Below are 226,794 nucleotides of genomic sequence, written 5' to 3'. Positions count from 1 at the left end.
GCCGCCTCGGCGTCGGCCTCGATGAGGTCGAGGATCTCGGGGTACCAGATGAAGCCCGCTTTGACGACCTCCGCGAAGCCCGCCACCCGCTCGTTGCGCGAGAGGCCGTCGAGCAGGTCGAGGTCGCACACCACCGCCACGGGCGGCCAGAACGCACCGACGAGGTTCTTCCCTTCGGCGGTGTTGATCCCCGTCTTGCCGCCGACCGCGGCGTCGACCATGCCGAGCACCGTCGTCGGCACCTGGACGACCGCGATCCCCCGCAGCCAGGTCGCCGCGACGAACCCGGCGAGGTCGGTCACCGCGCCGCCCCCGAACCCGACGACGGCGTCCGTGCGGGTGAAGTCCGCCTGCCCCATGACCTGCCAGCAGAACGCCGCGACCTCGACCCGCTTGCCCTGCTCGGCGTCGGGGATCTCGGCGAGCAGCACCTGTCGGTCGGAGCCGAGCACCTCGCGGAGCCGCTCGGCCTGGGCCGACAGGGTCGGCGGGTGCACGATGAGCACCTTCCGCGCGGTGTCGGGGAGCACATCGGCGACGAGGGGCAGGATGCCTCGTCCGACGGTGATGTCGTACGGCGCGTCGCCCGCGACGGAGATGACGGTGGTGTCGGTCATGACGTTGCCTCCTGCGCCCACGCCGCGATGGCGTCGACGATGTCTTGGATCGGGCCGGTCGATGTGTCGAATCGCACGGTCGCGAGCCGCTCGTACAGCTCCCGGCGGCTCTCGGCCAGCTCACGCCAGCGCGCGAGCGGGTCGTCGCCCTGCAGGAGCGGCCTGGTGGTGCCGCGCAGGCGAGACGCGATCGTCTGCGCCGAGACGGTGAGCAGCACGACCCGGAGCGCCGCGAGATCCTGCTGCGTGGCCGGATGCAGCACCGCACCGCCCCCGAGCGCGACGACACCGCCGCGCGCGAGCGCCTCCGAGACCGCCGCCCGTTCGATCTCTCGGAAGCGTGCCTCGCCGTGATCGGCGAAGAGCTTCTCGATGGGGCCGTGCGCCTGCACGACGACACCGTCGCTGTCGGTGAAGGTGGTGCCCAGCGACCGCGCCAGCTTCTTGCCGATGCTCGACTTGCCGGCCCCCATCGGCCCGATCAGGACGAGTGCGGGCTCGGTCATCCGATCGTGTCGTCGCTGAGCGCCGCCGATCGCAGCGTCTCGGGGATCGCAGCGAGGTATCCCTCGAGGTTGCGGCGGGTCTCGGCGACGCTGTCGCCGCCGAACTTCTCGAGCACCGTCTCGGCGAGGACGATGGCGACCATCGCCTCGGCGACGACGCCCGCGGCGGGCACGGCGCAGACATCGGAACGCTGGTGATGCGCCGTGGCCGACTCGCCGGAGACGACATCGACCGTGCGCAGCGCCTTCGGGATCGTCGCGATGGGCTTCATGCCCGCGCGCACCCGCAGCACGGTGCCCGTCGACATCCCGCCCTCGGTTCCGCCGGCCTTGTCCGTAGACCGTACGATCCCGTCGCCCGTTGCGAAGAGCTCGTCGTGGGCGGCCGAGCCACGGCGGCGAGTGGTCTCGAAGCCGTCGCCGACCTCGACCCCCTTGATGGCCTGGATGCCCATCAGCGCCTGCGCGAGCTTGGCGTCGAGGCGGCGGTCCCACTGCACGTGCGAGCCGAGCCCGGGCGGAAGGCCGTAGGCGAGCACCTCGACGATGCCGCCGAGGGTGTCGCCGTCCTTCTTCGCGGCGTCCACCTCGGCCACCATCGCGGCGGAGGTCTCGCCGTGGAAGCAGCGCAGCGGATCGGCGTCGAGGGCGTCGACGTCGTCGGGCGTCGGAAGCGCCGACCCGGCGGGCACCTCGACCGGGCCGATCGAGAGGGTGTGACTGACCAGACGGATGCCGAGCTCGCCGAGGAACGAGCGGGCCACAGCACCCAGCGCGACACGGGCCGCCGTCTCGCGCGCGCTGGCGCGCTCGAGGATGGGCCTGGCCTCGTCGAAGCCGTACTTCTGCATGCCCACGAGATCGGCGTGCCCCGGGCGCGGCCGGGTGAGGGGCGCCCCGCGCCCGCGGGAGCGCTCGGTGAGCTCGACGGGCTCGGGGCTCATGACCTCGACCCACTTCGGCCACTCGGTGTTGGCGATGCGCAGCGCGATGGGGCTGCCCAGGCTGAGGCCGTGGCGCACACCGGTCGAGATCGTGAGCTCGTCCTCCTCGAACTTCATGCGCGAGCCGCGGCCGTAGCCGAGCTTGCGACGGGCGAGGTCGGCCTGGATCGCGGCGCGGGTGACCGGCACGCCGGCGGGAAGACCCTCCATGAGGGCGACGAGTTCGGGGCCGTGGGATTCGCCGGCCGTGAGCACGCGGAGCATTCGTCTATCCTCCCACGAGCGCCCGCCGCATGACGGCGATCACGCTCTCCTCTCCCGGCAGGGGCTCATCGGGACTGCCCGATGCGAAGATCCGGACCTGCAGCACCGCCTGGTGCAGCAGCATGGTCATGCCCGGGTGGGCCTCCTGCGCACGGCGCCCCCACGCCTCGGCGAGCACGGTGGGCCAGGTGCCGTAGACCACGTCGTAGAGCGTGCCTCCCACGGCGGCCAGTCCGTCGGCCACGTCGGCCGGCACGGGCGCATCTCCCGGAAGCGTCGAGATCGTCAGGTCCACGATGCCCACCGGGCGATCCATCGGCGACACCGTGACGGCCAGGCCCATCGCCGCGGCCAGATCCCGCAGCGGCGCCGCCGCCCCGGGCCGTCGCGCCGAGATGTCGATCGCCCCGACCCCGATGCGCCGCAGCGCCGCGATCGCCGAGGTCGCCGTCGCCCCCGCTCCGACCACACGGGCGCGCGGGACGCCCGCGACGCCGGCCTCGGTGAGCGCGCGCGCGAGACCGCCGACGTCGGTGTTGAACGCCGCCCAGCCGTCTCCGGCGCGCACGAGCGTGTTCGCCGCACCGGTCGCCCGGGCGGCGGCATCCCGCCGTGCACCGGCGTCGTGGGCGAGCGTCTTCAGCGGCATGGTCAGCGACAGCCCGTGGACAGTCGGATCGAGCGCTGTCAGCTCGCCGCGGAACGCCGCCTCGTCGACGCGGCGCCGGTCGTACCGCCACGGCATCCCGAGCAACGCGTACGCGGCCCGGTGCAGGTCGGGCGATCGGCTGTGGCCGATCGGATCGCCCCAGACCTCGAAGCGCCGGGTCGCCGCCGCAGCCGGGTCAGCAGCCGCGGTTGTCATTCGCCTCGCACCAGGCGTTCCACTGGGCGATGCCGGCCTCGTGCTCCTCGAAGGTCTCGGAGAAGATCGTCTCGCCGGTGTCCATGTTCCAGGTCACGAAGTAGCGCCACGGCCCCTCGGCCGGACTCATCGCGGCCGAGATCGCGACGTCGCCGGGGTTGGCGATAGGACCGACGGGCAGGCCGTCGCGGACGTAGGTGTTCCACGCGTTGTCGTCCTCGAGCGCCTCCGCCGACGAGCTCGCCGTCCCGTCGTGCATCTCGCCGTAGCCGAACTGCGCGGTGGAGTCCATCTGCAGCCGCATCCCGTCGGACAGGCGGTTGGCGATCACCCGGGACACCTTGTAGAAGTCGTCGTCCAGGCGGGCCTCGCGCTGGATGATCGACGCCGTCGTGAGGATCTCCTCCCGACGTTCCGCGGGGACACCGGCCTGGTCGAGCGACTGCACGGTGCGGTCGACCATCGTCCGGACGACGTCGGCCGCGGTCAGGCCGGGATCGAACTGGTAGGTCGCCGGGAAAAGCCAGCCTTCGAGGCTGTCGGCGGGGACCCCGTAGGCCGCGGGGTCGGCCACGGCGGCCTGGAAGTCCTCCAGCGGCAGCGTCGTCCCCTCGGCGAGGATGGGCAGGGTCTGCTCGACCGTGAGTCCTTCGCGCACCTGCGCCGCGTTCTGGCGGCGGCTCTCGGGGTCGAGGATCCGCGCGAGCGCCGCCTCGGAGGTCATCCGCTGCTGCAGCGCGTAGACACCGGGCTGGAACGGCGGATCCTGCACCGTCGCGATGAGGTGGTCGTAGAAGGCCGTCGGGGTCTTCGTCACGCCCTGTTCGTACAGGGTCTCCGAGATCGTGGAGCCGGTGTCGCCGTCGACGACGGTGACGAGGACTTCGCCGGTCGCCTCCCCGGCCTCGTAGTCCTTCGGCTCCTCCCACCCCATCACCGAGCGGATCTGGGTCTCGTAGGTGGACCAGACCCAGGCTGCGCCGGCGCCGATGCCGCCGACGATCGCCAGGATGACGATGAAGAAGACCCACTTGGCGATGCGGCTCTTGCGGCGATCGCGGTCGTCGCGACTGGGAACCCGGCCGACCTCCTGGGTGCTGACCTCGCCGGTGAACAGGGCGTCGAGCGTCCCGGCGGCGGGCGTTCCGGCGTGACCGGCAGTTCCGCTGCGATGATCGGATGCCGCCACGGGCGGCTGCGACGGGTGGGGCGCGGCCGTGCGGGCGGCGCGGCGGCTCGTCGGCGTGGGGCCGTCGTACGGCGGGCGGTCAGTCATGTCAGGGGTGCTCCTGCGAGGATGCGATGGAAGCACCGGCCGGGTTCCCGGTGCTTTTCTCGACGTCGAGTGCCTGCTGGAGGAGCACTACGGCGGCGACCTGGTCAACAATGCTACGAGACGAACGCTGGGATCGACCCGAACCCCGCAAAGCAGCGTGGGCGCTGACGGTGCTGAGACGCTCGTCGATCAGCCGGACGCGGTGCCCCGCATCGGCCAGATCCTGCGCGAATGCACGCGCGTCGGCGGTCGATGCGGTCTCGCGTCCGCTGAGCGCGACCGGGAGTCCGACGACGAGCTCGAAGGCGTCGTACTCCGCGGCGATCGCCGCGATGCGGGCGAGGTCGCCCGGCCCGCGGGGCACGGTCTCGATCGGCACCGCCAGGAGCCCGTCGCGGTCCGAGCGGGCCACGCCGATACGCGCGGTGCCGACGTCGATGCCCAGCCGCACTCCCGGACGGAATCCGCTCACAGGCCGCCCGCCGCCCGGCGGACCGCGCTGAGAGCCGCGGGCAGTGCAGCCGGATCGGTGCCACCGCCCTGGGCGACGTCGTCGCGCCCGCCGCCGCCACCGCCGAGCGTGCCCGCCGCGACCTTGGCCAGCGCGCCGGCCTTGGCTCCCGCGGCACGAGCGCGGTCGTTGGTCGCCACGACGACGACCGGGCGCTCCCCCACCACGGCGCCGAGCGCGACGATCGCGGCGGTCTCGGAGCCGAGCCGGTCGCGCACCTGCAGCGCGAGCGTGCGGACGTCGTCGGCGGATCCGGCCGAGCCCAGCGACTCGGCCACGACCTGGAACGCCCCGGCAGCGGACGCCGTGGCCACCAGCTGCGGCAGCCGGTCGGCGAGGGCGCGGGCTTCGAACTGCGCGATGCGCTTCTCCGCCGCCTTCAGGCTCGCAGCCAGTTCGGCGATGCGGGTGGGGAGCTGGTCGCGCGGCGTCTTCAGCGAGCTGGTGAGCTGCGAGACGATGGCGCGTTCGGCGGCGAGCTCGCGGAAGGCGTCCTGGCCGACGAGCGCCTCGACGCGACGGTTGGACGCGCCCACGGACGACTCGCCGACGAGGTTGATGAGCCCCACCTCGGCGCTGGAGGAGACGTGGGTGCCGGCGCAGAGCTCGCGCGACCACGGCCCGCCGATGTCGACCATGCGCACGGTCTCGCCGTACTTCTCCCCGAACAGCGCCATCGCGCCGGCCGCCTTGGCCTCGTCGAGCGACATGATGCGCGTCGTGACCTCGAGGTTCTCGCGCACCGCGTTGTTGGCGATCTCCTCGATCTCGGTCCGGGTCTCGGGTGACAGCGACTGCCCCCAGGAGAAGTCGAACCGCAGGTAGCCGGCACGGTTGAGCGAGCCCGCCTGGGTCGCGCTCTTGCCGAGGGTGTCGCGGAGCGCGGCGTGCACGAGGTGGGTCGCGGAGTGCGCCTGCTGCGCAGCGCGGCGGTTCGCGGCATCCACGATCGTCGTCGCGGCCTCGCCGACGGCCACCTCGCCGCTGGTCACCTCGACGGTGTGGCTCACCAGTCCGGCGACGGGCTTCTGGACGTCGAGGACTTCGAGCTCGTAGCCCGGGCCGACGATGATGCCCTTGTCGGCGACCTGGCCGCCCGACTCGGCGTAGAGGGCGGTCTCACCGAGGATGACCTCGGCGATCTGCCCCTGCGTCGCGCGGTCGACGGAGACGCCTCCGACGAGCAGCCCCAGGACCGTCGTGCCGGTCTCGAGCTCGGAGTAGCCGGTGAAGACGGTCTCGCCGCGGGCACGGAAGTCCCGGTAGACGCTGGTGTCGGCCAGCTGGCCCTTGCGTGAGCGCGCGTCGGCCTTCGCCCGCTCGCGCTGCTCCTGCATGAGCGTGTCGAACGCGCCGCGGTCGACGCTCAGGCCGGCCTCCTCGACGATCTCGAGGGTGAGGTCGATCGGGAAGCCGTACGTGTCGTGGAGCAGGAACGCCTGCGCGCCGCTCAGGCGCTCGCCCCCCTGCGCCTTCGTCTGCGCGACCGACTCGTCGAGCAGCTCCGAGCCGGCCTCGAGCGTGCGCAGGAAGGTCGCCTCCTCGGCCAGCGCGTACTGCGACAGGCGGGCGTAATCCGTCTCGACGACCGGGTACGACTCCTTCATCGCGTCCCGCGACGCCGCGAACAGCTCGGCGAAGCTCGGGCCGTCGACGCCCAGCAGCCGCATCGAGCGGATGGCGCGACGCATGAGCCGTCGCAGGATGTAGCCGCGTCCGTCGTTGGAGGGCGTGACGCCGTCGGAGAGCAGCATGAGCGAGGACCGCACATGATCGGCGATGACGCGGAAGCGCACGTCGTCCTCGTGGTCGGCCCCGTAGGTCTTGCCCGACAGCTCCACGGCCTTGTCGAGGACGGGGCGCACCTGGTCGGTCTCGTACATGTTGTCGACGCCCTGCTTGATGAAGGCGACGCGCTCGAGCCCCATGCCGGTGTCGATGTTCTTGTTCGGAAGCTCACCGACGATCGTGAAGTCGTACTTCGATCGCACATCGGTGATCTCGTACTGCATGAAGACGAGGTTCCAGATCTCGACGTAGCGGTCGTCGTCGGTGGCCGGGCCGCCGTCGATGCCGTACGCGGGACCGCGGTCGAAGAAGATCTCCGAGCACGGACCGGCCGGCCCGGGCAGCCCCGTGCTCCAGTAGTTGGTGTCCTTGCCCAGTCGCTGGATCCGCTCGTCGGGGAGCGTGGAGTGGGTCAGCCAGAGGTCGCGGGCTTCGTCGTCGTCCTCATAGACGGTGACCCAGAGGTCCTTCGGGTCGAAACCGAGGCCGCCCTCCGACTCGGGCGAGGTGAGCAGCTCCCACGCGAAGGAGATCGCCCCCTCCTTGAAGTAGTCGCCGAACGACCAGTTGCCGAGCATCTGGAAGAAGGTGCCGTGGCGAGGGGTCTTGCCGACCTCCTCGATGTCGTTCGTACGGATGCACTTCTGCACGTCGGCGGCCCGCGCGTAGGGCGCGGGCACGTCGCCCGAGAGGTAGGGGATGAAGGGCACCATCCCGGCGACCGTGAACAGCAGCGCGGGGTCGTCGGTGACGAGCGAGGCGGAGGGCACGATGGTGTGCCCCTTCTTCTGGAAGTAGTCCAGGTAGCGCTGGGCGATCTCGGCGGTCTTCATCGGGGTCCTTCGGCAGGCAGGCGTCGGCGTCGCGTCCGAACGGGCGCGACGCGGCAGGGGAAAAGGTCAGGCGGAGGGCTTGTCGTCGGTGGTGTCGGCCGCGTCGACGGCATCCTTCACCGCTTCGATCGCTTCGGACGCCGTCGCCTCGGCGGCGCCCACGGCCTGAGCCGCGGCCTGGCCGATGGGTCCCAGAGCGTCCGAGGCGGCGTCCTTGACGTCTGCGGCGAGGCCCTCGATGCGGGCCTCCTGGTCGCGGTACGCGTCACCGATGCGGTCTGTGAACTCCGAGATGCGTGCGTCGACTTCGGCGAGCATCTCGTGACCGCGCGGGTCCTTGTTGATCACGTGCGCGGCGACGAATCCGCCGGCGACGCCCAAAACGAACCACAGCGCGTTCCTCATGGCATCCATGTTAGGCGCAAAGCACGAAGGGCGCCGGGGAACCCCGACGCCCTTCGTGGCGATGATGCTGGAGATCAGCGCGCTGCGTAGTACTCCACGACGAGCTGCACGTCACAGGTGACGGGCACCTCGGCACGCTTCGGGCGACGCACGAGGCGCGCCTGCAGCTTGTCGAGCTCGACCTCGATGTAGCCCGGGACCGGGGGCAGGACGTCGGCGTGACCGCCGGCGGCTGCGACCTGGAACGGCTCGAGCGACTCGCTCTTCTCCTTGACGTGGATGAGCTGGCCCGGCTTGACGCGGAACGAGGGGCGGTCCACGAGCTGGCCGTCGACCTTGATGTGACGGTGCACGACGAGCTGGCGGGCCTGGGCGGTCGTGCGGGCGAAGCCGGCACGGACGACGAGCGCGTCCAGACGCATCTCGAGCAGCTCGACGAGGTTCTCACCCGTCAGGCCGTCCTTGCGGCGGGCCTCGTTGAAGGTGTTGCGCATCTGCTTCTCGCGGATGCCGTACTGCTCGCGCAGACGCTGCTTCTCACGCAGACGGACGGCGTAGTCGCTGTCGGCCTTGCGCTTGGTGCGGCCGTGCTCACCCGGAGCGTAGGGACGCTTCTCGAGGTAGCGGGCGGCCTTCGGGGTCAGTGCGATGCCGAGGGCGCGCGAGAGGCGCACCTTGCGGCGGTCCTGAGACTTCGTGGTCACGAAGTTCTCCTTCCGATGACGTGGTCGTGTCGCTCACGACTCACGGACGTATCTCCGTCTCCTCGCCCGTCTCGGACTGCACGCCGGAGCACGCCGAGAGGTCTTGATCGGAGGAGAGGGATGCCCGAAAACTGGGCTTCGAGCCGGTCGAGTCTATCAGACCGCGTCCGCGGCGACCGCGGCGGCGATGTCGAGGATGCCCTCGGGGTAGAAGGCCGGCGATCCCGAGCGCAGCTGCTCGATCGGATACCAGCCGACGGTCGTGTCGCCGTCGAGCACAGCGAGCCGGTCGGTCACCGGGAGCGCCTCGAGGGAGGCGCTGCGCACCGCGAAGACGTGCACGATCTCGTGGCCCCGTTTCTGCGGGCGGTCGAAGATGTTCTCCGTCACCGCGAGCAGGCGGAGATCGTCGACCTCGGCAGCGAGTTCCTCGCGCAGTTCGCGCCGCATCGCGGCGGCCGCGGTCTCGCCGAACTCGATGCCGCCACCCGGTGCGCGGAGGAATCCGGGGGCGCCGGCTTCCGCCGGATACTCCTCGGCGAGCACGTGGCCGTCCGTGACGATGACGGCCACCGAGATCGCGCGGACGCGCGGGGGCGCGGTCAACTCGGCGGCATAGGCCCCGACGGAGCGGCGATACGCCGGAAGGTGGGGTACGAGAGCGCGCAGCGCCGTGCGCAGCGCGGGCGCCGGCTTCTGATCGCTGAACAGTGCGAGCGCCTCGAAGGCCCGCGCGGCGTCGACCAGCGGGTCGTCGTCGGGGAAGCGGTGCAGGAGAGCGAGCGCACCCGAGGGGTCGCCGACGTTGCGCAGCGAGCTGGCCAGCTGGATGATGCACGCCGAGCGACGTTCGCCGGCGAGCCCGGCATCCAACGCGGCGCGGTAGAGGGGGATCGCGGCGGCCTCCTCCCCGAGGAAGTCGTGCAGCGAGCCGCGTTCGTAGGCCGCCACGGCGTCGGACACAGGGTGATCCGCGAGCAGTCGGTCGAGCTCGGCGCCGAGTCGGGCGGGCTCCTTGTCCTCGGCCTCCCGCCAGAAGCGGTCGAACGGGTCTGCGGGAGCAGCGGCCTCGCCCGCCGAGCCGTCGGCCGGGAACGCGACGAGCAGCGCGCGCACGCGGCGCTGCAGGTCCACGAGGGACGGCTCCGACACGGCGGCCCGCGCGAACGCGTGGAGCCCGCGCACGGCGGAGCCGCCGTCGCTGAGCTCCCCCGCCGTGAGGTGGTCGAGGAGCACGGGCGCCGCGATGGTCCGCACTCGGCCGCTCTCGTGCTCGCCCCACGTCGGCGCGGCCACGAGGACGCAGTCCGCGGCGACGAGCACGTGACGGCGCCGGGTGCCGTTGGCCGCCGCCCACTCCGAGCCGGCGTGGAAGACCGGGCCGGCGTGGTAGCCGGTCTCCTCGAGGAGTTCGCGGATGCCCGCGGCGACGGCATCCTCTCCCGGGTCGATCAGGCCGCCGGGCAGTTCGCCGAGAATCCGCGCCGGGCCGACCCGGTACTGGTCGAACAGCACCACCGTGTCATCGGGGGTGAACGCGACGACGATGACGGTGTCGCCGATCTCGACGACGTCCCAATCGCTCTCGCTGCCGTCGGGCAGCCGGTACCGATCGCGTCGCACCCGGACGTAGCCCTGGTAGGCCGTCTCCGATCCCACCCTCGACCACGGCTGCGCCTGGTCGGTCATGCTCCATCCCCCAGGATCTTGCGGAGCTTGTCGACGCGCGCCCCGATGTCGCGCTCGACGCCGCGGTTCGTCGGCTGGTAGTAGCGGCGACCGCGGAGCTCGTCGGGCAGGTACTGCTGGGTGGCCACACCGACGTCGAGGTCGTGGGGGTAGATGTAGCCCTTGCCGTGGCCGAGCCGCTTGGCGCCGGCGTAGTGAGCGTCGCGCAAGTGCAGCGGCACGCGTCCGAAACCGCCCGCGCGGACGTCGGCGATCGCGGCGTTGATGGCGTTGTACGCCGCGTTCGACTTGGCAGTCGTGGCGAGGTACGCGGTGGCCTCCGCCAGCGGGATGCGGCCCTCGGGCATGCCGATGAACGCGACGGCATCAGCCGCGGCCACCGCGATGGACAGGGCCTGCGGGTCGGCGAGCCCGATGTCCTCGGATGCCGAGATGACGAGGCGGCGGGCGATGAAGCGCGGGTCTTCGCCGGCCTCGATCATCCGCGCGAGGTAATGCATGGCCGCGTCGACGTCCGAGCCGCGGATCGACTTGATGAAGGCGCTGATGACGTCGTAGTGCTCGTCGCCCTGCCGGTCGTAGCGCAGGAGCGCCCGGTCGACCGCCTGAGCGACATGGTCGGCCGTGACCGCCGGGGCCTCGCCCTCGCCCGGCTCGGCCATCGTCGCGGCGGCCTCGAGCGAGGTCAGGGCACGACGGGCGTCGCCGGACGCGAGCCGGACGAGCGCCGTCCGCGCCTCGTCGTCGAGCGTCACGGCACCGGCGAGTCCCCGGGCATCGGTCACGGCCCGGTCGATGAGCCCGCCCAGGTCGTCGTCGCTGAGCGGCTTGAGCGTCAGCAGGAGCGAACGCGAGAGAAGCGGCGCCACCACGGAGAACGACGGGTTCTCGGTGGTGGCGGCGATCAGCAGGACCCATCCGTTCTCGACGCCCGGAAGAAGGGCGTCCTGTTGCGCCTTCGTGAAGCGATGGATCTCGTCGAGGAAGAGGATGGTGGCGATCCCGTAGAGATCGCGCTGCGTCATGGCGTCCTGCATGACCTCGCGCACGTCCTTCACGCCGGCCGTCACCGCCGACAGCTCGACGAAGCGTCGGCCGGACGAGCGCGCGATCGCCTGCGCCAGTGTCGTCTTGCCGGTGCCCGGTGGACCCCAGAGGATCACCGACACCGCTCCGCTGCGGTTGCCGTCGGGCGACGCCAGAGCGACCAGCGGCGAACCCGGGCGCAGCAGATGGCCTTGGCCCGCGACCTCGTCGAGCGAGGTCGGGCGCATGCGCACCGCCAGCGGCGTCTGCCCGGTGAACAGCGCGCTGGAGTCGGTCATCCCCCCAGGCTATCCGCGACCGGGGACAGGGGGGTTTTGTCGCCGCGACGCGGGGCGCCGTAGGCTTGAGCGGCCCGTGAAGCGGGCTCGAGGAGGCATCGTGGCAGGTCGCGGCAGGAACCGGGACGATCGTGCGGCTCAGGAGCGCGCCCGGGTCTACGCGGCTCGGCGCGAGTTCCACGCGGGCCTCGCGCGGCGTCGCACGCGCGACAACCTCGTCGCCGCCGTCGGCGGGGGTGCGCTCATCCTCGCCGTGCTGGCCGGCCAGACCGCCTACTTCACACTCGGTCCCGGCGTCCCGGCGCCCGCTGACACGCCGTCTCCGACGCCCACGGCGACCACGCCTGCCTCACCCGCGCCTTCTCCGACCGGCGAGCCGTCCCCGACGTCGATCCCGACGCCCTGACGCCCCGCGTACTAGGCTGTCGTGCGACCTGACCCCCATGCGGCGCGAGCCGCGACGAGGTGCCTTCCGTGACTTCCACCCCTGACTCCACGATCACCCCCGCCGACGACGCCCCGTGGGGTCGCGTCGACGACGACGGCACCGTCTCGGTGCGCGAGGGAGATCAATGGCGCGTCGTCGGCCAGTACCCCGACGGCACGCCCGACGAGGCGCTCGCCTATTACAAGCGCAAGTTCTCCGACCTCGCCGGCGAGGTGGCCCTCGTCGAGGTCCGCCACCGCCGCGGCGGGGCGTCGGCCTCGGATCTGCGGTCCACCGTGACCGCCCTCCGCTCGCGCGTGACCGGCGCCGCCGCCGTCGGCAACCTCGCCGCGCTCGAGACCCGACTGGTCGCGCTCGAGACCGAGCTGAACGCGGCGTCCGAGGCCGAGGCCGTCGAAGCCAAGCAGGCCCTCGACGCGGCCATCGCCGAGCGGACCTCCCTCGTCGAGGCCATCGAGGCGATCGCCGCACGCGACCCGAAGTCGATCCAGTGGAAGCAGACCTCCGCCGAGGTCACCGAGCTGTTCGAGCGCTGGCAGCGCCACCAGGCCGACGGCCCGCGACTGCCGCGCGGCGTCGGCCAGCAGCTGTGGAAGCGGTTCCGGGACGCCCGGTCCATCATCGATCGGCATCGCCGCGAGTTCTACGCGAGCCTCGACGAGACCCACAAGGGCGCGCGCGACGCGAAGCAGCGGCTCATCGAGCGCGCCGAGTCCCTCGCCCCCCGCGGTGAGGACGGCATCGGCGCGTACCGCGAGCTGCTCGACCAGTGGAAGCTCGCCGGCCGCGCCGGCAAGAAGGCCGACGACGCCCTGTGGGCGCGTTTCAAGGCCGCCGGTGACGCCCTCTACGGCGCGCGCGCCGAGCGAGAGAGCGCGGACGCCGAAGCCTCGAAGGAGAAGATCGTCGCCAAGCGCGCCCTCCTCGACGAGGCCGCCGCCGTGGGCGCCGAGAAGGACACCGCTGCCGCGCGTTCCCTGCTGACGGGCATCCAGCGCCGATGGGACGAGATCGGACGCATCTTCCCCCGCGAGCAGGAGCGGGCGCTCGACGACGAGCTGCGCAAGATCGAGCAGACCGTGCGCGCGCGCGAGGACGCCGATTGGAAGAACAACAATCCCGAGACGAAGGCGCGACAGGGAGACATGCTCTCGCAGCTCCACGACGCCATCGACAAGCTCCAGGCCGAGCTCGCGGCGGCCGAGGCGTCGGGTGACAAGCGCGCCATCGCCGAGGCGAAGGAGGCTCTCAGCGCGCGCAAGGCGTGGCTGAGCGCACTCGGCGGCTGACGCCTCCCCGGGCCAAGGCCCGGCCCCGCTGTCCACAGCGCGACGGAGATCGCCGCACAGTCCGGTGCTCGTCGACGAGACTGACGGCATGGCATGGCCGTTCCTGTACCTCCCCGGCGACACCCTCTCGGCGACCGAGCTGGCGGCGGCGCGCCTCGACGGCGACGTCGTCGAGGTCGGCGAAGGCTTCATCCCCGCGGACGCGGTCGAGACGGCGGAGCTGCGAGCCGCGTCGCTGGGCCCGCTCCTCGGGTCCGGTCTCGCACTGACCCACGCCTCGGCGGCGTGGGTGCACGGGGCGCTGGGCGATCCCCCGGCTCGTCACAGCGTCCAGCGCAGCAGCGAACGTCGGCGCAACGCGGTGATCGACGCCCGACTGCACTATCGCGACCTCCGCGTGCCGCCCGACGAGGTCCAGGTCATCGGCGGGATCCCCGTCACGACGCCTCCGCGCACGCTCGGCGACCTCGTTCGCGAGGATCTCGCCGCGGGACGCCGCGTGGCCGACGCCGCGCACGCCATGATCGCGGCATTCCCCGGGCTCGCCGCAGCGGCGGTCGCCGCGCTCGAGCTCGCCGGCCCCGTCGCGCACAAGCGAGCCACGCTCGCCTGGCTGCGGCGGCGTGCGGCTCAGGACGAGGTGACCCGGTACACGTCGTAGACCGCGTCGATGCGCCGCACGGCGTTGAGCACCCGGTCCAGGTGCACCGTGTCCCCCATCTCGAACACGAACCGGCTCAGCGCCAGGCGGTCGTTGTTGGTCTGAACCGACGCCGAGAGGATGTTGACGTGGTGCTCGCTGAGCACACGCGTCACGTCGCTGAGCAGACCCGAGCGGTCGAGCGCCTCGACCTGGATCTGCACCAGGAACAGGCTCTTGGTCGTGGGTGCCCAGGTCACCTCGATGAGACGCTCGGGATCCTGCATGAGCGACTCGACGTTGGTGCAGTCGGCACGATGCACCGACACACCGCTGCCTCGCGTGACGAATCCGACGATCTCGTCACCGGGAACGGGGGTGCAGCACTTCGCCAGCTTGACCAGGATGTCGGGCGCGCCCCGCACGAGGATGCCCGAATCGCTGTCGCGCTTCTGGCGGGACCGGCCGACGGCGGGAAGCTCGATCGGTCCGGTGGACGTGTCCTCCTCGGCACGGACGAGGGCGGTCACCTTCTCGATGACCGACTGCGTCGAGACGTGCCCTTCGCCGACGGCGGCGTAGAGCGCCGTGACGTCCTCGTAGCGCAGCTGGTGGGCGACCTCGCTGAACGCGTCCTGGCCCATCAGGCGCTGCAGCGGCAGGTTCTGTCGGCGCATCGCGCGGGCGATGGCGTCCTTGCCCTGCTCCACGGCTTCCTCGCGGCGCTCCTTCGTGAACCAGCCACGGATCTTGTTGCGCGCGCGGGTGCTCTTGACGAAGCCGAGCCAGTCCTGGCTGGGGCCCGCATCGGGGTTCTTCGAGGTGAACACCTCGACCACGTCACCGCTCGACAGCGTCGACTCCAGCGGCACGAGGCGACCGTTGACCTTCGCCCCCATCGTGCGGTGGCCGACCTCCGTGTGCACCGCGTACGCGAAGTCGACGGGGGTCGCGCCCGCGGGCAGGCCGATGACCCGGCCCTTGGGTGTGAAGACGTAGACCTCTTTCGCGCCGATCTCGAAGCGGAGCGAATCGAGGAACTCGCCCGGGTCGGCCGTCTCGGCCTGCCAGTCGGAGATGTGCGCGAGCCACGCCATGTCGTTGTCGAGCGCCTTGGCGTCGGACTTGCCGCCGGCCAGCCGCTCCTTGTACTTCCAGTGCGCGGCCACGCCGAATTCGGCCTGCTGGTGCATCTCGTGCGTGCGGATCTGGATCTCGACCGTGCGACCGCTCGGACCGATGACCGTCGTGTGCAGCGACTGGTAGAGATTGAACTTCGGCGTCGCGATGTAGTCCTTGAAGCGTCCCGGCAGCGGCGTCCATCGTGCGTGGATCGACCCGAGCACGGCGTAGCAGTCGCGCACGGTGGTCACCAGCACGCGGATTCCGATGAGGTCGTAGATGTCGTCGAACTCGCGACCGCGGACGACCATCTTCTGGTACACCGAGTAGAGCTGCTTCGGGCGCCCCATCACCCGGCCGCGGATGCGCAGCTCGCGCAGGTCGCTCTCGACCGCGTCGATGACGGTCTGCAGGTACTGCTCGCGCTGCGGCGTGCGCTGCTTGACGAGGCTGTCGATCTCGGCGTAGAGCTTGGGGTGCAGCACCGCGAACGACAGGTCCTCGAGCTCGCTCTTGATCGCCTGGATGCCGAGACGATGAGCCAGCGGCGCGTAGATCTCGAGCGTCTCGGTGGCCTTCTTCGCTGCCTTCTCCGGCGGCACGAACCCCCAGGTGCGAGCGTTGTGCAGGCGGTCGGCCAGCTTGATGAGCAGCACGCGTATGTCGCGCGACATCGCGACGATCATCTTCCGGACGGTCTCGGCCTGGGCTGCGTCGCCGTACTTGACCTTGTCGAGCTTGGTCACGCCGTCGACGAGCATCGCGACCTCGTCGCCGAACTCGGCCGTCAGCTGGTCGAGGCCGTAGGACGTGTCTTCGACGGTGTCGTGCAGCAGCGCCGCGGCGATCGCCCGCGGGCCGAGACCCAGCTCGGCGAGGATCTGCGCGACCGCGAGCGGGTGCGTGATGTAGGGCTCGCCGCTCTGCCGCTTCTGCTGAGCGTGGGCGCGTGCCGCCGTCTGGTAGGCGCGATCGACGATCGCGATGTCGCCCTTGGGATGGTGCGCACGAACCGTGCGCACCAGCTGCTCGAGCCCCTCGCGTGGGGCTGCCCGCGAGAAAATGCGCGGCACCAGGCGCCGCAGCGAGCTCTGGGCAGGGGGCGGAGTGATCTCGGTCATGCCTTCACCTCCGCCATCCGGATCACGAGTCTACGCGCGTCCGGTCGATCAGGCCGCGACCGCGGCACGCTCGCGCGACTCGCGGACGCGCGCGTCGTTCGCCTTGATGTCGGGCTCGTTCTCGCGCAGCAGGGCGAACAGCGGGACAGCCACGAACAGCGTCGAGTAGGCCGCGACGAGCGTGCCGACGAAGATCGACAGCGAGATGTCGGTGAGCGTCTGCGCCCCCAGCCAGAGCGCCCCGATGAACAGGATCGCACCGGTGGGCAGCGCCGCGACGATCGTCGTGTTGATCGAACGCACGAGCGTCTGATTGGCCGCGAGGTTGACGGACTCCCCGAACGTGCGGCCCGACTTCTCGCCGTCCTCGAAGGTGTTCTCCCGCACCTTGTCGAACACGACCGTCGTGTCGTAAAGCGAGTACGACAGGATCGTCAGGAACCCGATGACGGCGGCCGGCGAGATCTCGAAGCCGAACAGCGAGTACGCGCCCACCGTGATGACGAGGACGTCGACGAGGCCGATGATCGCGGCGACCGACATCTTCCAGGTGCGGAAGTACAGCGCCAGGATGAGGAAGGTCAGCGCGAGGAAGATCGCCAGACCCCAGAGGGACTGACGGGTGACGTCCTGGCCCCAGCTCGGGCCGATGAACGACGAGCTGACCTCGGCCGTGGGCACCTCGTACGCCTCGGCGAGCTGCGCGGTGACCTCGAGGGTCTCGGCGTTCGACATCTGATCGGTCTGCACGCGCACGGCGTCCTCGCCGATCGTGGTGACCTTGGTGCCGGCACCCGGAACGATCGCCTGCACGGCCTCGGTGGCCAGCAGCTGATCGGTGTTCGACACGTTGGTGACGGTGAACTGCGACCCGCCGGTGAACTCGATGGAGAACTGCGGCGGCTTCACGATCAGCACCAGCACCGAGGCGAGCACGAGTGCCGCGGCGATGATGAACCAGAGGGTCCGACGAGCGACGAACGGGAACGAGAGCTTCCCGGTGTAGAGGTCGTTGCCGAAGCTGTTGAAGAAACGCATCAGTCGTTGTCCCCCGTCGCGCCGCGCGAATCGGCGGTCGTCTGTTCCGCGCGCTTGCGCTCGGCGATCGTCTGCCGCCGCTCCGCCTCGCCACGCGATTTCTCGGCCCGTCGTCCGGCCGCGGTCTTGGCTCCCGCCGCGACCGGGGCGCGGAACTGGGCCCGGCCGCGATAGACCGCACCCAGCGCCTCGGGATCGAGACCCGAGAGCTTGTGGCCGGAGCCGAAGAACCGCGTGCGCACGAGCAGTTGCAGCACCGGGTGGGTGAAGAGGATGAAGATCAGGATGTCGATCGCGGTCGTCAGGCCCAGCGTGAACGCGAAGCCCTTCACCGTCGAGTCCGCGAGGATGTAGAGCACGACGGCTGCCAGGATGTTGATCGACTTCGAGATGTAGATCGTGCGCTTCGCCCGCGACCAGCCGTCTTCGACCGCGCTGGTGATCGACTTGCCGTCGCGCAGCTCGTCTCGTATTCGCTCGAAGTAGACGATGAACGAGTCGGCGGTGAAGCCGATGGTCACGATCAGACCGGCGACGCCGGCGAGCGAGAGACGGAAGCCCATGCGCCACGCGAGGATCGCGAGCGCCGCATAGGTGAGCACCGCCATCACGACGAGCGAGGCGATGATGACCGTGCCCAGCGCGCGGTAGACCACGAGCGAGTAGATCGCGACCAGCCCGAGCCCGATGAGGCCGGCGATGAGTCCGATCTGGAGCTGCTGCGAACCGAGGGTCGCCGAGATCGTGTTCGTGCTCTGCACCTCGAAGCTCAGCGGCAGCGCGCCGAACTTCAGCTGGTCCGCCAGCACCTTCGAGCTGTCCTGATCGAACGATCCGGTGATCGACGGCTTGCCGGTGAGGATGACGGCATCCATCGACGGAGCCGACAGGACGTCGCCGTCGAGGACGAAGGCGAACTGGTTGAGCGGCGGCTGCTGCCCGTAGAGCCGCTGGCTGATCTCGCCGAAGGTCTCGGTGCCCTGCTGATTGAACGTGATGTTCACGGCCCAGCGCCCGGTCTGCTGCTCGAGACCGTTCGTCGCGTCGTTGATCGACGATCCGTCGAGCTCGACCGGGCCGAGGATGTACTTCGCCGCCCCCGTGCGGTCGCACGTGATCAGCGGCTGATCGGCCGGCGCGTCGGCCGGGTCGTTCGCCGAATCGGCGCAGTCGTAGGCGAGGAACTGCGCCTGCAGGGCCTCGGTGATCCAGGCCGGGTCGCTGCCGTTGGTGGGCTCGGTGGCCGGCGTCGACGGCAGCGTCGGATCGGGCGTCGGGTACGGGGTCTCGTTGCCGTCCTCGCCGACGAACGTCGTCGCGGGCGAGCCGGTGTAGAGCACGGCGCGCAGCTGCAGCTGCGCCGAGGCCTCGATGCGCTCGCGCGTCTCGTCATCGACCTCGCCGGGCAGCTGCACGACGATCTGGTTGCCGGCCTGCGTGGCGATGTCCGCCTCGACCAGGCCCGACGCGTCGACGCGCTGGCGGATGATCGAGGCCGCCTGCTGCATCTGCTCGGGCGAGGGCGTCGCCCCCTCGGACTGCGCCTCGAGGATGATCTGCGTCCCGCCCTGGAGGTCGAGCGCGAGCTCGGGTGCCCAGGAGCTGCCCTTGAACACGTAGACGCCGAGGGCGTTGATGCCGAACAGCACTGCCGTCAGGACGATGAGTCCGGTCAGCGCGCGCCAGGCACGGCGCACAGGTGTGGAAGTCGCCACGGGTAGGTCAGCTTTCGTCGAGCGAGCCCCGGAGGGACCGGTGGGTCAGGCGCGGGGCTTGTCGTCGCGGTCGCCCGCGCCCTCGGGCGCGGTGTCGACGGTCCTCGCACGGGCGGCGTCGTCGCTGACGGAGGTGATGAGCCCCTGCTCGACGTCGGCGACGTACTCCTCGTGGTGCTCCTCGGCCTCGATGTACTCGTCCTCGGTGAGGGTGCCCTCCGAGGGGTCGACCACGCGCAGGATCGCCTGGCTGTGGACCTCGACCTCGACACCCGGTGCGAGCTCGACGCGAGCCGACTTCGACAGGTCGTCACCGTCGTATTCGACGATCGTGCCGTAGAACCCGCCCTGCAGCAGCACCTTCGCGCCGGGCAGGAGCTGACGCGACTTCTCGGCCTGCTCGGCCTTCATGCGCTGCGCACGCCGGCGCTGGCTCCAGAACATGAAGACGATCAGCAGCGCGAGGATGATCAGCAGACCGTACTCCGCGAAGAACTGCAGCGCCGGGTTGGCGGGAGGAGCGTCGGCCGGGGTGGTGGCGAAGAAGAGCATGGAGGTGGGAGCACCTTTCACGGGTCGGCACGCGAAGAATGCGCAGCCTCGGGATTCGTCGGCGAGAAGCCTTCAGCGATTATAGGTCATCGATCTCGAGCGCCCCATCGGCCCGGGTCACGCCGAGGTGGCGATAGGCCGACGGCATCGCGACCCGACCGCGGGGCGACCGACCGACGAAGCCGATGCGCACGAGGTAGGGCTCCACGACCGACTCGACGGTCTCGGCCTCCTCTCCGACGGTGACGGCGAGCGTGTTGAGCCCCACCGGTCCCCCGCCGAAGCGCCGCACCAACGCTTCGAGCACGGCGCGGTCGAGGCGGTCGAGGCCGATCGCATCGACGTCGTAGAGCTCGAGCGCCGCGGCGACGTCCCGCTCGGTCGCGCCCTGCGCCGCGTCTCCGTGGACGATGACGAAGTCGCGCACCCGGCGCAGCAGCCTGTTGGCGATGCGCGGTGTGCCCCGCGAACGGCGGGCGATCTCGGCGCGTGCCACCGGGGGTACGTCGACCGCGAGCACACTCGCCGAGCGGGCGATGACCTGCTCCAGCTCTTCGGGCTCGTAGTACTCCATGTGCGCGGTGAACCCGAAGCGGTCGCGGAGCGGATTGGGCAGCAGGCCCGAGCGGGTCGTCGCACCCACGAGCGTGAAGGGCGCCAGCTCGAGCGGGATGCTGGTGGCACCGGCGCCCTTGCCGACCATGATGTCGATGCGGAAGTCCTCCATCGCCAGGTACAGCATCTCCTCGGCGGAGCGCGCCATGCGATGGATCTCGTCGATGAAGAGCACCTCACCCGGCACCAGGCTCGACAGCAGCGCCGCGAGGTCGCCGGCGTGCTGGATCGCCGGTCCGCTCGACATACGCAGCGGCCGGCCGCTCTCGTGGGCGACGATCATCGCGAGGGTGGTCTTGCCGAGCCCGGGCGGACCCGAGAGCAGGATGTGGTCCGCGGGGCGGTCCTGCATGTCTGCGGCCCGCAGCAGCAGCTCGAGCTGGCCGCGCACCTTCTGCTGCCCGACGAACTCCGCGAGAGAGGTCGGACGGAGCGCCCCCTCGACCGCGAGCTCGGTCTCGTCGGCCGCGAGACCGTGGGGCTCAGACACCGGTCTGCTCCGGTCGCGCGGGACCGAGCTGGGCGAGCGCGAGCTTCAGCAGCGCCGGCACGGATGCGGGGGCTCCGGCCTCGGCGGTGACGGCGGCGACCGCATCCGTCGCGACCCGTTCGCTCCAGCCGAGGGCGACCAGCGCCGCCACCACCTGGCCGGCGAGCGTCGACGACGCGCTCCGGCCGGACGCCGGGGCCGTCGCGGCAGCCGGCTGCAGCTTGCCGGCGAGCTGCACCACGATGAGCTTGGCGGTCTTGGGGCCGATGCCCGAGACCCGGCGGAAGGGGGCGTCGTCCTCTCCGGTGACGGCCTCTGCGATCTGGTCGACGCCGAGCGAGGCCAGGACGCCGAGCGCGGACTTGGGGCCGACCCCGGTCACCCCGATGAGCAGGAGGAAGACGCTCAACTGCTCTCGCGTGGCGAAGCCGAACAGCGAGAGGGCGTCCTCGCGCACGATGAGATTCGTGTGCAGCACGATCTCGTCGCCGACATGGAACGAGCGCGGGATGTCGGGGGTCACCGCGACCGTGAAGCCGACACCGCCCACATCGATGACCACGCTGTCCGGCTCGAGGTGCAGCACGCTTCCGCGCAGGGAGGAGATCATGTTCCGAGCCTAGGCGCGGCTTCGCAGGTATGTTCGAGCGACACGCGTGTCGGCCGCGGTGTCCACGACGACGCGCGCCTCAGCGTCGCGAGACGCGCTCGGCGTCGGCCCAGGCGCGCTGCGCCGGGGTCAGCGCCGTGCCGCCCGCCGCCGCCGGAGATGTGCCGCCGCGCCGCCAGGCGTGACAGATGGCGAGCGCCAGGGCGTCCGCGGCGTCCGCCGGCTGCGGCAACGCGTCGAGGCGGAGCACCCGCGCGACCATCGTCTGGACCTGCAGCTTCTCGGCGGACCCGTATCCGGTGATCGCCGCCTTCACCTCCGACGGCGTGTGCGTCGCGGCATCCAGCCCGTTCTCGGCGGCGACGAGCAGCGCGATGCCACTGGCCTGAGCGGTGCCCATGACGGTGCTGCGGTTGTGCTGCGCGAACACCCGCTCCACCGCGACGACGTGCGGGCGATGCTCCGCGATGACCGACCGCAGACCCGCCGCGATCGTCGCCAGACGCCGCTCGATCGGCAGGTCGGTGGCCGATCGGACGACGCCGACGTGGACGAGACGCGCGGACCGGTCCCGTGACACGTCGACGACTCCCACGCCGCACCGGGTGAGGCCGGGGTCGACACCGAGGACGCGCAGCGGAGTGGTCACTCCCCCACGCTACGTCCGACTCGGGCCGTCGCCGCGACGACAGACCGAAGCAGCCGCAGGCCTACTCCTCGTCGTTCTCGAGCTCGGCCTGCACCTCGGCGGTCAGGTCGAAGTTGGTGAAGACGTTCTGCACGTCGTCGCTGTCTTCGAGCGCGTCGATGAGTCGGAAGATCTTGCGGGCGGTGTCGGCGTCGATCTCGACCTTGAGCGAGGGGACGAACTCCACGTCGGCGGACTCGTACTCCAGCCCGGCCTCCTGCAGCGCGGTACGCACCGCGACCAGCTCGGACGGGTCGGTGACGACCTCGAAACCCTGGGCGTGCGGCTCGACCTCTTCGGCGCCGGCCTCGAGGGCGGCGAGCATGACGTCGTCCTCGCTGGCGTTCTCGTTCGAGACGACGACGACGCCCTTGCGGTGGAAGTTGTAGGCGACCGACCCCGGGTCGGCGAGCGTGCCGCCGTTGCGCGAGAGCGCTGTGCGCACCTCGGCCGCCGCACGGTTCTTGTTGTCGGTCAGACACTCGATCAACAGGGCCACGCCGTTGGGTCCGTACCCCTCGTACATGATGGAGGTGTACTCGACCGACTCGCCGCCGATACCGGCGCCGCGCTTGACCGCTCGGTCGATGTTGTCCTTCGGGACCGAGGTCTTCTTGGCCTTGAGAACGGCGTCGAACAGCGTCGGATTACCCTGCAGGTCGGGGCCGCCGAGCTTCGCCGCAACCTCGATGTTCTTGATGAGCTTGGCCCACGACTTGGCACGACGCGCGTCGACGACGGCCTTCTTGTGCTTGGTCGTGGCCCATTTGGAGTGACCGGACATGGTGTCGATCTTACCGGGATGACGCTCGCGCCTCACGGACGCGGCCGAGGAAGCGCTCGTGGAAGCGATGCTCCCCGGAGACCTCCGGATGGAATGCGGTGGCCAGGATCCGTCCCTGCTCCACGGCGACCGCGCGTCCGCCCGGAAGGGACGCGAGCACCCGTACCCCGCTGCCCCACTCCGTCACGACGGGCGCCCGGATGAACGCCGCCGAGACGGGGGCGACGAACTCCTCGACCGTGAGCTCGGCCTCGAACGATTCGGTTTGACCTCCGAACGCGTTGCGCGAGACCGTGACGTCGAGCCCGCCGAAGGTCTCCTGACCCGCGATCCCGCCGTCGAGTCGATCGGCGAGGAGGATCATCCCCGCGCACGTGCCGTAGACCGGGAGGCCGCCCGCGATCGCGTCGCGGATGGGCGCCTGCAGGTCGAAGGCGCGGGCGAGCTTGTCGATCACGCTCGACTCTCCGCCGGGCAGCACGAGGCCGTCGATGTCGCGGAGTTCGCCCGGACGGCGCACCAGCGAGACGACGGCCCCGAGCGCGTCGAGGGTGCGCGCGTGCTCCCGCACGTCGCCCTGCAGCGCCAACACGCCCACCCGCGGGGCTGCGGCACTCAGCGCACGCCCCACGCCGCGCTCACCACCCGCGCTCGGCGAGGCGATGCGGTGCCGGCAGATCGGCGACGTTGATGCCGACCATCGCCTCGCCCAGCCCGCGGGACGCGGCGGCGACGACGCCCGGGTCGTCGTGGAACGTCGTCGCCTTGACGATCGCAGCCGCACGCCGTGCCGGGTCGCCGGACTTGAAGATGCCCGACCCGACGAACACGCCGTCGGCACCGAGCTGCATCATCATCGCCGCGTCGGCGGGGGTCGCCACTCCCCCGGCGGTGAACAGCACGACCGGCAGCTCGCCCGTCGCCGCGACCTCGGCGACGAGCTCGTAGGGCGCCTGCAGCTCCTTGGCGGCGACATACAGCTCGTCCGCGCTCTTCGCACCGAGGGCGCGGATCTCCGCGGTGATGGTGCGGATGTGGCGGGTCGCCTCGGAGACATCCCCCGTGCCCGCCTCGCCCTTCGAGCGGATCATGGCCGCCCCCTCGGTGATCCGCCGCAGCGCCTCGCCGAGGTTGGTGGCGCCGCAGACGAAGGGGACGGTGAAGCCCCACTTGTCGATGTGATTCGCGTAGTCGGCCGGTGAGAGCACCTCGGACTCGTCGACGTAGTCCACGCCGAGCTCCTGCAGCACGCGGGCCTCGACGAAATGGCCGATGCGGGCCTTCGCCATCACCGGGATCGACACCGATCCGATGATGTCGTCGATGAGGTCGGGGTCGCTCATCCGGGCCACGCCGCCCTGGGCGCGGATGTCGGCGGGCACACGCTCGAGGGCCATGACGGCCACGGCGCCGGCATCCTCGGCGATGCGCGCCTCCTCGGCGGTGACGACGTCCATGATGACGCCGCCCTTGAGCATCTCGGCGAGTCCGCGCTTGACGCGTGAGGTTCCGGTGGCGGTCTGAGGAGGGGTGGACACGGTGGGCTCCGATCTCGGCCGTCCCGTCTCGGTTCGACCTAGGCCAAAAAGTAGCATGGCATCCGACATAAGATCGTCGCGATGACTTCCCGCGACGCCATCACCGGGCACACCGCCGGTGACATCGCCGACAGCGTTCGGATGCTGCTCGAGCGCGGTGTCCTGCGCGCCGACGACGCGCTCCCGCCGGTGCGGGCCCTCGCCGACGACCTCGGAGTCAACCGAAACACGGTGGTGGCGGCGTACCGACTGCTCGCACAGGCGGGTGTCGTCGTCGCGCGCGGTCGCGGCGGCACACGCATCGCCGACATCGCTCCCATCGCAGCGGAGGGGATGGCCGACACGGTCCTCCGCGATGTCGGCTCGGGGAACCCCGATCCGACGCGCATCCCCGATCCGAGCGGGGTGCTCGCGCGCGTCGCGCACCGGCCGGTGCTGTACGGGGAGCCGGTCGTCGATCACGGACTCGAGGCGTGGGCGCGAGCGTGGTTCGCCGCCGATGCGCGGGCCGGCGAGCGCGTCGATCTGACCGTCACCGGCGGCGCCGTCGATGCGGTCGAGCGACTCCTGGCCCAAGCACTCACCCGAGACGACGCCGTCGCGCTCGAAGATCCGTGCTTCCTCGCGAGCATCCATACGGTGCGCCTCGCCGGATATCGCGCCATCCCGGTTCCCGTCGATGCCGAGGGCATGACGGTCGCGGGCCTGCGAGACGCCCTCGCGGCCGGCGCCCGCGCCGTCGTCATCACACCGCGCGCTCAGAACCCGACGGGCGCCAGTCTCTCGGACCGGCGCGCGGCGGAGCTGCGGGCCGTGCTGAGCGAGCACCCCTACGTCCTCATCATCGAGGACGACCACTTCTCGCTGCTCTCGACCCGTCCCTACCGATCGGTGATCGGCCCGGAGCACCGCCGATGGGCACGGGTGCGATCGGTGTCGAAGTTCCTCGGCCCCGACATGTGCCTCGCGGTGACGGCATCCGATCCGGTCACCGCCGAGCGCATGTCTTTGCGTCTCGGGTCGGGCACGACCTGGGTGAGCCACCTGCTGCAGCGCCTCGCGCATGCGCTGCTGACCGACGACGACGCCGTTGCGACGATCGCCGCCGCGCGCGAGCACTACGCCGCGCGCAACAGCGCCTTCGCCGACCGTCTCTCGCGGGCGGGCCTCGCCTGCGTGCCCGGAGACGGGCTGAGTCTGTGGGTCGAGGTGCCCGGCACGGCCCGCACGGTCGCCGACGCCCTCATGCGCCGCGGCTGGCTCGCCCGCACCGGCGACGAGTTCCGACTCTCTGCCGATGAGCCCTCTCGCCATCTGCGTCTCACCGTCCACGACCTCGACGACGACGACGCCGACGCGCTCGCACGCGACCTCGCCGCCGCCGCTCTGACCCCCTCCCGAAAGGTATGACCCGATGAAGGTCCTCTCGATCCAGTCGGCCGTCGCATACGGCCACGTCGGCAACTCGGCGGCGGTCTTCCCGCTGCAGCGCATCGGGGTCGAGGTGATGCCGGTGTACACGGTCAACTTCTCGAACCACACCGGCTACGGCGCCTGGCGAGGTCCGATGATCAGCCCGGACGACGTCAGCGCCGTCATCGCCGGCATCGAGGACCGGGGCGCGTTCCCGCAGATCGACGTCGTGCTCTCGGGCTACCAGGGCGGCGAGGGCATCGCCGACGTCATCCTCGACACCGTCGCACGTGTGAAGGCGGCGAACCCGGATGCCGTCTACGCCTGCGACCCCGTCATGGGCAACGCTGTATCCGGCTGCTTCGTCGCACCTGCGATCCCGGTCCTGCTGCGCGAGCGCGTCGTTCCCGCAGCCGACATCATCACTCCGAACCAGTTCGAACTCGGGTTCTTGACCGGCACCGAGCCGGGCGACCTGGCCTCGACGCTCGACTCGGTCGACGCGGCGAGGGCCATGGGTCCGCGTACCGTGCTCGTGACGAGCGTCGCACGGCCGGAGCGCCCCACCGGCACGATCGAGATGCTCGCCGTCGATGACACCGGCGCGTGGATCGTGCGCACCCCGCACATCCCGATGAAGGCGAACGGCTCGGGGGACGTCACCGCCGCGCTGTTCACCGCGCACTACCGACGCACCGCCGACGCGGCGGACGCACTGGCGCGCACCACCTCGAGCGTGTTCGACCTGCTGACCCGGACGCACGCGTCGGGCGAGCGCGAGCTGCAGCTGGTCGAGAGCCAGGAGTCCTACGCGCACCCGCGCATGCAGTTCACCGTCGAGCGGGTGCGCTGACTCGTCGGGTCAGTACTGACCGCCGGCGTCGGTCCAGGCCTGCTCCCACTGCGGCGCGTCGTCGGGGCACAGGAAGCGCGTGCCGAACACCATGATGCTCACCGCCCCCTCACGCGAGGCGTCGTCGACGGCGAGGCTCTGAATGAGCGGCGATGAGACGACGTGCGTCCGGAAGGATGCGGTGTCGATGCTGTGGCCGTTGAGGATCGAGGTCTCGCAGGCGTCGAGTGCGAGTGCGAGCGTCACCGTCTCGGCCTGTTCCGACCACTGACCGCCGTTCTCCTCGAGATGGGCGCGCTGCTGGGTCACGAGCTCCTGCTGCGCAGGCGTCTTGGCCGTGAGCGAGGGCTGCCCGACGGGCTGCTGCTGCTCGGCGATGAAGGCGTCACGCTCGGCGAGCGCGTCGACCGTCGCATCCGGCTCGTCCGCCGCGGCGTCCGGTGTCGCCGATCCGGTCTCGGATGTCGTGGGCGACATCGCTGGCGAGCCGCTGTCGGCATCCGGCCCCTCTGCGGGCGTGCAGCCGGCGAGGGTGAGCAGCCCGGCGACGGCGATGACGGCGATGACGGGCGTTCGGACATGGGCGGTGATGGACACGGTGCCTCCTCGGTGGGTGGCCAGGCTATGCCCCACCGGCATCCCGATGCTCGGGCTTGCGCTCGCGCCTCAGCATCGCCTCAGTCGGTCGGCCACGCGCTCGCGACGGCCTCGCGGACCTCGCCCAGCAGCTGCGGCAGCGCCTTCGTCTTCGCGATGATCGGGAAGAAGTTGGCGTCGGTCGCCCACCGGGGCACGACGTGCTGGTGCAGATGTCCGTCGACGCCGGCACCCGCCACCGCGCCCTGGTTCATGCCGAGGTTGAACCCGTCGCAGCGCGACACCTCCCGCAGCACGCGCATTGCGGTCTGGGTGAGGGCGCCGATCTCGGCGACCTCCTCGGGTGTGGCGAGGTCATAGGTCGGGATGTGCCGGTAGGGGCAGACGAGCAGGTGACCCGAGTTGTACGGGAACAGGTTCAACAGCACGTAGGCGGTGCGCCCGCGCGCGACGATGAGCCCGTCGGCGTCCGACTTGCCGGGCGCCGCGCAGAACGGGCACTCGTCACGCAGCGGCTCGGGCCCCGCCTGGATGTAGGCCATCCGGTGCGGGGTCCACAGCCGCTGGAACTCGTCGGGCACACCGGCCAGGTGCGCGGCGTCCTCGATCGGGCGCGGGGTGTCCGACGCGTCGCTCACGCGGGCTGCTCCGCCGTGCTCGTCAGCTGCTCCGCCGTGTCGACGAGCGTGCGCTCGCGGATCGCCGAGAGGATGCGCTCGACCGCCTCGTCCACCGGCACGCCGTTGGTCTGCGACCCGTCGCGGAATCGGAACGAGACGGTGCCTCCGGCGCGGTCCTGCTCGCCGGCGATCAGCTGCAGCGGCACCTTCTGCGTGGTGTGGGTGCGGATCTTCTTCTGCATGCGGTCGTCCGAGCGATCGAGCTCGGCACGCACGCCCGCCTGTCGCAGGCGCGTCACAACCTCCTGCAGGTAGGGCGCGTAGTCGTCGGCGACCGGGATGCCGACGACCTGGACGGGGGCGAGCCACACGGGGAACGCACCGGCGTAGTGCTCGAGGAGGATCGCGAAGAACCGCTCGATCGAACCGAACAGCGCACGGTGGATCATCACCGGGCGGTGCTTCTCGCCGTCGGGGCCGGTGTATTCCAGCTCGAACCGCTCGGGCTGGTTGAAGTCGAGCTGGATCGTCGACATCTGCCACGTGCGGCCGATCGCATCACGGGCCTGCACCGAGATCTTCGGCCCGTAGAACGCCGCCCCGCCCGGGTCGGGCACGAGCTCGAGGCCGGAGCCCTCGGCGACCCGGCGCAGCGTGTCGGTCGCCTGCTGCCAGAGGGCGTCGTCGCCGATGAACTTCGGGTTGCCCTCCTCCTTGGTCGACAGCTCCAGGTAGAAGTCGTTCAACCCGTAGTCGCGCAGGGTCTGCAGCACGAACTCCAGGCTGTGCACGAGCTCCGCCTCCACCTGGTCGGCGGTGACGTAGATGTGGGTGTCGTCCTGGGTCATGCCGCGCACCCGAGTCAGCCCCGACAGCGTGCCGCTCTTCTCGTAGCGGTACACCGACCCGAACTCGCTCAGGCGCAGCGGCAGCTCACGGTAGCTGCGCCCGCGCGAGCGGAAGATCAGGTTGTGGAACGGGCAGTTCATGGGCTTGAGGTAGTACTCCTGCCCCTGCCGAGTGACGTTGCCCTCGGCGTCGACGATCTCGTCGAGCTTCATCGGCGGGTACATCCCGTCGGCGTACCACTGCAGGTGGCCGCTCGTCATGAACAGGTCGCCCTTGGTGATGTGCGGCGTGTTCACGACGTCGTAGCCGTTCGCGAGCAGGCGCTCGCGCATGTACCGCTCGATCTCGTAGCGGATGATGCCGCCCTTGGGGTGGAACACCGACAGGCCCGGACCGATCTCATCGGGGAACGAGAACAGGTCGAGCTCGACGCCGAGCTTGCGGTGGTCGCGGCGCGCAGCCTCCGCCAGACGCTCCTGGTAGGCGCGGAGCTCGTCCTTGGTCGGCCAGGCCGTGCCGTAGATGCGCTGCAGCTGCGGGTTCTTCTCGCTCCCCCGCCAGTAAGCCGCCGCTACCCGGGTCAGATCCCAGCCGTTGCCGACCATGCGGGTGCCGGGCACGTGCGGACCACGGCACAGGTCTTTCCACGCGGTCTCGCCGTCGCGGGTGACGTTGTCGTAGATCGTCAGCTCGCCGGCACCGATCTCGGCCGACGCGCCCTCCGCGGCATCCGCCCCCGATCCGGGTCCGCCGGCGAGGTCGACCAGCTCGAGTTTGAACGGCTCGGCGGCCAGCTCGGCACGGGCCTCGTCCGGCGAGACGACCCGACGCACGAAGCGCTGGTTTTCGCGGACGATCCGCTCCATCTCCTTCTTGATCGCTTTCAGATCTTCGGGAGTGAAGGGCGCGTCGACGCCGAAGTCGTAGTAGAAGCCGTTCTCGATGGGAGGCCCGATCCCGAGGTTCGCCTGCGGACGGATGCGCTGGACCGCCTGGGCGAGCACGTGCGCGGTCGAGTGCCGCAGGATCGCGAGCCCGTCCGCGCTGTCGACGGTCACCGGCTCGACGGCATCCGTCGCGGCGACGGTCGTCGCGAGGTCTCTCAGCTCGCCGTTCACGCGCAGCGCGACGACGGAGCGATCGGGGAACAGGGCGAAGCCGTCGGCGGGATACGACACGTCCGACGGGGAAACGACGTCAGTCAAGGGAACATCTCCAGATGGGTGGCTCGGATCAAGGCTACTCAGCTTCGGACGCGCGCCGCGTCCTGCCCGCTCAGGCGGAGAGCGTTCGGGCGCCGTGGGCTGTGGGGGCGGGCGTGCAGGCCCCGATCCGGCGGTGTTCCATGCGTCGATCCTACCCGCGGGCGCGTGCGCGGCTCAGCGGCCCGAGCAGGAGTCATGATGGATGCCGTGAAGCTCGTGATCGCCGGGGCCGCGCTGCTGCTGCTGGCCGCCGGCGCGGTGGTCTCGGGCGTGCTGCCGCCCGCCGACGTCGCGGGGATCGTGGAGCGGGTGGCGCCGATCCTCGCGTTCGTGGTGGCCGTGACCGTCGTCGCCGAGCTCGCCGCCACCGCGGGGGTGTTCGACATCGCCGCCGGGCGGCTCGCGCGCGCTTCCCGTGGACGCACTGTCGCACTGTGGCTGCTCGTCGTGGCTCTGGCCGTCGTCTCGACGGCGTTCCTCTCGCTGGACACCACGGCTGTGCTGCTCACTCCCGTCGTCGTCGCCGTGGCCCGCGCGAACGGGCTACCGCCGCTTCCCTTCGCGTTCACCACGGTGTGGCTCGCCAACACCGCCTCGCTCGTCCTGCCCGTGTCGAACCTGACCAACCTGCTCGCCCTCGACCGGCTCCCCGCGGGTGGGGCGGGGGCGTTCATCGCCCTCCAGGGTCCCTCCGCCATCGTCGCGATCGTCGTCAGCGTCGCGCTGCTGTTCGTCATCCACCGGCGCACCCTGAGGGGTCGCTTCGATCCGGCGCCCCTTCCGCGTGTCACCGACCGGGTACAGCTGGTCGTCGCATCCGTGGTGGTCCTCGCGCTGATGCCGGCGCTCGTGAGCGGCCTCGAACCATGGATCCCCGCGACGATCGCCGCCGTGATCCTGCTGGCGCTGTTCGCATGGAGATCGCCGCGCGCCCTCTCGCCGCGGCTCATCCCGTGGCAGCTGCTCGTCTTCGCCGCGGGACTGTTCACGGCCATGGCGGCGCTGGAGTCGCTCGGATCGGCCACGGTCGTGGCCGTCGTCGCAGGCGAGCCCGGCGGCCCGCTCGAGCTGTGGCGCATGGCGGGAACCGCCGTCGTCGCCGCCAACACCGTCGACAACCTGCCGGCCTACCTGCTCCTCGAGTCCTCGGCCGACACCCCCGAGCGTCTCGCCGCGCTGCTGATCGGCGTCAACGCCGGACCGCTCATCACGCCGTGGGCGTCGTTGGCGACACTGCTCTGGCACGAGCGGTTGCGGGCGGTCGGCGTCGAGGTGCCCTGGCGTCGGTTCGTGCTGTGGGGGCTCGTCGCCGCTCCCCTGGTCGTGGGGCTGGCGGTCGTGCCGCTCGCGCTGCGCTGAAGCGGCCCCGCCGGCAGACCGCCGGCCTGCCTCAGACGAGCGTCAGATCGACCTGGATCTCGCCCGCCAGACGCTCGAGGTCGGCGATGACCTCCTCGGTGTCGAAGCCCGCCGGGAGCCGCACGACCAGCGTCGCCTCGAACAGCGTGCCTCCCGCCATCGGCGCGTCGAGCGTGCGACTGGTCAGTCCGTCGATGCTCAGCGCGTGCGCCCCGATGGCGTCGCTGACCTCGCGGACGATGCCCGGGCGGTCGTTGCCGAGAACGGTGAAGCGAAGGACCTGACCGGTGGCCGTCTCGGGCGGGAGGGGCTGATGGGTCGTGATGCGCAGCAGCCCGTCGAGCCGCTCGAGGGCCGCCACGAGGACGTCCCGGCTCTCCTCCGGCACATCGACGAGAACGATGCCCGCGAATGCGCCGGCGAGCTCGGCGAGCTCGCTGCGCTCCCAGTTGCCGCCGTGGGCGGCCACCGTATCGGCGAGCGTCCGCACGAGTCCGACCCGGTCGTCGCCGACGACGGTGAGCACGAGTTGCGTCATGCGCCCGAGCCTAGCCCCGGCCAACCCGGCGGCGCGGATGTCGCGAGAACCGGTGCCCCGAAACGACAAAACCCCCGGCGAGGCCGGGGGTTTCTCGGTGCGCGATACTGGGATCGAACCAGTGACCTCTTCCGTGTCAGGGAAGCGCGCTACCGCTGCGCCAATCGCGCCTGTACAGGCTGTTCAGTTATGAGGCGAGGTGGCGACGGGATTCGAACCCGTGTAAACGGCTTTGCAGGCCGGTGCCTAGCCGCTCGGCCACGCCACCGTGTGTGGTTCTGACCCACGTGCCGGACCTCCCTCACAGGAGATCCTCGCACTCGAGCGGATGACGAGATTCGAACTCGCGACCCTCACCTTGGCAAGGTGATGCGCTACCACTGCGCTACATCCGCATTTCGTTCCGGATCGCTCCGGCACTTGTTAAACATTAGCCGACGATCGCGGGAGCGCAAAACCGGCGGCGCCCCGCGCGTGTCTGCCCCGCGCCGTTCGAGGGGGGCTCCGGCATCCGGTATGCTCGTGTCTCGGCCCTTCGAGGCCGGCACGGGCGATTGGCGCAGTTGGTAGCGCGCTTCCTTCACACGGAAGAGGTCGTGGGTTCGAGTCCCGCATCGCCCACAGAGAAACCCCCGGCATGCCCGGGGGTTTTCGCATCCCACCCGACGTGCACGTGGCGAGCATCCGGCTACACGATCCCGGACGCCCCGAGGAGGGAGCCGATCCCGAACGTCGCGGCCAGGGCCAGAGCTCCCCCGAGCACGATCCGGACGACGGGGCGGAGAGCCGGGCTCCCGCCCAGGCGCGCGCTCGCGAAGCCGGTCAGGGCGAGAGCCGCGAGTACCACGGCGAACGTCACCGGTACCCGCAGCCCGGCCGGCGGCAGCAGGATCGCGATCAGCGGCAGCAACGCGCCGATGGTGAAGGCCAGTGCGCTGGCACCGGCTGCGGCCCAGGGACTCACGACGGTGTCCTCCCCGAAGCCGAGCTCGGCGTCGAGATGCGCGGCGAGCACGTCGTGTTCGGTGAGCTCCTCCGCCACCCGGCGAGCCGTCTCGGCCGTCAGGCCGCGTTGCTCGTACAGCCCCGCGAGTTCGGCGAGCTCGGCGTCCGGATCGTCGGCGAGCTCCCGCCGCTCCTTCGAGATCAGAGCGCGCTGACTGTCCCTCTGACTGCTGACCGAGACGTACTCCCCCAGCGCCATCGAGATCGCACCGCCGACGAGCCCGGCGACACCGGCGGCGAGGATCGGGGCCGCCTGCGTCGTGGCGCCGGCCACACCCACGACGAGCGCGGCGGTCGACACGATCCCGTCGTTCGCCCCCAGCACGCCGGCGCGCAGCCAGTTGAGGCGGCCCGAGATGGATGCCGCGTGCGGTTCCGCCGGGTGCGCCCCGGGTGTCGCCGCCGACGATTCGCTCATGCCGATCATGAAACACCACGACAGGCCGGCCGTGCGGCTGCGCGCGCGTGAGGACGCACACCCGCGGGGACGGCGCGCCCGGTACGGTGCGCCGTGGCGGCATCCCCGCCCCCTCGCACGGACGGGCGAGGGCGCTCAGCGCGAGACGGACCACCCGTAGCGCTGCGAGAGCGCACGCGCGACACGGTCGTACGCGGCGCGCCCGAGCGCACCGGCGTCACGGCGGAGGCCCGACGACGACACGAGGTAGATCTGATTCACGTCGAGCCAGGACGGCCTCCCCAGGCGGTCCCAGTCGCCGGTCCCCAGGGGCAGGTGATCGCGTTCGCCGTCGTGCGGCTTGCTGGTCAGCTTCATGGCCCAGCTGCGGTCGCCGTCTGCGCGGGCGAGCACGAGCAGCGGGCGGTCCTTGCCCCGCGACGCGTCTTCGGCGTACGGCACCCAGGCCCACACGATCTCTCCGGGGTCAGGAAAGGAATCCGGACGCGGCTCGTATCCCAGTCGCAGGCCGCGGGCCGGCGGCAGGTCCACCTCGACGACGGATGCCGCCGCCGCGGCGGTCGCGGGCGTGGAACCCGCGCGGGTGGAGGCTCCTCCTCGTTGCGATCCGGCAGAAGCCTGGCGTGGACGCAGCAGATCCCATACGCGTGACAGCACACCCATGGACCCAAACTAGCTCCGCAGCCGCAGCCGCAGCCGCAGCCGCAGCCGCATTCGCAGCGCTTCAGCTGGCCGCTCATGCCCCCGCGTTCCCTCTGACGCGGCGCGACCTTCCAGGTGAGACTCGACCCCCGTCCGCGCCGACCCGCGAGCCGACGCGCACGGGCACGGGTACGCAGAAGGGCGGGGCATCGCGGATCTCTCCACGATGCCCCGCCCCGGGATGCGGTGACGAGGTCCGATCAGACCTTCGTGTCCGACAGGGTGTAGCCGACCTCGCCGTGCACGACGGTGTCGATGCCGGCGATCTCGTCCTCGTTCTTCACGCGGAAGCCGATCGTCTTCTCGATCGCGAGACCGATGACGAACGAGAGCACGAACGAGTACGCGAGGACCGCGAAGGCTGCGATCGCCTGCACGAGCAGCTGGGTGGCGTCGCCGCCCATGAACAGGCCCGTGCCGTTGGCGAAGAAGCCGAGATACAGCGTTCCGATCAGGCCGCCGACGAGGTGGATGCCCACGACGTCGAGCGAGTCGTCGAAGCCGAGCTTGTACTTCAGCTCGATCGCCAGGGCGCAGGCCGCACCGGCGATGAAGCCGAGCAGGATGGCCCAGATCGGGTCGACCGAGGCGCAGGCCGGCGTGATGGCCACCAGACCGGCGACGGCACCCGAGGCGGCGCCGACCGAGGTGGGCTTGCCGTCCTTGATCTTCTCGACGAGCAGCCAGGCGAGCAGAGCTGCGGCGGGAGCGGCGATCGTGTTGATGAACGCCAGCGCAGCGGTGCCGTCGGCGGCGAGCTCGGAGCCCGCGTTGAAGCCGAACCAGCCGAACCACAGCAGACCGGCACCGAGAAGCACGAAGGGCGGGTTGTGCGGGACGTGCACGCCCTTCTGGAAGCCGACACGCTTGCCGAGGACGAGCGCCAGTGCCAGCGCTGCTGCACCGGCGTTGATGTGGACGGCGGTGCCACCGGCGAAGTCGATCGCACCGACGCCGAAGGCCTCCTGCAGACCGTGGGTGATCCAGCCGCCGTACTCGAACGAGCCGTCGTCGGCGGGGCCGAAGTTGAAGACCCAGCTGGCGACCGGGAAGTAGACGACCGTCGCCCAGATGCCGGCGAACAGCATCCACGAGCCGAACTTGGCCCGGTCGGCGATGGCGCCCGACACGAGCGCGACGGTGAGGATGGCGAACGTCGCCTGGAAGCAGACGAAGGCCATCGGCGGGAACGCGGCGTCTTCGGGCGTCTCGAGCAGGCTGCTCAGGCCGATGGCGCTCCAGTCGATCGACCAGGGTGCGACGGTGCCCTCAGCGCCGGGGAAGGCGATGGCGTACCCGAAGAGCACCCAGAGGACGCCGATCAGTCCGAGCGCGCCGAAGCTCATCATCATCATGCTGATGACGCTCTTGGCCTTGACGAGGCCGCCGTAGAAGAACGCGAGTCCAGGCGTCATCAGCAGGACGAACGCGGCCGCGATGAGTATGAATGCGGTGTTGCCTTGATCCATCTCGAAGGGAAACCTCTCTGCAGGGACGCAGGTGTAGCGTCGGGTCCCCTCAGTGTCGGGGGCGACAGTTTCCCGCGACCACGCAGTCGTGTTTCCGGACGGTTACGCGATCGCTCCCCCGGTAAACATCAGGTTTCCACGCGCCGAGGATGCTCTGCGCGACGGCTCAGGAGTGGGTGAGAGCGACGAGTCGCGAGATCGCGCGCAGGTACTTCTTGCGGTACCCGCCACCCAGCATCTCGTCGCCGAAGACCTCGTCGAGCGGGCGGCCGGTGGCGCGAATGGGGATCTGGGCGTCGTAGGCGCGGTCGACGAAGGCCACGAACCGCAACGCGGCCGACTGGTCGGTCAGCTGGGCCACGTCGCGCAGTCCGATCACCGACACCCCGTCGATCAGGCGGATGTAGCGCGACGGATGCACCGTCGCCAGATGCGCCACGACCTCGGCGAACACGTCGTCCGATACCGCCTCGGCGGCGGCGGCATCCGTGACGGTCCGCTCGTACTCGTCCGGGGCCAGCGAGACGGCGTGCCCATCGACGGCGCGCTGGCGGTAGTCGGTGCCGTCGATCCGGATGGTCTCGAAGCTCGCCGACATCGCATGGATCTCGCGGAGGAAGTCCTGCGCCGCGAAGCGCCCCTCGCCCAGTGCGTTGGGCGGGGTGTTGGAGGTGGCGGCCAGCCGCGTGCCGGAGGCGACGAGCTCACCCAGCAGCCGGGTCATGACCATGGTGTCGCCCGGATCGTCGAGCTCGAACTCGTCGATGCACAGCAGGTCCGCACCGCGCAGCAGCTGCACGGTGTTCTGGTAGCCGACCGCGCCAACGAGCGCGGTGTACTCGATGAAGGATCCGAAATACTTCCGGCGGGCCGGCATCGCGTGGTAGACGGCGGCGAGGAGGTGGGTCTTGCCCACACCGAACCCGCCGTCGAGGTACACGCCCGGCTTGGTCGCGGGAGCCTTCTTCGCCCGGCGGAAGAGACCACCCTTGGCCGCGGGCGCCCCGCCGCCGGCGAACACCTCGAGCAGGTCCTTGGCCTCCTGCTGCGAGGGGTACTGCGGGTCGGCACGATAGGAGTCGAAGGTCGCCCCGTCGAACTGCGGCGGCGGCACGAGCGCGGTGAGCATCTGCGCCCCGCTGACCTCGGGTCGACGGTCGCTGAGGCGCAGGATTCCGGCGGATGTGCTCGTCACGGGTCAACCCTAGCCGCGTGGCAGGATGACGCTGTGCGTGTGACCGAGATGCTCCCGGCGACCGGCGAGAGCGGCGATACCGCGACCGAGGCGGGCCGCCACTGGCTGGCCGGACGGTACCGGCGCGAGCCCGGCTCCTACGTGCGGGTGAACATGGTCACCACCCTGACGGGCGCGGCGGCGGGCGGCGACGGCACGAGCGACAGCATCACGAGTCCCACCGACCGCTCGATCCTCGGGATGATCCGCCGCGATGCCGACGTCGTGGTCGTCGGCGCCGCGAGCGTGCGGGCCGAAGGCTACGTCGTCCCCCGCAGCGCGGCACTGGCGATCGTGTCGCGGACAGGACGCCTCGACGGCCACCGACTGGATGCGGCCGACGCCGACCGCGTGGTCGTGGTGATTCCCGCGTCGGTCGAGGCCGACCTGCCCCCGGGCGTCGCGGTCGTGCGCGCGGGCCCCGGCCCCGATCTCACCCCGGGCGAGATCATCGCGGCGCTCCGTGCTCGCGGATGGACGCGCCTCGTGTGCGAGGGCGGGCCGACGCTCGTCTCGCAGTTCGCGGCGGCCGGCGTGGTGGACGAGTACTGCGTCACGGTCGCGCCGCGGATCACCCCGGTCGCGCAGACCCTGATGACGGTGACCGACGGCATCGACACGACGGTCACGGGCGCGCTGATGGACGAGGCCGGGTTCAGCTATCTGCGCCTGCGCGCTGCCGGTCGACCCAGTCGCGGATGACACGCGTCCACCGGTCGGGATCGTAGTTCCACAGCTTCGTGTGACGCGCGACCTGGAACACCTCCAGCTCGACGAGATCCGGACGCGCCTCGGCGAGCTCATACGAGGCGTCCGCCGGCACGAATCCGTCGTCGTCGCTGTGGAGTATGAGGATCGGATGCCGCAGCTCGGCGGCCCGGGCCACGACGTCGAGCGTGTCGAACGGGATCGGGGTGCTCAGCCCGACCAGGCGCGAACCCCATCCGCTGTCGAGGGCGCGCACGGCCGTCGTCGCGACCGGACCGGGGATGCGGAGCAGCTGCGCCTGGTGGTCCAGCACGACGCGCCAGTCGATCGCCGGCGACTCGAGGATGATGCCCGCGATGAGGTCGCGGTGCGCCGAGCCGAGCGCGAGCTGGAGCGCGATCGCCCCGCCCATCGACCAGCCCATGATGAAGACCCGCTGGGCACCGCGTCGCCGGGCGGCGCCGATGGCGGCATCCACGTCCCGCCATTCGGTCGCCCCGAGCATGTAGGTGCCGGAACGGCTGCGGGGCGCCTCGCCGTCGTTGCGGTACGACACCAGGAGCGACGAGATCCCCGCCGCATGGAAGACCGGTACGGCCCGCAGCGCCTCGGCCCGGGTGGTGCCGCGCCCGTGGACCTGGATCACCCAGGTGTCGCTGGGCTCATCCGCCGCGGTCTCGGCCGGGAAGAACCACGCCGGGCACGGACCGAGCGGCGATCCCACGAGCTCCGCCCGGAACGGCAGGTGCAGCTCTTCGGGCGTCGTGTAGTACCAGCCGCTGAAGGCGGCCTCGGCCGACAGCCGGTCGTCGACGGAGATCTCGGTGAGGAGTTTGCGCTTGACCGACGCCGCGTCGAGGGAGAGCACGGCACCGAGCTTCAGATACGCGGCGGTGCCGGTGGTGAACAGGCCGTAGCGTCCCGGCAGCTGCGTGTCGTCGGTGCGCGAGAGCGTGACGGTCTGCGCCGCGACATCGACGGCGAGGAGCCGTGTGTCGGGCACGCGTCCCGCGGGCGTCACGACCTTGCGCGCGACGCGCATCGACACCGTCCCGAGCATGGCCAGCGAGAGGCCGAGGGCTCCGGCGAGTGCGGCGATCGTCGTCTTGATCGCCGTGGCCGCCGCGGGAGATGCGCCCGCAGCCCCGGCGCGCCTGGAACCCATCATCGAGGCCTCACTCTAGTCTGTCGACGTGGCCGATCCCCGTCCTCCTGTCGACACGGCGCCATTCGTCGCCGTGCGCGAGGCGGTTCTGGCGATGGCGTTCCGTGACGACCTCGTCGTGCGCGAGATCCCCGCGCCGAGTGGTCTCGCGCCCGAGTCCCTCGCCCTTGCCGGCGACGTGAGGCCCGAGGCCGACGGGGTCGACTCGCCGTACGGCACCGGTCGAATCGTCGTGCTCCACGACCCCGACGAGCCGGATGCCTGGGGCGGTGCATGGCGGATCGTCGCGTTCGCCCAGGCTCCGCTCGAGCCCGAGATCGGCATCGACCCCCTCCTCGCCGAGGTGGCGTGGTCATGGCTCGTCGATGCGCTCGAGGCCCGTTCGGCCACCTTCCACTCGGTATCGGGGACGGCGACCAAGACGCTGTCCCGCGGTTTCGGAACGCTCGCCGAGGAGGGTGACGGTGCGCAGATCGAACTGCGCGCGTCCTGGTCGCCCTCGGGCGACATCACCGCCCACATCGACGCCTGGGCGGAACTGACCTGCATGCTGGCCGGCCTTCCTCCGGGGTCGGAGGGCGTCGCCGTCTTCGGAGCACGCCGGGGGAACCGTGGCTGATTACACCGTCATCGCTGATGACAACGGACTCGAACGCGCCGCATCACTGCTGGCATCCGGTCACGGACCGGTCGCAGTCGACGTGGAACGAGCATCGGGGTTCCGCTACTCGCAACGCGCCTACCTGATCCAGGTGTACCGACGGGGCGCCGGGGTCCACCTGTTCGACCCGCCGGCGATCTCGACGTTCGCCCCGCTGCAGGCCGCGATCGGCGAGGCCGAGTGGGTGCTGCACGCGGCGAGCCAGGATCTGCCCTCGCTGCGCGAAGCCGGTCTCGATCCGGCCACGATCTTCGACACCGAGCTCGCCGCGCGCCTGCTCGGTCATGCCCGCGTCGGCCTCGGGGCGGTCGTCGAAGACACCTTGGGCATCGTCCTGGCCAAGGCGCATTCGGCAGCCGACTGGTCGACCCGCCCCCTGCCTCAGTCCTGGCTCGAGTACGCGGCGCTCGACGTCGAACACCTCGTGGACGTCCGTGACGCCCTCGCTCTCGAGCTCGAGGAGCAGGGCAAGGTCGATTACGCGGCCCAGGAGTTCCAGGCGGTGCTCGACCGCCCCGTCAAGCCGCCGCGCGAAGACCCGTGGCGACGCCTCAGCGGTCTGCACACCGTGCGTGGACGCCGGGTCCTCGCCGTCGCCCGCGCCCTGTGGACCGCGCGCGAGGAGTACGCCCGGGAGCAGGACGTCGCCCCGGGACGCCTCGTGCCCGATCGCGCGCTCGTCGCGGCCCTCATCGCCGACCCCAAGACCAAGCAGGACCTCGCCCGCGTGAAGGACTTCACCGGTCGCGCGAGCCGCTCGCAGCTCGATCGCTGGTGGGCTGCCTTCGAGGCGGGGCGCGCCGAGGAATCGCTCCCTCCCGAACGGCTCCCCGGGGACGGTCTGCCCCCGCCACGCGCGTGGGTCGACCGCAACCCCCCGGCCGACGCGCGACTCAAGGCCGCCAAGCCCGTGGTCGAGCAGCGCGCCGAGGAGCTCACGATGCCGACGGAGAACCTGCTGACGCCCGAGGTCTTGCGCCGCATCGCCTGGGCTCCGCCCGCTGACGTCACTCCCGAGTCCGTCGGCGCCGCGCTGGCGGAGCTCGGCGCGCGACGGTGGCAGGTTGAGCAGACCGCACAGCTGATCGCGCAAGCCTTTGTCGATTCCGTGAACGAGGCCCCGGCGGCCCCGTCCGCCGCTTCGTAGGTTCGACCCAACCGATTCTGCGGCTCCGCGACGGTCTCTAGGCTGGAGTCGATCCCATCTTCTGGAGGCAAAGTGGCCGAGATCTCGGACGTCTATTTCATCGACGGCATGCGCACGCCCTTCGGGCGCGCCGGCGAGAAGGGCATGTACTGGAACACCCGAGCGGACGACCTCGTCGTGAAGGCGATCCGCGGCGTCGTCGAGCGCAACCCCGACGTCCCGCTCGACCGGATCGACGACGTCGCGATCGCGGCCACGACGCAGCAGGGAGACCAGGGCCTCACCCTCGGACGCACCGCGGCGATCCTGGCGGGGCTGCCGCAGAGCGTTCCCGGTTTCGCGATCGACCGCATGTGCGCGGGCGCCATGACGAGCGTCACGACGATGGCCGGCTCGATCGGCATCGGCATGTACGACCTCGCCCTCGCCGGCGGCGTCGAGCACATGGGCCGGCACCCGCTCGGCGGGGCGGACACCGACCCGAATCCCCGTTTTCTGACGGAGAAGCTCGTGAGCGCCGACGCCCTGAACATGGGGATCACCGCCGAGCGTCTGCACGATCGGTTCCCCGTGCTCACCAAGGAGCGCGCCGACCGTTTCGGCATGCGCAGCCAGCACAAGGCTCAAGCGGCCTACGACGCCGGCAAGCTGCAGCCCGACCTCGTTCCCGTCGCCGTGAAGTCCGCCGACGGCGCGTGGGGTCTCGCCACCGAGGACGAGGGCCGTCGGCCCGAGACCACGATGGAGGGCCTCGCGCAGCTGAAGACCCCCTTCCGCCCGCACGGCCGCGTCACCGCCGGCACCTCGTCGCCGCTCACCGACGGCGCGACGATCAGCCTCCTCGCGGGCTCGCACGCCGTGAAGGAGCTGGGGCTCACCCCGAAGATGCGGATGGTCTCCTTCGGCTTCGCCGGCGTCCAGCCCGAGGTCATGGGCATCGGGCCGATCCCCTCGACGGAGAAGGCCCTCGCCAAAGCGGGTCTGACGATCGACGACATCGGCCTGTTCGAGCTGAATGAGGCCTTCGCCGTCCAGGTGCTGTCGCTGCTCGACCACTTCGGCATCGACGACGACGACCCGCGCGTGAACCCCTGGGGCGGTGCGATCGCGGTCGGCCACCCGCTCGCGGCATCCGGGGTGCGCCTCATGATCCAGCTGGCTGCGCAGTTCGCCGAGCGCCCCGATGTCCGGTACGGCCTGACGGCGATGTGCGTGGGACTGGGACAGGGCGGCTCCGTGATCTGGGAGAACCCGCACTACACCGGCAAGAAGAAGTCCCCGAAGAAGTGAGGCGTGCCGACATGACCTACGACGACATCGACTTCTCCCCGCTCGGCGCCCTCACCGGCGACGACGAGGTCGTCACGCACTCCCTCGTCCGCGACGTCCGCCTCCCCTCGGGGCGCACGCTCGCACTCATCACCCTCGACAACGGCCGCGATCACACCCGGCCGAACACACTGGGACCGGCGACGCTCGCCGAGCTCGGCGGCGTGCTCGACGCCCTCGCCTCGCGGGCGGCGGCGGGCGAGATCGACGCGGTCGGCATCACGGGCAAGCAGTACATCCTCGCCGCCGGCGCCGACCTGTCCGACGTCTCCCGCGTACCGTCGAAGGAGATCGCCAAGCTCGTGGCCCAGCGCGGTCATCAGGTGCTCGGCCGTCTGTCTCAGCTGGGCGTGCCCTCGTTCGCTTTCGTCAACGGGCTCGCCCTCGGCGGGGGGCTCGAGATCGCGCTCAACAGCACCTACCGCACCGTGGACGCGTCGGCCGCGGCGATCGCCCTGCCGGAGGTCTTCCTCGGCCTCATCCCCGGTTGGGGCGGGGCCTACCTGCTGCCGAACCTCATCGGGATCGAGAACGCCCTCGAGGTCGTCATCAGCAACCCGCTGAAGCAGAACCGCGTCCTCAAGCCGCAGCAGGCGTTCGACCTCGGCATCATGGACGCCATCTTCCCCGCCGTGAGCTACCTCGAGCGCTCGCTCGCGTGGGCCGACGGCGTGCTGTCCGGCACGGTGACGGTGCATCGCAAGAACGAGCCGGGCAAGCTCGAGCGTCTCACCAAGTGGCCGATCGCCGTCAAGATCGCCCGCGGCATGCTCGAGTCGAAGATCGGCACCGTTCCCCGGGCTCCGTATCTCGCGCTCGATCTGCTCGAGAAGGCGAGGAGCGGATCACGCGACGAAGGCTTCGCCCGCGAGGACGATGCTTTGGCCGAACTGATCTCGGGCGACCAGTTCGCCGCGTCGATGTACGCCTTCGACCTCGTGCAGAAGCGGGCCAAGCGCCCCGTCGGCGCGCCCGACAAGGCGCTGGCGAAGAAGGTCACGAAGGTCGGCGTCATCGGCGCGGGCCTCATGGCGAGCCAGTTCGCCCTCCTCTTCGTCCGGAGGCTCCAGGTGCCGGTGCTGATCACCGACCTCGACCAGGCGCGTGTCGACAAGGGTCTCGCCTACATCCGGGACGAGATCGGCAAGCTCGAGGCCAAGGGACGCATCGACTCCGACACGGCGGGCAAGCTCCGCTCGCTCGTACACGGCACGGTCGACAAGACCGAGTACGCCGACTGCGACTTCGTCATCGAGGCGGTGTTCGAAGAGGTCGGTGTCAAGCAGCAGGTGTTCGGCGACATCGAGCAGATCGTCGCGGACGACGCCATCCTCGCCACCAACACGTCGTCGCTGTCGGTCGAGGAGATCGGCGCGAAGCTCGCCCACCCCGAGCGTCTCGTCGGCTTCCACTTCTTCAACCCGGTCGCCGTCATGCCGCTGATCGAGATCGTGAAGACGCCGCAGACGACGGACGCCGCACTGTCGACCGCTTTCGTGGTGGCCAAGGGTCTCGGCAAGAACGCCGTGCTCACGGCAGACGCCCCCGGCTTCGTCGTGAACCGTCTGCTGGCGAAGGTGATGGGAGAGGCCGCGCGTGCCGTCTACGAGGGCACCGCGGTCGCCGACGTCGAGAAGGCCTTCGCTCCCCTCGGCCTTCCGATGGGCCCGTTCCAGCTCATCGACCTGGTCGGCTGGAAGGTCGCCGCCCACGTCCAGGACACGATGACGTCGGCGTTCCCCGACCGCTTCTACGCGAACGAGAACTTCCACCTGCTCGCGGAGCTCCCGGAGGTGGTCGAGAAGGACAAGGGCGGCCGCGTCACCGGGTTCACGAAGGCCGCCGAGAAGATCGCCAAGAAGGCGGCGGGGTCGTCGCCGGTCTCCGCCGACGCGATCCTCCGCCGGGTGCAGGACGGGCTCGCGCAGGAGATCAAGCTCATGCTCGACGAGGGCGTCGTCCCCGAGGTCGAGGACATCGACCTCTGCCTCATCCTCGGCGCGGGCTGGCCGTTCATCGACGGTGGCGCATCGCCCTACCTCGACCGCGAGGGCGCCTCGGAGCGGGCTTTCGGCGATACCTTCCACCACCCGCCCATCCGCGGCATCGCGAACCGCTGACAGGCACGCGGATGTGAATGAGACGGCCCCGTGGCGAATCGCCCACGGGGCCGTCTCGGTCGGGGTACGGGCGCCGGCGCCCGTCTGCCCTACGGCCTCGTCACCGTCCGCCGGCCCAGGCCCCCTGTACCCGGAGGTCGCGCGCGAGAACATCTCGTTGCTCCGTGACGATGCGCCGCAGCGCGGCGGGCGCTTCGGGATGGGCATCGAGCCAGGCGGACGCGAGCGACAGCTCGTCACCGAACGGGAACAGGCCCCGCACCAGTCGCCGGGCGATCTCGATGCTGCGCGCGTTCCACACCGCCTCGAGACGGGCGAAGTAGTCGCCGTCGAGCGCCTCGACGAGGTCCCGACGGCCGCCGGCCCGCACGCCCGAGATCGTGGCGTCGAGTTCGTCGTTCGACAGCTTCTCGTCCGTCCACGCGCTCAGCCACGCCTGCCGACGGACCTCGATGTCGGAGCGAGCCGCTCGGCTGGCGCGATGCGCCAGCCGGCCCGTCGAGGTGCCGTCGCGGGTGAGCTCCCGGTCGAGCTCGGACGCGCTCAGTGCTCCGCTCGCCGCGAGAGCGAACACCCAGCTCCACCGCAGATCGGCGTCGAGGACGAGCCCCTCCGGGACGGCCCGATCCCCCGCCAGCAGGTCGCGGATGTCACCGGCGCGGCCCGCAGTCGCGGTCGCGGCGGTGCCGACGGTGCGTGCCCACACCAACTGCGCATCACTGCCCCCGGGCGCCGCATGCAGCGCCTCCCACGCCGTCTCGAGCCAGCCCGCCGCCAGCTCGGGGCGTCGAGCGGGGTCGACGTAGTGCGCGATCGCGTAGGTCGCGTGGCCGAGCGCGTCCGAGAGAAGCCCGATGTGCGGTTCGTCACGCGCGTGCCGGGCGACCACGGCGAGGTAGCGCGACGGATCGAGCGCGCCGTCGCGCACCGCGTTCCACAGCGCCGCCCAGGCCACCGACCGCGCCAACGGGTCGTCGATGCTCGAGAGGGCACGCTCGAGTGCGCCGACAGTGTCCTCGTCGAGGCGGACCTTGGCGTAGGTGCGGTCGTCATCGTTGGGGATCACCAGCCGGATGCCGTCGCCACGATCGGGCAACGAAGTGCGAGCGTCCGCGAGGTCGAGCTCCACGCCGTCACGGCGCTGCAGGCGACCGTCCGTCTCGACGTAGCGGCCGATGGTGACGCGGTGCGGCCGGGGATCGGTCTGCACGACGCTCCCCCGCCCGGTCGGATCGTACTCGACCGAGAGGTGAGACATCCCGGTGGTGAGGAGCCACGCCCGGCTCCAGGCCCGCAGGTCGCGTCCCGAGGCGTGCTCGAGCGCGCGGAGGAGATCCTCGAGCGTCGTGTTCCCGAACGCGTGCTCGGCGAAATATCGCCGTGCGCCGGCGAAGAACGCCTCTTCGCCGACATAGGCGACGAGCTGCTTGAGCACCGCGGCGCCCTTGGCGTACGTGATGCCGTCGAAGTTGAGTTTCGCCGCCTGGAGGTCGGGGATGTCGGCGACGATCGGGTGCGTCGTCGGCAGCTGATCCTGCTCGTACGCCCACCCCTTGCGACGGCTGGCGAAGCTGACCCACGCGTCGGGGTAGAGGCCCGTCGCCACTGAGGCGTGCGATCCCATGAAGTCGGCGAACGACTCCTTCAGCCAGAGGTCGTCCCACCACCGCATCGTGACGAGGTCTCCGAACCACATGTGCGCCATCTCGTGCAGGATCGTGTTCGCGCGCGCCTCGTGCTGCGCGGCGGTCGATGCTCCGCGGAACACGTACGCCTCGGTGAAGGTGACCAGTCCGGGATTCTCCATCGCGCCGAGGTTGTATTCGGGCACGAAGATCTGGTCGTACTTGCCCCAGGGATAGGTCAGACCGAAGGCGTCGCCGAAGAAGTCCAGCCCCCGCCGGGTGATGTCGAGGATCTCGTCGGCGTCGAGATGCGGCGCCAGGGAGGCCCGACAGAGCACGCCGAGGTCGACGACACCCTCCGGCCCCCGCCACGCGCCGTCCACCCGGTGGTACGGGCCGGCTGCGATGGCGGTGATGTAGCTGGAGATCGGAGCGGTCTCGGCGAAGTCGACCGCCACACCGCGCTCGACGTCGCGCCGCCCCGACTCCGCACCGTTGGAGAGCGCACGCCAGCCCGTCGGCACCGTCACGCGCATCCGCCACCGCGCCTTCAGGTCGGGCTGCTCGAAGCAGGGGTACACGCGCCGCGCATCGGCGGGCTCGTACTGCGTGTAGAGGTACACCGCGTCATCGACGGGATCCACGAAGCGGTGCAGTCCCTCCCCGGAGCGGCTGTACACGCCCCGCGCCGCGATCTCGACGACGTTGGACGCGGCCAGGGCGTCGATCGCGATCCGTGCGCCGTCCCACGCCACAGGACGGCTCTCCCCGTTCACCGTCACCGCGTCGACCCTCTCCCCCAGGAAGTCGATCCACGTCTGATCACCCGGTCGGGCATCGAACACGAGCGTCGCGCTCGTGGCGAAGGTGGATGCCCCCGGGTCGGACGCGTTCCGGAGGTCCACGGCGACGTCGATCGTATGGAGTTGGATGCGGGATGCGCGCAGCTGCGCGTCGGAACGCGTGAGGTTGTCGCCGGTCATCCCTTCATGCTGTCATGTGCCCCCTGAGCGCCGGCGCACCGCGGTCCGGACCGCGCTACCATCTGAACATGTTCAGTACACCAGCGCCGTCCCCTTCGAAACGCGACCGTACCCGCGCCGTCATCGTCGAGACGGCCCTGCGCTCGTTCCGCGAACGCGGCTACGACGCGACGACGATCCGGCACATCGCCACCGAGGCGGGCGTCTCGGTGGGCACGACGAACTACCACTTCGCGTCGAAGAACGAGCTCGTACAGGAGTTCTATCTGCAGGTGCAGCACGCCCACCGCGCGGCCGCCGAACCCGAGCTCGCGCGAAGCCGCGATCTGCGCGAGCGGCTGGCGATCGTCTTCCACACCGGGCTCGATCAGCTCGCGCCCACGCATGAGCACGCGCCCGAGTTCCTGACCGCCGCGGTCTCGCCGCGGTCGTCGATCAATCCGCTGTCGCCGGAATCGGACGCTTCGCTCGCGGTCGTGGAGGAACTGTTCCGCCGCGCCGTCGACGACGCCGACCACAAGCTGCCGCACGACATCGCCGAGGCCCTCCCCGGTGCCCTCGTGCTGTCGCATCTGCTCCTCGCGATGTACTGGGTCTACGACGACTCCCCCGACCAGGCCAAGACCCGGCGCCTGCTCGACAAGGGACTCGGGCTCCTCGCCATGGCGCTGCCGCTCGCTCGCCTGCCCCTGCTCCGTCGGCCGCTGCGCGAGCTCCTGGAGCTGATCGCCGAGGCGCGGTCATGACCGAGACGGGGGCGCCGCCCGCGTCCCCGCGAAGGGCAGATGCACCGTATGCCTTCACCCGGACCGAGTTCCTCGGCGGGGTGGGCCGCGCGTGGCTGGCGACCACGCTGCTGCTCGTCGCGGCCTGGGGCGTCGTGACGGGCGGCGCGGGGGTGTTCGCCATCTTCGTCATCCTGCCCGCATCCGCGGTCGCGCTCGCGCTCGGCGCACCCGGCGCCTATGCGCTCGGCCGGCGACTGCGCTCCTCTCCGCGGGCGGGCGTGCATGTGGCCGCGTTCGCCTCATATGGCGCGTTGGTGGGAAGTGTCACGACGGTGCTGTTCGTGCTGACGATCACCCGGGACCCGAACTCGTCCTGGCTCGCGCTGGGGCTGCTGCTCGTGAACACGCCCGTCAGCGCCATCGGCGTGGCGGGCGCGTGGCTCAGGACGGCTCAGCAGTGCCCTCGGGTCGACGCCGGGCCCGCCGGGGCGCCGAACCGTCGAGGCGACCCGGATGCCGCGGTCGAAGACGGTATCGACGAGCGCGTTCGGGTGATCGACCCGCGTCAGCGACCGCGGCGCTGAGGCTCGCCGTCGGAGGCGTCGGCACGCTCGTCCTCGTCCGCGGCATCACTCCACGCACCCTCATCGTCCCCGCTCGGTCGGGCGACCGGGATGCGCCTGCCGAGCACCTGCGCGACCACGTCGTGAGCGATCTTGGCCGCGGTCAGCCCGGCATCCTCGAGGATCTCGTCGCGTTCGGCGTGATCGATGAACTCGTCGGGCAGACCCAGCTCGTCCACGGCCGTGTCGACACCAGCCTCCCGGAGCACCTGACGGATCCGCGTGCCGACGCCCCCGACGCGGATACCGTCCTCGATCGTGATCACGAGACGATGCGCGGCGGCGAGATCTACCACCGAGCGCGCGACGGGCACCACCCAGCGGGGGTCGATCACGGTCGCGCCGATGCCCTGGGCGCGGAGCCGCTCGGCGACATCGAGACCGAGGCGTGCCATCGAGCCGATACCCACGATGAGGACGTCGTCCGCCTCACCGCGGGCGAGCACGTCCGTTCCGTCGTCGAGCCGCTCGAGAGCCGGAAGCTCGGCCCCCACGGAGCCCTTCGGATACCGCAGGACCGTGGGGCCGTCCTCGACGGCGAGTGCCTCACGGAAGACCTCCCGCAGCCGAGCGGCGTCGCGCGGTGCGGCGATGCGGATGTTCGGCACGAGCTGGAGCATCGCGAGGTCCCACACCCCGTGGTGGCTCGGCCCGTCGGGGCCGGTGACCCCGGCCCGGTCGAGCACGAACGTCACCCCCGCGCGGTGGAGGGCGACATCCATCAGCACCTGGTCGAAGGCCCGGTTCATGAAGGTCGCGTAGATGGCCACGACCGGATGGAGCCCGCCGAAAGCCAGTCCGGCTGAGGCCGCCGCCGCGTGCTGCTCGGCGATGCCGACGTCGAGAACCCGGTCGGGAAAGCGCTGCGCGAACGGCAGCAACCCGGTGGGACGGAGCATGGCGGCCGTGATCGCCACGACGTCGGAGCGCTGCTCCCCCGCCGCGACGAGCTCCTGCGCGAACACGTCCGTCCAGCTCGTCGCACCGCCCGAACCGACCGGCCGCCCGGTGACGGGGTCGATCCTGCCCACGGCGTGGAACTGGTCCGCCTCGTCGAGGCGGGCGGGCTCGTACCCGCGGCCCTTCTCGGTGATCGCATGGACGATGACCGGCGCGCCATAGGCCTTCGCGAGCCGCAACGTCTCGATCATGGCCTCGAGGTCATGTCCGTCGACCGGGCCGAGGTACTTGATGTCGAGGTTCGAGTACAGCGCCTCGTTGTTGACGAAGCGCGACAGGAAGCCGTGGGTGCCGCCTCGCAGCCCCCGGTACACCGCGCGCGCGGCCGGACCGAGACGTCCGAACAGCGACGCCGAGCCCTGGTGGAGGGTGCGGTAGGTGTCACCGGTGCGCACCTTGTTGAGGAAGCGTGCCATCCCGCCGATGGTGGGGGCGTAGGAGCGTCCGTTGTCGTTCACGACGATGACGAGGTTGCGATCGTTGTCGTCCGAGATGTTGTTGAGCGCCTCCCACGTCATGCCGCCCGTCAGCGAACCGTCGCCGACGACGGCCACCACGTGCCGATCGGTGCGCCCCGTGTGCGCGAAGGCTCGCGAGATGCCGTCTGCCCAGCTGAGAGAGCTCGAGGCGTGCGAGGACTCGACGACGTCGTGCTCGCTCTCCCGTCGCTGCGGGTAGCCTGCCAGCCCGCCGCGCGAGCGCAGACCCGAGAAGTCCTGGCGACCCGTGAGGAGCTTGTGCACATACGACTGGTGCCCGGTGTCGAAGACGATGGGGTCGTTCGGCGAGTCGAACACGCGGTGGATCGCGAGTGTGAGTTCCACCACTCCGAGGTTCGGGCCGAGGTGACCGCCGCTGCGGGCGACGTTCTCGACGAGGAAGGTCCGGATCTCGGTCGCGAGCTCCTCGAGCTGAGAGAGCGACAGCGTGTCGAGGTCGCGTGGATGCGAAATCGAGGAGAGCAAGGACATCCTGCCCCTCCTTCCGTCGGATGGCGGTAAGTCTAATCAGCCGGATACAGGACAGGCCGGAGCGGGATGCTCCGGCCTGTCCTGGGAGCCTGCGCTCCGTGCGCGCTCAGACGAGCGAGCGCAGCACGTACTGCAGGATGCCGCCGTTGCGGTAGTAATCGGCCTCCCCCGGGGTGTCGATGCGCACGACCGCGTCGAACTCGACGGTCTGCTTGCCCTCGGGCGAGAACTCGCTGGGCTCGGCGACGACCGTGACCGTCTTGGGCGTCACGCCCTCGTTGAGCTGCTCGAGACCGGTGATCGAGATGATCTCGGTTCCGTCCAGCCCGAGCGACTTCCAGGTCTCGCCGGCGGGGAACTGCAGCGGCACGACACCCATGCCGATCAGGTTCGACCGGTGGATGCGCTCGAAGCTCTCGGTGATGACCGCCTTGACGCCGAGGAGGTTAGTGCCCTTGGCCGCCCAGTCGCGCGACGATCCCGAGCCGTACTCCTTGCCGCCGAAGATCACCAGCGGGATGCCCCGGTCCTGGTAGTTCTGGCTCGCGTCGTAGATGAACGACTGCGGGCCGCCCTCCTGCGTGAAGTCGCGGGTGTAGCCGCCCTCGACGACCTGACCGTCGTTGACGGCGGCGACGAGCTCGTTCTTCAAGCGGATGTTGGCGAACGTGCCGCGGATCATGACCTCGTGGTTGCCTCGGCGCGAGCCGTAGGAGTTGAAGTCCTTCTGCGCGACGCCGTGCTCCATCAGATACTGCGCGGCCGGGGTCCCGGCCTTGATGTTGCCGGCGGGGCTGATGTGGTCGGTGGTGACCGAGTCGCCCAGCGCCGCCATGACCCGCGCGCCGGTGATGTCGCTGACCGGGGTCAGCTCCATCTTCATGCCGTCGAAGTACGGGGCCTTGCGCACGTAGGTGGAGTCCTGATCCCACTCGAACACCGGGCCGGTCGGGGTCGGCAGGTTCTTCCAGCGCTCGTCGCCGTCGAAGACGGTGGCGTACTGCTTGATGAACTGCTCGCGCGAGATCGACGAGTCGATGATCTCCTGGACCTCGTCCGTGGCGGGCCAGATGTCCTTGAGGAACACGTCGTTGCCCTCGGAGTCGGTCCCGAGCGCGTCGGTCTCGAAGTCGAAGTTCATCGAGCCGGCCAGCGCGTAGGCGACCACCAGCGGCGGCGACGCGAGGTAGTTCATCTTCACGTCGGGGCTGATGCGCCCCTCGAAGTTGCGGTTGCCCGAGAGCACCGCGGTGACGGCGAGGTCGTTCTCGTTGATCGCGGCCGAGACCTCCTCGATCAGGGGTCCCGAGTTTCCGATGCAGATCGTGCAGCCGTAGCCGACGGTGTAGAAGCCGAGGTTCTCGAGATCCTTGTCGAGGCCGGACTTCTCGTAGTAGTCGGTGACGACCTTCGAGCCGGGGCCCAGCGTCGTCTTCACCCAGGGCTTGCGCGTGAGCCCCCGCTCGGACGCCTTGCGCGCGAGCAGTCCCGCGGCGATCATGACCGAGGGGTTGGACGTGTTCGTGCACGAGGTGATCGCCGCGAGCGTGACCGCACCGTTGTCGAGCATGTAGCTCTCGCCCGAGGGCTGCGTGACCTTCACCGGGTTGGATGCCGCGTGCCGCGCGCCGCTCGAGAGCAGCCCGGCGTGGGCGTGCTCGTGCTGGTGCGAGATCGTGTCGTCCGAGAGCGTCTCGTGCTCGACGCCGGGAGTCGAGCCGGGGTCGGAGGCGGGGAAGGTGCCCTCCACCTCGACGGCCTCGTCCGCGCCGGTGGCGTAGTTGAGGATGTCCTTGGCGAACTGCTCCTTCGACTCCGACAGCAGGATGCGGTCCTGCGGACGCTTGGGGCCGGCGATGGAGGGGACGACCGTCGACAGGTCCAGCTCCATGTACTCGCTGTACGTGGCTTCCTGAGCGGGGTCGTGCCACAGCGACTGCGCCTTGGCGTACGCCTCGACGAGGGCGACGGTCTGCTCGTCGCGGCCGGTGAGGCGGAGGTAGTCGAGGGTGACGTCGTCGATCGGGAACATGGCGGCCGTCGAGCCGAACTCCGGGCTCATGTTGCCGATGGTGGCGCGGTTGGCCAGCGGCACCGAGCCGACGCCCGCACCGTAGAACTCCACGAACTTGCCGACGACGCCGTGCTTGCGGAGCATGTCGGTGATGGTCAGCACGACGTCGGTGGCGGTCACACCCGCGGGGATCTCACCGGTGAGCTTGAAGCCCACGACGCGGGGAATGAGCATCGAGACCGGCTGCCCGAGCATCGCGGCCTCGGCCTCGATGCCGCCGACGCCCCAGCCGAGCACGCCCAGGCCGTTGACCATCGTGGTGTGCGAGTCGGTGCCGACGCACGTGTCGGGGTACGCGCGGAGAACGCCGTCGACGTTGCGGTCGTAGATGACCTTGGCGAGGTGCTCGATGTTGACCTGGTGGACGATGCCGGTGCCCGGGGGAACGACCTTGAAGTCGTCGAAGGCCGTCTGACCCCAGCGCAGGAACTGGTACCGCTCGCCGTTGCGCTCGTACTCGATCTCGACGTTGCGCTCGAGGGCGTTCTCGCTTCCGAAGAGGTCGGCGATGACGGAGTGATCGATGACCATCTCGGCCGGCGAGAGGGGGTTGATGCGCTTGGGGTCTCCCCCGAGCGCCGTGACGGCCTCGCGCATGGTCGCGAGGTCGACGATGCAGGGGACACCGGTGAAGTCCTGCATCACGACTCGTGCCGGCGTGAACTGGATCTCGGTGTCGGGCTCGGCGGCGGCATCCCACGACCCGAGCGCACGGATCTGCTCCTGCGTGACGTTCGCGCCGTCCTCGGTGCGCAGGAGGTTCTCGAGGAGGACCTTGAGGCTGAAGGGAAGACGGTCGTATCCGTCGACCGTGGCGATACGGAAGATCTCGTAGTCGGTGCTGCCGACCGTCAGGGTGCTCTTGGCTCCGAAGCTGTCAACAGTGGACACGTCTGCTCTCCTTCATCGGCGGGCCGCACGCTCGCGCGCACTGTCCCATCATCCCCCTCGCCACACTCGTCGATCCAGTGAGGCGACCCTTAGTCGGATCGGGGAAATTTATCTTGACGTCGAGATAAATATATCACTCGGCGCGGCGCGGATAGAGCGCGCGTACGGCGAGCCACGTCACCGCGGCGAGCGGCGCGAACAGCGGGAGGCCCATCACGAGCTTGAGCGTGCCCAGCGCGGCCACCTCGTCCGCGAAATACAGCGGGAGCTGCACGGCGAGGCGAGCGTAGAACAGGGCGGCCCACGCGATCGCGAGCCAGAAGAAGACCCGCCGCTTGCGCTTGTCCCGGCGCCAGGCGACGCCCTCGTTCATGAGGAAGCCGGCGGCCAGCCCGATCAGCGACCAGCCGATGAGCGCAGAGACGAGGAAGGCGGTGCCGTAGGCGGCGTTCGTGATGAGGCCGGGGATGAAGTTGTCCTGGCCGCGCCCGGTCCACAGGGCGAGGCCCGCCGCGACGGCCGTGGCCACGAGGCCGCCGAAGGCGGCGCCGGCCGGCCCGCGCTGCACCAGACGGACCAGCGTGAAGATCGCTGCGACGCCGACGGAGAGACCGAGCGAGAGCCACAGGTCGGCTTCGCGCGTCTCGGGGTCGGTGGTCAGCGTGAACACGACGATGAAGACGAGGCCGGGAAGCACTGCTTCGAGCACTCCGCGGAATCCGCCCATCGCCCGCCAGACGACCCCGCCGGTGGAGGCCTCGGTCGACGGGTCGAATCCCGCTTTCCGCGCTGCTTCGCCCAGCGCCGCGCCCAGCGCACCGGACGCGGACGCGGGCTCCGGCGGAGTGAGCTCGGGCGACCGGTCGTCGGACGACGACGCCGGCTGCGGATCCCCGGTCACGCCGAGCCGGGGGTGGCCGGCATCTTCAGCGGGATGAGATCGCGGGGCGGCATCGGCGACCCGCCGCGCACCACCACGAGCGAGCGGAACAGGTCCTCGACCTGCGCCGCTGCCTCGATGTCACCGGTGGCCGCGCCGCCGATGACGCCGCGCAGGAACCAGCGTGGACCGTCGACGCCGACGAAGCGCGCCAGACGCTTGCCGCTCCCGTCGGCCCCGGCGACGACCGGCACCTCGGCCAGCAGTTCGGGCCCCAGCGGGCCCTCGCGCTCCTCGACACGGCCGCCCTGCTGGCGCACCTGCTGACGGATCTGCTCGCGGGTCTCCTCCCACAGCCCGGTGGACCGAGGCGCCGCGAAGGGCTGCACCTGCAGTGTCGAACCGGCGTAGTCGAGGCCGACGGCGACGATGCGCTTGGTCTGCTCCTCGACCTCCAGGCGGAGGTTCAAGCCTTCACGTGGCAGCACCTTGATGCCGCCGAGATCGATGTAGGGACGGACCGGGTTCGCCTCGGACTCGTCGAACGGACCGCCCGTCGCGCGGTCGGCGGGAGCTGTCTTCGCGTCGTCGCTCATGCGGGGACTCCTGTCTGCTGGTAACCGGTGGACCCGAAACCGCCCTCGCCTCGGACACTGTCCGGCAGCGTCTCGACGGGGATGAACCGTGCGCGGGCGACGGGCATGACGATCAGCTGCGCGATCCGGTCGCCGGGGACGATCTCGTAGGCGTCGGCGGTGTCGGTGTTCAAGAGGGTGACCTTGATCTCGCCCCGGTAGCCCGCATCGACGGTTCCGGGCGCGTTCACGACGGTGATGCCGTGCTTCGCCGCCAGGCCGCTGCGCGGCACGACGAACGCCGCGAACCCCTCCGGGAGTGCGATGCGCACGCCCGTCGACACGAGAGCCCGCTGCCCGGGCTCGAGGCGCAGGGCCTCGGTCGACACGAGATCGGCTCCGGCATCGCCCGGGTGTGCGTAAGCGGGAACGTCGACGGCGATAATGGGGACGTCCACGGATTCGGTCACCACACGAGGCTAATGCACAGTTCCGCCCCCGCCACCCTGCCCAGCGCGACCTACCGCGAGCGGTTGAGCCCCTCGCTGTGGGTGCTCGTCAGCGCCGCGGTGTGCGGCCCCATGGTCGCCCTCGTCCTGGCACCCCTCGACACCGTGATCGGGCTGGTCGCGGGCATCGTCGTGGGCGCGCTGGTGGTGGCGGGACTCTTGGCGCTGTCGCCCGTCGTCGAAGTGTCGGACGGTTGGCTGCGTGTGGGGAGGGCGCGCGTCGAGGTGCGGTACCTCGGCGCGGTCGAGATCTTCGTCGGGGACGACGCACGCCAGGCGCGAGGCCCGGGCCTGTCGCCCTCGTCGTGGCACCTGCTGCGCGGCGGGATCGACGGTGTGGCGCGCGTGGAGCTCGTCGACCCCGACGACCCCGTCAGCCACTGGGTCTTCTCCACCCGCACGCCCGCACGAGTGGCGGCCGTCATCGAGCAGGCCCGGAGCGACGGCGGGGCGGCCACCCGGGTGTCGCCTCGGCCGCCGGCCTGACACCGCACCCCGGGGCCAGCCGCCGCTTCGGACCGGCGGACACAGAACCGGCCCCCGACGCCGAGGCGTCGAGGGCCGGAAGCTCCGAGATGATCAGGCGGCGCACTCGGTGCAGATCGCACCGACCGACGACTCGTGATCGAGCTGGGTGCGGTGCTTCACGAGGAAGCACTCCATGCAGGTGAACTCGTCCTCCTGCGGGGGCAGGACGACGACGTCGAGCTCGAGGTCCGAAAGGTCGGCGCCGGGCAGCTCGAAACCCGAGGGGTTGTCGGCGTCCTCGCTGTCGATCGACCCCGAGGACTTGTCGGGGACGCGCTCCTTCAGGGCCTCGATCGACTCGCTGTCGTCCTCGGTCTTGCGGGGTGCGTCGTAATCCGTAGCCATGTCGAAAGGCCTCTACTTCCAGGTGTTGCCGGTTGCCGCGCCGAGTGGGGCGGCGATAGTTTGCATGACGGGCGCAGTTTTCGCAAAACGTTGCGGAAGACACTTCCGCGATCCGCTCGTTTCCGCCGGTCCAGCCCCCGAAACCGGCGGCGCGCCCGGGATATTCCCGCCGAGGCCGGAACGCTGTGACACCATGACGGCACACGTATCCGCTGGGAGGGTTCTGCGCATGGAACAGCTCAAGGTCATCGGGACCGAGGAGGGCATCCTCGTCCTCGCCACCGAGTCCGGGGAGCGCTTCGCGTTGCCGGTGAACGACACCCTGCGTGCGCAACTGCGCACGGCACGGCCCGCCGACGAACCGCGCGCCGTGCGCCCCAGCCCCCGCGAGATCCAGGCGCACATCCGCGCCGGCATGAGCGCACCCGATGTCGCGACACTGCTCGGCATCCGGATCGAGGACGTCGCGCGCTACGAGCGTCCGATCGTCGCCGAGCGCGAGCACGTCGTGGGACAGGCGCTGTCCGTGCCGGTGCTGATCGCCGGCGAGCTCGAGCCCGACGCGCAGCCCACCTTCGGCACGGCGGTGCGCACGAAGCTCAGCGAAGCGGGTGCGACCGGCGAGCGCTGGACCAGTTGGCGCGAACCCGACGGCTGGGTCGTCAAGCTCGAGTTCACCGTCGCGGAGGTCGAGCACGACGCACGGTGGTCCTTCGATCCGCGCCGCTCCTCCCTCTCGCCGCTCAACTCCGACGCCACTCAGCTCTCCCGTCAGGGCTCGCTCCCCGAGGGACTCATCCCCCGGCTGCGGGCCCTCGACACGCCGCAGCCCAAGGACGAGTCGCGCTTCGACAGCGGCGCTTTCGGGCCGCGGCACTCCGCCGCCGAGCCCGAGGCGACAACATCCGCCGGATCGGCCCCTCGCGGACAGGGCTCCGCCGCGCAGGATGCCGCCATCAAGCGCGCACCCGAACCCGTGGTGACCTCCTCCGAGACGGCGGACCTCCTCGAAGCGCTCCGCCGGCGCCGCGGCCAGCGCGAGCCCATGCCCACCGACGACCGGGGCGAGACGCGCGAGCGCACGCCGGTCGCGCTCTTCGACGCCCTCGAGTCCGGCGACCAGGCACCTGCCGTCGAGCCCGAGAAGACCGACGACCCCTCCGCCGCCGGGGAGAACCCCGCGCCGGAGACGCGTCGTCGCGGCGCCCGCAGCTCGATGCCGTCATGGGATGAGATCGTCTTCGGCGCCCGCAGCGAAGACGCCTGAGCGGGCCTCAGGCGAACGCGCCCAGGCGAACGAGCGGCACGATCCGCTCCTGATCGGTCAGCGAGCCGTGCTGGCCGACCATCCGCTGGGCCTTCTTGTCGACGAGACGATCGTCGTAGTAGGCGATGTCGGCCCGAGCGGCCACGAGCACGTCGCCGATGCGCGCCTCGACCTCGGGATGCACGACGCCGAACAGGCCCGCTGCCTCCGCCTCGGTCCGCGTCATGACCCACGACCTGCGTGATTCGGCCGAACGCCAGCGTTCGGCCACGCGCTCGGCCGCGCCCGGTTCGGCGTAGAGGTGCAGCATCCTCGGCTCACCGGCGATCGACGACACCTCCTCGACCAGCGGGTCGTTCTCCGCGAGGAGCACGTGTCGGTGCTCGGGGACATCGACCATCCCGTGATCGGCCGTCAGGACGGCGCCGATCCCGGGCCCGACCCGGCGATCCCAGCGCCGCAGCACGGCATCGATGGACTCCAGCTCGGACGACCATCGATCGCTCTCCCAGCCGTGCGCGTGACCGATCACGTCGAGCTCGGGGATGTACACGTAGACCAGGGCGCCGTCGTGCTCGGCGGCGAGCGCCTCGGCGACGTCCAGACGCTCGGCTATCGCACTCACCGCGACGAACTCCGCACCCCGCACCGTGGCGGTCGTGAACCCCGTGCTCGCGTACTGCCCGCGGCTGACCACGAAGCAGCGACGACCGGACGCGGCCTCGCGCTCGAACAACGGCGTCGACCGCTGCCAGGCCCGCGGGTCGAGGCCGGCGGTCTCCCAGCCGGTGAGCTGATTGGGCAACAGCTCGGTGCCGGGTACCCGCACGCGATATCCGACGATGCCGTGCTCCCCGGGCAGCACCCCCGTGAACAGACTCGTCAGGGCGGCCGCCGTCGTCGCGGGGAAGACGGTGCGCACGGCATCCCGTTTGGTCATCCGCTCGGTGAGGAAGCGGGCGTACGCGCCGCGCATCGAGAGGTTGCCGCGGCCGAGTCCGTCGGCGACGATGACGATCGCGGAGCGGGCGGGGCCGAACCAGTCGGGCGCGCCCGAGACCGAGGCGATCAGCTGCGGCAGCACACCGGTGAGGCTCCGGGCCGTCGGCGGGTCGATCGGTAGGCTGGAGGACATCGCGGACAGTCTCGCACACGGGCTTCCGCACCCGAATCCCCGATCGAGGTCCGTACAGCTTCATGGCCGCATCCCGCACCGCCTCACCCGTCCCCGACCAGCCGGAGCGCATCGAGGACGTCGACGTCTCGGCGGAGATGCAGGGGTCGTTCCTCGAGTACGCCTACTCCGTCATCTACTCGCGCGCCCTCCCCGACGCCCGCGACGGCCTCAAGCCGGTGCAGCGCCGCATCCTGTACCAGATGGCAGACATGGGTCTCCGGCCCGACAAGGGGCACGTCAAGAGCGCCCGTGTCGTCGGCGAGGTCATGGGCAAGCTGCACCCCCACGGCGACTCGGCCATCTACGACGCGCTCGTGCGCTTGGCGCAGGAGTTCGCCCTGCGGGTGCCGCTGGTCGACGGTCACGGCAACTTCGGGTCGCTCGACGACGGTCCCGCCGCCGCACGCTACACCGAGGCCCGGCTGGCTCCATCCGCCCTCGCGCTCACCGAGAACCTCGACGAGGACGTCGTCGACTTCATCCCGAACTACGACGGTCAGTTCCAGCAGCCCGCCGTGCTCCCGGCCGCGTACCCGAACCTGCTCGTCAACGGCACGACGGGCATCGCCGTCGGCATGGCGACGAACATGGCTCCGCACAACCTCATCGAGGTCGTCGCCGCCGCGGTGCACCTGCTCGAGAACCCCGACGCGACGCTCGACGAGCTGATGGAGTTCGTGCCCGGTCCCGACCTCCCCGGCGGCGGCGTCATCGTCGGACTGGACGGCATCAAGGACGCATACACGAACGGGCGCGGCTCGTTCCGCACGCGGGCGAAGGTGTCGGTAGAATCGCTGGGCCCGCGGCGCACCGGCCTGGTGGTGACCGAGCTGCCCTACATGGTCGGGCCGGAGCGGATCATCGACAAGATCAAGGACGCCGTCGGCGCGAAGAAGCTCACCGGCATCTCGGATGTCGCGGATTTCACCGATCGCAACCACGGTCTGCGCCTGGTCATCACCGTCAAGACGGGCTTCGACCCCAACGCGGTGCTCGAGCAGCTCTACCGCCTGACCCCGCTCGAGGATTCGTTCGGCATCAACAACGTCGCTCTCGTCGAGGGGCAGCCGCAGACGCTCGGGCTCAAGGAACTGCTGAGGGTCTACCTCGATCACCGCATCGAGGTCGTCACCCGCCGCAGCAGCTACCGCCTCGCCCGCAAGCGGGAGCGCCTGCACCTCGTCGAGGGGCTGCTCATCGCGATCCTCGACATCGACGAGGTCATCCAGGTCATCCGCACCTCCGACGACGGCGAGCAGGCCCGGGGACGGCTGATGGACGTCTTCGACCTGTCGCAGCCCCAGGCCGAGTACATCCTCGAGCTGCGCCTGCGACGCCTCACGAAGTTCTCCCGCGTCGAGCTCGAGACCGAGCGCGACCAGCTCAAGGGCGAGATCGCGCATCTCGAAGAGCTGCTGTCGAGCGAGGTGCTGCTGCGCGCTCAGGTCGCGCGCGAGCTCGAGGCGGCCGCCGAGACCTACGGCACCCCCCGGCGGACGCTGCTGCTCAACGGCGGGCCGGTCACCGCCCGTGCCGGCAAGAAGGCGGTGGCCGATCTTCAGATCGCGGACGCGCCGTGCCGTGTCTTCCTGTCGGCGACCGGGCGGATGGTGCGCGCCGAGCTGGGCGACGACCTGCTCAGCAGCGGCATCGTGCCCCCGGCGCGGCGCAGCAAGCACGACGCCGTACGCTCGGCCGTCGACGCCACGGTGCGAGGCGAGCTCGGAGCGGTCACGAGCACCGGGCGACTCGTGCGGTTCTCGCCCGTCGACCTCCCGTCGGTGCCCGGCAACAGCGTGCAGCTCGCGGCCGGTTCGAAAGCGGATCAGTACGTCGGGCTCGTCGGAGATGAGCACGTCGTCGCGATCGTGCCGCTGACGGCCGAGCCGCCGATCGCCATCGGCACGGCCCACGGGGTCGTGAAGCGGGTGGCGGCGACCGAGCTCGCCCCCGGGAAGCCCGATGCCGAGATCATCTCCCTCAAGCCCGGAGACCGCGTCGTGGGCGCCGCCCCGGCGGCCGACGGAACCGAACTGGTCTTCGTCACCTCCGACGCTCAGCTGCTGCGCTTCGACGCGGCGTCCGTGCGCCCTCAGGGACGTGCTGCCGGAGGCATGGCCGGAGTCCGGGTCTCGGAGGGCGAGCGCGTCATCGCGTTCACGGCGGTCACGGCGACCGACGACACGGTCGTGGTCACGATCGCCGGCTCGACGCAGTCTCTCGCGGGCGCGGATGCCGGTAGCGGCAAGGTGTCGGCCTTCTCGGAGTTCCCCGCGAAGGGCCGCGCGACGGGAGGGGTGCGCGCGCAGCGCTTCCTCCGTGGCGAGGACACGCTGACCCTCGGCTGGGTCGGCGACGCCCCGCGCGCCGTCGGGCCCGACGGAGCCACGCGTGCGCTCCCCGCGCCCGGCGCGAAGCGCGACGCGTCGGGCCAGCCGCTCGAAGGCGTCGTCGGCGCCGTCGGCACCGTCGTCTCCTGATCCCGGCCCGTTCAGCCCCGCGCTGCCGCGTCGCGCTCACCGGAGGCGGCGAACCTTCGAGAACGTCGCGGATCTCGGACCGTCAGCCGAGCGGCGTCCGAGGTTCGCGTCGTTCTCTCCGAGTCGCATGCGGCTCGCACCCTCGGCCGCGGGATGCCCGGCGGTCAGGCGTCGATCGCCTCGCGTGACAGCCGGTCGCTCGAGGTGACGATGAAGTCGCGGCGCGGCGCGACCTCGTTGCCCATGAGGAGTTCGAACACCGCGTTCGCCGCGTCGGCATCCTCGACGCGCACCCGACGCAGCGTGCGCCCGGCACGGTCCATCGTGGTCGTCGCCAGCTGATCGGCATCCATCTCGCCGAGCCCCTTGTAGCGCTGCACCGGCTCCTGCCACCTGCGACCGGACTTGCGCAGCTTCGTGAGCAGCGTGTGGAGTTCGGCCTCGGAGTAGGTGTAGATCGTCTCGTTCGGCTTCGAGCCGGGGTTCACCACGACGACCCGATGCAGCGGCGGCACGGCGGCGAAGACACGGCCGTCCTCGATGAGCGGTCGCATGTACCGGAAGAACAGCGTGAGCAGCAGAGTGCGGATGTGGGCGCCGTCGACGTCGGCGTCGCTCATCAGGATCACCTTGCCGTAACGCGCGGCGCTCAGATCGAACGACCGCCCCGATCCCGCGCCGACGACCTGGATGATCGCGGCGCACTCGGCGTTCGAGAGCATGTCGCTGACCGACGCCTTCTGGACGTTGAGGATCTTCCCGCGGATCGGCAGGAGCGCCTGATACTCACTGTTGCGCGCGTGTTTGGCGGTGCCCAGGGCCGAATCGCCCTCGACGATGAACAGCTCCGACTCGGCGACGTCGTTCGTCCGGCAGTCCGCGAGCTTCGACGGCAGCGACGACGACTCGAGCGCGGTCTTGCGGCGCTGGGTCTCCTTGTGCGTGCGCGCAGAGATGCGCGCCTTCATTTCGGAGACGACCTTCTCGAGCAGCTGCCCCGTCTGCGCCTTGTCGTCGCGCTTGGGCGAGGTGAACCGTGCCGTCAGTTCGCGGTTCACCACGTTCGCGACGATCTGGCGGACCGCGGGGGTTCCGAGGATCTCCTTCGTCTGCCCCTCGAACTGCGGCTCGGGAACCCGCACGGTGAGCACCGCGGTCAGCCCGGCGAGGATGTCGTCCTTCTCGAGCTTGTCGTTGCCGACCTTCAGCCGCCGGGCGTTCTGCTCCACCTGCGCTCGGACGACCTTCATCAGCCCCTGCTCGAAGCCCTGCTGGTGCGTTCCGCCCTTGGGCGTCGCGATGATGTTGACGAACGAGCGCGTGACGGTCTCGTAGCTCGTCCCCCACCGCAGCGCCACATCGACCTCGCACGTGCGCTCCACCTCGGTGGGCACCATCGCGCCGTTGCTCTGCAGCACCGGAACCGTCTCGGTGAAGGTGCCGGAGCCGGTCAGGCGCCACGTGTCGGTGATCGGAGCGTCGGGAGCGAGGAACTCGGCGAACTCGGAGATGCCGCCGTCGTATCGATAGCTCGTCTCGACGCGCTCGTCAGCGCGCTCATCGACGATGACGAGCTCGAGGCCCGGCACGAGGAAGGCCGTCTGCCGGGCACGCTGCTCCAGCTCGTCGAGGTGGAACGCGGCATCCTTCGTGAAGATCTGCCGGTCGGCCCAGTAGCGGATGCGTGTTCCCGTGGTGCCGCGCGCCGCTTTGCCGACGACGCGCAGCTCGGATGAGCGCTCGAACGGGGTGAAGCCGGAGTCCGGGGTGTCTCCGGCGAACCGACCGGGCTCACCGCGGTGGAAAGACATGGCGTAGGTCTTGCCTGCCCGGTCGACCTCGACGTCGAGCCGTTCCGAGAGCGCGTTGACGACGGAGGCGCCGACGCCGTGGAGGCCGCCCGAGGCGGCGTAGGATCCGCCACCGAACTTGCCGCCCGCGTGGAGCTTGGTGAACACGACCTCGACACCGGTCAAGCCGGTGCGGGGCTCGACGTCGACGGGGATGCCGCGGGCGCGGTCGCGCACCTCGACGCTGCCGTCGGCGTGGAGCACGATGTCGATGCGGGAGCCGTACCCTCCGAGGGCCTCGTCGACGGAGTTGTCGATGATCTCCCAGAGACAGTGCATGAGTCCGCGCGAATCGGTCGAGCCGATGTACATGCCCGGTCGCTTGCGGACAGCCTCGAGTCCTTCGAGCACCTGGAGGTGATGGGCGGAATACTCAGCGGTCACGATCTCCAAGCGTATCCGCGCCGCCCGACACCGGCGGGAGGACACACTCCCGCGGGGACTCCCCGCGGCTCCGCGCGGGCGCGAGCGTACGCGCAGAGCGAAATGCACGTCAAATGGGGCATACCCCGGGCTGCGCATGGTTGTATCGGAGGCACTCAGTTGCACGTCCCGATCGACCGAGGAGGCACCCTTCATGACCACGTCGACTTCCGCAGAGACCACCGCCGTCCTCGAGCACCGCCTGACGGCGGCAGACCGATGCGACTCGTGCGGCGCACAGGCTTACATCGCGGCCGAGGTGAACGGCAGCGAGCTGCTGTTCTGCGCGCACCACGGACGCAAGTACGAAGAGAAGCTCCGCGCCGTCGCGACCAGCTGGCACGACGAGACCTCGCGTCTGGTCGCCGCCAGCTGACCCGCCGCAACGAGAAACGCCCCGAGTCCGAGACTCGGGGCGTTTCTCGTCTGCCGCGGCGACGGGCAGCCGTTCAGAAACCGACCGCGGCCTGGTACACCGGAAGCAGGCCCGTGCGGACTCCGGATGCCGAGGGCTTGGGCTGGAAGACGCTGGAGTTGTGGTTTCCCTCGATGACGACCGGGCCGCTCGGGGTGATGGCGAGGTCCCATCCCACGTAGGGAGCCTCGGGCGTGCGGCGGGCGAGTGCCTCGGTCAGCGCCAGCACCTGATCGAACAGCGGCACCGCGAAACCCACGATCGACGTCCCCGTGACCGGGTGCTCGCGGTAGACGTTGGAGTTCTTGTCGACGCCGGGGTAGAGCGCCACCCCGTGCTCGTCGATCATCGTGAACATCCCGCCGGACGCGAAGTTGTCGATGACGTCGCCGTTGCCGATCCGCAGGACGCTCGCCAGCAGCCGCACGTCCCCCTGGGGCGTGAGGAACGTGATCATGCGGACGGTGTTCACGCTGTCGGGGTACAGCGAGGCCATGTCGTCGTGCTGCACGATGAACTCGTCGACGATCGACTGTCCGGCGGCGGTCGCCTCCGCGCGGAAGGCCGCGGCATCCGAGACGTTCTCGTGCAGCGTGATCCCCCCGCCGCCGTGGCCGTCGAGCGGCTTCGCGAGCACCTTGGGATGACGGGCGAGGAAGGCCGTCAGCTCGGCATCGTCGACGTCGCGCAGATCGAGCGTCTCGCGACCGAGCAGGTCGGCGTACTCACGGGCGAAGCGTCGCTTGTCCTCGAGCTTCGAGCGCCCCTCCGGGGTGTTGTGCATGCGCGTGATGCGGAACGACTTCGGGTGCGTCATCCAGGTGGCGCGCTCTCGGGCGTTCAGCAGGCGGATGTCCCACACCGCGTAATCGCGGAAGCCCATGTCGTACTTGACCGAGCACCAGAGCATGTCGACGATGATCACCGGCAGCGGCGCCTTCGACACCTTCTGCACCTGACGCCCGAACTCGACGAGATTGCCGATGCGCAGGTTGCGGGCCCGGTCGAGCAGGTACCCCAGTCGGACGCGTGATCGACCCATTGCTCGTTCTCCGTCTCGTCGGATTGTCAGTGCGATTCGCCGTGGTGCGTCAGAAACGCATGGCGGCACGGTAGCGCGGCAGAAGCCCGTGTCGGATCCCCGACACCGACGGCTTGGACTGGAACACCCCGGTGTTGTGGTTGCCCTCGATGACCACCGGTCGCTCCGGGGTGATGGCGATGTCCCACCCGATGTAGGGCATCTCGGGAACGCGACGCGCGAGACGGTCGACCAGCTCGAGGACCTCGGGGTACAGCGGCACCTGGTAACCGGTGATCTCGACCCCGGTGATCGGATGGGTGGCGAAGGGTCGCCCCTCCTCGTCGCTGGCGGCGTGCAGAGCACGGCCGTCGTCACCCAGCATCGTGTACATGCCGCCGTTGGAGAAGTTGTCGATCACTCCCCCGTTGCCGACCTTCAACACGGACGCGAGCACATGCACGTCGTCGTCGGGATCGCGATAGGTGACCACCCGCAGCGAGTTCACGCTGCCGGGATACAGGCGCGCCATCTCCGGATGCTGCACCAGCACCTCCTCGACGAGCGTCTCGCCCGAGGCCAGCAGCTCGTCACGCAAGGCCGCAACGTCGTCGATGGCCGCGACCTCGCGCATGGTGATGCCGTTGCCGCCCACGCCGCCGGGATTCTTGGTGATGACGCGCTCGCGTCCGCCGAGGAAGGACGCCAGAGCAGCGGTGTCGGACGTCGTGACGTCGAGCCACGCACGACCGAGCTCATCGCCGAAGCGGTGAGCGAACTGCAGCTTGTCGTCGAAGATGCCGCGAACGGCATTGTCGTTGAGTCGCCGCGAGAGATGGAACGACTTCGGATCCGTCATATAGGTGCGACGTTCGCGCGATCGGAGGATGCGGAAGTCCCACTCCGAGTAATTCTCGAACGTCGTCTCGTAGCGCACCGCGCACCACGCCATGTCGAGGGCGACCCACCATACCGGGGCCTTCGAGAGCGCCGCCGACTGGCGGGCGAACTGGAGGACGCGGTCCCGGTCGAAGGACACGACACGGCGGACGAAGAACCGTGCACGGCGGTACAGCCGATGGACAGCCCCCACCGTCACACCTCGCGGATCACGCCGAGCGGCGTGGACTGGTGTCCCTGGCCGAGGGGATTGTCGCGCAGGATGCGCACGAGCCGCTGCGCGCCGGCCTTGTCGAGGGTGGAGCCGAGGATGTTGCCCCCGATGTCGTTGATGTCGACGACCGCGACCTCGGCGACCCCGCCCAGCTGCGACTTGGTCCGCGCAGCGACCCCGGCGGGGTCGGTCGGACCGAGCACGACCGCCTTGTTGTACGGCGGGATCGTTCCGGGCGTGGGCCCGTCGATCGCCCGAGCCTTGTCGCCCGCGATGCGGTAGAAGTCGCCGCGTCGGCCGAACAGCTTGGTCACGGCGCTCACCGCGGCGGCGAACAGGATGCGGGGGGTGCCGCACTCGCGCAGCGCCATCTCCATCGTCTCGGGCATGCCGAGCCCGATGCCGTAGGGCGTGCGCGTGACGTACTTCGACAGGAAGCGGGCGAGCGGACGCACCTCGATGTCGTCGAGCGTGTACGAGCGGCCCTGGGTGATCGCCACGATCTTCTCGGTGACGAACAGCAGGTCGCCGGGCTGGACGACCGGCTTCGCGTATTCCGCGAGGACCGCGTCGAGGTCGTCGCCCGGCATCACGACGCGCGTACGGATCGGGATCCGTGCGTAGGACGTGCCGTCGACGACGACCTCGAGAGCCTTGCCCTCGTTGGCCGCGCCGGTCACTCGAGGTAGTCCCGCAGCGACTGCGAGCGCGACGGGTGCCGCAGCTTCGCCATCGTCTTGGACTCGATCTGTCGGATGCGCTCGCGCGTCACCCCGAACGTGTCGCCGATCTGGTCGAGCGTCTTGGGCTGGCCGTCGCCCAGACCGAATCGCATACGGATGACGCCGGCCTCGCGCTCGCTGAGCGAGTCGAGCAGCGACTCGAGCTGACGCTGCAGCATCGTGAAGCCGACCGCATCGGCCGGGACGACCGCCTCGGTGTCCTCGATCAGGTCGCCGAACTCGCTGTCGCCGTCCTCGCCGAGTGGCGTGTGCAGGGAGATCGGCTCGCGGCCGTACTTCTGCACCTCGATGACCTTCTCGGGGGTCATGTCGAGCTCGCGGCTGAGCTCCTCGGGGGTGGGTTCGCGACCGAGATCCTGCAGCATCTGCCGCTGCACCCGGGCGAGCTTGTTGATGACCTCGACCATGTGCACCGGGATGCGGATCGTGCGAGCCTGGTCGGCCATCGCGCGGGTGATCGCCTGACGGATCCACCAGGTCGCGTAGGTCGAGAACTTGAATCCCTTGGTGTAGTCGAACTTCTCAACCGCACGGATCAGACCGAGGTTGCCCTCCTGGATGAGGTCGAGGAATTGCATGCCGCGGCCCGTGTAGCGCTTGGCGAGCGAGACCACGAGTCGCAGGTTGGCCCCGAGCAAGTGGCTCTTGGCGCGCTGGCCGTCACGGGCGACCCACTGCAGATCGAGGCCCAGCTGGTTCGACTTCTCAGCCGGCGACATGTGCGACAGCTTCTCTTCCGCGAACAGGCCCGCCTCGATGCGCATGGCGAGCTCGACCTCTTCGGCCGCGTTCAGCAGGGGCACCTTGCCGATCTGCTTCAGATAGTCCTTGACCGGGTCGGCGGTGGCGCCGGTGATCTGCGTCGAGTAAACGGGGACGTCTTCCTCATCGCTCGTCGAGATGACGATGGCCCCGGTGGGCAGGGCCTCGGTGAACGCGGGCTTCTTCGACTCGGCGTCCTCGTCGTCGTCGTCGGTCTTGGCGGCGCCGGGTGCCGGAGCGGCGGTCTCGCCCTCCGCCTCGTCCTCGGTGTCGATCTCGACGTCGTCTTCGACGTCCTCGTCGTCCATCTCCTCGTCGTCGGTCGCGGCCTTGGCCTTGGCGGCCTTGGCGGGCGCGGCCTTCTTCGGCGCAGCCTTCTTGGCCGGGGCCTTCTTGGCCGGAGCCTTCTTCGCTGCGGCCTTGGGCGCCGCGACCTGGGCGTCGGTGGTGGGCGCGTCCTCGACGAGTTCGGTGTCCTCGCTCGCGCGGGTGCGGGTGGTCTTCGTGCCTGACGTCACGGTTAGCCTCTCACCGATGCGAAGGCATCGGGTTCTCGGACACTAGTAAGACCCTTGTCAAGTCCTCAGCGCGACTCGAACGAACGAGGTGCACAGGATCGACAACGGGTCAGGTCCTTCATTGTCTCATATCTCGTGCGCTCTTCCGGCGCAAGCATTCATTGCTATGAGAACGCCGACGACCGCCCCGGCATTCCCGGAGGGGTCGTCGGCGAGGCGTCAGGCGCGGCCGCGCTTGTCGTCGTCGGCGGGCGGCCGCGACGCGAGGAAGCGCTCGAGCTCGGCGGCCAGCTCATCGGCGCTCGGAAGATCGCCCGAATGGATGATGGGCTGACCGAGCGCGGACCCCGCCATGTAGGAGTCGTAGCGCTCCTCCAGCGTGTGGAGCATGGTCGTCAGCTCTTCGCTGCCCGACACCTGATCTGCGACCTTCTCGAGATAATCGCGGTTCTCGTTGCGCAGCGTGTCGCTGTCGAAGACGAGCCCCGTGGCCACACTGAGACTGTCGAGTCCCGCGATCGCCGCCGCCGGATACTCGGTCTCGCCGAGGTAGTGAGGGACGAGCAGGGCGAATCCGGCCACGCGGGCGTCGGCCTCGGCCAGTCGCATCTCGAGGAGGTGGCCTGCGGTCGCGGGGATCTGGGTGCGAGGCTGCCACACCGAGTGCGCGGCGGTGAGCTCGGGACGCGTGCCGCTCACCGTCGTACCGAGGGGCCGGGTGTGAGGCACCGGCATGGGGATGGCGTGCACCCACGTCGCGGACGCGATCTGCATGCCTTCGGCGAGTCCGACGACGGTCTCCGCGAATGCCTCCCACGCGAAGTCGGGCTCGTAGCCCGAGAGCAGCACGAAGGGCTGACCGAGCGAGTCGTGCGCGAGCGAGAGCTCGAGTCGCGGGGCGCGGTAGTCGGTGAGGTGGTCCTCGTCGAAGGTGACGACGGGGCGACGGGCGCGGTAGTCGAAGAGCACGTCGTTGTCGAAGGCGACGACCGTCGTGGGGTCGAGCTCGCCTCGGAAATACTCGATGATGCGGGCGACGGCGCCGCCGGCATCCGTGAATCCGGTCATCGCGACGACGAGCGGAAGCCCGGTCGGGACGGGCGGGGACCCGGCGGCACGTGCATAGAGCGGTCCGGACAGCGGCATGCCATAACTCTACGAGCCCCGCGGATCGCCGGGCTCGGGGCACACCTCGCTGACAGCGAACGCGACCGGACGGGCGAACCTAGGATGGAGGAATGCCGTTCCCCGAGATCGCGCACAGCAGCGCGCCCATCACCGATTCCGATGCCGAGGCCCTGGTGCTCGCGCTCCCGCCTCTGAGCGGCGACGTCGCGGGCCCGTCGGACTGGCCGGGGATCGCCGAGACCCTCCAGGCGATCGGGTTCACCGGCTCGCGGGGCGCCGTGCACCGCGTGTTCCTGCCGGCGGTCGCATCGGTCCCGGTGATCGTCGTCGGCACCGGCGCCGATCCCGACGAGAACGCGCTCCGGGATGCCGCCGGCGCGGTCGCGCGCGTCACCACCGGCTTCGCGTCCCTCGCCCTCGCGGCGCCGCTGGCCCCGGCCCGGAGCTGGCGGGCGCTCGCGGAGGGCGCCGTCGTCGGCGGATACCGCTTCGGCGGTTACAAGAAGGAAGCCCCGCAGCCGCGCGCCGCTCGGATCACGGTCCATGCCGATGCCCCGGTCTCGGACGGCGACATCGCCGCAGTCGCCGCACTCGGACGTGCCGTCGCCCTCGTGAAGGATCTCGTCAGCACGCCCGCCGAATGGCTCTCCCCCGCAGACCTCGCCGATCGTGCGATCGAGGCGGTGGCCGGCCTCCCGATCGAGGTCGAGGTGCTCGACGAATCGGCGCTCGAAGCACAGGGCTTCGGCGGTGTGCTCGGCGTCGGCCAGGGTTCGGACCGCCCTCCCCGGGTCGTCCGCGTCGACTACGCGCCGGCGGATGCTCAGCGTCACGTCGCCCTCGTCGGCAAGGGCATCACCTTCGACACCGGCGGGCTCTCGCTGAAGCCGCCGGCGAGCATGGTGGGCATGAAGTACGACATGGCCGGGGCCGCGACGGTCCTGGCGGTCGTCCAGGCCGCCGCAGCCATGCAGCTCCCCGTCCGGGTGTCCGCGTGGCTCTGCATCGCCGACAACATGCCGTCGGGCCGCGCCACCCGCCCCGGCGACGTGCTGCGACTGCTGGACGGCACGACCGTCGAGGTGCTCAACACCGATGCCGAGGGCCGTCTCGTCCTGGCGGACGGGATCGTGGCCGCGAGTCGGACTCGCCCCGACGCGATCGTCGACGTCGCCACGCTCACCGGCGCGATCGTCGTGGCACTCGGCCACCGCCATACCGGGGTGATGGGCGACGACGAAGCGGTCGCCGAATATCTCGAGGCCGCGCGCCGCGCGGGCGAGGCCGCCTGGCAGCTCCCGCTGCCGGCGCACATGGAGGACGAGCTCGACTCCCCCATCGCAGACATGCAGAACGCCAAGATCGGCGACCCGTCGGGCGGCTCCCTGTTCGCCGGACTGTTCCTGCGGCGTTTCGTCGGCCGCTCCGGCGAGGGCGACGACGCGCCCCGCATCCCGTGGGTCCATCTCGACATCGCGGGCTCGGGCACGACCAAGGCGCCCTTCGGCGCGACCGACAAGGGCCCGACCGCCGCCACGGTCCGCTCCCTCCTCGAGTACCTCCGCGGAGCGTCGCGGTGACCGACCACGCTTTCGACCTCGTCGTCCTGGGCGGGGGCAGCGGTGGCTACGCTGCCGCCCTGCGTGCCGCGGAACTCGGATCGTCAGTGGCTCTGATCGAGAAGGACAAGCTCGGCGGCACGTGCCTCCACCGCGGCTGCATCCCCACGAAGGCGCTCCTGCACTCCGCCGAGATCGCCGATCACGTGCGCGGTTCCGAGCACGTCGGGGTCCGCGCCTCGTTCGACGGCATCGACATGGACGGGGTCCACGCTTACCGCGAGGGCATCGTCGCGAAGAAGCACAAGGGACTCGAAGGGCTCGTCGCCGCGCGCAAGATCACAGTCGTCCGCGGCGCAGGACAGCTGCTGGCCGACGGCGGGGTGGCGGTCGGCGACGACCGGTACAGCGCAGCCGACATCGTCCTGGCCACCGGGTCCTACAGCCGCTCCCTCCCGGGCCTCGAGCTGGACGACCGCGTCCTCACGAGCGACCAGGCGCTGACCCTCCCCGAGGTTCCGCGTCGTGCGGTCATCCTCGGCGGCGGCGTCATCGGCGTCGAGTTCGCCAGCATCTGGCGCTCGTTCGGCGCCGAGGTCACCATCGTCGAAGCGCTCGACCGCCTCGTCCCCGTCGAGGATGCTGCGATGGGCAAGGCCCTGGAGCGCGCCTTCCGCAAGCGCGGCATCATCGCGCGCACCGGCACGCGTTTCGCCCGCGCCGAACGGACGGCCGACGGGGTCCGCGTCGAACTCGAGGACGGCTCCTCGCTCGAGACCGACATCGTGCTCGTCGCCGTCGGTCGCGGCCCGTCGACCGAAGGTCTGGGACTCGAGGAGGCCGGAGTCGAGCTCGATCGCGGTTTCGTGCGCGTCGACGACCGGCTGCGCACGACCCGCCCGCACGTCTGGGCCGTCGGAGACATCGTCCCCGGCCTGCAGCTCGCCCATCGCAGCTTCCAGCAGGGGATCTTCGTGGCCGAGGAGATCGCGGGACTCAGCCCCACCGTCGTCCCCGACACCCTCGTGCCGAAGGTCACCTACAGCAGCCCCGAGGTCGCTTCGGTCGGTCTGACCGAGGAGCAGGCGCGCGCCGCGCACGGCGACGCGATCGCCGTGCGCGAGTACAACCTCGCCGGCAACGGCAAGAGCGAGATCCTCGGGACCTCGGGACTCGTCAAGGTCGTGCGCCGGCTCGACGGCCCGATCATCGGCGTGCACCTCGTCGGCGACCGCGTCGGCGAGCTGATCACCGAGGGCCAGCTGGCCGTGGGCTGGGAGGCCCACCCCGAGGACATCGCACCATTCATCCACGCCCATCCGACGCAGAGCGAAGCTCTCGGAGAAGCATTCCTGGCGCTGGCGGGCAAACCGCTGCACGCGCTCTGACCGGTCGACCGATGCTGATCAGTAAGCTAGACGGACATCGGCATTTCTTGAAGGAGACAGATTCATGAGCACTTCCGTGGTCCTCCCCGCGCTCGGAGAGAGCGTCACCGAGGGAACGGTGACCCGCTGGCTCAAGAAGGTCGGTGACACCATCCAGGAGGACGAGGGCCTTCTGGAGATCTCCACCGACAAGGTGGACACCGAGATCCCGTCGCCCGTGAGCGGCGTGATCGAGGAGATCCTCGTGCAGGAGGACGAGACCGTCGAGGTCGGCGCCATCCTCGCCAAGATCGGCGACGGTTCGGCCGCGCCCGCCAGCGACAGCCCCTCCGAGCAGGCTCCGGCCGAAGAGCCCGCGGCGCCCGCCGCCGAGGCCCCGGCGGCCGAGGCTCCGGCCGCCGAAGCACCCGCGCAGTCCGCACCGCAGCAGTCCGCTCCCGCCGCCTCGGGCGATGCCAAGGACGTCGTGCTCCCCGAGCTGGGCGAGAGCGTCACGGAGGGCACCGTCACGCGCTGGCTCAAGCAGGTCGGCGACGACGTGGCGGTCGACGAGCCGCTGCTGGAGATCTCCACCGACAAGGTCGACACCGAGATCCCTGCACCCTTCGCCGGCACGCTCGTCGAGATCCTCGTCCAGGAGGACGAGACCGTCGAGGTCGGCGCCGCGCTGGCCCGCATCGGCTCGGGAGCACCGGCCGCCGCCGAGGCCCCCGCCGCACCGGCTCCCGCCGAGACGCCCGCAGCTGAGGCCGCACCCGCGCCCCAGGAGGCGGCGCCCGCCCCCGTGCAGGAGGCCGCACCGGCGGCCGCCGCGCCGGCAGCCCCTGCGTCGCAGGAGTCGGCGCCCTCCCCCGCGGCACAGCCCTCCGCCCCGGCCCCGGCCGAGCAGGCTCCGGCCGACGCGGGCAACGACAACGTGACCTACGTCACCCCGCTGGTCCGACGCCTCGCGCAGCAGCAGGGCGTCGATCTCACCAAGGTCACGGGCAGCGGTGTCGGGGGTCGTATCCGCAAGGAGGACGTCCTCAAGGCAGCGGAGGCCGCATCGGCAGCACCCGCAGCCGCGCCGGCAGAAGCCGCTGCACCCGCAGCCCCCACCGTCGAGGTGTCGGAGCTGCGCGGCACACGGGCGCCGATGTCGCGCCTGCGCAAGGTCCTCGCCAAGCGCGCCGTCGAGTCGATGCAGCAGACCGCGCAGCTGACGACCGTCGTCGAGGTCGACGTGACCAAGCTGTCGCTGTTCCGCGACAAGGTGAAGGTCGAGTTCAACGAGAAGAGCGGCGCGAAGCTGTCGTTCCTGCCCTTCTTCGCGCTCGCGGCCGCCGAGGCGTTGCAGGCCTTCCCGATCGTCAACTCGACGGTCGACGGCGAAGAGATCGTCTACCCCGCCACCGAGAACATCTCGATCGCGGTCGACACCGAGCGTGGGCTCCTCACGCCGGTCCTTCGCGATGCCGGCCAGAAGAATCTCGCCCAGATCGCCCAGGACATCGCCGACCTCGCAGCGCGTACGCGTGACAACAAGCTGAAGCCCGACGAGCTCGCCGGCGGCACGTTCACGATCACCAACACCGGATCGCGCGGCGCGTTGTTCGACACGCCCGTCGTCTTCCTCCCCCAGTCGGCCATTCTGGGCACGGGCATCGTCTACAAGCGCCCCGGCGTGGTGACGGTCGACGGCAAGGACGCGATCTCGGTGCGCTCGTACGTGTACCTCGCCCTGTCGTACGACCACCGCACGATCGACGGTGCCGACGCGGCACGCTTCCTCAGCGCCATGAAGGCGCGGCTCGAGGGCGCGCAGTTCGAGTCGAACCTGGGTATCTGATCGACGGAGCCCCACCCCGATCACGGCTGGTCCGCGACGTCGTAGACGTCGCGGACCAGCCGTTCGTCGTTGTGGAGCACGATGACCGCGATCTGGGGCGGCAGCTCGCCCGCTGCATCCTCGACCCGGACGACCTCGACCCCGCCGAGGTCGTCGAGGAGCACCACCGACCGGGTCACGTCGGCGGTGGCGACCCCGTCCGGGACGGTCGCGTCGGCTCGTTCCAGGACCCCGGCGCGGCAGGCCAGGTCGTTCGAGCGCCAACACGTCGCGAGTCGCTCGATCGAGGCCGCGGCGGGGTGCGCCTCCTCGCCCGGCGGGGTGGCCGGCACCGGATCCGTCGAGGCGGACTCGGGGTATGCCTCCGCACCCGGCTCCGCAGCGCGCTCGGCAGCGTCGCTCCCGGAGTCCGGCGTCGAGGGAGGCGTGACCGGCTCCGCGGCCTGGGGGTTCCGGTCGACACCGTCCGATTGATCGCTCGGCCACATCAGCGCGCCGGTGAGGAGCACGGCCATCACCGATGCCGCGACGATGACGAGGCGCCGCGGCGAAGCGCGACGGGCAGCCGCCTCATGGGTGTCCCCCGGCCCTTCCGTGTTGCGGACGCTCGACCGAGCGGACAACAACCCGCGCCGACGCGACAACGCCGCGCGCACCTCGTCGTACGCCGCGGCCACCCGTGCCAGGACTCCCGCGTCGAGGAGCGCCGCGACGGCGGGGGCCGAACGTCCGGGGGCGCCGTGCGCATCGTCGGACCATTCGTCGCGACCAGCGGCCCGGGGGTCCGGCCGTGTGCCGGCGAGCTCATCGATCGGCTCCGGCTCAGCACCGGCGAAGAGGGCGTCCTCCAACGCGGCAGCCGCTCGGGGCAGCGTGTCGACGTCGCTGACAGCGTCGATCAGCCGTCTGCGCATGTCGGCGTCGATCGCCGTGGCGGGGATCGAGGCGATCAGCTCGGCCGAGGACTGCGCCCACGAAGTCTCGCCGGCCGGCACGAGCACGGGCCGGCCGTCCTCGGTGAGCCACCACTCGCCGCTCCGCCATGCCGCCGACGCCGCAGCGGCCGCACCTCGCAGCACGCTCACCGCGAGCGTCACGACCTGACCAGCTGAGAGCGACGGAAGGCCGTGAGCGCTCAAGCGCCCCACGAGCCGCGGCAACAGCAGCATCGTGGTGCCCTCGAGGACGTCGACATCGACGGCGGCGAGCAGATGACCACCGGACGGTGTGCTCCACACGAGAGACGGCACATCCTCGGCGGCCACGCGATACCCCTGTCCGGCCACACCGGTGACCAGCTCCCCTGGGAACGGCGCGTCCGGCGGGTGGACGCGACGGAGCGGCACGGGGGTCGAAGGTTCAACGACTGCGGTCACCGATCGAGGATCTCGAACCGAGGCGGCGGCACGGGCTCAGCGACAGGCGACTGTGCACCCCGAGGCCGCGCACACGGTCTGTGCAGGCGGAAGCGGGCGAGCGAAAAGGTAGGCTGTGAGCATGTCGTCCCGCAGCACCGCACCCGAGAAGCGGCCCGGATTCTTCTCTCAGCTCCGCTCCCTCTTCACCTTCACGAAGGAGTACTTCAGCTGGCTGCCCTGGCTGCTCATCGCGATCGTGGTCGCGGGCGTGGGCCTCGGTGTGCTGGTGGGCTTCCTCATCCCGCCGGGCGCGATCTGGAGCATCATCCTCTGGGGCGTCACAGGACTGCTCTTCGGCATCCTCGGCGCCATGATCACGATGACGCGTCTGGCCACACGGGCGATGTACAAGCGCATCGACGGCATGCCGGGAGCGACGGGCCACATCATCTCCACGAACCTCGGCCGTCGGTGGCAGGCGTCCGAGATGCCGGTCGGCGTGAATCCCAAGACGCAGGAGGCGGTCTACCGTGCGGTCGGGCGTGGCGGCGTCGTCATCGTCGGAGAGGGCGCACGCGGCCGTCTCACCCGTCTGATCAACGACGAGCGCGGCAAGGTCAAGCGTGTCGCCTCGGGCGTGCCGATCCACGTTCTGTACGTCGGCCACGGCGAGGGAGACGTGCCGATCTCGAAGCTCGCCCCCACCATCAAGGCGCTGCCCAAGGCGATCGACCGCACCACGATGGCCGCTGTCATCAAGCGCATCGAATCGGTGTCGCAGTCCGTGACGTCGCTTCCGATCCCCAAGGGCGTCGACCCGACGAAGGCCCGCGCGCAGCGTCCCCGCTGACCGCGAGCCCCGGGGCGCGAGCCCCCGGGCATCGGGTGGAGGCCGTCAGGCCCGGACGAGGATCGTTCCGGCGGCCTTGTCGTGCAGGCCTCGCTGGTCCGCGTCGAAGACCACCGCCGGCAGTACCACCACGAGCAGCAACGTCCGGACGATCGGCCGCCACAGCCCGGTCCATCCCCCGTGCAGCAACTCGAGGCGGAGCCCCACGACCCGATGGCCCGGGCTGCCCGCGATGAGGGGGATGAAGATCACCTGGAGCGCGGCGAACACCGCGATCGGCGCGAACTGGGTGAGCCCGGCCTCCGCCGGGAGAGCGAACTGATCGAAGCCGAAGAACGCGGTCGCGATCACCGTCGCGGCGGCGTAGTCGATCGCCAGCGCGGCGAGCCTGCGCCCCAGTCGGGCGACGCTGCCGGTGCCGCGTTCGGGACGCCCCAACCGCTCGCCGGGATAGGTGTTCTCGCGGAGGTGATCGGGCACCGCTCCAGCCTAATCGGGGACCGCGACGTAACATCCCGGAAACATCCGAGATACTGCCGGGCAACTGGATGCCGATAGGTTCGAAGAGGCCCGGATCATCCAGGCTGTTCCTCACCCGATCTTGGAGACTCCATGTTCAAAGATTCTTCCGAGGTGCTCAAGTTCATCCAGGACGAGGACGTCAAGTTCCTCGACATCCGTTTCACGGACCTTCCCGGTGTGCAGCAGCACTTCAACATCCCGGCCTCGACCGTCGACGAGGAGTTCTTCACGGTCGGACAGCTCTTCGACGGCTCGTCGATTCGCGGCTTCGCGAACATCCACGAGTCGGACATGCAGCTGATCCCGGATGTCTCGACCGCGTACCTCGACCCGTTCCGCGAGGCGAAGACGCTGGTCATGATCTTCGACATCTACAACCCGCGCAACGGCGAGATCTACGCCAAGGACCCGCGTCAGGTCGCCAAGAAGGCCGAGAAGTACCTCGCCTCCACCGGCATCGCCGACACCGCGTTCTTCGCCCCCGAGGCGGAGTTCTACATCTTCGACGACGTCCGCTACGAAGTGAAGCAGAACTCGAGCTTCTACTCGGTCGACTCCGAGGAGGGCGCCTGGAACACCGGTCGCGTCGAAGAGGGCGGCAACCTCGCCAACAAGACCCCGTACAAGGGCGGCTACTTCCCCGTCTCGCCGGTCGACAAGACCGCCGACCTGCGCGATGACATCTCGCTCAAGCTCATCGAGTCCGGCCTGGTTCTCGAGCGGGCCCACCACGAGGTCGGCACCGGCGGTCAGCAGGAGATCAACTACCGCTTCGACACCATGGTGCACTCGGCGGACGACATTCTGAAGTTCAAGTACATCGTCAAGAACACCGCCGAGGAATGGGGCAAGGTCGCGACCTTCATGCCCAAGCCCCTGTTCGGCGACAACGGCTCGGGAATGCACACCCACCAGTCCCTGTGGCTGAACGGTGAGCCGCTGTTCTACGACGAGAAGGGCTACGGCGGTCTGTCCGACATCGCCCGCTGGTACATCGGCGGGCTCCTCAAGCACGCGGCGGCCGTGCTCGCGTTCACCAACCCGACGCTGAACTCCTACAAGCGCCTGGTGAAGGGCTACGAAGCCCCGGTCAACCTGGTCTACTCGGCCGGAAACCGTTCCGCGGCCATCCGCATCCCGATCACGGGCACGAACCCCAAGGCCAAGCGCATCGAGTTCCGCGCTCCGGATGCCTCGGGCAACCCGTACCTCGCCTTCGCCGCACAGATGATGGCGGGCCTGGACGGCATCAAGAACCGCATCGAGCCGCACGAGCCGGTGGACAAGGACCTGTACGAGCTTCCCCCCGAGGAGGCCAAGAACATCCCGCAGGTCCCGAACTCGCTGCTCGACTCCCTCGAGGCCCTGCGCAACGACCACGAGTTCCTGCTCGCCGGTGGCGTGTTCACGCCCGAGCTGATCGAGACCTGGATCGAATACAAGATCGAGAACGAGATCCAGCCGATCAACGCCCGCCCGCACCCGTACGAGTACGAGCTGTACTTCGGGGTCTGAGTCCGCGATGCGGAGCTGAAGCCCGCGAAGAGCCCGCCAGGTCCTGCTCTGGCGGGCTCTTCGCGTTCATCGGCACTCCGGGACGACTCCCTCAACTGCCGGCTGACGCCCGCACCCGCAGGGCCAGAGCGCTCGGCGCGACCTCGATCCGCACGGCGACGATGTGACCGAATCCGTCGCCGTCGAGCTGGATGAGCCGCGGCAGGTCGAATCGAGCCTCGAACCGCTGTCCCTGTGCGTACGCGAGAGCGTGAAGCTCCGGCGCCTTCTCCAGAACCCGTCTGGTCAGCCGTGACCGTCGGGCCATCCCCTGGAGCGTGAGCCGCGACCCGATGCCGGCCCAGCCGAAGCGGCTCCGCGGCCTCATCATGACGACGTCCAGGAGTCCGTCGTCGACCACGGCCCTCGGGATGAGCAGCATGTTGCCCGCAAGCGTCCCGCAGTTCCCCACGATGACGGTGTGGGCGCGGGCGGAACGCGTACGGCCACCGTCGACGCGGTAGTGCAGCGAGAAGAGGCGGTTCGCCAGGATCGACCGCGCGATCGGGCTGACGTATGCGAACCAGCCGAGGTGTTTCTTCGCCAGCGGGCTGGTCTTGTCGGCCATGTCGGCGTCGAGACCGATCCCCGCCATCACCACGAACGCGTGCCGGCGACGAGTGCCGGTCTCGTCCTCGAGCTCGGCGAAGCCGACGTCGATGCGCCGACCGACGCCGGTGAACGCGGCCTCCACGCACCCGTCCACGTCGGCGAGGGAGATTCCGAGGTCACGCGCGAGGAGGTTGCCGGTGCCGGCGGGCACGAGCGCCACCGGGGTGTCCGTCCCCTGCAGAACCTCGACGGCGGCTCGAACCGTGCCATCTCCGCCCGAGACGATGACGACGTCGGCGCCCTCCGCGAGCGCACGTCGCGCCGCGGCGGCGCCCGAGTCGTCGGCCGCGGTCTCGTACCAGCGCGTCGACGCCCAGCCCGCGGCCGCCTCGTGCCGGCCGATCGCCTGCCGCAGTCGCGCGAGCGGAGCCTTCGCGGGGTGGTAGACGACCGCGGCGTGACTCGGCGGTGCGACGGTGTCCGTGCCCGTCGCCGGGTGGGCGGCGCCGTTCATCGCGGTGGCCGGTGTCGCCCCGGCGCACCGTCGACCGCCGGCCGGTCGGCCAGACGCACGACCTCGGCGATGACCCGCGGGTGCGCGAGGATGCGGAAGTGACCGCCGGTCTGGAGCCGGACGTTGCGCGCCCCCGCGAGCTCGCTCCCGCCCGGGATATGCGGATCGAACTCGCCGTAGACGGAGACGATGCGCGCGTTCGGCTCCCGCTCGCGGGCGAGCGCTCGGATGACGGGGGCGCTCGGCGAGAACGCCCGCAGGGCGGGCAGGAGCATCAGCCTGCCGTACACGGAGCCGTCGAACGGGCTGGCGACGGCGACCATCCCCGCGACCCGGGCGGCGACGTCCCGATCAGCCATCACCTGCTTTCCGATGAGTCCTCCTTTGCTGTGCGCGACGAGCACGACGCCGGAGAGGTCGCGCTCGCTCATGTACGCGGCGACGTGGCGCGCCCCGCGCGGCACCGGCCACCGGTTGCGTCCGAGCGCGGCGATGACGTGGACGGGATGTCCGCGCTCGTGCATCTCGGTGATGAGCGGTTGCAGGAACCTCCACGTCTCGTAGATGCCGGGGAGCACGACGAGCGGCGTCCGGTCGCCCGACGCGAACGTCTCGGGGTCGGTTCGCGAGAAGAAGGCCCGCACCTGCCAGGCAATGGCGTAGGCGTAGTCGGCGGCCCACCACACGGCATCGCGAAACGGATGGCGGGTCACGGGGTCCGCTCCACCCCGTGCCGTGAGACGAACCCCAGGATGCCGGTCGCCACCGCGCGAGGCGCCGACCGCTCGACGTGATGACCGGGCCCGGGGACGACCAGCACCTCGCCGCGCGCTGCGTGGGCGGCGAGGCGTGTCAGCCAGCGGTCGCCGGCGACGGGGTCTCGCGATCCGCGGACGAACAGGGCGGGGACGGCGAGACCCGACACGCCCTCTTCGATCCGGTAGTCGCGCATGTGTCGGGCCTGCGACAGGAACCAGGCCGGTCCTGTGCGAAGGTAGTCGGCGAGCACGAGGGCGTTCGTCCGTGGCGTCTCGCGGAACCCGTCCAGCGCCAGAGCGAGCGCCTGCTCCCGCAGGCTGCGATGCCGGTCGTCGGTGACCGGCCCCATGAGGACGACGCCGGCGACCCTCCGGGGAAGCCGCACCGCGGTCTCGACCGCCCACTGCGCGCCCATCGAGTGCCCGACGAGCACGACGGGCGTCTGCGAGAGCGAGCCGATCACCTCGGCAAGGGCGTCGGCCATGCGCGCCACGGAGACATCCCCGCGGGGCTTCTTCAGCCCGGCGAAGCCGGGGAGGTCGATGCTGTGGACGTCCGCCGACGGCGCCAGCACCGCGTGCACGAAGCGATAGGAGCGGTGCGACATCCCGAGACCGTGCACGAGCACGATCGTCGGCGTGGGCGGCTCGGAGGCCGGCGCATACGCATACGAGCTCCACACCCGGAACGGCAGCCCGTCGCCGGTCAGGCGGTGCGGTGTCCACGCCGTGTCGAGCCGAGGGGTCGATGCGGGCGCCGTGATCATCGCGTCAGGCTAAGCCGCGAGACCACACCGCACACGCGGCTTGACATCGACGGGGACGCCCCGGAGCGTCGACGTCCGCGGACGGCCGGCATCAGTGGGATGCCGCGCTCACGGCGGTGTGTCCGCCGCCCCGACGGAGCCTCCGGATCACGGTCAGGACGCCGACGATGGCCAGTCCGACGAGAAGGCCGGCGACGGCCGACACCGCGGTCTCGCCGATCCAGACCACGACGGTCCCGGCGCTTTCGAGCAGGTGCTCGACGCCGTGCAGGAGGTCCAGGGTGACGGTCACGCCGACTTCGCCGAGATTCTCCAGAACGAGGTGGCCGCCGACCCACAGCATGGCGACGGTTCCGACGACGCTGATGACACGGAACACCGCGGGCATCGAGCGGACGATACGCGTACCGGTGTGCCGCACCCGCCGCGACGGGCTCTTGGCCATCCGAAGACCCACGTCGTCGATCTTCACCAGGAGCGCCACCGACCCGTAGACGATCGCCGTCATGAGAAGAGCGATGACGGCGAGCACGGCGAGGGTCTGCCAGATGCTCATGCCGTCGTCGAGATTCGACAGCGAGATGAGCATGATCTCGGCCGAGAGGATGAGGTCCGTACGGACGGCGCCGAGCACCAGCTTCTTCTCGTCGCGAGGACCGTCGTCAGCCGCGCCGTGATGCACGCCGAACCACTCGAGCACCTTCTCCGCGCCCTCGTAGCAGAGGAACGCCCCGCCGAGGATGAGCAGGAAGGGCAGGACGGCGGGCGCGAACGCCGTGAGCAGCAGCGCCACCGGAATGACGATGAGGAACTTGTTCGCGATCGATCCGAGGGCGATCTTGCCGACGACCGGCAGCTCGCGCGCCGGGGTGATGCCCTGGACGTACTGCGGGGTGACGGCCGCGTCGTCGATGACGACGCCAGCAGACTTCGCGGACGCGCGCAGCGCCGCACTCAGGATGTCGTCGACGACAGCCAGCAGACCAACCGACATGATTCCCCTTAGCCGTAGAAGAGCTTCTCGAAGACGCGGCGCGACTGACGCGCAGCGCGCATCCAGTCCTCCTCGACCATGGTCGCCGATCGCGGCGGATACTCCAGCAACCGGCCGATGCCGTCGAGACGCGACCGGTCGGTCGGCAGCACGTCGCTCGTCTGTCCCGACAGCAGGGTGTTCGCCGAACGCAGCCTGCTCGCCAGACGCCACGCCGCGGCGAGCCTGTCGGCGGCATCCCGGGGAACGAGGTCGGCGGCGACGGCCGCTTCGAGCGCCGCCACGGTCGAGGTCGTGCGCAGCCCCGCAACGCGATGTCCGTGCTCGAGCTGGACGATCTGGACGAGCCACTCCACGTCGCTGAGCCCGCCTGGGCCGAGCTTGAGATGGCGCGACCGGTCCTGCCCCTGCGGCAACCGCTCGCTCTCGACCCGCGCCTTGATGCGGCGGATCTCGCGAAGCCCCTGAGGGTCGGCGGAGACCGGATATCTCAGATCATCGGCGAGCGCCAGGAAGCGCCCGATGAGCGACACGCTGCCCGCGACGCCGCGCGCCCGGAGGAGCGCCTGCGCCTCCCACGACAGCGACCACCGTCGGTAGTACTCGGCGTACGACTCCAGCGAACGGACGAGGGGGCCGTTGCGTCCCTCGGGACGCAGGCCCGCGTCGAGGTCGAGCGGGAGCCGGTGATCCTCGGAGTAGCGACGCACCCCGTGGACCAGCTGGAGCGCGAGCTCCTGCGCGCGCTGGGGCGCCACACCGTTGGCGTCGTAGACGTACATGATGTCCGCGTCCGACCCGAAGCCGAGTTCCGCGCCGCCGAAGCGGCCCATGGCGATCACCGAGAAGTCGAGACGGTCGTCCTCGGGTGGCACGACCTCACGCCTGACCGCTCGGAGCGTAGCCTGGATCGTGACCTCGGTGACGGTGGTCAGTCCCTCCGCGAGCTGCTCGATCGAGAGCTCCCCGATGACCGCCGCCATCGCCAGGCGCAGCAGCTCGCGGCGCCGGAGCGCACGCACCGCCGACATGGCGTCGTCGATCGAGGCATGCCGGGTCTGGATCGCCCGGGCCTCCTCCTGCAGCAGATACCCCGGTCGCGGTCGCAGCTTGTCGCGCGAGTCCAGCCAGGCGATCGACTCGGGGATCCACTCCATCAGCTCGCCGACGTAGCGCGAGCCCGAGAGCAGCCGCGTCAGGCTCTCGGCGGCACCGGAGGTGTCGCGCAGCATCCGGAGGAACCAGGGAGTGTCACCCAGCCGTTCGCTGATCCGGCGGAAGGCCAGCAGCCCGTAGTCGGGATCGACGCCGTCGGCGAACCAGCGGAGCATGACGGGCATCAGATGGCGCTGGATGACGGCTTTGCGGCTGAGGCCGCCGGTGAGCGCGCCCATGTGGCGCAGCGCTCCGGCCGGGTCTCGGAATCCGATGGCGGCGAGACGCGCCTTCGCCTGGTCGGGCGAGAGCGACTGCTCATCGGCCGGCAGCGCCGCGACAGCCGACAGCAGCGGGCGATAGAACAGCCGCACGTGGATCTCGCGCACCTCGCGCTTGATGTCCTCCCATGCCGCCAGCACCCGGTCGCCGCCTTCGCCGATGCGCGACGCACGGGCGAGGACGCGCAGCGCCGCACCGTCCTCGGGCATCAGGTGGGTGCGGCGCAGGTCACGCAGCTGCAGGCGATGCTCCAACACGCGCAGCCGTCGGTAGTCGAGGGCGAAGCGCGCGGCATCCTCGCGGCCGATGTAGCCCTGGGAGACCAGCGCGTCCAGCGCGTCGAGCGTGGATCGGTCGCGGATGCGCTCGTCGGTGCTGCCGTGGACCAGCTGCAGCAGCTGCACGGTGAATTCGATGTCGCGGATGCCGCCCGGGCCGAGCTTGAGCTGACGGGCGACCTCGGCCGGAGGGATGTGCTCGGTGACCCGCTCGCGCATCTTCTGGACGCCCTCGACGAAGTTCTCCCGGGCTGCGCTGGCCCACACCTTCGGCTGGACCGCATCGACGTAGCGCTCGCCCAATGCCTCGTCACCGGCCAGGGGCCGCGCCTTCAGGAGCGCCTGGAACTCCCAGCTCTTGGCCCAGCGGTCGTGGTATGCGACGTGCGATTCGAGGGTCCGCACGAGCGCCCCCTGCTTGCCCTCGGGTCGCAGGTTCGGGTCGACCTCCCACAGCGGCGGCTCGACCTCGACCTCCGAGATGCCGCGCATCGTCTGGATGGCCAGCCGGGTGGCGATCTCGATGGCCCGCGCCTCGGAGACGGTCTCCTCGTCGGAGGTGGCCCCGACGAAGATCACGTCCACGTCGCTGACGTAGTTCAGTTCCCGCGCACCCGCCTTGCCCATGCCGATGATGGCGAGGCACGTGGCCTCGACCTCGTTCCTCGGGAACCTCCCGGCCCCCGGCACTCCCGCGACGAGCCTGCTCCGGGCGACGGCGAGCGAGGCTTCCAGCGCTGCGCCCGCGGCGTCGGCCAGGGCAGCCGCCACGGCGTGGAGGATCACCGTCGGGTCGGATGCCGCGAGGTCGAACCGCGCGATGCGAGCCACCATCCGCCGATAGGCGATCCGCAGCGCGATCCACGCCTCATCGCCCGAGACCTCGGCGAACCCGTCGGAGGCCGACACGCTCGCCAGGAGCGCGCGGTGCATCTCCTCGCGGGAGGGCAGACCGTCCTCGACCTCGGTGAGGTCCGCGAGCTCGGACGGATGCCGCAGGTAGAAGTCGGCGAATCCGGGCGACGCCCCCAGCAGCGACCAGACCGCGACCTGGTTGCGCTCCAGCGCCGCTCGCACGCCGTCGCGATCGCGACGGGCGATGCTCAGCAGCGCCGAGAGCGCGTCGTCGGGGTCGGCTGCGGTCTCCGCGGCCACGACGAGGTCGTCGCGGCTCGTACCGGTCAACTCCGCGAGTTCGACGAGATGCTCGTCGGCCCGACCCAGATCGTCGAATCCCGCCCGCGCCAGTCCGGTCAGCCCGACCGCCCGAGATCCACGGGTCATGGCCTCAGAGCATCTCCAGGTTGCTCTTGAGCTCGAAGGGGGTCACCTGGGCGCGGTAGTTCTGCCACTCGCGACGCTTGTTCAGCAGGACGTAGTTGAACACCTGCTCTCCCAGCGTCTCGGCGACCAGCTCGGATTCCTCCATGTACTCCAGGGCGTGGTCGAGGCTCGCGGGCAGCGGCGCGTAGCCGAGCGCGCGTCGTTCGGCGTCGGTCAGCGACCAGACGTTGTCCTCCGCCTCGGAGGGGAGCTCGTAGCCCTCCTCGATGCCCTTGAGGCCGGCCGCCAGCAGCAGGGCGTACGACAGGTAGGGGTTGGCGGCCGAGTCCAGCGCACGGTACTCCACACGCGAGGACTGGCTCTTGTTGGGCTTGTACATCGGCACGCGCACGAGCGCCGAACGGTTGTTGTGGCCCCACGTGATGAAGCTCGGCGCCTCGTCGCCGCCCCACAGCCGCTTGTACGAGTTGACGAACTGATTCGTCACCGCCGAGATCTCGTTCGCATGGCGCAGCAGCCCGGCGATGAACTGGCGTCCGGTCTGAGAGAGCTGGTACTGCGCGCCCTCCTCGTAGAAGGCGTTCACGTCGCCCTCGAACAGCGACATGTGCGTGTGCATGCCGCTGCCGGGGTGACCGCTGAGGGGCTTCGGCATGAACGTCGCGTAGACGCCCTGCTCGATCGCGACCTCTTTGATCACCGTGCGGAAGGTCATGATGTTGTCGGCGGTGGCGAGGGCGTCGGCGTAGCGCAGGTCGATCTCGTTCTGGCCGGGACCGCCCTCGTGGTGGCTGTACTCGACCGAGATGCCCAGGTCCTCGAGCATCCGCACCGAGCGCCGTCGGAAGTCGTGGGCCGTGCCGCCCGGGACGTTGTCGAAGTAGCCCGCCGAGTCGACCGGCTCGGGCCCCTCGGCCCCGTACGACGACGACTTGAGCAGGTAGAACTCGATCTCGGGGTGGGTGTAGAAGGTGAAGCCGGCCTCGGCCGCCTTCGCGAGCGTCCGCTTGAGCACGTGCCGCGGGTCGGCCACGGCGGGCTGACCGTCGGGAGTGGTGATGTCGCAGAACATCCGGGCGGTCGGGTCGACCTCGCCGCGCCACGGCAGCAGCTGGAAGGTCGTGGGGTCGGGGTGGGCCAGCAGGTCCGACTCGTAGCTGCGAGTGAGCCCTTCGATGGCCGAGCCGTCGAAGCCGAGCCCCTCGGCGAACGCACCCTCGACCTCGGCCGGTGCGATGGCGACCGACTTGAGGGTGCCGATCACGTCCGTGAACCAGAGGCGGACGAACTTGACGCCCCGCTCCTCGATCGTGCGCAGTACGAAGTCCCGTTGCTTGTCCATCGCGTCCTCTCCGAGACAGGGTCGTTCACCAGACTACTGGCGGCGAGCGCCCTCCGACGGCGGTGCGTCCCAGTCGTCCTCCCGCGCTTCGTCCTCACGCCACGCCTGCGCACGGTCGGCCATGAGCTGAGGCGCCCGCGCCGCCTCCTCGGCCGAGGTGAACGGGCCCGCTCGGTCGGCGCCCGGCGACTGCTTGCCGCGCTCGACCTCGTGGGTCACCAGGTTGTACCAGTACTCGCCGTCGCTCTCGGGCATGGTCGCTCCAGACTGCGCCACCGGCGGCGCTCAGCCCGAGCCTAAACCGGCAGCGTGCGCGGTCGATAGGCTGAGTCGCATGAGTGCGAGTGCGACGCGGGCCGTCGGAGTGGACATCGGCGGAACCGGCATCAAGGGGGCCGTCGTGGATCTGTCGACAGGGGACCTCCTGACCGACCGCATCAAGGTCGCGACGCCGAAGGGCGCCGAGCCCGAGGACGTGCTGGAGGCGGTGAAGGTCGTCCTCGAGCGTCTCGGTGTCTCCGACGCCGAGGATGTTCCGCTCGGTGTCGCCTTCCCCGCGATCGTCAAGCACGGCCGCACCCTGTCGGCAGCGAACGTCGCCGACACCTGGATCGACTTCGAGGCCGAGAGCTTCTTCGAGAATGGCCTCGGCCGCCAGATCCACTTCGCCAACGACGCGGATGTCGCCGGCGTCGCAGAACTGCGTTACGGCGCGGCGCGCGGGCAGGACGGCCTCGTCATCCTGACGACCCTCGGCACCGGCATCGGCTCGGCGATGATCTACAACGGCGTGCTGATACCCAACTCGGAGCTGGGCCACGTCCACCGCGCCAAGCACGGCAAGGATGCCGAGGCCTGGGCCGCGTACTCGGCGATGGAACGCGACGAGCTCGACTGGCCCGAGTGGGCCGAGCGGCTGCAGTGGTACTACAGCCACATCGAGTTCCTCTTCTCCCCCGACCTGTTCATCGTCGGCGGCGGCGTGTCGAAGCACGCCGACAAGTTCCTGCCGCTGCTGGATCTGAAGACGCCCATCGTTCCGGCCGTGCACCGCAACAACGCCGGCATCATCGGCGCAGCGGCCCTCGCCCTCGCCGGGGAGCGCCCGGGCGTGCTCGACGAGACGACCGAGGACCTCGCCGGGGCCACCGCGCACTGACCGAGCCGGGGCCCACCGAGGACGAGGAAGCGAATGGGCCGGCCTGTACGCCGGGTTCTGTCCGGGGGCGTGAGCCCCGTGGACGGCCATCTCTCTCGGCGACACGTTGCCGTGCCGCTCTAGCGGTCTACCCGGGGACTCGGCGAACCGCGTCTGCATCCCCTGTCTGACCTTGCTCCGGACGAGGTTTACCGTGCGAGCCGTGTCACCACGGCCCCGGTGGTCTCTTACACCACCCTTTCACCCTTACCGGCGCGGGCGCCGGCGGTCTGCTTTCTGTGGCACTGTCTCGCGGATCACTCCGGGTGGGCGTTACCCACCGTCCTGTCCTGTGGAGCCCGGACGTTCCTCGGTGCGGTTTCCCGCCACGCGACCGTCCAGCCGACCCATTCGCAGGCCCGAGTCTATCCGGCGACGCCCCGAGCCCGAACCCGGCGGACCTCGGTCACGCCTTGTCGGCGGAGTCCGCGATGCGCACGTCGAGACGGAAGTCGAGCGGAAAGGACCCGAACAGCAGCTCGCCCGCCGACCGCGCCGCCTCGCGGACGGCATCCGCTGCGGCCTGCGCGTGATCGACGGGGGTGTGGACGATGATCTCGTCGTGCAGGAAGAACGCCAGGTGCGCACGGTCGGTGATCGGATGGGGCCCCCGCGCGGGGAACGAGGCCAGGCGCAGGCGCAGGTCGGCGAGCCAGGCGAGCGCCCACTCCGCCGCCGTGCCCTGGACCACGAAGTTGCGCGTGAGGCGCCCGACGTCCCTCCCGCGCGACCTCGCCGCCGACCGCAGCGCGTCGGAGGCATCCGACTCGGCGGCATCGGCCTGCAGCTCGAGCCACGCCGCGGACGGCGGCGGGCTGGTCCGTCCGAGCAGGGTCCGGACGACGCCGCCCTGCTCGCCGACCCGTGCCGCTTCGTCGACGACGGCCATCGCCCGCGGGTAGGCGCGGCGCAGCGACGGCACGAGCCGGCCGCTGTCACCCGTCGTCGCGCCGTACATCGCTCCGAGCATCGCCATCTTCGCCTCCGAACGGGTCGCGACGGCGCCCCGCTCGACGATCCCCTCGTACAGATCCCGGCCCCGCGCGGCGCCCGCGAGGGCGGTGTCGCCCGACATGGCCGCGAGGATGCGGGGCTCGAGCTGCGCGACGTCGGCGACGACGAGCTTCCAGCCCGGGTCGGCACGGACCGCCGGTCGCAGCATCCGCGGCAGCTGCAGCGCCCCGCCGCCCGATGAGGCCCATCGCCCCGTGACCACCCCGCCGGGGACGTAGACGGGGCGGAACCTGTCGCCGGGGATCCACTCGTCCATCCAGGCCCATCCGTTCGCGGTCAGCAGCCGCACGGCTCGCTTGTACGCCAGCAGCGGCTCGACGACGGGATGCTCGTGACGCATGAGCTCCCACTTGCTGGTCGACTCCACGAGCAGGCCGGCCCGGTGCAGGGACCGCAGGAGCCGGGGGTGCGAGTCCAGACTCGCGCCGGGATCTCCGAGCGCGGCGCGCACCTGATCCGCGAGCCGGCGCACCCGTTCGGGAAGCTCGCCGGCGCGCGGCCGGGGACCGAGCGCCTCGGTCAGGATCGCGTCGTGGATATCGCGGCTCCACGGCACTCCGGCGGCGTGCATCTCGACGGCGACGAGTGCCCCCGCCGACTCGGCGGCCGTCAGGAGCCGGAGACGACCGGCGTCGGGCGATGATCCGATCGCACGGAGCTGTCGCGAGAATTCCGCCAGCACGGCGTCGAGACCATCGGGAATGGCATCGGCGGGTGGCTCGAGGTCGAACAGGGCGTCCCGGCCCGTCGTCGCGTCCGCGGGGAGTCCGTCCCATTCGGTCGCCGAGCGCAGCTCCGACCGATCCGGGACGAGGATGCTGTCGCGGAGGATCGCGTGGCACAGTCGCAGGTCGTGGCACCGCGAGACCCGCACCCCGGCGACCAATGCGGGGGCGTACCACGTCGTCGCGTCGGACCACACCCACCGCGCATCGGGCTCGGCGGCGAACTCGGCGAGCAGCGCGGCCGCCGGAATGGTCCGGCGCCCGATCTCGGAGCCCGAGGCGTCGAGCGTGGCGACCTCGACCGTGCCGTCGCCGCGGCGTCCGACCGCACGCCAGCCGGCGCGCGGCGCGGTCATGGTCTGGTCACAGCCCCGACTCGTCGGTGCGGACGAGGATGCACCCGCACTCGGGGCACGTCACGACGTCGTCATCGGCCGCCTGCCCGATGACCTTGAGGTCGCTGCCCGAGAGCTCCATGTGGCAGCCGCCGCAGGTGCGTCGGGTCAGCAGCCCTGCACCCGGGGTGCGCTCGGCGAGGGTCTCGTAGCGCGACAGCAGGTCGGCGGGGACCCGCGCAGCGACGGCGGCGCGATCACGGGTGGCCGCATCGAGGCGCGACTGCGCCTCGGCCACGGCGGCCTTGCCCTCGGCGCTCAGGCGCCCGCCCTCGGCGTTGACCTCGGCGATGAGCGCCTGCTGGGCGGCGACCGCCGCCTCCGCGGCCTCGAGCCGCTCCATCGCGGCGAGCTGCCCGTCTTCGAGCTCGCTCTTGCGGCGGGCCAGCGACGCGATCTCGTGCTCGAGACCCTGCGCGTCCTTCGCGCTCGAGGTCGCACCCAGACGTTGGGCGTCGCGTGCCGCGCGGGCATCGACGACGGCGACGTCCGATGCGATGCGGGCCAGCTCGGCCTCGATGTCGTCGCGCGTGCCCAGCAGACCGGTCAGCTCGACCGAGAGCGCCTGTCGATGCGCCAGGAGTTCCTGCACACGGGCCGCCTGTGCGGGATTGCGCTTGGCCGCCTCCGCACCACGGGACTGCGCGTCGAGCCGGACGAGATCCAGAAGCAGCAGCTGGTCTGCGGGGGTGGCTTTCATGTGGGCCCAGAGAGACTCGAACTCCCGACTCCCTCGGTGTAAACGAGGTGCTCTAACCAACTGAGCTATGGGCCCCTCGTCTCAGTCTACGAGAGCGCCGACCCCCGCGAGCGTGAGTAGGCTGTCCTGCGGTGCTTGTGCGCGCCCGACAACGCCCGCGCCCTGCCCGTGGTGATTACCTGGCACGATCTGCCATACGAGAAAGGTCGCCCGTGACTGTCAACGATCAAGACCCCTACTCCCAGGACGCCCTGGACAGCGATCCGGAAGAGACGGGGGAATGGCAGGAGTCGCTGCGTCAGCTGGTCGACGCGAAGGGCTCCGGTCGTGGTCGCGAGATCATGCTGAGCCTGCTCCAGGCCTCGCACGAGCTGCAGCTGAACGTCCCGCAGGTGCCGGTGACGGACTACATCAACACCATCGCGCCCGAGAACGAGCCGGAGTTCCCCGGCGACGAGGAGCTCGAGCGCCGCTACCGTCGGTGGATCCGATGGAACGCTGCCGTGACGGTGCACCGTGCACAGCGACCCGGCATCGGGGTCGGCGGACACATCTCGACCTACGCCTCGTCGGCCTCGCTCTACGAAGTCGGCTTCAACCACTTCTTCCGCGGCCCCGACCACGAGTCCGGCGGCGACCAGATCTTCATCCAGGGGCACGCTTCCCCCGGCATCTACGCTCGCTCCTTCCTCGAGGGACGTCTGAGCGAGGCACAGCTCGACGGCTTCCGTCAGGAGGCCTCGCAGGGTGAGAACGGCATCCCGTCCTACCCGCACCCCCGTCTGATGCCCGACTACTGGCAGTTCCCGACGGTCTCGATGGGCCTCGGCCCGATCAACGCCATCTACCAGGCGATGAACAACAAGTACCTCACCAACCGGGGCATCAAGGACCTCTCCGACTCGCACGTCTGGGCCTTCCTCGGCGACGGCGAGATGGACGAGGTCGAGAGCCGCGGTCAGCTGCAGGTCGCAGCCAACGAGGGACTCGACAACCTCACGTTCGTGATCAACTGCAACCTGCAGCGTCTCGACGGCCCGGTGCGGGGCAACGGCAAGATCGTGCAGGAGCTCGAGGCCTACTTCCGCGGCGCCGGCTGGAACGTCATCAAGGTCGTCTGGGGCCGCGGCTGGGACGAGCTGCTCTCGCAGGACGACGACGGCGCCCTGGTCCGCCTGATGAACACCACTCCCGACGGCGACTTCCAGACCTACCGCGCCGAGGACGGCGGATTCATCCGCGAGCACTTCTTCGGCCGCGACGAGCGCACCGCCGCTCTGGTGAAGGACTGGTCGGACGACGACATCTGGGGCAAGCTCCGCCGCGGCGGGCTGGACTACCAGAAGGTCTACGCCGCATACCAGCAGGCCATGCAGCACAAGGGTCAGCCCACGGTCATCCTCGCGAAGACCATCAAGGGCTACGGTCTCGGTCACCACTTCGAGGGCCGCAACGCGACCCACCAGATGAAGAAGATGACGCTCGAGAACCTCAAGCACTTCCGCGACTCGATGCGCATCCCGATCACCGACGCGCAGCTCGAAGAGAACCCGTACCTCCCGCCCTACTACCACCCGGGTGCCGAGGACGAGACGATCCGCTACATGCTCGACCGTCGCCGTGAGCTCGGCGGGTTCCTGCCGCAGCGCCGCAAGACGCACGCGCCGCTCACGCTTCCGGGCGACGAGTCGTACGCGCTGCCGAAGAAGGGCTCGGGCACGCAGGAGATCGCCACCACCATGGCGTTCGTGCGACTCCTCAAGGATCTGCTGCGCGCGAAGGACTTCGGCCACCGCATCGTGCCGATCATCCCCGACGAGGCGCGCACGTTCGGCATGGACGCCTACTTCCCGACGGCGAAGATCTACAACCCGCACGGCCAGAACTACACCTCGGTCGACCGCGAGCTGCTTCTGGCCTACAAGGAGAGCCCGCAGGGGCAGATCCTGCACGTCGGCATCAACGAGGCGGGCGCGCTCGCGGCCTTCACCGCGGTCGGAACCTCCTACGCCACCCACGGCGAGCCGCTGATCCCGGTGTACGTCTTCTACTCGATGTTCGGCTTCCAGCGCACCGGTGATGCGCAGTGGGCAGCCGGCGACCAGATGGCTCGCGGGTTCATCATGGGCGCTACGGCCGGTCGCACCACGCTGACCGGTGAGGGCCTCCAGCACGCCGACGGACACTCGCACCTGCTGGCGTCGACCAATCCGGCGACCGTGTCGTACGACCCGGCCTACGGCTACGAGATCGCACACATCGTCCGCTCGGGCCTCGAGCGGATGTACGGCGGCGATCACCCCGACCCCAACGTCATGTACTACATCACGCTCTACAACGAGCCGCTGGTACAGCCGAAGGAGCCCGAGGATGTCGACGTCGACGGCATCGTGCGCGGCATCCACCGGGTGAGTGTGGGCGAGGGCGACGGTCCCCGCGCCCAGCTGCTCGCGTCCGGTGTCGGTGTGCCGTGGGCATACGAGGCGCAGAAGCTGCTCAAGGACGACTGGGGCGTGGTCGCCGACGTCTGGTCCGTCACCAGCTGGACCGAGCTGCGTCGCGACGGCCTGGCCGCCGATGAGCACAACTTCCTGCACCCGACCGACGAGCCCCGCACGGCGTTCGTGACGCAGAAGCTGAGCGACTCCGAGGGCCCCGTCGTCGCGGTGAGCGACTTCATGCACGCGGTCCAGGACCAGATCCGGCCCTGGGTCCCCCGTCGCTTCGCCACGCTCGGTGCCGAGGGCTTCGGCTTCTCCGACACCCGTCCTGCCGCTCGCCGCTTCTTCAAGATCGACGGACCGTCGATCGTGGTACGCACGCTCCAGGCCCTGGCCGACGACGGCGTCATCGACCGCGGGCTCTCGGCGCAGGCGATCGAGCGCTACCGGCTGCACGACGTGACCGCCGGCACCAGCGGTAACGCGGGCGGAGAAAGCTGACCCGGTCGGTGGCCGACGCACGGTCCAAGGCGGAGACGCTCACGTGGCTCCGCCGGATCTCGGGAGATCTGGCGACAGCCACGATCAATCGCCTCGAGGAGACCCTGCCCTGGTATGCCGAGATGCCGCCTGCGCGCCGGTCCTCTGTGGGACTGGTCGCGCAGGCGGGCATCACCTCCTTCATCCAGTGGTTCGAGGACCCCTCGTCGACGCCTCGCATCGCGGCCGACATCTTCGCGGCGGCACCGCGCGAGTTGCTGCGGAGCGTGAGCCTGACGCAGACCCTGCAGCTCGTGCGGGTGACGGTCGAAGTCACCGAGGAGCGCGTCGCCGGCCGCGACGACGCCATCCGCGAGGCGATCCTGAAGTACTCCCGGGATGTCGCGTTCGCAGCCGCCGACGTCTATGCGCGGGCCGCCGAGGCGCGCGGCCTGTGGGATGCACGCCTCGAGGCTCTCGTCGTCGACTCGATCCTCACGGGCGAGACCGACGAGGAGCTCCCGAGTCGGATCGCGGCGCTGGGCTGGCATGGCCATGGTGCCGTCGCCGTCCTGGTGGGCACCACACCGCCCCAGTTCGACGTCGACCAGCTGCGTCGCGCCGCCCGGAAGATGGGCGTCGACGTCCTGATCGGAGTCCAGGGGCTGCGTCTGGTGCTGGTCATCGGCCGCGCCGAGCTCCCGGGACGCGTGGAGCCGGTGCCGGAGCTGACCTTCGTCGAGATCGCCTCACGCCTCGAGCCCGGATTCGGCGCCGGGCACCTCGTGCTCGGTCCCACCGTCCCCGCTCTCGTGGACGCGAGCCAGAGTGCGCGCGCCGCGCTGGCCGGTTTCGCCGTCGCGGGCGCGTGGCGGCACGCACCGCGCCCGGCCGAGGCCGACGACCTCCTGCCCGAGCGGGCGCTCGCGGGAGATCCGGTCGCGAAGGCGACCCTGGTCGAACGCATCTACCGGCCGCTGCTGGCGCACTCCCCCGACCTCGTCGCGACCCTCTGGAGCTACCTCGACAACGGCCGCTCCCTGGAGGCGACGGCGCGTGAGCTGTTCGTGCACCCCAACACGGTGCGGTACCGCCTCAAGCGCGTGTCGGACGTCATCGGATGGGACGCGACCGGTCCGCGGGAGGCTCTCATCCTGCAGACGGCATTGATCCTCGGGTCGATCGGCAACGACCTCACGCGACGACGACCGCCCGCGGGGCGGCGCGCCTGACCACGGCGCTGCGCGAGACGCGCGGGCGCCTCTCACCCGATCGTCTGTGCGGTCGACACAAAGGTTCACCAGATTGTTGTGAGCCTGTCGCCAGCGATTGGATCTCCGAAGTTGGAAGGATGGAAGCGTGATCATCGCCGTGTTCCCCGGTCAGGGCTCGCAGTCCCCCGGGTTCCTCGCACCATGGCTCGAACTGGACGGCGCGCGCGAGCGCCTCGAGCGATACTCGGAGCTCGCTGAGGTCGACCTCGTCGCCGCCGGCACCGAGTGGGACGCCGATCGCATCCGCGACACGGCCGTCGCACAGCCCCTCATCGTCGCCGCGAGCCTGCTCTCGTACGACGCCCTCACCCGCGACGGCTCCCGACCCACGGGCGTGGCGGGCCACTCGGTCGGAGAGATCGCGGCGCTGACGGCGGCAGGTGTCATCGACGCCGACGACGCCATACGTCTGGTGGGTCTGCGCGGTCGCGCGATGGCGGATGCCGCCACGGGCGAGCAGACCGGCATGAGCGCCGTCCTCGGCGGCGACCAGGATGCCGTCGTCGCCCGGCTGACCGAGCTCGACCTCACCCCGGCCAACTACAACGGAGGTGGACAGATCGTCGCCGCCGGCGCCCTGGACGCCCTCGCCGCCCTCGCCGCCGAACCGGTCCGAGCGACCCGGGTCGTTCCGCTGCAGGTGGCGGGAGCCTTCCACACGCGTTACATGGCCCCCGCCGTCGAAGCGCTCGACGTCGCCGCCGCCGCCGTGCCCGCTCGGGATGCCGCGCTGACCCTCTGGTCGAACCGCGACGGGGCCGTCGTCGCCGACGGCCGCGACGCTCTCGACCGGCTCGTCGCGCAGGTCGCCTCCCCCGTGCGCTGGGATCTGTGCATGGGCTCGTTCGCCGAGCGCGGCGTGACGGGCATCATCGAGCTGGCCCCGGCCGGCACCCTGGTGGGACTCGCCAAGCGCGCGCTCCGCGGCATCCCCTCGGTCGCCGTCAAGACCCCCGACGACCTCGTCGCCGCATCCGCTCTCATCTCCGGAGGTGCCGCATGACCCCCACCCTTCGTCAGGCCACCGGCCCCGCGCACACCCGCATCTACGCCTACGGCGCGGCGCGCGGCGAGAACGCGGTGCCCAACGACGACCTCGTCGGCCCGATCGACTCGAGCGACGAATGGATCCGCCAGCGCACCGGCATCGTCACGAGGGTGCGAGCCGACAAGGACACCACCGTCATCGACCTCGCCGCCGACGCCGTCGCCGAAGCGATCCGGCGCAGCGGGGTGCCCGCCGACCAGGTCGACGCCGTCATCGTCTCGACGATCTCGAACCCCAAGCAGACGCCGTCGGTGTCGGCGATCGTCGCCGACCGCGTGGGGGCGAACCCGGCCGCCGCCTACGACGTCAATGCGGCGTGCGCGGGCTTCTCGTACGGCGTGACCCAGGCGGACGCCCTCGTGCGAGCCGGTGCCGCGCGGTACGTCGCCGTCGTCGGCGCGGAGAAGCTCAGCGACATCGTCGATCCCACCGATCGCACGATCTCGTTCCTCCTGGGTGACGGCGCGGGCGCCGTCATCGTCGGCCCGAGTGACATACCGGGCATCGGGCCCACCGTGTGGGGCTCCGACGGGTCGAAGGCCGACGCCGTCGGGATGAACCACACGCTCGTCGACTTCCGCGACGGCCTCGCTCCCTGGCCGACGCTGCGCCAGGAAGGGCCCACGGTCTTCCGCTGGGCGGTCTGGGAGATGGTCAAGGTCGCCCGCCGCGCCATCGAGGAGGCCGGCATCCAGGCCTCCGACCTCGCTGCCTTCATCCCGCACCAGGCGAACATGCGCATCATCGATGAGTTCGCCAAGCAGCTCGGTCTACCCGAGTCGGTCGCGATCGGTCGCGACATCGAGACGACCGGCAACACCTCGGCGGCCTCCATCCCCCTCGCCACGCACCGGCTCCTCGAGGAGCAGCCCGAGCTCAGCGGTGGCCTGGCCCTGCAGATCGGCTTCGGCGCGGGGCTCGTCTTCGGCGCGCAGGTCGTCGTCCTTCCCTGATCCGCGGCGACCCCGCACCTAGACTGAACAGCGGCCCGCGTCCGGGTCCGACCAGAGATAACAAGGAGAATCCCCATGGCATTCAGCAACGACGAGGTCCTCGCCGGACTCGCTGAGCTCATCACCGACGAGACCGGCATCTCGGCCGACGAGGTCGCGCTGGAGAAGTCCTTCACCGACGACCTCGACATCGACTCGATCTCGATGATGACGATCGTCGTCAACGCCGAGGAGAAGTTCAGCGTCACCATCCCCGACGAAGAGGTCAAGAACCTCAAGACCGTCGGCGACGCCGTCACCTACATCACGTCCAACCAGGCGTAACCCGCACCGGCGGGGGCGCACGCCCCCGCCGGGGTTCCATCGAGGAGACCCATGAGTACCCCGCGTATCGTCGTCACCGGAATCGGAGCGTCCTCCCCCCTGGGCGGCACCGCTCCCGAGAGCTGGGAAGGCCTGCTCGCCGGTCGGTCCGGCGCGCGCACCCTCGAGCACGAATGGGTCGAGAAGTACCAGATCCCCGTCACGTTCGCCGCCGAGGCCATCGTGCGACCCGACAGCATCCTCGAGCGCCCGGTCGCCAAGCGCCTGGACCCCGCATCGCAGTTCGCGATGGTCGCGGCGATGGAGGCATGGGCCGACGCCGGCAGCCCGGACGTCGACCCCGAGCGTCTGGGTGTCGACTTCGCGACCGGCATCGGCGGCGTGTGGACGCTCCTCGACGCGTGGGACACGCTGCGCGAGAAGGGGCCGCGTCGCGTCCTGCCGATGACGGTCCCCATGCTCATGCCCAACGCCGCAGCCGGCAACCTCTCGCTGCACTTCGAGGCCCGGGCGTTCGCGCGCACCGTGGCGAGCGCGTGCGCATCGAGCACGGAGTCGATCGTGAACGCGATCGAGCATCTGCAGGACGGTCTGGCCGACGTGGTGATCGCGGGCGGCACCGAGTCGGCGATCCATCCGATCACGATGGCGTCGTTCTCGTCGATGCAGGCGTTGTCGCGCCGGAACGACGACCCGGCGACCGCTTCGCGTCCGACGAGCGTCGACCGTGACGGCTTCGTGATGGGCGAGGGCGCGGGCGTCCTCATCCTCGAGACAGAAGAACACGCCAAGGCACGCGGCGCGAAGATCTACGCGTACGCGGTCGGCGGCGGTGTGACGGCGGACTCGTATCACATCACCGCCAACGACCCCGAGGGAATCGGCGCGTCGCGGGCCGTCCGGGCCGCGCTCGAGCAGGCCGACGCCTCGCCCGACGACGTCGCCCACATCAATGCGCACGCCACGTCGACCCCGGTCGGGGACCCCAACGAGTACACGGCACTGCGCAGCGTGTTCGGCGCCCGCGTCGACGAGATCCCCGTCTCGGCGACGAAAGCCTCCACCGGCCACCTGCTCGGCGGCACGGGAGCGCTGGAAGCCATCTTCACCATCTTCGCGCTGCGCGAGCGCATCGCTCCGCCCACGATCAACATCACCGAGCAGGATCCCGCCGTGCCGTTCCGCGTGTCGGGCGATACGCAGCCGCTCGGCTCGGGAGACCTGCTCGCGATCAGCAATTCGTTCGGGTTCGGCGGCCACAACGCCGTCGTCGCCTTCCGCTCGGCCTGACACGCTCGCGCGAACGAACCCCCGGGGATCGCTCTCCGGGGGTTCTGTTCTTCCTGCGGTCAGCCGACCCGCACGCGCTCCCGTTCCCCGGGGTTGCGGCACCGGGGCCCGGTACGGGCGCACGGGACGACTGAGGTCTGATCGGCGGGTCAGCCCACTTTGTGCAGCCAGACGACGGCGACATCGTCGCCCGCGTGACGGAAGGGCTCGAGCTCCTCGTCCCACGCGACGCCGAGGGCGACGTCGAGCTCGCGCTGCAGCTCGTACACGTCGCCCGCGGCGATCTCCATGGCGTAGCGGATGCGATCCTCGCCGATGACGACGTTGCCCGAGGCGTCCGTCTGGGCGTAGTGGATGCCGAGGCTCGGCGTGTGCATCCACCGCCCGCCGTCGGTGCGCGGCGTCGGATCCTCCGAGACCTCGAAGCGGAGGTGCTCCCAGCCGCGGATCGCCGTCGCGAGTGCTGCGCCCGTACCGGCCGGTCCCTCCCAGTAGAACTCGGCTCGACGGCTGCCATCGAGCACCGGCTGGTCATCCCAATCGAAATTCACCGCGCGCCCGAGCGCACGTCCTGCCGCCCACTCGAGGTGCGGGCACAACGCGCGTGGCGCGGAGTGGATGAAGATCACTCCACGCGCCTGTGGTGTCGCCATGACTTCTCCGTTTCGTCAGGTACGTCTTCCCCTACGACCTGAGACCGGATGCGGCGGTGTTTTCGGTTGTCGCGTCGATTATCGCCCATCACCCTGAGGATTCACAACACCGGGATGCCGGGCCTCCCGCGCGGGTGTCAAGCCGGTTCCGTGCCGCCTCTCCTGCGGCGACCCTGGAGTAGACGAAAGGAATAGACATGAACGACAGCAGCACCCCCAACCACCGCGACGCCGACGATGCCCACGCCGATAACGGCGCCCCGACCGACGCCGTGAGCGACGAAGTCAAGGTCGACGCCGCGCGAGCCGGCGCGGACAGTGGCGACGCCGACGACAACACCGGCTTCCCGCAGGATCCGTCGATCAGCCATCCCTGACCGGATCGGATCGGCAGGTGCCGGACGGGTGGACGTGGACCGTCCCACCCGCCCGGCGCCCCGCGGTGTAGGGCGGGTGGGACTTGAACTCTCCCCACCGCGGCGACGCTTCCTCGGAACCGCGGAATCACGCGGTTCTTAAGGGTCGGACTGGTGCGAAGTGATACAACGCGAGGGGGGGGTAAGTGTGGGCAAAATGTGGGCACGTGTGGTCACGCTGCGGCGCCGATCCGATGCAGCACGCGATGCGCCGTCATCGGTTAATGCGCCTGACCCTCGAGGGTGGCCGCGGCGCAGGGAGTCAGAGGTCAGCGATCGTTCGACCGCGGTCGCCCGGGCGGCTTAGGATCGGAGCGAATCAGCCTCAGTCCAGCGATCGCGAGCACTATCCGGCCGATGTCGAAGTCGTCCTCCCCGGTCCCGATCAAGACTCACCCGAATCAGTGCGTGACCCAGATTCGCCAGCCTGGCGCGCGTGTCTGCGCCGATAAGCGATCGCACCGACCACCGTGACGCCCCATGCCCCGCCGAGCCCTAGGCCGCCGACGGCGAGGGTGACGCGCATCACCTCGGGATCACGGATCGCACCGATGAGCCACAACACCCCCAGCGGGACCCAGACGATGGCGAGCATCACAGCCATCGGGAAAAACGGGCCAGCGTAATACGCCCACTGCCGGCGCAGGAACCTCGTGACGGGGCCCGGCGGGTCGCTAGGGATGTCTCTCGGATCTCGGAGATCCCATCGCTTGCGCAGAACCGCAGCCTCGCGTTCCAATTGCTCACGGCGGGCGAAGGGCGCATCGTTGAGGGTCCCGCTCGGCTGAACGAGAGCTCGTAACTCTGCGTAGATGATGTCCAAGCGCCTCAGCGCGCTGTCGCGTTCGTTTTGGCGCTCCGGTGCCCCCATGCGATGAGCGTATCGCCCGAGCCGGTTGGCCGTGAGATCAGCGATCCCGATCACGCAGGCCACCCCGGTGCGATCGCCGTCGACCTCGGAGTCATGCGCAGCATCGTCGTCGCCTTCCAGAGCGTGCTCGCGCGGCTCGGCGACACCGTCTACGTGCAGCCGAAGATGGGCGCAGACATGTGGACACACCGCGAGGACATCGCCTGATGGCCGGCTCGATCACGAAGTACGAGACGGCGCAGGGCTCCTGGTACAGGGTCCGCTACCGGAAGCCGGACAAGCAGCAGACGGACAAGCGCGGCTTCAAGACGAAGCGCGACGCCGAGCTGTTCCTGGCGTCCGTGACCGTCTCGAAGACCAGCGGTCTCTACGTGGACCCGAGCAGAGGGAAGACCACCGTCGGCGAGCTCGGGCCGACGTGGCTGTCGAAGAAGTCCGGGCTCAAGCCCTCGACGCTGAAGCCCGTGCATCTGTCATGGCGGGTGTAGGTGGAACCGAAGTGGGGCCGTGTCTCCGTGGTCGACGTGAAGCCGTCCGACGTCGAGGCGTGGATCACGCAGCTCACGACGGGCACGGCGCCGGCCGCGCGCCTCGGTGGACGCGCGAACGGTCGTCCCCAGTCGGCGTCGAGCGTCCTGCGCGCCGTGGGCGTGCTCGCCGGCATCCTCGACGACGCGAAGCGTGACGGGCGTATCCACACGAACCCCGCCCGAGGGACCGGCAACCTGCCGAAGAAGTCCAGCGCGAAGGCCCGCCGCTACCTCACCGACGCCGAGGTCATGCGCCTGGCCGCAGCGATCGCCGACCCGATGCGATCCACCCTCGTCGTGCTGCTCGCGTACACCGGCATCCGGTGGAGCGAGGCCGCCGGGCTCCGATTCCGAGACCTGAACATGCTTCGCCGCCGACTGCACGTCCGCCGGCCGGTCGTCGAGATCGACGGGATCTTCCACGAGGGTGAGCCGAAGAACTGGGAGCGCCGCACCGTCGCCTTCCCGCAGTTCCTCGACGTCGCGCTCGCAGCGCTATGCACCGGCAAGGGACCCGACGACACCGTCTTCGCGGACGGCGCGAACTACGTCCGGCAGCCGCACACGTCGAAGTCCTGGTTCCTCACCGGCCTACGCGTCGCCGGCCTCGAGCGCATGACACCGCACGACCTCCGCCACACCGCTGCATCCCTCGCCGTCTCGTCCGGCGCGAACGTGAAGGTCATCCAGCGCATGCTCGGGCACAAGTCCGCAGCGATGACGCTCGACACGTTCGCGGATCTGTTCGACGAGGACCTCGACGACGTCGCGACGAAGCTCGACGCCCGCGCCACGGCCGCCATAGATGTGGGCAAAGTGTGGGCAGAGCTCGGTTTCCGCGCCTCCTGAGGGTACAAAAAAAGCCCCGGATCAGGGGGGAACCTGAGCCGAGGGCTTGTAGGGCGGGTGGGACTTGAACCCACGATCGTCGGGTTATGAGCCCGCTGCCTTGACCAGCTTGGCCACCGCCCCCTGAGGATTCGAGCCTATCGCGCGGGCAACGCCCCGCGCGTCCGCGCGATCAGTCGTCGATCGGACGACCCCTGCTTCCTCGCGGTATCGGCAGCTGTTGGCTGTCGAGGACGACCTGCGGATGATTACGCGCGAGCGACGAGACACCGTAGACGGCGATCGCTCCGGCCAGGGCGAATCCGACGAACGCCGGCCACGGCGCGGTGGACGCCTCCTGAAGGATCACGATGCCGATGACGACGGCGACGATGGGGTCGATGACGGTCAGCCCGGCGATCACCAGGTCGGGCGGACCCACCGAGTAGGCCGTCTGCACGAAGTAGGCGCCGATGCCGGTTGCGGCGATCAGACCGACGAGGCACAGCAGCGTGAGCCACTCGAAGTCCCCCGCCTGGATGCGCGAGATGACGACCTTCGCGAGCGTCGCGACGAAGCCGTAGATGATGCCCGAGGCGGCGATGTAGAACAGCGGCTTGGCGCGCTTGCGCACGAGCAGCCACACGGCCGCCGAGATCAGCAGCACGCCCCCGAGGAGACCGAGGATCGTGATCAGCTGCGTCTGGTCGATGGGCTCCTCGGTCGCCACGAGTGCGGCGATGGTCACGAAGGAGAGGATGCCGCCGATGCACGCGACGATCGAGCGAACGGAGCGTCCGGTGGGCTTGACCCCGGTGATGCGGGCATTGAGCAGTGTCGTGATGACGAGGGAGACGGCGCCCAACGGCTGCACGAGGATCAGGGGTGCGAAGGCGAGCGCGGCGAGCTGGCACACGATCGCGAGACCGAGCATCACGGTCCCGACCACCCACGAGGGTCTCTTCAGCAGACTGAACAGCTGCGCACCGCTCAGCCCGGAGCTGCCCGACGAATTGGTGAGGCGCTCGACCTTCTGCACCCCCCGGTGCTGGTAGAGCGCGCCGAACGACATGAACACGGCACCGAGGAGCGCCAGCGGGATGCCGATGAGGATCCGGGGCTCGCGAAAGACGCCGATGAGCTGATCGGTGACCTCATCGAGGGACGCGACGAACGGAATCACCTCTCGACCCTAACGTCGAACCTCGCTCGATTAGGCTCGAAACGTGCCCGTTCTTCCGATTCGCATCATGGGCGACCCCGTGCTGCACGCGCCCGCCGCCCCCGTCGACGAGATCACGGATGAGATCCGACAGCTCGTCCGCGACATGTACGAGACCATGGACACCGCGCCGGGCGTCGGCTTGGCCGCCCCCCAGGTCGGGGTCGGCCTGCGCATCTACGTCTACTCGTACCAGGACGACGACGGCAACGACTGGCGTGGCGAGATCATCAACCCCCAGCTCTGGATGCGTCCGCTCGAGCCGGGCGCCCCGGATCCCGACGAGGAGTCGGAGGGTTGTCTGTCCTTCCCCGGCGAGCGCTTCCCCCTGCGCCGCTCCGACGAGGTGCTCGTGACCGGCATCGATACGAACGGCTCCCCCGTCGAGATCCGCGTCGCCGGATGGCGAGCCCGGATCATGCAGCACGAGTTCGATCACCTCGACGGGGTGCTGTACGTCGACCGTCTCGACGACGGCGACTGGAAGACCGTCCAGAAGATCGCGCGCAAGCGGGGCTGGGGACGTCCCGGCAACACCTGGCTGCCCGGCGTCGACGACCTGGACGCCTGAGCGCATGCCACAAGGGCGCGAGGCACACGACTACGACCTCGACGCGCTCCGCGAGCGCGTGATGCCCGAGCGCGGGGGCGAGCGGTCGTCGAGCATCCCGCAGCTCGCCGACGCCGATCCGGACGCGTTCGGCATCGCGCTCGCGCTCCCCGATGGCACGGTGCGATCGAGCGCGGACGGCCGCCGGACCTTCGGCATCCAGTCGGCGGTCAAGCCGTTCCTCTTCGCCCTGGCGCTGGCCGACACCGATGGCGCCGCCCTGGACCGCGTCGGCATCGAACCGACCGGTGAGGCGTTCGACGCGCTCAAGCTCGAAAGCGACACCGGCCGACCGCCGAACCCCATGGTCAACGCCGGGGCGATCCTGACCTGCGCCCTCGTCGACGGCGACGATCCGCGCGAACGGTCGGCGCGGCTGCTCGCAGGGCTCTCCCGCTTCGCCGGTCGAGAGCTGGAGGTCGACCATGACGTCGCCCACAGCGAGCATCTGCTCGGCGACCGCAATCACGCCCTCGCGCACCTCATGCGGGCCGAGGGCGCACTGTCGGTATCGGCCGATGATGCCGTCGCGGTCTACGCGAGCGCCTGCGCGGTCATCGTCGATGTCGAGATCCTCGCGGTGATGGGAGCCACCCTCGCGTTGGGCGGCGTCAACCCCGTCTCCGGCGAACGCGTGGTCTCGGCCGAGGTCGCCCGCGATGTCGTCGCGGTGATGGCCACGTGCGGCGTCTACGACGGATCGGGGCGTTGGATGCGCTCCGTCGGCGTTCCGGCGAAGTCGAGCGTGTCGGGAGCGCTCGTGCTGTCGGTGCCCGGAACCCTTGGCGCCGCTGTGATGAGCCCCCCACTGGACGACCAGGGCACGAGCGTGCGCGGGCGCATCGCGAGCGAGATCCTCAGCGCCGACCTCGGTCTGCACGTCTTCGGCTGAGCGCGCGGGCCGGGCAAAAGGAAAGGCCCGGGGTGGAAGCCCGGGCCTTAGGTGAGAGCTGCGCTAGATGACGCAGGTCTCTCGCTCCCCGGCTTGGACTCGAACCAAGAACCTATCGGTTAACAGCCGATTGCTCTGCCAATTGAGCTACCGAGGATCAGTCACCCGCTCGCGCTGGGCAACCCGTCTATATTAGCAAAGCTCCGGGGGTGCTCACGACACCACGTGGCTTCGACCGCCGATCAGGACGCGCGGGTGCGCCCGTCGGGAGTCCACGCCAGCTCGGCCGCGGTCGGACCGTAACCCACCGGGCGCCCCGCGTGCAGAACCAGCGCAGCGGCATCCAGCTCGGCCGCGGTCGCGGCGTCGTTGGTGGCGATCACGATCGCCATGCCGGTGTCGTCGCGTCGGGTCAGCAGAGCCTCGCGCGCGGCGATCCTCACCTCGATGTCGAGGTTCGCGTACGGGTCGTCGCCGACGAACACCTTCGGATCGAGCACGAGCGCCCGTGCGAGCGCGACGCGTTGACGCATCCCCGCGCTCAACTCGTACGGATACTGCGATGCGGCCCCCAAGGGGAGGTGGAGCTCGTCGAGCAGCGACGCGACCCGGAGCGACAGCGCCCGCTGGCTCACGCGGCGATCGCGGGACGTGATCGGCTCGGCGATCACCTCCGCGACCGTCAGCCGCGCCGGCAACGCCGCCCCCGCCGCCTGCGGCATGTGACCGGCGAAGTAAGTGAGCATACGTCGCGAGCGCCCGCCCTTGCGTGCGGAGATCCCCGCGACCTCGGCCGAGCCGCCGACGACGCCCACATCGGCGGGAGCGGTGCCGGCCAGAACCGAGAGCAGGGTGGACTTGCCCGAGCCGGTCGCCCCCATCACGGCCAGCGCCTCGCCCGCACGGACGGTGAAGGTCACCCCTTCGACGACGCGCTCCGCGTCACCGGTCCGCGCGATCGAGAGGTCATCACAGCGCACCGCGATCTCCGCGTCGGGTCGTCGGGACATGCGCTTCATCCTGCCTCGTTCGGTGCGCGCGCGCCACTCCGATCGCCGGCTCTACTCGTCTTCCATCAGACGTCGCACCCGCAGGTCGAGGTCGCGGATCGCCATACCGATGGATCGGAAATCCGCGGATCCGGGCTCGAGACGCTGCTGCGCGCTGCGCAGCTCGGCCTTCTCGCGCTCGAGCGCCCGCAACCGCAGCTTGCGCAACGACTCCGTCGCGGTCGTCTGCGCGATGCGCTCCGTGCCCGCCGGGAAGTCCGCGGTCAGGAGCTCGATGGTCAACGTGCGGTACGGCTCGCGGGTCGCGTCCACGGCGGCGGAGGTCCAGCCCGGCCGCGCCAGGTCGGGCTGCATCGAGATCGCCTGCCGCACGGCCTCCAGGGCGGGGTGGGGCATGGGCAGGCCGAGCGCGATGTCGACGGCGTCCTTCTCGAGCAGGTGACCGTATTGCAGCACCCCCATGAGCGCGCGCTTCTCGAGCTCGAGCGCGGGCGGGAGCGAGGCCAACGTGACGCGCACCGACGGCGTCGGCTCCGCGGTGCCGTCGCTGCGGGAAGGAACCGACGCCTCGCCGCGCGGCGACGTCGTGGCCGGCGCCGACCCGCGGCGCACCGCGCGGTCCACCTCGGGCTGCACCTCGCCGAGGTCCAGGCCGAGTTTGCGTGCGAGGACGCGGGTGTAGCCCGGGCGCAGTGCCGCGTCGCGGATGTCGGCGACGATCGGGGCGGCAGCACGGAGCGCGCCGATGCGCCCCTCCACCGTCGACAGGTCGAAGGTCGACAGTCGCTGGTCGATCACGAACTCGAACATGGGCGACTTGGTCTCGACGAGCGCGCGCACCGCGGCGTCGCCGCGGTGCAGCCGCAGATCGCACGGATCGAGCCCCTCGGGCGCGACCGCCACGTAGGTCTGGGCTGCGAAGCGCTTCTCCTCGCCGAACGCACGCAACGCGGCCTTCTGCCCCGCGGCATCCGGGTCGAAGGTGAAGACGACCTCGCCGGAGCTGCCCTCGCTGTCGCCCATGACGCGGCGGAGGACCGTGATGTGCTCGGACCCGAAAGCTGTGCCGCACGAGGCGATCGCCCCCGTCACGCCCGCGAGATGGCACGCCATGACGTCGGTGTACCCCTCGACGACCACCACACGGTGCTCGCGCGAGATGGACTTCTTCGCCAGGTCGAGGCCGTAGAGGACCTGACTCTTCTTGTAGATCGGCGTCTCGGGGGTATTGAGGTACTTCGGGCCCTGGTCGTCGTCGTACAGACGGCGCGCGCCGAAGCCGATGGTCTGACCGGCCACGTCGCGGATCGGCCAGACCAGACGCCCGCGGAACCGGTCGTACACACCGCGCTGCCCCTTCGACACCAACCCGCCCGCGAGCAGCTCATCGTCGGTGTAGCCCTGGGAACGCAGCGCGTCGCGCAGTGCCGACCACCCCTGAGGGGCGTACCCGACCCCGAAATGAGCGGCCGCCCCGGCGTCGAAGCCCCGTTCGCCCAGGAACTGTCGCGCGGCCTGGGCGTCGGGCGACGACAGTTGGGAGCGGTAGAACTCCGCCGCGGCCGTGTGTGCCGCGTAGAGCCGAGACCGCCCGCTCGTCTCGGGGGCCGCCGCGCCGTCCTCGTAGTGGAGCTGGTAGCCGATCCGAGCCGCGAGCCGCTCGACGGCCTCCGTGAACGACAGGTGATCCATCGCGCGCAGAAACGAATAGACGTCACCCGACTCGCCGCACCCGAAGCAGTGGTAATAGCCCACCTGAGGCCGGACGTGGAAGCTCGGGCTGCGTTCGTCGTGGAAGGGGCAGAGACCCTTCATCGAACCGACACCGGCGGTCTTCAACGCCACGCGCTCGCCGACGATGTCGCCGATGTTCGTGCGCGCCTTGACCTCCTCGATGTCGGCCTGCCGGATCCGTGCCATCACAGCCCTTCGATGGGCTCGGGAAGCGCGAAATGGCTCGGCGCGGCGGCGCGCGGGTCGGACGACCACAGACCCAGCTCGCGCAGATCGACCGGGCCCACCAGACGGCCGTGCCATTCGATCGCGAAGCGGTCCGTGAGGGTGGCGACCTGGTCGACGATGACCCGGCGCCGAGCGGCGTCGGTGACGGCGGCGGCGAAGTCCTCGCCGTGCAGCACGTCGAGGTGCTCCGGCCGGTCCCACAGCGCATCGGCGAGACGGCGCAATACGCGACGCTGCTCCTTGTAGAGGCCCTTCCGTCCCTCGATCGAGACCACGAAGGCTCCGATGACCCCCTTCAGCACCGCCATCTCGACCTCGATGACCCGGGGCACGATGACCCGACCCCGGAATCGGGTCAGCACCGGGATGTCGTAGTGCTCTCGGGTGGCAGCGGTCGCCGCGCGTGCGAAGCGGCCGATGAGGTCCGAGGTGAGGTTCTTCAGACGCGCCATGTCGGCGCGCGACCCGTCGTACGACAGCAGCCACTCGGGCAGCCGCGTGAGCCGGTACAGCGCGTCTCCGAGCTCGTCCTTGGTGAACCCGTAGCCGACCCAGCTCTGGATCGCCGTCAGCAGCGCCTCGCGCTCGCGCGGGTCGGCGAGGCGGCGCGGATCCAGGTAGCCGTTGAGGACGGCGTCCTCGAAGTCGTGCACCGAGTAGGCGATGTCGTCGGAGAGGTCCATGACCTCGGCCTCGATGCACCGGAGCCGGCCCGGGGCATCCTCGCGCATCCACCGGAAGACCGCCTCGTCCTCGGGGTAGACGCCGAACTTCTGCCGTCCGCCCGGGTCGGGAATGGCGTGCTCGACCGTCCAGGGGTACTTGCACGTCGCATCGAGACTCGCGCGGGTGAGGTTCAGACCGGCGCTGCGACCGAAGGCGTCGACCACCTTCGGCTCGAGCCGCGACAGGATGCGCAGCGACTGCGCGTTGCCCTCGAATCCGCCGATGTCCTCGGCCCAGTCGTTCAGAGCACGCTCGCCGTTGTGCCCGAACGGCGGATGCCCGAGGTCGTGGCAGAGGCACGCGGTGTCGACGACGTCGGGCGAGAGCTCGAGGGCGATCGCCAGTTCGCGGCCCACCTGAGCGACCTCGAGCGAATGGGTGAGCCGGTTGCGCGCGAAATCGGCAGGGCTCGCGGGACTCAGCACCTGCGTCTTGGCCGCGAGCCGACGCAGCGCCCCCGAGTGCAGCACGCGAGCACGGTCTCGGGCGAAGCTGTCGCGCCGCGACCGATGCTCCTCGTGGTGGAAGCGCGCGGCGTCGTGATCGTCGTACCCGGCGGGGCGTCCCGCCGAGACGCCGACACCGCTCGTGACCTCAGCCACCGCTGTTCTCGATCTCCGCCGCGGCGATCGCCGACGACTCCGCGGCGTCGACGTCTCGTGATTCCAGCCAGCGATCGGGGAGCGCGGGACGCTTGGGGGTTCCGGCGCGCCCGCGTTGTCCCTCGGCCGCCGCGCCGGGGTACGGCGCCGACCAGTCCAGCGTGGCGAGGATGTCGTCGATCTCCTCGAGGCTCGACGCGGTCGCCAGACGCGCACGCGTGTCACCCCCGACCGGATAGCCCTTGAAGTACCACGCGACGTGCTTGCGGATGTCGCGGCATCCCCGGCCCTCGTCCTCGAAGAACTCGACGAGCAGCTCGGCGTGACGGCGGAAGGCCGTCGCCACGAACCCGAGCGTGGCGTCCACCTCGGGGCCGGCGGACCCGGGCTCGCCCAGCGCACGCGCGAGGTCGCCGAACAGCCAGGGACGCCCGAGGCACCCGCGTCCGACGACGACGCCGTCGCAGCCGGTCTCCGCCATCATGCGGACGGCGTCCTCGGCAGACCAGATGTCGCCGTTGCCGAGCACGGGGATGCTGCTGACGGCTTCCTTGAGCGCGGCGATGGCGGACCAGTCCGCATGCCCGGAGTAGTACTCCGCCGCGGTGCGGGCGTGGAGGGCGACGGCCGACACACCGGCGTCCTCGGCGATGCGACCCGCATCGAGGTAGGTGAGGTGGTCCGAGTCGATCCCCTTGCGCATCTTCACCGTCAGAGGGACGTCCCCGGCGGCGCGCGCGGCGCGGGTGACGATGTCGCGGAACAGGTCGAGCTTCCACGGCAGCGCCGCTCCCCCGCCCTTGCGGGTCACCTTGGGAACCGGGCATCCGAAGTTGAGGTCGATGTGATCGGCGCGGTCCTCCTCGACCAGGAGGCGCACGGCGGCCTCGGTCGTCGCGGGGTCCACGCCGTAGAGCTGAATGGAACGCGGCTTCTCGGACTCGTGGTGGGTGATCAGACGCATCGTCGTGGCGTTGCGCTCGACGAGCGCGCGCGTCGTGATCATCTCGCTGACGTAGAGACCCGCGCCGTACTCGCGGCACAGTCGACGGAACGCGGTGTTGGTGATCCCGGCCATCGGGGCCAGGACGACGGGGGCCTCCAGCGCGATCGGGCCGATCCGCAGGCGCGGGGAGGCGGACAGGACGGTACTCACCGGATCATTCTCCCAGAAGGACGGATGCCGTAAGGCGGGCGGGCGTACCCTGGGGACGTGACCGAAGCCACCACCGACATCCGTTCCATCCCCTTCGCCACCGCGGAGGGATCCGAGACCACTCTCGGCGATCTCGGCGACGGCGTGCTGCTGGTGGTCAACGTCGCCTCCAAGTGCGGGCTGACCCCGCAGTACGAGCAGCTCGAGCAGCTGCAGCGCACCTACGGCGAGCGCGGCCTGCAGGTCGTCGGGTTCCCGTGCAACCAGTTCATGGGGCAGGAACCGGGCTCGATGGAAGAGATCCTCGACTACTGCGCCATGACGTGGGGCGTGAGCTTCCCGGTCATGGACAAGGTCCGCGTCAACGGCTCGCATGCCGCAGCGCTCTACAAGGCGCTGAAGAAGGCGCGCAACGCCGAGGGAGCGCGGGGCCCGGTGATGTGGAACTTCGAGAAGTTCGTCATCACTCCCGCGGGCGATGTGCACCGGTTCCGCCCTCAGACCAAACCCGACGCTCCCGAGATCGTGGCCGTCATCGAGGCGAACCTGCCCCGCTGAGGGTCATCCGACCGTTTCGACCGCACTGCGCTCGGCCCACACCTGGCGGGCGATCTGCGCGAACGCGTCGGCGGGCTGTGCGCCCGATACGCCGTACTTGCCGTCGATGACGAAGAACGGAACGCCGTTGATCCCGTACTGACGGGCCTGGTCCTGATCGGCTCGGACGGCGTCGAGGAACTCCTCGGATTCGAGCGCCCGTCGTGCGACGTCGGGGTCGATCCCCACCTCGGCCGCAAGGTCGACGAGGTCGTCGATGCGACCGACGTGGCGTCCCTCGGTGAAGTACGCGGCCATCAGACGCTCGGCCATCTCGTGCTGACGCCCCTGCGCCTTGGCGAGGTGGAGCAGCTCATGGGCCTTCACCGTGTTGGTGTGCTTGAGGATGTCGAAGTGGTAGTCGAGACCGGCGTTCTTGGCGACACCGGTGACGTTCTCGAGCATCTGCTGGACCTGCTCGCGCGGCATGCCCTTGTGGCTCGAGAGGAAGTCCAGCTCGTCGCCCTCGAAGTCGACCGGCGTGTCGGGCGAGAGCTCGAACGAATGGAAGGTCACGTCGACGCGCGGGGCGTCGTCGTCATCTGCCGTCGCGGCGAGGCCCGACTCGAGGTTGCGCTTGCCGATGTAGCACCACGGGCAGGCGATGTCGCTCCACACGTCGATCTTGATTGCGTCCGTCACACCGGGTGCAACGCCCCGAGGTTCGTGCGATATTCCCTCACGCCGTGGGGGCGTCGACCGCCCCGCCGAAACGGCGGTCGCGCGAGAGGTAGAGCTGGATCGCTCCCCACAGATCGGTGCGCGAGAAGTCGGGCCAGAGCGTGTCGAGGAAGACCATCTCGGCGTACGCCGCCTCCCACAGCAGGAAGTTCGAGGTCCGCTGTTCGCCGCTGGAGCGGATGAACAGGTCGACATCCGGCATGTCGGGCACGTAGAGGTGCCGGCGCAGAGTCTTCTCGGTGATGGCGGACGGTTTCATCCGCCCCGCCGCGATCTGTTCGCCCATCGCGCGCATGGCGTCGATGATCTCGTGGCGGCCGCCGTAGTTGACGCACATCGTGAGCGTGAGGACGTCGTTGTCGCGCGTCAGCTGCTCGGCGTACTGCAGCTCCGAGATCACCGACCCCCACAGGCGCGGCCTGCGCCCGGCCCACCGGACGCGGACGCCCCACTCGTTGAGCTGGTCGCGACGGCGATGCAGGACATCGCGGTTGTAGCCCATGAGGAAGCGCACCTCGTCGGGCGAGCGCGACCAGTTCTCGGTCGAGAAGGCGTACACGCTGAGGTGCTTCACGCCGACCTGGACGGCGCCGGCCACGACGTCGAGCAGCACCTCCTCACCGGCGCGGTGGCCCTCGATGCGGGTCAGACCCCGCCGGTTGGCCCATCGTCCGTTGCCGTCCATCACGATCGCGACATGCTCGGGGACCCCGCCACGCGGGAACGTCGGGGGGCGGACTCCCGTCCAGTCGAGTGGACGGTACGGGACCGCGTCGCGGTGCGTGTACGGCTTGGGACTCATCGCTTCGAGCCTAGGGTGCTCGCGGCGGCGGCAACCGCAACGCCACGAGTGGCCCTCATCGCGACGCCGCGATGTGGCCGAGGGAACGGATGCCGCGCTCGAGGTGCCATTGGGCGTAGGCGGCGATCAGTCCCGAGGCGGATGCCGCCGCGCGCGGCGAACCGGCGTCGACGATGTCCCACTCCCCCGCGATCAGGGCCCGCAGTCGGTCTCCGGTCTCGTCGGTGATCCGCGCCGAGCCCACCGGGGCGCACGCGTCGCACACCGACCCGCCGAGCGGGGCGGCGAAGCCGGGATGCGGCCCCGGACGCGAGCACCGTGCGCAGGCGTCGAGGGAGGGCGCCCAGCCCGACAGCGCCATGGCGCGCAGAAGGTAGGAGTCCAGTACCGCACGGCTGTCGTGCTCGCCGCGTGAGAGGGCGCGCAGACCGCCGACGAGCAGCAGGTACTGCTGCGGCGTCGTCTCGGCCTCGTTCAGCCGGTCGGCGGCCTCCACCATCGCCGAGGCCGAGGTGTACCGGTCGTAGTCGCTCGCGATCTCGGCACCGTAGGATCCGAGCGACTCCGCCTGCTGGACGATGTCGAGGTTGCGTCCCTTGTAGAGCTGCACGTCAGCCACCATGAAGGGCTCGAGCCGTGCACCGAAACGGGACGAGGTGCGCCGAACGCCCTTGGCGACGCCCCGCAGCTTGCCGTGGCGGCGACTGAGCATGGTGACGATGCGATCCGCCTCACCCAGCTTGTGGGTGCGGAGGATCACGACCTCGTCGCGGTAGGTGGGCACGCATCGATTATCCCGCGGACCGGCGACAATGGACCCGTGACGCAAGCTCAGTTCGTGATCCCGCTGTGGGCGGATCTGACCGCCGTCGGCCTCGGCGGCGTGCAGGGTGCGCTGTTCGCATCGGGATTCGCGGGGCGGAGACGTCTCGATCCGCTCGGCGTCGTCATCATCGGCATCCTGATCGGGATGGGCGGGGGCCTCATCCGCGATCTTCTGCTGGGCGTCCCACCGGTGACCCTCCAGAGCAACTGGTACCTCATCACGGCGACCTCGGCCGCGCTGGTCGGCATGCTCCTGTCGAACATCTTCCGGCGGCTCAACGCCGTCATCATTGGCCTGGACGCCGTCGTGATCGGCCTGTTCGGCGCTTTCGGCACGAGCAAGGCGCTCGTGCTCGGGCTACCGGTAGTCCCGGCGGTCTTCATCGGCTCCTGCGCAGCCGTCGGAGGCAGCATCCTGCGGGACGTCATCATGGGCCTGCCGGTCGCGATCATGCACGTCAGATCGCTGTACGCCGTGGCGGCCGCGGTGGGCTGCGCGGCGCTCGCCGGCGCCGCAGCGCTCGGGGCGCCCATCGTCGTGGCGGCGATCGGCGGCATCGCGGTGACGACGGTCATCCGACTGCTCGCCGTGGTGTTCGACATCTCGCTGCCCGAGCAACGGGCGCTCCACCGACGCAAGGTCGCCGTCGAGACGGCGGCCATCCCGATCGTCAAGCCCTGATCGGCCCCGGCCCAGCCGCGGAAACGACGAAAGCCCCGCCGGAGCGGGGCTTTCGCGCTGGGCTGCTTACTTGGAGCCGAAGTTCTTGAAGCGCTGGTTGAACTTCTCGACGCGGCCGGCCGAGTCCATGATGCGCTGCTTGCCCGTGTAGAACGGGTGCGACGCGGACGAGATCTCGACGTCGATGACCGGGTAGGTCTCGCCGTCCAGCTCGATCGTCTTGTCGCTCGAGACCGTCGAACGGGTCAGGAAGGTCTCGCCGGAGCCGAGGTCGCGGAAAACGACGGCGCGGTACTCGGGGTGGATGTCAGTCTTCATGGGTTTCCTTACGTGGTGCCCTGGATTTTGCCAGGGCGAGGGAAGTCTGCGGTGCGTTCGCACCAAAGAGCGATCTTACCAGGTTTCAGGACGCCGCCCGCGCCGCATACCTGCCGTCGGCCGACGTCAGCGTGATGGGCAGGCCGAAGGTCTCGGTCAGATTCTCGGCGGTCAGGGCGTCGGCGAGCGGACCGGCCGCGACGACGCGCCCCTCGCGCAGGAGCAGCACGTGGGTGAATCCCACGGGGATCTCCTCGACGTGGTGGGTGACCATGATCATCGCGGGAGTCGTGGGCGCCTGGGCGTAGCCGCCGAGCAGCGAGAGCAGCTCCTCGCGCGCGCCGAGGTCGAGGCTCGCCGTCGGCTCGTCGAGCAGGAGCAGTTCGGGATCCGTCATGACCGCGCGCGCGATCTGGACCCGCTTCTGCTCGCCGTCCGAAAGCGTTCCGAACGTCCGGTCGGCGAGGCCGTCGAGCTTCCACTCCGCGAGCACCCGCATGGCGCGCCGCTCGTCGATGTCCTCGTAGTCCTCGCGCCAGCGGCCGAGCACCGCGTAGGCCGCCGTCAGCACGACGTTCAGCACGGTCTCCTCCGGGGGGACGCGTCGCGCCATCGCAGACGAGGCGAAGCCGATGCGCGGGCGCAACTCGAAGACGTCGGTGCGACCGAGTCGCTCGCCGAGGATCTCGACCGTCCCCGACGTGGGATGGAGCAGGCTCGCGGCGAGCTGGAGCACCGTGGTCTTGCCCGCGCCGTTCGGGCCGAGCACGACCCAGCGCTGGTCATCGCTCACCGCCCAGTCGACCCGATCGACGATGTTCCGGGCGTTTCGGCGGACGACGACGTCGGAGAACTCCAGGACCTGCGGCATGTGTTCAGCCTAGCGGCCGGCCTCCGCCACCTTCGCGTACAACGCGGCCGTCTCCTGCGCGATGGCGCCCCAGCTGAAGTCTTTCGCGGCGCGCTCTCTGCCCGCCGCGCCGTACCGCTGCGCGGTCTCGGGGTCGCTGACCACCTCGGTGAGGACACCGGCGAGGTCGGCGACGAACCGCTCCGGATCGAGGGGGGTTCCCGTGCCGTCCTCGGCCTGCTCGATCGGGACCAGACGGCCGGTCACCCCGTCGACGACGACCTCCGGGATGCCGCCCGTGGCCGTACCGACGACGGCGGCGCCGCAGGCCATCGCCTCGAGGTTGACGATTCCGAGCGGCTCGTAGACCGACGGACACACGAACGTCGTCGCCGCAGTCAGGATCGCGCACAGCTGGTCGCGGGGCAGGAACTCCTCGATCCACACGACGCCCGAACGCTCCTGCTGCAGCTCGCGGACGAGCCCCTGCACCTCGGTCATGATCTCGGGGGTGTCGGGCGCCCCCGCACACAGGACGACCTGCACGTCCGTCGGCAGCAGCCGCGCCGCGCGCAGGAAGTACGGCAGCCCCTTCTGCCGGGTGATCCGGCCGACGAAGACGACGGACGGGCGGGCGGGATCGATGCCGAAACGCTCGAGCACGGCGATGTCGTCGACCGGCCGCCAGGCGTCGACGTCGATGCCGTTGTAGATCACCGAGACCTTCTCGGGGTCCAGCGACGGGTAGCTGCGGAGGATGTCGCGGCGCATCCCGTCGCTGACGGCGACGATGGCGGCCGCGTTCTCGTAGGCCGTCTTCTCGATGTAGCTCGAGACCGCGTAGCCGCCCCCCAGTTGCTCTGCCTTCCAGGGCCGGAGCGGCTCGAGCGAGTGCGCCGTGATGACGTGCGGGATCCCGTGCAGCAGCGAGGCGACGTGTCCCGCGAAGTTGGCGTACCAGGTGTGGCTGTGCACCACGTCGGCGCCGGCGACATCCCCGACGATCTCGAGATCGATGCCGAGCGTCTGCAGGGCCGCGTTGGCGTCCCGCAGTTCGACGGGCGTGCCGTACGAGGTCGTGTCGGCCTCGTCGCGCCCCTCTCCGAACGCGCGCACCTGAACCTCGATGCTCTCTCGCAGGGCACGGACGAGTTCGGTGACATGCACCCCGGCACCCCCGTAGATCGCGGGAGGATACTCCTTCGAGACGATGTCTACACGCATGGCTCGAACGCTAGTACACCAGCGTTCGCCGGGCCTAGTGTGGTGCCATGCCAGCAGCGCCCAAGGTCTTCGGAATCGTTCTCGCCGGCGGCGAGGGAAAGCGCCTCATGCCGCTGACGGCTGATCGCGCGAAGCCCGCCGTGCCGTTCGGCGGCCAGTACCGCCTCATCGATTTCGCGATCTCCAACCTCATCAACTCGGGGCTGCGGCAGGTCGTCGTGCTCACGCAGTACAAATCGCACAGTCTCGACCGCCACGTGTCGCAGACGTGGCGCATGTCGGCGCTGCTGGACTCGTACGTGGCGTCCGTTCCCGCCCAGCAGCGTCTGGGCAAGCGCTGGTTCTCCGGCTCCGCCGACGCGATCCTGCAGTCGTTGAACCTGATCAACGACGAGAAGCCCGACATCGTCGTGGTCATCGGCGCCGACCATGTGTATCGCATGGACTTCCGCCAGATGCTCGACGCGCACATCGAGTCGGGCGCGCGCGCCACGGTCGCCGGTATCCGGCAGCCGATCGGCCTGGCCAACCAGTTCGGCGTCATCGACGTCGAGCCGACCGACGAGACCCGCATCCGCGCCTTCCTCGAGAAGCCGCAGGATCCGGCGGGCCTTCCCGACTCGCCGCACGAGGTGCTCGCTTCGATGGGCAACTACATCTTCGACACCGACGCGCTCATCGAGGCCGTCGAGGCCGACGGCGAGATCCCCACCTCGAACCACGACATGGGCGGCGACATCGTGCCGTACTTCGTCGACCGCGGCGAGGCCGCCGTCTACGACTTCAAGCGCAACGACGTCCCCGGATCGACCCCGCGCGACCGCAACTACTGGCGCGACGTCGGCACGATCGAGTCGTTCTTCGACGCGCACATGGACCTCATCTCGACCCTGCCGATCTTCAACCTCTACAACACCGACTGGCAGATCCACTCGCAGGCGGTCAACTCCCCGCCGGCGAAGTTCGTGCGCGACAGCGTGGGGCGTATGGGCAATGCGATCGACTCCATCGTCTCGCTCGGGTCGGTGCTGTCGGGCACCCACCTCGAACGCAGTGTCGTCGGCCCGTGGACCCTCTCCGGGGGCGGTGCCACCATCACCGACTCGGTGCTGTTCGACTACGTCAGCGTCGGCGCCGGAGCCCGGGTGCACCGGGCGATCCTCGACAAGAACGTGGTCCTCGAGGACGGCGCCACCGTCGGCGTCGACCGCGACCGCGATCTCGCCCGCGGGTTCACCGTCACCGACAGCGGCATCACCATCGTCGCCAAGAACGCCCGCGTCGAGCGCTGACCCCGAGCCCCGCTAGCGTGGGGGCATGCGACCTGCACGCTTCCTCGTGGTCTTCGATGCCGATTCGACGCTGCTCCGCAACGAGGTCATCGAGTTGATCGCCGACGAGGCGGGACGCGGCGCCGAGGTCGCCGCCGCCACCGAGGCCGCCATGCGCGGCGACGTGGACTTCGCCTCGAGCCTGCGCTCCCGCGTCGCAGCGCTGGCCGGTGTCCCCGTCGCCGCTTTCGCCCGGGTGCTGGCACGCGTCCAGCCGACGCCCGGCGCGCGGGAGCTGATCGACGCCATCCACGACCGCGGGGGCGCAGCCGCCGTGGTCTCCGGCGGGTTCCACGAGATCCTCGATGTGATCGCGCCGGGACTCGATGCCGACGTCTGGCGCGCGAACCGTCTGAGCGTCCGAGACGGCGCTCTCGACGGCACCGTCGACGGAGACATCGTCGACGCGGAAGCCAAAGCCGTATCGCTGCGGACCTGGGCGGCGGAGCGCGACGTCCCGCCGAACCGCACCATCGCCGTCGGCGACGGCGCCAACGACCTGCGCATGATGGCGGCCGCGGGCCTGGGGGTCGCGTTCAACGCCAAGCCCGCCGTCCGACGCCAGGCGGATCTCGTCGTGGGACCGGTCGATCTGCGCGAGCTCATCCCGTTGCTGCCCTGACCCGGCCGATCGGCTGGCCGGCCGGCCACTGTCGCGCGCGGGCCCACGGGGCTAGCGTCGTGGCATGGACGTGATCCTCATTCCGGGCCTCTGGCTCGACGCCTCCTCGTGGGACGACGTGGTCCCCGCGCTCCGCGACGCGGGACACACACCGCACCCGCTCACGCTGCCGGGCGTCGGACCGCACCCTGACCCGGATGCCCGGCTCGCCGACTGGATCGCCGCGGTCGTCGAGCGCATCGACGGGGTCGACCCCGACGCGCCCGGGATCGCGCTCGTCGGCCACAGCGGAGGCGGCAACGTCGCGTGGGCGGCCGCGGACCGCCGGCCCGAACGCGTGTCGAGGGTGGTGTTCGTCGACACCGCCCCGCCTGCCGAGGGGGCCGAGATCTCGGAGTTCCCGGTCGTCGACGGGCTCGTGCCCTTCCCGGGATGGAGTTTCTTCGACGATCCCGATGTCGCGGATCTGGACCTGCCGACGCGGGAACGATGGGCGGAGCGCACGCATCCCGTTCCCGGTCGCGTGCCGACCGACCCGGTGGTGCTGTCGGACCCGCGCCGCTACGGCATCCCGGTCACGGTGCTCTCGGGCTCGGCGGACCGCGCCGCGTTCACCGCCATGCTCGCCGACTGGCCGCCGTTCCTCGCCGAGTTCGACGCGATCGCGGATGCGAACGTCGTCGAGCTCGGCTCGGGCCACTGGCCGCAGTTCTCGCAGCCGCAACGGTTGGCGCGAACCATCGCGGCCGCGCTGGTGTGAGCGCCTCCGGTCAGTGCCCCATGCCGAGGCCGCCGTCGATCGGGATGACGGCGCCGGAGATGTAGGCGGCCTCGTCGGAGGCGAGCCACGCCACGGCAGCGGCCACCTCGGCCGGCGAACCGTACCGTCCCGCGGGGATGCTGCGCTTGTACTCGGCCTGGGTGTCCTCGGGCAGCGCGGCGGTCATGTCGGTCTCGATGAACCCCGGTGCCACGACGTTGGCCGTGATCCCGCGCGCACCGAGCTCACGGGTGAGGGAGCGTGCGAAGCCGACGAGGCCGGCCTTGGACGACGAGTAGTTGACCTGCCCCGCGGAGCCGAAGAGCCCGACGACGCTCGAGATGAGGATGACGCGGCCCCAGCGAGCGCGGAGCATCGCCTTGGAGGCGCGTTTGACGACCCGGAACGCGCCGCCGAGGTTCGTCGAGACGACGGAATCGAAATCGTCCTCGCTCATGCGCAGCAGAAGGGTGTCCTTCGTGATGCCCGCGTTCGCGACCACGACCTCCACCGGCCCGAGCTCGGCCTCGACCTGCGAGAGGGCCGCGTCGAGAGAGGCCGCATCGGTCACGTCGGCGCGAACGGTGAGCGCGCCGACGGGACCTTCGCCCGATCGCGCCGTGACCGCGACCCGATGCCCGTCCGCGACGAAGCGCTCGGCGATCGCACGGCCGATGCCGCGATTGCCTCCGGTGATGAGGACGACTCGGGACGTGGACATGCGACTCTCCTGTGACGGCGGCGGGAACCCCGCAAGCCTAGCGGCCGCGTGCGGGCGCACCCGTGACCGATAAGCTGGCGACCCGACGTCGACGAGGAGCAGATGTGAGCGATCCCGCCCAGCCGCAGCAGCCGAATCCCACCCCCCCGCAGCCCGCCTCGGCCTCGCCCGTGCCGCCGCCCGCTCCCCCGTACGCGACGCCGCCGCAGCAGCAGGAGAGCTACCCGTCTGCCGCGCAGGGCTACCAGCCCGCCGCTTATCCACCGCCGGCATACGGCTACGGCGGGGGCTACGCGCAGCAGAAGACGAACGCGCTGTCGATCGTGTCGATGATCTCCTCGATCGTCGGCTTCATCTGGATCCTGCCGATCATCGGCTCCATCGCCGGCGTCATCATGGGCCACATCTCGCTCTCGCAGATCAAGCGCACGGGCGAGAAGGGACGCGGGATGGCGCTCGCCGGGCTCATCGTCGGCTACGCCGGCCTCGCCCTGGCCGTTGTCGGCATCATCCTGTTCGCCTCGTTCATCGGCTGGGCCATCGAGCAGGACACCTCGAACAGCTACTCCTCGTTCTGAGCCCGGCCATGCCGCATCCAGCGGGCGTATCCTGGGTGCACCGTGAAGCACCATTCCGCCACCCCGTCTGCGACCTCGCTCCCGCGCGCTCCGCACGACGACTCGACCCGCCGCATGACGAAGTACTTCATCATGATGGCGGTGCGCGTGGTGTGCTTCATCCTCATGGTCGTGATCGCCCCGTACGGCTGGCACACCGCGGTCCTGGCCGTGGGTGCGGTGTTCCTCCCGTACTTCGCGGTGATCGTCGCGAACGTCGGGGACGACGTTCGGGAGGCGCCCGCCGTCTCTCCCCTGAGCGCCCTGCCCGAGCGGCCCGAACCGGCACCGACGGCCACCGCGCAGCCGGCGGCCCCGGCCCCCACCGTCATCGAGATCCGAGAGTCCCGACCGGAGTGAACGACGTCGAGTGCTCGCGGGCGGGCTGCCGGGCGAGCGCCCGTTGGCGCGTCGTCTGGCGCAATCCCCGCATCCACACCGCCGAGCGCCGGAAGGTCTGGACCGCCTGCGACGAGCACGTGGCGTACCTCCGCGAGTTCCTCGCGGCGCGCGACTTCCCCGTGGCGGTCGAGCCGGTCTCGGCGTCGACGGCCGACACGGAGCCGGCACCGTGAACGGCCGCACCGCCCTGCGATGGTCCGGGTACGTGGCGATCGCGATCGCGTTCGCCGTCGCCTGCGCCTATCTGTCGAACTGGCAGTTCACCCGCAACGAGGACCGCAGCGAACAGCTCGCGCTCGTCGAGCGCAATTACGACGCCGATCCCGCTCCGCTCGGCGAGCTCATCCCCGTCGGCGCCGAATTGGAGGCGGGCGACGAATGGCACCCCGTCCTGCTGCGCGGCGAGTACCTCACCGATCAGCAGGTGCTCGTGCGCAATCGACCGCACGGCGGCACGTCGGCGTTCGAGGTCCTCGTGCCGTTCCGCACCGTCGAGGGCCGGGTCTTCGTCGTCGACCGCGGTTGGGTGCCCCCGGGCGCCGACAGCCCCGAGCCGGAGTCGATCGCGGCTCCCCCGGCGGGCGTGGTGACGGTGGTCGCCCGACTCAAGCCCTCGGAGGCGGCTCCGACGTCGGGACGCTCTGCGCCCGCCGGTCAGGTGCCGACCATCAACCTCGACCTCGTCGTGGCCGAGGCAGGGCTGAGCGGCGAGGTGGTGACGTCCGCGTACGGCCTGCTCGCGTCGGAGGATCCCGCGCCCGCCGAGACGCTCGGGGCCATGCCGTCGCCGTCGGAGGACCCCGGGCCGCACCTGTCCTACGCGATCCAGTGGATCCTGTTCGCCATCATGGGCTTCGTCTTCATCTGGTACATGATCCGCACCGAGCGCCGGCATCGCCGCGAGGACGAGGCCGACGCCGCAGCGGCAGCGGCGAGCCCGAGAATCGTCGAGACGCCGGCGTCCGCCCCGTCGCCGACGGACCCGGTCCTGCCGGCCGCGCTGCGCCGTCGACGCGAGACCAAGCGCGACCGCGACATGGAGGACGAGGACGCCATCCTCGACACGTCGCGGCGCTGAGCTTCGCGGCTCAGGCGAGCGTGATGAGGTCGAGGTAGTCGCGGCCCCAGATGTCCTCGACGCCGTCGGGCAGGATCAGCACCCGCTCGGGGTTCAGGGCCTCGACCGCGCCCTCGTCGTGCGACACGAGCACGACGGCGCCCTCGTAGTGCGCCAGAGCGCCGAGGATCTCGTCGCGCGAGGCCGGATCGAGGTTGTTGGTGGGCTCGTCGAGCAGGAGCAGATTCGCGCTGGAGACGACGAGCGTCGCAAGCGACAGCCGTGTCTTCTCGCCACCCGAGAGCACGCCGGCCGGCTTGAGCACGTCGTCACCGGTGAACAGGAACGACCCGAGCACCTTCCGCGCTTCGACCTGCGTGATGTCCGGCGCCGAAGACATCATGTTCTCGAGCACCGACCGGTTCACGTCGAGATTCTCGTGCTCCTGCGCGTAATAGCCGATCTTCAGGCCGTGGCCGGGTTCGAGCTGGCCCGTATCGGGCTTGTCGACACCTGCGAGCATCCGCAGGAGCGTCGTCTTTCCCGCACCGTTCAGGCCGAGCACGACGACCTTCGATCCGCGATCGACGGCGAGATCGACGTCCGTGAAGATCTCGAGGGACCCGTAGGACTTCGACAGCCCCGACGCCATCAGCGGCGTCTTGCCGCAGGGCGCCGGCTTGGGGAAACGGAGCTTCGCGACGCGATCCTCCTGGCGCACGTCCTCGAGGCCCGAGAGCATCTTCTCCGCGCGCGCCACCATCTGATGGGCCGCGGCGGCCTTCGACGCTTTCGCTCCGAAGCGCGCGGCCTGCAGCTGCAGAGCCGACGCCTTCTTCTCGATGTTCGAGCGCTCCTTCTTGCGGCGCTCCTCGTCGGCGACCCGCTGACGCAGGTAGTTCTTCCAGTTCATGTTGTAGACGTCGATCACCTGACGCATCGCGTCGAGATAGAAGACCCGGTTCACCGTCTCGCCCACGAGTTCCACGTCGTGGCTGATGACGATGAGCCCGCCCTTGTAGCCCTTGAGGAACTCGCGCAGCCAGACGACGCTGTCGGCGTCCAGGTGGTTGGTCGGCTCGTCGAGGATCATCGTCTGCGCGTCGGAGAAGAGGATGCGCGCGAGCTCGATCCGTCGGCGCTGGCCGCCCGAGAGCGTCTTGAGCGGCTGATCGAGGATGCGATCGGGGAGGGAGAGGTTGTGGGCGATCGACGCCGCCTCAGCCTCGGCGGTGTATCCGCCCAGAGCTTCGAAGCGCTCGGTGAGATTGCCGTAGCGCCGCATCGCCTTGGCGGCGACGGCCGGGTCGTCCGACCCCATGTCCAACGACGCCTCGTGCATCTGCAGGGCGATCGTGCCGAGCCCGCGGGCGTCGAGGATGCGCGTGCGGGCGAGCATCTCGGGGTCGCCCGAACGCGGGTCCTGCGGCAGGTAGCCGAGTTCGCCGGAGCGGTCGACCCTGCCGTCGCTGGGGAGCAGGTCGCCCGCGAGCACCTTCGTCAGCGTCGTCTTGCCGGCTCCGTTGCGGCCGACGAGGCCGATCTTGTCGCCATCGGAGACGCGGAACGACACGTCCGACATCAGCGTGCGCGCACCCACGCGGATTTCGAGGTCGTGCACGGCGAGCACAGCGATCGTCCAATCGTCGAGGACAGGGGAAGCGGCCGAACGGCCAGCCTCCTATTCTAGCCCGGGTCTCGTGCGGCGCGCCGCGGCTCGGCCGTCAGGGTTGCCGACCGGGTCGAGACGTCTTTCACAACGGATGCCGTGTTCCTTTGTGCCTGCGCGCCAACGGGGCTCGCCAGGACCCCGCCCTAGGCTGATCCCGCGGCTCCGCGACGTGCCGAGTCGAACGACCCGAAGGAGTCCCATGTCCCTCGCCGCCCCCAGCCGCCGCGTCCTCGCCGATGTCGTCGGCCGCCCCTCGACCCGCGCTCGCGCGGTCGCCGTCGACGCGGCGCTCGTTCTCACCGGCGTCGCACTGGTCGCCCTTCTCGCGAAGGTGTCGTTCTTCATCGGCCCGATTCCCATCACCGGCCAGACGCTCGGCGTCATCGTGGTCGGTGCAGCGCTCGGCGCGCGACGCGGCGCCGCGGCCCTGACCGCCTATCTCCTCGTGGGCCTCGCCGGTGCGCCCGTCTTCGCCGGGCCGATCGCCGGTCCCGCCTATGTCCTGGCTCCGTCGTTCGGATTCGTCCTCGGCTTCATCCCCGCGGCCTATGCCGCCGGCTGGTTCGCGGAGCGAGCCTGGGACCGCCGGCCCGTTCTCGCGTTCGTCGGTTTCGTCGGGGCATCGGTGATCCCGTTCCTCGTGGGCGTCCCGTACATGGCGGCGATTCTCGGCGCGGTCCTCGGTCAGCAGGTCACCCTCGCGGGCGTGCTCGACGCCGGGGTCTGGCCGTTCATCGTGCCGGGCATCATCAAGGCGGCGGCCGCAGCGCTGCTGGTGCCGGCCGCCTGGGCGCTCGTCCGAGGGGTCGACCGACGCACCCGCCGGTGACCCTCGGGTCGCCGACACCTTCAGCCCGACTGCAGTGGATTGGCGCCCCGGGGCAACGCGACATAAAGTAAGCCTGCCCTTACTCGCCTCTTCCCTGGAGGACCCGTGCCCCGTTTCCGCACAGCGGCCGCGACGCTCGTCGCAGCCGCCCTACTCCTGACCGGCTGCGGCTCCGCGGCCGCTCCTGCCGACGCCCCCGCGGCCTCGGGCGGCGCGTCCGCCGACGCGTTCCCCGTGACCGTCGAGCACGCGTTCGGCGAGACCACCATCGCGTCCAAGCCCGAGCGCGTCGCCACGGTCTCGTGGGGCAATCAGGAAGCGGCGCTGGCGCTCGGCGTCGTCCCGGTCGGCATGCCCGCCGTCACCTGGGGCGACGACGACGGCGACGGCGTCCTGCCCTGGGTCGAGGACAAGCTCGACGAGCTCGGCGCCGAGACCCCCGTCCTCTTCGACGAGGCCGAGGGCATCGACTTCGAGGCCGTCGCCGACACGCAGCCCGACGTGATCCTGGCCGCCTACTCCGGGCTGACGCAGGACGACTACGACACGCTGAGCAAGATCGCCCCCGTCGTCGCCTACCCCGACATCGCCTGGGGAACGAGCTGGCAGGAGCTCACGATCCTCAACGGCACCGCCCTCGGCATGGCGGACGAAGCCGAGGCTCTCGTCGACGACCTCACCGCGCAGCTGGGCGACCTCGCCGGCGCCTACCCCGAGATCGCCGGCAAGACCTCGCTGTTCAGCTCCTTCGACGCGACGGACTTGAGCCAGGTCGGCTTCTACTCGACCGAGGACCCCCGCCCGCTCTTCCTCGAAGACCTCGGACTCGTTCCGGCTGCGACCGTTGCGGAGCAGTCGCAGAGCACCGACCAGTTCTGGATCGTCAACAGCTCCGAGGAGATCGAGCGATTCGACGACCTGCAGGTGCTCGTGACCTACGGCGACGACACGACGCTCGCCGCGATGCAGGCCGACCCGCTGCTCTCGCGCATCCCCGCCGTGGCCTCCGGTGCTGTCGTCGTGCTGCCCTCGTCCAATGCCCCGCTCGCGGCGGCGGCCAACCCGAGTCCGCTGTCGATCGCCGACCCGCTCACGGCCGAGTACGTCGACCTCATCGGCGCGGCAGCGCAGAAGGCCGCCTCCTGATGCGACCCCACGCGCTGCGGATGCCATGAGCGTCTCCGCAGTGACCGCACCCGCCGCCGCGACCGCGTCGTCTCGACGAGGCTCGCGGCGGCGGGTCGTCTGGCTCGCGGTCCTGATCGTGGGCGTCCTCGTCGCGAGCGTGGTGTCGGTCACCTTCGGCACGCGCGCGGTCGGGATCGGCGACATCGTCGCCGGTCTTTCGGGCGACATCGACACGGCTTCGGCGGCGGCCGTCGCCAAGCGCGTGCCGCGGACCCTCCTGGCTCTCATCGTCGGCGCCGCCCTCGCCGTCGCCGGAGCCGTCATGCAGGGCATCACGCGCAACCCGCTCGCCGACCCGCAGATCCTCGGCATCAACGGCGGCGCGTCGCTGGCCGTCGTGATCGGTCTGGCGTTCTTCGGCATCACGAGCGCCTTCGGCTACATCTGGCTGGCGATGCTCGGGGCCGCCGTGGCCGCGGTCTTCGTCTACACCATCGGCTCGCTCGGACGCGGAGGTGCCAGCCCGCTCAAGCTCGCACTGGCGGGGGCGGCGAGCGCCGTCGCCTTCACCTCGCTGATCAGCGCGATCCTGCTCCCGCGGATCGATGTGATGAGCGTCTTCCGCTTCTGGCAGATCGGCGGAGTCGGCGGCGCCACGACCGAGAAGATCCTCCTCGTCCTGCCCTTCCTCGCAGTGGGCGCGCTCATCTGCATCGCCGCCGCCGGAGCGTTGAACTCCCTCGCGCTCGGCGACGAGCTCGCCGCGGGTCTCGGCGAGCGCGTGCGCACGGCCCGACTCATCTCCGCTCTCGGTGCCGTCATCCTGTGCGGCGCCGCGACCGCTGTCGCCGGCCCGATCGGCTTCGTGGGGCTCATCGTCCCCCACATCTGCCGCCTTCTCGTGGGACCCGACCACCGCTGGCTCCTCCCGGTCTCGGCGCTCGTGGGCGGCGGGCTGCTGATCGTCGCCGATGTGGTCGGTCGCGTCGTCGCACGCCCGCAAGAGGTCGAGGTCGGGATCGTGACCGCGCTGATCGGCGCACCGTTCTTCATCGCGATCGTCCGCCGCCAGAAGATGCGTGCCCTGTGAGCGCGACCACCTCCGCTCCCTCGACGATCGATGTGGTCTCGGCCGGTCGGCGTCGACGTGCACTGCGCCGTCGGCTCGTCGTCGGCGGCCTGCTCACGGGTGTCATCGTGGCGTATGCCGTCTCGCTCATGGTCGGTCAGACCTTCTACTCCCCCGCCGAGGTGTGGGGAGTCATCACCGGTCAGACCGTGCCCGGCGCCTCGTTCACAGTAGGTGAGCTCCGCCTGCCCCGCGCCACCGTCGCGTTGCTCACGGGCCTGTGCTTCGGCATGGGGGGCGCCGTCTTCCAGACGATGCTCCGGAACCCCCTGGCCAGCCCCGACATCATCGGCATCAACGCCGGCGCCAGTGCGGCTGCTGTGGTCGGCATCGTGTTCCTGTCGCTCAGCGAGACGGGAGTGTCGCTGTTGGCCACGGTCGCGGCTCTCGTGACGGCGCTGACGATCTACCTGCTCGCCTACAAGGACGGCGGTGCGGGTGCCCGCTTCATCCTCATCGGCATCGGCGTCGCCGCGATCTTCAACAGCGTCGTGTCCTACGTGCTCTCGCGCGCGGCCGAGTGGGACCTTCAGGCCGCGATGCGCTGGATCACCGGCAACCTCAACGGCGCGTCGTGGAGCCAAGCCGTCCCCCTCGCTCTCGCGATGATCGTCGTCGTCCCGGCGCTGCTGTGGCTCACGCGCGACCTCGAGCTCATGCGGCTGGGCGACGACACCGCATCCGCTCTGGGCGTGCCCGTCGAACGCCGTCGCATCCTCCTGATCGTCGCGGCCGTAGCTCTCTTGGCCTTTGCGACCGCTGCTGCCGGCCCCATATCGTTCGTCGCGTTCCTCTCGGGCCCGATCGCGGCACGCATGCTCGGCCCCGTGGGATCACCCGTGCTCGCGGCGGGGCTGTTCGGCTCGCTGCTCGTCCTCGTCGCCGACCTCACCGCGCAGTATCTGCTCGGGCTCCGGCTGCCCGTGGGCGTCGTGACCGGCGTTCTCGGCGCGCCCTATCTCATCTTCCTGCTCATCCGCAGCAGCCGTTCGGGAGGCTCACTATGACCGCGGACCGCACCCTCCGGGCCAGCGGCGTCCGGCTCGGCTACGGCGATCGCACCATCGTCGACGACCTCGACCTCGAAGTGCCCGGCGGACGAATCACCGCGATCGTCGGCGCGAACGCATGCGGCAAGTCCACGCTGCTGAAGTCGATGGCGCGCCTGCTGGCACCGCGCACCGGACAAGTTCTCCTCGACGGCCGCGACATCCACCGGCTGCCGACCCGGCAGGTGGCGCGTGATCTCGGTCTGCTGCCGCAGTCCCTCATCGCCCCGGAGGGCATCGCGGTCGCCGATCTCGTCAGCCGGGGCCGCACCCCGCATCACGGACCACTGGCCCGCTGGACGCGCGCCGACGACGAGGCGGTGGCGCACGCCCTCGAGACGACCGACACCGCCGCCCTCGCCGACCGTTCTGTCGACGAGCTCTCGGGAGGTCAGCGCCAGCGGGTGTGGATCGCGATGGCACTCGCTCAGCAGACCGACGTGTTGCTCCTCGACGAGCCGACGACGTTCCTCGACGTCAGCCACCAGATCGACGTCCTCGATCTGCTCACCGATCTCAACCGCACCCGTGGGACGACGATCGTCATGGTGCTGCACGACCTGAATCTGGCCGCGCGCTACGCCGACCACCTCGTGGCGATGGCATCGGGGCGTCTCTATGCTGCGGGCGACCCGTCATCGGTCCTCACCGCGGAGACCGTCGCAGCGGTGTTCGGACTCGACAGCCGCGTCATCCCCGACCCGTTGACCGGGCGCCCGCTCGTGCTGCCGATCGGCCGCCACCACGTCCCCGCGGTTCAACCGCCGACCGACGACGACGGCTGCACCGTCGTCTGACCTGGAGTGACTCGTGACTCGCAAACCCCTCGACTTCTTCCGCGCGCCCGTCGCCGCCATCACCGATCTGACGCCGAGCTTCCGCCGATTCACGTTCCGTGACGCGGCGCTGGCCTCCTACGGCGACCCCGGCTTCGATCAGCGGGTCAAGGTGCTGTTCCCGACCGAGACGGCATCCATCGACGACATGCCCACCGGCGACGACTGGTACGACCGGTGGCGGGCTCTGCCGGTCGAGGCCCGACCGGTCATGCGCACCTACACGACTCGCGCGGTCCGCGCCGCCGCGGGCGAGGTCGACATCGACATGGTCGCGCACGACGTCGTCGGACCGGCGTCGGCCTGGATCGCCGGGGCCCGCGTCGGTGACGAAGTGCTGATCCTGGCGCCGACGACCGCGCACACCGGTGTCAACTACGGCATCGATTTCGTCCCCCCGGCCGACACCGATGCGATCCTCCTCGCGGGCGATGAGACCGCGGCACCCGCGATCGCCGTGATCCTCGAGCAGCTCCCTCCCGAGGCCCGCGGCACCGTGGTACTGGAGGTGCCCAGCACGGGCGACCTGGGCTACCTCCCGCGGCATCCGGGGTTCGACCTCATGCTGGCCGCGCGGACGAGCGAGACCGAACGCCACGCACACCTCGTCGCGGCAGTCGAGCAGGCCGCGGCGCGGCTCGCGCCCGCCGGGGTCGGGGCCGAGGTCGAGGAGATCGATGTCGACACCGACATCCTGTGGGAGGTCCCCCGGACGGCCAAGGGCGGAGCGGCGCTCAAGCGGGCGCCGTTGTACGCCTGGTTGGCGGGAGAGGCGTCCGCCATCAAGACGCTGCGCCGTCACCTCGTGGGCACGGTCGGCGTCGACCGTCGGGCGGTCGCGTTCATGGGCTACTGGCGTCTGGGACGCTCCGAGAACTGAACCGCTCGTCTCAGCCCCGGCTGAGCGCCGCCGTGCGGGCGAACTCGCCCACCCGCGCGACCGCCTCGCGGAGGACGTCGGGCCCGCAGCCGAAGTTGAGCCGCACGTGTCCGTTCCCCTCCACGCCGAAGAAGGGCCCGTGGTGCAGCGCGACCCGTGAGCCCTCGCGGATGGGATCGGCCGGGTCGTCGCCCCAGCCGTAGTCGGACACGTCGATCCAGGCCAGGAACCCCGCCTGCGGCAGCCGGTAACGCGCCCGCGGCAGGTGCTCGGCGAGCAGTTCGGCGAGGAGTCGCCGGTTGAGGTCGAGGCGGAGGAGCAGCGCGTCGAGCCAAGCGTCCGACTCCGCCGAGAAGGCGGCGATGGTCGTGAGCGCGCCGAATAGTCCGGTGCGCCACTCCACCTCCCACGGCAGCCCCCGCACCACGTCCGCATTCGCCTCCGAAGCGGTGACCATCACCGCGCACTTCAGCCCCGCGAGGTTGTACGCCTTCGACGCGCTGGTGACGGCGTAGCCGACCTCGGCGGCCTCGGAGGAGACCGTCAGGAAAGGCGAGAAGACGATGTCGCTGCTCGCGAGGGGACCGTGGATCTCGTCGCTGATGACGACGGCGCCGTAGCGGTGCGCGAGTCCGGCCAGAGCTCGCAGCGAAGCGGCAGTGTGCACCGTCCCGGTCGGGTTGTGCGGGTTGCACAGCAGGACGGCCCGCGCTCCCCCGGCCAGGGCCCGCTCGATGCCGTCGAGGTCGAGCTCCCAGTCGCCGCCGGTGTCGCGCAGCGGCACCTCCTCGACGATGGCGCCCGCTTCGGCCACCGTGTCGAAGAACGGCGGGTACACCGGAGGGTTCACCACCACGCGGTCGCCCGGGCTCACCGTCGCGCGGAGGAGCTCGACGACGCCCATCATCACGTCACCGGTCCAGCGGATGCGCGCAGGATCCACGTCCCAGCCCCAGCGTCGCTGCGCGAAGCCGACGAAGGCGTCGGCGATCCCCGGCTGCGGCGGCGTGTACCCGGTGTCACCGATCTCGACAGCCTCGCGAAGCGAGCGCGAGATCGGCTCGGCGAGGGCGAAGTCGGTCTCGGCGACGAACATCGGGATGACGTCGTGCGGGAACGATCGCCATTTCGTGCTGGATCGCTTCCGCAGCGTCTCGAGCGGGAGGGCGTCGAGGGGCTGGATACTCACCCGGCGAGCCTAGCCGCGGGCCGTCGCGGCCGCCCGTCAGGTGTCGCCGCATGACGATGCCCGGGCCCGCAGGCCCGGGCATCACCGGTCGTGGTCAGATCGCGAAACCGAGCGCCCGCATCATGTCGCGGCCGTCGTCGGTGATGCGCTCGGGGCCCCACGGCGGCATCCACACCCAGTTGATGCGGAACCGCTCGACGACCTCGTCCAGAGCCTGCGCGGTCTGCTCCTCGAGCACGTCCGTCAGCGGGCACCCGGCCGACGTGAGCGTCATGTGAATGATGAGGGCGTCGTTCTCGTCGTCCCAGGCGAGATCGTAGATGAGGCCGAGGTCGACGACGTTGATCCCGAGCTCGGGGTCCATCACGTCTTTGAGTGCCTCGGTGACCTCGTCGTACTTCTGCGGGTTGAGGGTGGCCGTCATAGCGTCGATCCTATGCCTCGACGCCGTCGACGGGCGCGAGGAAGCGGTCGTAGCCCTCGTTCTCGAGGCGGTCGGCGAGCTCCGGGCCACCCTCTTCGACGATCCGACCCTTGACCATGACGTGCACGAACTCCGGCTGGATGTAGCGGAGGATGCGGGTGTAGTGCGTGATGAGGAGCACACCCAGATCCGTCTCGGCCTTCGCGCGGTTGACGCCCTCCGAGACGATCTTCAGCGCGTCGACGTCGAGACCGGAATCGGTCTCGTCGAGCACGGCGATGCTCGGCTTCAGCAGCTCGAGCTGCAGGATCTCGTGACGCTTCTTCTCGCCGCCCGAGAAGCCCTCGTTGACGTTGCGCTGCGCGAACTTCGCGTCCATGCGCAGGTTCGCCATCGCCTGCTTGACGTCCTTCGTCCAGGTGCGGATGGCCGGCGCCTCACCGGCGACGGCGGTCTTCGCGGTGCGCAGGAAGTTGGTGACGGTCACACCGGGGATCTCGACCGGGTACTGCATCGCGAGGAACAGTCCGGCGCGCGCCCGCTCGTCGACGGCCATCTCGAGGACGTCCTGCCCGTCGAGGGTGATGGAGCCTCCGGTCACGGTGTACTTGGGGTGGCCGGCGATCGCGTACGCGAGCGTCGACTTGCCCGAGCCGTTGGGGCCCATGATCGCGTGGGTCTCGCCCTTGCGCACCGTCAGCGTGACGCCATTGAGGATCGGGGTCGCCCCCGCCTCGGTCTCGACCGTCACGTGCAGGTCGCGGATCTCGAGAACAGACATGTCGGGTTCCTTACTTCACTTCACATCGCGGGTCACGGCGGGGTCGATGAGGATGTCGTCCCCGTCGATCGTGACCTCGTAAACGGGCACCGGCTCGTAGGCCGGGAGATTGAGGGGCTGGCCGGTGCGCAGCGAGAACGCCGAGCCGTGGGCCCAGCATTCGAGCGAATCGCCCTCGACGAAGCCCTCGGCCAGCGAGATGTCGCCGTGCGTGCAGGTGTCGCCGATCGCGTGGACCTCGCCGTTCGCGTCGAGCACGACGGCCATCGGCACCTTGTCGATCACCACGCGCACCGCCGTGTCCTGCTCGAGCTCGCTGAGCTTCAGGACCTTCTGCGCGCTCACGCCTCGACCCCTGCGATGAGCTCCGCCTCGATCGCCGCGAGCAGCTCGTCGGCCAGCTCGTCGACGCCCATCTTCTGGACGATCTCGGCGAGGAAGCCGAGCACGACGAGGCGCCGGGCCTCGATCTCGGGGATGCCGCGGGCCTGCAGGTAGAACAGCTGCTGGTCGTCGAAACGGCCGGTGGCGCTGGCGTGGCCGGCACCCTGGATGTCGCCCGTCTCGATCTCGAGGTTCGGGATCGAATCGGCGCGTGCGCCGTCGGTGAGCACGAGGTTGCGGTTGGCCTCGTAGGAGTCGGTTCCGACAGCATCGGGGCCGATGAGCACGTCGCCGATCCAGACGCTGTGCGCGCTCGCACCCTGGAGAGCCCCCTTGTACAGGACGTCACCGACGGTGTGCGGCCCCTTGTGGTGCAGGTAGACCTGGCTCTCGAGGTGCTGGCCCGCGTCGGCGAACGACAGGCCGTACATACGCCCCTGTGCGCCGGAGCCGGCCAGCTCGAGCGACGGGTTCACCCGGACGACCGCCCCGCCGAGGCTGACCACCACGTGCGTCAGGGTGGCGTCGCGATCGACACGCGCCTGGTGCGCGGCGGCGTGCACGGCGTCGTCGTCCCACCGCTGCAGCGACACGACGGTGAGCGCCGAGCCGTCGCGGGCGATGATCTCGACGTTCTGCGCGTGCGCCGCGGTTCCCTCGTGACGCAGGATCACGGTGCCCCGCGCGTTCGGCATCGCCTCGATGACGACGTGCGCGTGGGCGAGCCCGCCCGTTCCGCGCAGGGTCACCACGACCGGGGCGTCCAGCTCGACGCCCGCGGGGATGCGCAGCAGTGGGGCCTCGGTCTCCTGCGCCCAGGCGATGGCGCTCGGCAGGTCCTCCGGGCGGAAGACCTCGCCGCGGGGGGCCTCGCCCACGCGCAGCCGCGCCTGCTGCACCTCGGCAGGAGCCGAGACGTCGACCGAGACCGCCCCGGTGGGTCCGGGCTCATCGATCAACAGCGGACCGAGGCGGTCGAGGGGCGTGTGCTTCCAGTTCACCTCGCGACCGGTCGGAGTACCGAAATCGGCCGGATCGAACGAGGACGGTCGTTCGGATCGGGTCTGCACCGGGACGAACGCCGCTGCAGGGTCGATGTGACCCTTCTCGCCGACGGCGGGGGCCTGGGTAACGCTCGTCATCAGCCGACGGATCCTTCCATGCCCATCTCGATGAGCTTGTTGAGTTCGAGGGCGTACTCCATGGGGAGCTCGCGGGCGATCGGCTCGATGAAGCCGCGCACGATCATCGCCATCGCCTCGTCCTCGGGCATGCCGCGGCTCATCAGGTAGAACAGCTGCTCCTCGCTGACCTTCGACACCGTCGCCTCGTGACCGAGCTGCACGTCGTCGACGCGGATGTCGATCGCCGGGTAGGTGTCGGATCGCGAGATCGTGTCGACCAGCAACGCGTCGCAGCGCACGGTGTTGGCGGAGTGGTGCGCGTTGGCGTCCACCCGCACCTCACCGCGGTACCCGGCGCGGCCGCCGCCGCGGGCGATCGACTTCGAGACGATCGACGACTGGGTGTACGGCGCCATGTGGATCATCTTCGCGCCGGCGTCCTGGTGCTGGCCGGGACCGGCGAAGGCGACCGACAGGGTCTCGCCCTTCGCGTGCTCGCCCATCAGGTAGATCGACGGGTACTTCATCGTCACCTTCGAGCCGATGTTGCCGTCGACCCATTCCATGGTCGCTCCCTCGTGGGCGACGGCGCGCTTGGTCACGAGGTTGTAGACGTTGTTCGACCAGTTCTGGATCGTCGTGTAGCGCACGCGGGCGTTCTTCTTCACGATGATCTCGACGACGGCCGAGTGCAGCGAGTCGCTCTTGTAGATCGGGGCGGTGCAGCCCTCGATGTAGTGGACGTAGCTGTCCTCGTCGGCGATGATGAGCGTCCGCTCGAACTGGCCCATGTTCTCGGTGTTGATCCGGAAGTAGGCCTGGAGCGGGATCTCCACGTGGACGCCCTTGGGGACGTACACGAACGAACCGCCCGACCAGACGGCCGTGTTCAGCGCGGCGAACTTGTTGTCGCCGGCGGGGATGACGGTGCCGAAGTACTCCTCGAAGAACTCGGGGTGCTCGCGCAGCGCCGTGTCGGTGTCCATGAAGATGACGCCCTGCTGCTCCAGGTCCTCGCGGATCTGGTGGTACACCACCTCGGACTCGTACTGTGCGGCGACGCCGGCGACCAGTCGCTGACGCTCCGCCTCGGGGATGCCGAGTCGCTCGTAGGTCTCGCGGATCTCAGCGGGAAGGTCCTCCCACGTCTGCGCCTGCTTCTCGGTGGAGCGGACGAAGTACTTGATGTTGTCGAAATCGATGTCGCTGAGGTCGGCCCCCCAGGTCGGCATCGGCTTGCGACCGAAGAGCTGATAGCCCTTGAGCCGCGTCTTCAGCATCCATTCCGGCTCGTTCTTGAGCGCGGAGATCCCGCGGACCACGTCCTCGTTGATGCCGCGCTGCGCGACCGCGCCAGCGGCATCCGTGTCGTGCCAGCCGAACTCGTACACCCCCAGGCCTTCGAGTTCCGGTCGGTCGATGAGTACATCCGACATGACTTCCTCCTCTTCGCACCGCAACGGTGTCATCCGTCCCGGCATTCCCGACTCCGAGGGGAGTCACGTGGGCGGGATGCCGATTCGCGGGCCTGATGGGCGCAGATGCCGCGCCTAGACTGTGGGGGACGACGTGCACACGCGCCGCCATCCCGAACACAGCCGATTCTACAGGCAACGCCCCCACCTGCGGCGTGCCGAGAGCGTACGAGGCGCATATCGAGCGCCGCCGGAGGAGTCCGATGAGCCAGGCACGCATCCGCCCAGGACTGATCGAGACGATCATGCCGATCACGATCACCCGATGGACCCGCGTCATGGGCTGGCTCCTCGTGATCACCAATATCGGCATCGTCGGCACCGGCGGGCTCGTGCGCCTCACCGGCTCGGGGATGGGCTGCGAGACCTGGCCCTACTGCACCGAGGACTCTCTCGTCCCGACCCCCGAGATGGGCGTCCACGGGCTGATCGAGTTCGGCAACCGCACCCTCACCGGCGTGCTGGTCGTCGTCGCCCTCCTCGCCTTCCTCTCCGTCGTCCGGCTGCGCCGCATCCGCCGCGAGCTGCCGGTGCTGAGCTTCCTCGTCGGCCTCGGCATCATCGTCCAGGCGGTCGTGGGCGGCATCACGGTGTGGCTCCATCTGCACCCGAGCATCGTCGGGCTCCACTACCTGATCTCCGCCGCGCTCGTCGCCGTCGCCACGGTCTTCCTCGTGCGGGTCTACGCGACCCCGGGACCCCGGGTGCGCGCCGTCCCGCTCGGGTATGCGATCGCCGCGCACCTCACGACCCTCGCCGTCACCGTCACCGTCGTCGTCGGCATCCTGCTCACGGGCGCGGGGCCGCACGCGGGAGACGAGGCCGCGGCACGCAACGGACTCGACCCGATCTTCTGGCAGCACGTCCACAGCTGGCCGGCCTACGTCACGCTCGCCCTCACGCTCGTGCTCGTCGTGGGCGCCCTGCGGATGCCGACCGTCGCGGGGCTGCGTCGCTGGACGACGCTGCTGCTCGGCGTGGAGCTCGTGCAGATCGCGGTCGGCCTCTGGCAGGCCCGGACGGGACTGCCGATCGCCCTCGTCAACATCCACATGGTGCTGGCCGTCACGCTGGTGGCGGCGATGGTCGCGGTGGTCATGGCGTTGAAGGCACCGGTTCCGCTCGTCTCGGCGCCCCTCGAGCGGGAGGCCGCTCACACAGACGCCTCATAGGCGCCGCATCGGCCCCGCCGAGGTCGAGACCGCAGAGTGTTCGAGGCCGCCGACGGTGGCCGAGACACGAAGGAGCACCATGACCGTTCATCCCCGCCTCGTCCGCAGCGTGCCGTTCTGGATCCTGATCGTCGGGTCGGCCGCGGCGATCGGCGGTGGCGCCTACGTCCTCGTCGACAAACTCGGCACCATGGAGACCACGATCCTCGACGGCACGGCGACCGGCGTCGACGTCTACGTCGGCCAGGTGTGGGGCGTCTTCGGCGGCATCCTCGTCGGTGCCGGCGTCATCGGCCTCGCTCTCGCGCTCGCTGTCGCATCCGCTCGCGCCCTCGTTCCGCGACCGGTCGTCGAGTCCCCGGCTCCGGTCGAGCAGAGCGACGTCGCCGCCGAGACCGTTCCCGGTTCACCGATCGAGACCTCCGCGGTCGACACGTCGGCCACCACGACCCCGTCGGGCGCGGAGTCGCCGGCGTCCGAGGCCCCGGCCGACGTCCCGCAGCGCTGACCAGCGCCGCGCCTCGCACGGCCGCCTGCGGCATCCTCTCCTGGGATGCCGCAGGCGGCCGTTCAGCGTGCGGTCCATCGTGCGCCGGCGACCGCCCATCGTCCGACACCTTCAGCCCGATCCCCTGGGTGGCCGGTGCTGCGCGCGCCGCCGGTGCTGAGCCGAGTGCGGTTGCGAACCTGGGGACTTCGCCCCCCACCGCTCGACGCGCCGAGATCAGAACGGCAGGAGCGGATCGACCGCGATCGCGAGGAAGACGAGCGTGAGGTAGGTGATGGACGCGTGGAACACCCGCATGGGGCTCGCCTTCTCACCGCGCACCGAGCGGTTGTACAGGCGATGCGACTCGTACAGGAACCAGCCGCCGAAGACGACGGACGACACCGTGTAGGACAGCCCCATCGAGGCGACCGGGATGAGAAGCAGCGAGCAGGCGACGGTGGCCCACGCGTAGAGGATGACCTGGAGACCCACCTGAGCGCCGTTGCGGGTCGCGCCGAGCATCGGCACGTCCACCTCGTCGTAGTCGTTCTTGTACTTCATCGACAGCGGCCAGTAGTGCGGCGGCGTCCAGAGGAACACAAGGACGAAGAGGATGAGCGATGCCCAGGAGAGCGACCCCGTCACGGCCGACCAGCCGATGACGACCGGGAAGCAACCGGCGATGCCGCCCCAGACGATGTTCTGCTCGGTGCGGCGCTTGAGGATCATCGTGTAGACGACCACGTAGAAGAAGATGGCGGTGACGCTGAGGGATGCCGCGACCCAGTTGGTCGTCACGGCCAGCCAGACGGTGGAGGCCACCGCGAGCGTCCACGCGAACACGAGCGCACCGCGCTCCGAGACCTCGCCGGTCACGATGGGGCGGTTCTCGGTGCGCTTCATGTGCGCGTCGATGTCGCGATCGAGGTACATGTTGAAGGCGGCGGCCGAGCCGGCGCTCATCGCGCCGCCAACGACGGTCGCGAGGACCAGCCAGAGATCGGGAAGTCCGCCCGCGGCCAGGATCATCACCGGGACGGTGGTGACCAGCAGCAGCTCGAGGACACGCGGTTTGGTGAGGGCCACGTAGGCGCGCACCTTCGCACCGAGCGACATGGCGCCGGAGGTGTCGACGGAGGCCGAACCGGCAGTCGTCGTGATGTCCATCGCTCCCCGCATCTCACCGCTGTGAACCCGTCCAGTCTATGGCATCGGGCGCGGCGCCCCTCCGGCTGGCCGGCTCGTCGTCCGCGGCCGACGACGTCCCGTACCACAGGCGTCACACGGGGACGCGCGCGGCCCGGCGATGCGGCGTGCTCGCTATGCTGAAGCCATATGCGCGCCGGCGCCGACACCCTCCCTTCCTGACTGTGGAGCGGCATGCGCGGGCGCTGCCTCTCGAGAAAGGCGACCGAGTGTCGGAACTTCGTTGGGATGAGATCGATCGGCGCGCGGTGGACACCGCCCGCGTCCTGGCCGCCGATGCGGTGGAGAAGGTGGGCAACGGCCACCCGGGGACGGCGATGAGCCTCGCCCCCGCCGCCTACCTGCTCTACCAGCGGGTACTGCGCCACGACCCGAACGACACCGACTGGCTCGGGCGCGACCGCTTCATCCTGTCGGCGGGCCACTCCTCGCTGACGCAGTACGTCCAGCTCTACCTCGGCGGCTTCGGACTCGAGCTCGACGACCTGAAGGCGCTGCGCACCTGGGGTTCGCTGACCCCCGGCCACCCCGAGTACGGCCACACCAAGGGCGTCGAGATCACGACCGGTCCGCTGGGGCAGGGGCTGGCGACCTCCGTCGGATTCGCCTACGCCGCGCGCTACGAGCGCGGGCTGTTCGATCCGGAGGCCCCCGCGGGGACCTCGCCGTTCGACCACTTCGTCTACGTGATCGCCAGCGACGGCGACATCCAGGAGGGCATCACGGCCGAGGCCGGTTCGCTCGCCGGACACCAGCAGCTCGGCAACCTCATCGCGATCTACGACGCGAACCAGATCTCGATCGAGGACGACACCAACGTGGCGTTCACCGAGGACGTCGCGGCCCGCTACGAGGCGTACGGCTGGCACGTGCAGACGGTCGACTGGAAGAGCACCGGCGAATACGTCGAGGACGTCCCCGCGCTCTACGCGGCCATCGAGGCCGCGAAGGGCGAGACGGCGAAGCCGTCGCTCATCGTGCTCAAGACGATCATCGGCTGGCCGGCGCCCGAGAAGCAGAACACAGGCAAGATCCACGGCTCCGCCCTCGGAGCCGACGAGCTGGCCGCCACGAAGAAGGTGCTCGGCTTCGACCCCGAGACGTCTTTCGACGTCGCCGACGACGTGATCGCGCACACGCGCTCGCTCGCCGAGCGGGCGGCGACCGAGCGGGCCGAGTGGCAGCAGTCCTTCGACGCCTGGGCGAGCGCCAATCCCGAGCGCAAGGCGCTGCTCGACCGGCTCGAGTCGGGCGAACTGCCCGACGACGTCTCGGTGCCGGCGTTCGAGTCGGGCAAGTCCGTGTCGACCCGTGCCGCGAGCGGCCAGGTCATCAACGCTCTCGCCGACCAGTTGCCCGAGCTGTGGGGCGGCTCGGCCGACCTCGCCGAGTCGAACCTCACGACTATCAAGTCGGGCTCGAGCTTCATCCCGACCGAGTGGTCGACCCATGAGTGGTCGGGGGACCCCTACGGGCGGGTGCTGCACTTCGGTATCCGCGAGCACGCCATGGCGGCCATCGTCAACGGCATCGTCCTGCACGGCCGCACCCGCGCGTTCGGCGGGACCTTCCTGATCTTCAGCGACTACATGCGCCCGGCGGTCCGCCTCGCGGCCCTGATGAACATCCCCTCGATCTACGTGTGGACGCACGACTCGATCGCGCTCGGCGAGGACGGCCCCACGCACCAGCCGATCGAGCAGCTCTCGACGCTCCGCCTCATCCCGAACTTCGCCGTCGTGCGACCGGCCGACGCCAACGAGACCGCCGCCGCGTGGCACGAATTGCTCCGACGCCAGGCCGGCCCCGCCGGCATCGCGCTGACGCGTCAGAACGTGCCGGTGTTCCCGCGCGGCGAGGACGGCTTCGCCGGGACCGAGGGCGTCGCCCGCGGCGCCTACGTGCTCGTCGACGCCCCCGAGGGCGAGCCCGACGTCATCATCGTGGCCACCGGCTCGGAGGTGCAGATCGCCGTGGAGGCACGCGAGGTGCTCGCCGCCGACGGCATCCACGCCCGGGTCGTCTCGGCGCCGTCTCTCGAGTGGTTCGCGGAGCAGGACGAGGAGTACCGCGCGTCGGTGCTGCCGGCCGCCGTCACCGCGCGGGTCTCGGTCGAGGCCGGCGCGACACCGCTCTGGCGCACCGTCGTGGGCGACAAGGGCCGCTCCGTGGGCATCGACCACTTCGGCGCGTCGGCCGACTATCAGACGCTGTACGAGAAGTTCGGCATCACCACCGAGGCCGTCGTCGCTGCCGCCCGCGCCACCATCGCCGACGCGGACGCGTCGGCCAGCACCGCCAAGGAGAACAACGCATGAGCACCCCCACCCAGGCCCTCTCCGACGCCGGCGTCAGCATCTGGCTCGACGACCTGTCACGCCAGCGCATCACGACCGGCAACCTCCAGGAGCTCATCGACACCCGGAACGTCGTCGGCGTGACGACGAACCCGTCGATCTTCCAGGCCGCGATCAGCGCGGGCGTCGGGTACGAGGAGGCCATCGAGGCACAGGCGCGGGCCGGCGCCTCGACCGACGACACCATCTTCGAGCTGACGACGACGGACGTGCGCAACGCGTCCGACATCTTCCGCCCGATCTTCGACGCCACCGACGGTGTGGACGGTCGCGTGTCGATCGAGGTCTCCCCCGACCTCGCCCACGACACCGACGCCACCATCGCCGAGGCGAAGAAGCTCGCCGCAGCCGTGGACCGCCCCAACGTCCTCATCAAGATCCCCGCCACGAAGGCCGGCCTCCCCGCCATCACCGAGGTCATCGCCGCCGGCATCAGCGTCAACGTCACGCTGATCTTCTCCCTCGAGCGCTACGCCGCGGTCATCGACGCCTACCTCGACGGCCTGGAGCGCGCCCACGCGAACGGCACCGACCTGTCGGGAATCCACTCGGTGGCGTCCTTCTTCGTCTCGCGCGTGGACACCGAGGTCGACAAGCGTCTCGACGCGATCGGCACGAGCGCCGCCACCGAGCTGAAGTCGCTCGCGGGCGTCGCCAATGCACGCCTCGCGTACGAGCTGTTCGAGCAGAAGTTCGCCGAGAAGCGCGCGCAGGACCTCGTCGCCGCCGGCGCCAATCTGCAGCGTCCGCTGTGGGCCTCCACGGGCGTGAAGGACCCCGCTCTGCCCGACACCCTCTACGTGACCGAGCTGGTCGCTCCGGGCACGGTCAACACGATGCCCGAGAAGACGCTCGAGGCCACCTTCGATCACGGCGTCGTCTCGGGCGACACCGTGACCGGCGCCTATGCGGCGGCCCACAAGGTCTTCGATGACCTGGCGGCCGCCGGGGTCGACCTCGAGGATGTCACGCAGCTGCTGGAGGACGAGGGCGTCGACAAGTTCATCGCGGCCTGGCACGACCTGCAGGGCACGGTGACAGCGGCCCTGGAGAGCGCACGTTGAGCTTCGAGATCCACGTCTCCGGCCACGTCGCCGACGTCGTCGAGCAGACCGTCCCCGCTCTGGTGGGCGACCTGGTCGCCAGCGGCATCACCGCCGGTGACGCCGACCTGTGGGGACCGGATGCCGCGGCCGAGGCCGCTCGGCGACTGGGCTGGGTTCAGGCCGTCACGGTCTCGCGTCCACTCGTGGCCGAGATCGAGGCGCTCCGCACCGAGCTCGTCGGGCGGGGCATCACCCGCGTCGTCCTGGCCGGGATGGGCGGCTCGTCGCTCGCTCCCGAGGTGATCGCGCGCACGCACGGCGTGCCGCTGACGATCCTCGACTCCACCTCCCCCGGTCAGGTCCTCGCCGCGATCGACGGCGACCCCGAGACCGGCGGTCTCGCCGAGACCGTCCTCGTGGTCTCGTCGAAGTCCGGATCCACGGTCGAGACCGACGCGGCCCGCCGCGCGTTCTCGGCGGCGTGGAGCGACCTGGGCATCGACCCGGCCGAACGCATCGTGGTCGTGACCGACCCCGGCTCGCCGCTCGAGGCCTCCGCGCGCGCGGCAGGCCACCGGGTGTTCGCCGCAGATCCGAACGTCGGCGGCCGGTACTCGGCGCTCACGGCGTTCGGGCTCGTGCCCGCCGGTCTCGCGGGCGCCGACATCGGGCAGCTGCTCGACGAGGCCGACGCGACGTTGCTCGAGGTCGCCGTCGACGACCCGCGCAATCCCGCTCTCGTCCTCGCCGCGGCGATCGCCGGCGGAGAGCCGCGACGCGACAAGCTCGCCCTGGTGAGCGACGGTACGCACATCGTGGGACTGCCCGACTGGATCGAACAGCTCATCGCAGAGTCGACGGGCAAGTCCGGCACCGGCATCCTGCCCGTCGTCGTCACTCCGCTCTCCCCCGAGCTCGATCTCGCTCCCGACGACCTTCAGGTCGTGCGGATCGTCGGCGACGCCGTCCACTTCCAGATCCTCGAGCAGCACCCGGGCGAGGTCCTCGTCAGCGGGTCGCTGGGCGCGCAGTTCCTGGTGTGGGAGTACGCCACCGCCATCGCCGGACGACTTCTCGGCATCGACCCGTTCGACCAGCCCGACGTGGAGGCCGCGAAGTCCGCGGCACGCGGGCTGCTCGAGACGCAGCCCGAGACCTCGCCCCCCGCATTCGTCGAGAGCGGTGTCGAGGTTCGCGTGTCGGATCCGGAGCTCCTGGCCGACGGCACCCTCGCCGGCGTTCTCGCCGGGCTCTGGCGGCGGGTCCCCTCGGACGGCTATGTGGCCGTCCAGGCCTATGTCGACCGCGGCTCCGTGCCGCAGCTCGCGGGTGTGCGTGAACTGATCGCGGCGGACTCGGGTCGGCCCACGACGTTCGGATGGGGACCGCGGTTCCTGCACTCGACCGGCCAGTATCACAAGGGCGGTCCCGCCAACGGCGTGTTCCTGCAGATCACCGAACGCACCGACGTCGATCTCGAGATCCCGGGGCTGCCGTTCACCTTCGGCCGGTTGATCGAGGCACAGGCATCCGGTGACGCCACCGTGCTCGCCGCCCGCGGCCGCCCGGTCGTCACGCTCACCCTGACGGACCCCGCCACCGAGGTCCTGACCCTCTTCGAAGCCGCCCAGTAGGAAGTACCTCCCATGACCGTGGAGATTTCGCGCGCCCACAACCCCCTGCGCGATCCCGACGACCGTCGCCTGAACCGGATCGCCGGGCCCAGCGCCCTGGTGATCTTCGGCGTCACCGGCGACCTGTCGCGCAAGAAGCTCATGCCCGCCGTCTACGACCTGGCCAACCGCGGCCTGCTGCCCCCGGGCTTCGCACTGGTCGGCTTCGCGCGACGCGACTGGGAGGACCAGGACTTCGCCGAGGTCGTCCATGCCGCCGTGAAGCAGTACGCACGCACGCCGTTCCGTGAGGAGACCTGGAAGCAGCTGCTCCAGGGCATCCGCTTCGTCTCGGGCGAGTTCGGGGACGCCGATGCGTTCACCCGCCTGCGCGAGACGGTCGAGAAGCTCGACGTCGATCGCGGCACGATGGGCAACCACGCCTTCTACCTGTCGATCCCGCCCAAGGACTTCCCGATCGTCGCGAAGCAGTTGAAGGACTCGGGCCTCGTCGACGAGGACGCGGACGGCGACACCTGGCGCCGGGTCGTCATCGAGAAGCCTTTCGGCAGCGATCTGAAGACGGCGCGCGAGCTCAATGAAGCCCTCGAGGTCGCTTTCCCGGCCGACTCGATCTTCCGCATCGACCACTACCTCGGCAAGGAGACGGTGCAGAACATCCTCGCGCTGCGCTTCGCCAACGAGCTCTTCGAGCCGATCTGGAACGCCAACTACGTCGACCACGTCCAGATCACGATGGCCGAAGACATCGGCGTCGGCGGTCGAGCGGGCTACTACGACGGAATCGGCGCCGCCCGGGACGTCATCCAGAATCACCTGCTCCAGCTGCTCGCCCTGACCGCGATGGAAGAGCCCATCTCGATGGAGGCGAACCACCTCCGCGCCGAGAAGGAGAAGGTGCTCGCAGCCGTCCAGCTTCCGGCGGATCTCTCGACGGCGACCGCCCGTGGGCAGTACGCCGGCGGCTGGCAGGGCGGCGAGGAGGTCACCGGGTTCCTCGACGAGGACGGCATGAGCCCCGAGTCGACGACCGAGACGTACGCGGCCATCAAGGTCGACATCGCCACCCGCCGCTGGGCGGGCGTGCCCTTCTACCTGCGCACCGGCAAGCGCCTCGGCCGACGCGTGACCGAGATCGCGGTCGTCTTCAAGCGGGCACCGCAGCACCTCTTCCTGCGCAACCAGACCACCGAGCTCGGCCAGAACGCGCTCGTCATCCGCGTCCAGCCCGATGAAGGCGTGACGATCCGGTTCGGCTCGAAGGTGCCCGGTGCCGCCACCGAGGTGCGCGATGTCACGATGGACTTCGGCTACGGCCACGCCTTCACCGAGTCCAGCCCCGAGGCCTACGAGCGCCTCATCCTGGATGTGCTGCTCGGCGACCCGCCGCTGTTCCCCCGGCACGAGGAGGTCGAGCTCTCGTGGCGCATCCTCGATCCCGTGGAGGAGTTCTGGGCCCAGGAGGGCGGACCGCTCGAGCAGTACGCCCCCGGCTCCTGGGGTCCCCCTTCCGCAGATGAACTGCTGGCCCGTGACGGCCGCGTCTGGAGGCGTCCATGATCGTCGACCTGCCCGACACCTCGGTGTCGAAGATCGCCCGCGAACTCGTCAGCGTCCGCGAGGAGGGCGGAGCGGTCGCGCTCGGCCGCGTGCTCACGCTCGTCATCGCGACCTCCCAGGGGCTCGAGGAGGATGCGATCGAGGCGGCCAACGATGCGTCTCGCGAGCATCCGATGCGCGTCATCGTGCTCATCACCGATCCCGCGGGCGAGTCCAAGCTCGACGCCCAGATCCGTGTGGGCGGCGACGCCGGCGCGAGCGAGGTCGTCGTCCTCCGCGCCAGCGGCGGTGCCGCGAGCAACGACGAGGCCCTGATCACCGGCCTTCTGTTGCCGGACGCCCCGGTCGTGGCGTGGTGGCCCGACCACCCGCCGCTCCAGCCCGCGCAGTCCCCCATCGGGCGCATCGCCCAGCGACGCATCACCGATGCCTCGACGCTGCCGTACGACAGCGGGCGACTGGCCGCGCTCGGCGAGAGCTACGCACCCGGTGACACCGATCTGGCGTGGACACGGCTCACGCACTGGCGCGAGCAGCTCGCGGCGGTCCTCGACCAGCCGCCCTACGATCCGGTCACCGAGGTCGAGGTCATCGGCAGCGGCAGCTCGCCCTCGACCGGGCTTCTCGCGGCGTGGCTGTGCCTCATGCTCGACGTGCCCGTCGCATGGCGGTACGCCCCCGAGGATGAATGGGAGCACGGCATCCGCAGCGTTCGGTTGAAGCGCCCGAGCGGGGATGTCCTCCTCGAGCGCACGACCCCGGTCGACGCCACCCTCACGCAGCCGGGGCAGCCCGCTCACGACCTCGTGCTTCCGCGACGCACTCTTCGCGAGTGCCTGGCCGAGGAGCTCCGCCGTCTCGGGCCCGACGTGCTCTACGGGCGCGTCATCAGCGACGGGTGGCGGCGGCTGCACCGCTCACCCGGTCAGGACGCCTGAGGTGGCGACAGCCGAGAAGCGCGTCGTCATCAGCGCGGATGCGGAGACGCTCACCCGAGCCGTCGCCGCCCGCTTCCTCGACCGCGTCGCGAAGTGGGGTGCCGACGGACGCACCGTGCACGTGGGCCTCGCGGGCGGGGTCATCATCGGGGACGTGCTGACGCAGGTCGGTGCGCACGCCGACCTCGGGTCGGTCGACTGGAGCAACGTCCACTTCTGGTGGGTCGACGAGCGATTCGTTCCGAGGGGCAGCGACGACCGCAACGACGCTGTCGCGCGCCGCGCGTTCCTCGACGCGATCACGGTGCCCGCGGCGAACATCCATGCGATCGCGGCCTCCGACGAATCCGCCGATGCGGAATCGGCGGCCGCCGCGTACGAAGCCGAGCTCGCCCGATTCGGCAGCGACGACACTGCCTGGCCGGTGTTCGACATCTGCTTCCTCGGGGTCGGACCCGACGGCCACATCGCCTCGCTCTTCCCTGACCGGCCCGAGATCCGCATCACGGACGAGGCCGTCACCCCGGTGCACGACTCCCCCAAGCCCCCCGCCGAGCGCATCACGCTCACGCGTCCGGTGATCAACGCATCCAAGCGGGTGTGGATGGTGCTCGCGGGCCCCGACAAGTCGGCCGCCCTGGGCCTCGCCCTCGCCGGTGCGAGCTACCACAGCGTTCCGGCTGCGGGGGCGAAGGGCACGCGGCGGACGATTCTCTTCACCGATGAGTCGACGGCGGCCCAGGTACCACCCGAGCTGATCGACGATCAGTACTGACACCGGGTCGCGCAGGCCCGGAAACGACGGAAGAGCGGATGCCACGGCATCCGCTCTTCCGTCTTTTCGCTGTCGCGAGACCCTCAGTTGAGGCCTCGTCGCTCCCGCAGCTGCTGGAGTGCGTCGTCGAGGAGCTGCTCTGCTTCCTCGTCGGTGCGGCGCTCCTTCACGTAGGCGAGGTGGGTCTTGTACGGCTCGCTCTTGGCGACCGCGGGCGGATTGGCCTTGTCGCGTCCCGCCGGCAGGCCCGAGTGAGGCGAGTCGATCGTCTCCGGGATCTCGTCGTCCGAGATGCCGGCGGCGAAGTAGCGCACCGTCTCGTTGCCGAGGGCGTCCCAGTACGACACCGACACACGGTCGGCGTGGTGTCCGTGGTCCTGCTCGCCCATGGGTCCGGCGCCGACGCGAGTGCCGCGGATCGCGTTTCCTCCCGTTGCCATCAGAGCACCGAGAACTTCGTGATCAGGCCCAACGCGACGATCGAGATGAACCAGCCGAGGGCGAGAACGATCGTGAACCGGTTGAGGTTGCGTTCGGCCAGACCGGACGACCCCATCGCGGAACTCATGCCGCCGCCGAACATGTCGGACAGGCCGCCGCCGCGCCCCTTGTGGAGCAGGATCAGCAGCGTGAGGAGCAGGCTGGTGATGCCCAGCAGCACCTGCAGCGCGAACTCGAGGATCTGCACGGTGGTCGTCACCTTTCCGGCGATCGTTCCGATCGCACGAGGGTCAAGTATATCCGGCGGTCGCGCGCGAACACGTACGGCTCGGCGACCACCAAGGTCACCGAGCCGTACGAGGTCACACGCCGACGTGCTTCTGGTAGCGGATGATCGCGGCGAACTCGTCGGCGACGAGACTGGCTCCGCCTACGAGTGCACCGTCGACGTCGGGCTCGCGCATGAAACCTGCGATGTTCGACGACTTCACCGAACCGCCGTACAGCACGCGGGTGCGCGCGGCCGCGTCGGCGCCGAGAGCGGAGCCCACGACCTCGCGCAGCTTGGCGCAGACGTCCTGCGCCTGCTGCGGCGTCGCCGCCTGGCCCGAGCCGATCGCCCAGACCGGCTCATACGCCACCACGATGTCGGCCTCGGCGGCGACACCGGCCAGGGCCGCCTGCAGCTGCGCGACCGGCACCGCTGAGGCACCGTGCTTCTCGAGATCCTCCGCGGTCTCGCCCACGCAGATCACGGGAACCAACCCATGACGCAGCGCCGCCTGGACCTTGGCCGCCACGACCTCGTCGGTCTCGGCGTGGTACTCGCGCCGCTCGGAATGGCCGATGATCACGTACTGGCAGTCGAGCTGCTTCAGGAACGCGCCCGACACCTCGCCGGTGTAGGCACCGGAGTCCTTCGTCGACAGGTCCTGAGCACCGAGGGCGAAAGCGATCTTGTCGGCATCGAGCAGCGTCTGCACGGTGCGCAGGTCGGTGAAGGGCGGGAAGACCGCGACCTCGACCGAGTCCTCCTCGTGCTTGGCGTCCTTCAGCGTCCAGTGCAGCTTCTGGACGAACGCGACCGCCTGCAGGTGGTCGAGGTTCATCTTCCAGTTGCCGGCGATGAGCGGGAGACGGGTCATGCCCATCCGAGTACCTCCAGACCGGGGAGCTTCTTGCCCTCCAGGAATTCGAGCGACGCCCCGCCGCCCGTCGAGATGTGGCCGAAAGCCTCATCGGCGAAACCGAGCTGACGCACCGCGGCCGCGGAGTCGCCGCCGCCCACGACCGAGAGGCCGTCGACCTCGGTGAGCGCCTGAGCGACCGTGCGGGTTCCGGCGGCGAAGGCGGGCATCTCGAAGACGCCCATCGGTCCGTTCCAGAACACGGTCCGCGAGGTGCGGATGGCATCGGCGAAGAGCTCCGCCGTCCGCGGCCCGATGTCGAGCCCCATGCCGTCTGCACCGTACGGGGTGTCCTCCAGCGCATCGGCGTCGGCGACCACATGGTCGGCGTCCGAGGCGAAACCGGAGGCCATGACGGCGTCGACGGGGAGCACCAGTTCGACCCCGCGCTCCTTCGCCGTCTCGATGTAGCCGGTGACCCGCTCGAGCTGATCGCTCTCGAGCAGGCTCTTACCGACCTTGTGGCCGAGGGCCGCGAGGAAGGTGAAGAGCATCCCACCGCCCACGAGGATCTTGTCGGCGCGGGGCAGCAGGTGCTCGATCACGCCGAGCTTGTCGCTCACCTTCGATCCGCCGAGCACGACCGCGTACGGGCGCTCCGGGTTCTCGGTCAGGCGGTCGAGGACGTCGACCTCCTTCTCGATGAGGAAGCCGGCCGCCGACGGCAGGATCTCGGCGAGATCGTAGACCGACGCCTGCTTGCGGTGCACGACGCCGAACCCGTCGGAGACGAGCACGTCACCGAGTTCGGCGAGCTGCTCGGCGAAGGCACGACGCTCGGCCTCGTCCTTCGCGGTCTCTCCCGCGTTGAAACGCAGGTTCTCGATGACCGCGACGTCTCCGTCGCCGAGCGCCGAGACGACCTGCTGCGCCGACTCCCCCACGGTGTCGCCGGCGAAGGCGACGGGCTTGCCGAGCAGCTCGGACAGTCGCTGGGCCACCGGGGCGAGCGAGTACTTCGCGTCAGGAGCACCGTCGGGACGGCCGAGGTGCGAGCACGCGATCACGCGCGCTCCCTGGCCGATCAGGTGGTCGATGGTGGGCAGCGCCGCACGCACGCGGCCATCGTCCGTGATGACTCCGTCCTTCAGGGGGACGTTGAAGTCGACACGGACGATGACGCGCTTGCCTGCGAGCGGGCCCAGCGAATCGAGGGTTCGCAGAGCCATGGACGTCAGAGCTTGCTGGCGACGAGCTCGGTGAGGTCGACGAGGCGGTTCGAGTAGCCCCACTCGTTGTCGTACCAGCCGACGACCTTGACCTGGTTGCCGATGACGCGGGTCAGACCGGCGTCGAAGATGCAGGAGTGGTCGTCGGTGACGATGTCGCTCGAGACGATCTCGTCCTCGGTGTACTTGAGGATGCCCTTGAGCGGGCCCTCGGCGGCGGCCTTGTAGGCGGCCTTGATCTCGTCGACGGTGACCTCGCGCTCGAGCTCGACCGTGAGGTCGGTGGCCGAACCGGTGGGGACCGGCACGCGGAGGGCGAAGCCGTCGAGCTTGCCCTTGAGCTCGGGGAGCACCAGACCGATGGCCTTGGCGGCACCGGTCGAGGTCGGGACGATGTTGAGCGCGGCGGCGCGGGCGCGACGCAGGTCGCTGTGCGGGCCGTCCTGCAGGTTCTGGTCGGCGGTGTACGCGTGGACCGTCGTCATGAGGCCCTTGACGATGCCGAAGTTGTCGTTGAGGACCTTGGCCAGCGGCGCGAGGCAGTTCGTGGTGCACGACGCGTTCGAGATGATGTTGTGGTTCTCGGGGTCGTACTGGTCCTCGTTGGCGCCGATGACGAAGGTGCCGTCCTCGCCCGAGGCCGGGGCCGAGATGAGCACCTTCTTGGCGCCGCCGGTGATGTGCTTGCCGGCGTCGGCGGCCTTGGTGAAGCGGCCGGTCGACTCGATGACGATGTCGACGCCCAGCTCGCCCCAGGGCAGGTTGGCGGGGTCGCGCTCTTCGAAGACCTTGATGGTCTTGCCGCCGACCGTGATGGAATCCTCCGAGTACGTGACCTCGGCGTCCAGGCGTCCGAGGATCGAGTCGTACTTGAGGAGGTGCGCGAGGGTCTTGTTGTCGGTGAGGTCGTTCACCGCCACGATCTCGAGGTCCGCGCCCTGAGCGAGGGCGGCGCGGAGGTAGTTGCGTCCGATGCGGCCGAAGCCGTTGATGCCGATCTTGACAGACACGATGTCTCCCGTTTCTCGTCGCGCCGGCGAAGCCCGTGCTGGGTGACCGAAACGCGATCTGTTGAAAAAGAAGAGGATGCCGGGATCTGCTCCCGTCGCCGGGAGGAGCCCGGCATCCTCACCTGTTTACGACCCTACTACGCGAGCAGGCCGGCCGTCTTCTCGCGCGCCGTCACAAAGCGCTCGGCGACGTTCTGCCAGTTGGCGATGTTCCACGCGGCCTTGACGTAGTCGGCCTTGACGTTGAGGTAGTCGAGGTAGAAGGCGTGCTCCCACATGTCGAGCTGGAAGATCGGGACGGTGCCCTGAGCGGTGTTCGACTGCTGGTCGAACAGCTGCTGGATGATCAGCTGCGCGCCGATCGGGTCCCAGCTGAGCACGGCCCAGCCGGAGCCCTGGATGCCGGTCGCGGCGGCGGTGAAGTGGGCCTGGAACTTGTCGAAGCCACCGAAGAACTCGTCGATCGCCGCGCGGAGCTCGCCCTCGGGCTCGCCGCCGCCCTCGGGCGAGAGGTTGGTCCAGAAGATGGAGTGGTTGACGTGACCGCCGAGGTTGAACGCGAGGTCCTTCTCGAGCTTGTTCACGTTCGCCAGGTTGCCGGTCTCACGGGCCTCGGCAAGCTGCTCGAGGGCGGTGTTGGCGCCCGTGACATAGGCCTGGTGATGCTTGGAGTGATGCAGCTCCATGATCTTGCCGCTGATGTGCGGCTCGAGAGCCGCATAGTCGTAAGGGAGCTCGGGAAGGGTGTACTTCGGCATTCTGTATCTCCTATCAGCACCGCGCGGCGCGCGGCTCGTGCTGTCGAAGGCGCGCGAGCGCGCACCTCGTGGACGGGTTCATCCTATTGAGAACCCAACACGGGGGTCACCCCGTTGCTTCCCGGCCGGAACGCTGTGTAACGCGGGCGGGGATCAGTCGGCGAGCCCGGCGGGAACGGCTGACTCGGTGTCGGGCAGTCCCTCGGCGGCGGCCTTCTTGTCGGCCATGGCGAGCAGGCGCCGGATGCGTCCGGCGACCGCGTCCTTCGTCAGCGGCGGGTCGGCGTGATGGCCGAGTTCGTCGAGGCTCGCGTCGCGATGCGCCAGACGCAGGTCGCCCGCCTGCTTGAGGTGATCGGGCACCTCGTCGCCGAGGATCTCGAGGGCACGCTCGACGCGCGCGCATGCGGCGACGGCTGCCTGTGCGGAGCGGCGGAGGTTGGCGTCGTCGAAGTTGACGAGACGGTTGACACCGGCGCGCACCTCGCGGCGCTGGCGCATCTGGTCCCACGTGTCGGCCGTGCGGGTGGCCCCCATCTCGGCGAGGGTCTGCCGGATCGCCTCGCCGTCGCGCACGACCACGCGCGGGATGCCGCGGACCTCGCGAGCCTTCGCGACGATCCCGAGCCGGTGCGCGGCGCCCACCAGCGCCATGGCGGCCTCGGGCGACGGGCAGGAGATCTCGAGCGCAGCCGAACGACCGGGGTCCGAGAGCGAGCCGGCGGCGAGGAACGCGCCGCGCCACAGTGCGGCGAGGTCGGGCCGCGAGCCGGTCGTCAGCTTGTTCGGGAGGCCGCGGACCGGACGACGACGCTGATCGAGGAGGCCGGTCTGGCGGGCGAGCGTCTCACCGCCCTCGCGGACGCGGACGGCGAACGTCGCGCCGTCTCGACCACCCGAGGCCTGGATGCGGGCGAGCTCCGGTCGCACGCCGTAGATCTCGACCAGTTCCCGCGCCACCCGGCGCGCGAGGATCTCGGAGTCGACCTCGGCTTCCACCGCGACCCGGCCGGCGATGGAGTGGAGCCCACCGGCGAAGCGGAGGATGGCGGTCACCTCGGCGACGCGGGCAGCGGGGCGAGGGTCGCGCATCGCAGCCAACTCGGTCTTGACGTCAGCGGTCAGCGGCACGGCGCTCCTTCGGGAGGGGTTCGGGGGACGAAGGAACAGCCTACTCGCGACCGAGGTCGCGGTGTTTGAGTCGCACCGCCACACCCGGAACCGCGCTGAGCCGACGCGTGAGCTCGCGGGCCGTCACGACCGAGCGGTGCTTACCGCCCGTGCACCCGACGGCGACCACCGAATGCCGCTTGTTCTCCTCCTGGTAGCCCCGCAGAACCGGCTGCAACGCCGCGGCGTAGGCGTCGATGAACTCGATCGCGCCCGGGTGCGAGAGCACCTCGTCGCGCACTGCGGGGTCTTCTCCCGTGAGTGCCCGGAGATCGGTGTTCCAGAACGGATTCGGCAGGAAGCGCATGTCTGCGACGAGGTCGGCGTCGGGGGGCAGTCCGTACTTGAAGCCGAAGCTCATCACGGTCACGGTGTGCCGGGCCGTCCCCGCGTCGGCGAACAGGTCGGCGATGTAGGTCGCGAGCTGATGGATGTTGTCGCGAGAGGTGTCGACGATGACGTCGGCGCTCTCGCGGATCGGCGCCAGGCGTTCACGTTCTCGGCGGATGCCGTCGACCAGCGTGCCGTCGCCCTGCAACGGGTGGGGGCGGCGCACCGCCTCGAACCGGCGCACCAGCACCTCGTCTGCGGCGTCGAGGAACAGCACCCGCAGGGTGCGGCCGTGTCGCAGCGCCCTGGTGATCTCGGGCAGGGCGGCGAAGAGGTCGCCGCCGCGGACGTCGACCACCGCGGCGACGCGAGGAAGGGCGTGTCCGGCGAGCTCGCTGAGCTCGAGCAGCGGCCGGAGCATCTGCGGCGGCAGGTTGTCGACGACGTACCAGCCGAGGTCCTCGAGCGCGTTCGCCGCCGTCGTGCGCCCGGCACCGGACATGCCCGTCACGATGAGAATCTCGCCCGCCGGTACCGCGTCGGTCACCGTGATCACCCCTGTCGTCCGCTGGCCTTCAGCCTATCCGGCTGCGAGGTGGCGGTGGATCGCCTCCGCCAGACGCGGCCCGATGCCCGGCAGCTCCTGCATCTGCTCAGGCGTGGCCTGCTTGAGCGCGGCCACCGACCCGAAGTGCCGAAGCAGCGCCTTGATGCGCGCGGCCCCGAGCCCCGGCACCTCGTTCAGCACCGAGGTGATGTCCCGCTTGCGGCGCTTGCGCTGGTGCACGATCGCGAACCGATGCGCCTCGTCGCGCAGTCGCTGCAACAGGTAGAGCGACTCGGATGTGCGCGGCAGGATCACCGGATACTCCTCCCCCGGCAGCCAGATCTCCTCGAGCCGCTTCGCGATGCCGCACAGGGCGATCTCGCTGTGTCCGGCGTCGGCGAGGGCGCGCCTGGCCGCCTCGACCTGGGGCTTGCCGCCGTCGACGACGAGCAGTTGCGGGCGATAAGCGAATCGCGGCCGCTTGCGCGTGGTCACCACCTCGCCGTCGGCCGTGGCGTCGGGGATGGGCTCCTCGTCGTCTTCGGGCTGATCGAGGTGCGCCAGCCGTCGGGTCAGCACCTGGTACATCGAGTCGGTGTCGTCGGTCGTCTCGTTCACACCGAAGATGCGGTACTGATCTTTGCGGGGAAGCCCGTCCTCGAAGACCACGAGCGAGGCGACCACGTTCGTCCCGGACAGGTGGGAGACGTCGTAGCACTCGATGCGCAGCGGTGCCTCGCTGAGGCCGAGGGCCTCCTGCAGGTCGGTCAGCGCCTGGCTGCGCGCGACGTAGTCGCTCGTACGCCGGGTCTTGTGCAGCATGAGGGCCTGCTGGGCGTTGAGGCTCGCGGTCCGCATGAGGTCGGCCTTGCGACCGCGCTGGGCCACCTGGATCGTCACACGCCGGCCACGACGCTCCTGGAGCCATTGCTCGAGCTCGCCCGAGTCGTCGGGCAGGGTCGGGACGAAGACGTGACGCGGGATGTCGCCCGCGGCCGCGTCACCGTAGGCGCGCTGGAGCACCTGATCGATCAGATCGGCCCCGGCGATGTCGATCTCCTTCTCGATCGTCGTCGCGCGGACGCCGCGGATACGGCCCCCGCGGACGACGAAGTGCTGCACGGCCGCGGCGAGCTCGTCCTCGGCGATGCCGAAGAGGTCGGCATCCATGTCGTCGTCCAGCACGAGCGCGCTCTTGTTCAGCACCGCCTCGATGGCCTGGAGCTTGTCGCGATAGACCGCCGCCGACTCGTAGTCCATGGCCGCGGCGGCCTCGCGCATGCGCGCGGTGAGCTCACGCGCGAAACGCTGGTCGCCGCCCGACATGAAGGCGACGAAGTCGTCGACCATCGCACGGTGGTCCTCGATCGAGACCTTCATCGAGCAGGGACCGCCGCAGCGCCCGATCTGCCCGGGGAAGCACGGGCGACCCGCGGCCATCGCCTTCTTGTACGACGAATCGCTGCACGTGCGGATCGGGAAGACCTTGATCATCAGGTCGATCGTCTCGTGCACGGCCCAGACCTTCGGGTAGGGCCCGAAGTACTTCGCGCCCGGGATGCGCCGGTTCCGGGTGACGATCACCCGCGGCGCCTCGTCACCCAGGGTGATCGCCATGAACGGATACGACTTGTCGTCGCGGTAGCGCACGTTGAACGGCGGATCGAACTCCTTGATCCACATGTACTCGAGCTGCAGCGAGTCGACGTCGGTCGCCACGACCGTCCACTCGACGGAGGCAGCCGTCGTGACCATGCGCCGGGTTCGCTCGTGGAGGGTGTGCAGGGGCGCGAAGTAGTTCGACAGGCGGGCGCGCAGGTTCTTGGCCTTGCCGACGTAGAGCACACGACCATCCGCATCACGGAAGCGGTAGACGCCCGGGTCGGTGGGGATCTCCCCCGCCTTCGGCCGATAGGGCAGGACGTTCGCCACCTCAGCCCGCCTTGCGCGCCGCTGGGGCTCCCAGGATCTCGGCGAGGAATCGGCCGGTGTGGCTGTCCTCGGCCGACGCGATCTGCTCGGGCGTTCCCGTCGCGACGATCGTTCCTCCCCCGGCACCCCCCTCGGGACCGAGGTCGATGACCCAGTCCGAGGCCTTGATCACATCGAGGTTGTGCTCGATGGTGATGACGGTGTTGCCCTTGTCGACCAGGCCGTTCAGCACCTCGAGCAGCTTGCGCACGTCCTCGAAGTGGAGGCCCGTCGTGGGCTCGTCGAGCACATAGATGCTGCGGCCATTCGACCGCCGCTGCAGCTCGGTCGCCAGCTTCACGCGCTGCGCCTCGCCGCCCGAGAGCGTCGTGGCCGACTGACCCAGCCGCACATAGCCGAGTCCGACGTCGACGAGCGTCTTCATGTAGCGGTGAATCGCCTGGATCGGCTCGAAGAACTCCGCCGCCTCCGAGATCGGCATCTCGAGCACCTCGGCGATGTTCTTGCCCTTGTAGTGCACAGCGAGCGTGTCGCGGTTGTAGCGCTTGCCGTGGCACACCTCGCAGTCGACGTAGACGTCGGGGAGGAAGTTCATCTCGATCTTCAGCGTGCCGTCTCCCGAGCACGCCTCGCACCGACCGCCCTTGACGTTGAACGAGAACCGACCGGGCAGATAGCCGCGGACCTTGGCCTCGGGCGTCTCGCTGAAGAGCGTTCGAATGCGGTCGAAGACGCCGGTGTACGTGGCGGGGTTCGAGCGGGGCGTGCGGCCGATCGGTGCCTGGTCGACGTGCACGACCTTGTCGAGGTTGTCGAGACCGGTCACGCGGGTGTGCTTGCCCGCGACGCGTCGCGCGCCGTTGAGCCGGGTGGCGAGAACCTCGTAGAGGATGCCGTTGACGAGGGTCGACTTGCCCGACCCGCTCACGCCGGTGACCGAGGTCAGCACGCCGAGCGGGAACTCCGCCGTGACGTTCTTGAGGTTGTTCGCCCGAGCCCCCACGACGGTCAGCATCCGCTTCTTGTCGATCTTCCGGCGCTTCGCGGGCGTCTCGAGTGCCCGACGTCCCGAGAGGTAGTCGCCTGTCATCGACGTCTCATCGGCCAGGAGTGCGTCATAGGGCCCGGAGTGCACGACATTGCCGCCCTCCACGCCCGCCCGCGGCCCGATGTCGACGACCCAGTCGGCGGCGGCGATCGTCTCTTCGTCGTGCTCGACGACGATCAGGGTGTTGCCGAGGTTCTTGAGCTTGACCAGCGTGTCGATCAGGCGCCGGTTGTCGCGCTGGTGGAGACCGATCGACGGCTCGTCGAGGACGTACAGGACGCCGGTCAGGCCCGATCCGATCTGGGTGGCGAGACGGATGCGCTGAGCTTCACCGCCCGAGAGCGAGCCGGCGGCTCGCCCCAGGCTGAGGTAGGTGAGACCGACCTCGATGAGGAAGTCGAGCCGCGCGCGGATCTCGCGGAGCACGGCGGCGGCGATCTTGGCCTCGCGCTCGGTGAGCTCGAGCTGGTTGAAGTAGTCCTGCGCCTCGGCGAGGCTGAGGCGGGCGACGTCGGCGATCGAGTGATCGTGGACGAGGACGGCCAGGACCTCCGGCTTGAGCCGATCGCCGTTGCAGGCGGGACACGGCACCTCGCGGAGGTACTCCGACCAGCGCTGCCGCTGCGTGTCGGTCTCGGCCTGCAGATACTGCCGTTCGATGTACGGGATCACTCCCTCGAAGCCCGACGCGTAACGCATCTCGCGTCCGTAGCGGTTCTTCCACTTCACCGTGACCTTGTAGTTCTCGCCGCGCAGGACGGCATCCTGCACCTCCGCGGGGAGCTTGCGCCAGGGGGTCTTGAGCGAGAACTTCAGGTCGGCTGCGAGCCCCTCGAGCAGACGCTCGTAGTACTGGAAGAGCCCCTTGCCCTGGGTGGTCCAGGGAAGCAGCACGCCCTCGGCGATCGAGAGGTCCTCGTCGCCGAGCATCAGCTCGGCGTCGACGGACATGCGGGTGCCCAGGCCCGAGCACGTCGGGCACGCGCCGAACGGCGCGTTGAACGAGAACGTACGCGGCTCGATCTCGGTGAGCTGCAGAGCGTGTCCGTTCGGGCAGGCGAGCTTCTCGCTGAAGCTCTGCCAGGCGTCGTCTCCCTCTTCGTCGACGAAGTTGATCTGGATGACGCCGCCGGCGAGGGTGAGGGCGGTCTCCACCGAGTCGGTGACACGGCCGAGAAGATCCGGCCCGGCGACGAGACGGTCGACGACGACGGCGATGTCGTGCTTGTAGCTCTTCTTCAGGGTCGGGGGCTCGGCGAGCGAGATGATGTCGCCGTCGACGACGGCCCGGGCGTAGCCCTTGGCGCTGAGCTCCTTGAAGAGGTCGACGAACTCGCCCTTCTTCTGCGAGACGACGGGCGCCACGACCTGGTAACGGGTGCGCTCGGGAAGCTCCATCAGCTGGTCCGCGATCTGCTGCACGGTCTGGCGCTGGATCCGCTCGCCGCATTCCGGACAGTGGGGAACGCCGATGCGCGCCCACAGGAGACGCATGTAGTCGTGGATCTCGGTGATCGTTCCGACTGTCGACCGCGGGTTGCGGTTCGTCGACTTCTGGTCGATCGAGACCGCGGGGCTCAGCCCCTCGATGAAGTCGACGTCGGGACGATCGACCTGGCCGAGGAACTGCCGGGCGTAAGCGCTCAGCGATTCGACGTAGCGACGCTGGCCCTCGGCGAAGATCGTGTCGAACGCGAGGCTCGACTTTCCGGAGCCGGAGAGACCGGTGAAGACGACGAGGCTGTCGCGCGGGATGTCGAGATCCACGTCCTTGAGGTTGTGGACGCGGGCACCGCGGACGCTGAGTTTCGAGGAGGAAGCGACGGGGACGATGGGCACCGCACAAGTCTAGGTGGGGCCTCCGACACGGGCTCCGCGGTTCGCCTTCGGCTCATCGATGCGCTACACGCGAGGGCTCAACGCGGACGCCGACCGGCGAAGGGCGCGAGGCCGTCGCGCAGCGCCTCCACCTCGCCGACGGTCATCCCCACCGCCGCCATGACCCGCTCGGGCACCTGCAGAGCGTCGGATCGCAGCGCACGCCCCGCATCGGTGAGCCCGATGTCGAGGACCCGCTCGTCGCCCCGACGTCGTGCGCGCGTGACGAGTCCCTGCGTCTCCAGGCGCTTCACCAGCGGCGACAGGGTGGCGGGCTCCATGGCGAGGTCGCCGGCGAGAGCGCCGAGCGGACGCGGAGACTCCTCCCACAGCGCCAGCATCACGAGATACTGCGGATGAGTCAGGCCGAGCGGCTCGAGAATCGGGCGATAGATCCCCACGACGTTCCGCGCCGCGGTGACGAGCGCGAAGCACAGTTGATCGTCCAGCTTGAGCAGGTCGTCGGCGGAGGGCATACCGGCATCCTATCTGCGCTAATCGTTAGTACACTGAAGATCATGACCGAGCCTGCCCGCCGCCCGCCGCTACGCACCCGTGTACGCGAGGCCGGCGGGTGGTACGCGTATCTCAACGCCCGGCTCATCCGCGCTGCCGGTCCCGCTTCGGTCGGTCCGTACGACACCGATCCCGAGCCCGTGCGCACCGAGCGTGCGTGCCCGCTCTGCGGGCATCCGATGTCGGAGCACGACGTCGACCGCAGCGGGCCGAAGCCGTTGCTGCACTGCCCGCACTGAGCCGCCCGGCGCTCCGGCTTCGGGGGCGCGCACGGCCCGATCCGGCGTGACGGCTCCCCGACACGCGAGCGGGCGGCCGTCAGGCGTGCCCGGCGCGCTCCATCGCCCGCAGCTCCTTCTTCAGATCCTGCACCTCGTCGCGCAACCGCCCTGCGAGCTCGAACTTCAGTTCCGCGGCCGCCGCGAACATCTGCTGCGAGAGGTCTTGGATGGTGTCCTCGAGCTGCTGAGCACCTTCAGCGGCGATCCCCTCACGGCGCAGCTGCGGCGTGGGGCTCTTGCTCTTGCCCGACTTGTTCCGCGCCGTCGCCTTCCCGTTGAGGAGGTCACGCGTGTCCGACGCCTCGCGGGCGAGGGCGTCGGTGATGTCGGCGATCTTCTTGCGCAGCGGCTGCGGATCTATCCCCTTCTCGAGGTTGTAGGCGATCTGCTTCTCGCGACGCCGCTCGGTCTCCTCGATGGCGGCGCTCATCGAGTCGGTGATCCTGTCGGCGTACATGTGGACCTGACCCGAGACGTTTCGAGCCGCGCGGCCGATCGTCTGGATCAGCGAGGTGCCCGAGCGGAGGAAGCCCTCCTTGTCCGCGTCGAGGATCGCGACCAGAGAAACCTCAGGGAGATCGAGGCCCTCGCGCAGCAGGTTGATGCCGACGAGCACGTCGTAGACACCCTGTCGGAGCTCGGTGAGCAGCTCCACACGTCGGAGCGTGTCGACGTCGGAGTGCAGGTAGCGCACACGGACCCCGTGCTCGCCGAGGAAGTCGGTCAGCTCCTCGGCCATCTTCTTGGTCAACGTGGTGACCAGCACGCGCTCGTCCTTCTCGACGCGGATGCGGATCTCCTCGAGCAGATCATCGATCTGACCCTTCGAGGGCTTGATGATGATCTCCGGGTCGATGAGCCCCGTGGGCCGGATGATCTGCTCCACCACCCCGTCGGCGATACCCATCTCGTACCGTCCGGGGGTGGCCGAGAGGTACACGGTCTGCCCGACGCGTTCTTTGAACTCGTCGAAGCGCAGTGGGCGGTTGTCCATGGCGCTCGGCAGGCGGAAGCCGTGGTCGACCAGGGTGCGCTTGCGCGAGGCGTCGCCCTCGTACATGGCACCGATCTGAGGGACCGTCACGTGGGATTCGTCGATGACCAGCAGGAAGTCGTCCGGGAAGAAGTCCAGCAGGGTGTGCGGCGGGTCGCCCGGTGAACGGCCGTCGAGGTGCCGGGAGTAGTTCTCGATACCGGAACAGAAGCCCAGCTGCTGGAGCATCTCCAGGTCGAAGGTCGTCCGCATGCGCAGGCGCTGCGCCTCGAGCAGTTTGCCCTGGCTCTCGAACTCCTTCAGCCGCTCGCCGAGCTCGTGCTCGATCGTCCCGATCGCCCGTTGCACGGTCTCGGTGCCCGCGACGTAGTGCGACGCCGGGAACACCGGCACGCTGTCCATCTTCTGCACGATGTCGCCGGTGAGCGGGTGGAGCATGTAGAGCGCTTCGATCTCGTCGCCGAAGAGCTCGATACGGATGGCGTACTCCTCGTACACCGGAATGATCTCGATCGTGTCGCCGCGCACGCGGAAGTTGCCGCGCGAGAAGTCGACGTCGTTGCGGTTGTACTGCATCGCGATGAACTTGCGGATCAGAGCGTCCCGGTCGTATCGCTCCCCGACCTGCAGCGCGACCATCGCCCGGAGGTACTCCTCGGGGGCCCCCAGGCCGTAGATGCACGAGACGGTGCTGACGACGACGACGTCCCGCCGGCTCAGGAGCGAGTTGGTCGTGGAGTGACGCAGGCGCTCGACCTCGGCGTTGATCGACGAGTCCTTCTCGATGAACGTATCGGTCTGCGGCACGTACGCCTCGGGCTGGTAGTAGTCGTAGTAACTGACGAAGTACTCGACCGCGTTGTTGGGCATGAGGTCTCGGAACTCGTTCGCCAGCTGCGCGGCGAGAGTCTTGTTGTGAGCCATGACCAGAGTCGGACGCTGCACCTGCTCGATGAGCCACGCCGTCGTGGCGGACTTGCCCGTACCCGTGGCGCCCAGGAGGACGACATCCGTCTCGCCGGCGTTGATCCTGCCCGCGAGGTCGGCGATCGCCTGCGGCTGATCACCACTGGGAACGTATTCGCTGACGACCTCGAAGGGCCGGACGGAGCGCGTCGTCTGCATGCTTCCAGCGTAGGCGTGGCCACCGACACGGGCTCCCGGCTTCGCTCACAGCGTTCCCGCGGCCTCAGGCCGTCAGCCGCTCCCAGAGGGCATCGGCGCCGGCGATGGTCTCGCCCAGGTCGCCGCCGGTATCGATGACGACGTCGGCGATCGCCAGTCGTGTCTCGTCCGGCACCTGTGCGGCGATCCGCCGGTCGGCCTCGTCGGGCGTCATGCCGCGCAGGCGCTGCAGGCGGTCGGCCCGGACGGCGGCCGACGCATGCGCCACGACGATGAGATCCCAGGGGTCGTCCACCCGAGCTTCGACCAGCAACGGCACGTCGTAGACGACGACCGCATCGGCACGCGCGGCGAACTCGGCGTCGAAACGTCGCTGGGACTCGGCGCGGACGGCCGGGTGGACGATGGCGTTCAGCCGCTCGCGAGCGGCCGGGTCGGCGAACACCACGGCCGCGAGCGACGCGCGGTCCAGGACGCCGTCGGCCAGCACGAGGTGGGAACCGAACTCGGCGGCGATCCGCTCCAGGACCGGCGACCCCGGGCGCTGCACGTCGCGCACGATCTGGTCTGCGTCGACGACCACCGCACCGTGCTCCGCGAGACGACGGGCGATCGTGGACTTCCCCGACGCGATCCCGCCGGTCAATGCGATCAAAGGCATACACCCGAGGATGCCACGCGCGCCAGCCTGGGCGCGATCCGGCGCGACGACTACGATGGAAGCTCCCCAGACCTGCGGAAGGTGAGATCACCGTGGAGCGCACCGCCGTCGTCGTCGAGGATCAGGCCGACATCCGAAGCCTGCTCACGGCGATCCTCGAGTCGAGCGGCTTCGAGGTGCATTCCGCCGAGAACGGGCTCGATGCGGTGGAGATCATCCGCGCGGTCGAACCGGACGTCACCACCCTCGATGTCAACATCCCCGGCATCGACGGGTTCGAAGTCGCCCGCCGTGTCCGCACGTTCAGCGAGACGTACATCATCTTCATCTCCGCGTTCGTCGAGCCCGGTGACGCGGAACGCGGCCGAGCTGCCGGCGGCGACGAATACCTCGGCAAGCCGTTCCGTCCCCGCGATCTCAAGGCGCGGCTGGCGGCGATCCCTTCGCGGCGGCGACGGGAGCGCTCGCCGCTCGCCGACGCGATCTCCCCGGCGTCCCCGACCACACCTCCCGCTCACGGCAGCTATGCCGATATCGCGCTGGCGGACGGCATCGTGAGCGTGGGCGGAACGGCCCTGCGCATGGAGCCGGTGGAGACCGCCCTGCTGCGCCAGCTCATCGAGGCCGGTGGCCGAGCGCGCACCAAGGACGAGCTCGCTCTCGGGCTCCGTCCGCGTGTTCGTGCCGAGGCCGCCGACGCGGACGAGGTGCGCGCCGTCGAACGCAGCGTCGAGTCGCTGCGGCGTGCGCTCGGGCAGGCCGGAGCCGGCACACGCATCGAGTCCGAGCTCGGCACCGGTTACCGCCTGCGATCGACCTGATCGCTTTGCACGTCGCGCCTCCGCCGGGCACGTGCGCTCAGGCGGGTTCGGCGAGGAGCACGGCCGACGCCACCCCGGACGACGCGCGCACCGCAGCGGCGCCGGCCAGTTCGCTGAGCACGTCCGGGTCGTACCCCGAGACGTCGCTCAGCGCGATTCCGATGCCGATCGCCGGCAGGACACCGCCCTCGACCGATGCCAGCGCCTCGAACAGCGAGCGGTACAGCACCATCGCCTGGCGTCGTGCGTCGGCGGCGGACGCCACGACCGTGATGACCCCGAGGCGCTCGGCTCCGACCTCCCCGAGGACGGCGAGAGTGGGCGCGTTCTCGTTCATCGTGGACCGCCAGGTTCGGACGACCTCGTCGCCCACGTCGAGCCCGAACGCCGTCGCGATGTACTCCAGGCCCTCCAGCTCGATCACCGAAACCGCCAGCAGCTCCCGACGGGCCTCGGCTCGGACCGCGCTGCGGGCCAGCGCGCGCCGGAAGGCCGTCTCGGAGAGGATCTCGCCGAGACCGCCATCGCCGTCCGCGCCCTGCCCGAAGCCACGCAGACCGACACGGCCGGCCCGCAGCACCGAGGCGGTGACGAGCGCGGTGATCGAGAGGATCACCGTGAGCAGGCTGGTGGCGATCGTGCCGACCCAAGCATCGAAGACCTCGCCATAGCCTGAGGCCGCGACGACCACGATGCGGGCCGCGTAGAAGATCGCCTGGATTCCGAACACCAGACCGAGGGGCAGCGCGGTGCGCGAGGCACCGAGCGAACCGCGGAAGCATTCGGCCGCGGCTGCTCCGGCGAAGAGGGCGAGTGCGACGAACATCACGAACGCACCCGACCAGTCATCGCCCCCAGCGGCGAACTCGATCGCGGCGGCGAGGGCCGCAGCGCCGCCGCCGGCGGCGACGGTCGCGCCGGGGACGATCACGGGGAGACGGTTGTAGGCCCGGCATCCGAGCCACATCAGCCCCGTCCCGATGACGGACGACGTGTTGCCGGCCACGACGGCCCATGACGTCCCGGGGTCGGCGGCCCACATCACGTAGAACATGGTGGTCAGCACCGCGGCGAGGAAGCCGGCGGCCCAGAAGCGACCGCTCTGATCAGGGCGTCTCAGCAGCGTGTCGAAGACGAAGAGCATCGCGCACATGAGCACGACCACGGCGGTGACCAGCGACACGGAGAACTGATCGATCATGGTCACGAACCCCCCGGCCGGCGTGCCTGCAGCGTGACGGTGAAGGTCGAGCCGACGCCGAGCACGCTGTTCACCGTGATGTCGCCGCCGTGCCGTCGCACGATGTCGCGGCTGATCGCGAGACCGAGTCCGTTTCCGGCCACCGCCGAGTCGCGGACGGCCACGCCCCGGTAGTAGCGCTGGAAGACCGAGCCCAGATCCTCCTCGTTCAACCCCACACCTGAGTCCTGCACCGCGATGATCGCCCACTGGTCGCCGACAGAGGTCGCCACCGAGACGCGCCCGCGCGGACGGTTGTACTTCACGGCGTTCGAGAGGAGGTTGTCGAGCACCTGACGGATGCGGACGGGGTCGGCGTAGGCGCGAGCCGGCTCTACCCGCGAGACGTCGATCGTGATGCCGCGCTCCCCGGCGCTGACGAGGATCGACTCGACCGCGGCGTTCACGAGCTCGGCGAGGTCGACGTCTTCGGGCGCCACGGTGACCTGAGCGGCCGACCTGCTCTGACTCGACGCTGCCAGCACGTCGCCCACGAGCCGCAGCAGCTGATCCGCATTGCGGTCCGCGACCCGGAGGTTCTCCAGCGCGGCCTCGGGAACCCCGGGAGTGTCGATGGCGAGTTCGAGGTAGCCGAGGATCGACGTCAGCGGCGTACGCAGCTCGTGCGACACCGACGAGACGAGAGCGTCGCGCTCGCGTGAGGCGTCCGTCTCGGCCGTGACGTCGCGGGTCACCACGACGGCGCCCGAATCGCGTCCGTCGGGCTCGATGATGCGGCGCGCCGACACGCTGAGCACGCGTCGATCGTCGCCGCTGCCGACCTGGATGCGCGCATCGCTGAACGCCTCGCCGCGCCGCACCCGGGCCATCGGCTGTTCCTCCGGCGCCAGCAGGCTCGCGCCGTCGGCTGTGAAGACATCGGGCGCGGCGCTGGAACGTGAGCCGCGCAGCAAGCGGGCGTGCGCGTCATTGATGATCGACGCCGATCCGTCGGTCTCGATGCGCACGACGCCGAAGTCGACCCGGTCGAGCGCCTCGGTGAGCACCTGCTCGTGGCGGCGCGCCCGCTCGAGAGACTGGGTCAGCACGGTCGCCTGCCGGTCGAGCAGCAGTCGCTGAGCGTTGGCCCGGCGACTGCTGAGATACGTGGACGTGCTCACGGCGATGAGCAGCAGCGGCAACAGGACGAATCCGAACGACGACGGCGCGGTCCGCGTGGTCGCCTCGACCACGGCATAGGCCGAGAGGGAGAGCCCCATGCCCCCGATCCAGCCGGCGGTGCCGAAGCCGCTCGCGAGCCAGATCACCGGGAACACCCACAGCAGTCCGAACCCGGCCGCCGGCTCGGCCGTGCGCATGATCGCGATCGCGACGATGTCGCCGACCGGGATGACGGCGAGCCAGCGGGGCGGGACGTGGCCCCACGGCACGATGATCGCCGCCCCGGTCAGCAGGAACACACCGGTGACGGCGACGAAGAACAGCACCGCGTCGCCGCGGAGCCCGACGAGCAGCCCGACAGCCGCCACGACGAGCACGACGCTCATCACGACGATCTGGTTGAGCATCGCCGACCGGGAACGATCGCCGTCCCCGAGAACGGCATCCACCCACCTCGGGGAGTTCGGTAGGACGAACGTCGCTCGCGTACGCTGCGGCGCTTCGGTGTCCATGTCTCGAAACTATCGCTTCCGCGGGCACGCCACGCCGACCAGGGCCGAGACGCCCAGCAGGAACGGCGAAAGGGCCGGAGCCATGAGGCTCCGACCCTTTCGTCGTGTCAGATTCGGCTCAGCGACCCGAGAGCTTCTCGCGCAGTGCGGCGAGAGCCTCGTCGTCGGCCAGGGTGCCGCCGCCACCGGTGGTCGCGGACTGGATGTCCGACGAGAACGACGAGCCGTTGTCGGCCGGTGCAGCCGCCTCGGCCTCGAGGGCCTTGGCGACAGCGGCCTTGTGGGCCTCCCAGCGGCCCTGGGCTGCGGCGTACTCGGCTTCCCAAGCGAGGCGCTGCTCGTCGAAGCCTTCCTTCCACTGGTTGGTCTCCGGGTCGAAGCCCTCGGGGTACTTGTACTCCCCGTTCTCGTCGTACTCGGTGACCATGCCGTAGAGGGCCGGGTCGAACTCGGTGCCGAAGGGATCGACCGACTCGTTCGCCTGCTTGAGCGAGAGCGAGATGCGGCGACGCTCGAGATCGATGTCGATGATCTTCACGAAGACCTCTTCACCGACCGACACGACCTGCTCGGCGAGCTCGACGTGCTTGCCCGAGAGCTCCGAGATGTGCACGAGGCCCTCGATGCCGTCCGCGACGCGGACGAATGCACCGAACGGAACCAGCTTGGTGACCTTGCCCGGCGCGACCTGTCCGATCGCGTGCGTGCGGGCGAAGACCTGCCACGGGTCCTCCTGGGTCGCCTTCAGCGAGAGCGAGACGCGCTCGCGGTCGAGGTCGACCTCGAGGATCTCGACGGTGACCTCCTGGCCGACCTCGACGACCTCCGACGCGTGCTCGATGTGCTTCCACGACAGCTCGGAGACGTGCACGAGGCCGTCCACGCCGCCGAGGTCGACGAACGCACCGAAGTTGACGATCGACGACACGACGCCCTTGCGGACCTGCCCCTTGTGCAGGTTGTTGAGGAACGTGGTGCGCGACTCGGACTGCGTCTGCTCGAGCAGGGCGCGGCGCGAGAGCACGACGTTGTTGCGGTTCTTGTCGAGCTCGAGGATCTTCGCCTCGATCTCCTGGCCGAGGTACGGCGTGAGGTCGCGGACGCGGCGCAGCTCGATGAGCGACGCGGGCAGGAAGCCGCGGAGGCCGATGTCGACGATGAGGCCACCCTTGACGACCTCGATCACGGAGCCGGTGACGACACCGTCGTTCTCCTTGATCTTCTCCACGTCACCCCAGGCACGCTCGTACTGCGCGCGCTTCTTGGAGAGGATGAGGCGGCCTTCCTTGTCCTCCTTCTGGAGAACGAGGGCTTCGACCTCGTCGCCGACCTTGACGACCTCGTTGGGGTCGACGTCGTGCTTGATGGAAAGCTCGCGCGAGGGGATGACACCCTCGGTCTTGTAGCCGACGTCGAGGAGGACCTCGTCGCGGTCGATCTTCACCACGGTTCCTTCGATGAGGTCACCGTCGTTGAAGAACTTCAGAGTCTTCTCGACCGCGGCCAGGAAGTCCTCAGCAGATCCGATGTCGTTGATGGCGACCTGCTTGGTGGCCGGGGCGGTCGTTGCGTTAGTCATGTAGTGGGTTGTCCTTGTTGGGTCAGGGTGTCGGGCCGGGAGCCGAGGTTTGTTCGCCATCGCGTGGATGGCGACCTCGACCGAGGCGGGTGGTTGTGGATGCTGCGTCCGAACGCATGGCGACGAAGCCACACGAGTGACGTTTCAGGGTATCAGAGCAGAACCGCGCAGTTCCAGTCGTTTCGGGCCTTCGCGACGCCGTCTTTCCTCCCGAACGACGCGAGCTCGTCCGTTCTTCCCCACCTGCTCGTGCGGGACCCGTCGGACACGGCTTCGCCCCGACGATCAGGGCATGCCTTCACATCACCGCGCTTCGCCCTCCGCGCGCGCCCAGGACGCCTGGCGCATCGCCGCCGTCGTCTCGGCCGTCCTCGGGTCCGGGTGCCTCGCGCTGCTGCTTCCGACGCTGTTCGCCGCGCTGCGACCCGAGGACGGGCTGGGCGCGGCGGGGCTGTTCGCGCTTCCCGTCATCCCCACCGCACCGTTGTGCGCGGTGGTCGCGCTCGCCGTGGGAGCCGTGTCCGCCGTGCACCGGGACGTCGTCGGCGTCTCCTTCTCGGCCGCCGGCCTGGTCTCGGCCTCCCTCGCGACGACGATCGTCACCGCGCTCGGGGGCTACGGCATCCTCGCCTGGCTCTGGGAGGCTGCCGTCGTCACCGAGGTCTCCGACGCGGTCAGGAGGCTTCGTCGATGATGCCGTCGACGTACACCCACCGGCCTCGAAGACGCCGGAACCGGCTCACCTCGTGCAGCTCTCCGGTCACGCCTCCGGCCCGCCAGCGGGCGCGGAACTCGACGACGCCATCGTCGTCCGGCGCGCCCCCCGCGGCTCGAACGATCGTCAAGCCGAGCCAGTCCGTGCCCCGGTCGGCGTCGAGGTCCGCAGGGCGCGTCGCCGGATGCCAGGTGCGGGCGAGATGGACGGTGTCTCCGAGGGCGAACGCGGTGTATCGCGATCGCATGAGCTGCTCCGGCGCGTCTGCGGCCCGCCCATCCAGGATCGGACCGCAGCACGCACCGAAAGCCCGACTGCTTCCGCAGGGACACGCGGCAGCAGCCGCAGGCCGACGACGACGCGATGCGTCACCGAAGGACATCATCGTCCCAGCCGGAGTTCGAGGTCATGATCCGAGCCTACGAGACGCCCTGTGGACAACCGCTGCCGCCCGCCCGCGTGCTCGCTACCGTCGGAGCATGCCCGTGCGTGATCGCGTCGCGGCCGCCGCTCTGGTCGCCGCCCTCCTCTTGACCGGCTGCAGTCCGGAGGCCCCGCCTCCGCCCCCGGCCGACACTCCGGGGCCGATGGCCACACCCGACGCCGAGGAGGCTGCGTTCCGCGCGGCCGAGGCGACCTACCGCGCGTACGTGGATGCCCTGAACGCCCGGCGCGCAAATCCGGCATCTCCGGTCGATCCGGAGACATACCTTGATGCTGCGGCAGCCTCATCCGCCGAGAGCACCGCGCAAGACCTCCTTGAAGCGGGCATGCGAGTGGTCGGCCCCACGAAGGTTGTATGGGTCGCGGCGAGCGGTAAGTCTCGAACCGGGTTGGTTTTGAGGACGTGCGTGGATCTATCTCAGACGAGGTTGATGGGTTCCGAGAATACTGATGTAACGCCCGCGTCTCGACCGAATCGACAAGTTCTTGCCGTCACCGTAAGCGACGTCCAGATGATCACGGACATCGTCGTGGAGCCGGATCCTTGTTGATGGACCCTTTGACCGCGCTCTTCGCGCTCGCGCTCAACTCCTCCGTCAGCTCATGCGACTTCGACCGCTTGGCAGCAGGCCTTTGCGCCGCTGCGAGCAACGCGGGCGATCACATCCTCGTTGAGGGAAAGGACACGTGGGAAAGCGGCGTCGAGCGACGCTTGCACGAATCGCTGAACTCGGAATCCGGCGCCGAGCCCCGGGACTGCGGAGCCCTGAATCGGTGCGACGACTTCACGGTGTCCCTGCTGCCGCAGGCGACGCTCGCCGATGTCGCGTCGTTCGCTCCGACCCCGCTCTCCCTCGGCGGGGAGCCGGCCGGCTTCGGGATCGTGGGGCTGCCGACGAACTTCGTCGTGGCGGCGTCCGAACACACGGCGACGGGAACGCTGTTCGATCTGCCGGTCACGGTGCGCTTCTCCCCCGAACAGGTGACGATCCTGCCCGGCGACGGTGCGTCGGTGTCGGCGGGTCTCGGCGGAGCGAGCTGGTCGAGTCTGGGTCAGCCGCAGTTCTCCCCCACGGCCACGAGCCACACCTATTCGACCCGGGGCACGTACGCGGCCTCCGCGGTGGTCCGGTACCGCGCCGACGTCGATTTCGGCCGCGGTTGGCGCCCCGTGCCGGGACTCCTCGCGATCCCGACCGCCGGCTACACCGTCGAGGTACTGGAAGCCCGCAGTGCGCTCGTCGAACGAACCTGCGTCGAGGCCCCATCGGGTCCGGGCTGCTGACGCGCCGGGCCGCGCATGCCAGGATGATGCGATGGCCGACCGCCTCATGCTGCTCGACAGCGCGTCCCTCTACTTCCGTGCGTTCTACGGGGTGCCCGACAGCGTCACGGCGCCGGACGGGCGTCCCATCAACGCGGTGCGCGGTCTGCTCGACATGATCGCCAAGCTCGTCGACGCGTATGAGCCCAGCCACCTCGTCGCGTGCTGGGATGACGACTGGCGCCCGCAATGGCGGGTCGACCTCCTCCCCAGCTACAAGACGCACCGCGTCGCCGAGCCGGCGGTGAGCGGCGCCGATGTCGAAGTGGTCCCCGACCCGCTCCAAGCGCAGGTCCCCGTCATCCGGGAGGCGCTGGGCGTGCTCGGCATCCCGATCGTGGGCGCAGCCGACCACGAGGCCGACGATGTGATCGGCACGCTCGCGACGCGCTCCGACATCCCGGTGGACGTCGTCACCGGCGATCGCGATCTCATCCAGCTGGTCGATGACGCACGCGGCATCCGTGTCGTCTACACGGGGCGCGGCATGAGCAACCTCGACGTGCTCACCGACGACGCCGTCATCGCGAAATATGCGGTGCGGCCCGATCAGTACGCGGACTTCGCGACGATGCGCGGAGACGCCTCGGACGGCCTGCCCGGGGTCGCCGGCGTCGGCGACAAGACCGCCGCGACGCTGCTGGCCGCCCACGGCGACCTCGACGGCATCGTCGCGGCCGCCGAACGCGGCGACGGGATGACCGCGGGCGTGCGGGCCAAGATCACGGCCGCCGCCGAGTACCTCGCGGTCGCGCCCCGCGTCGTCAACGTGGTGCGCGACCTCCCGCTGGCGCCGGTCGACGGGCGCATCCGCCCGGTGGATCAGGACGCTCTCGACGAACTGGCGACGCGCTGGGGGCTCGGAGCCTCCGCGACCCGCGCCGCCGCATCCTTGGGCAAACGGGTCTGACCGCGGCGGCGTCCCCCGAAGTCAGCCTCGATCCCGACCGGTCCACTCCCGCAGCCTCGCGAGCGGCCATGTCGTGACGATCCGGTCCGCCGGCACGCCGAGCCTCTCGGCGCGTGCCGCTCCGTAGTCGAGCAGCGACAGCTGGCCGGGCGCATGGGCGTCGGAATCGATGCTGAACAGACACCCCGCTTCGAGGGCCCCGGTGATCAGCTCGTCGGGCGGATCCTGACGCTCGGGGCGCGAGTTGATCTCGACCGCCACGCCATTCGCCGCGCAGGCCGCGAAGACCGGAGCGGGGTCGAACTCGGAGGGCGGCCGGGTGCCCCGACTCCCCTCGACCAACCGGCCCGTCACGTGGCCGAGCACGTCGACCCGGGGATCGGATGCCGCGGCCACCAGACGACGCGTCATCGGACCGTGCGCCATGCGCAGCTTCGAGTGCGCGGAGGCCACGACGATGTCGAGCCGCCGCAACAGCTCGTCCTCCTGGTCGAGCGATCCGTCGTCGAGGATGTCGACCTCGATCCCGCTCAGCAGGGTGAACCCGTCACCGCTCATGCCCGCGACGACGTCCAGCTGCTCTCGCAGCCGTTCGGGCGAGAGCCCTCGCGCGACCCGGAGCCGCGGTGAGTGGTCGGTGAGCGCCAGGTACTCGTGCCCGAGGGCGCGTGCCGCACCGACCATCTCCTCGATCGGGGTCAGACCGTCGGACCACTCCGAGTGCGAGTGCAGGTCGCCCCGCAGCAGTCGCCGCAGCTCCCCCGCCGGAACGACGCCGCGGCGCTCCCGCAGATCCGCCAGATACGCGGGCACGGCACCCCCGCGGGCCCGGACGATCACCTCGAGCGTGCGTTCGCCGATGCCCGCGCGACGTCGTAGCGCCGGGACGTCGTCGAGTTCTGCGTCCGTCAAGCCCGCGATCGCATCCGCGGCGGTTCGGAACGCCTTCGACTTGTATCTCGACGACCTCTCGCGCTCGAGGAGCTCCGCGATCTCGGTGAGGGCATCGACAGGGTTCATGCGCATACGCCGAAACCCGTGCCGAGGCACGGGTCCGGTCCCTCCTTGATCAGCCGGAGGTCACCGCGGTGCGGCGGACGACCACCGGGGCCGAGGCCAGGCGGTGGATCGCGAAGCCGAAGATGATCGACAGGATACCCATGCCCATCGCGAAGGCGGCGACGCCGAACGAGACCACGGACGTGAACAGCGAGGCCCGCAGGAACGACGCGTTCATCATGGTCGCGCGCACCGGGTCGTCCTTGTCCAGCTCGGCGTAGGTCTTGCCGCCCGACGCGTCGAGCGCATGGTGCTGGATGATGTCGGCCTGGACGAACGCGGTGAAGGGACCCGCAACCGTCTGCCCCTGGAAGGCGGCCGCGTCATCGGGCACGGTGATGTTCTCGGCCCGCAGCTGCGACGACACGATCGACCAGACGACGATGCCGCCGATGATCAGGACGACCCCTCCGAGCACGCCCAGGCTGCCCAGGAGCTTGACCAGGCCGGTGCGGCGGGTGGGCGCCTCCACCGTGTCGGCGGTGTGGGTGGCGGTGTGGGACATCGGTTCCTCCTCGGATCGTTGCCCTCACGCTATGCACCGCCCGCAGCCGCCCGCCGGTCCGCCCGCCGTGAGAATCCGAAGTGGTCAGACCTCAGCGATGCGTGGCTGCGACCCACGCCTCGAGCGTCTTCGCCGCACCGCCGGAGTCGATCGCCTCGGCGGCCGTCTCGGTCGCCTCCGCCAGACGCTCGAGGATCGGCCGCTGGACCTCCCCCGACTCGCGCCAGAGCCGATAGGCGACGATCCCGGCCGCGGCGTTCAGCAGCACGATGTCGCGCACCGGGCCGGCGTCGCCGGCCAGCACGCGCCGCACCACCTCGGCGTTGTGTTCCGGATCGCCACCCAACAGGTCATCGATGCGCGCGAGCGGGATCCCCAGGTCGCGCGGATCGAGATCGTGCTCGTGGATGTCGCCGCGACTGACCTCCCAGATCCGGCTGTGACCGGTCGTCGTCAGCTCGTCCAGTCCGTCGTCGCCGCGGAACACCAGCGCTGTCGCGCCGCGCGTACGGAAGACGCCCGTGATGAGCGGCACCCGGTCGAGGTGCGCGACGCCGACCGCGTTGGCCTCGGCACGTGCCGGGTTGCACAGCGGACCGAGGAAGTTGAAGACGGTGGGGATGCCCAGCTCGGCGCGGGTGGGGCCGGCGTGGCGGAATCCGGGGTGGAAGGCCGAGGCGAACGCGAAGGTGATTCCCGCCTCGTCGAGCACCCGCGCCACGCCGGCGGGATCGAGCGACAGGTCGATGCCGAGGGCGGCGAGCACGTCGGAGGACCCGGACTTCGAACTCGCGGCCTTGTTGCCGTGCTTGACGACGGGGACACCACTCGCTGCGGCGACGATCGAGGCCATCGTCGAGACGTTGACCGTGCCGAAGCGGTCGCCGCCGGTACCGACGATGTCGAGGGCATCCGTGGGGACCGACAGGGGCAGAGCCGCCTCGAGGATCGCATCGCGGAAGCCGACGATCTCGTCCACGGTCTCGCCCTTGGCGCGGAGGGCCACCAGGAAACCGGCCAGCTGCGACGATGTCGCGCGCCCGGCCATGACCTCGCGCATGGCCCAGGTGGCATCCGACACGCTGAGATCGCGCCCCTCGAGAAGATCCGTCAGGATGTCGCGCCACGCGTGCTGAGCCATGACACACGATCCTATCGGCCGGTTCTGAGGCTCCTTTCGGTGGATTCTTAGGCGGCCCTAACCTCGACCGAGTCGTACTCGACCTTCAGCGATGCAGAAACCTCCCTCCGAATCGGCCATAATGGATGCCGTGACGACCACTCCAGCGACGTATTCCCAGGCCCTGCGCTCGGTCAAGCGGCCGGACCCGGTCGCTGTGGGCACCATCGTGTGGCTCGGCAGCGAGGTGATGTTCTTCGCGGGGCTCTTCGCGATCTACTTCACCCTGCGCAACACCTCCCCCGAGCTCTGGGCCGACCGCACCGAACTGCTGAACATCCCGTTCGCCGCGGTCAACACGCTCGTCCTCGTGCTCTCGTCGGTGACGGCCCAGATCGGCGTGCACAACGCCGAGCACTTCCGCCCCTACCGCTCGGGAACGATCTGGAACCTGCGCAAGTGGGGCATGGTCGAGTGGTTCTTCCTCACCTTCGTCATGGGCGCGATCTTCGTCTCGGGTCAGGTGTGGGAGTACGCCACGCTGATCGCCGAGGGCATGCCCATCCAGGCCGACTCGTACGCGTCCGCCTTCTACATCACCACCGGGTTCCACGCCCTGCACGTCACCGGTGGACTCGTGGCGTTCCTTCTCGTCATCGGGCGCGCCTTCGCCGTCAAGAACTTCGGCCGGAAAGAGATGACCTCCGCCATCGTCGTGTCGTACTACTGGCACTTCGTCGACGTTGTGTGGCTCGTCCTGTTCGCCGTCATCTACTTCCTGAAGTAACCGGAGCTGATTCACTCATGGCATCCAAGAACCCGCGCCGCAACGGAGGCCGCCGCAGCAAGTGGGCAGCCGCCGCGCTGATCGGCATCGGCCTGCTCGTCACCGGCGGAGGCTACGCCGGCGCCACCGCTGCGATGGCAGCCGGAGACACGACGCAGACGGCATCCACGCTGACCGTCGAGGACGGCAAGAAGCTGTTCCAGGCCAACTGCGCCACCTGCCACGGCCTCAATCTCGAGGGCACGAACGACGGCCCGTCGCTCTACGGTGTCGGCGAGCTGTCTGTCGAGTTCCAGGTCGCGACCGGCCGCATGCCGCTGCAGATGCAGGGGCCGCAGGCGCCGCAGAAGCCCGTCCAGTTCACGCAGGAGCAGATCGAGGCGATCGCAGCCTGGGTGCAGTCCGAGGCCCCCGGCCCGACCTACCCCGAGTCGGAGGTCCTCGACGGCGAGGGCGACGTCTCGCACGGCGCCGAGCTCTTCCGGATCAACTGCGCGATGTGCCACAACGTCGCCGGTGCCGGTGGCGCCCTGACCGAGGGCAAGTATGCGCCGCCGCTGACGACCACCTCGCCGCTGCACATGTACGCAGCCATGGTCACGGGCCCGCAGAACATGCCCGTCTTCAACGACATGACCCTCACCACCGAGGAGAAGCGCGACATCATCAGCTACCTGATGCTGCGTCCGACCGAGAACTCCCCCGGCGGCCTGTCGCTCGGGTCGCTCGGGCCGGTCTCGGAGGGTCTGTTCATCTGGATCTTCGGTATCGGCGGGCTCGTCGCCATCACGGTGTGGATCACCGCGAAGTCGAACTGAGAACCGTGACGATCGAAGCAACGCACAAGGAGCAAAATGGCTGACGAGAAGGCGCCCGAGCAGGTTCCTGCTTCCCTGGTGCCCTCATCGGGGCTCGCCGTCGCGGTGTCCGACCCGGTGCAGAACCCCGGGCTCGCACCCCACCGCAAGCGCATCACCGACCAGGACCCCGCCGCCATGACGCGGGCGGTCCGCACCGTGTACACGCTGTTCTACCTGTCGGCCGCGGCCAGCATCTGGGCGATCGCGGCGTACCTGATCTTCCCGATCGAGAGCGGGCTGATCAGCGACATCCGCCGGAACAACCTGTTCATCGGGCTGGGTATCGCCACGGCGCTCCTGGCCATCGGTATCGGCGCCATCCACTGGTCCAAGGCCGTGATGAACGACACCGAGTTCATCGAGGAGCGCCACGCCACGCGTGGCAGCGACGACACCCGTGCCGCTGCGGTCCAGGTCTTCACCGACGCCAACAACGAGTCCGGCTTCGGCCGCCGCACGATGGTGCGCAACTCGCTGTTCGTCGCACTCGCGGCATCCATCCTTCCCGGCATCACGCTGTTCCGCGGCCTCGCACCGCACAGCTCCCCCGATCACCCGCACGCGGGCGACCCGGTGTACCTGCTGAAGCACACGATGTGGGAAGAGGGGATGCGGCTCGCGCACGACCCCACCGGCAAGCCGATCCGTGCCGCCGACCTGACCCTGGGCTCGGCCGTCCACGTCATCCCCGAGTCCCTCGCGACGCTCCCGCACCACGACGGCTACCTCGAGGAGAAGGCCAAGGCGATCGTGCTCCTCATGCGCCTGCTCCCCGAGCAGCTCAACGAGGCCGAGGACCGCAAGGACTGGTCGTACGACGGCATCGTCGCCTACTCGAAGGTGTGCACCCACGTGGGCTGCCCCGTCGCGCTGTACGAGCAGCAGACGCACCACCTCCTCTGCCCGTGCCACCAGTCGCAGTTCGACGTCACCAACGCGGCGGCCGTCATCTTCGGCCCCGCCGCACGTCCGCTGCCGCAGCTCCCGATCACCGTCGACGACGAGGGCTACCTGGTCGCACGCAGCGACTTCACCGAACCCGTCGGCCCGAGCTTCTGGGAGCGTCATTGAGCACCTCCACCCACCCCACGGAGAACGTCACGACCGCACCCGCGGTCCACACTGACGGCCCGACCCGTCCGTCGGACAAGCCGCTCGGCGGCAAGTTCGTCGGTGGCGTCGCGAACTATCTCGACGAGCGCACGAGCATCTCGGGCCTGGTCAAGGAGCTCGGTCGCAAGATCTTCCCCGACCACTGGTCGTTCATGCTCGGCGAGATCGCGCTGTGGTCCTTCGTCGTCGTCCTCCTCTCGGGAACGTTCCTCACGTTCTTCTTCGAGGCCTCGATGGCCGAGACGCACTACTACGGCGCCTACGCCCCGATGCGCGGCCTCGAGATGTCGGCGGCCATGGCCTCCACTCTCGAGATCTCGTTCGACATCCGCGGGGGTCTGCTGGTCCGCCAGCTGCACCACTGGGCGGCGCTCGTGTTCGTCGCGGGCATCGGCGTCCACATGCTGCGCGTGTTCTTCACCGGCGCGTTCCGCAAGCCCCGCGAGCTGAACTGGGTCATCGGCTTCATCCTCTTCATCCTCGCGATGGCCGAGGGCTTCACCGGTTACTCGCTCCCCGACGACGTCCTCTCCGGCAACGGCCTCCGCATCATCGACGGCATGATCAAGGGCATCCCCCTGATCGGCACGTGGACCTCGTTCCTGCTGTTCGGCGGGGAGTTCCCGGGTACCGAGATCGTGGGACGCCTCTACGCGCTGCACATCCTGCTGCTGCCCGCGATCCTCGTCGCCCTGATCGCAGCCCACCTGATGCTGATGATCGTCAACAAGCACACGCAGTTCGCCGGCCCGGCGCGCACGAACGGCAACGTCGTGGGCTACCCGATGATGCCCGTCTACATGTCGAAGATGGGTGGCTTCTTCTTCATCGTCTTCGGCGTGCTGGTGCTCATCGCGGCGATCTTCACGATCAACCCCATCTGGAACTACGGGCCGTACGACCCCTCCCCCGTGTCCGCCGGCACCCAGCCCGACTGGTACATCGGCTTCGCCGACGGCGCGTTGCGCCTCGTGCCGCCGCATTGGGAGTTCGTCCTGTTCGACCGCACCTGGTCGCTCAACATCCTCGTGCCGCTCGTCGGCCTGGGTCTGTTCATCGTCATCGTCATGGTGTACCCCTTCATCGAGGCCTGGCTCACCGGCGACAAGCGCGAGCACCACATCGCCGAGCGTCCGCGCAACGCGGCGACGCGGACGGCCGTCGGTGCCGCCGGCGTCACGTTCTACGCGGTGCTGTGGGCCGCGGCATCCTCCGACATCATCGCCACGCATTTCCACCTCACGATGGAGGGTGTCATCCACACGCTCCAGGCGATGCTGATCCTCGGCCCGGTGGTGGCGTACTTCGTGACGAAGCGCATCTGCATCGCGCTTCAGAAGAAGGACCGCGAGATCGCGTTGCACGGCTACGAGTCCGGTCGCATCGTCCGTCTGCCCGGCGGCGAGTACATCGAGGTGCACCAGCCCGTCGATGAGTACGAGCTGGTCAAGCTCGTGGACTACACCACGAACGCACCGCTCGTCGTGCGCCCGAACGACCAGGGCCGCATCCCGTGGCACGAGAACATCCGTGCCGGTCTCTCGCGCTGGTTCTTCGAGGATCGCCTCGCTCCCCTCACGCAGGGCGAGCTCGAAGCGGCGCGGGCCCACGCCCATCACGACCTCGAGCACATCGCCGAGGAAGAGGACGCGGAGCTCCAGGGGGCGCGTGACCGCGCCGGCGTTCCCGATGCACCTCATCGCCCGATCGACGACGGCAAGGGCGTCGAGACGGCGAACCGCCCCTCGAACATCATCGTTCCGGACGAGGATACCGACGCCGGCAAGGGTCACAAGAAGGACTGATCCCCGAGCTGTCCGGATTCCGGCGGGGTGTGACCGACAGGTCGCACCCCGCCGCTGTCGTGTCTGCGTAGCGTGGCCGTCATGACAGATGCACTCGCATACTTCACCGCCAAGCTCGACCACGAGACCGACGCGTCGGACGTCTTCGACGCGCAGCGCGCGGGCGAACCGTTCACCCTCGTCGACGTCCGGAGCGCGGCCGCGTGGGACCAGGGCCACGTGATCGGTGCCGTGCACCTGCCGCACCGGGAGATCGCTCACCGAGCCGCCGCGCAGATCGATCGCGACCGCGACGTAGTCGTCTACTGCTGGAGCCCGGGATGCAATGGGGGAACACGCGCAGCGATCGAGTTCGCCCGGCTCGGCTACCGTGTCCGCGAGATGATCGGCGGCTACGAGTACTGGGCACGAGAGGGTTATCCCGTCGAGAACGCCAGCGGCCCCCTCCCCCGCATCTCCGACCCCCTGGTCGCTCTCCTCCGCCCCTGAGAGCCCTCACACAGCGTGCCGGCCGGCTCCAACGCGGCGCAGGGGCCGAGCTCGCGGCGCAGGGGCCGAGCTCGCGGCGCAGGAGCCGAGCTCGCGGCTTGGGGCGCGCGGCAAGTACGGACAATCACGCCTACCTCGGATAGATCGGCGGAGGATCCTCCGATCTCGACGCGAACGTCCGCGTGTCGGGTCAGCGCGATGGGCGGGATGCAGCGGCGCAACCGCACGGACGCGCCGGTGAAGACGACGATGGCCACCGCACCGGAGTGCGATGGCCATCGTCCGACGCGGGCGTCCGCGACCGGCTCAGCGTGCGAAGTATCCGCGGTAGTACTCGTAGACCCAGCCGACGATGGCGACGACGAAGATCGCGAAGCCGATCGGAAGGAGGAACTGGCCCACCGCGAGACCGATGATGAACACGGCTGCGGCGAAGGCGAGAACGAGCGGCCACCACGACCACGGGCTGAACTCGCCGAGCTCGGGGTCACCGTCATCGATGTCGGCCGTGAGCGAGTCCTCGGGCAGCTCGCCGCCCTGCGCCTTGTGCACGCGTGACACGTAGAACGCGATCATCGCGCCCATGAAGCCGGTGAACAGCAGAGCGGTCGATCCGACCCACTCGATGCGGTGCCACCACAGCTCCTGGCCCGTGTTGCCGACGAGGTTCCAGACGGTGTACGTGACGAACACCGCGAAGAAGAACCACGTCAGCACCCACCAGAGGTTGATGTTGGTCTTCACTTACTTCACCTCTCCATCGGCGACGTCCACAACCGGCGCATCGGGGGCATCCTTCGCAGGGCCCACGCCGACCGGGATGGCGGCCTCGGGGTGGTTGAGGTCGAACGCGGGACGCTCGCTGCGAATCCGCGGGATCGACGTGAAGTTGTGGCGCGGCGGCGGGCAGCTGGTCGCCCACTCGAGCGATGCTCCATAGCCCCACGGGTCGTTCACGGTGACCTTCGGCGCGGTGCGCGAGGTGATCCACACGTTCAGGAAGAACGGGATCATCGAGGCGCCGAGGACGATCGCGCCGATGGTCGACACCTGGTTCTGCCAGGTCCAGCCGTCGGCGGCCGAGTAGTCGGCGTAGCGTCGCACCATGCCGTCCACGCCCAGCCAGTGCTGGATGAGGAAGGTCATGTGGAAGCCGATGAACAGCATCCAGAAGTGCACCATGCCGAGGCGCTCGTTGAGCATCCGTCCCGTCCACTTCGGCCACCAGAAGTAGAAGCCGGCGAACATCGCGAACACGACGGTTCCGAAGACGACGTAGTGGAAGTGCGCGACGACGAAGTACGAGTCGGAGAGGTGGAAGTCCAGCGGCGGCGATGCGAGGATCACGCCGGTGAGGCCACCGAAGACGAACGACACCAGGAAGCCGAGGGTGAAGACCATCGGTGTCTCGAAGGTGACGGAGCCCCGCCACATCGTTCCGATCCAGTTGAAGATCTTCACGCCTGTCGGCACGGCGATCAACATCGTCATGAGCGCGAAGAACGGCAGCAGCACGGCCCCGGTGACGTACATGTGGTGAGCCCACACCGCGACCGAGAGCGCCGCGATCGCGATGGTTGCGTAGATGAGCGTCTTGTATCCGAAGATCGGCTTACGGCTGAACACCGGCAGGATCTCGGACACAATGCCGAAGAACGGCAGAGCGATGATGTAGACCTCGGGGTGGCCGAAGAACCAGAAGAGGTGCTGCCAGAGCAGGACGCCGCCGTTGGCGGGGTCGTAGATGTGAGATCCGAGGACGCGGTCGGATGCCGCGGCGAAGATCGCGGCGGCGAGCACCGGGAACGCCATCAGGATCAGGATGCTCGTGACGAGCGTGTTCCACGAGAAGATCGACATCCGCCACATGGTGAGGCCGGGCGCACGCATCGTGATGATCGTCGTGATGAAGTTCACGCCACCGAGGATCGTGCCGAAACCGCTCATTCCGAGGCCGAGCATCCACAGGTTGCCACCGGCGCCGGGCGAGAATGTCGCATTGGCGAGCGGCTGATACGCGAACCATCCGAACGAGGCTGCACCCTGCGGGGTGAGGAAGCCCGAGATGGCGATGATCGAGCCGAAGAGGAACAGCCAGAAGGCGAACGCGTTCAGACGCGGGAACGCCACATCGGGCGCGCCGAGCTGGAGCGGCAGGATCGCGTTGGCGAATCCGGCGAACAGCGGCGTCGCGAACATGAGCAGCATGATGGTGCCGTGCATCGTGAACAGCTGGTTGTACTGCTCTTTGGTGGGCACGACCTGCATGCCGGGCTCGAACAGCTCCGCGCGGATGATCAGCGCCATGACACCGCCGAGGAGGAAGAACAGCACCGACGCGATCAGGTACATGTACCCGATCGTCTTGTGGTCGGTGGAGGTGATCCACTTGACGATGATGTTGCCCTTCTGCTCGACGCGCGATGCGCTGAGCAGCGCCGCTTGGCGCGGCGGAAGGGTCGTGGGGCGGCCCGAGGGCTGTTCGCCCTGGAGCGGAAGTGTCGTCGCCATCAGTGGCTTCCCTCGGCTGAATCGGTGACCGCGCCCGTTCCCGGGGCGTTCTGCAGGCGGTCGTAGGCGTCGTTGATGTCGCCCGTCTGGTCTGCCGCACGCAGCGACGCCAGGTAGTCCTCGTACTCGGCCTCGGACACGACCTCGACGTTGAAGAGCATCATCGAGTGGTACTCGCCGCAGAGCTCGGCGCACTTGCCGGCGTAGGTGCCCTCGCGCGTCGGCGTGAACGACCACGAGTTGGTGTCGCGCCCCGGGTACATGTCCTTCTTGTAGAGGAAGTCGATGACCCAGAAGGAGTGGATGACGTCGCGCGACTGCAGGTTGATCTTGACCGTCTTGTCGACGGGGAGCACCAGCGTCGGCAGCGCCGCCTGGTCGACGTCGCCGTTGGCCTCGGGCTGAGCCTGGACGCCCATGCTCCACACGGCGTCGGAGTTGTCCTCCTCGTCGCCGTTGTATTGGAAGTCCCACGCCCACTGCTTGCCGATGGCGGTGATGGAGACGTCGGGGTCGTCGTACTGGGTCTCGAGGATCGACTGGTCGCGCGCGGTGAACGCGAAGAACCCGATGACGAGGATGAGAGGGACGATCGTGTAGAAGATCTCGATCGGCATGTTGTAGCGCAGCTGGACCGGGAGACCGGTCTGGCCGCGACGGCGGCGGTAGGCGATCGCCGCGAACGCCATCAGGCCCCACGTCAGCACGCCCACGGCCAGCAGGACGATCCAGGAGTTGACCCACAGACCCGACACCATCTCGGTGCGGTTCGTGGCCTGGGTGCCATCGTCGGTGAAGCCCGGGAGGTAGCCGTTCAGCTCCGTCGGTGTACAAGCTGCGAGGGAGACTGCCGTGACGATCCCGAGTGGGATCACGGCCCAGCGGAGGCGGCGTTTGAAGCGCACAGTGCACCTTTCCGGGACGAATGGTTCGACCTTCAGTCTAGGGCAAGCTTCCACCCGATTCAGGCCATCCACTCAGGATGTCGGCGACGAGGACGTCGCGCGGGCGGGCGTCAGTGGAAGCTGTCGCCGCACGCGCACGAGCCCGCGGCGTTGGGGTTGTCGATCGTGAAGCCCTGCTCCGAGATCGTGTCCTTGAAATCGATGGTCGCACCGTCGAGGTACGGCACCGACATGTCGTCGACGATGACCTCGACGCCGTCGAAGTCGACGGCCTGGTCGCCGTCGAGGAAGCGCTCGTCGAAGTAGAGCTGATAGATGAGGCCGCTGCATCCGCCGGGCTGGACGGCGACACGGAGGCGGAGGTCGTCGCGATTCTCCTGCGAGAGGAGGCGCTTCACCTTGAGCGCCGCCTCATCGGTGAGCGAGACGCCGTGGGCACGGACGGTTTCGGACGTGGCGATGTCGGTCATGATTCTCCCGAGTCTCGGGCCGCAGGACAGTCGGCCGGTGCCACGATTCTACGCGTGGCACCGGCGCCCGGGGCGGCCGCCGCAGCGGATCCGCGACGGTCGGTCAACGCGTGGTCGCGTCGAGTCGGTCGAGCAGGAGGGCTTCGGACACCAGGGCCCGGCGGAACGTGTCGAGGTGGAGCGACTCGTTGGGGCTATGGGCGCGCGAGTGCGGGTCCTCCACCCCGGTCACGAGGATCTCGGCTTCGGGGAACTCGCGTACGAGATCGGCGATGAAGGGGATCGAGCCGCCGACGCCGATGTCGACCGGTTCGACACCGTACCCCTCGGCCAGCGCGGCCCGGGCGTGGGCGACCGCTTCGCCACGGGTGTCGACCAGGAACGGGTTTCCGGTCTCGACGTCACGGAAGGTCAGCTCCGCGCCGAACGGAGCGTGGGCGCGCAGGTGCTCCTCGATCGCGCGGTAGGCGTCCGCTGCCGATTGCCCCGGCGCCACTCGCGCCGAGATCACGACCGAGACCTCCGGGCTCAGGGTGTTCGACGCATTGCGCACGCTCGGGGCGTCGATCCCGGTCACCGTGATCGAGGGCTTGTTCCAGATCCGCGACAGGATCGAGCCACCGCCGATCGGCGCGACGCCGGCGGGGAGCCCCGCCTCCGAGCGCAGGGTCTCCTCGGAGTACGCGGGTGTCTCGGCGTCGCGTTCGGTCAACCCGGCCACTGCCACCGCTCCGGTCTCGTCCCACAGGGTCGACAGCAGCGTGACGGTGGCGAGCATCGCATCGGGAACGGCTCCGCCGAACATCCCCGAATGCGAGGCGTGCTCCAGGGTCCGCACGGTCATCGTGAAGCGGGCGTTCCCCCGCAGCGAAACGGTCAGGGCCGGTGTCGTGGCATCCCAGTTGCCGGAGTCGGCGACGACGATGACGTCGGCGCGCAGCGCTTCGGCGTTGTCGGCGAGGAACGCGGCGAACGACGCGGACCCCGCCTCCTCCTCGCCCTCGATGAACAGGTTCACGCCCAGGTCGAAGTCCGGTCCCGCCACCTCGGCGAGGGCGCGCAGAGCGCCGATGTGCGCCATGACCCCGGCCTTGTCGTCGGCGGCGCCGCGACCGTACAGCCGCCCGCCGCGCACCGTCGGCTCGAAGGGCGACGACTCCCACAGAGACTCGTCACCGACCGGCTGGACGTCGTGGTGGGCGTAGAGGAGGATCGTCGGCCGGCCGTTGCGTGCGGCCCGCGTGGCGAGCACCGCCGGCATCCCCTCCTCTCCCGTCTCGGGGACGATCGCGGTCGCGACATCGACGCGGTCGAAGATGCCGAGGCCCCGCGCGAGCGCGGCGACGGCAGTCGCACTGCGCTCGACCTCGGCCCGGTCGAAGCCGGGGAAGGCCACCGAGGGGATGCGCACGAGAGCGCCCAGATCGGCGAGGGCAGCGGGCACGGCGGACAGGGCGGCGTCGCGCACAGCGGTGGACCGAGGAGATTCGGAGGTCATGCGGGTAATCTTAGAAGGCACGTTCGTCGCAGAACCCGAGGATCCCCGTGGCCAAAACTCCCGCTGCCCCTGCTCCGGACGACGCCACCGCGGCGTCGACGGGCTCCGGCAAGAACCGTCCCACTCCCAGCCGTGCCGCCCAGGAGGCGGCTCGCAAGCGCCCGCTGGTGCCCGACACCAAGGAGGCCAAGGCGCGCGCCCGCGCCGAGCTGGCCGAGCGGCGCGACAAAGCCCGCATCGGCATGGCCAACGGCGACGAGCGCTACCTGCCGGTGCGCGACAAGGGCCCGCAGCGTCGGTTCGTGCGGGACTACGTCGATGCCGGCTGGCACCTCGGCGAGCTGGTCATGGGAGCGATGGTGCTCGTGATCATCGTCACGTTCCTCGGCTCCAACGCCGTGACCTTCTATGCGTTCATCGCGCTGTGGGCGTTCATCCTGCTCGTCATCGGCGACATGGTGCTCACCAGCGCCCGCGTGAAGAAGGCGGCCCGCGCCAAGTTCGGGGCCGAGCGGCTGGAGAAGGGCCTGGGCTGGTACGGCGCGATGCGCTCGATCCAGATGCGCTTCATGCGACTGCCGAAGCCGCAGGTCAAGCGCGGCCAGCGCCCCGCCTGAGCCGCACGAGCTCACGGTTGATCTGGCGCGCCCACAGCGGGCCGCGGTAGATGAACGCGGTGTACCCCTGAACCAGGTCCGCTCCGGCCTGCAGCCGCTCCTCCACGTCGGCGGCGGTCTCCACTCCCCCGGCGGCGATCACGCAGAACTCCGCCGGCACGGCTGCCCGCACCAGCCGGAGCACCTCGAGCGAACGGCGGCGCAGTGGCGCACCCGACAGTCCACCCGCACCCATCTCCTCGACCGTGACATCGTCGGTGATCAGGTCTGCGCGCGAGATCGTCGTGTTCGTCGCGATCAGGCCGGCCAGCCCCGCATCGACCGCCATCGTCGCGATCGCCGTCACCTCGTCGTCCTCGAGGTCGGGGGCGATCTTCACGAGGAGCGGGGTCGTGCCTGCGGCATCGCGCACCGCCTCGAGCAGCGGGCGCAACGTCGCGACAGCCTGAAGCCCGCGCAGGCCGGGCGTGTTGGGTGACGAGACGTTCACGACGAGGTAGTCGGCCTCGGGTGCGATGAGCCCCGTGCTGGAGACGTAGTCGGCGGTCGCGTCGTCGACCTCGACGACGCGGCTCTTGCCGATGTTCGCCCCGATGACCGGCCGCGGCGAGAGCCGGCGCAGCCGTCGGAGCCGGGATGCCGCGGCCGCGGCGCCCCGGTTGTTGAACCCCATCCGGTTGATGAGGGCGCGGTCAGCGACGAGCCGGAACAGCCGCGGGCGCGGATTCCCGTCCTGCGGGATGGCGGTCACGGTGCCGATCTCGACGTGGCCGAACCCGAGGGCTCCCAGACCGCGCACCATGATCGCGTTCTTGTCGAAGCCGGCGGCGACACCGAACGGGGAGTCGAAGACCTGACCGAGCGCTTCGACCCGGAGGGACGGATCAGCACGGGTCAGCGCACGCGCCGCGATGGAGAACGGCGGGATCCCGAGGAGGCGGATGACAGGGACCACGAGGTGGTGCGCCGTCTCTGGATTCATGCGCGAGAAGACAGCGCGGAAGATGAACGGGTACATCGCGCTCCAGCCTAGAGCGCCGCCGACTCCGCCGAGGTCTGTGCGGTGACGTGGTCGGCACGAAGCTGCTCGATGGCGGCCTCGAAGTCCTCGAGCGTGTCGAAAGCCTGGTAGACGCTCGCGAAGCGGAGGTAGGCGATCTCATCGAGGTTCCGCAACGGCCCGAGGATCGCGAGCCCGATCTCGTTCGTGTCGATCTGCGACGAGCCCGTCTGACGGACCGCCTCCTCGACCGCCTGGGCCAGGACGGCGAGATCGGCCTCGGTCACCGGGCGCCCCTGGCACGCCTTGCGCACCCCCGACATGACCTTCTCGCGGCTGAACGGCTCGATCACACCGGACCGTTTGATGACGTTCAGGCTCGCGGTCTCGATGGTCGAGAAACGACCGCCGCACTTCGGGCACTGGCGGCGGCGGCGGATGCTCAACCCGTCGTCGCTCGTGCGCGAGTCGATGACGCGGGAGTCTGGGTTGCGGCAGAAAGGACAGTGCATGGCGACCCCAGATTACGCGTCGAACCGCGCCGAGACGGCTTCGCCGTGCGCCGGTAGCTGCTCGGAGGCCGAGAGCGCCACGATGCCGTCGTGCACGGTGCGCAGGGCATCGCGGTCGTAGGAGATCACCTGCTGCGAACGCAGGAACGTCGCCGCACCGAGACCTGCGGCGTAGCGCGCCTGCCCCCCGGTCGGCAGGACGTGATTGCTGCCGGCGAGGTAGTCTCCCAGGCTCACCGGCGTGTGGTCTCCCACGAAGACGGCTCCCGCGTTGACGAAGTCGTCGGGGCGCGGGTCAGCGAGATGCAGCTCGAGGTGCTCGGGCGCGTAGGCGTTCGAGAACGCTGTCGCGGCCGCGACGTCGTCGACGAGCACGATCGCCGACTGGGGGCCTGCGAGGGCGACCGCGACCCGGTCTGCGTGGTGCGTCGTCGCGGCGCGAGTCGCGGTGCGACGGGAGACCTCCTCGGCCAGGTCGAGCGAGTCGGTCACCAGCACCGCCGCAGCCTGCTCGTCGTGCTCGGCCTGGCTGACCAGATCGGCGGCCACGAGCTCGGGGTCGGCCGTGGCATCGGCCACGATGAGGATCTCCGTGGCGCCGGCCTCGGAGTCGGTGCCGACCACACCGGCGACGACGCGCTTTGCAAGCGCGACGAAGTTGTTGCCGGGACCGGAGATGACATCGACCGGATCGAGCCCGAGCGAGTCGACGCCGTAGGCGAACGCTCCGACCGCGCCGGCGCCTCCCATGGCGTACACCTCGGTCACGCCCAGCAGGTGTGCCGCCGCGAGGATCACGGGGTGCACACGCCCACCGTGCTCGCGCTGCGGCGGCGAGGCCAGCGCGACCGTGGCCACTCCCGCGACCTGCGCGGGCACGACGTTCATCACCACGCTCGAGGGATAGACGGCCTTGCCGCCGGGGACGTAGACGCCGACGCGCCGCACGGGTCGCCAGCGCTGCTCGACGCGGGCACCGGGCCCGAGCTCGGTGACGCGGTCGGGCGGCACCTGCGCCGCGGACGCGAGACGCACGCGGCGGATGGCCTCCTCGATGGCGGCGCGCACGGCGGGATCGAGACCATCGAGCGCCTCGGAGAGGTGCGCGGCGGGAACACGCACGTCATACCTCTCGACTCCGTCGAATCGCGCGGCCTGTTCCCGCAACGACACCTCGCCGCGCGAGGCGACGTCGTGGACGATCTCGGCCGCCGTTGCGAGAGCGAGGCCGCGCGCGGCCTCGGCACGGGGTACGGCGGCGAGCAGCTCAGCGGCCGTCAGGTCGCGGCCGCGCAGGTCGATGGTGCGCATCGTTCCAGGCTAATGCTCGCGGCGGCCCCGCTCAGCCGCGCGTGACGTCGTGGGTCTCGTGCAGGTAGCCCACGCGGCCGTCCTCGTGACGGACGACGAAGACCTCGCCGCGGTCCTCGATGACCAGCGCCCAGGCCGTGGGCCCGATGCTGAAGAGCGGCGCCCCGCTCTCGTCGAGCACCTCGCGCTCCTCGGGAGCGAGCGCCCAGAACGCCTGGGGTGCCGGCGTCTGCTCGATGACCGTCGTGGCGTTCGCGTCGAATGGCTCGGCGGCGTCGGCCGGCGCTGCCTCGGAGGTGTTCTGACCGGCCGCCGCCGGAGCCGCATAGCCGGCGTACGCCGGCTGGGGGGAAGCGGACGGACCGGAGGGCGCGGCGGTCGGCACCGCACGCTCGTAAGCGGGTCGCGGCGAGACCGGTCGAGCGGCGCGCGCGAGGCGATGGGCGGACGCGTCGGGTCGATGGCGGAAGTCCTCACCCAGGACGGGCAGGTGCGGTGCGACCACGGTGAGCACGACGCCGGCGAGCATCAGGACGAACTCGACCCAGACGACCCAGCTGGCCACGAAGACCCTCGTCTGAGCGAGGGCCACGAAGGCCCCCCAGATGATGCCGAGCCAGACCGTCGCCGAGACCGAGAACGCGACGGAGGCGAACTGATCGATGCCGAGGGAGCCGACACGGCGGATGCCCTGAGGGGAGAACCGGCGGAGGACGAGCAGGAAGACGGCCACCGTGGGCGCGCCGATCGTGAGGACCCAGTCGATCCCGGCCCCCCACACCGAGGATCCGGCGCCGAACCGTCCGTAGATGGGGAAGAACGAGAAGATGAAGGCGAGGGCCCAGACGCCGACCAACGCGGTCTCGCGGATCGACAACGGGCCGACCCCGTACTGCGCCGGCGCGCCCGCCGTTGCGGCGGAGGCCGTCGTCACCGGGGTTCCCGGCTCGGAGCCGGGACCGGCAGATGCGGCGTCGACCGACGGGGACGTCGCATCGTCGGCCGCCGTGTCGCCGATCTCGGCGATGTCGTCGTGCCGGGAGGGCGACGCGGACTCGCTCTCGGCCGCGTCGGAGCGAGTGTCGTCGGCCGACTCGTCCACCCGCGGGTGGTGATCGGTCGCCGCGTCTGCACCGTCCGGCGCCGAGGTGACGGGACGGTCGTCGTCGAAGTCGTTCTTCTTCTCGTCGGTCACGATGTTCCCTTCGTCACAGCGGTTGCACTGCGGTGCGATCCTACCCGGCTCACCCCAGGCATTGCGGGCCGAGAAGCCCCTTGAGCTCGCCGTAGAGGTCGGGGGTCACACGCACCGGATGCGGCACCTCGAACACCTTCGCGGTGCCCGCACGGTGGAGCTTGAGAGACACCTCGGTGTCGCCGCTGTGGCGGCGCAAGACGGCAGCGAGCTCTCCGATCGTCGACTCCGTCGCTCGTTGCTCCGGGAGCAGCAGCACGAGGGGGCCCGACGCGTCGAACGAGCCGAGATCGGGAGAGAGGGCCGATTGCCCATGCAGGTTGAGTCCGTCGTCGCGGCGCGACACCCGACCGCGCACGACGAGGATCGAGTCCGCGACCAGCATGCTCTGGAACTCGGTATACGTCTTTCCCATGAACATGATCGTCACCTCGCCGTCGAAGTCTTCGACGGTGATCATGCCGTAGGGGTTTCCGCTCTGCTTGGCGACGCGGTGCTGCACGCTCGTCACGAGTCCTGCCACCGTCACCTGATCACCGTCCTGGACGTCCTCGGACGCGAGGAGGTCGTGGATGGAGGTCGACGCGTGCTTGGCCAGGGGGATCTCGAGGCCCGCGAGCGGATGGTCGGACACGTACAGCCCGAGCATCTCGCGCTCGAACGCCAGTTTGTCCTTCTTCGTCCACTCCGGCCGTTCCGGCACCTTGGCGGGCATGACCTCTTCGGACTCGTCGTACAGGCTGTCGAAGTCGAACCCGATCGCGCCCGTGGCGGCTTTGCGCTTCGCGTCGACCGCCGCCTCGACGGCGTCCTCGTGGATCTCCATCAGCGCGCGGCGCGTGGATCCGAGGGAGTCGAAGGCGCCCGCCTTGATCAGCGACTCGAGGGTGCGCTTGTTGGCGACGTGGAGCGGCACCTTGGTGAGGAAGTCGTGGAAGCTGACGTAGTTGTCGTCGGCGCGCGCCGTGATGATGCCGTCGACGACGTTCGCCCCGACGTTGCGCACGGCCCCCAGGCCGAAGCGGATGTCTTCGCCGACGGCCGCGAAGTAGCGGATCGATTCGCCGACATCGGGCGGCAGGACCCGGATGCCCATGCGACGGCACTCGTTGAGGTACACCGCCATCTTGTCCTTCGAATCCCCCACGCTCGTCAGCAGCGCCGCCATGTACTCGGCCGGGTAGTGGGCCTTGAGATAGGCCGTCCAGTACGACACGAGCCCGTAGGCGGCGGAGTGGGCCTTGTTGAAGGCGTAGTCGGAGAACGGCAGCAGGATGTCCCAGAGCGCCTTCACGGCTCCCTCGCCGAACCCGCGCTCCTTCATGCCCCCCGAGAAGCCCTCGTACTGCTTGTCGAGCTCGGACTTCTTCTTCTTGCCCATCGCTCGTCGCAGGATGTCTGCTTGCCCGAGCGAGAAGCCGGCGACCTTCTGAGCGATCGCCATGACCTGCTCCTGATAGATGATCAGGCCGTAGGTGGTGTCGAGGATCTCGCGCAGCGGCTCTTCGAGCTCGGGGTGGATCGGGGTGATCGGCTGCAGCCCGTTCTTGCGCAGCGCGTAGTTGGTGTGGGAGTTGGCTCCCATCGGGCCCGGTCGGTACAGCGCGATGACGGCCGAGATGTCCTCGAAGTTATCGGGTTTCATCAGACGCAGCAGCGATCGCATCGGGCCACCGTCCAACTGGAACACTCCGAGCGTGTCACCTCGCGTGAGCAGGTCGTAGGCGGGGCGATCGTCGAGCTCGAGGTGCTCGAGATCGAGCTCCTCGCCCCGGTTCATCCGGATGTTGTCGAGGGCGTCGGAGATGATGGTGAGGTTGCGCAGCCCCAGGAAGTCCATCTTGATCAGGCCGAGCGTCTCGCACGACGGGTAATCGAACTGCGTGACGATCTGCCCGTCCTGCTCGCGACGCATGATCGGGATGATGTCGAGCAGCGGCTCGGACGACATGATCACGCCGGCCGCGTGGACTCCCCACTGCCGCTTCAGCCCCTCGAGCCCCAGCGCACGGTCGAACACCGTCTTCGCATCCGGGTCGGTGTCGATCAGCGCGCGGAACTCGCTCGCCTCCTTGAAACGCGGGTGCTCCTTGTTGAACATGCCGTCGAGGGGCATGTCCTTTCCCATCACCGCGGGCGGCATGGCCTTGGTCAGCTTCTCGCCCATGCTGAACGGGAAGCCCAGCACACGGCCGGCATCCTTCAGCGCCTGCTTGGACTTGATCGTGCCGTACGTGACAATCTGCGCGACCCGCTCGGAGCCGTACTTCTCGGTGACGTAGTCGATGACCTCGCCGCGACGACGGTCGTCGAAGTCGACGTCGAAGTCGGGCATGCTGACGCGGTCGGGGTTGAGGAACCGCTCGAAGATGAGGCCGTGCTCGAGCGGGTCGAGGTCGGTGATGCGCATCGCGTACGCCACCATCGACCCCGCCCCCGAGCCGCGACCGGGACCGACGCGGATCCCGTTGTCCTTCGCCCAGTTGATGAAGTCGGCGACGACGAGGAAGTAGCCCGGGAACCCCATCTGCAGGATGATGCCGGTCTCGTACTCGGCCTGCTTGCGCACCCGGTCGGGGATGCCGTCGGGGTATCGGTAGTGCAGGCCCGCCTCGACCTCCTTGACGAGCCAGCTGTCCTCGGTCTCGCCGTCGGGCACCGGGAACCGCGGCATGTAGTTGGCGGACGTGTTGAACTCGACCTCGCACCGCTCGGCGATCAGCAGCGTGTTGTCACAGGCCTCGGGGTGATCGCGGAAGAGCTGACGCATCTCCTGAGCCGTCTTGATGTAGTAGCCGTCGCCGTCGAACTTGAACCGGTTGGGATCGTCGAGGGTCGAGCCGGACTGCACGCACAGCAGCGCCGCGTGGGCGTCGGCCTCGTGCTGGTGCGTGTAGTGGGAGTCGTTGGTGGCCACCAGGGGGATGTCGAGGTCTTTGGCCAGGCGCAGCAGGTCGGTCATGACCCGGCGCTCGATCGAGAGCCCGTGGTCCATGATCTCGGCGAAGTAGTTCTCCTTGCCGAAGATGTCCTGGAACTCGGCCGCGGCGGCGCGCGCGGCGTCGTACTGGCCGAGGCGGAGCCGCGTCTGCACCTCGCCGGACGGACAGCCGGTGGTCGCGATGAGGCCGCGACCGTAGGTCTGGAGCAGCTCGCGGTCCATGCGCGGCTTGAAGTAGTAGCCCTCCATGCTCGAGAGAGAGCTCAACCGGAACAGGTTGTGCATGCCCTCGGTGCTCTCGCTCCACATCGTCATGTGGGTGTAGGCACCCGACCCCGACACGTCGTCGCTCTTCTGCTCGGGCGCTCCCCACGCGACGCGCGACTTGTCGCTGCGGTGCGTACCGGGAGTGACGTAAGCCTCGAGACCGATGATCGGTTTGACGCCGGCAGCCTGCGCCGCCCGATAGAACTCGAACGCCGCGAAGGTGTTGCCGTGGTCGGTGACCGCGATCGCCGGCATCCCGTAGTCGGACGCCGCCTGCGTCATCGCGGCGATCTTGGCCGCACCGTCGAGCATCGAGTACTCGCTGTGCACGTGCAGATGGACGAAGGAGTCGGATGCCACGCAACGAGTCTACGTTCGGCCCCGGACACGAGACCTAGGCTGTGCTCATGGCCACTCCCGACTTCGTCCTGGAACTGCGCGAGAAGATCGGCACCGCTCCCCTGCCGCTGGTCGGGGTCACCGCGATCGTCTTCCGCGACGAGAAGGTGCTCCTCGGTCGCCGTGCCGACAACGGCAGCTGGCAGCCGGTTTCGGGCATCGTCGACCCCGGCGAGGAGCCCGCCGACGCCGCGGTCCGGGAATGCCTGGAGGAGGCCGGCATCGTGGTCCGTGCCGAGCGCCTCGCGCTGGTGCACCAGATCCCTCGCATCGTCTACGCCAACGGCGACCAGGTCGACTACCTCGATCTCGTCTTCCGCTGCACCTGGGTCTCGGGCGATCCCCACCCGGCCGACGGGGAGCTGACCGAGGTGGGCTTCTACGACCTGGGGCAGATGACCGAGGTCGCGCCAGAGCACGTGCGCAAGGTCGCCCTCGCGATCGCCGAGGACGACCCGGCCACCTTCCGCGGCGGACGCTGATGGACGGCGCCGCCCTGGACTCCCTGCTCGACGCCCTCGCGCGCGACCAGGGCGATCCCGGAGGGGGCGCGGCGAGCGGCATCATGACGGCGATCTCCGCCGCGCTCGCGCAGATGGTCTGCCGCTACACCCGCGATGCGCCCGAGACCGACGCGATCGATCGACGCCTGGGCGAACTGCGGGAACGCGCCGTCACGGCGGCCGAACGCGACGCGCGCGCCTCCGGCGCACTGGGCGTGGCGCTGCGACCAGCCGGGGCCGAGGGCTCCGACGAACGCTCCGCGCGGATCGTCGCGGCGGGGGCGACAGCGGTCGGGACGTCCGCCCGGCTGGGAGCCGTCTCCCTCGCCGTCTGGCACGAGCTCGAGAGGGTCGCCGCCGTCGGCAACCGCCATCTTCTCGCCGACGTCGCCGTCGCCGCGGATGCCGTCGCTGCCGGGCTCGGCGGCGCGGTGACGAATCTGCGCGGCGGGCTCACCCTGGTGGCGGCCCACGGGGATGCGTCCGCCCTCGACGCGGCGCACGGCGCCATGGTCGACGAGCTGCTCACCGCGCGCAGCGCCGCTCGCGCTCTCGCCGACGGCGCCGGCGAGCCCTGACGTCAGTCCTCCCGCAGCACCGCGAGGGCGTGAGCGAGGTCGGGCGCGTAGGGCGAGGAGAAGGTCGACCACTCGCCCGTCACCGGATGCGCGAACGACAGTTCGCGAGCGTGCAGCCACTGGCGCGACAGGCCGAGGCGCGCCGACATCGTCGGGTCCGCTCCGTACAGCGGGTCGCCGACGCACGGATGGCGGTGCGCGGCCATGTGCACGCGGATCTGGTGGGTGCGTCCGGTCTCGAGGTGGATCTCGAGCAGCGAGGCTCCCGGGAACGCCTCGAGCGTCTCGTAGTGGGTGATCGAGTCCTTGCCTGTCGGCGTGACGGCGAACTTCCAGGAATGCGAGGGATGCCGCCCGATGGGGCCGTCGATCGTGCCGCTGAGAGGGTCGGGATGGCCCTGGACCACGGCGTGGTAGATCTTCTCGACCTCGCGCTCCTTGAAGGCGCGCTTGAGCGCGACGTAGGCGCGCTCGCTCTTGGCCACCGCCATCAGCCCGCTCGTGCCGACATCGAGGCGGTGAACGACCCCCTGGCGCTCCGCCGCGCCCGTGGTGGCGATGCGGTAGCCGGCTGCCGCGAGGGCGCCCAGCACGGTCGGTCCGTCCCAGCCGAGGGAGGGGTGGGCGGCGACGCCCGCGGGTTTGTCGACGACCACGATGTCGTCGTCCTCGTGCACGATCCCGAGGTCGGGGACGGCCACGGGGACGATCAGAGCCTCCGCGCGCTCCTGCCAGAACACGTCGATCCAGCCACCGGCGACCAGCTTGTCGGACTTGCCCAGCACCCGACCGTCGAGCGTGACGCCACCGGCCGCGGCCACCTCGGCCGCGAAGGTGCGGGAGAAGCCCAGGAGCTTCGCGAGAGCGGCATCCACCCGGACGCCGTCCAACCCGTCGGGAACGGGCAACGCACGCTGCGGCATGTCAGAGGTCCGCGTCAGCGGTCTCGACGTGCTCGTCAGCCGGGGCACGACGCTCGCGGGTGCCGTCGAAGCGGACGCCGACGACGACGAGCACGGCGACGGAGATCATCATCGTGACGATGAAGATGTCGGCGATGTTGTAGATCGCCGACGGGAACCAGAGCCACATCCACGGCGTGTGGATGAAATCGATCACGTGTCCGACGAGGAATCCCGGTTCCCGGAGCAGACGATCGGTGAGGTTGCCCAGGACACCGCCCAGCAGCAATCCGAGCACGATGGCCCATGACCGGGTGCGCACCGCGCGAAGCGTCAGGACGACCACCACGACGGCCACCGCCGCGAGAGCGAGGGTGAACACCCACGTGACGCCGGTGCCGAGCGAGAAGGCGGCACCCGGGTTCTTGGTCAGATAGAGCTGGAAGAACTCCCCCAGCACCGGGACCTCACGCTGGTACGGCAGGTGTTCGAGCGCCAGGTACTTCGTGAACTGGTCGGCGGCCAGCACCACGGCCGCGAGAATCGCGACGAGGGCGCCGGCCGCCGGGCCGTTCAGGCGCTTGCGCGGCGCCAAGGATTACGCGCCGGCCGAGACGCCGGTCGTGTCGAGGTCGCGCAGCTTGTTCTCGATGAACCCGCGCAGCTGACCGCGGTAGTCCTTCTCGAACTGCTGGAGGTCGGAGATGCGACCCTCGAGCGAGATGCGCTCCGCCTCGAGACGGGCGACCTCGTCGCGGCCGCGGGCCTCGGCCTCGGAGATGATCGACGCGGCCTGGGCCTCAGCGTCGGAGATGAGCTTGTCGCGCTGTGCCTTGCCCTCGGCGACGTGCTCGTCGTGCAGGCGCTGGGCCAGCTCGATGATGCCGGCGGACGCTGCGGCCGGAGCGGTGTCGACGGCGGGAGCCGGGGCCGGCTCGACCGCGGGAACCGGTGCGGGCACGTCCTCGACGACGGGCTCCTCGGCCGCGGGAGCAGCGGCGGCGGGCGTCTCGCCCGACTCGACCGCGGCGAGCTTCGCCTTGAGCTCTTCGTTCTCGGCGATCGTCTTACGCCACTCCACCACGATCTCGTCGAGGAAGTCGTCGACCTCGTCGGGGTCGAATCCTTCCTTGAATCGCACGTGCTGGAACTGCTTGGTGACGACGTCTTCAGGGGTCAAAGCCATGGTGTTGTCCTCTTTCAGGGCTCACGACGCGGGCCGGTCAGCCGGCACCCGCCGCAGCGGGCCGTACCCACCCAGCATAGTCCGACGCTTTCGCGGTCGCGACGATCCCGCCGTGACCGCGTTCAGGCGAACGCGATCACTCGGGTGATCGACAGCAGGATGAAGCACGCCAGCATGGTGAGCGGGAATGCCAGATCGATTGCGATGACGCCGAGTCGGATCGGAGGGATGACGCGGCGCAGGGTCTTGATCGGCGGGTCGGTCACGGTGTAGACGACCTCGGCGAGCACGAGGGTGGCACCGCGCGGACGCCACTCCCGATTGAACAAAGGGATGTATTCCAGGATCAGTCGGACGAACAGAACCAGGATGTAGATGAGCAGGGCGAAATAGACGATCGCGGCGATCAGCCCGACGACATCCACGTCAGGTCACTGCGCGAACGGCGCCGCCTCAGGCTCAGCCTGAGCCACGGCGCCGTCGCCGGAGACGGCGATGTTCTCGGGCGAGAGCAGGAAGACCTTGCTCGTCACACGCTCGATGCGGCCGTAGAGGCCGAGGGACAGACCGCTCGCGAAGTCGATGAGGCGCCGCGCGTCGGCGTCGCTCATCTGCGACAGGTTGATGATGACCGGCACGCCCTCGCGGAAGTTCTCGGCGATGACCTGGGCATCGCGGTACTGCTTCGGGTGGACGGTCAGGATCTCGCTGACGGTGCCGGTGGTGGGCTGACGCACGACCGCCGGACGGTGCAGCGGAGTCACCGGCGCGGCCGGCTTCTCGACGGGCTTGTCGCGACGGGCCTGCTGCTGCTCGGCCTGCGGTTCTTCGTACATTTCTTCCTCATCTGCGAGGCCCAGGTAAACCATGGTCTTCTTCAGCGGGTTCGACATCGCATCCTCCGTTTGCTCGTCTGTTCCGAGGCTATCCGCGGTCCGGGCGCGGTCCCGTGATTGCCGACCCGATCCGCAGGTGTGTCGCACCGGCGGAGATCGCTTCGACGAAATCGCCGGTCATACCGGCGGAGATCCAGGTCGCCGCGGGCACGACGGCCCGGAGCGCGAGGGATGCCGCAGCAAGGCGTTCGAACGCCGCGGCGGGTTCCTCGTCCAGCGGCGCGACGGCCATGACACCCCGCAGCCGCAACGACGGGCAGCTCTCCGCGATGTGCGCGGCCAGCGTTTCGACCTGATCCGTCGGGGCTCCGCCGCGGCCGGCATCCGAGGTCAGGTTGACCTGCACGAGCACATCGAGCGGCGCCCCCGTCGGGTCGGCGGCGTGCAGCGCATCCGCGATGCGAACGCGGTCGACGGAGTGCACGGCGTCGGCCGACGACCGGACGGCGCGGGCCTTGTTGGTCTGCGCCTGCCCGATGAAGTGCCACCGGAGACCCTCGAGCCCTCCGAGGGCGTCGCGTTTGGCGCTGAGCTCCTGCTGACGGTTCTCGCCCACATCGCGGACGCCGAGCGCGTGGAGCTCAGCGACGAGCTCGGGCGGGTGGAACTTCGTGACGACGATCCGCGTGACCTCGCCGCGCGCGCGACCCGACGCCCGCATCGCGGCTGCGATGCGGGCGTCGACGTCGGCGAGCCGTTCGGCCAGATCCGGCATGGGCGTTGCGGCCTACTTCAGGAAGTCGGGAATGTCGAGGTCGTCGTCGCCGAAGACCGAGTCGTAGGACTCGCTCTTGGCAGCCACCGGCACGGCATCCTTGGCCTCGCGGCGCTCGGCCGGCTCGGCGGTCGCGGCGGCGCTCTCGGCCGGGATCTCCGGGAGCATCGGAGGAGTCGTCGGACGCGCAGCGGCGATGGGCTCGATGCGCGTCGTCGGCTCACCCCCGTCGAAGCCGGCGGCGATGACGGTGACCCGCACCTCGTCGCCCAGGGTGTCGTCGATGACGGTTCCGAAGATGATGTTGGCCTCGGGGTGCGCGGCCTCCTTCACCAGCTGGGCCGCGTCGTTGATCTCGAAGATGCCGAGGTTCGATCCGCCCTGGATCGACAGCAGCACACCGTGCGCACCCTCGATCGAGGCTTCGAGCAGCGGCGACTCGACGGCCAGCTCGGCGGCCTTGATGGCGCGATCGGCGCCGCGAGCGGAACCGATGCCCATGAGCGCGGAGCCCGCACCCTGCATGACCGACTTGACGTCGGCGAAGTCGAGGTTGATCAGGCCCGGAGTCGTGATGAGGTCGGTGATGCCCTGCACACCGGCGAGGAGCACCTGGTCGGCGGTGGCGAAGGCCTCGACCATGGAGATGCCCCGGTCGCTGATCTCCAGCAGACGGTCGTTGGGCACCACGATGAGGGTGTCGACCTCTTCCTTCAGCTTCGAGACGCCGGCCTCGGCCTGGCTCTGCCGACGTCGACCCTCGAACGAGAAGGGCTTCGTGACGACACCGATCGTCAGCGCTCCGATCGACTTGGCGATACGCGCCACGACGGGCGCGCCACCGGTGCCCGTGCCACCGCCCTCACCGGCGGTCACAAAGACCATGTCGGCGCCCGCGAGCGCCTCCTCGATCTCCTCGGCGTGGTCCTCGGCGGCACGGCGGCCGACCTCGGGATCGGCGCCGGCGCCCAGGCCGCGCGTGAGCTCGCGTCCGACGTCGAGCTTGACGTCCGCATCGCTCATCAGCAGCGCCTGCGCGTCGGTGTTCACGGCGATGAACTCGACACCCCGCAGCCCCAGCTCGATCATGCGGTTGACGGCATTGACGCCGCCACCGCCCACACCGACGACCTTGATCACCGCGAGGTAGTTCTGGTTCTGGCTCATGCCGGCCTCCATCTCGTCCCGAACCCGTGCTCTTAAACCTTCAACCTCATGTAGAGGTTTAAAGAATTGCCGGGTATGCAATTCCTGAGTTGAAGTTACGCATTGGAACACGCCGCGCAGGGATGCGGGCGGCGTGTCGCGACATCCCGATCCGAGCGGGTTCGCGCCCCGTCCCGGCCGGATGCGGCCGGGACCGTGCGGCGGGTGATCAGCGCACGACGGCGGCCTCGGGCGACGACACGTCGTACCCGGAGGCATCGGGCCGGACGCCCATCAGCTGCGCGAGGGTCCGCGCCTTCTTGCCCGAGTCGGCGGGACCGCCCCAGACCACCGAACGCCCGTCCCCGAGCGTCAGCGTGACGTCGTTGGGCGTCGTCGCGGAGATCGTCGTCACCTGACCCCGCAGGTCGTCGGGAAGCGCTCGGAAGACCTGACCCGCGGCCGCGAACGTCGGAGAAGAAAGCCCCCCCTCGATCTCGAGGAGCGGCTGTCCCGCGGGGGGCTCGGGCGTCGTCGCGAGGGCGACTCCCGCGGCATCCACCAGCGTGTATCCCGCTGCGCCCTGCACCGCGCCCACCGGGGTGCGCTCGACGATGCGGACGACGAGCTCGTGGGGCGGACGCGCCTCGAGACTGTAGGACTCGACGAGCGGGAACCCGACGAGCGCGGCCTTGACGGCGCTCTCGTCGATGAGAGGCATCGGCGTGCCGAGCTGATCCGCCAGCGCCGCCTGCACGGCGTTCGCGTCGAGTTGCGATGTTCCCACGACACTGACGCGCTCCACCGAGAACAGCGGGCTGTACGCAGCCGCGATCGAGACGAGCACGAGCACGGCGACGATCGAGAGCGACACGATCCAGGCACGCCGCCGGCGGCGCTGCCGCGCCGTGAAGCGGCGCACCTCGCGCCGCAGTGCACGGCGACGTGCGCGGGCAGCGCTCCACACGTCGCGGGCGGTGAGGCGGGCCCGGTCCGACGGGTCGTCGCCGGAGGGTCCGTCGCCATCGCCGGCGGGCGCGACGTCGTCGGCGGGCCGGGCGGCAGGATCGAACGGGATGACCGGAGCGATCCCGTAGTCGCGGCCCCGCTGGTGCCAGAGCTCCTCGACGGGTTGCGTCTGCTCGTCATCCGCGACCGTCCGGGCCGCGTCGTCGCGCGACGCCGATGCATCACGACGCGGCGGGTCGACCCGGCGGGGCGCGAGCGAGTCCCCCGCACCGCGAGGGGCGTCGCTGCGGGCACCGTCACGCCTGCCGGTCGGCCGCGACGGCGGTGGGAGCGGACTCGGCCGACGCATCGGCTAGTCCCCCGTCCGGGCCAGCGCCTGGAGCACCTGCGGGATGATGAGGTTGACGTTGCCGCAACCGAGCGTGACGACGAAGTCCCCGTCGCGCGCGACCTGGGCCGTGTAGTCGGCTGCTGCCTGCCAGTCGGCGACGAAGTGCACGTGCTCCGGCTCGGCGAACGCGCCGCTGACCAGCTCGCCCGTGACGCCGGGAACCGGATCTTCACGCGCCCCGTACACATCGAGGACGATCGTGTGGTCGGCGTGCGATTCGAGCACGTCGGCGAACTCCCGGAACATCTCCTGCGTGCGCGAGTACGTGTGCGGCTGATGCAGCGCGATGACCCTCCCCCCGCCGACGACCGTCCGTGCGGCCGACAGCGCCGCGGCGACCTCGGTGGGGTGATGGGCGTAGTCGTCGTAGACGCTCACGCCCCGGGTCACACCGTGAAGCTCGAAGCGGCGAGCGGTGCCGCCGAATCCCTCCACGGCACGGACCGCCCGCTGCAGGCCGTGTCCGAGCGCGATGAGGACGGCCACGGCGCCCGCGGCGTTGACGGCGTTGTGGGCCCCCGGAACCGCGAGTCGGGCCTCGACGGTCTCACCGCCCGAGGTCAGGGTGAACGACACCGGTCCGTCCGTCCGGACATCCCCGAGACGCACGTTCGCGCCCTCGGCCTCGCCGAAGGTGATCACCCGGCGATGCGAGAGCGATGCCGCGACGCGCATGGCACCGGGGTCGTCCGAGGAGATGACGACAGCCTGGCTCGCGCGGTCGGCGAACGCCGCGAAGCCCGCGTAGAAGGCGTCGCGCGTGCCCCAGTGGTCGAGGTGATCGGGGTCGACGTTGGTGATCAGCGCGACCGCCGTGTCGTAGAGCAGGAATGTGCCGTCGGACTCGTCGGCCTCGATCACGAACAGGTCGTCGTCGCCGGTGCCGCTCGAGACACCCAGATCGGCGATGACACCGCCGTTGACGAATGTCGGTCGTGTGCCGAGCGCGCGGAGCGCCGTGACGATCATGCCCGTCGAGGTCGTCTTGCCGTGGGCGCCGGCCACTGAGACCAGGCGGCGGCCACCGATGAGCCAGTGCAGCGCCTGCGAGCGGTGGATCACGTGCAGCCCCCGCTCCTTGGCGAGGAGGAACTCGGGGTTCTCGGGCCAGATCGCGCCCGTGTGGACGACGGTGTCGACATCGTCCGGCAGGTGAGCGGCGTCATGGCCGACCGAGACGATCGCACCTCGCGCCGCGAGGGCGCGCATCGCCGGGCTGTCGGCGCGGTCGGAGCCCGAGACGCGGATGCCGCGGTCGAGGAACATCCCGGCCAGACCGGACATCCCCGATCCGCCGATGCCGATGAAGTGCGCGGCGGTGATGTCGGCGGGGATGGGAAGGCTCAAATCGGGTCTGATCATGACCCGTCAAGTCTAGGTCGCCGTCGCGCCGGCCCCGCCCGCCACGCCCGCCGCCACACCTCTGGCCCGGTCAGCGGGAGCGCGCGGCGTCGAGCATCGCCACCACGTTCGCCGCGCCCTGCCGCGTCCCCACGCCGTCGGCCGCGCGGCGCATGCGTTCGAGTGCGGCCGCGTCGGCCAGCAGGGGCACGATCTCGGACCGGACCCGGTCGGGGGTGAAATCGGCGTCCGGGATGATGCGGGCCGCTCCCGCCCGGACGGCACCGGCCGCATTGAGCGCCTGCTCGCCGTTGCCGACCGCGTACGGAACGTAGACCGCGGGGATGCCGAGTGCGCTGACCTCGCTGACGGTGGCCGCTCCGGAGCGGGAGACCACCACGTCTGCGAGGGCGAAGGCGAGATCCATCCGGTCGAGGTAGGGCACGACGCGGTAGGCGCCGGTCTCGGGCGGGGCCACGTCGTTGCGCTCCCCCGCCGCGTGGAGCACCTGCCAGCCAGCGCCCACCAGATCCCGCCACGATCCCTCGAGGGCGTCGTTGAGTCGGCGCGCTCCCAACGAGCCGCCGAAGACCAGGACGACGGGCCGCGCCGGGTCGAGCCCGAACGCGGCGGCGGCCTCGGCACGGCGGGCGGAGCGGTCCAGCTCGACGATCTCTCGGCGCAGCGGCATCCCCACCACGCGAGCACCCCGCAGCGGCGTCCCCTCGAACACCGTTCCGGTGGCCGCCGCACCACGGGCACCGAGGACGTTGGCCAACCCGGGACGGGCGTTGGCCTCGTGCACGACGTACGGCACGCGCTCGCGTCGTGCCGCGACGTAGGCCGGTGCCGCCGCATATCCGCCGAATCCCGCGAGGACGTCGACGCCGCGTTCGCGGAGGTGGGTGCGCACCTGCGCGACCGCGCGGAGCCAACGCGCGGGGAATCGGGCGGCGGCGGTGTTCGGGCGACGCGGGAACGGGACCTTGTCGACGAACAGGAGCTCGTACCCGCGCGCGGGCACGAGGCGGGACTCGAGTCCCTCGCGCGTCCCGAGCACCAGGACGGTGTCGGCGGGCTCGCGTTCGCGGAGTTCGTCTGCGACGGCGAGCAGCGGGTTGACGTGTCCAGCGGTGCCGCCGCCGGCGAGGAGGTACGTGGTCACCGATCGAGCCTAGCGGCGCGCGGAACCGGCCTTCGCGGGCTCGCGGCGCGGCGCCGGACGCGACGCGCCGACCGGTGCCGGCGGCGCGGGGACGCGGACGGGCAGCGTCCGCGCGAACGACAGCAGCACACCGCACGCGAGCAGGACCGACATCAGGGACGTCCCACCCTGCGACATGAAGGGCAGCGGGACACCGAGCACCGGGAACACTCGCAGCACGACGCCGATGTTCACCAGCGCCTGACCGACGATCCAGATGGTGATCCCGCCCGAGACGATGCGCACGAACGGATCGTCGGTCTTGCGGATGATGTGGAAGGCTCCCACGGCGAACAGGGCGAACAGGGCCAGGACCACGGCGCAGCCGATGAGGCCCAGCTCCTCGCCCACGATCGCGAAGATGTAGTCGTTCGCCGCGGCCGGGAGCCACTGATACTTCTCGCGCGAGTTGCCCAGTCCGAGGCCGAAGATCCCCCCGCTCGCGAGCGCCCACACGCCGTGCAACGGCTGATAGCACGAGCCTGCGTCGGCGAAGTAGCAGTCCGTGGAGTCGACGTTGAGGAAGCTCATGATGCGCGCCATGCGGTTCGGGCTCGTAACCGCGAAGATCGCCGCCGCGGCCACGACCCCGATGAGCGGCAGCAGGAACAGCCGGAGCTTGACGCCCGAGAAGAACAGACACCCCAGCAGGATGGCCATGAGGATCATGGCGGTGCCGAGGTCGTGCCCGGCCATCACCGTTCCGATGACGAGAGCGCCCACCGGGACCACCGGGATGAAGACGTGCTGCCACTTCGTCAGCAGTGTCTGCTTGCGATACAGCACGAACCCGAGCCAGACGGCGAGGGCGAGCTTGAGGAACTCCGACGGCTGCGCCTGCAGCCCGAAGACGGAGATCCAGTTGGTGTTGCCGTCGTTGCGCACGCCCAGGCCGGGCACGAAGACGAGGAGCTGCAGCAGGACGCCGAGGATCAGCGCGGGCCAGGCGATGCGCTTCCAGAAGCGCAGCGGCATCCGGCTGGCGATGAACATCAGCGGGATGCCGAGCAGCGCGAAGACCGCCTGCTTGAGCACCGTCTCGAACGGGCTCGCATCGGCGGTGGCCATCGTGGCCGAGAGCACCATGACGAGTCCGAACCCGGTCAGGATCAGCGCGGTCGAGGCGAGCAGCAGGAACTCGCTGGGAACGGGGGCGAACACCCGGCCGAGCGAGACACGGGCGGCGAAACCGCCGCGCGAAGCGGCGCCGGTCTCAGCGGCCGTCGTCGCCGGACGCGTCGGGCCCTGCGGTGTCGTGGTCACCGACTCCCCTTCCGATCCGATCACGCACGGCCTCCGCGAAGCGGCGGCCGCGGTCGGCGTAGGAGACGAACTGGTCGAAGGATGCCGCCGCGGGGGCGAGGAGGACGACGTCTCCGCGATCCGCGACTCCGACCGCCAGTTCGACGACCTGAGCCATGACATCCTCAGTCTGAGCGGCATCGACCTCGAACAGCGGAACCGCGGGCGCGTGTCGCGCGAACGCGGCGACGACCGCGGCGCGATCCTCGCCGATCACGATGGCGGCCTTCGTCGCGGCGCCGCGGTCGGCGACGAGACCGGAGATGTCCACGCCTTTGAGCAGCCCTCCCACGACCCACACGGCGCCCGGGAAGGCCGCGAGCGACGAGGAGGCCGCGTGCGGGTTGGTCGCTTTGGAGTCGTCGACCCAGGTGATGCCCGCGGCCTGCGCGACGATCTCGATGCGGTGCGGGTCGAGTCGGAATCCGCGGAGGGCCTCGCGGATGGCGGCCGGTGCGACGTCGAGGGAGCGGGCGATCGCGGAGGCCGCCAGGATGTTCGCCACGATGTGGGGCGCGGCGAGTCCCCGCACGGCGAGCTCATCGAGCGTCGTGAGCTCGAGGGCCGAGGCGCGACGGTCGTCGTGGAACGCCCGGTCGACGAGGATGCCGTCGACGAGGCCCAGGTCGCTCGGGCCCGGTACGCCGAGGTCGAAGCCGATCGCGCGGCATCCCTCGACGACCTCGGCCTCCTCGACCATCTCTCGCGTGGCGATGTCGGACTTGTTGTACACGCACGCGACGCGGGTGTTCCGATACACGACGGCCTTCGCATCGCGGTAGGCGGCGAACGACCCGTGCCACTCCAGGTGGTCGTCCGCCAGGTTCAGACAGACGCTCGCGTGCGGAGAGAGACGATCCGGCCCCTCGGACAGACCGAGGTACCAGAGCTGGTGGCTCGAGAGTTCCACGACGAGCACGTCGAAGCCGGCGGGATCGCGCACGGCGTCGAGGACGGGCACACCGATGTTGCCGCACGGCGCGGCGCGCAGTCCCCCGGCCGCGAGCATCGCGGCGGTCAGCTGCGTCGTGGTGGTCTTGCCGTTCGTGCCGGTGATGAGCGTCCACTCGGCCGGGCTGCCGTCGGGGCGCAGGACCTTGTCGCGCACACGCCAGGCGAGCTCGACGTCTCCCCAGACCGCGATGCCGCTCTCGCACGCCCATCGGATGAGGGGATGATGCGGGGGGAAGCCGGGCGAGGCGATGACGACCTCGGGGGCGTGTGCGGCGACGGGGTCCGGCACGCTCTGCAGGCTGCCGTCGAACAGCGTCGCGCCGATGACCGGCAGCAGCCGGGCGTACTCGGCGTCGGCCCCCTCGGTGGCCACGAGCACGTCGGCGCCGAGCTCGGCGAGGGTGTCGGCGACGGAGAACCCGGTCACCGAGAGCCCCAGCACGACGACGCGCAGTCCCCGCCAGTCGGCGTGCCAGCTGGTGAGGGAGTCGAGGCGCGAGCTCATACCGCCGCCAGCCACGCGACGTAGAAGAGGCCGACGCCGACGACGGCGAGCATGCCGGCGATGATCCACATGCGAACCACGATCGTGACCTCGGGCCAGCCGCGCATCTCGAGGTGATGGTGGAACGGGCTCATCAGGAAGAGTCGTTTGCCGCCGGTGGCCTTGAAGTAGTAGCGCTGGAGGATCACGGACCCCGGAGCGATGATGAAGACGCCCGCGATGATCACCGCGAGCAGCTCGGTGTGCGAGAGCACGGCCATCGCCACGATCACGCCGCCGATCGCCATCGAGCCCACATCGCCCATGAAGATCTTCGCCTTGGGCGCGTTCCACCACAGGAAGCCGACGAGCGCTCCGACGAACGAGGCGGACACGATCGTCAGGTCCATCGGATCGCGCGTGGTGTAGCAGGCCGCCTCGTAGGCTGGCACGAGCGCGCCGCTGGCACATCGCTGCTGGAACTGCCAGAAGGTGACGAGGCTGTAGGCGGAGATGGTGAAGATCCCCGCCCCGGTGGCGAGACCGTCGAGTCCGTCGGTGAGGTTGGTCGCGTTGGACCATGCCACCGCCTGGAACGAGATCCAGGCGAGGTACAGGGCCCATCCGATGATGGCTCCCAGAGCCATGAACGAGAGCCAGTCGATGTCGCGGAAGAGCGAGATGAACGCACCGCCCGGCGTCTCGCCGGTGGCGTTGGGGAACATCAGCGCCGCGACGCCGAAGGGCACGGCGACCAGGATCTGACCGGCCACCTTGCGCCAGCCCGACAGACCGAGGCTCCGCTGCGAGCGCACCTTCATGTAGTCGTCGATGAAACCGACGGCGCCCAGTCCCACCATCATCCAGATCACGAGGAGGCCCGAGATCGTCGGCGGCGCACCGCCCGTGAGCGTGCCGACGAGGTAGCCGACGATCGCCCCCACGATGAAGATGATCCCGCCCATCGTCGGCGTGCCGCGCTTGGCGTGATGGCTGGGGTTGGTCGCGTCGTCGGGGGTGCGGATCACCTGGCCCCAGCCGAGCTTCTCGAAGAGCCGGATGAACAGCGGGGTCAGGAAGAGAGTGAACGCGAGGGAGATCGTCGCGGCCGTCAGCAGGGATCTCACGAGAAGAATTCTCCCAGACGATCACCGAGGTGCCGCAGCCCCGCGGAGTTGGAGGACTTCACGAGGACGCGGTCGCCCTCGCGCAGCTCGCCGACCAGGTAGTCGTAGGCGGCGTCGGCGTCGGCGAAGAACACGGCCTCGCCGTCCCACGAGCCCTCGCCCACTGCCGCCAGGAACAGTCGGCGGGCCTCGACGCCGACGACGACGATGCGTTCGATGCGCAGTCGCACCGCCTGCAGCCCGACCCGGTCGTGCTCCTCGCCGGCGTATTCTCCGAGCTCGCTCATGGCCCCGAGGACGGCGACCTTGCGCTGACCCGGCCCGGTGATCTGCGCGAGCGTACGGAGGGCGGCGGCCATCGAGTCGGGACTGGCGTTGTAGGCGTCGTTGATGATGCGGACGCGGTCGGATCCGAGCGGCTGCATGCGCCAGCGTTCGGCGATCTCGACCGTCTCGAGGCGCGCCACAGCGTCGGTGAGAGCGACGCCCAGCTCGAGCGCGGCGGTGATCGCGGCGAGAGCGTTCATCACGTGGTGCTCGCCGAGCACACGCAGACGCAGCGGCACGCGCTCGTCGCCCGCCACGACGACGCACGATGTCCCGGCGGCGTCGACCTCCACCTCGGCCGCGCGCACCTCGGCGGCGGCACCGCGTCCGAACCACCGGACCCGCACGCCGCGCGCCTCGGCGACCGCGGCCATCGTGGCCACGCGCGCGTCGTCGGCGTTGAGCACGGCCACCCCGCCGGGCTGAACGGCCTCCACGAGTTCCGTCTTGGCTCGCAGCGTCGCCTCGACGCCCCCGAAGCCGCCGGCGTGCGCCATACCCACCATCAGGACGACGCCGACATCGGGGGTGACGAGGCCGGCGAGCCGCGCGATCTGGCCCGAGCCGTCGGCACCGAACTCGCTCACGAGAAAGCGTGTGTCGTCGGCGACGCGGAGCATCGTCAGCGGCGCTCCGACGGCGTTGTTGAACGACGCGCGCGGGGCGACGGTGGCCCCCTCGCCCTCGAGGATGCGGGCGAGCAGGTTCTTGGTCGTGGTCTTGCCGTTGGACCCGGTGATCCCGACGACGCGCAGGTCTCCCCCGCGGCGGACACGGGCCACGACCTCGCGGGCGAGATCCGCCAGAGCCCCAACGGCATCCGCGACCACGATCTGGGTGATCGGCGCGTCCACCGTGTGCTCGACCACGGCCAGTGCGGCGCCCGCGGCGGCGACGTCCCCGACGAAGAGATGCCCGTCGGTGGCCTCGCCCGGCTTGGCGACGAAGACGTCGCCCGGGCCGACGTTGCGCGAGTCGGTGTCGACGGTGCCGTTCACCCGCGTCTCGGGGGTGTCGTCGTTCGCGAGGTGGAGCGTCCCCGAGAGCACGTGGGCCAGGTCGGACAGCGGGAGGGAGATCATGATTCAGTCCTCGGATACGCGGGGGCGCATCACTGGGTAACGGGGAGCAACGGCGTCTGCGAGTCCGAGGGCATGATCCGGTAGTGCTTGAGCACCTGGGTCATCGCCTTCTGGAAGGCGGGACGGTTGGCCGCGGACAGTCGCAGCGTCTTGGGCTCATCGAATGCGGTCAGGACAACATACTTCGGATCGTCGGCCGGCGCGTACCCGACCAGGGACGTGTAATAGAGATTGTCCTTGTAGGCGCCGGTCGCCGGGTCGACCTTCTGGGCGGTGCCGGTCTTACCTGCCATGCGGTAGCCCGGAATGGCGATGTCCTCGGCGAGGGTTCCCTGGGCGAAGACGTTCTCGAGCATGAGGCCGACCTGATCGGCCGTGGTCTCCTTGATGACCCGCTCGGGCTCGGGGAGCTCGGGCTCGGTGACCGTGCCGTCAGCGGCGGTGCAGGACTCGACGAGGCTGAGCGGCTCGCGCACGCCGCCGTTCGCGATGGTCTGGTAGACGCTGGCGACCTGTGGCGCCGTCACCGTGAACGCCTGGCCGAACGTCGTCGTGTAGTAGGTCTGGCTGTCCCACTGGTCGGTCGGGATGTAGGTGCCCTTGGGCTCCCCCGACCAGTTCAGGGCCGTGCCCTCGCCGACGCCGAACTTCTTCAGGTACTCCAGTCGCGTCGCCGGGTCGACCTGCGAGCCGAACTGCGACAGCGCGACGTTCGAGGACGTCACGAGTCCCCCGGTGAGGGTGAGGTTCTGCGCCTCGTGGTGCTCGGAGTCGTTCACCACGGCGCCGTTGGGGAACTCCATGCGGTCGGGGCTCCATGCCGTCGAGAGCGGCGTCAGGCCGCCCGCCTCGATGGCGGTCGCGGCCGTGACCGGCTTGAACGTCGATCCCGGCTCGTAGGAGTCGCGGAAGAGCCGACTGCCGCGGTCGGCGGGGTCGGAGCTGGCGATGTCGTTCAGGTCGACGCTCGGGTACTCCGCGGCCGCACGGATCTTGCCCGTGGCGACCTCGACGACGAGGATCGACCCGCTCTCGGCCCCGAGGTTCTGAGTCTGCTCGGCGATCAGCTGCTGCATGTACCACTGCAGATCGCGGTCGATGGTGAGCTGCAGAGTGCCGCCGTCGACAGGGGCGGGATCCTGCACCTCCGTGCCGGGGATGACGACGCCGTCGAGCCCGCGCATGTAGCGGATCTCTCCGTCGCTGCTCTGCAGGCACGAGTCCTGCAGCGCCTCCATGCCCTCGAGCGGAGCCTCGTCCGATCCGACGAAGCCGATCACGTTGCCCGCCACGGCGCCGTCGGGGTAGGTCCGGTGCGGGTGCGCGTCGAATCCGACGAACGGAAGGTGCAGGTCGGCGAGGGCGCGATACTGCTCGGTCGAGAGGCCTCGTTCGAGGTAGGCGAACCGCGACTCGGGGTCGGCGGCCACCGCCGTCGTGACGATCCCCTCGACCTCGGCCGCATCCTGTCCGGTGACCGCGGCGATCTCCGCCGCGAGCTCGGGCCAGCCGACGCTGACCGTCCCCCCCGCGTCGTCCTTGCGCTTGATGCCCTGGACGGCGAGCTTCGGGTCGATTTTGGCGTCGTACACCGAGGTGGTCGTGGCCAGGGTGGCGCCGTTCACGTCGGTGATGTCACCCCGCGTGCCGTAAAGCGGGCTGCCGACCTCCATGGCCAGGCTGCGCGCGTCGCTCTCGTGCTCCTCGGCGTTGACGACCTGGATGTCGACCAGGCGCACGATGAACGCGACCAGGACGATGAGGACGACCAGGAGGGCGACCACCGTGCGGCGGCGCGGACTGCGGGTGGCTCGTGTCGTCATGTGTCTCAGTGTGTTGTCGGGGCGGGAAGACCGTCGGCGATGGGTGGGGGTGTCGCGCGATCCGCGCCCACCAGCTCGTCCACGCTGACTCCGGTCTCGAGGCTGGCGGCGGGATCGGTCACGAGCGGCACACCCGCGACGAGGGCGTTGCCCACGGCTGCGCGTCCCAGCGCGTCGACGTTCGAAGCCCCGCCTGCCGCGGTGGACGATCCGAGGACGGCACCGTCGCTCAACCGCAGATAGTTCGGCGACTCGGCGATCACCATCCCCAGCGCTGCGGCATTGGCCGCCAGGTACTGCGGCGAGCCGAGACCGGCGATGTCGTCCTGGAGGATCTGCTTCTGCCACGTCAGCTGCTTCTCCTGCTGCGTGAGAGCGGAGATCTCGTACGAGGTCTGGGTGGTCAGGATCGACAGGCCCATCTGCACGGCACCGATGAGCACGGCGCCGGCGACGGCGACGACGCCGTAGAGCATCCGTGGCCGGCGTCGCGCGGCGGGGCCGGAGAGCAGGCGGAGGTCGCGGCCGCGCTCGCCGTCGTGCGCGAGACGTCCGGGGACGCTCGAGAAGAAGTCGTCACCGAGCTGCGACTCGATGCGGGCGGTGCTGTCCGCGCTCACGATGCCTCCCTCACCCGTTCGGCCGCGCGCAGCCGCACGGGCTTGGCTCGCGGGTTGCGTTCACGTTCGTCGTCCGGGGCCATCTCGGCACCGCGCACCAGTAGCCGGAACCGCGGGGCGTGCTCGGGGAGCTCCACCGGGAGCCCGCTGGGTGCCGTCGACGCGGACGCCTCGGCGAACACGCGCTTGACCTGCCGGTCTTCGAGCGACTGGTACGACATCACGACGATGCGCCCACCGACGCGCAACGCGTCCAGAGCAGCCGGAAGAGCGCGCTCGAGGACGGCCAGCTCGGCGTTGACCTCGATCCGCAGCGCCTGGAACACCCGCTTCGCGGGATGACCGGAGCGTTCCCGCTGCACGGCGGCCGGCGTGGCGGCGATGAGGACCTCGACGAGCTCGCCCGACCGGGTCAGCGGAGCGCGCCCGCGCGCTTCGATGATGGCCCGCGCGTAGCGGCCGGCCAGCTTCTCCTCGCCGTACCGCTCGAAGATCCGCCGAAGGTTGCCCTCGGTGTACGTCGCGACGATGTCGGCGGCCGTGGTGCCGGCCGTCTGGTCCATCCGCATGTCCAGCGGGGCGTCCTGCGAGTAGGCGAACCCCCGGTCGGCCTCGTCGAGCTGCAGGGAGGAGACCCCCAGGTCGAAGAGGATGCCGTCGACCCGGTCCACCCCGGCCGAGGCGAGCGCGGCGTCGATCCCGTCGTACACGGTGTGGACGAGGTGCACGCGCTCGCCGAAGCGCGCCAGGCGTTCGCCGGCGATGCGCAGGGCATCTGTGTCGCGGTCGAGGCCGATCAGTCGCGCGCCGGGGAAACGTTCGAGCAGCGCCTCGGAGTGACCGCCCATCCCCTCGGTGGCGTCGACGAACACGGCCCCCTCGCGCTGGAGAGCGGGGGCGAGGAGCTCGACGCAGCGGTCGAGCAGGACGGGGGTGTGGATCTCGTGGTTCGTCATGATGTCAGCCGGTTCCGTTCCGGAGCCCTGATCCCCCTCCGTCGCGACCTGACACCGGGGAAGTGCGTCAGGGCCGACGGCTGAGGATCACGGCCACGGCTCAGAAGAGTCCGGGGATCACCTCCTGCTCCATGTCGGAGTAGGCGTCCTCATTGCTCGCCGCGTAGGTGTTCCACGCGTCGGCGTCCCAGATCTCGGCGTGCGCGCCGACGCCGGTCATCACGAGCTCGCGCCCGAGGCCGGCATACGTCCGCAGGTGCGGGGGCACCGTGATGCGGTTCTGCCCGTCCGGCTTCTCGGCGCTGGCCCCGGCGAGGAACATGCGCTGGAAGTCGCGCGCCTGCTTGTTCGTCAGCGGCGCTTCGCGGATCCGCTCGTAGACCCGCTCGAACTCCACAGTGCTGAAGACGTAGAGGCACCGCTCCTGCCCGCGGGTCACGACGACACCGGGACCGAGGTCGTCGCGGAACTTGGCGGGGAGGATGACGCGGCCCTTCTCGTCGAGCTTGGGGGTGTGCGTGCCGAGAAGCATGGTGCTCCACCACCCCCTCCTGGCCCGCCGATGGGCCCCACTTTACTCCACTTTCCTCCACTTCACTATGGCCACGACCCTCTGTCTCGCCCTCGGGCACAAAAAAGAGCACCGACCCGAAGGTCGGTGCTCTGAAGTGAAGGGAGAGTCGGCGTCAGCGTTCGCCGTTGCGTCGGTCCCAGCGCTCGTTCATGCGGTCCATGAAGGTGGACGTATTGGCCGGCGCGGGCTTGCGCGTACCGGCGGTGCCCGCCGACCGTCCGATCGTGCCGTTGCGGGCGGGGGTGAGGGCCAGGACGACTCCTCCGACCATGACCACGAACGACACGACGCCGATCGCGATGATGCCGCTCGAGACGCCGGCTATGAGACCGCCGAGGCTGAGCAGCACGAGTACCGCGCCGTAGACGATGTTGCGGTAGCTGAGGGACTGGCCTTCGCGCGGCGCACTGACGACATCTGCTTCGTTGCGCATGAGATGGCGTTCCATCTCATCGAGCAGCCGCTGCTCCTGTTCTGACAGTGGCATGCATCCCCCTCTGTTCGGGTATTCGTACGCCGATTCTACGCGTGCGGTCGAGAACTAGGCTAGGCCTGTGACGAGCTCCTCCGACCCGATTTCCACCGTTTCCCAGCGACTGGAAAGATTCGCGGCCGATCGTCATGCGGAGGTCGCCGGTCTGGGCGATGAGGCCGTCGGTTTCGTCGCGTCCGCCCTCGCCGCCATCCACGGCGGCAAGAGGCTGCGTGCGCGTTTCCTCGATGCGGGGTACCGCGCCGTCGGCGGGAGCGTCGACGGCGCGGATGCGGCCGACGTCGCCGGAGTCGCCGGAGCGCTCGAGATCTTCCAGGCGGCGGCGCTCGTGCACGACGACCTCGTCGACAACTCCGATACCCGACGCGGTCGGCCCGCCGCCCACCGCGCCCTCGAGAACCAGCATCGAGGGGCGTCCTGGCTGGGCGATGCCGAGTTGTTCGGCCGGGCCGCGGCCGTGCTGCTCGGCGACCTGCTGGTCGCGTGGAGCGACGACCTTCTCGAGGAGTCGATCGCCGACCACCCGCGCGCGGCGGATGTCCGTCGTCAGTACGCGATGATGCGCCGCGACGTGACGATCGGGCAGTACCTCGACGTCGCCGAGGAGGCCGCCTACGCGTCGGCACCCGAGAACGCCCACGCCGGTCGGGCGCTGCGGATCGCGTCGTACAAGTCCGCTCGCTACAGCGTGCAGCAGCCGCTGCTGATCGGTGCCGCGCTCGGGGGCGGCAGTGCGGCGCAGCGCGACGCGCTCGGTCGGTTCGGCCACACGGTCGGACTCGCGTTCCAGCTACGCGACGACGTGCTGGGTGTCTTCGGGGATGCTGCCGTCACCGGCAAGCCCTCGGGCGACGACCTCCGCGAAGGCAAGCGCACCGTGCTCGTCGCCTACGCCCGCGAGACTCTCGACGAGTCCGACCGCGCGGAACTCGACGCAGGCCTGGGCGACCGGGGCCTGACGGACGAGCAGATCTCACGCCTGCAGCACCTCGTCGCTTCCAGCGGGGCGGTCGACCGCATAGAGGACGACATCACGCGCCTCACCGCCGAGGCGCACGCGGCGCTGACCGGCGCGCCCATCTCCGCCGGCGCCGTGACCACGCTGATGACGCTGGGTGAGGCGGCGATGCAGCGGTCGGCCTGACCCGCGCCCGAGGCTCAGGCCAGCGCCTGGGCGACCCGCCGCACCTCGGTCTTGCGTCCCGCGCGCAACGCCTCGATCGGCGCGACCCCGATCGACTCCTCGACCGCGAGCATCCAGTCGATCGCCTCGTCGTCGGAGAAACCGGCATCGCGCAGCACCATGATGGTGCCTCGCAGCGATGACAGCGGCGCACCGTCGACGAAGAAGAGGCCGGGGATGAGCAGCTTTCCCTCTCGGCGACTGCCGATGAGGTGATTCTCATCGAGCAATCGGCGCACCCGACCGAGGGACTCCCCGGTGAGCTCCACCACGTCGGGCAGGGTCAGCCAGGAGGCGGGATTCACGGGGTTTTCGGCGTCACTCACCCTCTCACTATCCCACCTTCGCGAGCGCGCAGCGGCGGCCGAGGGCGCGTTGGTCACACCAGTAACACCCGTCACAGCGGTTGACACCCATCACAACGGCGTGTCAGCGTTTCGAGGACTTCGAGAGAGGACCCCCTGTGCGTCGCGAGCCGACCCTCCCCCAGCAGCGTGCCCGCCGACGGGCGACGGGCGTCCTCGCGCCCGCCGTCGTCGGATCCATCGCGCTCAGCCTCGGCGCACAACCCGCCGTCGCCGCCGAACCCGCGACGCGCGAGAACCCGCCGCACGACGCCGCGCGGTCGATCGGCCGGGGCGGCGTCTCCCCCGTCACCGCGGCGCCCCGGCCGGCCGAGCACGTCGTCGCGCCCGGCGACACGATCAGCCGCATCGCCGCTCGTCACGGACTGCGAACCGTCGACGTCCTCGCCTGGAACGGTCTGGACTGGTCATCCGTCATACGTCCCGGCGATGTCGTCCGCCTGAACGCCACGGTGGCCGCCGCCCCGACGGCCGCGCCTGCCGTGTCGCAGCCCGCCACCCCCGCGGCCCCGCACACGGTGGCGGCCGGCGACACGCCCTGGTCGATCGCCGCCGCAGCCGGAACGAGCGTCGATGCGCTGCTCGCGGCCAACGGCCTGCAGCGCGACGCCGTCATCTTCCCCGGTCAGGTCCTCGCCCTCCCCGGCTCCGCCCCGGCTGCGGCACCCGGCGCGGTGGAGCTCGCTGCGCCGGTCGACCTCCCCGCGGCCGCGGAGGGACACACCGTGGTGACCGGCGACACCCTCTCGGGCATCGCCGCTGCACACGGACTCGGGCTCGACGCCCTCCTGTCGGCGAACGGACTCGATCGCGCCTCGATCATCTACCCCGGCCAGACCCTCGTCGTCCCCGGAGCGGCCGCAGCCCCCGCCGTGGCGACGGCGAGCTCGCCCGACCTCGGGCTCGATGCGGAGCAGATCGCGAACGCGCGACTCATCATCCAGGTCGGGCGCGACCGCGGGGTACCCGATCGCGGCATCGCCATCGCACTGGCCACCGCCATGGTCGAGTCGTGGATCCGGAATCTCGACTGGGGGGACCGCGATTCACTCGGCCTGTTCCAGCAGCGCCCGAGCACGGGCTGGGGAACGCCCGATCAGGTCCGCGATCCAGCGCGGTCGATCGCGACGTTCTACGGCGGCCCCGCCGACCCCAACGGCATCGGAACGCGGGGGCTGCTCGACGTGGCCGGGTGGGAGTCGCTCGCCTTCACCGACGCGGCGCAGGCCGTGCAGGTCTCGGCCTATCCCGATCGGTACGGGGAGTGGGAGCAGCAGGCGTACCTCTGGCTGGACGCTCTGGGGTGACGTCGCGGTGATCCGCGGCGTCCGGGGGGTGAGGCGTTGCCCGGGCTCGCAGCATCCGCTCCGTAGAATCGCCTCGTGAGCATGAGCCAGCAGACCGACCCGCTGATCGGCCGTCTGGTCGACCAGCGGTACCGCGTCCGTGCTCGCATCGCCCGCGGCGGCATGGCGACGGTGTACGTCGCGACCGACCTGCGCCTCGAACGGCGCGTCGCCCTGAAGGTCATGCACGGGCATCTGTCGGATGACTCCGTCTTCCAGAGCCGCTTCATCCAGGAGGCCCGCTCGGCGGCCCGTCTCGCCGACCCGCACGTCGTGAACGTGTTCGACCAGGGCCAGGACGGCGAGATGGCCTACCTCGTGATGGAGTACCTGCCGGGCATCACCCTGCGCGATCTGCTTCGCGAGCAGAAGCGCCTGACCATCCCGCAGACCATCACCATCATGGATGCGATCCTGTCGGGCCTCGCCGCGGCGCACCGCGCCGGCATCGTCCATCGGGACGTCAAGCCGGAGAACGTGCTGCTGGCCGAGGACGGCCGGATCAAGATCGGCGACTTCGGCCTCGCGCGCGCGACGACCGCGAACACCGCGACCGGTCAGATGCTGCTCGGCACCATCGCGTACCTCGCCCCCGAGCTCGTCACGCGCGGGACCGCCGATGCCCGCAGCGACATCTACGCGCTCGGCATCATGCTCTATGAGATGCTCGCGGGCGAGCAGCCGTACAAAGGCGAGCAGCCGATGCAGATCGCCTACCAGCACGCGACCGACTCGGTGCCCCGTCCCAGTGCGAAGAACCCGGGTGTTCCCGAGCCGCTCGACGAGCTCGTGCTGTGGGCCACCGAGCGCGAACCCGACGAGCGTCCTCTCGATGCGCGCACCATGCTCGACCGGCTCCGAGAGATCGAACGCGAGCTCGGCGTGTTCCCGCAGGTGGTGCGCAGCGCCCCGACGGGCTCGCACGAGATCGTCGCCGAGGACGACGGATCGGGCTTCGGCTCCGGTGAGCTCACGAAGGTCATGCCCGGAACGTTCACCGCGCCTCCCGTCACCACCGACGTCGACAACGCGACGCGGCTGCGACGCCAGACGCAGCGGAACCGGTCGAAGGGCGCATGGCTGGTCGCCCTCGTGCTGTTGCTGGCGGGCCTCGCCGGGGGCGCAGGTTGGTGGTTCGGGTCGGGACCGGGGTCGCTGGTGTCGGTGCCCGACGTCCGCGGTGTGGGGTTCGCCGACGCCGAGCTGGCGATCGTCGCCCAGGGCCTACGCGCCGAGGAGGCGGGCGAGAACAGTCTCGACGTGCAGGAGGGGCTGGTCATCCGAACCGACCCCGACCCGGGCGCACGGCTGGACCGCGAGGCACTGGTCACCGTCTACGTCTCGCGTGGGCCCGCCGAGGTCTCGCTGCCCCCGCTCGCGGGACAGACCGAGGACGCCGCGCGCGAGTTGCTTCGACAGAGCATCGTCGCGGTGGCCGACGAATCCGACGGGGAGTTCGATCCGGATGTCGCGGACGGCACGGTGATCAGCGCGACCGTCACGCCTGCCGCGGGTGGCGATCCGGTCGCCTGTTCCGACGGCTGCCTCGTGCGCCAGGGCGACGCCGCCGCACTGCTCGTCTCGCGCGGCGCGGTGCCCGACGTCACCGGGTTGAGCGTCGATCGCGCGACCGAGACCCTGACCGATGTCGACCTCCAGGTCTCGGGCGAGACACGCACCGACTCGAGCAACAGCATCGCCGAGGGCGACGTCATCGGCATCGTCGGGCGAGACGAGGGCAACTGGCGACCCGGCGACGTCGTGACGCTGATCGTCTCGACCGGCCCTCCGCTGTTCGAGGTACCCGACGTGGTCGGCCAGACACGTGACGCCGCGGCGGAGACGCTGCGGGACGCGGGCTTCGAGGTGAGCTACTCGGCACTGTGGAACATCTGGCCCGACGGTCTCACCGCCGTCACCGCCCAAGATCCCCGCGGCGGCAGCATGCAGGTGAGCGGGACGACGATCACCCTGCAGATCACCGCCACCGGCTGATCCGGCCCGCACACGACGCTGCCCTGCCCCGCGTCGATCCGCGGGGCAGGGCAGTCGTATGCGGACTGTCGCCCGGTGCTAGCGCTTCTCGAGCTCCTCGGCGACGAGGAAGGCGAGCTCCAGGCTCTGCATGTGATTGAGTCGGGGGTCGCACAGGCTCTCGTACCGCGTCGCCAGCGTCGCCTCGTCGATCATCTCGGAGCCGCCGAGGCACTCGGTGACGTCGTCTCCGGTGAGCTCGACGTGGATGCCGCCGGGGAAGGTCCCGACCGCGCGGTGAGCTTCGAAGAACCCGCGCACCTCGTCCACGACGTCGTCGAACCGCCGGGTCTTGTACCCGGTCGGCGTCGTGATGCCGTTGCCGTGCATCGGATCGGTGACCCACAGCGGCGTCGCACCGGAGTTCTTGACCGCCTCGAGCAGCGGCGGCAACGCGTCGCGGATCTTGCCCGCGCCCATCCGGGTGATGAAGGTGAGCCGGCCGGGCTCCCGCTCGGGGTCGAGCTTGTCGATGAGCGCGAGCGCGGTCTCCGGGGTCGTGGTGGGGCCCAGCTTCACGCCGATCGGGTTGCGGATCTTCGAGAAGTAGTCGACGTGCGCACCGTCGAGGTCCCGCGTGCGCTCCCCGATCCACAGGAAGTGGGACGAGGTGTTGTACGGGGTGTTGGTGCGCGAGTCGATGCGCGTCATCGGGCGCTCGTAGTCCATGAGCAGGCCCTCGTGGCCGGTGTAGAACTCCACCCCGCGAAGCTCGTCGAAGTTGGCTCCCGCCGCCTCCATGAACTTGATCGCGCGGTCGATCTCGGCCGCCAGCCCCTCGTAGCGGGCGTTGGCCGGGTTCGAGGCGAAGCCGCGGTTCCAGGAGTGCACCTCGCGGAGGTCGGCGAAACCGCCCTGGGTGAAGGCCCGGACCAGATTGAGCGTCGAGGCGGCCGTGTGGTAGCCCTTGAGCAGACGCGCGGGGTCGGGCTGCCGCGAGGCGGCGGTGAAGTCGTAGCCGTTGACGATGTCGCCGCGGTAGGCCGGCAGCGTGACGTCGCCGCGCGTCTCGGTGTCGCTCGAGCGGGGCTTGGCGAACTGCCCAGCCATCCGGCCCATCTTCACCACGGGCATCGACGCGCCGTAGGTGAGCACGACGGCCATCTGCAGCACGGTCTTGACACGGTTGCGGATCTTCTCGGCCGTCGCACCCGCGAAGGTCTCGGCGCAGTCGCCGCCCTGCAGGAGGAAGGCCTCCCCCGATGCTGCGCGAGCGAGACGTTCGCGGAGGATGTCGACCTCTCCGGCGAAGACGAGGGGCGGGAGCGTCGCGATCTCAGCGGAAACGGCGGCCACGGCGTCGGGTGCGTTCCACGCCGGCTGCTGCTTGATGGGAAGATCGCGCCACGAGTCGAGAGAATCCAGCGTAGGCACGCGCCAAGTCTAGTCGGCGCGGACGAAGCAGTCGGCCGTGTGACGCCTCACTCGGGGGTCGCGGCGGACCGCTCCTTCACCGACGAGGCGTACACGTCGTCGTACTGCTGCTCGCCGAGCCGCTGCAAGGCCACCATGATCTCGTCGGTCACCGAGCGCAGTACGTAGCGGTCGCCCTCCATGCCCTGGAATCGCGAGAAGTCGAGCGGTTCGCCGATGACCATCCCGACACGGCCGACACGCGGGATGCTGCGACCGATCGGCATCACGGCGTCCGTGTCGACCATCACCACCGGGATGACGGGCACACGGGCCTCGAGCGCCATCCGCGCCAGCCCCGTGCGTCCCCGGTACAGCTTGCCGTCGGGGCTGCGCGTCCCCTCGGGGTAGATGCCCAGCAGGTCACCGCGCCCGAGCACCTGGAGTCCGGTGTTCAGCGAGGCCTCGGAGGCCTTGCCTCCCGTGCGATCGATCGCGATCTGGCCCGTCGCCTTCATGAACACCCGCGTCGCCCAGCCCTTGAGGCCCGTCCCGGTGAAGTAGTCGCTCTTGGCGAGGAACGACATCGGACGATCGATCATGAGCGGCAGGAAGACCGAGTCGCTGACCGAGAGGTGGTTGCTGGCGAAGATCGCCGCACCCGAGGCCGGGACGTTCCGGCGCCCCACGATCCACGGCCGGAAGATCGCCTTCACGACCGGTCCGATGAAGACGTACTTCATCAGCCAGTAGAACACCGCTCACCGCCCCCCGGCGAGGTCGGCGACGCCGATCATGCCGGCATCGTTGCCGAGGGTGGCGATCGCGAAATCGGCCGGAGCGGCGTTCTCGCCACCGGGAAGTGCGCTTCGATACGTCTCGCGCACCGGACCGAGAAGCGTCTCGCCCAGCTGGGCGACACCGCCGCCGATGACGAAGATCTCGGGGTCGAGCGTGGCCTGGAACCCGCCGGCGGACTCACCCAGCGCGGTCGCGACCCGGCGAAGCGCCTCCACGGCGCCCGGGTCGTCGGCCAGGATGAGGCGGGAGATCGCGTCGCCCGGGATCGTCCCGTGCTCATCGCGCACCTGCGCGAGGGCGGCGCCGAGGTCGGGGTCGGTGGAGATGTCGATCGCCTCGCGCTGCAGCGCGCGGCCCGAGGCGTACTGCTCGAGGCACCCGTGCAGACCGCAACCGCACAGGCGGCCGCCGCGCTCGAAGCGGACGTGGCCGAGCTCGCCGGCTGCTCCGCGCCCGCCGATCAGGAGCTGGCCGTCGATGATGACTGCTCCCCCGACTCCGGTTCCGAGCGTGAGCATCACCATGTTGGAGCTGCCGCGACCCGCGCCGAAACGGTACTCGGCCCATCCGGCGGCGTTCGCGTCGTTCTCCAGCACGACGCGGACGCCGACCCGGGACTCGAGTTCTGCGCGCAGCGGGTGCTCGACCCAGTCGATGTTGGGCGCGTGCCGCATGATCGATCGCGTGCGGTCGAGGAAGCCGGCGGCGGCCACACCGACCGCGGTCACCTCGTGCGATTCCCGGAAGTGCCGGACCATGTCGGCCACGGCGCCGGCGAGGTCGTCGGTGTCGGTGGGGGTGTCGACGCGGATGCGGTCGACGATCGATCCGTCGGCGGAGACCACGCCCCCGGCGATCTTGGTCCCGCCGATGTCGATGCCGATATTGAGCACGCGTCGCCCCTTCCCGCCGGCCGCTCGGCGGGCGCCCCGAGAAGTCTAGTGCGGCCGCTCGCCCGTCCGCGGGCGGACCGCGGGGCGGCCGCACTAGAGTGGCTGTACCCTGCCAGACGCTTCCGGTACCGAAGGAGTTGCCGCTCATGAGCGCCGTCCAATTCGACGTCCCCGCCATCATCCCCGCCGACCCCAGCGCGAACATCTCCGACCTTCTCGTCGAGCGTGTGAAGGCCAGCCCCTCCCGAGCGCTGTTCGCGGTGCCCGAGAACGGGGCTTGGCGCGACATCTCAGCCGCCGAATTCCAACGCGAGGTGATCGCCCTGGCCAAGGGGTTCGTCGCCGCCGGGGTCGAGCCCGGCGACAAGGTGGCCTTCATCGCCCGGACGACCTACGACTGGACGCTCGTCGACTTCGCCCTGTTCTTCGCCGGCGCCGTCATGGTCCCGGTGTACGAGACGAGCTCGTCGTCGCAGATCTCCTGGATCCTCACCGATTCCGGGGCGACGACGGTCATCGCCGAGTCGGCGGATCACGCGGCACGGGTCGCCGAGATCCGCGCCGACGTGCCCCTGGTGCGCGAGGTCTGGACGATGGCGTCCGGCGACCTCGACACCCTGCGCGCGGGCGGCGCACAGGTCGCGGACGACGAGATCGAGCGTCGCCGCAACCTCGCCGTCGGCTCCGACATCGCCACCCTCATCTACACGTCGGGCTCCACCGGCCGGCCCAAGGGATGCGTGCTCACGCACAGCAACTTCGTCGAGCTCGCGCGCAACTCGGGCGAGGCGATGAAAGAGGTCATGACCCACCCCGAGGGCGCGTCGACCCTCCTGTTCATCACAACCGCGCACGTCTTCGCCCGCTTCATCTCGATCCTCTGCGTGCACGCCGGTGTCAAGACCGGCCACCAGCCCGACACGAAGCAGTTGCTTCCGGCGCTCGGCACCTTCCGGCCCACGTTCCTGCTCGCGGTTCCCCGCGTCTTCGAGAAGGTCTACAACTCCGCCGAGCAGAAGGCCGAGGCCGGCGGCAAGGGCAAGATCTTCCGCGCTGCCGCGCACGTCGCGGTCGACCACTCGCGACTCCAGCAGGAGGGCAAGAAGGTCCCGCTCGCGACGAAGCTGAAGTTCCGCCTCTTCGACAAGCTCGTCTACGGCAAGCTCCGCGCCGCCATGGGCGGTCGGGTCGTGTACGCGGTGTCGGGATCGGCGCCGCTGGGCCCTCGGCTCGGACACTTCTTCCACAGCCTCGGCGTGACCATCCTCGAGGGGTATGGGCTCACCGAGACCACGGCGCCCGCGACGGTGAACCTGGCCACCAAGTCGAAGATCGGCACGGTCGGACCTGTGCTTCCGGGAGTCGGCGTGCGTCTGGGTGAGGACGGCGAGGTCGAGGTCCGCGGCATCAACGTGTTCGCGGAGTACTGGCGCAACCCCGAGGCGACCGCCGAGGTGTTCCGCGACGGCTGGTTCAAGACCGGCGACATCGGGTCCTTCGACGCCGACGGCTTCCTCACCATCACCGGACGCAAGAAGGAGATCATCGTCACCGCCGGTGGCAAGAACGTGGCGCCCGCCGTGCTCGAGGACCCGATCCGCGCGAATCCCATCGTCGGGCAGGTCGTCGTCGTCGGCGACCAGAAGCCGTTCATCTCCGCTCTCGTCACGCTCGACCCCGAGATGCTGCCGACCTGGCTCGCGAACAACAACCTGCCTGGCGACATGTCACTCACCGACGCCGCGAAGAACGACGCGGTTCGAGCAGAGGTCCAGCGCGCGATCGACGAGGCCAACGGCAACGTCTCGCGCGCCGAGTCGATCCGCAAGTTCACGATCCTCGACACCGAGTGGACCGAGGCGAGCGGTCACCTGACTCCGAAGATGAGCATCAAGCGCAACGTCATCCTCACCGACTTCGCCGGCGACATCTCCGCGATCTACGACGAGCCGGTCAAGACCAGCAACGTCCCTCTCGGCTGAACCGCCGAAACGACGAGGGCCCCGCGGATGGACGTCATCCCGGGGCCCTGCTCGTCTCGGCCGTGCGTGTCAGAACCAGGACGACTCGCGAACCTCGCGCATCGCGACCCGCCGCTCCGCGGGCGTCAGCCGATCGAGGTAGAGGATGCCGTCGAGGTGATCGCACTCGTGCTGGAGCGCCTGAGCCATGAGCCCCTCGCCCTCGAGCACGAGCTCCTCCCCGTCGAGATCCATCCCGACGGCTCGCGCGTAGGGATGCCGGAGCGTGTCGTGCCACAGGCCCGGCACCGACAGGCAACCCTCGCCGATCAGCGACGGCTCGCCGGACGCCTCGACGAGCCGCGGGTTGAGGATGTAGCCGATGACCCCGTCGACGTTGTAGCTGAACGCGCGCAGCCCCACGCCGATCTGCGGCGCCGCGACTCCCGCCCGGCCGGGCAGCTCGACGGTCTCGAGGAGGTCGCGCACCAGCGAGCGGACGCCGTCGTCGATGGCGGTGATGCGTGCCGCCGGCGACTTCAGAACGGGGTCGCCGAAGAAACGGATGTTACGGACGGCCATGTCAGGCGGCCGCGGCTGAGAGACGGAGGCCTTCGACCACGCTGGCGGCGAGCTTGCGCGCCGCCTCGCGGGTCGCCGGGTCGAGGTCGCGGAAGGTGACCGCGCTTCCGGCCGCGAGGTGCGGGTCGTACGGAATCCGCACGACCGAACGCACCCGAGAGCCGAAGTGCGTCTCGAGCTCGTCCGCACGCACCATGGGAGTGCCCGGACGCGAGGTGTTGAGCACGACGACCGCGCTTTTGACAGCGTCGGCGAACCCGTTGGACTCGAGCCACGTCAGCGTCTCGGACGCCAGCCGAGCCTCGTCGACGGAGAGCCCGGCGACGACCACGATCTGATCGGAGAGCCCGAGCGTGGCGCCCATCACGGAGTGGACGATGCCGGTGCCGGTGTCGGTGAGCACGATCGAGTAGTAGTGCGCGGCGATCGCGGCGACGTTCTCGTAGTCATGATCGCTGAACGCCTCGGACACGTGCGGATCGGTGTCGGAGGCCAGGACGTCGAGGCGCGTCTCGTCGCGCGCGACGACCGAGGACAGGTCGTTGAACCCCACGACCTCGCCGCTGGTGCGCACGAGATCGCGGACGGTCTTGCCGCTCGTGCGGGAGATGCGGTCGGCCAGGGTGCCGCGGTCGGGGTTGGCGTCGATCGCGATGACCCGATCGTCGCGCGCATCGGCGAGCGCCATGCCCAGGAGCGTCGTGACGGTCGTCTTGCCGACGCCCCCCTTGCGGGAGAGCACCGGCACGAACTTCGCGCCGCCGGCCAGCGGAGCCGAGATGCGACGGTCGAGCTCCTTGCGCGATCGTGCCCGCTTGCCGTCGCCGAGGTTGATGCGGTGACCCGAGACGGTGTAGACGAAGCGCTGCCACCGGCCCTCGGGCTCGGCACGGACGACCTGCGACGGATCGAGCAGCCGCTCGGCCGTGAGGAGATCGGCGGATTCGCGGCCGGGCTCGAGGTCGCCGATGCGCCGCGACTGGAGCACGGGCTCTGCCGGACGGACGACCTGCACGCGTTCGGTCGCGTGGCGCACCTGCTCGGCGGCCTGATGCGCCTCCCGGCGGGTCGTCGGCACGGATCCCGTGATCACGGTGGCCGTCGGGACGACCGTGGCCACGACGGTGCCGGACGGCGTGTCGGAGCCTGCGTCGGGTGCGTCGCCCTCGTCCGGCGTGTCGGTCACGGCCGCCGCCGGCTCGACGACGGCGTGCGCGCCGGTCCCGTCGTCTCCGTCTATCGTCGCCACGATGACCTCGGAGGTGTCGACGCGCGCGTCGGGCGCCTCGGCGCGCTCGTCTCCGTCCGTCAGCTCCACGGGCCCGTGCTCCGACTCCGCGGGCGCCTCGGCGTCCTCGGCCGCCGGAGCGGCGTCGGCATCCGCCTCGCCGTCGTCGTCCGGCGCGTCCGGATCGGAGGCCTGCGCCGAGGGCGCGGCTGTCCCCAGGGGGATGTCGCCGGTCGCGATCTGCTCGTCGGCGACCTCGCCGTCGACGACGTCGTCGTCATCGACGTCCTCGTCATCGGCGGGCAGGGCCACATCGACCTGGGCCGTGCCCCCGATGATGCCGATCGCGGTCGTATGGATGCTCCCGCCGTCGACGAGGACCGCGGGGTCGTTCTCGTCAGGCTGATTCTCGTTGCGCTCAGGCATGTTGTGCTGCGTCCACTCCAGGGTCTCGAGCTCGCGCCCGACCCCTTAGGCTACTCGCCACGCCGGATGACGACCAAAAGGTCTCCGGCCTCGACCTGCGCGGTGCCGCCGACGACGAGCCGATCCACCACCCCGGCGACGGGTGCGGTGATGGCGGCCTCCATCTTCATCGCCTCGATCGACGCGACCGGTTGGCCCGCGGCGACGGTCTCGCCGACAGCCGCCTTGAGCGTCACGACGCCCGAGAACGGAGCCGCGACGTGTCCGGGGATCGAGGTGTCGGCCTTCTCGGCCTGACGTGCCTCGACGCTGATGGAGCGGTCTCGGACGAACACCGGCCGCAGCTGACCGTTGAGGGTGGCCATGACGGTGCGCATGCCCTTGTCGTCCGCCTCGCCGATGGCCTCGAGACCGACGTAGAGCTGCACGCCGCGCTCGATCTCGACGACATGCTCGGCCCCCGGGACCAGACCGTAGAGGTAGTCCGCCGTGTCGAGCACGCTGAGGTCTCCGAAGCTGTCGCGGACGCGGTCGAACTCCCGTGTCGGGGCAGGGAAGAGCAGCGTGTTCAGGGCCCGTCGCCGGGTCGGGGAATCTCCCGCGAGGGCCGCCGACTCCGCCGCCGTCAGCTCGGCGACGCCGGGTCGCACCGTGCGGCCGGCGAGAACCTTGGAGCGGAACGGCTCGGGCCACCCGCCCGGCAGATCGCCCAGCTCCCCCGCCATGAAGCCCACGACCGACTCGGGGATGTCGTAGGCCCTCGGGTCGGCGGCGAAGGCGGCCGGGTCGGCCTTGACGGCGGCCAGGTGGAGCGCGAGGTCGCCCACGACCTTGGACGACGGCGTGACCTTGGGCACGCGCCCGAGGATGCGGTCGGCGGCGGCGTACATGTCCTCGATGAGCTCGAAGTCGTCGGCGAGGCCGAGCGCGATGGCCTGCTGCCGCAGGTTCGAGAGCTGACCGCCGGGGATCTCGTGCCGGTACACCCGCCCCGTCGGCCCGGGCAGGCCCGACTCGAACGGGCGGTACAGATGCCGCACCGCCTCCCAGTACGGCTCGAGGTCCGACACCGCGTCGAGATCGAGACCGGTGTCCCGCTCGGTGTGGGCGAGCGCTGCGACCAGCGCCGAGAGGGAGGGCTGGCTCGTCGTGCCGGCCATGGGTGCCGACGCCGCGTCGACGGCGTCGGCACCGGACGCAGCGGCGGCCAGGAGCGTGGCGAGCTGGCCGCCGGCGGTGTCGTGGGTGTGGACGTGGACGGGGACGTCGAAGTTCTCGCGCAGCGCCGTCACGAGCCGCGCCGCGGCCGCGGGGCGCAGCAGTCCGGCCATGTCCTTGATCGCGATGACATGGGCGCCGGCATCGACGATCTGCTCAGCCAACCCGAGGTAGTAGTCGAGCGTGTAGAGCTCCTCGCGCGGATCGATCAGGTCGCCCGTGTAGCAGAGGGCGACCTCGGCGACGGTGCTCCCCGTTGCCAGCACGGCGTCGATGGCCGGGCGCATCTGCGACACGTCGTTCAGGGCGTCGAAGATCCGGAAGATGTCGATGCCGGCATCGGCCGCCTCCGCGACGAAAGCCTCGGTCACCGCGGTGGGATAGGGCGTGTATCCGACGGTGTTGCGGCCTCGCAGCAGCATCTGGATGGCGATGTTGGGCAGAGCGGTGCGCAGCTTGTCGAGACGCTCCCACGGGTCCTCGCCCAGAAACCGCAGCGCGACGTCATAGGTCGCGCCGCCCCAGGCCTCGACCGAGAGCAGCTGCGGGGTCAGGCGCGACACCGCCGGGGCGACGGCGACGAGATCCTTCGTGCGCACCCGGGTGGCCAGGAGCGACTGGTGCGCGTCGCGGAACGTCGTCTCTGTGACCGCGAGCGCCGTCTGCTCTCGCAGCGCGCGCGCGAAACCGGCCGGCCCGAGATCGAGGAGGCGCTGACGGGATCCCGGAGCGGGGGCGGTGGTCGAATCGACCAGCGGCAGCTTGGAACGGGGCTCGACGGTGTGCGGCGCGGATCCATGCGGACGGTTGACCGTGGTCTCGGCCAGCCATCCGAGGATCTTCGAGCCGCGGTCCTTCGACGGGCGACCATCGAGCAGTTCCGGCCGTTCGTCGATGAAGGCGGTGCTGAGGTCGCCTCGCTCGAACGCCGGGTCGTCGAGTACCTGCTGGAGGAAGGGGATGTTCGTCGAGACGCCGCGGATGCGGAACTCCGCCAGCGCCCGCCGCGAGCGCACCACCGCCGCCTCGAAGTCGCGACCACGGCACGTGAGCTTGGCGAGCATCGAATCGAAGTGCGGGCTCACCTGCGAGCCGGCGGCCGTCGTACCGCCGTCGAGGCGGATGCCGGCACCTCCCGGCGAACGGTAGGTGGTGATCTTCCCCGTGTCGGGACGGAAGCCCTGCGCCGGGTCCTCCGTGGTGATGCGGCACTGCAGCGCCGCTCCTCGCAACCGGATGTCCTCCTGCATCAGTCCGAGGTCCCGCAGCGTCTCACCGGCGGCGATGCGCATCTGGGACTGGACGAGGTCGACGTCCGTCACCTCCTCGGTCACGGTGTGCTCCACCTGGATGCGCGGATTCATCTCGATGAACACCACCTCGCCCGCGCGCGGCCCGGCCGTCTCGAGCAGGAACTCCACGGTTCCCGCGTTCTCGTAGCCGATCGACTCGGCGAATGCGATCGCGTGCCGATGGAGGTCGGCGCGCGTGGTGTCGTCGAGGTTGGGCGCCGGGGCGATCTCGATGACCTTCTGATGCCTCCGCTGCACCGAGCAGTCCCGTTCGAAGAGGTGCACGGTGGCACCGGTCGCGTCCGCGAGGATCTGCACTTCGACATGGCGCGGTCGCTGCACCGCCTGCTCGAGGAACACGCGCGCGTCTCCGAAGGCACTGGCGGCCTCGCGCATGGCTTCCGACAGCGCGGGCGCGAGCGCCTCGGGGGTCGCGACGCGACGCATGCCGCGCCCGCCGCCGCCGGCGACCGCCTTGACGAAGATGGGGAACCCGATGTCGACGGCCTCGGCGACCAGGGCGTCGATGTCATCGGATGCATCGGTCGAACGCAGCACCGGGACGCCGGCGGCGATGGCGTGACGTTTGGCGGTGACCTTGTTGCCGGCCATCTCGAGCACGCCCGCCGACGGCCCGATGAAGGCGATGCCCGCCTCCGCCGCGCGCGCGGCCAGCTCGGGGTTCTCCGAGAGGAACCCGTACCCGGGATAGATCGCGTCGGCTCCGCTCTCGCGCGCCACACGAACGATCTCGTCGACGTCGAGGTACGCGCGCACCGGGTGACCCTTCGTGCCGATCGGGTAGGCCTCGTCGGCTTTCAACCGGTGCAGCGAGTAGCGATCCTCGTGCGGATAGACCGCGACGGTGCGCGCCCCCAACTCGAACGCCGCTCGAAAGGCGCGGATGGCGATCTCGCCGCGGTTGGCGACCAGGATCTTTCGGAACATGCTCACCTCGCAGGAGTGAGACGCGCGGCGACGGTGCCGCACGAGGGCTCGAATACCCTCACAGCCTAGGGGACGGTAACGTAGAGCCTCGTGCACGTACTTTCCGTCAGCTCGCTCAAGGGCGGGGTCGGCAAGACCACGGTCACCTTGGGGCTCGCATCCGCCGCGTTCGCCCGCGGGGTCCGGACGTTGGTCGTCGATCTCGATCCGCAGTCCGACGTGTCGACGGGGATGGACATCCAGGTCGCCGGCCGACTCAACGTCGCCGATGTCCTCGCCAATCCCAAGGAGAAGGTGGTCCGGCAGGCCATCACCTCGAGCGGCTGGGCCAAGGTGCACCCCGGCACGATCGATGTCCTGATCGGCAGCCCGTCGGCCATCAACTTCGACGGACCGCACCCCAGCGTCCGCGATGTGTGGAAGCTCGAAGAGGCGCTCGCCACGATCGAGGCCGATTACGACCTCGTCCTGATCGACTGCGCGCCCTCCCTCAACGCCCTCACGCGCACGGCGTGGGCCGCGAGTGACCGCGTGATCGTCGTGACCGAGCCCGGCCTGTTCTCCGTCGCCGCAGCCGACCGCGCCCTCCGCGCGATCGAGGAGATCCGGCGCGGTCTTTCTCCCCGCCTGCAGCCGCTCGGCATCGTCGTCAATCGCGTGCGCCCGCAGTCGATCGAGCACCAGTTCCGCATCAAGGAGCTGCGCGACATGTTCGGCCCGCTCGTGCTGTCGCCCCAGTTGCCCGAGCGCACCTCGCTGCAACAGGCCCAGGGCGCGGCGAAGCCGCTGCACATCTGGCCGGGAGACTCGGCTCAGGAGCTCGCCTCCGACTTCGACGCGCTTCTCGACCGCGTTCTGCGGACCGGCCGCATCGCGGTCGCGGGCGAGACGCCTGCCGCCGCGCAGAGCTGACGCTCGCGCACCGACGACGCAGACGGGCCCGGCCGCACGAGAACGTGCGCCGGGCTTCTGCTGTGTCGCGGGTCTGTCATCGCGCGTCGCGCGACGGGCCGAGACGCCTCAGGCGCTGCGGACCGAGCGCCGGGCCGCCAGCTCGTCGACCGGGTCGGGCGACTGCGGGTCGAACTCGACGAGAGTGGACTCGACCTCACGGAGGACCTTGCCCACGGCGATGCCGAAGACGCCCTGTCCCCGGCTGACGAGGTCGATCACCTCGTCGTTCGAGGTGCAGAGGTAGACCGACGCGCCGTCGCTCATGAGGGTGGTTCCGGCGAGGTCGCGGATACCGGCGGCGCGCAGCTGATCGACGGCCACCCTGATCTGCTGGAGTGAGATGCCGGTGTCGAGCAGGCGCTTGACGAGCTTCAGGACGAGGATGTCGCGGAACCCGTACAGACGCTGCGACCCTGAACCGCTCGCGCCGCGGACGGTCGGCTCGACCAGCTCGGTGCGTGCCCAGTAGTCGAGCTGCCGATAGGTGATGCCGGCGGCACGCGCCGCCTGTGCGCCGCGGTAGCCGACTTCGTCGTCCATCTGCGGCAAGCCGTCGGTGAAGAGCAGGTCGGTCGTGAACCGCGGCTCGCCGAGCGAATCGTGCGCGGTCATCTGGGCCTCCTGCGGGACGGTCGGGTTGGTACCACGCTAGATGAGGGATGCCGGTGCGGCAACGACATCCGCGTCGAGAGGGCGGCGTGTCGCGGGAGCCTCATCGCGGCAGTCGGTCGATCGCGGTCTGGACGAACGCGGTGCGCACCTCGTCCAGCCGTCGCACGAGCTCGGGCGCGAGCTCGTGCGCGCGTCCTCGCGACGTCGAGTCGGTGCGACGGAGCAGGGGCGCGAGCGCCGTCTCGACGAGGGCGACATCGCGCTCGGCGGCCTGGCGGACCGTGCGCAGGTGGCGCGGGCCGATGCCGTGCCGATCGAGCGCGACGAGAGTGCGCAGCAGCGCCAGTGCCCGGTCGTCATACGTGTCGGCGGCGGGAAGCAGCCCCGCCGACACGGCGTCGCCGAGGAGCGCCGGGGTGGCGGCGGCCTGTTCGACGAGCTCGTCGCGGCGGTAGCGGCGGTGGGCGACGATCGAGGCCGGCGCAGCGGGCGGCATCCCCTCGGTGCCGGCGGTGTCGAGGTATTCGCGGATCCGTGCGAGGGGCATGTAGTGATCGCGCTGGAGCGTCAGGGCGGTTCGCAGCCTCTCGACGTCGGCCGACGAGAACTTGCGGTACCCCGAACCGGTGCGGGTCGGGGTGACGATGCCCTGATCCTCGAGGTAGCGGAGCTTGCTCGAGCTGAGCGCGGGGAACTCGGGGCTCAGACGCGCGAGC

212 protein-coding genes, 7 tRNA genes, 1 other RNA gene and 1 pseudogene (2 of these 221 cut by a window edge) are annotated in these 226,794 nt (G+C 69.9%); 78 read left to right on the top strand and 143 right to left on the bottom strand.

All coding sequences use genetic code 11. The features are described 5' to 3' along the window. From aroB to HW566_RS15335, 11 genes are all read right to left on the bottom strand, one after another. On the bottom strand, positions 1-617 hold the 5' portion of the coding sequence (gene aroB / locus HW566_RS15385) for a 3-dehydroquinate synthase (RefSeq protein WP_178014351.1). Its footprint begins 460 nt before the window's first position; only the first 617 of its 1,077 coding nucleotides appear in the window; it begins with the start codon at positions 615-617; the stop codon falls past the left edge of the window. After that, entirely contained in the window at positions 614-1,123 is a 510-nt protein-coding gene (locus HW566_RS15380; RefSeq protein ID WP_178014349.1) for a shikimate kinase, read from the bottom strand. The genes aroB and HW566_RS15380 overlap by 4 nt, the downstream gene beginning before the upstream one ends. Further along, positions 1,120-2,331: a chorismate synthase gene (gene aroC, locus HW566_RS15375; protein ID WP_178014347.1), complete on the bottom strand. Its 1,212-nt coding sequence runs from the start codon at positions 2,329-2,331 to the stop codon at positions 1,120-1,122. The genes HW566_RS15380 and aroC overlap by 4 nt, the downstream gene beginning before the upstream one ends. 4 nt (positions 2,332-2,335) lie before the next feature. Next, positions 2,336-3,196, bottom strand: coding sequence for a shikimate dehydrogenase (locus HW566_RS15370; protein WP_178014345.1), 861 nt, complete (start codon positions 3,194-3,196; stop codon positions 2,336-2,338). Next, complete coding sequence (mltG, locus tag HW566_RS15365) at positions 3,177-4,472, bottom strand: endolytic transglycosylase MltG (protein WP_178014343.1); 1,296 nt, start codon at positions 4,470-4,472, stop codon at positions 3,177-3,179. The genes HW566_RS15370 and mltG overlap by 20 nt, the downstream gene beginning before the upstream one ends. Before the next feature lies 1 nt (position 4,473). Next, a complete protein-coding gene (gene ruvX, locus HW566_RS15360) occupies positions 4,474-4,944 on the bottom strand; it encodes a Holliday junction resolvase RuvX (RefSeq protein ID WP_178014341.1) in 471 nt (156 codons plus the stop codon). After that, complete coding sequence (gene alaS / locus HW566_RS15355; protein ID WP_178014339.1) at positions 4,941-7,604, bottom strand: alanine--tRNA ligase; 2,664 nt, start codon at positions 7,602-7,604, stop codon at positions 4,941-4,943. Before alaS ends, ruvX begins: the two co-directional genes overlap by 4 nt. A gap of 66 nt (positions 7,605-7,670) precedes the next feature. Then, a complete protein-coding gene (locus HW566_RS15350) occupies positions 7,671-8,009 on the bottom strand; it encodes an ATPase (protein ID WP_256728763.1) in 339 nt (112 codons plus the stop codon). 74 nt (positions 8,010-8,083) lie between these two features. Further along, positions 8,084-8,713 (bottom strand): 30S ribosomal protein S4, encoded by a 630-nt coding sequence (gene rpsD / locus HW566_RS15345; RefSeq protein ID WP_178014335.1) that lies wholly within the window; start codon positions 8,711-8,713, stop codon positions 8,084-8,086. Between the two features lie 156 nt (positions 8,714-8,869). Further along, positions 8,870-10,402, bottom strand: a complete 1,533-nt coding sequence (locus HW566_RS16195; RefSeq protein WP_178014333.1) for a tetratricopeptide repeat protein — start codon at positions 10,400-10,402, stop codon at positions 8,870-8,872. Then, a complete protein-coding gene (locus tag HW566_RS15335; RefSeq protein WP_178014332.1) occupies positions 10,399-11,727 on the bottom strand; it encodes a replication-associated recombination protein A in 1,329 nt (442 codons plus the stop codon). The genes HW566_RS16195 and HW566_RS15335 overlap by 4 nt, the downstream gene beginning before the upstream one ends. 100 nt (positions 11,728-11,827) lie before the next feature. On the opposite strand from HW566_RS15335, the gene HW566_RS15330 reads away from it, so the two are divergent. From HW566_RS15330 to HW566_RS15320, 3 genes are all read left to right on the top strand, one after another. Then, a complete protein-coding gene (locus HW566_RS15330) occupies positions 11,828-12,133 on the top strand; it encodes a dioxygenase (RefSeq protein WP_178014330.1) in 306 nt (101 codons plus the stop codon). A 68-nt stretch (positions 12,134-12,201) separates the two neighbouring features. Next, entirely contained in the window at positions 12,202-13,464 is a 1,263-nt protein-coding gene (locus HW566_RS15325) for a DUF349 domain-containing protein (protein ID WP_178014328.1), read from the top strand. An 88-nt stretch (positions 13,465-13,552) separates the two neighbouring features. Beyond that, complete coding sequence (locus HW566_RS15320; RefSeq protein ID WP_178014326.1) at positions 13,553-14,125, top strand: SAM-dependent methyltransferase; 573 nt, start codon at positions 13,553-13,555, stop codon at positions 14,123-14,125. Here the strand turns inward: HW566_RS15320 and HW566_RS15315 are convergent. The 10 genes from HW566_RS15315 to pdxS all read right to left on the bottom strand — a co-directional run bounded on the left by HW566_RS15315 (position 14,095) and on the right by pdxS (position 24,317). Further along, entirely contained in the window at positions 14,095-16,347 is a 2,253-nt protein-coding gene (locus HW566_RS15315) for a RelA/SpoT family protein (protein ID WP_178014324.1), read from the bottom strand. The genes HW566_RS15320 and HW566_RS15315 overlap by 31 nt on opposite strands. Before the next feature lie 48 nt (positions 16,348-16,395). Beyond that, on the bottom strand, positions 16,396-17,385 hold the full coding sequence (gene secF, locus HW566_RS15310) for a protein translocase subunit SecF (protein ID WP_178014322.1): 990 nt from the start codon (positions 17,383-17,385) through the stop codon (positions 16,396-16,398). Beyond that, positions 17,385-19,100 (bottom strand): protein translocase subunit SecD, encoded by a 1,716-nt coding sequence (gene secD / locus HW566_RS15305; RefSeq protein WP_178014320.1) that lies wholly within the window; start codon positions 19,098-19,100, stop codon positions 17,385-17,387. The genes secF and secD overlap by 1 nt, the downstream gene beginning before the upstream one ends. Positions 19,101-19,145: 45 nt before the next feature. After that, positions 19,146-19,673: a preprotein translocase subunit YajC gene (locus tag HW566_RS15300; protein ID WP_306171779.1), complete on the bottom strand. Its 528-nt coding sequence runs from the start codon at positions 19,671-19,673 to the stop codon at positions 19,146-19,148. A 58-nt stretch (positions 19,674-19,731) separates the two neighbouring features. After that, complete coding sequence (gene ruvB, locus HW566_RS15295; protein WP_178014318.1) at positions 19,732-20,757, bottom strand: Holliday junction branch migration DNA helicase RuvB; 1,026 nt, start codon at positions 20,755-20,757, stop codon at positions 19,732-19,734. Further along, complete coding sequence (gene ruvA, locus HW566_RS15290) at positions 20,750-21,367, bottom strand: Holliday junction branch migration protein RuvA (RefSeq protein WP_178014316.1); 618 nt, start codon at positions 21,365-21,367, stop codon at positions 20,750-20,752. Before ruvA ends, ruvB begins: the two co-directional genes overlap by 8 nt. A 79-nt stretch (positions 21,368-21,446) precedes the next feature. Beyond that, the gene (ruvC, locus tag HW566_RS15285) at positions 21,447-22,016 is read right to left on the bottom strand and encodes a crossover junction endodeoxyribonuclease RuvC (RefSeq protein WP_178014314.1); all 570 of its coding nucleotides are present in this window, start codon (positions 22,014-22,016) and stop codon (positions 21,447-21,449) included. 61 nt (positions 22,017-22,077) lie between these two features. Then, positions 22,078-22,839 carry a YebC/PmpR family DNA-binding transcriptional regulator gene (locus tag HW566_RS15280; protein WP_178014312.1) on the bottom strand — a complete coding sequence of 254 codons (762 nt, stop codon included), beginning with the start codon at positions 22,837-22,839 and terminating at the stop codon, positions 22,078-22,080. 10 nt (positions 22,840-22,849) lie between these two features. Further along, positions 22,850-23,470: a pyridoxal 5'-phosphate synthase glutaminase subunit PdxT gene (pdxT, locus tag HW566_RS15275; protein WP_256728761.1), complete on the bottom strand. Its 621-nt coding sequence runs from the start codon at positions 23,468-23,470 to the stop codon at positions 22,850-22,852. A gap of 7 nt (positions 23,471-23,477) precedes the next feature. Beyond that, positions 23,478-24,317 (bottom strand): pyridoxal 5'-phosphate synthase lyase subunit PdxS, encoded by an 840-nt coding sequence (gene pdxS, locus HW566_RS15270; RefSeq protein ID WP_256728974.1) that lies wholly within the window; start codon positions 24,315-24,317, stop codon positions 23,478-23,480. A gap of 141 nt (positions 24,318-24,458) precedes the next feature. Between pdxS and HW566_RS15265 the strand changes: the two genes are divergently transcribed. Together HW566_RS15265 and pdxY are read left to right on the top strand one after the other, a co-directional pair. Further along, positions 24,459-25,787, top strand: a complete 1,329-nt coding sequence (locus HW566_RS15265) for an aminotransferase class I/II-fold pyridoxal phosphate-dependent enzyme (protein WP_178014309.1) — start codon at positions 24,459-24,461, stop codon at positions 25,785-25,787. A gap of 4 nt (positions 25,788-25,791) precedes the next feature. Next, on the top strand, positions 25,792-26,643 hold the full coding sequence (gene pdxY, locus HW566_RS15260) for a pyridoxal kinase PdxY (protein WP_178014307.1): 852 nt from the start codon (positions 25,792-25,794) through the stop codon (positions 26,641-26,643). Positions 26,644-26,652: 9 nt separating this feature from the next. Here the strand turns inward: pdxY and HW566_RS15255 are convergent, their stop codons facing one another. The 3 genes from HW566_RS15255 to thrS all read right to left on the bottom strand — a co-directional run bounded on the left by HW566_RS15255 (position 26,653) and on the right by thrS (position 29,914). Next, complete coding sequence (locus HW566_RS15255; protein ID WP_178014305.1) at positions 26,653-27,240, bottom strand: hypothetical protein; 588 nt, start codon at positions 27,238-27,240, stop codon at positions 26,653-26,655. An 80-nt stretch (positions 27,241-27,320) separates the two neighbouring features. Then, positions 27,321-27,878 (bottom strand): HIT family protein, encoded by a 558-nt coding sequence (locus tag HW566_RS15250; RefSeq protein ID WP_178014303.1) that lies wholly within the window; start codon positions 27,876-27,878, stop codon positions 27,321-27,323. Then, a complete protein-coding gene (gene thrS / locus HW566_RS15245; RefSeq protein ID WP_178014301.1) occupies positions 27,875-29,914 on the bottom strand; it encodes a threonine--tRNA ligase in 2,040 nt (679 codons plus the stop codon). The genes HW566_RS15250 and thrS overlap by 4 nt, the downstream gene beginning before the upstream one ends. A 195-nt stretch (positions 29,915-30,109) precedes the next feature. Here thrS and HW566_RS15240 point away from each other — a divergent pair, with 195 nt between their 5' ends. Next, positions 30,110-31,273, top strand: a complete 1,164-nt coding sequence (locus HW566_RS15240) for an SLC13 family permease (RefSeq protein ID WP_178014299.1) — start codon at positions 30,110-30,112, stop codon at positions 31,271-31,273. Positions 31,274-31,304: 31 nt separating this feature from the next. Here the strand turns inward: HW566_RS15240 and HW566_RS15235 are convergent, their stop codons facing one another. The 4 genes from HW566_RS15235 to HW566_RS15220 all read right to left on the bottom strand — a co-directional run bounded on the left by HW566_RS15235 (position 31,305) and on the right by HW566_RS15220 (position 32,206). Next, the gene (locus HW566_RS15235; protein WP_178014297.1) at positions 31,305-31,811 is read right to left on the bottom strand and encodes a glycine cleavage system protein R; all 507 of its coding nucleotides are present in this window, start codon (positions 31,809-31,811) and stop codon (positions 31,305-31,307) included. 98 nt (positions 31,812-31,909) lie between these two features. Further along, positions 31,910-31,981: transfer RNA gene (locus HW566_RS15230), tRNA-Val, on the bottom strand. 27 nt (positions 31,982-32,008) lie between these two features. Continuing rightward, a tRNA-Cys gene (locus HW566_RS15225) sits at positions 32,009-32,079 on the bottom strand. A 55-nt stretch (positions 32,080-32,134) separates the two neighbouring features. Next, positions 32,135-32,206, bottom strand: a tRNA-Gly gene (locus HW566_RS15220). A gap of 153 nt (positions 32,207-32,359) precedes the next feature. Here HW566_RS15220 and HW566_RS15215 point away from each other — a divergent pair. Further along, a tRNA-Val gene (locus tag HW566_RS15215) sits at positions 32,360-32,432 on the top strand. A 67-nt stretch (positions 32,433-32,499) separates the two neighbouring features. Here HW566_RS15215 and HW566_RS15210 read toward each other — a convergent pair. The 4 genes from HW566_RS15210 to zapE form a co-directional block, all read right to left on the bottom strand. After that, on the bottom strand, positions 32,500-33,234 hold the full coding sequence (locus HW566_RS15210) for a VIT1/CCC1 transporter family protein (RefSeq protein WP_256728759.1): 735 nt from the start codon (positions 33,232-33,234) through the stop codon (positions 32,500-32,502). 135 nt (positions 33,235-33,369) lie between these two features. Then, positions 33,370-33,897 (bottom strand): type II toxin-antitoxin system PemK/MazF family toxin, encoded by a 528-nt coding sequence (locus HW566_RS15205; protein WP_178014293.1) that lies wholly within the window; start codon positions 33,895-33,897, stop codon positions 33,370-33,372. A gap of 239 nt (positions 33,898-34,136) precedes the next feature. Continuing rightward, positions 34,137-35,405, bottom strand: coding sequence for an ammonium transporter (locus tag HW566_RS15200; protein ID WP_178014291.1), 1,269 nt, complete (start codon positions 35,403-35,405; stop codon positions 34,137-34,139). 166 nt (positions 35,406-35,571) lie between these two features. Then, the gene (zapE, locus tag HW566_RS15195) at positions 35,572-36,600 is read right to left on the bottom strand and encodes a cell division protein ZapE (protein WP_178014287.1); all 1,029 of its coding nucleotides are present in this window, start codon (positions 36,598-36,600) and stop codon (positions 35,572-35,574) included. A gap of 33 nt (positions 36,601-36,633) precedes the next feature. Here zapE and HW566_RS15190 point away from each other — a divergent pair, with 33 nt between their 5' ends. Further along, positions 36,634-37,341 carry a dihydrofolate reductase family protein gene (locus HW566_RS15190; protein ID WP_256728758.1) on the top strand — a complete coding sequence of 236 codons (708 nt, stop codon included), beginning with the start codon at positions 36,634-36,636 and terminating at the stop codon, positions 37,339-37,341. Here HW566_RS15190 and HW566_RS15185 read toward each other — a convergent pair. Next, positions 37,295-38,515, bottom strand: a complete 1,221-nt coding sequence (locus HW566_RS15185) for an alpha/beta hydrolase family protein (RefSeq protein WP_178014285.1) — start codon at positions 38,513-38,515, stop codon at positions 37,295-37,297. The two genes, HW566_RS15190 and HW566_RS15185, sit on opposite strands and share 47 nt — an antisense overlap. A 25-nt stretch (positions 38,516-38,540) precedes the next feature. Between HW566_RS15185 and HW566_RS15180 the strand changes: the two genes are divergently transcribed. The 4 genes from HW566_RS15180 (at position 38,541) to HW566_RS15165 (ending at position 43,769) form a co-directional block, all read left to right on the top strand. After that, positions 38,541-39,131, top strand: a complete 591-nt coding sequence (locus HW566_RS15180; RefSeq protein WP_372955782.1) for a DUF3000 domain-containing protein — start codon at positions 38,541-38,543, stop codon at positions 39,129-39,131. Then, complete coding sequence (locus tag HW566_RS15175) at positions 39,124-40,320, top strand: ribonuclease D (RefSeq protein ID WP_178014283.1); 1,197 nt, start codon at positions 39,124-39,126, stop codon at positions 40,318-40,320. Before HW566_RS15180 ends, HW566_RS15175 begins: the two co-directional genes overlap by 8 nt. A gap of 72 nt (positions 40,321-40,392) precedes the next feature. Continuing rightward, the gene (locus HW566_RS15170; RefSeq protein ID WP_178014281.1) at positions 40,393-41,610 is read left to right on the top strand and encodes a thiolase family protein; all 1,218 of its coding nucleotides are present in this window, start codon (positions 40,393-40,395) and stop codon (positions 41,608-41,610) included. A gap of 11 nt (positions 41,611-41,621) precedes the next feature. Beyond that, complete coding sequence (locus HW566_RS15165; protein ID WP_178014279.1) at positions 41,622-43,769, top strand: 3-hydroxyacyl-CoA dehydrogenase NAD-binding domain-containing protein; 2,148 nt, start codon at positions 41,622-41,624, stop codon at positions 43,767-43,769. Between the two features lie 100 nt (positions 43,770-43,869). Here HW566_RS15165 and pepN read toward each other — a convergent pair whose 3' ends face one another. Next, positions 43,870-46,377 (bottom strand): aminopeptidase N, encoded by a 2,508-nt coding sequence (gene pepN / locus HW566_RS15160; protein WP_178014277.1) that lies wholly within the window; start codon positions 46,375-46,377, stop codon positions 43,870-43,872. A 68-nt stretch (positions 46,378-46,445) separates the two neighbouring features. On the opposite strand from pepN, the gene HW566_RS15155 reads away from it, so the two are divergent. Both HW566_RS15155 and HW566_RS15150 read left to right on the top strand, forming a co-directional pair. Next, positions 46,446-47,123 carry a TetR/AcrR family transcriptional regulator gene (locus HW566_RS15155; protein ID WP_178014275.1) on the top strand — a complete coding sequence of 226 codons (678 nt, stop codon included), beginning with the start codon at positions 46,446-46,448 and terminating at the stop codon, positions 47,121-47,123. Continuing rightward, the gene (locus HW566_RS15150) at positions 47,120-47,689 is read left to right on the top strand and encodes a hypothetical protein (RefSeq protein ID WP_178014273.1); all 570 of its coding nucleotides are present in this window, start codon (positions 47,120-47,122) and stop codon (positions 47,687-47,689) included. The genes HW566_RS15155 and HW566_RS15150 overlap by 4 nt, the downstream gene beginning before the upstream one ends. Here HW566_RS15150 and dxs read toward each other — a convergent pair. The 5 genes from dxs to dut all read right to left on the bottom strand — a co-directional run bounded on the left by dxs (position 47,671) and on the right by dut (position 54,549). Beyond that, entirely contained in the window at positions 47,671-49,659 is a 1,989-nt protein-coding gene (gene dxs / locus HW566_RS15145) for a 1-deoxy-D-xylulose-5-phosphate synthase (RefSeq protein WP_178014271.1), read from the bottom strand. The genes HW566_RS15150 and dxs overlap by 19 nt on opposite strands. 106 nt (positions 49,660-49,765) lie before the next feature. After that, a complete protein-coding gene (locus HW566_RS15140) occupies positions 49,766-52,624 on the bottom strand; it encodes an aconitate hydratase (protein ID WP_178014269.1) in 2,859 nt (952 codons plus the stop codon). A gap of 133 nt (positions 52,625-52,757) precedes the next feature. Then, positions 52,758-53,525, bottom strand: a complete 768-nt coding sequence (locus HW566_RS15135) for a DUF3159 domain-containing protein (protein ID WP_178014267.1) — start codon at positions 53,523-53,525, stop codon at positions 52,758-52,760. After that, positions 53,522-54,100, bottom strand: coding sequence for a DUF3710 domain-containing protein (locus HW566_RS15130; RefSeq protein WP_178014265.1), 579 nt, complete (start codon positions 54,098-54,100; stop codon positions 53,522-53,524). The genes HW566_RS15135 and HW566_RS15130 overlap by 4 nt, the downstream gene beginning before the upstream one ends. Further along, positions 54,097-54,549 (bottom strand): dUTP diphosphatase, encoded by a 453-nt coding sequence (gene dut / locus HW566_RS15125; RefSeq protein ID WP_178014263.1) that lies wholly within the window; start codon positions 54,547-54,549, stop codon positions 54,097-54,099. The genes HW566_RS15130 and dut overlap by 4 nt, the downstream gene beginning before the upstream one ends. Before the next feature lie 12 nt (positions 54,550-54,561). Between dut and HW566_RS15120 the strand changes: the two genes are divergently transcribed. Next, a complete protein-coding gene (locus tag HW566_RS15120) occupies positions 54,562-55,074 on the top strand; it encodes a DUF3093 domain-containing protein (RefSeq protein ID WP_178014261.1) in 513 nt (170 codons plus the stop codon). A gap of 93 nt (positions 55,075-55,167) precedes the next feature. Here HW566_RS15120 and HW566_RS15115 read toward each other — a convergent pair whose 3' ends face one another. Then, positions 55,168-55,461 (bottom strand): DUF4193 domain-containing protein, encoded by a 294-nt coding sequence (locus tag HW566_RS15115; protein ID WP_178014259.1) that lies wholly within the window; start codon positions 55,459-55,461, stop codon positions 55,168-55,170. Positions 55,462-55,690: 229 nt separating this feature from the next. On the opposite strand from HW566_RS15115, the gene sepH reads away from it, so the two are divergent. Beyond that, complete coding sequence (sepH, locus tag HW566_RS15110; protein ID WP_178014257.1) at positions 55,691-56,728, top strand: septation protein SepH; 1,038 nt, start codon at positions 55,691-55,693, stop codon at positions 56,726-56,728. A 7-nt stretch (positions 56,729-56,735) separates the two neighbouring features. Here sepH and HW566_RS15105 read toward each other — a convergent pair whose 3' ends face one another. Further along, the gene (locus HW566_RS15105; protein ID WP_178014256.1) at positions 56,736-57,863 is read right to left on the bottom strand and encodes an alkaline phosphatase family protein; all 1,128 of its coding nucleotides are present in this window, start codon (positions 57,861-57,863) and stop codon (positions 56,736-56,738) included. 62 nt (positions 57,864-57,925) lie between these two features. On the opposite strand from HW566_RS15105, the gene HW566_RS15100 reads away from it, so the two are divergent. Continuing rightward, entirely contained in the window at positions 57,926-60,385 is a 2,460-nt protein-coding gene (locus HW566_RS15100; RefSeq protein WP_178014254.1) for a DNA gyrase/topoisomerase IV subunit A, read from the top strand. A 164-nt stretch (positions 60,386-60,549) separates the two neighbouring features. Here the strand turns inward: HW566_RS15100 and HW566_RS15095 are convergent, their stop codons facing one another. Continuing rightward, on the bottom strand, positions 60,550-62,619 hold the full coding sequence (locus HW566_RS15095; protein WP_372955781.1) for a DNA gyrase/topoisomerase IV subunit B: 2,070 nt from the start codon (positions 62,617-62,619) through the stop codon (positions 60,550-60,552). A 193-nt stretch (positions 62,620-62,812) separates the two neighbouring features. Here HW566_RS15095 and HW566_RS15090 point away from each other — a divergent pair, with 193 nt between their 5' ends. Further along, positions 62,813-63,034 (top strand): DUF7455 domain-containing protein, encoded by a 222-nt coding sequence (locus tag HW566_RS15090; RefSeq protein ID WP_178014250.1) that lies wholly within the window; start codon positions 62,813-62,815, stop codon positions 63,032-63,034. Between the two features lie 73 nt (positions 63,035-63,107). Here the strand turns inward: HW566_RS15090 and HW566_RS15085 are convergent, their stop codons facing one another. The 5 genes from HW566_RS15085 to HW566_RS15065 all read right to left on the bottom strand — a co-directional run bounded on the left by HW566_RS15085 (position 63,108) and on the right by HW566_RS15065 (position 68,377). Further along, on the bottom strand, positions 63,108-64,115 hold the full coding sequence (locus tag HW566_RS15085; RefSeq protein ID WP_178014248.1) for a sugar-transfer associated ATP-grasp domain-containing protein: 1,008 nt from the start codon (positions 64,113-64,115) through the stop codon (positions 63,108-63,110). 49 nt (positions 64,116-64,164) lie between these two features. After that, positions 64,165-65,187, bottom strand: a complete 1,023-nt coding sequence (locus tag HW566_RS15080; RefSeq protein ID WP_178014246.1) for a sugar-transfer associated ATP-grasp domain-containing protein — start codon at positions 65,185-65,187, stop codon at positions 64,165-64,167. Positions 65,188-65,189: 2 nt separating this feature from the next. After that, complete coding sequence (locus tag HW566_RS15075; protein WP_178014244.1) at positions 65,190-65,888, bottom strand: coenzyme F420-0:L-glutamate ligase; 699 nt, start codon at positions 65,886-65,888, stop codon at positions 65,190-65,192. After that, a complete protein-coding gene (locus HW566_RS15070) occupies positions 65,885-67,231 on the bottom strand; it encodes an RNA polymerase sigma factor (RefSeq protein WP_178014242.1) in 1,347 nt (448 codons plus the stop codon). The genes HW566_RS15075 and HW566_RS15070 overlap by 4 nt, the downstream gene beginning before the upstream one ends. A 219-nt stretch (positions 67,232-67,450) precedes the next feature. Continuing rightward, a complete protein-coding gene (locus tag HW566_RS15065) occupies positions 67,451-68,377 on the bottom strand; it encodes a proteasome assembly chaperone family protein (protein WP_178014240.1) in 927 nt (308 codons plus the stop codon). Positions 68,378-68,469: 92 nt separating this feature from the next. Here HW566_RS15065 and HW566_RS15060 point away from each other — a divergent pair, with 92 nt between their 5' ends. The 3 genes from HW566_RS15060 (at position 68,470) to sucB (ending at position 73,134) form a co-directional block, all read left to right on the top strand. Beyond that, positions 68,470-69,939: a leucyl aminopeptidase gene (locus tag HW566_RS15060; RefSeq protein WP_178014238.1), complete on the top strand. Its 1,470-nt coding sequence runs from the start codon at positions 68,470-68,472 to the stop codon at positions 69,937-69,939. Continuing rightward, a complete protein-coding gene (gene lpdA, locus HW566_RS15055; protein ID WP_178014236.1) occupies positions 69,936-71,306 on the top strand; it encodes a dihydrolipoyl dehydrogenase in 1,371 nt (456 codons plus the stop codon). Before HW566_RS15060 ends, lpdA begins: the two co-directional genes overlap by 4 nt. Positions 71,307-71,370: 64 nt before the next feature. Next, positions 71,371-73,134 (top strand): 2-oxoglutarate dehydrogenase, E2 component, dihydrolipoamide succinyltransferase, encoded by a 1,764-nt coding sequence (gene sucB, locus HW566_RS15050; protein WP_178014234.1) that lies wholly within the window; start codon positions 71,371-71,373, stop codon positions 73,132-73,134. 20 nt (positions 73,135-73,154) lie between these two features. On the opposite strand, the gene HW566_RS15045 is transcribed toward sucB, so the two are convergent. Beyond that, complete coding sequence (locus HW566_RS15045) at positions 73,155-74,510, bottom strand: hypothetical protein (protein ID WP_178014232.1); 1,356 nt, start codon at positions 74,508-74,510, stop codon at positions 73,155-73,157. Between the two features lie 121 nt (positions 74,511-74,631). Here HW566_RS15045 and HW566_RS15040 point away from each other — a divergent pair, with 121 nt between their 5' ends. Continuing rightward, positions 74,632-75,342, top strand: coding sequence for a DUF4191 family protein (locus tag HW566_RS15040; RefSeq protein WP_178014230.1), 711 nt, complete (start codon positions 74,632-74,634; stop codon positions 75,340-75,342). Between the two features lie 45 nt (positions 75,343-75,387). Here HW566_RS15040 and HW566_RS15035 read toward each other — a convergent pair whose 3' ends face one another. Then, positions 75,388-75,822, bottom strand: coding sequence for an RDD family protein (locus HW566_RS15035; protein ID WP_178014228.1), 435 nt, complete (start codon positions 75,820-75,822; stop codon positions 75,388-75,390). A 132-nt stretch (positions 75,823-75,954) separates the two neighbouring features. Here HW566_RS15035 and glnA (HW566_RS15030) point away from each other — a divergent pair, with 132 nt between their 5' ends. Further along, positions 75,955-77,379 (top strand): type I glutamate--ammonia ligase, encoded by a 1,425-nt coding sequence (gene glnA / locus HW566_RS15030; protein ID WP_178014226.1) that lies wholly within the window; start codon positions 75,955-75,957, stop codon positions 77,377-77,379. Between the two features lie 91 nt (positions 77,380-77,470). Here glnA (HW566_RS15030) and HW566_RS15025 read toward each other — a convergent pair whose 3' ends face one another. The 7 genes from HW566_RS15025 to HW566_RS14995 all read right to left on the bottom strand — a co-directional run bounded on the left by HW566_RS15025 (position 77,471) and on the right by HW566_RS14995 (position 85,599). After that, positions 77,471-78,484 (bottom strand): diacylglycerol/lipid kinase family protein, encoded by a 1,014-nt coding sequence (locus tag HW566_RS15025; RefSeq protein ID WP_178014224.1) that lies wholly within the window; start codon positions 78,482-78,484, stop codon positions 77,471-77,473. Next, positions 78,481-79,197: an esterase/lipase family protein gene (locus HW566_RS15020; RefSeq protein WP_256728756.1), complete on the bottom strand. Its 717-nt coding sequence runs from the start codon at positions 79,195-79,197 to the stop codon at positions 78,481-78,483. Before HW566_RS15020 ends, HW566_RS15025 begins: the two co-directional genes overlap by 4 nt. Next, on the bottom strand, positions 79,194-80,009 hold the full coding sequence (locus HW566_RS15015; protein ID WP_178014222.1) for an alpha/beta fold hydrolase: 816 nt from the start codon (positions 80,007-80,009) through the stop codon (positions 79,194-79,196). The genes HW566_RS15020 and HW566_RS15015 overlap by 4 nt, the downstream gene beginning before the upstream one ends. A gap of 91 nt (positions 80,010-80,100) precedes the next feature. Then, positions 80,101-81,003 carry a DUF808 domain-containing protein gene (locus tag HW566_RS15010; protein ID WP_178014220.1) on the bottom strand — a complete coding sequence of 301 codons (903 nt, stop codon included), beginning with the start codon at positions 81,001-81,003 and terminating at the stop codon, positions 80,101-80,103. Positions 81,004-81,011: 8 nt separating this feature from the next. After that, a complete protein-coding gene (locus HW566_RS15005; RefSeq protein WP_178014218.1) occupies positions 81,012-84,002 on the bottom strand; it encodes a bifunctional [glutamine synthetase] adenylyltransferase/[glutamine synthetase]-adenylyl-L-tyrosine phosphorylase in 2,991 nt (996 codons plus the stop codon). Between the two features lie 4 nt (positions 84,003-84,006). Beyond that, positions 84,007-85,344, bottom strand: coding sequence for a type I glutamate--ammonia ligase (gene glnA / locus HW566_RS15000; RefSeq protein WP_178014216.1), 1,338 nt, complete (start codon positions 85,342-85,344; stop codon positions 84,007-84,009). 33 nt (positions 85,345-85,377) lie between these two features. Continuing rightward, a complete protein-coding gene (locus HW566_RS14995; RefSeq protein WP_178014214.1) occupies positions 85,378-85,599 on the bottom strand; it encodes an SPOR domain-containing protein in 222 nt (73 codons plus the stop codon). Between the two features lie 79 nt (positions 85,600-85,678). Between HW566_RS14995 and ppgK the strand changes: the two genes are divergently transcribed. Next, a complete protein-coding gene (gene ppgK / locus HW566_RS14990) occupies positions 85,679-86,503 on the top strand; it encodes a polyphosphate--glucose phosphotransferase (protein WP_178014212.1) in 825 nt (274 codons plus the stop codon). A 30-nt stretch (positions 86,504-86,533) separates the two neighbouring features. On the opposite strand, the gene rnpB is transcribed toward ppgK, so the two are convergent. The 4 genes from rnpB to HW566_RS14970 form a co-directional block, all read right to left on the bottom strand. Next, positions 86,534-86,892, bottom strand: an RNA gene (rnpB, locus tag HW566_RS14985) — RNase P RNA component class A. A gap of 56 nt (positions 86,893-86,948) precedes the next feature. Continuing rightward, complete coding sequence (locus HW566_RS14980; protein WP_178014210.1) at positions 86,949-88,637, bottom strand: bifunctional 3'-5' exonuclease/DNA polymerase; 1,689 nt, start codon at positions 88,635-88,637, stop codon at positions 86,949-86,951. 7 nt (positions 88,638-88,644) lie between these two features. Beyond that, positions 88,645-89,376, bottom strand: coding sequence for a zinc ribbon domain-containing protein (locus HW566_RS14975; RefSeq protein WP_178014208.1), 732 nt, complete (start codon positions 89,374-89,376; stop codon positions 88,645-88,647). Between the two features lies 1 nt (position 89,377). Further along, positions 89,378-89,451, bottom strand: a tRNA-Val gene (locus tag HW566_RS14970). 137 nt (positions 89,452-89,588) lie between these two features. Here HW566_RS14970 and aceE point away from each other — a divergent pair. From aceE to HW566_RS14940, 6 genes are all read left to right on the top strand, one after another. Continuing rightward, positions 89,589-92,318, top strand: coding sequence for a pyruvate dehydrogenase (acetyl-transferring), homodimeric type (gene aceE, locus HW566_RS14965; RefSeq protein WP_178014206.1), 2,730 nt, complete (start codon positions 89,589-89,591; stop codon positions 92,316-92,318). Between the two features lie 8 nt (positions 92,319-92,326). After that, a complete protein-coding gene (locus tag HW566_RS14960) occupies positions 92,327-93,529 on the top strand; it encodes a PucR family transcriptional regulator (protein ID WP_178014204.1) in 1,203 nt (400 codons plus the stop codon). 127 nt (positions 93,530-93,656) lie between these two features. Continuing rightward, positions 93,657-94,574: an ACP S-malonyltransferase gene (locus HW566_RS14955; protein ID WP_178014202.1), complete on the top strand. Its 918-nt coding sequence runs from the start codon at positions 93,657-93,659 to the stop codon at positions 94,572-94,574. Further along, the gene (locus HW566_RS14950; protein WP_178014200.1) at positions 94,571-95,572 is read left to right on the top strand and encodes a beta-ketoacyl-ACP synthase III; all 1,002 of its coding nucleotides are present in this window, start codon (positions 94,571-94,573) and stop codon (positions 95,570-95,572) included. The genes HW566_RS14955 and HW566_RS14950 overlap by 4 nt, the downstream gene beginning before the upstream one ends. 75 nt (positions 95,573-95,647) lie before the next feature. Beyond that, positions 95,648-95,896, top strand: coding sequence for an acyl carrier protein (locus HW566_RS14945; RefSeq protein ID WP_091499275.1), 249 nt, complete (start codon positions 95,648-95,650; stop codon positions 95,894-95,896). A 51-nt stretch (positions 95,897-95,947) separates the two neighbouring features. Then, a complete protein-coding gene (locus HW566_RS14940; RefSeq protein ID WP_178014198.1) occupies positions 95,948-97,186 on the top strand; it encodes a beta-ketoacyl-[acyl-carrier-protein] synthase family protein in 1,239 nt (412 codons plus the stop codon). A gap of 149 nt (positions 97,187-97,335) precedes the next feature. Here the strand turns inward: HW566_RS14940 and HW566_RS14935 are convergent, their stop codons facing one another. After that, positions 97,336-97,839: a DUF3145 domain-containing protein gene (locus tag HW566_RS14935; protein WP_178014196.1), complete on the bottom strand. Its 504-nt coding sequence runs from the start codon at positions 97,837-97,839 to the stop codon at positions 97,336-97,338. Positions 97,840-98,036: 197 nt separating this feature from the next. On the opposite strand from HW566_RS14935, the gene HW566_RS14930 reads away from it, so the two are divergent. Beyond that, a complete protein-coding gene (locus HW566_RS14930) occupies positions 98,037-98,216 on the top strand; it encodes a hypothetical protein (RefSeq protein WP_178014194.1) in 180 nt (59 codons plus the stop codon). Positions 98,217-98,640: 424 nt separating this feature from the next. Here the strand turns inward: HW566_RS14930 and HW566_RS14925 are convergent, their stop codons facing one another. After that, entirely contained in the window at positions 98,641-99,126 is a 486-nt protein-coding gene (locus HW566_RS14925) for a hypothetical protein (protein WP_178014192.1), read from the bottom strand. A 3-nt stretch (positions 99,127-99,129) separates the two neighbouring features. Between HW566_RS14925 and HW566_RS14920 the strand changes: the two genes are divergently transcribed. Genes HW566_RS14920 through HW566_RS14915 form a run of 3 tightly spaced genes read left to right on the top strand, consistent with a single transcriptional unit; the run spans position 99,130 to position 100,505 of the window. After that, entirely contained in the window at positions 99,130-99,333 is a 204-nt protein-coding gene (locus tag HW566_RS14920) for a hypothetical protein (protein WP_178014190.1), read from the top strand. Beyond that, complete coding sequence (locus HW566_RS16160) at positions 99,333-99,614, top strand: Arm DNA-binding domain-containing protein (protein WP_256728755.1); 282 nt, start codon at positions 99,333-99,335, stop codon at positions 99,612-99,614. The genes HW566_RS14920 and HW566_RS16160 overlap by 1 nt, the downstream gene beginning before the upstream one ends. Continuing rightward, positions 99,615-100,505: a tyrosine-type recombinase/integrase gene (locus tag HW566_RS14915; RefSeq protein WP_256728754.1), complete on the top strand. Its 891-nt coding sequence runs from the start codon at positions 99,615-99,617 to the stop codon at positions 100,503-100,505. It abuts the gene before it with no gap. Between the two features lie 49 nt (positions 100,506-100,554). Here HW566_RS14915 and HW566_RS14910 read toward each other — a convergent pair. Together HW566_RS14910 and HW566_RS14905 are read right to left on the bottom strand one after the other, a co-directional pair. Further along, positions 100,555-100,628, bottom strand: a tRNA-Ile gene (locus HW566_RS14910). Positions 100,629-100,677: 49 nt separating this feature from the next. Further along, positions 100,678-101,667 (bottom strand): DMT family transporter, encoded by a 990-nt coding sequence (locus HW566_RS14905; protein WP_178014188.1) that lies wholly within the window; start codon positions 101,665-101,667, stop codon positions 100,678-100,680. Positions 101,668-101,710: 43 nt separating this feature from the next. Here HW566_RS14905 and def (HW566_RS14900) point away from each other — a divergent pair, with 43 nt between their 5' ends. Beyond that, positions 101,711-102,277, top strand: a complete 567-nt coding sequence (gene def / locus HW566_RS14900) for a peptide deformylase (protein WP_178014186.1) — start codon at positions 101,711-101,713, stop codon at positions 102,275-102,277. Between the two features lie 4 nt (positions 102,278-102,281). After that, on the top strand, positions 102,282-103,208 hold the full coding sequence (glsA, locus tag HW566_RS14895) for a glutaminase A (protein WP_178014184.1): 927 nt from the start codon (positions 102,282-102,284) through the stop codon (positions 103,206-103,208). An 84-nt stretch (positions 103,209-103,292) separates the two neighbouring features. On the opposite strand, the gene HW566_RS14890 is transcribed toward glsA, so the two are convergent. From HW566_RS14890 to dusB, 5 genes are all read right to left on the bottom strand, one after another. Further along, positions 103,293-103,365, bottom strand: a tRNA-Asn gene (locus tag HW566_RS14890). A gap of 85 nt (positions 103,366-103,450) precedes the next feature. Beyond that, entirely contained in the window at positions 103,451-104,218 is a 768-nt protein-coding gene (locus HW566_RS14885; RefSeq protein WP_178014182.1) for an ATP-binding cassette domain-containing protein, read from the bottom strand. A gap of 51 nt (positions 104,219-104,269) precedes the next feature. After that, positions 104,270-106,138 (bottom strand): DNA primase, encoded by a 1,869-nt coding sequence (dnaG, locus tag HW566_RS14880; RefSeq protein WP_178014999.1) that lies wholly within the window; start codon positions 106,136-106,138, stop codon positions 104,270-104,272. Then, entirely contained in the window at positions 106,138-107,508 is a 1,371-nt protein-coding gene (locus tag HW566_RS14875; RefSeq protein ID WP_178014181.1) for a deoxyguanosinetriphosphate triphosphohydrolase, read from the bottom strand. The genes dnaG and HW566_RS14875 overlap by 1 nt, the downstream gene beginning before the upstream one ends. Beyond that, on the bottom strand, positions 107,501-108,664 hold the full coding sequence (gene dusB, locus HW566_RS14870; protein WP_178014179.1) for a tRNA dihydrouridine synthase DusB: 1,164 nt from the start codon (positions 108,662-108,664) through the stop codon (positions 107,501-107,503). The genes HW566_RS14875 and dusB overlap by 8 nt, the downstream gene beginning before the upstream one ends. 57 nt (positions 108,665-108,721) lie before the next feature. Here dusB and HW566_RS14865 point away from each other — a divergent pair, with 57 nt between their 5' ends. Further along, positions 108,722-109,222: a glutathione peroxidase gene (locus HW566_RS14865; RefSeq protein ID WP_178014177.1), complete on the top strand. Its 501-nt coding sequence runs from the start codon at positions 108,722-108,724 to the stop codon at positions 109,220-109,222. A 3-nt stretch (positions 109,223-109,225) separates the two neighbouring features. On the opposite strand, the gene HW566_RS14860 is transcribed toward HW566_RS14865, so the two are convergent. From HW566_RS14860 to recO, 3 genes are read right to left on the bottom strand one after another with little or no spacing between them, the layout of a single operon-like run. After that, the gene (locus tag HW566_RS14860) at positions 109,226-109,903 is read right to left on the bottom strand and encodes a DsbA family oxidoreductase (RefSeq protein WP_178014175.1); all 678 of its coding nucleotides are present in this window, start codon (positions 109,901-109,903) and stop codon (positions 109,226-109,228) included. A 37-nt stretch (positions 109,904-109,940) separates the two neighbouring features. Next, a complete protein-coding gene (locus HW566_RS14855; RefSeq protein WP_178014173.1) occupies positions 109,941-110,744 on the bottom strand; it encodes an isoprenyl transferase in 804 nt (267 codons plus the stop codon). 55 nt (positions 110,745-110,799) lie between these two features. After that, positions 110,800-111,528 carry a DNA repair protein RecO gene (gene recO, locus HW566_RS14850; protein WP_178014171.1) on the bottom strand — a complete coding sequence of 243 codons (729 nt, stop codon included), beginning with the start codon at positions 111,526-111,528 and terminating at the stop codon, positions 110,800-110,802. A gap of 36 nt (positions 111,529-111,564) precedes the next feature. Between recO and HW566_RS14845 the strand changes: the two genes are divergently transcribed. Beyond that, positions 111,565-112,251, top strand: a complete 687-nt coding sequence (locus HW566_RS14845) for a trimeric intracellular cation channel family protein (protein WP_178014169.1) — start codon at positions 111,565-111,567, stop codon at positions 112,249-112,251. Between the two features lie 66 nt (positions 112,252-112,317). Here HW566_RS14845 and HW566_RS14840 read toward each other — a convergent pair whose 3' ends face one another. The 3 genes from HW566_RS14840 to glgA all read right to left on the bottom strand — a co-directional run bounded on the left by HW566_RS14840 (position 112,318) and on the right by glgA (position 114,643). After that, positions 112,318-112,569: a type B 50S ribosomal protein L31 gene (locus tag HW566_RS14840; protein WP_018186539.1), complete on the bottom strand. Its 252-nt coding sequence runs from the start codon at positions 112,567-112,569 to the stop codon at positions 112,318-112,320. Between the two features lie 85 nt (positions 112,570-112,654). After that, positions 112,655-113,440 (bottom strand): ABC transporter ATP-binding protein, encoded by a 786-nt coding sequence (locus HW566_RS14835; RefSeq protein WP_178014167.1) that lies wholly within the window; start codon positions 113,438-113,440, stop codon positions 112,655-112,657. Between the two features lie 9 nt (positions 113,441-113,449). Next, positions 113,450-114,643 carry a glycogen synthase gene (gene glgA / locus HW566_RS14830; RefSeq protein WP_178014165.1) on the bottom strand — a complete coding sequence of 398 codons (1,194 nt, stop codon included), beginning with the start codon at positions 114,641-114,643 and terminating at the stop codon, positions 113,450-113,452. Positions 114,644-114,690: 47 nt separating this feature from the next. Here glgA and glgC point away from each other — a divergent pair, with 47 nt between their 5' ends. From glgC to HW566_RS14815, 3 genes are all read left to right on the top strand, one after another. Beyond that, a complete protein-coding gene (gene glgC / locus HW566_RS14825) occupies positions 114,691-115,935 on the top strand; it encodes a glucose-1-phosphate adenylyltransferase (RefSeq protein ID WP_178014163.1) in 1,245 nt (414 codons plus the stop codon). A gap of 25 nt (positions 115,936-115,960) precedes the next feature. Next, entirely contained in the window at positions 115,961-116,596 is a 636-nt protein-coding gene (serB, locus tag HW566_RS14820) for a phosphoserine phosphatase SerB (RefSeq protein ID WP_178014161.1), read from the top strand. 64 nt (positions 116,597-116,660) lie between these two features. Continuing rightward, entirely contained in the window at positions 116,661-117,356 is a 696-nt protein-coding gene (locus tag HW566_RS14815) for an alpha/beta fold hydrolase (RefSeq protein WP_178014159.1), read from the top strand. 10 nt (positions 117,357-117,366) lie between these two features. On the opposite strand, the gene HW566_RS14810 is transcribed toward HW566_RS14815, so the two are convergent. Then, positions 117,367-118,077, bottom strand: a complete 711-nt coding sequence (locus HW566_RS14810; RefSeq protein WP_178014157.1) for a beta-ketoacyl-ACP reductase — start codon at positions 118,075-118,077, stop codon at positions 117,367-117,369. A gap of 104 nt (positions 118,078-118,181) precedes the next feature. Here HW566_RS14810 and HW566_RS14805 point away from each other — a divergent pair, with 104 nt between their 5' ends. The 4 genes from HW566_RS14805 to HW566_RS14790 are packed head-to-tail and all read left to right on the top strand — an operon-like array spanning position 118,182 to position 120,174. Then, positions 118,182-118,655, top strand: coding sequence for a DUF4190 domain-containing protein (locus HW566_RS14805; RefSeq protein ID WP_178014155.1), 474 nt, complete (start codon positions 118,182-118,184; stop codon positions 118,653-118,655). Between the two features lie 42 nt (positions 118,656-118,697). Beyond that, positions 118,698-119,054, top strand: a complete 357-nt coding sequence (locus HW566_RS14800; protein ID WP_178014153.1) for a DUF3099 domain-containing protein — start codon at positions 118,698-118,700, stop codon at positions 119,052-119,054. Next, a complete protein-coding gene (locus HW566_RS14795) occupies positions 119,051-119,269 on the top strand; it encodes a hypothetical protein (protein ID WP_178014151.1) in 219 nt (72 codons plus the stop codon). Before HW566_RS14800 ends, HW566_RS14795 begins: the two co-directional genes overlap by 4 nt. Continuing rightward, the gene (locus HW566_RS14790) at positions 119,266-120,174 is read left to right on the top strand and encodes an SURF1 family cytochrome oxidase biogenesis protein (protein ID WP_178014150.1); all 909 of its coding nucleotides are present in this window, start codon (positions 119,266-119,268) and stop codon (positions 120,172-120,174) included. Before HW566_RS14795 ends, HW566_RS14790 begins: the two co-directional genes overlap by 4 nt. Positions 120,175-120,184: 10 nt before the next feature. Here HW566_RS14790 and HW566_RS14785 read toward each other — a convergent pair whose 3' ends face one another. After that, a complete protein-coding gene (locus HW566_RS14785; RefSeq protein ID WP_178014148.1) occupies positions 120,185-121,783 on the bottom strand; it encodes an ABC-F family ATP-binding cassette domain-containing protein in 1,599 nt (532 codons plus the stop codon). A gap of 241 nt (positions 121,784-122,024) precedes the next feature. Between HW566_RS14785 and HW566_RS14780 the strand changes: the two genes are divergently transcribed. From HW566_RS14780 to HW566_RS14755, 6 genes are all read left to right on the top strand, one after another. Continuing rightward, positions 122,025-122,654, top strand: coding sequence for a biotin transporter BioY (locus HW566_RS14780; protein ID WP_178014146.1), 630 nt, complete (start codon positions 122,025-122,027; stop codon positions 122,652-122,654). Positions 122,655-122,759: 105 nt separating this feature from the next. Then, the gene (locus tag HW566_RS14775) at positions 122,760-123,800 is read left to right on the top strand and encodes an iron-siderophore ABC transporter substrate-binding protein (RefSeq protein ID WP_178014144.1); all 1,041 of its coding nucleotides are present in this window, start codon (positions 122,760-122,762) and stop codon (positions 123,798-123,800) included. A gap of 25 nt (positions 123,801-123,825) precedes the next feature. Then, entirely contained in the window at positions 123,826-124,872 is a 1,047-nt protein-coding gene (locus tag HW566_RS14770; protein ID WP_178014142.1) for a FecCD family ABC transporter permease, read from the top strand. Further along, a complete protein-coding gene (locus tag HW566_RS14765; protein ID WP_178014139.1) occupies positions 124,869-125,918 on the top strand; it encodes a FecCD family ABC transporter permease in 1,050 nt (349 codons plus the stop codon). The genes HW566_RS14770 and HW566_RS14765 overlap by 4 nt, the downstream gene beginning before the upstream one ends. Next, on the top strand, positions 125,915-126,757 hold the full coding sequence (locus HW566_RS14760; protein WP_178014138.1) for an ABC transporter ATP-binding protein: 843 nt from the start codon (positions 125,915-125,917) through the stop codon (positions 126,755-126,757). The genes HW566_RS14765 and HW566_RS14760 overlap by 4 nt, the downstream gene beginning before the upstream one ends. A gap of 13 nt (positions 126,758-126,770) precedes the next feature. Then, positions 126,771-127,676, top strand: coding sequence for a siderophore-interacting protein (locus HW566_RS14755; RefSeq protein ID WP_178014136.1), 906 nt, complete (start codon positions 126,771-126,773; stop codon positions 127,674-127,676). Positions 127,677-127,686: 10 nt separating this feature from the next. Here HW566_RS14755 and HW566_RS14750 read toward each other — a convergent pair whose 3' ends face one another. The 6 genes from HW566_RS14750 to sufB all read right to left on the bottom strand — a co-directional run bounded on the left by HW566_RS14750 (position 127,687) and on the right by sufB (position 133,014). Continuing rightward, positions 127,687-128,865, bottom strand: coding sequence for a MalY/PatB family protein (locus HW566_RS14750; protein WP_178014134.1), 1,179 nt, complete (start codon positions 128,863-128,865; stop codon positions 127,687-127,689). Between the two features lie 94 nt (positions 128,866-128,959). After that, positions 128,960-129,289 (bottom strand): metal-sulfur cluster assembly factor, encoded by a 330-nt coding sequence (locus HW566_RS14745; RefSeq protein WP_178014132.1) that lies wholly within the window; start codon positions 129,287-129,289, stop codon positions 128,960-128,962. A gap of 10 nt (positions 129,290-129,299) precedes the next feature. Beyond that, positions 129,300-130,070 carry a Fe-S cluster assembly ATPase SufC gene (gene sufC, locus HW566_RS14740; RefSeq protein ID WP_178014130.1) on the bottom strand — a complete coding sequence of 257 codons (771 nt, stop codon included), beginning with the start codon at positions 130,068-130,070 and terminating at the stop codon, positions 129,300-129,302. A 15-nt stretch (positions 130,071-130,085) separates the two neighbouring features. Beyond that, positions 130,086-130,415, bottom strand: a complete 330-nt coding sequence (locus HW566_RS14735) for a non-heme iron oxygenase ferredoxin subunit (protein ID WP_178014128.1) — start codon at positions 130,413-130,415, stop codon at positions 130,086-130,088. Continuing rightward, entirely contained in the window at positions 130,412-131,596 is a 1,185-nt protein-coding gene (gene sufD, locus HW566_RS14730; RefSeq protein ID WP_178014126.1) for a Fe-S cluster assembly protein SufD, read from the bottom strand. The genes HW566_RS14735 and sufD overlap by 4 nt, the downstream gene beginning before the upstream one ends. Continuing rightward, entirely contained in the window at positions 131,596-133,014 is a 1,419-nt protein-coding gene (sufB, locus tag HW566_RS14725; protein ID WP_178014124.1) for a Fe-S cluster assembly protein SufB, read from the bottom strand. The genes sufD and sufB overlap by 1 nt, the downstream gene beginning before the upstream one ends. Before the next feature lie 242 nt (positions 133,015-133,256). Between sufB and HW566_RS14720 the strand changes: the two genes are divergently transcribed. Then, on the top strand, positions 133,257-134,225 hold the full coding sequence (locus HW566_RS14720) for a COX15/CtaA family protein (protein ID WP_178014122.1): 969 nt from the start codon (positions 133,257-133,259) through the stop codon (positions 134,223-134,225). Between the two features lie 79 nt (positions 134,226-134,304). Then, positions 134,305-134,733: a dinucleotide-utilizing enzyme gene (locus HW566_RS14715; RefSeq protein WP_178014120.1), complete on the top strand. Its 429-nt coding sequence runs from the start codon at positions 134,305-134,307 to the stop codon at positions 134,731-134,733. 216 nt (positions 134,734-134,949) lie between these two features. Here the strand turns inward: HW566_RS14715 and HW566_RS14710 are convergent, their stop codons facing one another. After that, positions 134,950-135,831: a heme o synthase gene (locus HW566_RS14710; RefSeq protein WP_256728971.1), complete on the bottom strand. Its 882-nt coding sequence runs from the start codon at positions 135,829-135,831 to the stop codon at positions 134,950-134,952. Between the two features lie 299 nt (positions 135,832-136,130). On the opposite strand from HW566_RS14710, the gene tkt reads away from it, so the two are divergent. Genes tkt through pgl form a run of 6 tightly spaced genes read left to right on the top strand, consistent with a single transcriptional unit; the run spans position 136,131 to position 144,231 of the window. Beyond that, the gene (gene tkt, locus HW566_RS14705; RefSeq protein ID WP_178014116.1) at positions 136,131-138,239 is read left to right on the top strand and encodes a transketolase; all 2,109 of its coding nucleotides are present in this window, start codon (positions 136,131-136,133) and stop codon (positions 138,237-138,239) included. Next, on the top strand, positions 138,236-139,342 hold the full coding sequence (gene tal / locus HW566_RS14700) for a transaldolase (protein ID WP_178014114.1): 1,107 nt from the start codon (positions 138,236-138,238) through the stop codon (positions 139,340-139,342). Before tkt ends, tal begins: the two co-directional genes overlap by 4 nt. Further along, the gene (locus tag HW566_RS14695; RefSeq protein WP_178014112.1) at positions 139,339-140,958 is read left to right on the top strand and encodes a glucose-6-phosphate isomerase; all 1,620 of its coding nucleotides are present in this window, start codon (positions 139,339-139,341) and stop codon (positions 140,956-140,958) included. Before tal ends, HW566_RS14695 begins: the two co-directional genes overlap by 4 nt. Positions 140,959-140,970: 12 nt before the next feature. Then, positions 140,971-142,518 carry a glucose-6-phosphate dehydrogenase gene (gene zwf, locus HW566_RS14690; RefSeq protein ID WP_178014110.1) on the top strand — a complete coding sequence of 516 codons (1,548 nt, stop codon included), beginning with the start codon at positions 140,971-140,973 and terminating at the stop codon, positions 142,516-142,518. Continuing rightward, a complete protein-coding gene (locus HW566_RS14685) occupies positions 142,515-143,456 on the top strand; it encodes a glucose-6-phosphate dehydrogenase assembly protein OpcA (RefSeq protein WP_178014108.1) in 942 nt (313 codons plus the stop codon). The genes zwf and HW566_RS14685 overlap by 4 nt, the downstream gene beginning before the upstream one ends. Before the next feature lies 1 nt (position 143,457). Further along, on the top strand, positions 143,458-144,231 hold the full coding sequence (pgl, locus tag HW566_RS14680) for a 6-phosphogluconolactonase (protein ID WP_178014106.1): 774 nt from the start codon (positions 143,458-143,460) through the stop codon (positions 144,229-144,231). 83 nt (positions 144,232-144,314) lie between these two features. Here the strand turns inward: pgl and HW566_RS14675 are convergent, their stop codons facing one another. From HW566_RS14675 to HW566_RS14625, 11 genes are all read right to left on the bottom strand, one after another. Next, a complete protein-coding gene (locus tag HW566_RS14675) occupies positions 144,315-144,671 on the bottom strand; it encodes an RNA polymerase-binding protein RbpA (RefSeq protein ID WP_178014104.1) in 357 nt (118 codons plus the stop codon). Then, entirely contained in the window at positions 144,671-144,919 is a 249-nt protein-coding gene (secG, locus tag HW566_RS14670; protein ID WP_178014997.1) for a preprotein translocase subunit SecG, read from the bottom strand. The genes HW566_RS14675 and secG overlap by 1 nt, the downstream gene beginning before the upstream one ends. 115 nt (positions 144,920-145,034) lie before the next feature. Next, positions 145,035-145,823 (bottom strand): triose-phosphate isomerase, encoded by a 789-nt coding sequence (gene tpiA / locus HW566_RS14665; RefSeq protein WP_178014102.1) that lies wholly within the window; start codon positions 145,821-145,823, stop codon positions 145,035-145,037. Next, positions 145,814-147,028, bottom strand: coding sequence for a phosphoglycerate kinase (locus HW566_RS14660; RefSeq protein WP_178014100.1), 1,215 nt, complete (start codon positions 147,026-147,028; stop codon positions 145,814-145,816). Before HW566_RS14660 ends, tpiA begins: the two co-directional genes overlap by 10 nt. A gap of 5 nt (positions 147,029-147,033) precedes the next feature. Continuing rightward, complete coding sequence (gene gap / locus HW566_RS14655) at positions 147,034-148,038, bottom strand: type I glyceraldehyde-3-phosphate dehydrogenase (RefSeq protein ID WP_178014099.1); 1,005 nt, start codon at positions 148,036-148,038, stop codon at positions 147,034-147,036. A 137-nt stretch (positions 148,039-148,175) separates the two neighbouring features. After that, on the bottom strand, positions 148,176-148,796 hold the full coding sequence (locus HW566_RS14650; protein WP_120262937.1) for a superoxide dismutase: 621 nt from the start codon (positions 148,794-148,796) through the stop codon (positions 148,176-148,178). A gap of 153 nt (positions 148,797-148,949) precedes the next feature. Beyond that, on the bottom strand, positions 148,950-149,927 hold the full coding sequence (gene whiA, locus HW566_RS14645) for a DNA-binding protein WhiA (RefSeq protein ID WP_178014097.1): 978 nt from the start codon (positions 149,925-149,927) through the stop codon (positions 148,950-148,952). A 40-nt stretch (positions 149,928-149,967) separates the two neighbouring features. Beyond that, positions 149,968-150,798 (bottom strand): RNase adapter RapZ, encoded by an 831-nt coding sequence (gene rapZ, locus HW566_RS14640; protein ID WP_256728970.1) that lies wholly within the window; start codon positions 150,796-150,798, stop codon positions 149,968-149,970. A gap of 78 nt (positions 150,799-150,876) precedes the next feature. Next, on the bottom strand, positions 150,877-152,775 hold the full coding sequence (uvrC, locus tag HW566_RS14635; RefSeq protein ID WP_178014093.1) for an excinuclease ABC subunit UvrC: 1,899 nt from the start codon (positions 152,773-152,775) through the stop codon (positions 150,877-150,879). 1 nt (position 152,776) lies between these two features. After that, positions 152,777-155,662 carry an excinuclease ABC subunit UvrA gene (gene uvrA, locus HW566_RS14630; protein WP_178014091.1) on the bottom strand — a complete coding sequence of 962 codons (2,886 nt, stop codon included), beginning with the start codon at positions 155,660-155,662 and terminating at the stop codon, positions 152,777-152,779. A gap of 77 nt (positions 155,663-155,739) precedes the next feature. After that, positions 155,740-156,177: a MarR family winged helix-turn-helix transcriptional regulator gene (locus HW566_RS14625; protein ID WP_178014089.1), complete on the bottom strand. Its 438-nt coding sequence runs from the start codon at positions 156,175-156,177 to the stop codon at positions 155,740-155,742. 42 nt (positions 156,178-156,219) lie between these two features. On the opposite strand from HW566_RS14625, the gene HW566_RS14620 reads away from it, so the two are divergent. Further along, positions 156,220-156,456, top strand: a complete 237-nt coding sequence (locus HW566_RS14620) for a hypothetical protein (RefSeq protein ID WP_178014087.1) — start codon at positions 156,220-156,222, stop codon at positions 156,454-156,456. Positions 156,457-156,535: 79 nt separating this feature from the next. Here HW566_RS14620 and uvrB read toward each other — a convergent pair whose 3' ends face one another. Next, positions 156,536-158,617, bottom strand: a complete 2,082-nt coding sequence (uvrB, locus tag HW566_RS14615; RefSeq protein ID WP_178014085.1) for an excinuclease ABC subunit UvrB — start codon at positions 158,615-158,617, stop codon at positions 156,536-156,538. Between the two features lie 64 nt (positions 158,618-158,681). Then, on the bottom strand, positions 158,682-159,278 hold the full coding sequence (gene coaE, locus HW566_RS14610) for a dephospho-CoA kinase (RefSeq protein WP_178014083.1): 597 nt from the start codon (positions 159,276-159,278) through the stop codon (positions 158,682-158,684). A 92-nt stretch (positions 159,279-159,370) separates the two neighbouring features. Here coaE and HW566_RS14605 point away from each other — a divergent pair, with 92 nt between their 5' ends. Continuing rightward, complete coding sequence (locus tag HW566_RS14605; protein ID WP_178014081.1) at positions 159,371-160,099, top strand: response regulator transcription factor; 729 nt, start codon at positions 159,371-159,373, stop codon at positions 160,097-160,099. 37 nt (positions 160,100-160,136) lie between these two features. On the opposite strand, the gene HW566_RS14600 is transcribed toward HW566_RS14605, so the two are convergent. From HW566_RS14600 to rpsA, 3 genes are all read right to left on the bottom strand, one after another. Then, positions 160,137-161,300: a diguanylate cyclase domain-containing protein gene (locus tag HW566_RS14600; RefSeq protein ID WP_178014079.1), complete on the bottom strand. Its 1,164-nt coding sequence runs from the start codon at positions 161,298-161,300 to the stop codon at positions 160,137-160,139. A 2-nt stretch (positions 161,301-161,302) separates the two neighbouring features. Further along, on the bottom strand, positions 161,303-162,973 hold the full coding sequence (locus tag HW566_RS14595; protein WP_178014069.1) for a sensor histidine kinase: 1,671 nt from the start codon (positions 162,971-162,973) through the stop codon (positions 161,303-161,305). A 118-nt stretch (positions 162,974-163,091) separates the two neighbouring features. Continuing rightward, on the bottom strand, positions 163,092-164,552 hold the full coding sequence (gene rpsA, locus HW566_RS14590) for a 30S ribosomal protein S1 (protein WP_178014067.1): 1,461 nt from the start codon (positions 164,550-164,552) through the stop codon (positions 163,092-163,094). Between the two features lie 292 nt (positions 164,553-164,844). On the opposite strand from rpsA, the gene HW566_RS14585 reads away from it, so the two are divergent. Continuing rightward, on the top strand, positions 164,845-165,246 hold the full coding sequence (locus HW566_RS14585) for a hypothetical protein (protein WP_178014065.1): 402 nt from the start codon (positions 164,845-164,847) through the stop codon (positions 165,244-165,246). On the opposite strand, the gene HW566_RS14580 is transcribed toward HW566_RS14585, so the two are convergent. Both HW566_RS14580 and HW566_RS16190 read right to left on the bottom strand, forming a co-directional pair. Further along, positions 165,227-165,514, bottom strand: coding sequence for a YchJ family protein (locus tag HW566_RS14580; protein WP_306171791.1), 288 nt, complete (start codon positions 165,512-165,514; stop codon positions 165,227-165,229). The two genes, HW566_RS14585 and HW566_RS14580, sit on opposite strands and share 20 nt — an antisense overlap. Positions 165,515-165,574: 60 nt before the next feature. Then, positions 165,575-165,649: pseudogene (locus HW566_RS16190) on the bottom strand (hypothetical protein); the annotation flags it as partial. A 205-nt stretch (positions 165,650-165,854) separates the two neighbouring features. Between HW566_RS16190 and HW566_RS14575 the strand changes: the two are divergent. The 3 genes from HW566_RS14575 to HW566_RS14565 all read left to right on the top strand — a co-directional run bounded on the left by HW566_RS14575 (position 165,855) and on the right by HW566_RS14565 (position 167,945). Beyond that, complete coding sequence (locus HW566_RS14575; RefSeq protein WP_218621634.1) at positions 165,855-166,262, top strand: hypothetical protein; 408 nt, start codon at positions 165,855-165,857, stop codon at positions 166,260-166,262. 239 nt (positions 166,263-166,501) lie between these two features. Beyond that, a complete protein-coding gene (locus tag HW566_RS14570) occupies positions 166,502-166,996 on the top strand; it encodes a hypothetical protein (RefSeq protein ID WP_178014061.1) in 495 nt (164 codons plus the stop codon). A 31-nt stretch (positions 166,997-167,027) separates the two neighbouring features. Next, complete coding sequence (locus HW566_RS14565) at positions 167,028-167,945, top strand: 5'-3' exonuclease (protein WP_178014059.1); 918 nt, start codon at positions 167,028-167,030, stop codon at positions 167,943-167,945. A 21-nt stretch (positions 167,946-167,966) separates the two neighbouring features. Here HW566_RS14565 and HW566_RS14560 read toward each other — a convergent pair whose 3' ends face one another. From HW566_RS14560 to trpD, 3 genes are all read right to left on the bottom strand, one after another. Next, on the bottom strand, positions 167,967-168,965 hold the full coding sequence (locus HW566_RS14560) for a PHP domain-containing protein (RefSeq protein WP_178014057.1): 999 nt from the start codon (positions 168,963-168,965) through the stop codon (positions 167,967-167,969). 49 nt (positions 168,966-169,014) lie between these two features. Further along, the gene (locus HW566_RS14555) at positions 169,015-169,509 is read right to left on the bottom strand and encodes an aromatic ring-opening dioxygenase LigA (protein WP_178014056.1); all 495 of its coding nucleotides are present in this window, start codon (positions 169,507-169,509) and stop codon (positions 169,015-169,017) included. Between the two features lie 91 nt (positions 169,510-169,600). Then, complete coding sequence (trpD, locus tag HW566_RS14550) at positions 169,601-170,650, bottom strand: anthranilate phosphoribosyltransferase (protein WP_178014054.1); 1,050 nt, start codon at positions 170,648-170,650, stop codon at positions 169,601-169,603. Between the two features lie 121 nt (positions 170,651-170,771). Between trpD and ctaE the strand changes: the two genes are divergently transcribed. From ctaE to HW566_RS14525, 5 genes are all read left to right on the top strand, one after another. Further along, a complete protein-coding gene (ctaE, locus tag HW566_RS14545; RefSeq protein WP_178014052.1) occupies positions 170,772-171,416 on the top strand; it encodes an aa3-type cytochrome oxidase subunit III in 645 nt (214 codons plus the stop codon). Between the two features lie 17 nt (positions 171,417-171,433). Then, positions 171,434-172,234 carry a cytochrome bc1 complex diheme cytochrome c subunit gene (gene qcrC, locus HW566_RS14540; protein ID WP_178014051.1) on the top strand — a complete coding sequence of 267 codons (801 nt, stop codon included), beginning with the start codon at positions 171,434-171,436 and terminating at the stop codon, positions 172,232-172,234. Positions 172,235-172,270: 36 nt separating this feature from the next. After that, complete coding sequence (gene qcrA / locus HW566_RS14535) at positions 172,271-173,347, top strand: cytochrome bc1 complex Rieske iron-sulfur subunit (RefSeq protein ID WP_178014049.1); 1,077 nt, start codon at positions 172,271-172,273, stop codon at positions 173,345-173,347. Next, a complete protein-coding gene (qcrB, locus tag HW566_RS14530) occupies positions 173,344-175,194 on the top strand; it encodes a cytochrome bc1 complex cytochrome b subunit (protein ID WP_178014048.1) in 1,851 nt (616 codons plus the stop codon). Before qcrA ends, qcrB begins: the two co-directional genes overlap by 4 nt. A gap of 81 nt (positions 175,195-175,275) precedes the next feature. Next, on the top strand, positions 175,276-175,683 hold the full coding sequence (locus HW566_RS14525; protein WP_178014046.1) for a rhodanese-like domain-containing protein: 408 nt from the start codon (positions 175,276-175,278) through the stop codon (positions 175,681-175,683). 306 nt (positions 175,684-175,989) lie between these two features. Here the strand turns inward: HW566_RS14525 and HW566_RS14520 are convergent, their stop codons facing one another. The 5 genes from HW566_RS14520 to HW566_RS14500 all read right to left on the bottom strand — a co-directional run bounded on the left by HW566_RS14520 (position 175,990) and on the right by HW566_RS14500 (position 181,067). Further along, positions 175,990-176,427, bottom strand: a complete 438-nt coding sequence (locus tag HW566_RS14520) for a cytochrome c oxidase subunit 4 (protein WP_178014044.1) — start codon at positions 176,425-176,427, stop codon at positions 175,990-175,992. Continuing rightward, positions 176,428-178,194 carry an aa3-type cytochrome oxidase subunit I gene (gene ctaD, locus HW566_RS14515; RefSeq protein ID WP_178014042.1) on the bottom strand — a complete coding sequence of 589 codons (1,767 nt, stop codon included), beginning with the start codon at positions 178,192-178,194 and terminating at the stop codon, positions 176,428-176,430. It abuts the gene before it with no gap. Further along, positions 178,194-179,099 (bottom strand): aa3-type cytochrome oxidase subunit II, encoded by a 906-nt coding sequence (gene ctaC / locus HW566_RS14510; RefSeq protein ID WP_178014040.1) that lies wholly within the window; start codon positions 179,097-179,099, stop codon positions 178,194-178,196. Before ctaC ends, ctaD begins: the two co-directional genes overlap by 1 nt. A 110-nt stretch (positions 179,100-179,209) precedes the next feature. Beyond that, positions 179,210-179,569: an iron-sulfur cluster insertion protein ErpA gene (gene erpA, locus HW566_RS14505; protein WP_178014038.1), complete on the bottom strand. Its 360-nt coding sequence runs from the start codon at positions 179,567-179,569 to the stop codon at positions 179,210-179,212. Between the two features lie 103 nt (positions 179,570-179,672). After that, on the bottom strand, positions 179,673-181,067 hold the full coding sequence (locus HW566_RS14500) for a dipeptidase (protein ID WP_178014036.1): 1,395 nt from the start codon (positions 181,065-181,067) through the stop codon (positions 179,673-179,675). A 47-nt stretch (positions 181,068-181,114) separates the two neighbouring features. On the opposite strand from HW566_RS14500, the gene HW566_RS14495 reads away from it, so the two are divergent. Then, positions 181,115-181,684, top strand: coding sequence for a DUF3043 domain-containing protein (locus HW566_RS14495; protein ID WP_178014035.1), 570 nt, complete (start codon positions 181,115-181,117; stop codon positions 181,682-181,684). Here HW566_RS14495 and HW566_RS14490 read toward each other — a convergent pair. From HW566_RS14490 to dnaE, 5 genes are read right to left on the bottom strand one after another with little or no spacing between them, the layout of a single operon-like run. Continuing rightward, positions 181,659-182,702, bottom strand: coding sequence for a quinone-dependent dihydroorotate dehydrogenase (locus HW566_RS14490; RefSeq protein WP_178014033.1), 1,044 nt, complete (start codon positions 182,700-182,702; stop codon positions 181,659-181,661). The two genes, HW566_RS14495 and HW566_RS14490, sit on opposite strands and share 26 nt — an antisense overlap. An 11-nt stretch (positions 182,703-182,713) precedes the next feature. Continuing rightward, entirely contained in the window at positions 182,714-183,196 is a 483-nt protein-coding gene (gene nrdR / locus HW566_RS14485; RefSeq protein ID WP_178014031.1) for a transcriptional regulator NrdR, read from the bottom strand. A gap of 12 nt (positions 183,197-183,208) precedes the next feature. After that, positions 183,209-184,507, bottom strand: coding sequence for a histidinol dehydrogenase (gene hisD, locus HW566_RS14480; RefSeq protein WP_178014029.1), 1,299 nt, complete (start codon positions 184,505-184,507; stop codon positions 183,209-183,211). 31 nt (positions 184,508-184,538) lie between these two features. Continuing rightward, complete coding sequence (locus tag HW566_RS14475; protein ID WP_256728752.1) at positions 184,539-185,702, bottom strand: hypothetical protein; 1,164 nt, start codon at positions 185,700-185,702, stop codon at positions 184,539-184,541. A gap of 49 nt (positions 185,703-185,751) precedes the next feature. Then, positions 185,752-189,222: a DNA polymerase III subunit alpha gene (gene dnaE, locus HW566_RS14470; protein ID WP_256728969.1), complete on the bottom strand. Its 3,471-nt coding sequence runs from the start codon at positions 189,220-189,222 to the stop codon at positions 185,752-185,754. Positions 189,223-189,317: 95 nt separating this feature from the next. Between dnaE and HW566_RS14465 the strand changes: the two genes are divergently transcribed. Both HW566_RS14465 and HW566_RS14460 read left to right on the top strand, forming a co-directional pair. Continuing rightward, entirely contained in the window at positions 189,318-189,791 is a 474-nt protein-coding gene (locus HW566_RS14465) for an NUDIX hydrolase (RefSeq protein ID WP_178014025.1), read from the top strand. Then, a complete protein-coding gene (locus HW566_RS14460; RefSeq protein ID WP_178014023.1) occupies positions 189,791-190,390 on the top strand; it encodes a cyclodeaminase/cyclohydrolase family protein in 600 nt (199 codons plus the stop codon). Before HW566_RS14465 ends, HW566_RS14460 begins: the two co-directional genes overlap by 1 nt. A gap of 2 nt (positions 190,391-190,392) precedes the next feature. On the opposite strand, the gene HW566_RS14455 is transcribed toward HW566_RS14460, so the two are convergent. From HW566_RS14455 to HW566_RS14365, 19 genes are all read right to left on the bottom strand, one after another. Continuing rightward, on the bottom strand, positions 190,393-191,313 hold the full coding sequence (locus HW566_RS14455) for an RluA family pseudouridine synthase (protein ID WP_178014021.1): 921 nt from the start codon (positions 191,311-191,313) through the stop codon (positions 190,393-190,395). A gap of 1 nt (position 191,314) precedes the next feature. Continuing rightward, positions 191,315-191,887: a signal peptidase II gene (gene lspA, locus HW566_RS14450; protein WP_178014019.1), complete on the bottom strand. Its 573-nt coding sequence runs from the start codon at positions 191,885-191,887 to the stop codon at positions 191,315-191,317. 3 nt (positions 191,888-191,890) lie between these two features. Beyond that, the gene (locus HW566_RS14445) at positions 191,891-192,478 is read right to left on the bottom strand and encodes a DivIVA domain-containing protein (RefSeq protein WP_178014017.1); all 588 of its coding nucleotides are present in this window, start codon (positions 192,476-192,478) and stop codon (positions 191,891-191,893) included. 122 nt (positions 192,479-192,600) lie between these two features. Then, positions 192,601-192,903: a YggT family protein gene (locus HW566_RS14440; protein ID WP_178014015.1), complete on the bottom strand. Its 303-nt coding sequence runs from the start codon at positions 192,901-192,903 to the stop codon at positions 192,601-192,603. Positions 192,904-192,909: 6 nt separating this feature from the next. Then, positions 192,910-193,371 (bottom strand): cell division protein SepF, encoded by a 462-nt coding sequence (locus HW566_RS14435; protein WP_112613960.1) that lies wholly within the window; start codon positions 193,369-193,371, stop codon positions 192,910-192,912. Between the two features lie 31 nt (positions 193,372-193,402). Next, the gene (locus HW566_RS14430) at positions 193,403-194,089 is read right to left on the bottom strand and encodes a YggS family pyridoxal phosphate-dependent enzyme (protein WP_178014012.1); all 687 of its coding nucleotides are present in this window, start codon (positions 194,087-194,089) and stop codon (positions 193,403-193,405) included. Positions 194,090-194,101: 12 nt separating this feature from the next. Next, positions 194,102-195,256 carry a cell division protein FtsZ gene (gene ftsZ / locus HW566_RS14425; RefSeq protein ID WP_178014010.1) on the bottom strand — a complete coding sequence of 385 codons (1,155 nt, stop codon included), beginning with the start codon at positions 195,254-195,256 and terminating at the stop codon, positions 194,102-194,104. Positions 195,257-195,464: 208 nt separating this feature from the next. Then, positions 195,465-196,553: an FtsQ-type POTRA domain-containing protein gene (locus HW566_RS14420; RefSeq protein WP_178014008.1), complete on the bottom strand. Its 1,089-nt coding sequence runs from the start codon at positions 196,551-196,553 to the stop codon at positions 195,465-195,467. 3 nt (positions 196,554-196,556) lie between these two features. Beyond that, entirely contained in the window at positions 196,557-197,957 is a 1,401-nt protein-coding gene (gene murC / locus HW566_RS14415; protein WP_178014006.1) for a UDP-N-acetylmuramate--L-alanine ligase, read from the bottom strand. A gap of 70 nt (positions 197,958-198,027) precedes the next feature. Then, complete coding sequence (locus tag HW566_RS14410; protein WP_178014004.1) at positions 198,028-199,101, bottom strand: UDP-N-acetylglucosamine--N-acetylmuramyl-(pentapeptide) pyrophosphoryl-undecaprenol N-acetylglucosamine transferase; 1,074 nt, start codon at positions 199,099-199,101, stop codon at positions 198,028-198,030. A gap of 9 nt (positions 199,102-199,110) precedes the next feature. Further along, on the bottom strand, positions 199,111-200,403 hold the full coding sequence (ftsW, locus tag HW566_RS14405) for a putative lipid II flippase FtsW (protein ID WP_178014002.1): 1,293 nt from the start codon (positions 200,401-200,403) through the stop codon (positions 199,111-199,113). Beyond that, the gene (murD, locus tag HW566_RS14400) at positions 200,354-201,901 is read right to left on the bottom strand and encodes a UDP-N-acetylmuramoyl-L-alanine--D-glutamate ligase (protein WP_178014000.1); all 1,548 of its coding nucleotides are present in this window, start codon (positions 201,899-201,901) and stop codon (positions 200,354-200,356) included. The genes ftsW and murD overlap by 50 nt, the downstream gene beginning before the upstream one ends. Continuing rightward, the gene (mraY, locus tag HW566_RS14395) at positions 201,898-203,007 is read right to left on the bottom strand and encodes a phospho-N-acetylmuramoyl-pentapeptide-transferase (RefSeq protein WP_178013998.1); all 1,110 of its coding nucleotides are present in this window, start codon (positions 203,005-203,007) and stop codon (positions 201,898-201,900) included. The genes murD and mraY overlap by 4 nt, the downstream gene beginning before the upstream one ends. Then, positions 203,004-204,416: a UDP-N-acetylmuramoyl-tripeptide--D-alanyl-D-alanine ligase gene (locus tag HW566_RS14390; protein WP_178013996.1), complete on the bottom strand. Its 1,413-nt coding sequence runs from the start codon at positions 204,414-204,416 to the stop codon at positions 203,004-203,006. The genes mraY and HW566_RS14390 overlap by 4 nt, the downstream gene beginning before the upstream one ends. A gap of 29 nt (positions 204,417-204,445) precedes the next feature. Next, entirely contained in the window at positions 204,446-206,239 is a 1,794-nt protein-coding gene (locus HW566_RS14385; protein ID WP_178013994.1) for a peptidoglycan D,D-transpeptidase FtsI family protein, read from the bottom strand. 5 nt (positions 206,240-206,244) lie between these two features. After that, positions 206,245-206,859 carry a hypothetical protein gene (locus tag HW566_RS14380; RefSeq protein ID WP_178013992.1) on the bottom strand — a complete coding sequence of 205 codons (615 nt, stop codon included), beginning with the start codon at positions 206,857-206,859 and terminating at the stop codon, positions 206,245-206,247. Then, positions 206,856-207,815 carry a 16S rRNA (cytosine(1402)-N(4))-methyltransferase RsmH gene (rsmH, locus tag HW566_RS14375; RefSeq protein WP_178013990.1) on the bottom strand — a complete coding sequence of 320 codons (960 nt, stop codon included), beginning with the start codon at positions 207,813-207,815 and terminating at the stop codon, positions 206,856-206,858. The genes HW566_RS14380 and rsmH overlap by 4 nt, the downstream gene beginning before the upstream one ends. Positions 207,816-207,915: 100 nt before the next feature. After that, positions 207,916-208,347, bottom strand: coding sequence for a division/cell wall cluster transcriptional repressor MraZ (mraZ, locus tag HW566_RS14370; RefSeq protein WP_178013988.1), 432 nt, complete (start codon positions 208,345-208,347; stop codon positions 207,916-207,918). A gap of 154 nt (positions 208,348-208,501) precedes the next feature. Next, positions 208,502-208,876 (bottom strand): DUF3040 domain-containing protein, encoded by a 375-nt coding sequence (locus HW566_RS14365; protein WP_178013986.1) that lies wholly within the window; start codon positions 208,874-208,876, stop codon positions 208,502-208,504. Between the two features lie 67 nt (positions 208,877-208,943). Between HW566_RS14365 and HW566_RS14360 the strand changes: the two genes are divergently transcribed. After that, the gene (locus HW566_RS14360; RefSeq protein ID WP_178013985.1) at positions 208,944-210,026 is read left to right on the top strand and encodes a polyprenyl synthetase family protein; all 1,083 of its coding nucleotides are present in this window, start codon (positions 208,944-208,946) and stop codon (positions 210,024-210,026) included. A gap of 14 nt (positions 210,027-210,040) precedes the next feature. Here HW566_RS14360 and HW566_RS14355 read toward each other — a convergent pair whose 3' ends face one another. Further along, entirely contained in the window at positions 210,041-210,391 is a 351-nt protein-coding gene (locus tag HW566_RS14355) for an Rv2175c family DNA-binding protein (protein WP_256728747.1), read from the bottom strand. A gap of 137 nt (positions 210,392-210,528) precedes the next feature. On the opposite strand from HW566_RS14355, the gene HW566_RS14350 reads away from it, so the two are divergent. Both HW566_RS14350 and pknB read left to right on the top strand, forming a co-directional pair. Continuing rightward, on the top strand, positions 210,529-211,737 hold the full coding sequence (locus tag HW566_RS14350) for a LysM peptidoglycan-binding domain-containing protein (protein WP_256728746.1): 1,209 nt from the start codon (positions 210,529-210,531) through the stop codon (positions 211,735-211,737). 75 nt (positions 211,738-211,812) lie between these two features. Then, the gene (gene pknB / locus HW566_RS14345) at positions 211,813-213,771 is read left to right on the top strand and encodes a Stk1 family PASTA domain-containing Ser/Thr kinase (RefSeq protein ID WP_178013983.1); all 1,959 of its coding nucleotides are present in this window, start codon (positions 211,813-211,815) and stop codon (positions 213,769-213,771) included. Positions 213,772-213,849: 78 nt separating this feature from the next. Here the strand turns inward: pknB and HW566_RS14340 are convergent, their stop codons facing one another. The 3 genes from HW566_RS14340 to HW566_RS14330 are packed head-to-tail and all read right to left on the bottom strand — an operon-like array spanning position 213,850 to position 216,857. After that, on the bottom strand, positions 213,850-215,184 hold the full coding sequence (locus tag HW566_RS14340; protein ID WP_178013981.1) for a class II 3-deoxy-7-phosphoheptulonate synthase: 1,335 nt from the start codon (positions 215,182-215,184) through the stop codon (positions 213,850-213,852). Between the two features lie 47 nt (positions 215,185-215,231). Further along, positions 215,232-215,921 carry a lysophospholipid acyltransferase family protein gene (locus HW566_RS14335; protein WP_178013979.1) on the bottom strand — a complete coding sequence of 230 codons (690 nt, stop codon included), beginning with the start codon at positions 215,919-215,921 and terminating at the stop codon, positions 215,232-215,234. Between the two features lie 3 nt (positions 215,922-215,924). After that, positions 215,925-216,857, bottom strand: a complete 933-nt coding sequence (locus HW566_RS14330) for an ROK family protein (RefSeq protein ID WP_178013977.1) — start codon at positions 216,855-216,857, stop codon at positions 215,925-215,927. A 146-nt stretch (positions 216,858-217,003) separates the two neighbouring features. Between HW566_RS14330 and HW566_RS14325 the strand changes: the two genes are divergently transcribed. Then, positions 217,004-218,839 (top strand): AMP-dependent synthetase/ligase, encoded by a 1,836-nt coding sequence (locus HW566_RS14325; RefSeq protein WP_178013975.1) that lies wholly within the window; start codon positions 217,004-217,006, stop codon positions 218,837-218,839. Between the two features lie 69 nt (positions 218,840-218,908). Here the strand turns inward: HW566_RS14325 and def (HW566_RS14320) are convergent, their stop codons facing one another. From def (HW566_RS14320) to HW566_RS14310, 3 genes are read right to left on the bottom strand one after another with little or no spacing between them, the layout of a single operon-like run. After that, positions 218,909-219,400 (bottom strand): peptide deformylase, encoded by a 492-nt coding sequence (gene def / locus HW566_RS14320; protein WP_178013973.1) that lies wholly within the window; start codon positions 219,398-219,400, stop codon positions 218,909-218,911. 1 nt (position 219,401) lies between these two features. Further along, positions 219,402-221,054, bottom strand: coding sequence for a MinD/ParA family ATP-binding protein (locus HW566_RS14315; protein WP_178013971.1), 1,653 nt, complete (start codon positions 221,052-221,054; stop codon positions 219,402-219,404). 50 nt (positions 221,055-221,104) lie between these two features. After that, positions 221,105-224,512 (bottom strand): pyruvate carboxylase, encoded by a 3,408-nt coding sequence (locus HW566_RS14310; RefSeq protein ID WP_178013969.1) that lies wholly within the window; start codon positions 224,510-224,512, stop codon positions 221,105-221,107. 90 nt (positions 224,513-224,602) lie between these two features. On the opposite strand from HW566_RS14310, the gene HW566_RS14305 reads away from it, so the two are divergent. After that, positions 224,603-225,424, top strand: coding sequence for a ParA family protein (locus HW566_RS14305; RefSeq protein WP_178013967.1), 822 nt, complete (start codon positions 224,603-224,605; stop codon positions 225,422-225,424). Positions 225,425-225,532: 108 nt separating this feature from the next. Here the strand turns inward: HW566_RS14305 and HW566_RS14300 are convergent, their stop codons facing one another. Both HW566_RS14300 and ftsR read right to left on the bottom strand, forming a co-directional pair. Continuing rightward, positions 225,533-226,078, bottom strand: a complete 546-nt coding sequence (locus HW566_RS14300; protein ID WP_178013965.1) for a MerR family transcriptional regulator — start codon at positions 226,076-226,078, stop codon at positions 225,533-225,535. A gap of 100 nt (positions 226,079-226,178) precedes the next feature. Further along, a protein-coding gene (gene ftsR / locus HW566_RS14295; RefSeq protein WP_178013963.1) for a transcriptional regulator FtsR crosses the window boundary here: on the bottom strand, positions 226,179-226,794 show its 3' portion. 65 nt of this gene lie beyond the right edge of the window; 616 of the gene's 681 nt are visible here — the last part of the coding sequence; the start codon falls outside the window, past its right edge; it ends in the stop codon at positions 226,179-226,181.

It is taken from the genome of Microbacterium oleivorans, from assembly GCF_013389665.1.
GTDB lineage: Bacteria > Actinomycetota > Actinomycetes > Actinomycetales > Microbacteriaceae > Microbacterium > Microbacterium oleivorans_C.
This window is presented reverse-complemented; position numbering and strand designations above follow the sequence as displayed.

Excerpts from the sequence above, each read along its gene's own strand:
- HW566_RS15370 (WP_178014345.1), bottom strand. The coding sequence starts at position 3,196 with ATGACAACCGCGGCTGCTGACCCGGCTGCGGCGGCGACCCGGCGCTTC.
- HW566_RS14575 (WP_218621634.1), top strand. The coding sequence starts at position 165,855 with ATGGCCACACCCGACGCCGAGGAGGCTGCGTTCCGCGCGGCCGAGGCG.
- HW566_RS14625 (WP_178014089.1), bottom strand. The coding sequence starts at position 156,177 with ATGCCCTCCGCCGACGACCTGCTCAAGCTGGACGATCAACTGTGCTTC.
- HW566_RS15185 (WP_178014285.1), bottom strand. The coding sequence starts at position 38,515 with ATGATGGGTTCCAGGCGCGCCGGGGCTGCGGGCGCATCTCCCGCGGCG.
- sucB (WP_178014234.1), top strand. The coding sequence starts at position 71,371 with ATGAGCACTTCCGTGGTCCTCCCCGCGCTCGGAGAGAGCGTCACCGAG.
- dnaG (WP_178014999.1), bottom strand. The coding sequence starts at position 106,138 with ATGGCACGGATCCGGCAGGCCGACATCGAGGAGGTCAAGGCGCGCACG.
- HW566_RS15105 (WP_178014256.1), bottom strand. The coding sequence starts at position 57,863 with ATGTCCTCCAGCCTACCGATCGACCCGCCGACGGCCCGGAGCCTCACC.
- HW566_RS14675 (WP_178014104.1), bottom strand. The coding sequence starts at position 144,671 with ATGGCAACGGGAGGAAACGCGATCCGCGGCACTCGCGTCGGCGCCGGA.
- HW566_RS15150 (WP_178014273.1), top strand. The coding sequence starts at position 47,120 with ATGACCGAGACGGGGGCGCCGCCCGCGTCCCCGCGAAGGGCAGATGCA.
- ftsZ (WP_178014010.1), bottom strand. The coding sequence starts at position 195,256 with ATGAGCCAGAACCAGAACTACCTCGCGGTGATCAAGGTCGTCGGTGTG.
- sufD (WP_178014126.1), bottom strand. The coding sequence starts at position 131,596 with ATGACGAGCGTTACCCAGGCCCCCGCCGTCGGCGAGAAGGGTCACATC.
- HW566_RS14660 (WP_178014100.1), bottom strand. The coding sequence starts at position 147,028 with ATGGCTCTGCGAACCCTCGATTCGCTGGGCCCGCTCGCAGGCAAGCGC.
- HW566_RS16195 (WP_178014333.1), bottom strand. The coding sequence starts at position 10,402 with ATGACCGACCAGGCGCAGCCGTGGTCGAGGGTGGGATCGGAGACGGCC.
- hisD (WP_178014029.1), bottom strand. The coding sequence starts at position 184,507 with ATGCGCACCATCGACCTGCGCGGCCGCGACCTGACGGCCGCTGAGCTG.
- HW566_RS14780 (WP_178014146.1), top strand. The coding sequence starts at position 122,025 with ATGTCCCTCGCCGCCCCCAGCCGCCGCGTCCTCGCCGATGTCGTCGGC.
- zwf (WP_178014110.1), top strand. The coding sequence starts at position 140,971 with ATGACCGTGGAGATTTCGCGCGCCCACAACCCCCTGCGCGATCCCGAC.
- HW566_RS14490 (WP_178014033.1), bottom strand. The coding sequence starts at position 182,702 with ATGTACCCGTTCATCTTCCGCGCTGTCTTCTCGCGCATGAATCCAGAG.
- HW566_RS14315 (WP_178013971.1), bottom strand. The coding sequence starts at position 221,054 with ATGCCTGAGCGCAACGAGAATCAGCCTGACGAGAACGACCCCGCGGTC.
- mraZ (WP_178013988.1), bottom strand. The coding sequence starts at position 208,347 with ATGCTTCTCGGCACGCACACCCCCAAGCTCGACGAGAAGGGCCGCGTC.
- HW566_RS14940 (WP_178014198.1), top strand. The coding sequence starts at position 95,948 with ATGAGTACCCCGCGTATCGTCGTCACCGGAATCGGAGCGTCCTCCCCC.
- HW566_RS14300 (WP_178013965.1), bottom strand. The coding sequence starts at position 226,078 with ATGACCGCGCACGATTCGCTCGGCGAGCCGCGGTTCACGACCGACCTG.
- HW566_RS14310 (WP_178013969.1), bottom strand. The coding sequence starts at position 224,512 with ATGTTCCGAAAGATCCTGGTCGCCAACCGCGGCGAGATCGCCATCCGC.
- dnaE (WP_256728969.1), bottom strand. The coding sequence starts at position 189,222 with ATGCTCGACGGTGCGGCCAAGATCGCCGCGATGACGCAGGCGGCGTCC.
- HW566_RS14565 (WP_178014059.1), top strand. The coding sequence starts at position 167,028 with ATGGCCGACCGCCTCATGCTGCTCGACAGCGCGTCCCTCTACTTCCGT.
- coaE (WP_178014083.1), bottom strand. The coding sequence starts at position 159,278 with ATGCCTTTGATCGCATTGACCGGCGGGATCGCGTCGGGGAAGTCCACG.
- tal (WP_178014114.1), top strand. The coding sequence starts at position 138,236 with ATGAGCACCCCCACCCAGGCCCTCTCCGACGCCGGCGTCAGCATCTGG.
- HW566_RS14465 (WP_178014025.1), top strand. The coding sequence starts at position 189,318 with ATGGCCACTCCCGACTTCGTCCTGGAACTGCGCGAGAAGATCGGCACC.
- rapZ (WP_256728970.1), bottom strand. The coding sequence starts at position 150,798 with ATGTCCGGTGCCGGGCGCACGACGGCGGCGAACGCGCTCGAGGACCTC.
- HW566_RS14855 (WP_178014173.1), bottom strand. The coding sequence starts at position 110,744 with ATGAGTCCCAAGCCGTACACGCACCGCGACGCGGTCCCGTACCGTCCA.
- sufC (WP_178014130.1), bottom strand. The coding sequence starts at position 130,070 with ATGTCTGTTCTCGAGATCCGCGACCTGCACGTGACGGTCGAGACCGAG.
- secF (WP_178014322.1), bottom strand. The coding sequence starts at position 17,385 with ATGCGTTTCTTCAACAGCTTCGGCAACGACCTCTACACCGGGAAGCTC.
- HW566_RS14445 (WP_178014017.1), bottom strand. The coding sequence starts at position 192,478 with ATGGCTTTGACCCCTGAAGACGTCGTCACCAAGCAGTTCCAGCACGTG.
- HW566_RS14365 (WP_178013986.1), bottom strand. The coding sequence starts at position 208,876 with ATGCCACTGTCAGAACAGGAGCAGCGGCTGCTCGATGAGATGGAACGC.
- tpiA (WP_178014102.1), bottom strand. The coding sequence starts at position 145,823 with ATGGGCATGACCCGTCTCCCGCTCATCGCCGGCAACTGGAAGATGAAC.
- HW566_RS15335 (WP_178014332.1), bottom strand. The coding sequence starts at position 11,727 with ATGACCGACTCCAGCGCGCTGTTCACCGGGCAGACGCCGCTGGCGGTG.
- ctaD (WP_178014042.1), bottom strand. The coding sequence starts at position 178,194 with ATGGCGACGACACTTCCGCTCCAGGGCGAACAGCCCTCGGGCCGCCCC.
- HW566_RS14585 (WP_178014065.1), top strand. The coding sequence starts at position 164,845 with ATGCCTTCACATCACCGCGCTTCGCCCTCCGCGCGCGCCCAGGACGCC.
- HW566_RS15005 (WP_178014218.1), bottom strand. The coding sequence starts at position 84,002 with ATGACCCGTGGATCTCGGGCGGTCGGGCTGACCGGACTGGCGCGGGCG.
- HW566_RS14885 (WP_178014182.1), bottom strand. The coding sequence starts at position 104,218 with ATGTCCCGACGACCCGACGCGGAGATCGCGGTGCGCTGTGATGACCTC.
- qcrC (WP_178014051.1), top strand. The coding sequence starts at position 171,434 with ATGGCATCCAAGAACCCGCGCCGCAACGGAGGCCGCCGCAGCAAGTGG.
- HW566_RS14560 (WP_178014057.1), bottom strand. The coding sequence starts at position 168,965 with ATGAACCCTGTCGATGCCCTCACCGAGATCGCGGAGCTCCTCGAGCGC.
- HW566_RS15380 (WP_178014349.1), bottom strand. The coding sequence starts at position 1,123 with ATGACCGAGCCCGCACTCGTCCTGATCGGGCCGATGGGGGCCGGCAAG.
- HW566_RS14525 (WP_178014046.1), top strand. The coding sequence starts at position 175,276 with ATGACAGATGCACTCGCATACTTCACCGCCAAGCTCGACCACGAGACC.
- HW566_RS14500 (WP_178014036.1), bottom strand. The coding sequence starts at position 181,067 with ATGACCTCCGAATCTCCTCGGTCCACCGCTGTGCGCGACGCCGCCCTG.
- HW566_RS15130 (WP_178014265.1), bottom strand. The coding sequence starts at position 54,100 with ATGAGCGACGACGCGAAGACAGCTCCCGCCGACCGCGCGACGGGCGGT.
- HW566_RS14555 (WP_178014056.1), bottom strand. The coding sequence starts at position 169,509 with ATGTCCCACACCGCCACCCACACCGCCGACACGGTGGAGGCGCCCACC.
- HW566_RS15155 (WP_178014275.1), top strand. The coding sequence starts at position 46,446 with ATGTTCAGTACACCAGCGCCGTCCCCTTCGAAACGCGACCGTACCCGC.
- HW566_RS15120 (WP_178014261.1), top strand. The coding sequence starts at position 54,562 with ATGCACAGTTCCGCCCCCGCCACCCTGCCCAGCGCGACCTACCGCGAG.
- HW566_RS14460 (WP_178014023.1), top strand. The coding sequence starts at position 189,791 with ATGGACGGCGCCGCCCTGGACTCCCTGCTCGACGCCCTCGCGCGCGAC.
- HW566_RS15240 (WP_178014299.1), top strand. The coding sequence starts at position 30,110 with ATGATGGATGCCGTGAAGCTCGTGATCGCCGGGGCCGCGCTGCTGCTG.
- HW566_RS14455 (WP_178014021.1), bottom strand. The coding sequence starts at position 191,313 with ATGCCGCAGCGTGCGTTGCCCGTTCCCGACGGGTTGGACGGCGTCCGG.
- HW566_RS14430 (WP_178014012.1), bottom strand. The coding sequence starts at position 194,089 with ATGCCGGATCTGGCCGAACGGCTCGCCGACGTCGACGCCCGCATCGCA.
- HW566_RS15320 (WP_178014326.1), top strand. The coding sequence starts at position 13,553 with ATGGCATGGCCGTTCCTGTACCTCCCCGGCGACACCCTCTCGGCGACC.
- HW566_RS15280 (WP_178014312.1), bottom strand. The coding sequence starts at position 22,839 with ATGTCCGGTCACTCCAAATGGGCCACGACCAAGCACAAGAAGGCCGTC.
- HW566_RS15015 (WP_178014222.1), bottom strand. The coding sequence starts at position 80,009 with ATGATCACGGCGCCCGCATCGACCCCTCGGCTCGACACGGCGTGGACA.
- HW566_RS14420 (WP_178014008.1), bottom strand. The coding sequence starts at position 196,553 with ATGCGTCGGCCGAGTCCGCTCCCACCGCCGTCGCGGCCGACCGGCAGG.
- HW566_RS14720 (WP_178014122.1), top strand. The coding sequence starts at position 133,257 with ATGAGCCAGGCACGCATCCGCCCAGGACTGATCGAGACGATCATGCCG.
- HW566_RS14945 (WP_091499275.1), top strand. The coding sequence starts at position 95,648 with ATGGCATTCAGCAACGACGAGGTCCTCGCCGGACTCGCTGAGCTCATC.
- HW566_RS14930 (WP_178014194.1), top strand. The coding sequence starts at position 98,037 with ATGAACGACAGCAGCACCCCCAACCACCGCGACGCCGACGATGCCCAC.
- HW566_RS14925 (WP_178014192.1), bottom strand. The coding sequence starts at position 99,126 with ATGGGGGCACCGGAGCGCCAAAACGAACGCGACAGCGCGCTGAGGCGC.
- HW566_RS15165 (WP_178014279.1), top strand. The coding sequence starts at position 41,622 with ATGACCTACGACGACATCGACTTCTCCCCGCTCGGCGCCCTCACCGGC.
- HW566_RS14770 (WP_178014142.1), top strand. The coding sequence starts at position 123,826 with ATGAGCGTCTCCGCAGTGACCGCACCCGCCGCCGCGACCGCGTCGTCT.
- HW566_RS14385 (WP_178013994.1), bottom strand. The coding sequence starts at position 206,239 with ATGACGACACGAGCCACCCGCAGTCCGCGCCGCCGCACGGTGGTCGCC.
- ruvA (WP_178014316.1), bottom strand. The coding sequence starts at position 21,367 with ATGATCTCCTCCCTGCGCGGAAGCGTGCTGCACCTCGAGCCGGACAGC.
- sufB (WP_178014124.1), bottom strand. The coding sequence starts at position 133,014 with ATGTCGGATGTACTCATCGACCGACCGGAACTCGAAGGCCTGGGGGTG.
- glgA (WP_178014165.1), bottom strand. The coding sequence starts at position 114,643 with ATGCGTGTAGACATCGTCTCGAAGGAGTATCCTCCCGCGATCTACGGG.
- HW566_RS14650 (WP_120262937.1), bottom strand. The coding sequence starts at position 148,796 with ATGCCGAAGTACACCCTTCCCGAGCTCCCTTACGACTATGCGGCTCTC.
- HW566_RS14595 (WP_178014069.1), bottom strand. The coding sequence starts at position 162,973 with ATGGACACCGAAGCGCCGCAGCGTACGCGAGCGACGTTCGTCCTACCG.
- def (WP_178013973.1), bottom strand. The coding sequence starts at position 219,400 with ATGGCCGTCCGTAACATCCGTTTCTTCGGCGACCCCGTTCTGAAGTCG.
- HW566_RS14760 (WP_178014138.1), top strand. The coding sequence starts at position 125,915 with ATGACCGCGGACCGCACCCTCCGGGCCAGCGGCGTCCGGCTCGGCTAC.
- serB (WP_178014161.1), top strand. The coding sequence starts at position 115,961 with ATGCGACCTGCACGCTTCCTCGTGGTCTTCGATGCCGATTCGACGCTG.
- HW566_RS15040 (WP_178014230.1), top strand. The coding sequence starts at position 74,632 with ATGTCGTCCCGCAGCACCGCACCCGAGAAGCGGCCCGGATTCTTCTCT.
- glgC (WP_178014163.1), top strand. The coding sequence starts at position 114,691 with ATGCCAGCAGCGCCCAAGGTCTTCGGAATCGTTCTCGCCGGCGGCGAG.
- alaS (WP_178014339.1), bottom strand. The coding sequence starts at position 7,604 with ATGAAGACCGCCGAGATCGCCCAGCGCTACCTGGACTACTTCCAGAAG.
- HW566_RS15200 (WP_178014291.1), bottom strand. The coding sequence starts at position 35,405 with ATGGATCAAGGCAACACCGCATTCATACTCATCGCGGCCGCGTTCGTC.
- pepN (WP_178014277.1), bottom strand. The coding sequence starts at position 46,377 with ATGACCGGCGACAACCTCACGCGTTCCGACGCGCAGCTGCGCGCATCC.
- HW566_RS15115 (WP_178014259.1), bottom strand. The coding sequence starts at position 55,461 with ATGGCTACGGATTACGACGCACCCCGCAAGACCGAGGACGACAGCGAG.
- HW566_RS14715 (WP_178014120.1), top strand. The coding sequence starts at position 134,305 with ATGACCGTTCATCCCCGCCTCGTCCGCAGCGTGCCGTTCTGGATCCTG.
- ctaE (WP_178014052.1), top strand. The coding sequence starts at position 170,772 with ATGGATGCCGTGACGACCACTCCAGCGACGTATTCCCAGGCCCTGCGC.
- glsA (WP_178014184.1), top strand. The coding sequence starts at position 102,282 with ATGCCACAAGGGCGCGAGGCACACGACTACGACCTCGACGCGCTCCGC.
- HW566_RS14600 (WP_178014079.1), bottom strand. The coding sequence starts at position 161,300 with ATGATCGATCAGTTCTCCGTGTCGCTGGTCACCGCCGTGGTCGTGCTC.
- pdxS (WP_256728974.1), bottom strand. The coding sequence starts at position 24,317 with ATGCTCAAGGGCGGCGTCATCATGGACGTCGTCACCGCCGAGGAGGCG.
- HW566_RS15010 (WP_178014220.1), bottom strand. The coding sequence starts at position 81,003 with ATGTCGGTTGGTCTGCTGGCTGTCGTCGACGACATCCTGAGTGCGGCG.
- HW566_RS15025 (WP_178014224.1), bottom strand. The coding sequence starts at position 78,484 with ATGAACGGCGCCGCCCACCCGGCGACGGGCACGGACACCGTCGCACCG.
- glnA (WP_178014226.1), top strand. The coding sequence starts at position 75,955 with ATGTTCAAAGATTCTTCCGAGGTGCTCAAGTTCATCCAGGACGAGGAC.
- aroC (WP_178014347.1), bottom strand. The coding sequence starts at position 2,331 with ATGCTCCGCGTGCTCACGGCCGGCGAATCCCACGGCCCCGAACTCGTC.
- HW566_RS14935 (WP_178014196.1), bottom strand. The coding sequence starts at position 97,839 with ATGGCGACACCACAGGCGCGTGGAGTGATCTTCATCCACTCCGCGCCA.
- HW566_RS14835 (WP_178014167.1), bottom strand. The coding sequence starts at position 113,440 with ATGCCGCAGGTCCTGGAGTTCTCCGACGTCGTCGTCCGCCGAAACGCC.
- HW566_RS14810 (WP_178014157.1), bottom strand. The coding sequence starts at position 118,077 with ATGTCCACGTCCCGAGTCGTCCTCATCACCGGAGGCAATCGCGGCATC.
- HW566_RS14980 (WP_178014210.1), bottom strand. The coding sequence starts at position 88,637 with ATGACCGCGCCGCGCGCCGGCTGGCGTGCGGTCGGACGCCGCGGCGAC.
- HW566_RS14815 (WP_178014159.1), top strand. The coding sequence starts at position 116,661 with ATGGACGTGATCCTCATTCCGGGCCTCTGGCTCGACGCCTCCTCGTGG.
- HW566_RS15085 (WP_178014248.1), bottom strand. The coding sequence starts at position 64,115 with ATGGGTCGATCACGCGTCCGACTGGGGTACCTGCTCGACCGGGCCCGC.
- HW566_RS14435 (WP_112613960.1), bottom strand. The coding sequence starts at position 193,371 with ATGTCGAACCCGCTGAAGAAGACCATGGTTTACCTGGGCCTCGCAGAT.
- HW566_RS15235 (WP_178014297.1), bottom strand. The coding sequence starts at position 31,811 with ATGACGCAACTCGTGCTCACCGTCGTCGGCGACGACCGGGTCGGACTC.
- ppgK (WP_178014212.1), top strand. The coding sequence starts at position 85,679 with ATGAGTGCGAGTGCGACGCGGGCCGTCGGAGTGGACATCGGCGGAACC.
- dxs (WP_178014271.1), bottom strand. The coding sequence starts at position 49,659 with ATGTCCTTGCTCTCCTCGATTTCGCATCCACGCGACCTCGACACGCTG.
- mltG (WP_178014343.1), bottom strand. The coding sequence starts at position 4,472 with ATGACTGACCGCCCGCCGTACGACGGCCCCACGCCGACGAGCCGCCGC.
- HW566_RS14325 (WP_178013975.1), top strand. The coding sequence starts at position 217,004 with ATGAGCGCCGTCCAATTCGACGTCCCCGCCATCATCCCCGCCGACCCC.
- HW566_RS14710 (WP_256728971.1), bottom strand. The coding sequence starts at position 135,831 with ATGTCGCTCGGTGCGAAGGTGCGCGCCTACGTGGCCCTCACCAAACCG.
- HW566_RS15265 (WP_178014309.1), top strand. The coding sequence starts at position 24,459 with ATGACTTCCCGCGACGCCATCACCGGGCACACCGCCGGTGACATCGCC.
- HW566_RS15090 (WP_178014250.1), top strand. The coding sequence starts at position 62,813 with ATGACCACGTCGACTTCCGCAGAGACCACCGCCGTCCTCGAGCACCGC.
- HW566_RS14995 (WP_178014214.1), bottom strand. The coding sequence starts at position 85,599 with ATGCCCGAGAGCGACGGCGAGTACTGGTACAACCTGGTGACCCACGAG.
- qcrA (WP_178014049.1), top strand. The coding sequence starts at position 172,271 with ATGGCTGACGAGAAGGCGCCCGAGCAGGTTCCTGCTTCCCTGGTGCCC.
- HW566_RS15205 (WP_178014293.1), bottom strand. The coding sequence starts at position 33,897 with ATGGGTGTGCTGTCACGCGTATGGGATCTGCTGCGTCCACGCCAGGCT.
- HW566_RS14975 (WP_178014208.1), bottom strand. The coding sequence starts at position 89,376 with ATGAAAGCCACCCCCGCAGACCAGCTGCTGCTTCTGGATCTCGTCCGG.
- HW566_RS14390 (WP_178013996.1), bottom strand. The coding sequence starts at position 204,416 with ATGATCTCCCTCCCGCTGTCCGACCTGGCCCACGTGCTCTCGGGGACG.
- HW566_RS14685 (WP_178014108.1), top strand. The coding sequence starts at position 142,515 with ATGATCGTCGACCTGCCCGACACCTCGGTGTCGAAGATCGCCCGCGAA.
- HW566_RS15210 (WP_256728759.1), bottom strand. The coding sequence starts at position 33,234 with ATGAGCGAATCGTCGGCGGCGACACCCGGGGCGCACCCGGCGGAACCG.
- HW566_RS14950 (WP_178014200.1), top strand. The coding sequence starts at position 94,571 with ATGACCCCCACCCTTCGTCAGGCCACCGGCCCCGCGCACACCCGCATC.
- HW566_RS15315 (WP_178014324.1), bottom strand. The coding sequence starts at position 16,347 with ATGACCGAGATCACTCCGCCCCCTGCCCAGAGCTCGCTGCGGCGCCTG.
- HW566_RS14745 (WP_178014132.1), bottom strand. The coding sequence starts at position 129,289 with ATGACGGCCACCCTCAACCCGCAGAAGTACGACGAGGTCACCGAGGCA.
- rsmH (WP_178013990.1), bottom strand. The coding sequence starts at position 207,815 with ATGACGAACCACGAGATCCACACCCCCGTCCTGCTCGACCGCTGCGTC.
- murC (WP_178014006.1), bottom strand. The coding sequence starts at position 197,957 with ATGATCAGACCCGATTTGAGCCTTCCCATCCCCGCCGACATCACCGCC.
- HW566_RS15065 (WP_178014240.1), bottom strand. The coding sequence starts at position 68,377 with ATGCCGCTGTCCGGACCGCTCTATGCACGTGCCGCCGGGTCCCCGCCC.
- trpD (WP_178014054.1), bottom strand. The coding sequence starts at position 170,650 with ATGGCTCAGCACGCGTGGCGCGACATCCTGACGGATCTTCTCGAGGGG.
- murD (WP_178014000.1), bottom strand. The coding sequence starts at position 201,901 with ATGAGCTCGCGCCTCGACTCCCTCACCAGCTGGCACGCCGACTGGCGG.
- sepH (WP_178014257.1), top strand. The coding sequence starts at position 55,691 with ATGGAACAGCTCAAGGTCATCGGGACCGAGGAGGGCATCCTCGTCCTC.
- erpA (WP_178014038.1), bottom strand. The coding sequence starts at position 179,569 with ATGACCGACATCGCCACGTCCGAAACCGTCCGTGCCCACGGCGTCTCG.
- HW566_RS16160 (WP_256728755.1), top strand. The coding sequence starts at position 99,333 with ATGGCCGGCTCGATCACGAAGTACGAGACGGCGCAGGGCTCCTGGTAC.
- nrdR (WP_178014031.1), bottom strand. The coding sequence starts at position 183,196 with ATGCACTGTCCTTTCTGCCGCAACCCAGACTCCCGCGTCATCGACTCG.
- glnA (WP_178014216.1), bottom strand. The coding sequence starts at position 85,344 with ATGGACAAGCAACGGGACTTCGTACTGCGCACGATCGAGGAGCGGGGC.
- pdxY (WP_178014307.1), top strand. The coding sequence starts at position 25,792 with ATGAAGGTCCTCTCGATCCAGTCGGCCGTCGCATACGGCCACGTCGGC.
- HW566_RS15100 (WP_178014254.1), top strand. The coding sequence starts at position 57,926 with ATGGCCGCATCCCGCACCGCCTCACCCGTCCCCGACCAGCCGGAGCGC.
- uvrB (WP_178014085.1), bottom strand. The coding sequence starts at position 158,617 with ATGCAGACGACGCGCTCCGTCCGGCCCTTCGAGGTCGTCAGCGAATAC.
- HW566_RS14840 (WP_018186539.1), bottom strand. The coding sequence starts at position 112,569 with ATGAAGACTGACATCCACCCCGAGTACCGCGCCGTCGTTTTCCGCGAC.
- HW566_RS14580 (WP_306171791.1), bottom strand. The coding sequence starts at position 165,514 with ATGCGATCGCGATACACCGCGTTCGCCCTCGGAGACACCGTCCATCTC.
- HW566_RS14920 (WP_178014190.1), top strand. The coding sequence starts at position 99,130 with ATGAGCGTATCGCCCGAGCCGGTTGGCCGTGAGATCAGCGATCCCGAT.
- HW566_RS15350 (WP_256728763.1), bottom strand. The coding sequence starts at position 8,009 with ATGAGGAACGCGCTGTGGTTCGTTTTGGGCGTCGCCGGCGGATTCGTC.
- rpsA (WP_178014067.1), bottom strand. The coding sequence starts at position 164,552 with ATGACTAACGCAACGACCGCCCCGGCCACCAAGCAGGTCGCCATCAAC.
- HW566_RS15060 (WP_178014238.1), top strand. The coding sequence starts at position 68,470 with ATGCCGTTCCCCGAGATCGCGCACAGCAGCGCGCCCATCACCGATTCC.
- HW566_RS14620 (WP_178014087.1), top strand. The coding sequence starts at position 156,220 with ATGACCGAGCCTGCCCGCCGCCCGCCGCTACGCACCCGTGTACGCGAG.